This is a genomic window from Novipirellula herctigrandis (assembly GCA_007859835.1).
Lineage (GTDB): Bacteria > Planctomycetota > Planctomycetia > Pirellulales > Pirellulaceae > Novipirellula_A > Novipirellula_A herctigrandis.
This window is the reverse complement of sequence record SJPJ01000001.1, coordinates 3,398,794-3,629,479: the sequence shown is the minus strand read 5'-3', so window position 1 is coordinate 3,629,479 and position 230,686 is coordinate 3,398,794. Positions and strand designations below refer to the sequence as shown.

Sequence of the window (230,686 nt, the reverse complement as noted above, 5' to 3'; positions counted from 1 at the left end):
TTCTTTTTGATTCCTGAAGTCATGAAGTTGCCGAAGCCCCAACACCCGAAAATCAAATCAATCGATCCTGAGATTGGCAAATGGCATACGATCAAGCTGACTGTCGTCGGCCAAACGGTCAGCGCGGAAGTTGATGGCGATGTGATCATCGAACGCTTTGAGTATCCGCCGGGTATTCTCAGCATGGAGCCGAGCCACCTCCGCTTTCAGAAGCACCGCTTTGTGGAGGGTCGCCCCGGCGTGAGGAATCCCTGCTCCATTGAGTTTCGAAACATTTTCATTAAGGAACTCGAAGATGAAGATGAGGAAGCTGCCCAAACAAGCGGCCTAAACGTTCCACCGCCTAGCTTCACTGCTCTGTTCAACGGCAAGAATCTTGAAGGGTGGCATACTCCACCATTGGTCCAGGAATTTTGGTCTATCGAGGACGGCGTCCTCAAGTCATCGGGGCTGATCGAAACCTGGGGTGCATCGCTGGCGACAAAGAAACACTATCGCGACTTTGTTCTGTTGCTTGACTTTCGAATGCCGACGATCTCGGATAGCGGAATCAACTTTCGGCGATTGATTCCCGAGATTCCTGGCTTCGGGGACATGGAGCAATTCAACCTACGGTCCCGTGGCGGCATGGGCCACCTCGAAAGCTACTACTTCCTGCCGAAGGAGACGGCGATGAAGGTGGGACTGAAGGAAGAACACAAGCCGCACGTCCGACACATCGATCCCGAGGTCGGCGTTTGGCACACGGTCAAGCTGATCGTGAAAGGCCGCACGTTTTCGGCCGAATTTGACGGCGAAGTCCTCCATGACAACTTCCAGTACCACGACTGGATGTTGAATATGGAGCCGGCCCCGATTCGGCTGCAAAAACATATTGTCGTGCATGGCGACAACCTTAATCACTGGGCGACAACACCTGCGAACGGGAATTTACGGTGTGCTGCAGGATCACATGCACAACATGCATTTGCTTGAGCGGGAAGTGACGATCCCGGAACTGCTCCAGCAGTCCGGATATGGCACGGCACACTTCGGCAAGTGGCACATCGGAATGACTTCCGGCAAACGGAAAAAGCCGTCGCCTACCGAACACGGTTTTGATTACTGGTTCGGTCTGTCCAACGGCGCACATCCCAGCCACAAGAATCCCGTCAACTTCCTTCGCAACGGGAAACCCGTCGGTCCACTGAAGGGCTATTCGTGTCAGTTGATCGTGGACGATGCGATCCGCTGGCTGGACCAAAAGGAGTCTCCGGACCAACCATTCTTTTTGAACCTCTGGTTCAACGAGCCTCACGCCAAGCTAGCGGCGTCGGATGAGATCGTGTCGCTCTACGGAGACCTCAAGGACGAATCCGCCATCTATTCCGCCACCGTCGACAATACTGATCGAGCCATCGGGCGCCTTGTCGCCAAGCTCAAGGCAATGGGCAAACTCGACAGTACATTGATCATCTATTCATCGGACCATGGCAGCTATCGAACAGATCGCAATGGCGGACTGAATGGTAACAAGGGCTCCAACTTTGAGGGCGGTTTGCGTTCGCCCGGGATCTTCTTTTGGCCCCGTGGGATTCGCGGTGGTCGGATTGAAGACACGGCATGCGGCTCGGTCGATTTGTTGCCTACTATCTGTGGCCTGATCGGCATTGATGAACCGGCGAGCGTGCATCTGGATGGCGCCGACCTTTCGCCTTTATTGACGGAGAAGGGAGCGTTCCGGCGCGACCAGCCCCTGCTTTGGCTTGCGCCGTCATCAGGCCACCTGGCCACCTTGCGCGATGGGTCCTACACATTGATGGGATATCGCGGTTATCAACTGCCCTTTGATCACGTCAGGTTCAACGAAGTCCTGCGAAAGATGGCAGAACTGGCGGGCATCGATCCTTCATCGCCCAACCTTATTCAGGCGGTGAGCAATACAACGTTCTCCAGTCCCGAATTCCAACGCCTGAATGTCGAGCGGGTGCGTCTACAGACCTTCCAGGAAGCGTGGATTCCCGCGATCAAGGCGGGCGGATTCGGTCGGTTTGCGCTGTACGACTTAAGCACGGATCCGTTACAGCAAAATGACATCTCAAAACAGCGACCGAAAGTCACCGAGCGGCTCAAGAAAAAGCTGCTGGAACTCTACGAAGACGTCATGGCCTACGCACCGGTTTGGGAGCCGGTTGCCGATGCTTACGCTACCCCAACCGCCGCGTCTCCGGCTCGTAGCGGAACTCGTCAAGAATTTCGGCGGCCCCGCAATGATTCACCTCCATCGCCGAAAGTCTTGACGAGTTCCGCTACGCGCTCCTCTCGAAAACTTCCGAATGTCGTCGTGCTGCTGGCTGACGATCTCGGTTCAAAGGATCTCGGCTGTAATGGCGGGCCAGTCAAGACACCGGTGCTCGACAGCCTGGCGGCTCGCGGTGTCCGGTTCACCGACTTCCACGCTGGCGCAGCGGTCTGTTCGCCGTCACGGGCGACCCTCCTTACCGGAAGGCAGAATCTCCGCACCGGCATTTACGGCGTCCTGCAGGATCAATGGCACAACATGCATCTACTCGAGCGTGAGGTGACGATCGCGGAAGTCCTGCAGAAGGCGGGATACGGAACAGCCCACTTCGGCAAATGGCACATCGGCATGACCTCAGGCAAACGCAGGAAACCGTCGCCCACGCAGCACGGTTTTGACTACTGGTTCGGCCTCTCGAACGGGGCCAGCCCAAGTCACAAAAACCCGGTTAATTTTCGACGCAACGGCAAACCCGTTGGTCCGCTGAAAGGATATTCATGCCAACTGGTCGTGGACGATGCGATCGACTGGTTGGAAACGAAGGCAAATCCCGATCAGCCGTTTTTTATGAACATCTGGTTCAACGAGCCTCATTCCAAACTTGCGGCGCCGGATGAGATCGTGTCGCTCTACGGAGACCTCAAGGACGAATCCGCCATCTATTCCGCCACCGTCGACAATACTGATCGAGCCATCGGGCGCCTTGTTGCCAAGCTCAAGGCAATGGGCAAACTCGACAATACATTGATCATCTATTCATCGGACCATGGCAGCTATCGAACAGATCGCAATGGCGGACTGAATGGTAACAAGGGATCAAACTTTGAGGGCGGTTTGCGTTCGCCCGGGATCTTCTTCTGGCCCCGTGGCTTCCGGGGAGGACGAGTCGAGAACACGCCATCGGGATCGGTTGATTTGCTGCCGACCATCTGTGGCCTGGCCGGCATTGAAAAACCCAAAGGCGTGCATCTTGATGGCGCGGATCTGTCACCTTTGCTGATTGAGAAAGGGACGTTTAATCGCTCGCAACCCATGTTCTGGCTTTCACCGTCATCGGGTCATCTGGCCACCTTGCGGGAAGGGAATTACACACTGATGGGTTACAGTGGTTACAAATTGCCTTCGGATCAGGCCAGGAAAAACGACTTGACTCGGCAGATGGCCAGGTTGGCGGGCATCGATCCGTCGACGCCCAACTTGGGCGCCCACGTCGTCAACACCACCTTCTCCAGCCCCGAATACAACCGGCTGAAGGGCGAATTCGTTCGTTTAAGGACCTTCCAGGAAGCGTGGATTCCGACGATTAAGGCAGGCGGATTCAGCCGGTTTGCTTTGTACGACTCAAACGCTGATCCGCTGCAGCAAAATGACATCTCAAAACAGCGACCGAAAGTCACCGAGCGTCTCAAGAAGAAACTGCAGGAGCTCTATGAAGATGTCATGGCCGATGCACCGGACTGGGAGCCACTTGCCAATGTATCCACCACTCCTCCTTCGTAGCGGAAGTCGTCAAGACTTTCGGCCACGTTGCCACGACTGGCTTTGCCGAAACGCTTGACGAGTTCCGCTACGAGGTTTTTTTATACTTAGGATCTGGCCTTCGATAACATTCTGTCCGTCTTAGAAATGCAAGCGTCCTCCAGATCTCATCCCAACCTTCGTCAGTAAACAATCGCAGTCGTGCTGCACCGGGCAACAGGCAACCAGTATATGGATACGAGGCAAATGCATCAGACTGAATCAAATCGCTGCGTTCCGGGTTTCGGGCGATGTATTCCGCGACCGATTCGATTGCATCACGTTCGAGTTCCTCGTCCTTTAGTACATGATCGTAGGGCTGCCGTTGCAATTCGAAGCCGATTCGATTCAACGCATCATTCATATCACGACGAAACGACTTCATCGCCGTCGGCTGATCGGTACTGTCCGCCAATCCGGCCCAAAGCATGTGAATATGATCCGACATCAGGCAATAGATCGGGCATGCGACCTGATACCGAAACATTGCATGGGTCAGCAGTTCACGAAACTTGTATAAGAACCTGGCATCCAGCCACCCAGTGCGACGATCTTCGATCGTCAACGTCCAATGCACCCACGCATGACCGCGGTAATACTCCGGTGCCAGGCGTTTCAAACGCTGTTTGTATTCATCAGGCATCACCTCATCGTAGCGGAAGTCGTCAAGACTTTCGGTGTGCGAAGCTGCGATTGCCGAAACTCTTGACGAGTTCTGCTACGTGTTTTCGATCCGCGCGACTTGCAGGCCTTTGGGCGGTTGCGTTCCTGGCCGCTCTCGTTCCATCGAACGAGCGGGCCGCTGCCGCCCAACGTCCGAATGTCGTTGTCATGTACGTCGACGACCTGGGTTGGCAGGACATTGGCTGCTATGGCGGCCCGGTCGGGACACCGGCACTCGATGAACTCGCCGCACAGGGTGTACGCTTTACCGACTTTCATTCGGGCTGCGGAGTCTGCTCGCCGTCGCGTGCGACCGTCATGACCGGACGGCATCACATTCGCTCTGGCGTGTATCATGTGATCAGCGATCGCGATCACGCCATGCATCTACTCGAAAGCGAAGTCACGATTGCGGAAGTCCTGAAACAAAACGGGTACGACACCGTACATCTTGGCAAGTGGCACATGGGCCTGCCGTTTGGAGAAAGAAAAAAGCCGACGCCTTACGATCATGGTTTCGATTACTGGTTCGGGACCGAAAACACGGCCCATCCCAGTCATAAAGACCCGGTAAACTTCCATCGGCACGGCAAGCCGCTGGGAAGGATCGAAGGCTACGCCTGTCAGATCGTGGTTGACGAAGCCATCGCGTGGCTGGAGAAGGAACGACAAGCCGACAAGCCGTTCTTTCTCAACATCTGGTTCCACGAACCGCATGCACCCATCGCCGCACCGGATGAAATCGTGTCGCAGTACGGGGAGCTCGACGACCCGGCGGCCATCTACAGCGGCACGATCGATAATACCGACCGCGCCATCGCCCGATTGGTCGAGAAGCTGAAAGCAATCGGTGCGATCGAGAACACAATCATCGTTTACGCGTCCGACAACGGCAGTTATCGCATGGAACGCAACGGACCATTGAAACAGTCGAAGGGTTCCAACTTCGAGGGCGGCATTCGAGTCCCCGGCATCTTTTACTGGCCCCGCGGAATCAAGGCCGGGCAGGTTGAAAGAGAACCGGCCGGCATGGTCGACCTGTTGCCGACGATTTGCGGTCTAGCCGAAATTGACAAGCCCGAGGGAGTCCACCTGGACGGTTCTGACCTCTCGCCGCTGCTGACCGGTCGCCGCAGCGAATTCCAACGCCACATTCCATTGTTCTTCCTGCTGCCAACATCCAACCCGACAGCAACCGTCCGAGATGGCCGGTTCGCGCTGGTTGCCTATCGCGACTACGAATTGCTCAAAGACCTGAAAGCCATGAACGGCCTGATGAATCAGGTCGAAGTGAGTCTGAAACGTGAAAACAGCCCCGAGCTTCGTGATGGAGGAAGACTCTGGAGCAAGGTGTTCAACACGAATTTTGCGAACAAGGAAGCTGAGAAGCTGCGAATTCAGTTCCTGAAATTGAACCGCTTTCAGGAGTCATGGATCCCGGCCATCAAAGCCGGCGGCTACGAACGATTCGAACTGTATGACCTCGACGCGGATATCGGACAAGAGACCGACATTGCGAAGCAGCACCCGGAAATCGTGAACCGACTCAAACAGCAGCTACTTGACATCACCGCCAGCGTGATGGCCGACGGCGCGGACTGGAACTCAGCTGATGAAGCCCCGACGCCTTCCAAGTGGAACAGTTCGGAAAGTAGCGGAACTCGTGAAGAGTTTCGGTTGCCCCGCACTGATTCACCTCCATCGCCGAAAGTCTTGACGACTTCCGCTACGCGCGATGACATTGACTCACTCGACCTTCACTGGAATCAGTTTCGCGGACCGAATGGGGCCGGCACCGCCGCCGGTTTCAAGCCACCGCTGAGCATGGTTGCACAGCAGGCCGGATGGAAAACGCCGCTGCCGCCGGGCAAGTCGTCACCGGTTCTTTGGGGAGAACGAATCTACGTAACCGGCGTCGAAAACAACCGTTTGACGACCGTGGCACTCGACGCAAACTCAGGTCAGATCGTATGGAAACGCCTTGCGCCACAGGTGCAGTTGGAACAAGGCCACCTTGCTAACAGCCCGGCGGCCTCAACGCCTTGCGCGGATGAAGACAGCGTCTACGTTTATTTCGGATCGTACGGTTTGCTTTGTTACGATATCGACGGCAGCGAACGATGGAAGAAACCCATCCCCACCCCAAAGAGCATGTACGGCGTGGCGACGTCACCGATCTTACATGGGCAACGCCTCATTCTGACCTTGGATGACGATGCAAATTTACCGGACAGCCAATTGAGTCGATCTAAGGTTATCGCCCTGGACAAAGCGACGGGAGAACTCCTTTGGGAAACACCTCGGCCCTATCATCGGGGCGTCTGGTCCACTCCGATGATCTGGACCTATCAGGACGGAACCGATTTGGTCGTGCTCGGTAATGGACGTGTCTGTGGCTATGACCCTAAGACAGGGAAAGAGAAATGGCGAGTCCTTGGCTTTTCACGCGAACCCATCGCCGTTCCCGTGGCGGGCAACGAAAAGTTGTTTGTTTCGGTGTCGATGCGGGGCGGGCGTGGGGACGTGGAATTGGACCCAGAGCCATTCTGGGCTGCCATGCTACATTTCGATCGTAACGGCGACGAACGTATCGGACGCGATGAAATCACGAAAGAATTCACCCTGCCTTTTCGCCCCGAACTTCAGCCCAGTCATCCAGGATTCGGGCGTCCCCTTGCCAAAGATCCGCAGCGCCGCAAACAGCAACAGCACGGCCTGTTCGATTGGCGTGACTCGAACAAAGACGGATTCTGGACCAAGGAAGAGTTTACCGCCGATATGCGCGTCGGCACGGGCCAGCCCAATCTGGCGGCGATTCAGCCCGGCGGGCGAGGCGATGTCACCGAGTCACACGTTTCCTGGAATTTGCGCAGCGGTATCCCTGAGATTCCGTCTCCCGTCTTTCATGCGGGCCGACTTTATCTCATCCGCTCGGGCGGCATCCTGAGCTGCGTAAACACACAGACCGGCGAAGTGGTCTACCGAGAGCGAGTGGGAGCTGCCGGCCAATACAACGCCTCACCGATCATTGCCGACGGTCACCTGCTCCTCGTCTCAAGCCAGGGAGTGTTGACGGTTGTAAAATGCGGTAATGAGTTCTCGATCACGCACCAGATCAATCTCAATGCGTCCATTGCCGCCACGCCCGCGATGGATCGAAACAGCATCTATATCCGGACCGAAGATTCAATGATGGTCTTTCGTTGAGGCCGGAGCATGCTACCGGCCGCAGTATCCATTCAAACCCGCAAGAAACCTACGATGACACGACACCGAACCTATTCCCAGCGTGGCCGCTTAAGCGTATCGCGAGTCTTTGCTGCAGTGTTCATGACAACGTTGATTTGCCTCGGCACACCTTTGTCGGCAGTTGAATTGCCTCCTGAATCGCCGCTTTGGGAATCGCAAAGTCCGCCACATGAATTCCAACCGAATGGGGAACAGAGTCTGCGTTCAGCCAATGTGAGACCTGATTCGCTTTCGGAATTCAACCGAGTATTCAGCAACGTGTCGTCACCAACCTACAGTATCCATCGACCGAAGAAGTCCTGCGGTGTGGGACTGGTGATCTGTCCCGGCGGTGGGTTTCGCGATGTTTGGATCGATCGGGAAGGTCACGACCTTGCGATCTTGCTCAAAGAACACGGCGTCACATCTCTTGTCTTGAAGTATCGCACCCGGTCGGAAGAAGAGCTCCGCAAACCGAATGGATGGCAGAATTATCAGCTAGCCGTGCAGGCTGACGGCCGTCAGGCGATCCGCATCCTTCGGCAAAATGCAGAGGACCTTGGCTTGCAACCCGACAAAATCGGTGTCTGCGGATTCTCGGCAGGCGGCCATTTGGCGATCAGCTGCTCGCTTCATCCCGAGTCAAAGAGCCTTGAGAGTCGAGTCAGCGGGATGCCGAGTTTTGCGGGACTGTTCTACCCAGGCATTCCTGACGATGCCGCCGAGACAATTGAACAACGCATGAAACCCGAGTCACAGAACTCGCCCATATGTCCGATGTTTATCATCAACGCGCGCCATGATGAATTAACGCCGGTCGAAAAATGCATCGATTTCTATTCCCATCTCTTGGAGGCCGGTGTCGATGCGGAATTGCACGTCTATGGACGCGGCGGACACGGATTCGGTCTCGGCGTCGGACGTGGCGAGTCAACAACGATGTGGCCTGCCGGCTTTGTCGCCTGGCTTCGCGACTTCAACATCATCGAAGATTAACGCATCAATGGGCGGAACATCCATGCAGTTTCTGTTTTCTCGCGAGTTACTGCTCGTCTTTGCGCTCCTGAGTTGTGCGATGTCCGTGCACGGCCAATTGCAGCCCCTGTCCGCACACGCTAGCACTGGTGAAGCGGAGGCGACAGCGACGGGCGAGATTCTCGCACTCGTCGAGAACGAAGACGATTACGGGAAGGTCCTCACACTCGACGGCGACGGCCGTGTGGTTGGAGTCAATCTGTCGGGGATTCCAAACGTGACTGACGATACGCTCGCCCTTGTGGCAGCGCTGCCGATGCTTGAACAGCTTAATATCTCCGCGCCTGACATTGGCGATGAAGGTATGAAGCACCTCGTGGGGCTCTCTCGGCTCTGGCGACTTGACTTAGAGGGGACGGCTGTTACCGATACTGGAATCGAAATGTTGCGACAGTTGAAAGCGCTCCGCGATATCAGCGTGCGGCGATGTCGTATCACCAACGAATCGTTCGCCCACTTCGCGAAGATGGAGAAACTCACCCGCATCCGCGCGGTCAAAACGTATATCACCGACGGTGCCCTGAAACACTTGAGGAACAAGAAGAACCTTGAGTTGCTTGACCTGCGTGAATGCAATCAGCTTTCGGATGCCGGTATCGCGCATCTCAAGGGTCTCACAACGCTCAAGGATCTCAAGCTGCAGGGGCCCCGAATCACCAGTGCCGGGCTCGTGCATCTCGCGGGACTTCAGAATCTCCGCGTGCTCAGTCTGCATGATTGCAGCATCGATGACACGGGGCTCGAAAGCATCTCCGAGTTGAAGAACCTCGAAGACCTGACCCTCTTTCGCACATTCGTTACCGACGAGGGTATGCGCCATGTCGGCCACCTCACAAAGCTCAAGCGTCTCTCCCTCCGTAGCAACGTTCTGAGCAGCGAGGGCATGGTTCACCTTACGCCTCTCCGGCATCTAGAGGATTTGGATCTTAGCGAGACGATCGTCGGCAACGAGGGACTGGCTTTCATTAAGACGCTGCCCAAACTGGCAGATCTCAATCTTTGGGCCACTCGGGTCGGCGATGAAGGCATGCCACAGTTGGCCGAAATGACCACCTTGAAGTACTTGAATCTTGAGGGTGTAGGATATCCGGCCGGAAATATTCGGCTTACGGATAAAGGTTTGAAACGGCTAGTCTCGCTCGTGAATCTAGAGTCACTCCACGTCGGAAAAACGAGCGTCGCCGATGATGGCATCCTGGCGCTCACAGCGCTAAGCAACCTGGAGACACTTGACATCAATGCTTGCCGCCATATCTCAATCGCTGGGATCACCAAGCTACAGGCGGCCAAACCAAATCTCCTGATTCGGCAATAACTGTATCGGCGGGGGTGACACGGTCCTGACTTGCGGTACGTTGGGATTGCATCCTCCGTCGTTGGGTCCAGGAATCCCCGTTAGCGATAACGAGAGCACCGAGTACCTCGTGGGGGAAATAAAATTAGCCGACCATAAGACACGGAAAAAACGGAATTTCAAGTTTTGTGAGCAATGCACCTCAGCTGCACTGACGTGCTTAATCGCGTCGATAAAGTTCCCCCAACCGTTCTCACTGGAGCAGCCATAAACTCTGAACGTTCAGAAGCTTGTCAATGCTGGGTTACATTTCGTCTCACACCAATGATCGTCTCGGATTTGCGGGACCACCGAGACGTCGATGACATTCAGTCTGCAACCGAGGCAGTTGCTCGTTGTGATCCTTGCCAGTTGGCTCAGCCGCAAGTAATTACTGAAAATCGAGCACCTTGAAACACGATTGGCCGTTCTAAAGGAGCACCATGGCAAGAAGCGGTTTTTGCAGCCCAACAACCATCTGTAAAATTGACCTGTGATTTTCACCCTCTTTGTCGAAAGTCGGCGTTGGGTGTAAGAATTGCCGAGTCATCAGGCGTGAATGCCATAGCTTCGCTCTTGAGTTAATTGAACGGCGTCTTGAACGGTGCTTTGAACTGTTCGCCGTCTTCATCGACCGCATCGGCGTACATCGTTTTTTAGTCCTCAACGATCGGGAATCCGCAAAGATATGCTTCCGCGATGATGGATCATTTTCCAAGTACCCTTACATCGACCGGTTGTTCATCGCCATCGATTCCTGTGTGCGCCACTCTATCCGGCAAAGTGAACCTGATTCCGTGCTCTTCAAAGACTCGGCAGATTTCAAGATTTAACTGTTCAGTGAATTCCATGAACTTCCAGTAATCCGGCGGCACATACCAGTACATGATCCGAATATTAAACGCACCTTCATTGAATTCATTGAAGAACACTCGTGGTGGTAGTTCCGGATCCAGGTTCTCGTTATCACGAAGTAAGTCTCTGATGAGAGCGACAACCTTCTCGAGCTTCTCTCTGGGCGTATTCAAAGGTAATTGGAGGTCGGTGACGCGGCGAATGCTGGTTCGATTTCCAACGTTCTCGATATTGTGCCCCGCCAATTCGTCATTGGGAATGGTGACGGCGTGTCCTAACAACAGTCGAATTCGTGTGCTGCGCAGACCGATGTTCTCAACCACGCCGTCAAATCCCTGAACGAGGATTCGATCTCCGACACGAAATGGCTTGTCGGTCATCAACATCAGTGTTGCGAAAACACTCTTCAAGCCATGCTGAGCCGCAAGCGCAACGGTGAGGCCACCCACGCCAGCGCTAGCCAACAAAGTCGTTAACGGAATGCCAAGTCTTTGTCCTCCTTCGAGAACAACAATAACGGATGCGACGATGGCCGTGATCTTAGCAATGATTCGAATCAGTTGACGATTGAGCCGGCGACGGTTTTCTTGTTCCGATCTAACAACGATCTCGGCAACTCGGTCGGTGACTGCGAAGATGACGACAATGCCTGCCAGAAGAGTCACCACTCGGGAGGCAAAGCTGACGATCACCAAGGGGGTCCCGCGGAGCGTCAAGTGATTCTGCGTAAAGCTACTAAAAGCAAAGGGAACCAGCATTGCCAGGATCGGCAACAGAATCATCAAACAATACTTCATCGGCGCGTCATCACGCCAGCGATTGCTAAGTGTTCTTTGCACGCGATAGATACCGATCATTAACGTAATCGAGAGGAGCATTGACATCACGAGCCCAACCCATTTCCACACCGATATCCCGGCGAAATTGTCCCGCATCCAATCCGGCAATCGGTCGACGATGCGGGCAACGCTTGGGTGGCCTGGCGCCGAAAAATACCAATCGAAAAAACCCGGTGAAACATTTGGGCCTGTTGTTCGATAAGGCAATTCCTCGACTTCCTCGTAATATTGAGCCACTCGCCCGATCGTTCCAGGCGTGAAGAGGTACTCGTATTTGCGCGGCCCCTCTTCGACGCGGGCAATGGAGATGCGAGTGCCAGGAAGATGCCAGCGGGCAAGTTGCCCGCCGTTTGCCTCGATCGCATCCAAATCCGGAATTTCCTCGTAAGGCGGCAGCGGTGCCCGATCGAGTATCTCCTTAAGACGAATCGCAGCGTCGCCTGCCATTTGTTCGCGCGCGTACTCCGGCAACTCGTTTGTATTGAGGCAATCGAGGGCACGGTTCACCGGGGCCATATGTCGTCCAATGCGACGATCAAAGAATCTCTCCTCCATCGTCCGCTGGTGAAACTGGTTGACTGAATCGATGAAACTTTTCAGCGTCGCTCGAGGACTTGACGTATCCGCCGGGCCAACCTGTTTCGCCTCTTGTCCGTAGGTGACTGAAAAAATGCAAGCCACCGCAACCCAAGAGCCGAACACCCTGCGACCTATTCCATTGCGACTTAGAACTTGAAATCGGCATCGTGTCATTCCATCTGCACCCGTTGCAATATCTATTTGCGAATCAAACCGTTCTCATTCTATGTCGAACACACTTCTGCCGCGATAGACTTAGACGGACAAGCGTCGATTCTTGCTGCTTGTCATCGAAGATGGAAACCAACTTTGACTCTGCCAACATCGATTTTCGTGTTTGGCGCCGAGCGATAAACGGATGTGCTCACCGTGCTCATCGACGACATAGCCGTAAATTGGTTCGTCGCATCTGCGATCGGGAATCCGTAAAGAGAGGCCTCCGTGGCGATTAACTTTGTATCCGCAAGCGTCCGTTTTGGTGCGGACACGCAGTCGCAGAGTGTACCGTCAAGCAACATCGCGGTGACGAGGGGATGGGACAGCGCCTCGAGCCTTCGTTGCCGCATCGTGATTCGCTTTGTTACGACGAAACAAAGAAATCGTTGAGGCCCGACAATACAAACTGCACGCCTAGCAGGCTGATCAGATCATCGCTGACATCCGAGTAGAAGTATCCAATTCCGATTCGGTCGCCCTTGCGGTTCTTGTTGAGTCCTTTGCGCTTCGATCGTGTAGGTGCCTGGCCAGTTGTACGGTTTCGTTTCTTCATCTGCCCATCCCATGCTGGCTGTCAGCCAGACGCGTCGATTCTTGTCGCAGCGATCCTGCCACAGCGTCTGCTGGCCCACGTAGCCGGCCATCCAGGAACACGTTTTTGCAGGGAACGTGATCCCGACTCCTGGCTGAAACGACAAACCATTTCAATCAAACTGGGTAAGTTCACCTGTGTTGTAGGTTCCAACCAAGAGGTGTGAACTAGGTAGTCCGCCAAACTCGGTGAAGACACGTCCTGTATGATGACCTGCAAACTATTGCCGGGCGCCATGCCGTTTTCAACGCTGGCGGTAACCGCCAGTGACAGCGACGGGCTCTCGACCAGAAGGCCCATTTCAGTATTCAAATTGACCGAACGAGGATCCAGGTTGAACGAGCCCTTAAACGTGACTTTGCGATCAAAGACCATCGTCTTGGCATGCAAGCCGATGTTCGGTTTGAACTGCGCCAGTTGCTCGTCTGTAAACAGTGCTCGTTCCGATTTTGCGTCCGGCCGCATCTCGTGCGACTCAGCCCCAGTCGCCAACATCCTTTTTGGTTGTTTGCGATATCCGACAAAGGCGGTCAGATGGTTGTTGGAAGCCATCGAATTGGTGGCAAGTGGGACTTTGACGCCACACGCTCGCGCCTCTTCAATGGCCTTGAAGCCACCGTCGAGCAGAATCAGGTGGGCACGTTGGATAGGAACTTCATCAACCCTCACATCACGTTTGATCTCTGGTGGCCCGCTTGATTTCTAGTGGAAGGTGCCTACTCGATTTGTTATGCTGACGCCGAGAGGATGAGCATCACTACACCACGATGCGACGTCGAAAAGTCGGAACGCGAGTCGAGACAACGAGACAAACCGATCGGCGATATCTTACTGTGGCCGCTGGCCTGCCGCAGTCGCGACGCTTCCCATCGACGGTATCTGTCACTTGAGGACCTGGATATGAACTTGGCCGCCGTTACCCTTGCTGCCCACATTCTGATTCTGGTGGCAGTCATGATCCGTGTCATCTTGCGACCACATCGCGAACCCGCATCACGAATCGCCTGGCTCGTTGTCATCGTGTCGCTGCCAATCTTTGGCATCTTGGTCTATATCCTATTGGGGGAAACCAGTATTGGCCGCCGCCGAGTCGCGCGCATGCGTGAAGTGATCAAAGGCCTGCCGCCGATCACAACGGCTGGAGGCGATTCGCGACCGGAAGTGCCTGAAAAATATCAACACTTATTCGACGTCGGTCACTCCATCAGCGGGTTCGCCGCCGTCGGAGGGAATGCCGCCAATTTGCTGAAAGACTCCAACGCTACGATCGATTCGATGGTCGCCGACATCGACGCCGCGGAAGATCACGTTCATTTGATCTTCTACATTTGGCTGTCCGACAACAACGGTTGCAAAATAATCGAGGCACTCAAACGCGCGGCAGCCCGCGGGGTCATGTGCCGCGCCATGGCGGACGGACTCGGCTCGCGGGACCTCATCAAGTCTCCGCATTGGAAGGGAATGAGTGATGCCGGCGTGGATGTGGCGGTTGCACTGCCGATCGGCAACCCGCTGCTGCGTCCTTTCTTCGGTCGCATTGACCTTCGGAATCATCGCAAGATTCTTGTGATCGACGGACACATCACTTACTGCGGCAGCCAGAACTGCGCCGATTCTGAATTCCGTGTCAAACCGAAGTACGCGCCCTGGGTCGATGCCGTGATGCGGTTCGAAGGTCCGATCGCCAAGCAAAACCAGTACGTCTTTGCCAGCGACTGGATGGCCTCCGTCGACGAGAACTTGGACGAACGATTACGTGCGCCAATGCCTGAGGCAAAGGGAAACGTTCTCGCCAGCGTCGTCGCTACCGGACCGACGATTCGATATTCGGCAATGCCAGAAATGTTCGAGTCGCTGTTATATGCCGCGCGACGCGATTTGGTGATATCGTCTCCCTACTATGTGCCTAACGAGTCGCTGCAAGACGCGCTCTGCGCTGCCGCTTACCGAGGCGTCGACACGACGATCATTTTTCCCGCTCGCAACGATTCCTGGATCGTCGCAGCCGCCAGCCGCAGTTACTACGCCGACCTGCTTGCCGCCGGCGTCAAAATCCACGAGTACGTCGGTGGATTACTACACACCAAGTCACTGACAATGGACGGCGAAGTCTCGTTGATCGGTTCAGCGAACATGGATCGCCGCAGCTTTGAACTCAACTACGAGAATAGTATTCTCTTCGCCGACAAAGTGTTAACCGAAGAGCTTCGTGCGCGACAGCAAACTTATCTTGCCAGCTCGACAGAAGTCACGGTCGACGACGTCGCCAAGTGGCCGCTGCGTCGACGGCTCTGGAACAATACCATCGCCATGCTCGGCCCCGTGCTCTGAGGATGCGCTAGGCTCACTACCTAGCGCGACGATTCTCAGGTACCTGGATTAGACGGACCATTATCCGATGATGTTCGACAGGTTGTGCGTTACGCGGCCGAGAGTGATCCGTTTTCGACCTCTCAGCGACAAGATTTAGTACTCTTTCCACACGTCCCAATTTTAATTTCTCTTTGAATTTAGTCTTGGCTGATTCAGCGGCGATAGTCGACTGTGGAAAGATGAAATTGCTTCGGCAGACAAAGAAAATCTGTCAAACGATTCGGTTACTAAGTGGCAGTTCCACTCGAGTGTCGAATTGAAGGTTCAAAATTCGTTGAACGTAATTATCCTAGAGCGTTTGGTTCGACTTGCTTCCTGGGACACCTTCAATGATTTCTCTTCTCGATTTTGCACGCCGTGTCGGCATCAACGCATCGGTGTTCACTGTCGCTGTTTTCGTCGCTTGCAGCAACATCCATTCGCAAGACATCACGCGCCGAATGCTTGAACATAGCGACTATGACATCTGGAACACCCTTTCGGGAGCAAGTATTTCCAACGATGGAAATTGGATCTTGTACACCGTCATAAGCGGCGAGATTGACGGTGAAGACACGTTACACATTCACCATGCCAAGACGGCCCGCGAGTACGTCATTGAACGCGGGGCCGATGCAAAAATCACCGATGACAGTCGGTTTGTGATCTATCGCGTCACACCGGAAATGAAGAAGCTGAAGCAGCTGCGCAAGGAGAAGAAGGAACCTCATGAAATGCCTCATTCGGCATTGCAAATTCTTGAACTCGCGTCGGGCGATCTGCGGACGCTCTCTGGCGTGCGTTCTTTTGGATTACCCGAGGAAAACAGCGATTGGGTTGCCTGCTTGATGGAGAAGTCATCCGACCCTGACGAAATCGACAAAACTGCCCTGGAGGACCGTGAAATTTATGAGGTAACGCCGGCAGGACTTCGACGGCCCGAGAAGAAGTTGAAGCTAAAGAGCCGCGAGGAAATCGCTCATCGACGTGGCAAAATCGCGACATCCTTCAAAACCGAGATTGCAAAAAACAGAGAAAAGGGTGAATCAGCTAAAGAACAATCGGATCAAGACCAAGATGATCCAGAGCAGAAAAAAAAGTCGGTCGGCACGGCTCTAAAATTGATCAACTTCGATACCGAGGTGCTGCGGACGTTTCCCTTCGTCCATTCCTTTCGATTTTCGAAGGATGGAAAACGGCTCGCCTTTGTGACTTCGATTGAACCTCCCGAGTCGAGCGAACCGGAGGAGGAGCCGGACGAACAAGACCACAAGGATTCCAAAGACTCGAAGGATCGCGGCCCCATCGACGGTGTTCACGTGATCAAGCTCGATTCGCTTGATTTGGCCACCCTCGTCAGCGGTGTCGGCGAATACAAGAATCTGGCGTTTAACGAAGATGGTTCGCGTTTAGCGTTCATCACCAATAAAGACGACTACGAAGCAAAGATGCCGTCGTGGGGTCTTTATCAATGGAACGTGGGGGCAAAGCAGGCGAAACGCATCGTGACCGAAGGTGACCAGGGGTTACCTGAGGAATGGTGGATCGCACCAGAATCAAACCAGAGTTTCTCGGAGGATGGTCGTCGGTTGTATTTCGAAACGACTCCAATTCCTGAACCCGTGCTCAAGCAGCGTCTTGCCAAAGCGGAAGGTCGTGAAGTCGAGGATGAGGATTCCGACGATCAAGCCAAATTGGATATTTGGCATTGGCAGGATCCACAACTACAACCGCAACAACTTCTCGAGGCCGAACGTGAACGCAAACGTCGTTACCGTGCTGCCTACGTTCTAAAGTCAAATAGAGTGATTCAACTTGAGGATAGCGAAATCCCGTCGGTTCGCCTCGACGATCGATCGCCCTCCAACATCGCGGTCGCAAACACCAACGTCCCCTATCGCAAGATGCTCTCTTGGGACGTTCCTGGATTCCAAGACGTCTACCTCGTCAATCTGAACACGGGTCGCCGCGAACGGGTTTTGGAAAAGGTTCGTTGGGATGCGTCGATGTCACCTCAAGGGAAATTTATCGTTTGGTTTGATGCCAAACAAAAAAAGTGGTTCGCAAAAGCGACTCAAGGAAAGGAAGCGAAAGCAATCGAGATTAGCAAAGGAATCAAGCATCCGCTCTATAACGAACTTGACGACCGCCCCACCTTACCGTCCGCCTACGGAACGGCGGGATGGATCGATAACGACCAAGCACTTTTGGTTTACGATTCGCACGACATTTGGAAGCTCGATCCAACCGGCAAATCGAAACCGATTTGCATCACGTTTGGCGAGGGCCGCAGAAGTGATATCCGTTTTCGCTACAGTAGCCTCGATCGTAAGCAGCGTTCCATCGACCCATCCAAATCGATGATTCTAAAAGCGTTTCATCGCGATACCAAAGCAAGCGGTTTTTATGTTCTCGATTTGGCGAAACAAGATGTTGACGCTAAAGACAAGAACGCCAAAGACAATGCACTACGTCCCTTGATCATGTTGGACGAGAATCTGGCAGGGCTACGAAAAGCGAAAGACAGTGACCAAGTCGTGTTGACTCGAAGCACCTTTGAACGGTTTCCCGATCTTTGGACGAGCACGATCGGCTTCGAGAAAATTTACCGCGTCAGCGATGCCAACCCCCAGCAAGACGATTACTCGTGGGGCACCGCCGAATTGACTCACTGGAAAGCTCAGGATGGGCAAGATCTTGATGGCCTTCTGCTAAAACCAGATCAGTTTGATCCGTCCAAGCAATACCCGATGCTAGTCTATTTTTACGAACGCAATTCAGACAATCTGCATCGCTACTATCCACCTGCGGCGGGCCGTTCGATCATTTGCTTTAGTTTCTACGTCAGCCGCGGGTACCTCGTTTTCATTCCAGACATTCCTTACACGACAGGCCAGCCCGGCCAAAGTGCCGTTAATTCGATCCTTCCGGGCGTTGACCATTTGGTTGCCCAAGGCTTCGTTGACAAGGACCGAATCGGAATGCAGGGGCATAGTTGGGGTGGCTATCAGACGGCTTACCTTGTGACGCAAACCGATAGGTTTGCATGTGCCGAAGCGGGAGCCCCCGTAAGCAACATGACCAGCGCCTACGGTGGGATTCGCTGGAGCAGCGGTATGAGTCGTATGTTCCAGTACGAGCGGACTCAAAGCCGGATCGGCGAAGACCTTTGGTCGGCGCGTGAAAAATACATCGCCAATTCACCCCTCTTTTCTGCCAACAAGATTAACACACCCCTATTGATTCTGCACAATGATCAAGACGGTGCTGTTCCGTGGTACCAGGGGATCGAGCTATTTGTGGCGCTCCGGCGTCTCGAAAAGCCGGCTTGGATGCTCAATTACAACGGCGATCCGCATTGGGTCATGGGCGACTACAATCGCCGCGACTTTGCGACTCGCATGCAACAGTTCTTTGATTACTACCTAAAAGAGGCACCCGAGCCCGAATGGATGGCCGTCGGCGTTCCGGCGGTCGAAAAGGGAGACAACTTTGGTCTCGACTTGCTCGAACCGAGCGAAGAGTGACGTCTCATTAGTAGGGGTGACTTGTCAAGTCGCGGACCTACTAAGGCAGTCGCAGTAGGGCTTCCAGGATCTTCACCCGTACCGCCTCTGCTCCGGTGCGGGCTTTTGGTTCGCACCAATGGATATCCGAGACGCCTTGGGCCTCGAGTACCGTGTCGGCACCGTGGGCCAGCAGCTCTTCGGCAGCGGCGACCGCGGGCCGAGAATCCCCTGCGGCCTTAGCTCGCTCGACGGCCGTGCGAAGTATCACGAAATACTCGTAGTCCTCCACGCTCTCCCGAATCGCCTCCATGTGCTTGCCGGCGGTGACCGTCTGGCCCTCCAGGAACAGCGGCGTGTAGGGGCCGGACTTGGCGAAGTATTCGCACCAGGAGGAAGCGCCGCTGTTATCACCAAATGCCCAGAAGTACGAGCCCGTGCCACCGACCTTCCAACAGTGCCAGGCTTGCAGGCGATGGTAGCTATAGGGATCGAGCAGCTTGGCGGGTCCGGAGCACGAATAGAACTCCAGTGTTCGACCTTCATTCTTCTGGTCAAGATAGAAGTCAGCAAACGATTGACCCTCGGTGAGCCACATCGGCCGGTTTGGGCAGAGCACGTCGCAGGATTCATACAGTTCCACCGGTGCCTTTGTCGGATTGCGGTAGGTCGGGTCTTCCCAAATGATTACCTCCGGTTCGGCTGCCCGGATCGCCTTCGCCCAGGCCAGCAGCGACTGGAGGTCGGAGCCTTCGTGCGGTTCGTCATGGATCAGCAATCCGAGTTGGTCCGGCCGTATCCCCTTACTCTTGAGGTGTTGGACCCAGGCGGAAATCCACGTCCCCACGCGCTGGCTGAACTCGGGCGAGTCGATCGGGGCCCCGCCCAGCGAAGTGGCGATCCGCCCAGCGTAGTCGGCCACCGAGAGAAACACATGGTATCGCTTGGCATCGGGCCACTGCTCGATCCAGTTGTCAAACTGCTGGGTGTCCAACTCGATCTTGGTTAGATCGCTCGGGTCGAATCGAAATTTCATCATCGCAGCGGAAGTCGCCCACGGCGCGTTGACAAAGTGCGACTGCATGTGCCCGAGAAACTCCTGGAGGTTATCTGTGGTGACGCCGTAAGTGCCGCCGCCATTGGTGTAACTCCATCCGCCGACGTGCAGCGTTGTTTGGCGGGGGAATTCGAACGGCCAGATACGAAGTTGAATTCGAAACTCCAGCGGCTTCGTGCTGTCGGCGTCTACAACGATTTTTCCCGTGTGGCTGCCCGCCGGCTGATCGGCCACGTGGAATGTGAACCAGACTTGGCGAGTCAGTCCCGGCGGTACCGAGACGGTCCATGCACCTTGCTGGCGGCTTACCTCCGGCAGAGCCGCCGCGATCGGCTCCGATTGGGCCGTGTCTGTCCAGGCCACCTCGTGCAGGGTGACATAATCGGGGGTCGGCGAGCCGGGCAGCTCCTCGAAACGCACGCGGGCATAGAGAATTTGGTCGGTAGCGTTATAGAGATTTACGGACGCCGCGCGGTATTCTCCGTGCATCGTGTGTACCTGAACGCTCGAGTCGGATGGTGCCGGTGGGATGCCGATCAGTGCCACGGGTCCCCAGAGATCCGGCACGCCCCCCCAGAAGCTCGGCCGACCGGCAGCTTTCCACAAATCAGCCTGGACTTGGAACAGATTTGCGTGGGCATCACCTATCGGGAGCACCGCCCGCAAATTGGGGCCCATTTCGGCCGCCGCAGTGTCTAGTTGCTTTCGAACGTCGCTGAGTCGTTTGAGCAGTTGTGCCTTGACCGCTTGATCGACCGAAGAGTCTTTGATCGCCTTTTGTAGATTCGCTGCGTCTTTGGTGTAGCGGATTTGCAAGGCCCGGTGAATCCGGCCTCGCTCAAAAACCGCCTTGGCACTCTGCACCGGCTTGCCGCCCGGATCTCGCTGCAGTAGCTCTTGCGCGCCGCGGAACACCTCCACTTCATCAACAAACAGGTAGGGCGCACCGGCCAAGGGAATGGCTATGAACTGGACATAGCGGCCGCGGGTCGCAAGCTCATGCGTGATCACACGGCGGATCGCATACTTTTCAGGCCACGAACCGTAACGCTTGTGTTCCAAGGCGACTAGGTCACCCACATCGCGATAGTTCTTGCCATCGTCGCTGACGAGAATGCGAATCTCTGCCGGCCACGTCACTCCCGCCGTTCCTGCGGCGGTGGTGAATGCCACGCCGGCGATCGGTTCCGTCCGTCCCAGATCGACAGTGACCAAACTATATGCCGGGCGCGTCCAGCCGACCGTTCCCTGCTGAGTCCAAAAATACTCCTTGGTCGACTTGCCATCGGTCAATTGGGTCCGGTCATCCACATCGGTACAGTGGGAATAGTTGGGTTGGGGCCAAAGGGTATAAGGTTTTGCCAGAGCGATGTTTTCGCCCGGATGGTCCGCAGTCGCCATCGTGACCGACGGGCTGAAGACAAGGATAAAGACAGAGACGGCCAACCGGTGAGTGTAAGGTCGGAGAGTGTAAGCTATCGAGATCATGATGCACCTCTTTGCGGCGACGTGCGACGGACAGATGTGAATTGATTCCATGACGCCAGAATCTCAGAATACGATTCGGATCCACACGATGTCAACAAGCGTCCGGGAGGACAGCCGTGCGGGCCATGAAGTATCCCGAGACCACAAAATAGCGATCCGGTACCCACGCCAAAACTTGATCCATCGCGACATCAAGCCTGCGAACCTCTTCTCGGCGAATCGCGGTGGAATGTACGACGTTGCCAAGTTGCTCGATTTTGGACTGGTTCGACAATCAGGGCTGGCCGCCAGTCACGATCACCGCTTCGGCGGGATCTGACCTCGAACCATCGCTTCTGGGATTCAAAGCCGCAAAGCAGACTTTTTCAATGGCTGAACGTCCGCTAGTGAATGAAAAGAGCCTGCTACCAAGTTGCAGCAGACTCTGAGATGTTCTTCTCGTTCATAATAAGGCACGCACAACAAGGCACGCACAACAAGGCATGTGCGAGATGCAGAGACCTCGCCACCTTCCGCAAGCCACTCTTCGGTTCTCCGTAGATTTCGGAAACGGCACCTGGCCCGAACTTGCTTCATCGACGTCGTGCGGGCGTTGCTCTATCGCGAGCGGACGTAAATACGCAGACGCTTGGTCGAGTACGAGTCTGCGTTATCGGCAAACGTCCAGTCCTTGTGAGTTTTGCCTTCTTTGGTGATAGCGCTGTTACCGATTCCGATGTCAGCCTTGGGCCCACCACTCCATCCATTGAGCGCAAAAACCGTCTCACCACGAGGGTTGTGAATCTGCATCGAGCCATAGCCGTTGTCTCTGCCACTCGGCTCGTCTTTGGAGTCATAAACTTCGCCCTCTCCAACGACATAGTCATTAGGCCAAAATTCGATACTTCCAGTGCCCATACCGTTGATGCCTTCGACGTTTGAAAACACATTCATCGATTCCACGGCTTGTTGAAAGGATGCACCCAGGCCAAAAACGGGGATGCCGACCTTGCTAGCGTCGTTTGTGAATGCATTCATCGTGACAAACACTTTCTTCACCGTGGGTTCATCGAAAACGCTGCTTCCGAGTCCTTCGGATGAACCTGACCGCGAATCGAGTTCCAGCAGGTAGGCGATCGAGTTGAAGTCGCCCACCGTTTGGCTGTTATTCACGTCGTATGAGAAGCTTGCCCCCAGCTTTCCGAGGTCGGCATCGTAAACCAACTTGTAGCCGCCGTCGTTGGGATCCGTCATTTTCTTGATGGCTGCGTCCAAGGAATCGACAGTCATCTTCTTACTGGTTGCGAATTGTGAACCACCGCTCGGGCTGCCCGGCTGCATTGCAGGTTGACCACCGGGGTTCGTTCCGATGTTTGTGTTTGCTGGCGCACTTCCGTTTGGAGCCGCAGGATTCGTTCCCGTTTTCGGAGCGGCAGCATTCGTGGCAGCGACAGAATTACCAGCAGCCGGTGCTGTTTTTGGCTGTTCCGTCACAGGTGTCTGCGAGATCACAGCCGTGTAGTACCAGTTGCCGGATTTTGAATTCTTTGCGGCACCGTAACCCACCTGATGAATGGCTCCGCCGACATTGAACCACGGACGGAAGTGAGTTTCGCCAACCATCCATACGTGCGGAAAGTCTCCTGGGCTTCCTGCACCACACGCCTCAAAGCTTTTGCCTGGCCCTTTGAAGTAACCGACACGGGTGTTGAAATCGATCAGCCGTTTATCACCTTTATAGGACGCAGGTCCACCATGAGTCATCGTATCGATGCTGGCCTGGTATTCCGCTTGAAACTGAGCTGCTTCAGTCAGTTCTTTATTTGTGACGTGGTCATTAAAGTACGGCGGTGTTGGGCTGTCTTTGGTGATGGTTTCCCACTTTTTGTGTTCTCCAGCGTATGTCGTGTCGCCACTCAGGTCGGTCGCGGTTTTTGAGCCGTTGTGCTTGCGGAAGTCCGGGTCCTGTCGTCCGGCATTTCCGTAGTCAAGCATGGCTTGGCGGAACGGAACAATATGCAGCGGTCGTTGAACCTGCGGATAGAAAAATCCTGCGAGGGTCTGCTCTCCAAGTTTGATCATGGCGTTGCGCGCGAGAGTGGTCTTGGGAATTGGCAATCGGACGGCTGGCTGAGCGGCATCTGGTGACACAAGAATTATCAAATCTGCATTGAACCAACTCCCCTTCTTGCGTTGTGGCAGATTGCGAGCAAACTGCTCGACAAGAGGATCGCTTGTTTCCATGTGGACCCAAGATCCCTCCGCTCCACCTCCGCCACTTTTCAACGCGATTGAAACCGCCCGTTTGGGAAGTCGACTTTCGAACATCGTCCAGTCTGATGTGACCGAAGCCTCCACCAGAGAATAAGCAGTTCCTGAAGCATTCAGCGAATCGAAACCCTTTGGGTTCTTGTTGACTTTGAAAGTGTTGGCATCTGCCTTGGCAATGGAATCGCCAAAGCCTTGAGGAAGTTGTGAGTCAAACACGTAGTCTGTGTTGTCGATTCGGCCCAGCCAATAGGTCGTTTGCGCCTGAGCCGAGTTTAGGTTCAGCAAGCTGGCCGCAACAAAAACTATCATCGCCCAACAAGGCATTGTGCGACTCAAGCAGTGCGACCAAGAACAAAACGCCGGATTGGCTGGAACGATAGATTTTTCTGCATACATAATAGTCAATCTCTTCTGTGAACAATTAGTTGATAAGATATTGGAAACGCTAAATTCACTAGGGGAAGACCCGGCCGTTCATAGAATTCCCATGCCCAAAGCCATGCCCAAAGCCATGCCCAAAGCCATGCCCAAAGCCATGCCCCGTGACAGACGCTCCATGCGTATGGACGGGACGCTGGTTGTTAATGGGAATTCCGTTGACGAAGCCTTATCCCCATCTGACCGAGCTGTTGTCCCTGTTGATTAAATAGGCGAAATGGCGGAGATGCATTGTTATTCCTCGGTGAAGATTTCAGGTGCTCAAATTGGTGGTTCAACAGGAGGATGGACTTTTCCTCCCGCACCCCTCACGCCATTCGGGGGAATTTGAGAATTCTTGTGATTCTCCCAGAGCAGCTCGATGAAATGCCCTACATCTCACGCGAAACGCAAATTAGCTTCCGGAAGCGGGGCTGAAGGCGCAGCCAAGGCAGGAGCGAGCGAGATCCGGCGCACGCTGACTTCCCAGGTGGATGGTTTAGGAACGACGGCCCAAATCACTCATTCACGATCTCTTCAAGCTTTCTACGGATCGCTTTTCGATATCGCTCAATTGATGTGGGAGCACAATCCAGTTCGTCAGCCAGTTCTTTGTTTGACGGATTGCCCGTTGTGATCAGCATCAATACTTTTCGCGGGTTCTCGTCCAGCCGCTTCACTAGCTCCGAAAACAGTCCCTGCACGTCTGCTCCAAGACCTTCCAGCATTTCCGCTAAGTAGGTTTGCTCAGTAATTGGCAGATTCATGGATTTTTCATCCAGCCATATCGATTTTGCTTCAACCACTGCGTGGGTCAGGATGGGCGAATTCCCGGTCGAGCCATCCTCAGTGATGTTCAAGTTGACGTCGCGTTTCTCAGCCAAGTGGTACTTCCGCCGATCTCGAATCTTCCCGGTCACGAATTGACGAAGCAGACTCAAGAGCTGCAATTCACCGAGGAAATTTCGTTGACCCTTGCGGAATCGTAGGCAGATGGATTTGACAGCGCTGATCGCCACATCTTCATAATCGTCGACCGGGCTGAAATTCAGCATCTTCCGGTTGGCAAATTCAAGAGCCTTGGGAAGCAGATATTCGGCGAGCCGATTTAATGCAACTTCATCCCCACTGCGTGAATCAATGATCCACTGCTCAAGCGAGGAAGTCTTGTCGTCATGTTGATCGGGCATGGTCTGTCGAGAATCAAATGAGGAAGGGTGCTTGAGAGAAGTCTGTCATGAGACGAAGCTAAGTATGGCGGAAGCGGTACGATTCAAGCAAGAACGTAACAAAATCGCTTCGAATCGTCCTTATCTCAGAATTTTGGGTTCTTCGTGATCGCCAGCGTTGGTTATTTTCGTATCAAATCGGGATCAATCTGTCAAAAGACCGTCATAAATCACAAAGCAGATCACACCTAATGGACACGCACTTTGACAGATTGGTTGACGAGTTTGAAAACGAACTCAAATCCGCTGATTCGCCTCAGATCGAACGCTACGTAAGCCAGTTTCCTGAGGAATCGAAGGAGCTCGTTCTTCTTGAGCTGATCTCGCTTGAAGTCTACTACCGTGTCAAGAACGGACAGTCAGTCTCGGTGTCTGACTACGCCCGCTTTGGGCCAACGGGTGTGACTCAAGCAGAGAAAGTGCTGTTGGAAAATCAACCATCTACGAGCGGACAAACAAGCGATTTTTCGGCCACGGTGGTGGATGGTCAAGTGTCCGAGATAGCGGGGGAAGATATCGCAGCGCTAACGCCGACTAAAATGATTGGCCAATATCAACTTCTACGAAAAATTGGTGAAGGGGGGATGGGAACGATCTGGATGGCCAAGCAGGAAACACCGGTGAAACGCCGCGTCGCCATCAAGCTGATTAAACCCGAGTTAGTGTCAGCGGATGTCATTGCCCGCTTTGATGCTGAGAAACAAGCCTTGGCAATGATGGATCATCAGAACATCGCTCGGGTCCTTGATGCAGGAACATCGGATACCGGCAGCCCGTACTTCGTGATGGAATTGGTCAACGGAATTCCAATCACGGAGTACTGTGATGAAAATAAACTGAGTGTTGACGAAAGACTAAAACTGTTTGTACGTGTGTGCGAAGCCGTTCAGCACGCGCATCAGAAAGGGATCATTCACCGCGACATCAAGCCATCAAACGTGTTGGTTACCGTCAAAAACGGTGAAGCCATCCCCAAGGTGATTGATTTCGGCCTAGCCAAAGCACACGAGCACGATCTGAAGTTGACCGACAAGACGATGCTCACCGAATTCGGGAAAATTGTCGGGACGATCCAGTACATGTCACCTGAGCAGGCTCAATTGAAGCGGGTCGATGTCGACACACGGACGGATGTCTATTCGCTGGGCGTGATGCTTTACGAGCTGTTGACCGGCTCAACCCCTTTGGACAAAGAAACTATCGGACATCATGCATTGCTGCAGGTCCTGGAAATTATCCGTGAGAAGGACCCGCCTCGTCCCAGCAATCGACTTAGCTCCTCTTCCCACAAGGCGACGTCAGAAGTAGGCGACGATCGCAGGATCAGTCCTGCAAGGCTCCAACAAATCCTCAAAGGCGATCTCGACTGGGTTGTCATGAAAGCCCTGGAGAAAGACCGCACACGGAGGTACGTGACGGCGAATGATTTTGCCGAGGATATTTCCAGCTACATGACTGGCGAAGCCATCAAGGCCCGACCTCCGTCATCCTGGTATCAGATTCGAAAATTTGCAACCAGGAATCGGGGACTGGTCGCATCCATCCTGGCGGTTGGCGTTGTGTTGCTAGCTGGTATCGCTGGCACAGGTTACGGGTTGATTCGAGCGAACAAAAAAACGGCCGAGGCGGAAGCTCATCAGAAAATCGCGGAAGAACACTCTCGGGAAGCAGACCAAGAACGGAGAAAGGCCAGGGAAAGTGAGCAACTTGCGTTAAAGGAAAAAAACAAAGCTGAAAAGAACGAGCAACGAGCCGTCGGCGCGGAGAGCCTTGCCGCCGCCGAATCCAAACGTGCGCGTGACTCCGAGGCTGCTGCGAAATTTCAACTGGCCAATGCCAGATGGGAAGCCAATCGAGCTTTGGAAGCCCGGAACCTGTTGCACCAAATCCCGCCTGAATATCGTGATAACTTCGAATGGCACTTTTGCCGCCGACACTTCCAGGGAAGCGATATCACGTGCTACGGACATAAAGACTGGGTCTACAAGGTCGCCTTTAGCCCCAATGGCAAACACGTCGCATCGGCCGGCCGTGACAGCACGATCAAGATTTGGGATGCGGAAACGGGCCAGGAAATCGTCACACTGACCGGTCACACAAACCAGGTTGGGGGCGTGGCCTTCAGTCCCGATGGCTCGCGACTTGCTTCGGCCAGCTTTGACAATACGATTAAGCTTTGGGACACGCGAACGTATCGGGAAATCAACACGTTGACAGGACACACCAAACTGGTTGCCTGCGTCGCGTTCAGTCCAAATGGCAAGCTACTCGCATCCGCAAGTGACGACGCGACCATCAAGTTGTGGGACGTAAGTTCGGGGCGGGACATCAACACACTAACCGGACATCGGGGCGAGATTGGATGTGTCGCGTTCAATGCCAACGGAACGCGTCTCGCGTCGGCAAGCGTTGACAAGACGATCAAGATTTGGGACGCACAAACAGGCGAGGAAACCACCACGCTCACAGGTCATGCAGCAATCGTGATCAGCGTTGCATTCAGCCCGGACGGCGCGCACCTCGCATCGGCCAGTCAGGACACAATCAAACTGTGGGACGCACGGTCCTATCGTGAAATCAGCACACTCAGAGGACACACTCAGTTTGTTCACAACATCGCCTTTAGCCCCGATGGCACGCGTCTCGCGTCGGCCGGAAGAGACAAGACGATTAGGCTGTGGGACGTGTGGTCTGGGCAGGCGATTGCTACGCTGGGGGGGCATGCAGATTGGGTTAACGGGATCAGCTTCAGCCCCGATGGCTCACGTCTCGCATCGGCAAGCTTCGACAAAACAATCAAATTGTGGGATGCTCGGTCCGGGCAGGAAACCGCATCGCTGATATCACTAAGGGGACACGCGGGAACCATTTATGACGTCGCCATAAGCCTCGACGGTACAAGGATGGCGTCCGCGGGCGAAGACAAGACGATCAAGTTGTGGGACTCTCAGTCTGGAAAAGAAATTACCACACTCACCGGGCACGCAGCAACGGTTTCCAATGTAGCCTTCAGCCCCACAGGGACTCATCTTGCGTCGGCTTGCACTGACGGGACCGTTAAGCTCTGGGAGACACAATCAAGCCGAGAGATCTTAACACTCACCGGACACAAAGAGCGGGTTAACAGTTTGGCCTTCAACCCCGACGGAAAACTCCTCGCGACGGCAGCCAACGACAAAACGATTAAGGTGTGGGACGCGAAAACGGGCAACGAAATCACCACGCTCAAAGGGCATGCCGACACGGTCAACAGCATCTCTTTCAGTCCTGACGGCAGAACCCTCGCGTCGGCGGGATCAGATGGCGCGATAAAACTGTGGGATACGCGAACGCTTAAGGAAATCACGACGCTCAAAGGACGGACACGATGGATGACACGTGTCACTTTCAGCCCCGATGGCTCGCGACTTGCCGCAGCAGCCAAGAATGCCGTCCTGCTGTGGGATGCGGTGACATATCAGCAAATCATGGCGTTCACAGGACACACCGAAGTGGTGACCAGCATCGCATTCGCACCTGACGGTAAACGTCTCGCCACGGCAAGCCACGACAAAACGATCAAGCTGTGGGACGCGAAATCTGGTCACGAAATGACCACCCTCGACTTACAAACAGACCGAGTGTACAGCATTGCATTCAACCCAAACGGGACGCGGCTCGTGTCGGCTGGCACTGACGGCACAATCAAGCTTTGGGACGCTCGGCAGAATCAGGAAATGACCCCACTGCGAGGTCATTCAGACACCGTTGCCAGAGTCGCCTTCAGCCCCGACGGCACGCGGATCTATTCCCAGTCAGTAGACGGTGACCAGCTTGTTTGGAACGTCGAAACCACCAAGCTAGTCGAAGCAGCAGAATGGGATCCACCACAAGAAGTCAATCTGGTTTCCCCCAATCGTCGATGGCGTGTTTCGAGTGAAATGAACAACGTCATGCTTGTCGACCTCGAGTACAAGAACACACCACAGGAGAAAGCCTATCGAGCCACCAAGGCGAGATTTGATCCCGGGTGGCACCGCGAGCAGGCAAAGCAAGCCGTGGCGACAGAGAACTGGTACGCAGCCACATTTCATTTCGCCTTGCTGATCAAAAACGACCCTGACCAGGTCCAGTTTCACGAGGACCTTCATTCGTCTTACCAAAAACTTGTCGCCAGGTTTGAAGAATCCAACGGCAACGAAGAACATGACCTCAAGTCTTACCTCGCTCCCGTCGTGAGGGAAGCTCTCGAACTTCCACGGGGCGATAAATAACGCAGATCAGTCTGGCCAACGCCGACAGGAAACTGTGAGAACCTTTTTTTTGACACGGCAATAGTGCGGCTTACTCCGGTCACTGAGGCAGCAGTCGCTCCGCCCTCCGGGCTCTTCAAAATTTATGTTTCAGGTTTCGATTGCGGCTTCCACTCGCGAGGGGAGACTCTTTACTCGGTGGCAATTATCAATCGAAAATGCCACGGTGCCATCAGACGTATCGGACGCAGACAACTCCAGCCCGTCAATTCGTCCACCAAGCCGAAAAGCCAAGTCCCGCGAATTGCCCGCCTACTCGCCCTGGCGCACCGCTGCACGTAAGCGCCGTGGGATTCGGAACAAAACGGGTCCGTTATCGTCTGTTACATTAGACTGGCTGAATGCCAATCCTCAACGGAGCATGAATCGGAACTCGGTTAACGGAGTATTGGACATGCCTGGAATTTTGAGCCGGGCGCCGAAGCGTCTGGCCGTTTTGTTGATTCTCCTCGCGATATTGGGTTTCGGGCAAAGATCGATCGCTCGGGGCGAGCAATCGATAACGATTGATTGATCGCGATTTGAACACCCGGTACACACTATGAGAAAAGCTCCACTCCTTTTTCACGTCGCGGCCATGATGGTCCTGCTCGCCGTTCCCGGACAGGCCCAACAGGATTACAACGTCCTGCTTATCATGTCCGATGACCTAACTGCGGAAGCGCTCGGATGTTATGGCAACACGGTGTGCCTGACCCCGAACATTGATGCCCTGGCCGCCGGGGGGACCCGCTACACGCGTGCCTACTGCCAGTATCCCGTCTGTGGTCCGTCGCGGTCCTCGATGATGTTCAGCTACTACCCGCACACGACGGGGGTGTTCGGCTACGTCAGCGGGCGCAGTGAGAATGGCGACCGCGAGAGTTGGACGCAGTATTTCAGGAACCGGGGGTATTACGCCGCACGGGTGAGCAAGATTTTCCACATGGGTGTGCCTCGAAACATCCAGGCGGGAGGGAACGGAGAAGACGATGCCTTGTCGTGGACGGAGCGATTCAATTCGCAAGGACCCGAGGCCGAGGATGCCATTCCCCTCGACTCAGCCTTGAACGGCGGCAATCCGACCGCCGAACGGCTAGCCGGCATCAAGGAAGGTGACAGCGGCGTGAACCAGATCATCGGCGGCAACACCTACGAGTATGTCATCGTCCCCAACGACGACACCGACCAATCCGACGGCAAGTCGGCCGTGAAGGCCTGCGAACTGCTCGAACTCCACAAGAACGAACGCTTCATTCTCGCAGTGGGGTTCGTCCGCCCCCATATCCCCTTCGTGGCTCCCAAGCAATACTTCGATCTCTATCCGTGGCAGAAAATGGTGCCACCCACGGTGTCTGCTGGCGACCAGGACGACGTGATCCATAAATACGTCACCACATCCAGGCTGAAGTTCAACGAGACCGAGAAAAAGAAGTCGATCGCCGGTTACTATGCCTCGGTCACCTACATGGACGCCCAAGTGGGAAAAGTGTTGCAGAAACTCGAGGATGAAGGGTTGGCCGAGAACACTATTGTCATCTTCGCCAGCGACCACGGATTTTTCCTGGGCGAGCACGACTTCTGGTCGAAACAGTACGTGCATGAAGAGTCGGCCCGGGTGCCCTTGATCATCAAGGTGCCGGGTAAGGTTCCGGCAGTGTGTGGTTCGTTCGCCGAATTGGTTGATTTGTTCCCCACCACCGCCGAGCTCTGCGGGCTGCCGGTTCCGACCCGCCTGCAGGGCAAGAGCCTCGCCACGACCCTCGACGATCCGACCGCGACCGTCAGGGATGCTGCCTTCACGGTGATGGGAAGCAACACTCTCTACTGTCTGAGAAGTGCCGACTACGCATTCATCCAGAAGTCAGCGACTGGATCAGGCGGTTACGAGCTCTACGACATGCTCAACGATCCATTTCAATACACGAACCTTGCATCGAATCCCGCCTACGCAACCGTGTTGGATGAGTTCAAGATCAGCATGGCGGCGAACCTGGCATCAGTGGTGGGATACAATGACTCCCGAACCACCTTCACCGGCGGCACGGGCACCGACTACAACAATGCCAACAACTGGGACAAGGGGGCTCCAGCGGCCGAGGTGGTGGATCGGCCAACCTCACCGCGCAATGACGCCATCATCAACGACGGGAAGATCGTTACGACGACTGCCTCTCTATCCAGCCAATACTACGACGTTAATCTCGGCTTTGATGGAACGCCGGGAACCTTAAATCTCGCCACTTCCTGGAAGGCCCAATCGAGTGGCCCCGATATGGGAATCAGAGTCGGCGTCGGCGCTGGATCAGTCGGCACGCTAAATCTCCAATCGGGGGCGAACCTAACACTCTCTGGCGCCGGCAATCATGATTTATATGTCGGCGATGCCGCCGGCGGTCTAGGCACTGTGAACATCCTGGCCGGATCGACCATGAACACTCGGGACGCGGTCTACGTCGTCAACGGAACGATTTCATTCGATCGTGCTGCGACCTTTTTAAGCGGCAATGCCGTAGGAAAGCTTGAGGTCGGTAACAACGGTGTCCTTTCTTTCGATACAGACGGAGCCAACGTATTTACACTTCCCGTTACCAACGCGACCCTCGGTGGCACCTCTACCCTCCAAATGAACTTGGGCGGGACGTTCACCAGCGGAGATACTTGGCTCATCGCATCAGGCATTTCCCGTCTCACAGGAACCTTCGGAACGGTTGAAGACCCGAGTGACCCAACGCTCGAATTCATCGTCCACTACGGAACCGGTCTTGCCGATGCGGACGAGATTGTAGTCGAACTAACGGACGGCGGCCCAAGCGATCCCGATCACGACCCCGATGGCGACGCCGTGCAAACCGGCATCGAATAGGTGCTCGGCGGAAACCCCGACGACCCCACCAACCCGGACCCCGCCAACCCGGACCCCGCCAATCTGTACCCCACCAACCCGGACCCCACCAACCTGTACGCCGACAAGTTGGACCCCGCCAACCCGGACCCCACCAACCTGTACGCCGACAAGTTGGACCCCGCCAACCTGTACGCCGGCAACCTGTACGCCGGCAAGTTGGCCGTCGGCACTTTGTCACCGCCGATCCCGACAGCGACATGTGCGACTCCGATTACTTCCTCTTCACCTACCGCGGCACCGATACGGCGGCCAGCGTCCCGAACTCAGCATCTTGGTTAGATACGGCACCGACCTCACCGCCTGGACCCCCGCTGTTCACGGAGAGAATGGCGTCGTCATTCTCGCCACCGGCAACGATTTTGGCACTAATCCCGGTCGTTGAAGAAGAACTGCGTTTCGGCAGCCAACGGATGCCAATAAAACATCGTTTCCTGTTGCGGATTCCATGCATGCGTTCTGTCGACGCTGATGATCTTTTCACCATCCTGGGTATCGATAAGGATGACGTTTGCGGCTTCATCCGGTTTGGGCAGTCGATCGATTTCGTCGATCTCCAAACCGAAAATGTATCTTCCACTGGCGGTCCACGGGACCTTCTGGCACGGGCCGATGTATCCGAAGAACTGATGCTTCGTGCCAGAGGTGACCAGCTCGATCTTCAATTTAAATGAGTTTGGCTGCGCATGAATGGCGGGCGAAGACGACCCCAATACGAATGCGAGCGTCGGGACGCGGGCGGGGGCAAAATGAGCTCTGGTTCACGATTGGGAGTCTATTTGCAGGCATGTCGCGGCACTGATTTGTAGCAAGTGAATTCACATGATTTTACCAACCCAAGTGATCGTGATCCTTCCCGATTCAAGATCGCTTCTGATTTTCGGAACGTCGGTCAACCCACTTTCTTGAGGCGTCGTGCTAATGGCAGGTGGACCTTGACTCGATTCGCCGCAGCCAACTGTGATCAAGAGAAGATGGATCGCGACGGTTGGACCAACTTCACACACGAAGGGAGAGCGTTAGGATACATCGAGCCGACAGCTTTGCAGACGACTGCGGACGGAACGTGAACCGTTTGGCTCGGAAGCAAACGGCGTGTCAACAAGCAGCCAACATGTGAACCGAGATCGCGATAGTTCGCAGAGAAAAAAACATTACACCCGAAGCAACGCTCTTTGTGACGCCTCTCGATCAGTACCGCTAGCCAAATCGTGCAGCGTGGTGAATATTCACAGATTGGGATGGCGACTCAAAATGGTTCCTCCGCGAGCAATGGGCGGTTTACATGTGATGGATGCAGATCTTGTTTCATGAAACCGCAGCTAGATGAGTGGAATCACGAACAGCGATGATTGGGTAGCGAACAAACTCAAACACGGGGTCGCTTGAACTGCGTCGTCCACAAAGTCGGTCGTCGCAGCCAAAATGTCAGAGTCGAGCAACGAAGGGGTCCCCGGGGCGCCCAATCATGCAGGATGCGATCAAATCAGGCAGGGCCACTTAGATATGCAACTCACAAACGACGCAGAAGTGCAGGCCGCGACGGCCTGTCAGCCTGCCGCGACGACGATCCTGCGGACCAAGCTGCGTCCACCTGAACCACCGCGGGGCCTGATCGCTCGTTCGCGGTTAATCGAATCTGCTGGAACAGAATCCGCGCCGTCCTTTGACGCTGGTTTCGGCGCCGGCGGACTACGGAAAGAGCCTGCTGGTGAGCCGCTGGGTTAGATCGTGCTCGGAGCCCTGCGTTTGGCTGTCGCTGGACGACTCGGACAGCCTGCCTTCGAAGGCTCACCGCAGCACGATCCGCGACTCAGTGAACTTTCTGGATAAAACGAGTGGTTTTAGCCGTAACCAAACCAGCACGGATGGTATTCAGGCATATGCCTGAGATGACGCAGACATTTCCGGAAGTACTCGTAAGCCGTCAGCAAAGGCTACTGAGCTATATCGTCTCGTTTTTTGGCGACGTGAATGCAGCGTGGGACGTCTTGCAAGCGACCAATCGGGGCTTGCTTGAGAAACGCGAGGGATTTCAAATAGGAACCAGCTTTCTGAACTGGGCGTTGTCGACACTACGAGGTGTTAGCGTCAGAGCCACTGGCTTCGGCGACACGACCGGCGTCATTGACGAACGGTTCGAGACATAAATACAAAATCAATTGAGCCACTTCATGCATAAAACGACAATACTTCTCTTTCACGTCATGCTCTGCGCGCTGAACGTCACGGCGGGCGAAGCGGCACAAGAAGAAGCGAAACACGAACACACGCTAAAGCCGAATCTTTTGCTGATTTACTGCGATGATCTCGGGTGGGGCGATGTCAGTTTCAATGGTCACCCAATCGTGAAGACGCCCAACATTGATGCCCTGGCAGCCGAGGGGATGATCTTCGATCACAACTATGCCGGCGCACCTCACTGTTCGCCATCGCGCGTCGCACTGATGCTCGGCAAAGCGTCTTATCGTGTCGGGTTCTACGACATTGTGGGTAGAGGCGATATGAAGCTGCCCGAGAAAGAAACGACCATCGCAGAGCTGTTGCGAGATGACGGCTACTCAACGTTTCATGGCGGAAAGTGGCACATGGATCCGAGCAATACCGATCCGCAAGTCGCTACAAAACGCCATGGTTTTGATGAGTCCGTCGACTCAGGTATGGCCACAAATGTCGTTGCGGACTTCTCCAAATGGCTCAAGCCAGCCGACACAGCAGCGAAACCATTCTTTGCCTATCTGGCGTTTCACGAATCGCACATGCCGGTCGAGAAGTATGCTCCGGAATCATTTCGACAAAAATTTCGTCCGGTTGATGAAGACGCGTTTAAAACGATTCGATATGGTGGCGATCGCGTCGAGCGGAATAAAGCGAAACGGGCGACACGTGAAGTTTATTATGGTTGTGTCGCTCAACTTGATTCGGCAATGGGTGACCTCGTTAGGCTACTGAAAGAACGAGGACTGTTTGACAACACGCTCATCTATTTCAGCAGCGACAATGGGCCCGAACACCGCAACAGCTATTCGTGGGGAACTCCGGGAGACTATCGTGGCGCCAAAGGTCACATTCACGAAGGCGGGATTCGTGTGCCCGGATTCGCGGTCTGGCCGGGTAAAATCAAGCCGAGACAGCGGAGCGAAACGCCGATTCACGCCTGGGATGTGTTGCCAACGTTTGCAGAAGCGGCGACCGCGAAACTGACGGTAGAATGCGACGGGCAGAGTTTCCTGCCGGTCACACGCGGTGAAACGTTGCATCGCAGAACGCCATTGTACTGGTCTTGGTACAACGCGCGCGGCGGAGTGAACTATGCGATTCGCGTGGGCAACTGGAAACTGCTTGCCATCGCAGAACCACGTCCGAGCGGACGGAAGGTTGTCGAGCACATCAAACAGGCTGGCTTTTCGGGGTATGAACTGTACGACCTGAAAAGCGACCCCAACGAGAACAACGATCTCGCCGAGTCTCGTCCCGATGAGTTGGAGCGAATGAAAGAGCTTTTTCTTCCCTTGCACAAAGATATCGTTTCCAACGGCCCGATGCTGAACATGAATGGCGACAAGGCGTCGCGAAAGACACGGGGGTAACGAAATGAACGTGTCTCTCGATTGGCTTGCTTTTGGAATCTCGTTTGCGACCCAATTGGCCTTTCTCAACGTTGAAAACGAATGGTCGATCAGAACTCAACACGCATTGCAGATAACGCCTGGCCGAACACAAGGCAAAATCGCATCCGATTGCGGACGATGAAGTGTTCCTGGCCCAAATCACGCAAGCTGCGGGATACAAGACCGCTCCGTTTGGATAGCTCGATCGCGGCTTTCTTACCTGGCACGGCCGAGGCAAACGGTTTGCGTGGGATTTCTACGAGGGCTACTATGACCACACCCGCTGCCACGGTTTTTGTCCGCCGTATCCCAGTGGAATACTGAATTGCGAAAAGTGAAGAAGTGAAGTCGCACGGAAAAAGTGAGCCGACGGCGAGTCGCGATCGAAAAGCAACCACACGGGAAAACAACAATGAAAAGTCTTATACTGCAACGCTTTCTGTTCTCAGTCGTTGCATTCCTCGGTGCCATCACGCCACTTGCCGGTGGCCGGGCGTTACACGCCGACGATCGCCCCAATGTCCTTTGGATCATTTCCGACGACCTTGGACCTGAACTGGGTTGCTACGGCTACCCCGATGTCGCGACGCCAAACGTCGATCGTCTCGCCGCTGATGGGCGTCTCTATACCCGCGCATTCTCGACTTCGCCTGTTTGTTCGTCATCGCGTTCTGCCTTTCAAACCGGCCGTTATCAAACATCCATCGCTTGCCAACACCACCTCACACGCGACAAGAAGGAGTTGCCCGATTCGGTTCCCACCGCCATCGACTTGATGCGAAACGCTGGATACTTCATCTCCCATGGTCGGGGCGTTGCCGAGGATACAAAGGTAGCGAAATTCGGTGTCAACTATATATATAACAAGGCGACGATCTTCGATGGACATGACTGGTCGCAGCGCAAGCCGGGGCAGCCGTTTTTTGCTCAAGTGCATATCGGCCAACCGCACCGCGGATTTGTAAAAAGCGAGAAGCCGCGCAGCGACGCTCCGATTCCTGCTTGTTATCCAGAGCATCCGGTGACCCGCGTGGACTGGGGCAACTATCTGGCGACGGTCGAGGTCATGGACCACAAGGTTGGCGCAATTCTCGATCGACTTCAGGCCGAAGGAGTATTGGAAAACACGCTGATCGTATTCTTCGGTGATCACGGACGCCCCCATGCCCGCGGTAAGCAATGGCTTTACGACGGTGGACTGCACACGCCGCTGATTGTCCGTTGGCCCGCCAAGATAGAGACAGGATCCACCGAAACAGGCTTGGCATCTTTGCTTGATGTCATGCCGACCACACTGGCCGCCGCTGGCATCGAAGCTCCCAAGCTCCCCGGCCGGAACTTGCTCGCCAACGATTGGCAGGGACACAAGATGCTGTTCGCTGCTCGCGATCGTTGCGGCGACGCTCCCGATCGCATCCGCAGTGCACGAACGCAGCGTTTTAAATACATCCGGAACTTCCATCCCGAGATTCCGTACCTACAACTGAGCAGCTACAAGAAGCTGGAATATCCAGTCGAAACGCTCATGAAAGTCCTTCATGCCGAAGGCAAATGGGATTCGCCGTTCATGGCGTCCACTCGGCCCAAAGATGAACTCTACGACATTGTCGCTGACCCGCACGAATTGAAGAACCTGGCGGACGATCCGGTTCATGCTCAAACGCTAGCCGCGATGCGTCTGTCGCTCGATGCTTGGATCGAAACGACCGGCGACCAGGGAGCGATTCAAGAAGACGTTGATCTCGACGCGCTGATGGCCGAGAAACGAAAGTGGTATGTCAAGACGATGAAGGCTCGCGGGCTCGATCCCGATCTTACCGATGAAGCTTACCTGAAGTGGTGGAAGCAAGCACTGGGCGTCACCGCTGAATTGGCAAGCCCAGATGGAGACGTGTCCAGTTCCCTGTTCATCGACGATGACAAACAGCTTCGCTACCGCGTCAAGTTCAAGGGAACGGAAGTCGTGCGTTCGTCGGCCCTCGGTATCTCGGTCGATGGAGTGGATCTTGGTTCCAATGTTAGCCTCGGGATACCAAAGATGTCGGTTGTCGATGAGTCCTACAGCACGCGAGGCAACGACCACGAAGCACGTAATCACTATGTACTTTGGCAATTCCCCGTAGAACATCACCCGACGGGCAAGAAGTTGTCGGTGCAGCTGCGTGTTTACGACGACGGCGTCGCGTACCGCTATATCGTTCCAAGCGATGGCGTTCAACACGTCGATGGCGAAAGCTCCAGTTGGGCGATGATGGATGGACTGAAGGCGTGGTTCTTCGAGCGAACGAACAAGAGTTGGAAACTAAAGTCGTACGCGGGCGAATGGCTTTGCACCGACGTCAATTCGCTTGACACGATTTCTCCAAGCGGCCCGGTTCAGGGAACGCCGATCGTTTTTGAACTGCCCAACCAACGGGGTTACGCGGCCGTCACCAAGGCGGCGACTTACAACTACAGCGGCATGCGGCTCAAGGCGGTCGGGAACCGAACACTCGTCGCCGATTTTACCGAAGGCGAAGCTGGTTTTGATGTCGAAGGCACGATCGTGACACCTTGGCGCGTCACCATGTTGGCCGATGACCTGAACGAATTGGTTGGCAGCGACCTGATCAAGAATCTGAACCCCGCTCCCGACCCTAAATTATTCGCCGACACCAGCTACATCAAAGCGGGACGCACGGCCTGGAGTTGGGAAACACTTGGACTTGGCGACCCGGCAACACAACAGACATTCATTGATCTCGCTGCGGAAATGGACTTTGAGTATTCGACGGTCGATGACGGGTGGAAGGATTGGGACGCGCCTTGGGAAACGGTGAAATCACTTTGCGACCACGCCAAGCAGAAAAACGTAGGTGTCTGGTTGTGGGTGCATTCCGATGACATTCGAGACCCCACCAATGACTATGCACAGATGCGGGATTACTTCGGTCAGGTTGCCAAGGTCGGCGCAGTCGGATTGAAGATCGACTTTATGAATGGCGAATCGAAGGAGTTGGTCGATTTTGAAATCGCGGCGTTACGAATCGCTGCTCAGCGGAAACTGATGATCAATTTTCACGGGTGTCATGCATCAACCGGCGAAGAACGCACCTACCCCAACGAGATGACACGCGAGGGTATACGGGGAATTGAGGTCAATAAGATGCCAGAAGGCCCGCTTACCGCTTCGCACAATGCAGCGCTTCCTTTCACCCGCTTCATTGTGGGACATGCCGATTACACGCCTATCCTGTTCACCAATCCAGGGCCAACCACATGGGCGCATCAATTGGCAACACTGGTTACATTCACGACGGGACTACAAACCTATGCCGAGCATCCAGGGACGATGAAGGACGCTCCGATTCTGAAGAACGCATTTCCAATTCTGCAGACGATCCCCTCGGTTTGGGACGAGACCCAAGTTCTTGATGGAAGCCGAATCGGAGAGCTCGCAGCATTCGCTCGGCGCAGTGGTGACGTCTGGTTTGTCGGTATCTTGAACGGTCAACAAACACCGCAGGACTACGAACTCCGTCTCTCGTTTTTACCCCATGGAGATTACGAGATGGAGGTCGTTCGCGATGATCCCGAAGTTGAACGCGTCAACCTGGTCGGCCTCAATCCTAAAGCGAAGCTAAAAGAATTCACGACAGCGGTTCCCTTTGCAGTCACTCATGAAACCGTCAGCAGCGACAAGTCTCATCACGTCGAACTAGCCAGCGGCGGCGGTTTCGTCGCCAGGTTGACCAAGGCAGGCAGTAGAGAACGCTAGCAGGGTCGAATAAGCGATTCAATCAAAACCCCCGTGAATCGAAGGACACCAGAAACGAAATGAAGCGGTCTCTCTATTTGTTTGCGATTGGATGCTTGATCGCGATGCAAATCGCTGTTGTCAACGCGGAAGATAATTGGTCGAACAAAAATCAAGCTGAGTGGCGAAAAGCGACGGCGAACGCCGAGCAGATCGAGATCGCCAATGACCAGGCAACATCACACAGTAAGGAAAGTCGATTCTCCAGCACGGTCAAGAAATTCGAAAAACCGCTTGCTCCCAAGTCGATCACGTTCAAGCAGCCGACGGCGTGGGATAACGGGAGGGAGGTTCCCAACGTCGGCCCCAGTGACACGCGGGACGCCGTTGTTCTGATCCCGGTGAAAGACAAGGACGATTGGCTGCTTGCTCGTCGCTATGACACTCATCCCGTACGCATCGAAAAGACGCGGTTGACACATGCCGACGAAGAACTTGGCTATCACGCATGGCACAGCACTGACATGAAAACGTGGACCCATCACGGATCGGTTAGCGGATACCGTGAACGCTGGGTGACGACCGCGGAGTACGCCGATGGCAAGTTCTTTATCGACTACGACCATCCGAACGACCAGGACCCACACCTGATCGTCGATAGCGATCTGAGTGACGGAAAAATGGGCGAGAACATCGTTGCGTTGTGCGACATCGATAGTCGCAAGTTCCCCAAAGGAATGGAAGGAACGCCAACTTTTTCCGACTTCCGCGTGATGCTGGACAAGATGGAAAAGGAGATCGACGCCGTCTGTATCAGCACGCCGGACCACACTCACTTTCCGGCCACGATTGAGGCCATGCAGCGTGGCATCCACGTCTGTACCCAGAAACCTCTGACGCATAGCATCTGGGAAGCCCGCACGCTGAAAAAGGCCAAGCACAAGTACGGCGTCATCACCAACATGGCTAACCAGGGGCATACCGGCGACGGCATCCGTACGATGCGCGAATGGTATGACGCAGGGGGATTCGGCCAAGTACATGAAGTGCATCTCGGGCATCCCGGTCCCGCGTGGGGCGGAAAGTATTTTAAGAAGCCTGCGGGCTTGCCATTGCCGAAGCAGCCTGTGCCTGCCAAAGTCGATTGGGATCTTTGGCTCGGGCCTGCCAAAGCGACGTCGTACAACGAGATCTACCACCCGCTCTCATGGCGCGGCTTCTATGACTACGGAACCGGTCAACTCGGTGACTGGTTCTGCCACACCGGGGATGGTCCCGTTTGGACTCTTGATCTGTACGCTCCGACGGTTGTCGAGTGCATCGAGCGTGGTCCGTCGATGGAAGGCGTGCTTCCAGATTACTCGATCATCCGATTCGATTTTCCGGCGCGTGGCGACAAAGTTGCCCGTTCCATGTATTGGTATGACGGAGCGAGCAATGACGGTACCGATATCAAGCGGCCGGAAGAATGGGATATGGGCGATGTGACCGGCGGTTCGTTCTGGTTCGGCGACAAACAGAACGGCTATTTGAATGGCCGCTCCGGTAAGCCCTGCTTATCGACGAAGGCGAAGAACCAAGAATTCAAGAGTGCCGTGACGATCGAGAAGAGCTATCCTCGCGTGCCCGGCGGCGGCCCCTTTGCCGAATGGGTGCGCGCCATCAAGGGCGACGGGCCAATGCCAGGATCGAACTTTGACTATGCCGCACCGATGACGGAAGTCGCACTGATCGGTGTACTCGCCCAACGCTTCGGCGGACGCATCGAGTGGGACTCAGACAACATGCGAGTCATCAACCGCCCGCAGCTCAACGCCTTCGTCAAAGAGCCCGCTCGCAAGGGTTGGGTCTATGGCGTGGATCTCTGGAAAAGTTAAACGATAGAAAACCTCACCATGAAAACGAAACTAGCATTTCTCATTCTTGCGACCGCGCTGTCGCCGAGCTTTGCTTCGGCCGAGACATTGCGAGCGTTACGGAGGGCATCCCCACGAAGAAGCCTCCGACAGACCTGAACTTCAAGCCTCACTTCTCAAAGTATGGCGTGGTGATTTCGACCCAACGCTTCGCCGAAGACTTCAACGCTTGCTGGGTCCGCACCGTAGCCGACACTGACACGATTGCGACCGCACAACTTCGTTTTGAGTGAACTAGGTTGAGGAATCAAAGTAATTGGCTGTGTCTCACGCCGAAAGAAAACCATGAAACTCGCATACGTTCTGACCACGATGATGCTGGCGTTGACCGCTGTTGAGGCTGTTGCGCAAGAAGTTAGCCAGAAAAGTCCTGGTAAGCTTGAACCCCATATTCCGCAGGAAAAGAACCTGGATCCCAACTGGGTAGAATCTCTCTTTGAAAAGGGTCAGCGCAAGGTCTACGCGGGAGATGAGCTGGAACATATCGGCATGCCCTGCGGTGGAATCGGGGCCGGCCAGGTCGAGGTGACCGGTGAGGGGACGCTGCGTTTCTACTGTTCTACCTTCAACAAGTTTCAGGCTCCCAATGCTGGGCATGGGCTATCCACGGGCTACCAGTACCTGAATCCTCAGAAACCGCCATCGGAGATCAAGAACAGCTTCTCTATCACAGTACGGCAGCAGGGACAGGCTGATCGGCAATACAGCTTGTCGGGTAAGGACTTTGATGACATTCGATTCATCGGCGAATACCCGGTGGCACAGATCGAGTACGGGCAGAAAGACAAGAACCTGCCGGTTTCGATTCGCTCGGAGGTCTTTTCCCCTTTTGTCCCTCTCGATGTCCGCAGTTCGGCCAATCCCCTTACGGTTGTGCGTTTCTCCGTCACGAACAGCGATTCCAAAATGGTCGAGCTCTCTTTGACTGGCGCGTTGGAGAACATTCCTTTTCCAGAAAAGGAAAAAGTGCGCCAGCGCCAGGTGGAAAAACGCGGCAAAGGGGTAGTCGGTCTTCTGCTGGATATGCAGTCCGTGGAAGAGTCGGATGCCGTTGTCAAGCATCCGCAGTTCGGCGGAGTGGCCCTTTCCGTTCTGGATGAACGAGCATTGGTAAACATGGGTGCGTCGAACCCGGCAGCACCCGCTGTGGGAAAACTTCGTTCTACCTTCGCGTTGCAGCCTGGCGAAACCAAAACCTGTACGTTCCTGGTCTCCTGGTTCTTCCCGAATCACCATGAGAACGGCAACCGCTACACGGATGCCGTGAAGGAGGCGCCCGGCTGGGTAGGACGGATCTACAACAATTGGTATGGCGACGCCTTTGATGTGGCGGAATATGTCGCAGAAAACTATGAGCACCTGTATTCTAGTACAACGCTGTTCCGCGACACCTACCATGACACAACGCTGCCGTACTGGTTGGCCAACCGGATTACAATGCCAGTTTCAACGCTGGCCTGCGCGAATGTCGCGATCTGGGAAAACGGCCGCATGTATTGCTATGAAGGAGTCGGTTTTTGCATGGGTACGTGCGGGCATGTGTACAACTTCGCGACCGCGGTCTCCAAACTGTTTCCGTCTCTGGAGCGTTCCGTCCGTCTGATGCAGGATTTCAAGGGGGAAGGAAAGTTTTGCGGCTACAGCAAGAGCGGACGCATCAATTTCCGGGGATACGGGGTCGACAAACCGGAAGTGCCACATAGTTACGCCTCGGATGCCCAGAGCGGGTATGTGCTGAAGGCCTACCGAGAGCACCTGATGTCGCCAGACAACGCCTTCCTGGAATCGATCTGGGACAAGCTGAAGGGCACCATTGGATACCACATCTATAAGGACAGCGGCGAAGTCGGCCTCGAACCGAACGGCGTGCTCGAAGGCGAGCAGACTTTCTGGGACCCGATGTGGTACGGTCCGAATCCGTACAACAACACGCTTTATCTCGCTGCACTGCGAGCGGCCGAAGAGATGGCGAAGGTCATGGGGGAACCGGAGTTAGCAACTCGGTACCGCGGCATCTTTGACAAGGGCCGCGCGTACATGGTCGAGAAGATGTGGAACGGCGAGTTCTACGTGCATCTCTACCCGGCGGGCTTCCAAGGCAAAGTCGGTATCAAGAACGGATTCAAACTAGCTATGGAAACGGAGCAGAACGCCATCGGTTTCATCGAGGCCTTCAACAGGCTGAAACCAAACTACCTCGAAGGCGGAGCCTGCGATGCGCAACAGCTGTTCGGTCAGAACTGGGCCCACCAACTGGGATTGGGCTACATCTTGCCCCCAGACCAATGTCGCACAGCGGCCAAGAGCACCTTCGCGTATTGTTGGACTCCAAACATCGGCACCATCTACAACGTCTATCGTCCGCATGCCCGCCAGTTAGCTGCACCCGGCGAGGCCGCCATGGTTAATGCCGGTTGGCCGCACAAGACGCGCCAAAAGTTCGAGAACACCCACGACAAATGGAACGTCTGGACCGGCTTGGAATACGAAGCGGCCTGCGACATGATCACCGAAGGGCTAATCAAGGAAGGGCTCATTTCTATCCGTTCTATTCACAACCGCTATAACGGTGCCAAACGCAACCCCTGGAGCGAGGTCGAAGGATCGGACCACTACAGCCGGGCCATGCATTCCTGGAACGTCCTGCTGGCGCTGAGCGGCCAAACTTATGACGGACCGGCCGGCAAGATCGGCTTTGCTCCCCGCATCACGCCGGAAGCGTTTAAGTGCTTCTTCTCCAGCGCCGAAGGCTGGGGCTCTTTCGAGCAGAAGCGACAAGGGAACACGCAATCCAACCGACTCACTATCATGTGGGGAAGGCTAGAGAGCCAGACGCTTTCTTTGCAGCTTGCCAGTGCCAAACAAGTTCGCTGGGTGGAAGTTGAGGTTGCGGGCAAGACGCCCATCCGTTCCAGGTTTTCGCAGGAAGGCGGGCGCCTTCTCATTAGCTTTGACAAACCCATCTCATTGAATGCACCCCAGACTCTGGACATCAAACTGGATTAGGCAGATGCGACAGTAACCGGGGAGCGGCTTTGATTTTGCACAACAACTTTAGAAGGCAAGAAACGATGAAAACTCAACGCCCGCCTTCCCAAGAAGAGAATCCACAAAGATGACGCACACGATCACCCACTTCCCTTTTATCTTCTCCTGGCCGTTATGGTGATTCCTGCCTCAGGTCAGATCAGGTCAGGTCAGGTCAGGTCAGGTCAGGTCACTCAGCGTGAACGTCCAGCCGCGTGGAAGAACCTCGTCCCCGGCGGACAGTTCAAGGATTTTATTCTGCCGACGCACGTGCATTTTGCGGTGATTGACTGCCGCAAGCATAACGATCAGCCCGCCGATACGCACAATTCCAAGCTAATTATCCTGCCGATGCGGAAGGCCCGCTTGCTGGATAGGCTCAGTCCGGAACCGATCACGTCCACAACGGGTGAGATTCAAGTGAAGATCAGGGCCAAAGATGGTTTCGATCCGCATCGCGATTTGGATCTTGATTCGCTGCGCTTCGGGGCGTCTGATGAGGTCAATTATGGCCGCGGCAGTAAGCTGTTGCGCGCGGAGAAAGCGGGCAAGCATCTTGTCCTGGTCTTCGGAGGAAGCGACTGCGGATTCACCGCGGAGAACTTCGCCGGAAAGCTCTTGGGCAAACACGCATCGGGCGAACTGTTGTTCGGATCGTCGGATCTACCCGGCGCAGACGGAAAGGTACCGCTGCTCTCAGCGATGTCTCCCAAATTCGAATTCACAGGAGATGGTCTTGAAGCCTACGTCGAAGTGACGAACTTCGGTGAACTGATGTCAGACAAGTCTGTTATCAAAATGTTGATTGGAGATGAACTCCTCGCCGAAGAGACGGTGCGGTCCTTGAATCCGTTTGAGAACTCCATGGTACGGCTTGTGTGCCAACAGGAACTGTCGGCCGGTAGTGCAGTGGATGTCACGGTGCTGCTGCAGAGCGGCAATCTACCGACGGAGTCCTTTAAGAAAAAGGTAGTTGTTCCCAGAAAGTAGACACCTCTATGTCAGCTGTCTGGCGGGAATGGACGGATAACTAAGTAAGCAACGCAACAGAAGGTAACAGGCCGGCGATCGAGTGGCCAATGCGGGCAAGTTTGGCTTCGCTGTGTATGACCAAAAAAAACTCGACCAGCGAGGTATTGAAGGTACCGGAGTCAAGGATTCCTTTGACCTCTTCTTCAACCACCTCAGGATCTTTTTGAGACTATTTTACGGGGCCGTCGGTCATGAAAACTCTCCGTGCCCTCAATTCTCAAAACAACAAGCAAACTGTCTCAAGTATGTTGGCACAGAGGGCGAACCGCAGTTTGACCATGTGTACCGGAACACGGTCTGGAAAAAGCCGGGCAACTACGGTCGTGATGCCGGACTGCATCTGGCGGAACAATCACGCCAGGATCAGTAATACAAAAGATACTGGGATGAAGCGTACAGCACCGACGAAAAGCATCAGCACACTCTCGGCGTTTATCATCAACTCCTTTACGGCGTCGATGTCGCGGTCGGAAAAATCGTGAAGGAACTGGAGTTATTGGGCATCTCGGACAACACCGTCGTTATCTACGGCACGCTCTTTGAACGCAGTGTGGATTGGAAAGTAAAGGAAAGTCTAATCATCGAAAAAGACGCTAAGGCTCGTCCGAGCGAATAGGGAAGCGAGAAAGCCAAATCACGCGATGAAACCCTTCGACTCGTTTGACGGCCTAGCCACCATTTCGACAAAATCCCACCGATCGTGCAGATTTTTGTCCAATTAAAGTCTCGTTGGCGCATTTCCATTGGTACTTGATGACAGTCGATCAGGGAAGGAATCTCACCTGCATTGGCCCCAGGAGGTGCAAACGCGTCACATCGCTCGCTTCACAGGAAAGTCAATTTGGAAACGAAAATGAAAGGCAGTGGTCTCGATCCCGACCGGTCGGATCAAGCCATTAAAAATGGTGGAAGAAGGTATTGGGTATTGAGTAATGCTCGAATCACGACAGTAACCAACAAAATGATTGGGAAGAAACACTTATGGATTTGACGTCCAGGCTCATTCTACTGACGCTACTGGCGTTCGGTTTTGCAACAACGGCGAGCGCCGAATACACAGAGACTATGGCCCCTAACGGACCGATAAAAAAGGTTGGTTCCGACTATGGGCTTGTCGATGACAACGCCAAAACGAATCAAAGCGATGTCCTTCAAAAAGCAATCGATGACGTTGCCGCTTTGGGTGGCGGGCGACTGGTTATCCCCAAGGGAACCTACCGCTTTGCCGGTATCCTGCTCAAATCGAACGTGCATTTGCTCATCGAAAAGGACACGGTCATCAAGCCCTTTTGGCCGGAAGGAACGAAGGCAGTGGTCTTTAATCTGGACGCTGAGCGACCCAGCAAAAAGAAGCAGATGACTTTGGAACAAGAGCAAGCCTTTATCGAAAACGTCAGTATTCGTGGGCTGGGGGGGCGATGGATCATTGATTACTCCGACCGCGAGCGACAAAAAGGCGACGGAGTGCGGGGCATCCTGGCGAAAATGGTGCGGAATTTTCTGATCGCCGATCTCGATGTGAAGGACAACTACAGCACCTATTGCGGGATCACGCTGACTCCGATTCAGACTGACAACGAGACCAAAGATTGGCCGGTGTCTCGAGCAACCGACGGCACTGTCCGTAACTGCCGCATCTTCAACGCCAGTGCAGGCTATGGACTGACGCAACTTCACGGCGCGCAAACGGTTCATTTCGAGGACCTCTATGCCGAAGGCGGAGTCACCCTTCGCATGGAAACGGGAGCGGTAGGAGACAAGACCGCGATCTATGACATCACTGGCAAAAATATCGTCAATGAAAATGGACGTTGTGCAGTCATGTGTGGCCCGCACAGTGCGATGAACGGTGTGGTGAAGATTGAAGGGATTAAGTCCATCGGTAGTGCCTTTGCAGTTCAAATCGGGTCCGGCGGAGTCAAGGCCAAGGAACTCATCAACAATCCAGATGCAGTCGATGGAATCTTCGCCAAAGGCAGCTACGTGAAAAACATCCACGCAATCTTTGGCATGCATGGACAAGTTAAGACGCACGCCTTCCTGGGGATTCCAGAAGAATACTACGACGACCTAAACCTGAGATGGGAAAACAAGTTCTTTGACGGGCCGTCGATCGGTGCGGTGGTAGACAGTTCAGCCGATCAATACGACATGATCATCGAAAATGTGACGATGGAAGGTTTCAAGTACAACGCTGACAAACCGATCCTGACGGAGGCGGATTTCCCAAAGGGAAAATGGGGCGCAGCTGTCAGTAAGTGGAAGTCTGATCATGGCATTTCTGGAGAGACTGACAAGCAGAAAAACAAGAAGGCCAAGAAGAAAGCTAGGTAGCTCCAAACGGCAACGCACGTAGCGGCGGCGTTTTTCGATTGAACGCTGTCGGGGTTGTCGCCACACTAACCATCGATGTAGCCGTTCCCAGGTATGGCAAGATAGTCGCGGATCGCTCCGTCGATCCAACGCCATGATTCCTGGCGAAGCCAGGAGTGCAAACGCGGCACTCCAAACAAACCAACGAGTTGGAAACTACCTGTTGCTAACTCTTGCACATTCCTCAATCACTTTTCCACGTGACAGCATGACCCGATATTATAAGTTGATCGCTTTCGTTGCCGCATTCTTCTGGTGCAAAGCGATGACAAACAACGCATTTTCAGAAGAGTTTCGCTACGAAGCCGATTGGGATTCCATACGCAGTCACTATGAATGCCCGGAATGGTTTCGCGATGCCAAGTTCGGAATCTTTTTGCACTGGGGAGTCTACGCGGTGCCAGGTGTCAGCAGCGAAAAGTACCCCAAGGGTATTTATCAGGAAGGGTGGAGAAAAAATACTCCACATCATCCCTACAGTTACCACCGCGAGCATTTCGGTGATCCATCCGAGTTTGGCTACAAAGATTTTGTGCCGATGTTCAAGGCCGAGAAGTTTGACGCTCAACAGTGGGCGGCTTTGTTCAAGGCGGCGGGCGCTCGATACGTTGTTCCTGTTGGCGAGCATCATGACGGATTTGCAATGTACGCGTCGAAACACACGCGATGGAATGTAGCCAACATGGGACCCCGAAAAGACACGATGCGAATGCTGGCTGATGCCTGCCGCAGCGAGGGGATGAAGTTCGGGATTTCTTCACACTATGCACTCAACAGGAGTTATTACAGCACAAAAGATCCAAACTGGGATACCAACGACCCCAACTTCAGCGATCTGTATTGGAAACCGGTTGAGAAAGACTCAAAGCCAAGCGAAGAATTCAAGAAGCTGTGGTGGAACCGTACTACGGATATCATCGATCAGTATCAGCCGGATTTACTGTGGTTTGATTTCGGACTGGATAAACCCGGCTGGGACACCGTCCACCAACGCATCCTTTCCTATTACTACAACAAGGGATTGGATTGGAATAAGGGAGTCGTTTTTCAAGACAAAAACATGAAGAACGAAGCGTTCCCGGAGGATCTGATCGTTCTTGATATTGAACGCGGGCGAATGTCCGATATCCGTGGTCTTCCCTGGCAGACTGACACTGCAGTTGGCAAAACGTCTTGGGGTTACATTCGTGATCAAAAGTACAAGACATCGGAATATTTGATCGACGAACTGATCGACATCGTCAGTAAAAACGGCTGTCTGCTGTTGAATATTGGTCCACGAGCAGACGGTACGATTCCACAGCAGGACGAAAACATTCTGCGCGAGATCGGGTCCTGGTTGGAACTCAACGGTGAGGCCATTTACGGAACTCGCCCCTGGAAGGTCTACGGTGAAGGCCCCACGAAAGTCAGCGCCGGACATCATTCGGAACATGAAAATGCCGAGAACGTTGCCGCTGACATTCGTTTCACAACAAACAACGGCATTCTGTATGCGATCTCGCTGGGCTGGCCGGAGGACGGTGCCTTCAAGATCAAGTCGCTTGCCTCCGACAGTCAGTATGAATCGAAGAGGGTTAATGAAGTCGCATTCGTCAGTGGCGATAATTCTGTTGCCTGGACGCAAGGCGAAAATGGCCTGGTGATCAATGTTGATGGAACAAAACCGTGTGAAGCTGCCTACGTCTTCGCTATCAGTTTCAGCAGTGAGTGACTCGTGCTGCTTGAATCGCTTGGGGAAAATCGTCGTGGATCGTTCCGTCGATCCATCGTTTTCACTTCGGGCGAAGCCAGGAGTCTCCACGGGGCGCATAACAAGAAAGGAGCGGACCGGCGGAACGGTCAGCGACAAGATTTTTCGATTGAATGAGTCTTAGCATTTTGAAAAACTATCAAAGTATCTTGACACGACTGAGTTTGTGGAGTGTGTTGTCCGCGTCAGCGGTGAAAGGCGAGTGGGACCATCGGAGGTTAAATGATGACCAACCGGCAACAGCGTGGACCGACGCGTTGCCGGTCGGCAATGGTTCGGTGGGTGCGATGGTTTTTGGCGGCATCGAAAACGAGCGGATTCAGTTCAACCACGATACGCGGTGGGCGGGCAAGCTGCGTTCGTGTTCCCATCCCGGTGCCGCGCCGTACCTGCCGCAACCTCAGCAATTGCTTTTCGACGCATGCAGGAAAACACTCGAGCTGCGAGGCGACAATGGAACCGGTTGGTCCCGAGCTTGGAAGGTCAATTTTTGGGCACGCTTGCGGGACGGCGACCACATGAACCGCATCCTCCTGGGGGTCTTTACTAACACCAGCGAAAAGGGCGGCGCCGGGTTCTACAACAATCTGTTTGATGCTCATCCCCCATTTCAGATTGACGGAAAGCTCGAGCATACTGAAATCAAGTCGCTACTGGGCAACCCGCTGGTCGTCCAGGCCGAGAAAGTTATCCAGAACTTGGTCGACATGACAACGCCCGGAGAAACGTATCAATTTGCCGGAACGTTTCGTGTCGAAGCAACAACAAACGAACCGCAATGATCACGCATAGAGTGATGGCAAGAACATTCGACAGATGCATGGTCTGAGTTTGAAACAAATGGTTAACAAAGTGATGGGAAAAGTGTTGTTCGTGTTGTTGCTCGGATTTACCGCGACTGCAGACGCTTCCGAACTGCCGGAAGTCCTGAGTGTTAACAGCCGACAGACAATCCCGCTGGACGGGAACTGGGAATTGAAGCTCCAGCCGGGCATCGCGTTGGGGGATGCTCCGATCCGAGGCGAATTGGCATTCGACGATACCGTTTCGCTGCCGGGATCGCTCGCTGAGAATGGCAAAGGAATCCGCAATACCGACCGAACGGTGACAACGCACCTGTCTCGCGAATTCATGTTTGAAGGGACCGCGTGGTATCGGCGTTCGATTGATTTTCCGTCTGACTGGACGGGGCAGCGCGTCGTACTTCGCCTGGAACGCACTCGTAAAACCGCAGTTTGGCTGGAGGGTCGGTATCTCGGCAGCAATCCTTCGTTGAGCACCTCTCACGTTTATGATCTGGGTGAAGTCTCCCCTGGCAAACACGAACTTATCGTGGCCGTGGATAACGTCAAAGAGGGCTCGCCCTCCGGACGCTCGCACATGAATGTGGAGGATACGCAAACCAACTGGAATGGTTTGCTGGGCAGACTCCAGTTAGAAGCGACGCCTAAGGTCTGGCTGGAGCGGATACGGATTTTTCCCGACCCCGAAAGAAAACAGGCCGTTGTTGAACTGACGCTGAACAAGACTCTCGCAGGTGAACAAAGTGGGAAAATCGGCATTGCCTGCAAGAGCATCAATACACGAAAGAAGCATGTTCCGGCAGTCGTCAGTGTTCCGTTTGCCTTCAGCGGCGATACCGATGTGGTGAAGGCTGTCGTCAAAATGGGCGACGGGATGCTGCTGTGGAACGAGTTTGATCCAGCACTCTACCGCGCGAGCATCACGCTGACGTTCGATGGTCAGAAGCAGGAGCTGGGACGCACATTCGGTATGCGCGAGTTTAGCCAGAACGGCTCCCAGTTTGTCATTAACGGAAAAACCACGTTTCTGCGCGGCAAACATGATGCCTGCGTATTTCCGCTGACCGGTTATGCGCCGCTGGATGTCGCCCAATGGGTACGCGTCCTGAATGTCGCGAAGGAATACGGGATCAATCATTACCGTTTTCACACCTGGTGCCCGCCGGAAGCGGCATTGGCGGCAGCGGATCTGGTCGGGATCTACATGCAGCCCGAACTGCCGTGCTGGGGCGTGCTGTATGAACAGGAACGCAAGGTGAAGATCAAGGACGTCAATGCGTTGGCGTTCGATTCCGAAAAAACGAAGAAGGGCCGCAAGTTTGGTGCTTCGATGGTGACTGAGGCCGAGGCCTTCTTTCATGACGAGGGCGCGCGGATTCTAGATCAATACGGCGACTATGCCTCCTTTGTCATGCAGGGGCTCGGAAACGAACTAAAAGGCAATGTTAACGTGATGCAGAGGCTGGTGGACGGCTTTCGCCAAGCCGATGACAACCGCCGTCTCTATACACAGGGTTCCAATAACAATTTTCGCGATCCGGTGAAGGGCGCAACAGACGATTACTGGACCACCGTCCGAACCTCAACAAAGACGTGGGAGAATTATGAAAACATTACGCGCACCTCTTTTTCCCGCGCAGACCAATTTGACGGTGGACCGATCAATCATTTCCGACCGTCGACCCGCGTGAACTTTTCCAAGGCGCTGGCGGATACTGAAGTTCCGGTCATTGGGCATGAAACGGGGCAATATTGCTACTATCCAGACTACAACGAAATTAAAAAATACACGGGCGTCACGAAACCGTGGAATCTGGAAGCTGGGCGCGAGTTACTGGAGAAGCAGGGCATGTTGGAGCAGTGGCCGGACTTCTTCAAGGCAGCGGGACGTTGGGCGTCCATTCTGTATTGCGAAGATATGGAATCCGGCATTCGCACGCCGGGCTTCGGTGGATTCCAGTTGCTCGACCTACAGGACTTCCCAGGACAGGGCACGGCGCTGGTTGGTCCGCTGAACGCCTTCATGGAATCGAAGGGAACCATTACTCCCGAAAGATGGCGCGAGTTCTGTGCGCCCGTCACGCTGCTTGCCGAGTTTGATCGGTTTACACTGACTGCCGGTGAAAACTTTACAGCCGACATCAAAGTGGCGAACTACAGCGCCGCTGACCTGAACGGAAAAAAACTAAGCTGGAATATTCCAGGCGTTGGAAACGGCTCGTTCAAGGTGGATGCCACTCAGGGCCGGATTGCTGATGCCGGGCAAGTAACGGTTCAACTTCCAACACTTGGAAAAGCGTTGCGAACTGAACTGAATCTAGATTTGGATGGCATCGTTAAATCGTATCCGCTTTGGATCTATCCGGCTCCAAAGGCATTGAGCATTCCCCCAAACGTAGCGGTCGCTCGCAAGCTGGATGCTGAGGTCATTCAGACCCTGGAAAAGGGTGGGCGAGTGCTGCTGGTTCCTGAGCATGACGATATTGAAGCAAACAGTGTCGGCGGACTATTCATGAGTGAGTTTTGGTCGTACACGATGTTCTACCAGATCGCCGTGCGAAACGGCGTGGAGCCTTCGCCGGGAACCTTGGGATTGCTAATCGATGAAGACCATCCAGCACTAGCCGGATTTCCAACCGAGTTCCACAGCAATTGGCAGTGGTGGGCTCCGGTGAAGAATTCGCGACCCATCATTCTGGACGATGCGCCCGAGGGATATCGGCCACTGGTCCAGTCCATCGACAACATGTGGCGCTCGCACAAGCTGGGCACGTTGTTTGAATTCAGAGCTGAAAAAGGGAGTGTGTTGGTAAGTGCCATCGACTTGCCGGCCATTGAGAACACGGTGGAAGGGCATGCGCTTTTCCAGTCGCTGCTGGATTACGTTGGCTCGGATGGATTTCAGCCTGACACGGCGATTTCAGTAGGGAACCTTGAACAGCTAGTTGCCGGAGGAAAAGCGGAATGATCATTACCCAACTACCACAAACGAGAAAGAGTAGGATGAAGATGAAACTGGTGCGATTAGTACTGATCGTTCTTTGCGCAGCAATTGCGAGCGGGCCTTTGGATGCTCAGGAGCAAGGGCTGATCAACAACGCCAAGACGCCCCACATGAAGCTCAAGTGCGTTAACCTCACCGCTTGCCAGTGGACGGATGGTTTTTGGGCGGACAAGGTGAAGGCTTGCCACGACATCATGATCCCGCATCTGGGAAAGTTGATGGGCGATCCCGAAATCATCCATGCCTACGACAATTTTCGCGTGGCTGCCGGGTTGATCGAAGGTGAGTTTCGAGGTTGGTCGTTTACTGATGGCGACTTCTACAAATACGTCGAAGCGCTCTCTTGTGAGTATGCGGTCAGCAATGACAAGGCGATCGATCAGAAGTTAGATGCGATCATCGCAGTGATCGCAAAGGCCCAGCGAGACGATGGCTACATCCACACGATGATCCAGATCGGATACGGAAAGAGTGGGTTTCTCCACGAGCAGGAGCGAGAGTTCTCATCGACAAACGAACCGTTTACAGCAGGTGGATCACATGAATATTACAACTTTGGTCACTTAATGACCGCCGCCTGTGTGCATTATCGAGCGACAGGGAAACGAAACTTTTTGGACGTGGCGATCAAAACGAGCGACCTGCTCTATTCGATGTACAAGGAACATCCCCAAACATTGATCGCGGCTGAATGGAATCCGCCGCACTATATGGGATTGGTCGAGATGTATCGCACGACCGGCGACAAGCGATACCTGGAAGTTGTCGAATTTCTTGTTCTCAAGCGAGGGACCGTGAGGCCCGAACCCGGTTCGTTCAAGGGAGCGGACCACAGCCAGAAACGGACTCCGATCCGCAAAGAGGTCGAGGCTGTTGGACACGCTGGACATGGAAACTATCTGTTCGCTGGTGTTGTCGATGTCTATTCCGAAACAGGCGAAACAGCTTTGCTGGATGCGATGGAAAGAATTTGGCAAGACGTCGCAAAACGGAAGATGTATGTGACCGGCGCAACAGGTGCACATCACTATGGGCTGTCGGTCAACCATGACAAAGTCAGCGAGGCTTACGGTAAGAGCTACGAACTTCCCAACGCGGATACCTACAACGAGACCTGCGCGAACATTGGTAACGCGATGTGGAACTGGCGAATGTTCCTGCTTGATGGAGAGGCCCGATTTGCCGATATCGTCGAGCTCGTGTTCTACAACAGTGCGCTCTCGGGTATCGCTTTGGATGGGAAACATTACTTCTACACCAACCCTCTCCGGCATGTGCATGATCATCCGCATGCGACCAAAGATAACGGTTCGCGAAATCCGTTCATGTCCGTCTTTTGTTGTCCGCCCAATATCATTCGCACTATTGCCGAAATCAATAACTATGCCTACACAACCTCGGACGAAGGAGTGTGGGTAAATCTCTATGGCAGTAACGTCCTGGACACCAAGCTTGCCGATGGATCGGAGCTGAAGTTAACGCAAAGTTCCGACTATCCGTGGAATGGCTCGGTGAAGATCTCCGTCGAGGTGCCAGCGTCAAAAGAGTTCTCCATGATGTTGCGCATCCCGGGATGGGTGCAAGAAGCGAGCTTGAGCGTCAACGGGCAAGCCGTTGACGATGAGTTGTTACCAGGTAGCTTTTTTGGATTGAAACGCACCTGGTCCACGGGCGATGTTGTGGAGTTAGAACTGCCCATGACACCACAGTTGATTGAAGCGAATCCGTTTGTGGAACACGCCCGCAATCAAATCGCGGTGAAACGCGGCCCGCTGGTGTATTGCTTGGAATCGGTTGATCTGCCCGACGGCGTTGGAGTTCATGACGTCGTGATTCCTGCAGACATCAACTTGCGACCCCGCTTTGATGAAAGCCTGTTGTCTGGCGTGGTGGTTCTTGAAGGTGAGGCCGATCGAGTGAACAAGACAGACTGGTCGAATCAGCTCTACCGCCCACTATCGAAAAATAGGGCAAAGCCGGTTTCAATCCGCATGATCCCGTACTACGCCTGGAGCAATCGAGGACAGACTGACATGACTGTGTGGATGCCTCTCGATGCCGCAGAGTAACCAAAGAACCATCAAAATAAGATCTAAAATGAATCAGCTAAGACCTGTCACGATTGCCATTGTTTCGTTTGCCGTCTGCGCAGTTGCAGATCCTGCAAGCGGATCCTCGCCACCCAACGTGCTGATCATCATGTGTGATGATTTGGGGTATGCGGACGTGGGCTTTAACGGTGCTAAAGACATCACGACACCGTCGCTGGATGAACTGGCAAACAGCGGAACCATTTGCACGTCCGCCTACGTCGCTCATCCCGTTTGCGGTCCCAGTCGCGCCGCGATCATGACGGGACGCTATCCGCACAACTTCGGCGAGCAATTTAATCTGCCCGACCACCATGAAATGGGGACGCCTTTAAGTGAAGTATTTCTCTCGCAACTCTTGAAGGACGCAGGCTACTACACCGGAGCAATCGGCAAGTGGCATCTCGGACAACAGCCTCAGTACCAGCCCAATCAGCGTGGATTTGACGAGTTCTATGGAATCCTTGGTGGTGGACACCAATATTTTCCTGAGAAGTATCGGCCGAAGTATGAAAAGGCGGTTAGGGCTGGACAGAAAAAGATCCCCATGAATATTTCTCCGTTGCAACGCAATGGAAAAGACGCCAGGGAAACCGAGTACGTGACCGACGCCTTTTCTCGTGAGGCCGTTGCGTTCCTCGAGCAGGCGTCGACAAAAAATCAGCCCTGGTTCTTGTACCTCTCCTACACGGCTCCGCATTCCCCGATCGAAGCAAAGGCGGACGACATGAGTCACTTTACTCACATTGCGGACAAGAAACGACGCACTTATGCCGCAATGGTTTACGCTGTTGATCGCGGAGTTGGGCGAGTTGTGGACACGCTGAAGTCGACAGGGAACTTCGACGACACGCTAATCATTTTCTTGAGTGACAACGGTGGCAAGGCGGGGGGCAGTGCCAACAACGCTCCACTGAAAGGCGGCAAACGGGGAGTGGAAGAAGGAGGCTATCGTGTCCCCATGTTCTTCCACTGGCCGTCCAACGTTCCGGCGGGACAGAAATTCCATCATCCCATTCTGTCCCTGGATTTCTATCCTACCTTGGCGCGTCTTACCAGTTCCACGATCCCCGAGGGAAAGATGCTTGATGGAAAAGACGTGTGGGATGAGCTATTGGCAGGGACGAATCCGCACCCGGACGAAATGATTTACGCGATGTCGCATCGCTCAGGCTATACGGACGTTAGCGGTCGCCGGAACCAATGGAAAGTCAGTCGCACACGCCGGCGCTGGCAATTGTATGACGTCGTCGAAGACATCGGCGAAACGCATGACCTTAGCAAGCGATACCCGGAGCGATTGAAACAGATGGTTTCTGACGTCGAGAAATGGGGACGGAACCATCAAATGCCACAATGGCATTATTTCGATTCGGACTATGAGGCTTGGGCGGAAAACAAACTGCCCTATTTTGACGGGACGTTTGACATCAAATGACTACCGTTCTGCTATTGATCGAGTGCAATCAGTTCATCAGTTTCGATCGGTCGCTCCGTATTGAGCAGGCCGAAGACAACTCGGATGTTGTGAATAAAGACAATCGGCGGATTTCCGAATAGCCATGCCAGCCTTGCCTCGACAGCGTCTCAACATTGCAGTCTCGATGAAACTATTGAAAACACTCGTCTTGAGTTTTGCGATTGTGGGCTCGGCCCCCGGTGCGGATCATCCGAATGTTCTCTTCATTGCGGTCGATGATCTGAACGCGTCTCCGAATCAGTTCCGGGGAGAAACGGCGGTCAGCACGCCGAACATTGGCAGGCTGGCCGAGCGCGGGGTGTTGTTCAGCAACGCCCACTGTGCAGCTCCCGCCTGCAACCCCTCGCGGGCGAGCGTGATCAGCGGACTGGCACCTTCATCAACAGGCGTCTATGTGAATTCGCAAGACTGGCGTGAAAACAACGTGATGAAGGATTGCGTGACAATTCCACATTACTTCCAAGCCAATGGATACAAGACCATGGGCGGCGGAAAGATCTATCACGCCTCGTCGTTGAGCAAAGGAGCTTACACGGGTTTCATGGATTCGCGTCCGTGGGACGAGTACTTCCCGTCGAAGGATCGCCAGATGCCACAGGAGGTCAATCCACCCAACATGCCGGCCAACACGCTCAAGGAGTTTTACGGAGGCCGTTTCGATTGGGCGGAATTGGACATCGAGCCCGATGAAATGGCAGACGCCAAAGTCGTGGCGTGGGCAAGCAAGCAGCTTTCGCAGACCCACGACCAACCGCTTTTCCTTGGGGTTGGCATCTACCGTCCGCACATTCCCTGGTACACGCCAAAGAAGTATTTCGATCTGCACCCGGCCGATCAGATTCAGTTGCCGGAAGTCCGAGCAGGCGATCTGGATGATGTGCCAAAGGCTGGCAAAAACAAGCTGAAGACGGCTTGGCACCGGTGGCTTGTCGACAACAACAAGTGGGCAGGAGCGGTGCGAGGCTATAACGCTTCAGTCAGTTTCACCGACGACATGATCGGTCGCCTGCTCGATGCGCTCGACAATGGCCCGCTTGCCGACAACACGATCGTGGTGTTGTGGTCGGACCACGGATACCACCTGGGACAGAAGCAGCACTGGGAAAAATTCGCATTGTGGGAACAGACGACCCGCGTGCCGTTCATTATTTCCGCACCCTGCGTCGCCAAGGCCGGAAGCCGCAGCAACGAGCCCGTCAGCCTCCTCGATATTTATCCAACCCTCAACGAACTGTGCGGTTTTCAGCCCAGGGAAAAACTCGACGGAAACAGCCTCGTTCCGCTGCTCAAGAATCCGGCAAAGAAGAACGGCCGCGCGGTCGTGACCACGAATGGTTACAAAAACCACGCCGTGCGGAGCGACAACTGGCGATACATTCGTTACGCCGATGGTTCGGAAGAGCTCTACGATCAAGCGGGTGATCCAAAGAATTTCACCAACCTCGCATCGAATCCGGAGTACGACACGGTCAAGGAAGAACTGTCGGCATGGCTGCCAAAATCGGATGCGGAGACCCATCCCACCGGTAACGGCAAAAGCAAATGGAAGGACACAGAGAAAAAGAAAAACCAAGAGGCACGCAATGAGAACTAGTAAGAGCCTGTTTGAAAACACCCTCCCGCTTGCGGGAGGGTCGGACGCAGTAGCGGCCGGGGAGGGGGCTTTTGGCTCGAAACGTCGATCAATCGACAATACAGCCCTCCCCGCTCGTTCCTCGCGACCCTCCCGGAGGGCATTGGTATCTACACAAGTCAGGAAAGGATTACGTCGGCAATCGAGGTCATTGAAAAATCTAAATTGACAATTGTAAATTTGAAAGTCTAGAAACGTTTCAGTGGAGAAGATCGATGGATCAGCGCGGTGAAGATCTGGAAGACCGATTGTTGGATTTTGCAGCACCCATTGGGAAATTGGTAGATGCGTTGCGGGACACTCGGCAAGGCTGGCATATCGCGGGACAATTGGTGCGAAGTGGCTATCTGATGATCGGATCACGCCGCTTCTCGATGAATGCGTCCAATTGTGCAACATCATTGGAAAGTCAGTCGTGACAGCCAAGGCTAACCTTCAAAAAATGAATAAGCTGGCTGACGGAGGCGATTTTACAATTTACAACTTTCAATTTAACTTTTTCAGTTGGTAACGACTTAAGCCAGTTTGGTACTTGTGTAGATACCAATGCCCGGAGGGAGGGTGAAGTGAGTTTTAAAACAGTCTCTAAGACCTTGATCGTCGTCCTGTTGCTGGTCACCGGATTGCAGACCGGGTTCGCGGAAGACTTGCGACTCTGGTACCAGCAGCCTGCCAAAGAATGGACGGCGGGCCTGCCGCTGGGAAATGGCCGATTGATGGCTGTCGTTCAGGGCGGAGTGCGACACGAAACGATCCAGTTCAACGACGACACGATGTGGACCGGACAGCCGGTTCAGCGTGACCGGATCGGTGCGCATCAGCACCTGGATCAGGTCCGGCAATTGATGTTCGATGGCCGTTACTACGAGGCCGAGCAGATTGTTATCGACAGGATGCAGGGCATGGTTCTCGCGATGGGCATGAGTACCTATCAGACCTCGGGCGACCTGAAACTGGATTTCCAACATCCCGACGGGCTGGAGGCAACCAACTACCGTCGCGAATTGGACCTCAGCACGGCGATCGCCAAAGTGAGTTACACCATTGGCGATGCCACGTTCCACCGCGAAGTCTTTATCAGTCCGGTGGATCAGACGCTCGTTGTTCGGTTGACCTGCGACAAACCGGGCAGGCTTACACTTAATGCGGAGTTGTCTCGTCACCGAGGGAAAATCACGCGACTGGCAGCCGACTGCATCTCAATGACCGGTGTCGCCAAACCGAAAACCAATCCGGGCTGGGTCGGCGTCTCGTATGAAACGCAATTGCATGTCGAGGCGGAAAACGGAATGTTAGGCGAAAGCAAGAATGGCATTCGTGTCGAAGGTGCGGATGCCGTCACGCTACGAATGGTCACGTCCACCGACTATCGAGGTGATGACCCGACAACCGTCTGCAAGAAACAACTGGCAACTGCGAAAGCGAAAAGCTATGCCAGGATGCGCAAAGACCATGTGGCCGAGCATCAGCGATTGTTCAACCGGGTGCGGCTGAACTTGGGCGAACCTTCGGAGCTACCTACTGATAAGCGGCTTGCCGCGTTTAGAAATGGTGCCGAGGACCCATCCTTGGTGTCCCTCTATTTTCAGTTTGGTCGCTACCTGCTGATCAGTGCTTCACGTCCCGATTCGATGTGCATCAACCTGTGGGGCAAATGGGTCAACAGCCTGACTCCAGCCTACGATGCCGACTACCACATCAACATCAACATCCAGATGAATTACTGGCTGGCGGAAGTTTGCAATCTTGCCGAATGCCACGAGCCGTTCTTTGACCTGCTGGACAACCTACGTCCACGCGGCAGGATCACGGCAAAGGAGATGTATCACTGTCGCGGGTTCACCGCCAACTATGCAACGGACCCGTGGTACTTCACCGCCTCCATCGGAAATCCGCCCTACGGTGTTTGGCCGATGGCTCCTGCGTGGATGTGCAACCACCTCTGGGAGCACTACCAGTTTGGCGGCGACCTTGAGTATCTGGAAAAACGCAGCTATCCGATCATGAAAGAGGCCTGCGAATTTCTGGTCGATTATCTGGTGGAGCATCCGAAGACCGGCTACATGGTTTCCGGACCCTCGACTTCACCCGAAAACCGCTTCAAGGATCCGGCAACAGGTAAAGCGGTTTCGCTGTCGATGGCTCCGGCGATGGATACACAGTTGATCGGTGACCTGTTTCGCAACACGATCGCCGCCAGCAAACTGCTTGACAAGGATCTCGAGTTCCGCACACGATTAGAAGACTTGCAGTCGCGTTTAACGCCAATGCAAATTGGTGAGGACGGGCGGCTGATGGAATGGGCGGAGCCGTTTGAGGAACAGAACAAGGGGCATCGCCATCTCTCGCATCTGTGGGCGGTTTGCCCCGGTGCCCGAATCACCAGCGACACACCGAACCTGTTTGAAGCGGCGCGCAAGTCACTCGATGTTCGCGTCGAGCACGGTGCCGCCGAGTCGCCGGAATACCAGGGTGTCGCGGCGTGGGTGATGGCGACCTATGTCCGGTTGCACGATGGCGAAAAAGCCTACGGACTGTTGAAGCACATTCTTTCAAACAGTTCATGGGACAATCTGTTCGCCGTCGGGCAGCGCGGGCGCGACCGCAAGATGTTTGAAACGGATGTCAATTTTGGTGCCACGTCAGCGATCGCAGAAATGCTGTTGCAAAGTCATGCGAGTTACATCGAGCTACTTCCCGCACTTCCCAAGGCGATGGCTGACGGTTCTGTGAAAGGGCTGCGCGCACGCGGCGGTTTTGAAGTCGATCTTGTTTGGGCGAGCGGCAGATTGAAAAACGTAACTGTCACATCCCTGAACGGCGGTCATTGCACGTTGGTATACGGGGCCGTGAATTCAGAATTTGATACCGTGTCCGGTCAGGTGTATCAGTTAGATTCCGCACTTGAAGTGCAATAGTGGTGAGGTGGCGGATATATTATTTGTTATCTGTCATTAATCATTTGTTATTGATGAGAAGATATGATTACTGACAAATGCCACGGAGCAGAGGAGAGTTTTCTTATCGAAAGCAGATGAGATTGAAGATCGACTGATAGATTTTGCTGTTCGGATTATTGGCTTGGCGAACGCTCTGCCGAAAGATCCGGCGGGGAAACATATTGCAGGACAGATTCTTCGCTCAGGAACATCTCCGGCTCCCAATTACGCGGAAGCTCGCGGTGCAGAGAGCCAAGCGGACTTTATTCACAAATTGAAGATTGCGTCAAAGGAATTGAATGAAACCTGTGTTTGGCTGCGAATGATCGAACGATCTGAACTGTTCCCAACTAAACGTCTCGAAAACGTCATCGACGAAAACCAACAACTTTGCCGAATCCTAAACGCCTCAATACGCACAACCCGAGAAGGTTCAACAAAGCCCAATAACAAATGATTGATGATTAATAGCAAATACCAAATAACAAAAATCCCGCGTCGGCCCGCCGACAAATTGTTCAGTATTTCTCAGAAACGAAACAGCATGAAGATTCTACCAGTACACACTTGTTTTGCGGCTCTGGCTGCCATTTTGCTGCCACCGCAGTTGTGGGCGCACGATTCAGAGAAGCCGAATGTAATTCTGATTTTTGCCGATGACCTCGGTCCGGGCATGCTGGGTTGCTACGGACAACAGATTGTGAAGACGCCGAATATTGACCGACTCGCGGCAGAAGGGATGAAGTTCAACAACTATTACGGCGCGACCTTCTGTGCGCCGTCGCGATGGTCGCTGTCGACAGGCATGCACGATGGCCGCATCGGTGGTTGGGATTACAATCGCGGTGGACTGGCGATCCAACGCGACTCTGGCAAAATCACTGAGCAGGAATATCAGAAACGATTCGCGAAGTTGAAAGCCGACGCGCAGCCGATCGCACCTGACGAGGTTTTCCTGGGGCAGATTGGCCAGCGAGCCGGGTATCTGACCGCCCAGTTTGGCAAGTTGGACAGTGGGTTCCAAACCTGGCACGAACGAGTGAAACGATACGGGTGGGACTACTACGATGGATTCTATTGCCATCAGCGTTGCCACGGATTCTATCCGCCCTATCTATGGCGCAACGGAGAGCGTTACGAATTGCCCGGCAACAACGACCCTGAGTGTGGCAAGCACTTGGAGATTGACGAGCTTCCCGCCGGAAACGGCGGAAAGACGCATTCGCAAAACGTTTTCATCAAAGGCGTTCTTCAGTTCATCCAACAACATAAAGACGAGCCGTTCTTTTTGTATCACCCGACTCAGATTCCGCATGGCGAGCTTGGGATTCCCAAAATACACGCGGAAGTTGAGAACGATTCCCGTTTAACTTATGAGGAAAAGAAGTACGCATCGATGATCAAGATGCTGGACGATCACGTTGGCTTGATCATGGACGAATTAAAGAAACAGGGAATCGACGACAACACGCTCGTCGTTTTCAGTTCGGACAATGGACATTGTGCTTACTACGGCGATGGAATCTATGACGGCTTCAAAAACCAAGTGTTGCCGGACGGTTCGCCAACCAATCTGACGGACAACAAGTGGCGGACTTCCAACGGCGGAGACGTATTCGACGGAAATGCGGGACGGGCCGGAGCAAAGCGGAGTGGTTTTCAGGGTGGCATCCAGTGTCCCCTCATCGCACGCTGGCCAGGCAAGATCGCAGCGGGAAGCGAAACGCAATTGCTTAGCGCCCACTATGACTTTCTGGCAACGCTGGCTGATATCGGTGGGGTTCCCGTTCCTGCAGGAAAGGACAGCATCTCTTATCTGCCGACCCTCTTGGGTAAGCCACAGCATCAGACGCACGACTATGTGGTAGTGCAGAACCGCAGAACCTATATGGGCAGCAGCACCGTGATCACGCGAGACGGTTGGAAGTTGATCGAAGTGGGCAAAAGGCGTAATCAACATCAGCTCTACAACATCCTGCAAGACAACGACGAACGAAATGAGTTATCCGCTCATTATCCGGAAAAAGTAGTACTACTGAAAACGATTTTGAAACGCGAAATTGAATCCGAACGCCCCGACCTTGGTCAATGAATGATCAGGAATCATCAAACTGGAAACTAAATCGCTTGCAGACAACCTGTGCTCTCAGGGTCGAGGAAAATATGACGCGTAAAGCAGCGATGTCCATGATTTTGTGGACCGTAGTTTTGATCCTTATGAGCGAATCGGCAAATGCCGGTGTCGTTGTGCTTGCTCAGAAGGGGCCAATACCCGCGCAAGAAGAAGTCGTTTGGAATGACGACGATATTACGGATGATAATGCTTGCACGATGGCATTCGCTGCCGATGAACTCCAGAAGTTTCTTCGGTTGATCACGCAACACGAGGAGGACTGGGCCGTCGTCGATTCCGCTGATGCAGGAAATGAAAACCAGGTCGTACTGACCCTGGTAGCAGCTTCTGAAGTTCAAAAACCGCTTGGCAATGAGGGCTACATTATCAGCACCCGCAATTTCGGAACGAGTTGGCGGGTGGAGATTAAGGCGACCAGCCGTATTGGCATTCTCTACGGCGCTTACGACTTCCTCAATCGACTTGGCGTCCGCTGGTTTTCGCCCGGTGAGCCTGGGCAAGTCGTACCGTCCTCGGAATTGAAAACGATTCCTTCCATAAATACGGTCGAAAAACCAGACTTTCTCTTGCGTGGCTTTCATGCCTGGGAAGACCGTGCGGATCACGATTTTCTTCTTTGGATGGCGCGGAATCGACTGAACTACTGGTGCATCCAGCAATCCAACAAACCGATGCTGCATAAGCTTGGGATCCGACTTGCCGGTGCCGAGCATCGAATTCACAGCTGGTATCTGGGGGCGACCAATCCTTATCCCTACGATCATGAAAACTTTAAGGGGGATGACACTCGGCCGGCTGATCCCTATCCAACAAGCCCTTCCTATGCAGGCGACGAAAACGAAGATGGCAGCCTGAGCTACTATGAAGCTCATCCCGAATGGTACGGCCTAGTCAAAGGCAAGCGTATTCCCGGACCTGGATCGCCAAAGGGAAAAGGGATCAGACACGGGGTCAATTTCTGCACTTCAAATCAGGATGCGCTTTCAGAGTTTGTTAAGAATGCGGTGGAGGATCTCGAAACGGGGCGGTTGAAACAGGCAGCCATCGTGAATGTCTGGTTGCTGGACAACGCGCAATGGTGTGAATGTGAAAACTGCCAAAAGACCGGATCGCCGACGGACCGCAACTTGAGAGTGGTTCATGCCCTCGACCGGGCCATCAAGGTTGCCAGACAGGAAGGCAGAATCAAGCGAACAATCCGCCTTTTGTTTCTGACCTACAATGACGTTATTGATCCGCCCACCAGGCCATTGCCCGATGACTTCGATTACGACACCTGCATCGCCACATTCTTTCCCATCCGGCGTTGCTACGTCCACGACATGCAGGACGAGCATTGCGATCTTAATTCCAGATTCAACGGGATCTTCAACGACTGGACGGTTTCCGCTGATCGGCACTACCGGGGACAGATGTTCGTTGGGGAATACTACAACGTTTCCCGTTTTAAGTCCCTGCCGATGAGCTTCATGAACACGATGTCGCAGGACATCCCCTACTACCACAAGCTCGGCGCTCGCTATTTCCATTACATGCACGTTTCCACCAAAAACTGGGGAAACAAAGCGCTCACCAACTGGCAGATGGCTCAGCAATTGTGGGACGTGGAAGCCGATGTCGAAGCGCTATGGAAGGATTACTTTTTGACTCGCTACGGGAAGGCGGCCGACGAGATGCGTCGTTTTTATGAAGGGCTCGAACCGATGTTGAGTAATGTCACGTGGCTCAAGTACACAGCGGGCCCCAACTTGAACAGAGGTTCCAAAGACGCGTTTAAGGGAAGCCACCTGAGTTATGATCAAACTGGTGTCGGCCCAAGCCTTTTGGATATGCGGAAATCAGGGGATGCTTGCCGCTCGATTATCAATCGAGTTATCGCTATGGAACTACCGGAGCGAGTCCGGCAACGGGTGCTGGAAAATGAACGGATGCTCGCTTATGGGGAACTGACGCTTGAATACTATGATCTTGCCGAACAGGGATTTGATGCTGTGCGGAGGAACGAAACCGCCGAAGCAAATCAACTCCTTGAACAGCTCGAAACGGTTGCCTCCAAGCTCAAACAGGACACCGTTTCAGCATCAAATGCCGGAGAGCATGCCAATGCAGAAAATGCGCTGGACGCCACGTACGCAAACGGTGCGGCTAGAGCACTTAGACGGAAGATTGCGAAAATGACAGGAACAAAATAATGAAAGCGTTCATATTTGGGTTGGTCCTGGCGACGGGAATCGGTCTTTGCACGCAGGCCAGAGCAGAAGAACGTAAGCCGAATGTCATCGTCATTGTCACGGACGATCAAGGATATGGTGATCTGTCTTGCCACGGAAACCCGATTCTCAAGACGCCGGAGATGGATCGGCTATATCGCGAATCTGTCCGACTAACCGATTTTCATGTCGACCCGACCTGTGCGCCGACGAGGGCAGCCTTGATGACGGGACGCTATTCCGCACGGACTGGCGTTTGGCTGACTTACGGTAGCCGCCATCATCTGCGCCGCGATGAAGTGACCATGGCCGATGTCTTCAAACGCAGCGGATACAAGACAGCGATTTTTGGCAAGTGGCATCTCGGAGACAATTATCCCTTTCGCCCAACGGATCGCGGCTTTGATGAATCATTGATTCATGGTGGCGGAGTGGTCGGCGAGACTCCGGACTACTGGGACAACAACTACTACGATGACTTCTATTTCCGTAACGGAAGCCCTGAACAGGTGAAGGGATACTGCACGGACGTCTGGTTCAATGAAACGATACAGTTTGTTGAAGAGAACAGGGAGCGACCGTTCTTTGTCTATCTGTCGACAAACGCCCCTCACACCCCGCTCTATGTCCCACAAGCTTATGTGAAGCCCTATGCGGATCAACCTAAACAGAGAGCGTTGTTCTTTGGAATGATCGCTAGTATCGACGAAAACCTGGGGAGGCTGCGATCGGCATTGAGCAAGCTTTCGCTCGACCGTGACACGATCGTTGTGTTTTTCAATGACAATGGGACCAACGGCGGCGTCACGCTGTCAAAGATCGGACGCGACACACGCAATGGCTGGGAAGTGGAAGGTTACAACGCTGGTATGCGAGGCAGGAAGACCTCGCGATACGAAGGTGGCCATCGCGCAGCCTGTTTCGTCCACTGGCCCGGCGGCGGATTAGATGGTGGGCGTGACGTTACCGGAGTCACCGCGCATATTGACCTGCTGCCAACCTTCATCGAACTGTGCGATCTCCGATTCGACGACTATGGTAGGTTTGATGGCGTCTCGCTTGCAAAGGCGCTGACAGGTGAAGCGGTTCCCGAACGCACAGTTGTCGTTCACGATCAGGGACGTTTCGGTCAGCCCCTGGGTGATGGCCTGTTGATTAAAGACAAAGACTACTGCGTGATGCGTGGTTCGTCGCGACTGGTAGGCAAAGAACTGTATGACTTGAGCACCGATCCGAGCCAGAAGAATGATATCGCCGAGCAATACCCGGAAATGGTCGTACGCCTTCGCGGTGATTATGAAAGATGGTGGAACCGTATCGCAGAGCGTTCAGACGAATATTGTCCGTTTGTCATCAACCCGGCGAAGCAGAAGACCGTATTGATTTCATCGCAAAATCTCTTGGGCGGTGAAGTCGCCTACAGCCAGCGCAGTGTCCGTGCCGGCCTGGGCGGAGAAGGCTGGACGTTCATCAATGTGGAGGTGCCAGGCAGGTATCGGATTGGACTGCGACGGTACCCGCGCGAGTCCAATCTCGGAATCCGTGCGCAAGCATTTCCGTGGCCAAGCGCTCCCGAAACGCATTCTAAGAAAAAAGACGTGCGAACTGCCCTGAACGTTGTGGAAGCACGGCTGAAAGTTGGTAACTTTGACGAATCCCGCCCGGTTGCCGCCACAGATGAAGAGATTGTGTTTGACGTTGAGCTTTCCGGCGGTCAGCAACGCATTCAGACATGGTTCACACAAAGTACCGGCAAGACCAGTGCGGCCTGGTACACGTACATTGAACCCGTCGTTTCACAGAATAATTGAGTTACCACGTTGGTGAATATCTAACCCGACAATCAAGCCCCTTTTTCAAACGCAATACGCAGGGGCCGGAATGGACGAACCAAAAATAGTAAAGAGGAACGACAGAGCATGAGAAATACGCGACTCGTACTGGCCGGGATGATGTGCCTGGCTTCGACTGCACTCTACGGGCAGTCCGGAGAAACCAATTATCAGTTGCCTGAGGGACTCGTTCGTGGCGGTGCGTTCATTGATCGCTTTTTGCCGGTGCCAATTAAGAACAAACTCCAGGCAAACGTTTGGGGTGCGGGCAACGTGATTCCTCGGGATACCGATAATGGCATTGAGGACGCAGAGTATTCCTATTGGGGCGGAAACATCATCGTGGGGGACGATGGGAAGAACCATCTGTTCGTCTGCCGCTGGCGAGAAGATGAACCCAAGGGACATCATATCTGGTGGAAATCGGATGTGGTTCATGCCGTCAGCGACGATCCACTCGGGCCCTATCAAGTGGTCGAAGAGATTGGTCGTGGGCACAACCCAGAGATCTATCGACTCAAAGACGGCACCTACATCATCGGCGTGATGGGCTATTCCGCATACCGAGCTGACTCGCTCGACGGCCCGTGGACGAAGATCGAAACTGTACTTGAATCCCCTCAGGAGAAGTTCAACAAATCCAACCGGACGTATGTCGTTCGTGAGGATGGCAGCGTTCTGATGATGAACAAGAACGGGTACGTGTCGATAGGCGACACCGGCGTCGAACGGTTCCATCAGGTTGCAAACCAATCGGTCTACCCGAAGATCAAGAACCACTTCGAAGATCCAGTGATCTGGAAAGATGAAGTGCAGTATCACCTGGTCGTCAACGACTGGTACACACGCAAAGCGTTCTATTTGCGGTCGCCCGATGGCATCAACTGGAAATGGGATCCCGGATTTGCCTATGACACGACCATGATGAAGCACGAGGGCGGTACCTCGGAGGCTTGGTACAAGTTTGAACGTCCCAAAGTCCGGCAGGATAAGTACGGACGTGCAACCCATATGAACTTCGCGGTCATCGACGTACCCAAAGACGATGATCGAGGTAGTGATAACCATAGCTCGAAGAACATCGTGATCCCGCTGGTCGTTCCGCGGCGGATTCACATTCTGAACACACAGCCGATTACGGCAGATACCGACCACATCGATGTTAGGATCTTGGCCGAACCAGGTTTTGATCCGCAAACCGAGATCGTGGCCAGTTCGCTAAGGTTTGGTGCATCGGAGGAAGTCAATTTCGGACGTGGGAGCAGCGTGCTAACCACAAAAGTGTCGGGAAATGATCTGATCATTACGTTCGACGTGAAGGGCCATGGCCTAACGGCAAACAACTTCGTAGCCAAGCTGCTTGGTCGCAACACCGATGATGATCTGCTGTTTGGTTATGCGAGCTTACCCGGAAGTACACGGGAAAATTGAGTTACGACGCCGGCAAATGCAAGAGTGCTTTGCGGAGCAAAGAGCAAGAATCCGAGCATCGAAGAGGATGGCTCGGAAATCGTTTCAGCAAAAGTCTGCTGCCCGTCAGAATTTTGTCTAATCAAAGCCTCCATTCTGTATTTCCTGTAGACGTGAATTCGATATGAGCGTGCCGCGGGATGGCCCAGAAGGGTGTCGATTCTAGAAAAAACCGAAGGCTCGTATCGGCCGACATTTGTAAGAATAGGGTAAATGGGATGGACGTCCGACCGTGACTGATATAGCATGGGTAAGCAAGGTGGGTTTTGCCTACGGCCTGAGTCGGTCGTTAGAAAAATGAGATTCGCTCGGCAAGTTTGAATCTGGGCGGACCATTCACATACGTGGGACCGGAACACGAGGGATTCGGCTGTGACCTTCCCGATGGAAGTTCGATTACGTCACGTCACGCACCATTGGTTTGCTATTGGGATTGTCATGAAAAATCTTGTTGTTTTGGCTGTTGCTCTTTTTGTTCTCCCGGTTGCTTCAGTTTCCGCAGATTTAGTCACTAATGGAGATTTCGCTTCGGCTACTCCTGGCGGAAATGACAATCATGTCCTGTTCGATGATCTCGATAACGGCTGGATGGTTAAAGGAAATCCAGCTGGATGGGATTTGACTGGTGGCTCTGCCGAATATACGGGGACTGGCGCAAACAAGAGTGGTCTTGGCCAGGCATCCTCGATTACAATCGAGACGGGCAGCGACTATACGCTTTCATTTGATTGGACTCCGGTAGCAGGGGCCTTGGATCTGAACTACACCGTAGCGGCGTGGAAAGCTGGGACCGCGCCGGCTGCCGACAACCGATTTTTTACTGGACTCAATTTCATCTCACAACAATCCAGGGTCATTGGGACCGGGGGGAGTTGGACCGATTTGAATGATGGCAGTTCACATACTACAAATGCGAATGCAGCTCTGAATACTTACACCGGGACAGCCGGAGTTGCGACTACGGGGACTCTTGCATTGAACTTTGGTGGCGACAGCATCGAGGACTTTGATTATATCGGCGTGAAATTCTGGAGCGGGGATGCAACCGTCGCTGGTGGCGTCCTGAACAACGTCGCAATTGTTACGGCAGTTCCCGAACCCTCGTCACTCGCCGTGATTGGATTTTGCGGGCTGGGCTTGTTGATCCGTCGCCGCAAGTAGGCGGTGAAAGATGAGTTTTGAAACCATAAAGCCGGTGAGTTTACTCGCTGGCTTTTTTTGGTTTGCCCATTGAAGCCGGCAAACCAGTCGGTGTGCGCCGGAACCTATGCCCCAAGATCGGCGGCTGTCCTTGGGGCCCGATTGCTTGGCTGCGATGCGCCGCTGCTGGCTCTCGCGGACGGCATCCGGCTTCGTCCACTGGGCCGACACCTGTTTCAAAAAGAAACTGCCCACCATTCAGATCTTTGTCTATTGAAGGCCTACTCTGCGTATTTCCAATGGCACACGAATTTGGCAGGAGAACCGTTGAAAAAAATCAAACGTATGACTCTTCCTACTTTGGTGCTGGCTTTTCTGTGGCCAACCACACTCATCACTGCGGCGGAAAAGCCGAACATCGTTTACATCCTTGCTGACGATATGGGACAGGGAGATGTCGGGGCTTACAACAAAGACAGCAAGATCCCGACGCCGCATATTGACCGCCTTGCGAGCGAAGGCATCAAGTTCATGGACACGCATACCAGTTCGGGTGTCTGCACGCCGACTCGGTACGGCATTTTGACGGGGCGCTATTCCTGGCGTACGCCGACATTGAAACAGGGCGTACTCGGAGGGCACAGCCCTCATCTGATCGAGCCGACCCGCGAAACGGTTGCTTCGTTTCTGAAGAAGCAGGGCTACGCGACGGCCTGTATCGGAAAGTGGCACCTGGGGATGGATTGGAAGGTCATCGATCCCGGCAAAGTCGGGAAGCGCATCTCGTATAAGAATATCGATCCGACGGCACCGATCACCAACGGCCCCAACAGCGTGGGATTCGATTACTTCTTCGGGATTTCCGCTTCGTTGAACATGGATCCACATGCCTATATCGAGAACGATCGGATACAAGGCACACTCGAAACTCTGAAGACGCTCGATGAAGTGAACGCACGTGGCTTCACACAACCCTCCAAGCCCGGATACGCCGCCAAGGAATATGTGCAGCAGGAAGTGCTCACCAAGTTCGCCGAGAAAACCTGCGGTTGGATTCGGGACAACAAAGACGGCCCGTTCTTTGTTTCTCTGCCGTTGCCGTCACCGCATTCACCGATTGTCCCCCGTGACCGGTTTAAGAACAAAAGCGGACTGAACCTGCACGGCGACTTCTGCATGGAGAGCGACTGGGTGGTCGGCGAAGTGCTCAAGACGCTGGATGAACTGGGGATTGCGAACAACACACTGGTGGTCTTCACCGCAGATAACGGCACGTCGCCCAAGGCGGGATTTCCGGAAATGGGAAAAAAAGGGCACCACTCAAGTTGGATTTATCGCGGCATGAAAGGCACGAACTGGGAAGGCGGCCATCGCGTTCCGTTCATTGTGCGTTGGCCAAATAAAGTGAAGCCGGGAACCATATCCGATGCATTAACCTGTACCACCGACTTGATGGCGACTTGCGCGGGCATTATCGGTGTCAAACTGGCTGACAACGAAGGCGAGGACAGTGTCAGTTTCTTACCTGCGTGTCAAGGAAACGCGATCCCCCGCAAGGGTGATCGTCTTGTCATCCATCATTCGGACAAAGGGATTTTCTCTATCCGTCGCGGGAAATGGAAAGTGATGTTCGATGATTTTGGTGGGTCCAGTCGCAGTGATCCGCGAAAGGACGATCCAATCATCAATGCTACTGATCTACTGCTGTTCGACATGAAAACCGATGCCATCGAAAAGATCAACGTCGCGGCGGATCACCCCGAAGTGATCGAGATGTTGGAGAAGGAACTTGCCGACATCATCAAACGCGGGCGTAGCACTCCCGGACCGCAGCTATCAAGCGACTTTAACGATCCAAACATCAAATGGCCGCAACTCGAACCGATCCTGGAACAATTGAAATAGTTTATTCAAAAGAATGCCCGTCATGAAAAAGGAAAGCTCAGGAAGAACAATGATGATGCTGAAAACAATAAGTGTGTGTGTGCTGCTGGCGACTTCATTTTCTGTCGTCAAGGCAGCGGACAATCGTCCGAATCTGGTGTTCCTGATGGCGGACGACCAATGCACGTATTCCATGGGGTGCTATGGGAACGAGGACGTGCAAACGCCGAATTTGGATCGGTTGGCGGCAGACGGGTTGGTGTTCGACCGACATTACGCGACGACGGCCATTTGTATGGCCAGCCGCGCCACGGTCATGACCGGCATGTTCGAGTTCAAGACTGGCTGTAACTTTGAACATGGGGACATGATCAATGACACTTGGCAGAAATCCTATCCGGTGTTGCTGCGAGAGGCCGGTTACCGCACGGCATTTGCCGGCAAGTTCGGCTTCAGTGTGAAGTCGGAACCGAACGGGGAAACGATCAAGAACATCAGTCAGAACTTTGATGCGTGGGCTGGCGGCCCGGGGCAGACCAGTTACAAGACCGCGGCCAATAAAGCGTTGAAGGCATACGCCGAGGAGTATCCACACTCAACACTTGCCTACGGTGCTTTCGGAAGTGATTTTATCAAGGAATCGGTCGAGAAAGATCAGCCCTTCTGTCTTTCGATCAGTTTCAAAGCCCCTCACAAACCGGCGGAACCCGATCCAAGGTTTGATGAAATCTATCGAGGCAAGACGTTCCGCAAGCCGGAGAACTTTGGGCGTGAAAACGGGGAACACTTTTCGAAACAAAGCAGGATGGATCGACAGTTTGAACGCTTTTACAGTTGGCATTACGCGGACAACTACGACGGAGAGATGGCGACTTATCACCAGCAGGTGCATGGGATTGACCAGGCGGTCGGCATGATCTCCAAGGCATTGAAGGAAGCGGGCGCAGATAAAAATACGATTGTCATCTTCACGTCAGACAATGGTTTTCTGTGTGGATCGCATGGATATGGTTCGAAAGTGCTGCCGTATGAAGAGGCTTCACGGATTCCATTGGTTGTTTACGATCCTCGTGAATCAAACAGTGGACGCGGTCTTCGCTGCGACGCACTGACTGGTCTCTGCGATGTGGCGCCGACGCTGTTGACGTTGAGCGGTTTGTCGGTTCCTGACAATATGGATGGTCGAGATTTGATGGAACTCTACCGGGATCCTGCTGCGAAGATTCACGAGGCACTTCCGCTGATGAATGTCTGGGGTAAACCGGCCACACATAGCCTCTCCGTCGTCGACGGCGAGTACAAATACATCTACTGGTTTTACACGGATAAAGACCAGAACATGCAGCCTGTCGAAGAGTTGTACCAGTTGACCAAAGATCCGCTGGAACTGAAAAATTTGGCGGTGAATCCCGAGGCGCAGCCGGTTCTTCAGAAACTGCGCGAGGCCTATGACCAGCAGGTGAAACACTGGAAGGAGGAAACTGTTGATTACAACGGCTACCGGGAGTACGGCACATTGTTTGATCGGCAGGTGCCGTGGGAAACCAAAGCTCGCATCCTTTTAGAAAAGAACGTAAAAAACGGGTCACGTAAGAAAAACAGCAAGTAAGGAGAACGGTTCATGGAAAGCCCGATTTCGATCGTTAGGAAAATTGGGAAGTGGAGACAAATCAACCGTAGTCGGTTGCTTTTCGCGTCATCGAGTCGAAATCATTATGAATTCAAAAACAGTTTTGGGAGTTTGCTAAATTCGGAATCGATGCCCACTGGGGCCCGTACTCGGAAATCGGTTCTCGGAAATCGGTATTCGGAAATCGGTGCGTGGGAAGAGTTGCAGGAATGTCCGCAGCATGGTGGCACCTATCTTGTCGGCTACGCCAACGTCTACAAGTCGAAAGACAATGAGTTCGGGCAGGCCTTTGAAAAAAGGTACGGGCTGGTTGAGGAGGGGAACGGGTGTCTTGAACTTTGCCAGGAATTTAAGGCGGATAGAGTCGATGCGGATCAATGAGCCGATCTCATTGCCGAGTCCGGGGCCCGCTATGCCGGCAGGGTCGACACGCAATTAAGATAGACTGGGCGTAGCGCGGTCCGGTTGATTTTGCGATCATTGTTCTTGTTGAATTTGTGTTCTCCAAACAAAGATTGGATGCGTTGCTGTGGCCAAGAAGAAAGCGGTTGGATTTGATGTTGAAAGCATCCTCGAAGATTTGACCGAATTGCCTGACCCGCGTTTGCATGTCAATCAGCGACACCTGCTCGGTGAGGTCATCGTGATCAGCAACAACCGTCTTCTCGGTCCCGACAACATGGTCTCTGCCGACAACTACCACTGCCTCAGCGGTTATGCGGAGGATCCGGTTGGATGGAGAAGCCGACATCCGTTTCACTGTATCTACAATTGTGCCATGGATCGCCAAAGCGGCTATATGTGTTCACTGGATGGGATTCAATGGAAGAATGAAGAGGGCCGGCCCTACGACACCTCTTCCACGTCCTACACCGAGTAGTACAAAGAACGAGTAGTACAAAGAACGAGTAGTACAAAGAACGAGTAGTACAAAGAACGAGTAGTACAAAGAACGAGTGGTACAAAGAACGAGTGGTACAAATTTGAACGGCCCAAAGTGCTTCAGGATGCGCTGGGGCGTGCCACCTAGCGGTATACATCGCAATCACGTCTTGAACGACTGGTTCGACCATGACGGCAAAACGGCAGCGAAATACTACTTGGACGTCACCGAGGAGGACTTCGCGGCAGCGATTGCGTCTACAAACGGCGCCGTAGGCACAAAGGCAGGCGCACCAGTAGGGAATCAGGATTCGCCTACGTCAATCACAGAAACGAAAAAACCGGGGTTGGATGGAGCGGCAAGGGTGCCAGATCGACGCCGATTTGCCGCGGAAGCAACGCTCTTCGTGAACCCTCTCGCAACGAGCCGTAAACACTGCTGGAGAACTGCTGGACTAATCGAATAGATACTCAATCGTGAATCGGAGTTCGTATTCCGGGTCCTTGGACTTGCGGGCAACGTAATCAAACATCTGGGTGGTGAGAGCCAGTTTGTGATCGCCGCAATCGAATTCGCGTCGCAAGCCACCGCCCAGCGGCACAGTCCAGTCATCTCCCTTGGGCGACTTCCAGGAATGGCTCATTCCAAGCGGGATGAAGACGGCGTCCCATTTTTCATTCAATTCAAAAAGAATGAATGGCTTACCAAAGAGCTGGTTGACTCGTTTGGAGGACGAATCGCCGCCGAATCCCCACGATTGCCAAAGGAAAAAACCGGCGGTCAGCCGGCCCTTCTCGGTACTGAAGTGGGCGCCGGGCCCAGCGGTGTATTGATTGGAGCCGAGGAGGTCATCCGACGCAGTTGGAAACGTGATGACCGTCCCCAAGCCGAGGTGCGTGTTCTGCTCGTGGGAGCCGCGAGGAGAAAAGAAGAAGCCTGAGAGAACGTCGCCGAATCCCTGGGAGCGAACATTCGCGGTCGTGCTTCCCTGATCGGGATTGGTAGGACCAAGTTTGATGGTCGATGGCAGGTCGGTGACGTTCATCACCGTTCGGTTCTCCATCTCCAGCCAGCCGAGGTCGGTCATCGAGGCAAACTCGAATTCGTTGTACGACGCCGCCTTGTCATCCAAATACGAAAACGTTGGATAGATGTTGAACTCGGTCAGTTTGAACCTTGACGCACAACGCCCTACTTCAAAGCGATGATGGGATGGGTCACCGCACGACATGCCATCACATGAAACACTGTCGCAGTATAAAGAAGGATCGTCATATCCAAATCCCGCTAACTCTGAACTGAGGGGGGGCAATTCTTCAGCAACGATCTCTCCCGAAAGAGCAAAAGTAGAAAATAGCAACAGGGCGACACAACACACGTGCCACATTGATTTGATTCGCATCCATGCGTTCCTTGATTGGGGATCGTTCTTCTTGGATGGATCGGTTGACCGTGTACCTTGAGGATAGTTTGCGTTGATAAGTTCAGGATGTTCAGATTGTGAGGCGCGAGCGGAAATGGTAGATCATCGCCTCGTTGGACACGCGGGGTGCGATGTAGGCGGTTTCTCGACGACTGACCTCGAAGCCCAATTGGAAAAAGTCGGTGACATTCCACATCCAATTCGTCCAATCGACGGCATGACGTGCCTTTTGTCCGGCGATCGGCGTGCCCGTGTTGTCTAGGATTTGACCGAGATCCTGGTTATGCGGATCATCCGTGCCGTAACCGACGTGCCAGACGAGACAATCAACCGGTTTGCACCAGATTTCGGCGAAACCACCAACCGTCGCGATTCCTTCGCCATCCTCAGGATTCAGGCTTTGCCCAATCGCAGCGTTGTAGGTGCCGATTGGTTCACCAGTGAATGCCTCGAAGATGGCGGCCCTTCGTCCAACGGCAATCAGGCCGTCGATAGAAACGCACCAGCTGCTGTTAACATTTTGATCCGTCAGTCCGATCGCGCGATCAAGCATGACTTCACCCTCATTCTGGGCCACAGGATGCTCCTGTCGAAGTCGCTGTGAAAGGATATTGCCGCATAACACTTCACATCAGCGAGCGAATTTTGACTGAATCTTGTAAAAAATCATGCTTGGACACCTACGATTCCGGGGCGGCGTCACAGCCGTTTGATTCGCTCAGTCTTACCGAATGGGAATAAACTACCGTGATGACAGCAACCGGACTAAACTAATCCCAACAGAACCTTCACGGGAGAAAATTGATTGGTCAGCGTTCGGGCGAGGTCACGAGGATGAACTACCTGGAAATCGCACAATACATGGCTTTTGCCGTGTTTCAGACGATTGCCGTGATTCATTTGCTCGTCTGGATTCGAGCACATCGCGAGATCACTCACTTGCTGTTTGCGCTGACAGCCGCAGCCGCAGGCATTAATGCAATTGCCGAAACATTCATGTATCGCGCCGAGTCGATCGACGTCATGTCATCCGAACTGCGGTGGTATGTGGCGGCCTCGGGTTGCTGGGCCATTGCCTCCGTCTGTTTCATCACATCGTACGCTTCGGTTGGGAAAATTGGAAAGTGCGTTGCGACCGTCATTGTTGTTGCCTTTATGGCTGCAATGGTGGTCAACCTCTTTTCGCCGGCAAGCTTTCTATATACCGAAATCACGGGTTTGCGAACAATCACGCTGCCCTGGGGAGAACGCATCTGGCTTGCGATTGGGAAAAGCAACCCATGGCGATTGGTTTTCGAGCTGGCGATGCTGGCAATACTCGGTCTTGTCGCTTGCGGTTGTTACGGATTCTGGCTGCGCAAAGAACGCGGTCGGGCGATCATTTTCGGCTCAACCGTCGTGGTGTTCATGCTCTGTTTCGGAACGCACGCGTTTTTCGTGGACACCGGCCGGCTCGATTCTCCCTATCTATCGACCTACGGGTTTTTGGCCCTTGTTGGTTTGACCGGTTACGACCTTGCAGGTGAGGTCATGCGATCGTCGGCGCTTTCGTCCAAACTGGCGCAGAAGGAATCCGACCTTCGCAAGGCCGTGGCCGACGAGCGAAATCGGATCGCGGGAGAGCTGCACGATAGTGTGACGCAGACGCTGTTTTCCACCGCTGCCATCGCTGACGCGATTCCCGAGGTTTGGCGTCGTAGCCCCGATGACGCGATGCGTGGCTTGCAAGACTTGAGAGCTTTGACCAAGGGTGCCCTGGCGGAGATGCGTGCGTTGTTGCTGGAACTGCATCCAGCGTCCTTGCTAGAGAAAGATCTCGGCGTGTTGCTGCAGCAGTTAGCCAGTGCCGCGACCGGACGATCACGAGTGCCAATTGAGCTCGAGACCGAAGGTGCCATGGTGATGCCTGATGACGTTCAAATCGCGTTCTACCGTGCGGCACAGGAGGGGATCAACAACGCATTGAAACATGCTGATGCGAACAACATTCGGTTATGCTTGAAACGTAGCGAGGTGCAAGCGACGCTCACCGTCTGTGATGATGGTTGTGGACTAGAAGACTCAAGAGAATTTTCCGGCATGGGTTTACAGTTGATGCGAGAGCGAATCGCAACAATTGGTGGACGATTAGACGTACAATCCGAAGCAACGGCGGGCACGACAATTACTGTAATTTGGAACAAAGGTTGATACGATGACGCCTGAAGGCAAACCGATCCGTGTCGCCTCGGTCGACGATCATGACCTCATGCGCAATGGCATTCGTTTTGTCTTGATGGCGTTCGATGATTTGCTCTGGGTGGGCGAAGCACGCAAAGGCGAGGACGCGGTGAAATTGTGCAAAGACATCAAACCAGATGTTGTCTTGGTTGATATGAAGATGAAAGGACTTGACGGCGTGCAGACCGCATCTGCCATCAAACAAGCTTGTGCAGACATTCAAGTTTTGATCCTCACGAGCTTTCACGATCAGCAGCTCGTCCTGCGTGCGATGCAAGTAGGCGCCGTAGGCTACGTACTAAAAGATGCCAGCAAGGAAGAGCTTGCAAACGCCATTCGTGCCGCTAGCGTTGGTCAAACCACGATCTCTGCCGATGCAGTAAACGATCTGCTGTCCGATTCGCCTGAGGCCAGAATCGAATTAACTAATCGGGAACGCGAGGTTTTGGCGCTCGTTGTGAAGGGGATGAGCAACAAAGAGATTGCCAAGCATTTGCACCGTAGCCCTTTCACGATCCGCCATCATGTCAGCCAATTGATCAAGCGACTGGGCGCAGCCAATCGAGCGGAAGTTGCGGCGATTGCGATTCAGCGTCATTTGATTCGCTGACTTAGCCGAACCACAATGCATTAGTACATTTGTACTACCCCGGATTGGTCCTTCTGTCGGATAGCTTGAGGGGTTCTGTGCTGTTCTATTGGCACCTGTGTTAACGGGGTCTCTTCTGGTTTTTAGGGCAATCCATCAATGCGAGTTGTCGTTGCCTCTCAACATCGGCCGACGCGGTCGGCGATCGCAGTACTGATCGAAGCTCAATCTGATCTTGAGCTGACCGGTGATGTCGCTGATTTCACGGATCTGTTGGCGAACATTAAATCAAAAAGACCGGAACTTGTTGTGCTCGATTGGGACGTGCTCGGAAAACGGATCGATACGCTGCAAGCACTCCTCGAACTGTTCGATGAGCCGCCTTTGATCATCGCCCTGAGTGTTCACGAAGAAGCTCGCAGCGCCGCCTTCGACTCCGGCGTCGCGGGCTTTGCGTTCAAGGGCGATCCACCGTCGCAATTGCTAAAGGTGATTCGCGAATTCCAACGAACCGGGGAAAAGAGACCACAACCATGAACAACGCAACATGAGAAACCCAACATTCATCAACTGCCTCCTTTTGTTGTTCGCGATTCCCGGTTTGGCATCAGCCCAGGCGCCGGACAGGGAGATCGCGTCAGTTTCGGGGCGTGTTGCATCCTACTTAGAAGCTTTCAACCGTCGCGACCTGGATGCTTGTGCCGAACACTTTTCCGAAACCGCTGAGTACATTGTGCCGGGTTCCTCGCAGCGAATTCAGGGACGCACCGCCATTCGTGAAGCCCTCGAAACGCTGCTGAAAACAGATGAGAAATTCGAGTTGAGCGTTACGGAGCAACGGTTCCGAAAAGTCACGCAGGACGCCGTTCTTGAAGAGGGAACGGCGACGTTGGTTTCGGAGAGCCATGGATTGGAACGGGCGCAGTACTTGGTTGTCCACGTTCAGCAAGGCCAGAAGTGGTACCGCGACAGCGTACACGAGGTGGCGGTTGTAACTTCCGTCGCTGAATCGAAGCTGCGAGAACTGGAGTGGTTGATCGGCGACTGGACGTACGAAAACGCGGGGGGCTCGACGGAAATTCACGGCCAGTGGATCAACAACCAAAGGTTCATCTCGCGATCGTTCACCGTTCGCGGTGGCAATGGCAATGAGCTGAACGGTAGACAAATCATCGGCTGGGATCCGTCGGCCGGTGTGATTCGCTCCTGGAGCTTCGATTCGCAAGGTGCTTTTGAACAGGGCGTATGGCACCGAGTCGGCAATCGTTGGCGGGTCAAAGTCCGTGCGGTGCTTCCCGACGGCAGCGTTGGGTCCGAACAGCGCGTGCTGACTCCCGAGACCGACGGGAAGCTTACGAGTGAAGTGGTTGAGCAACAGGTCCAGGGGCGATTGCTCCCTTTGCCTGGGAAAGTGTCGCTCGTTCGCCGCATCGCGAAGTAACCACCTGGAACAACAACGAGGACAGACTTCGATGAAACCGAATTATTCGATCGCCGCTCTACTGATCACTCTTGGTTCGTGGGCCACGTTCGCGACTCCCTGCCCAGCTCAGTTGTTCGGCGGCGGTGGATTGCTCGGTGGTGGCGGACTTGGTGGAGGCGGCGGTATCGGAGGCGGTTTTGGTGGCGGTGGTTTTGGAGGCGCGCCGATCATGCGTCCTTCCGCACCGATCATCAATCGACCGATTGCGTCTAATTTACCAAGGCCCGCGGCGCCAAATCTCGGAGCTGGTTCGCGTCCGATCCTGGGAGGTGGACCATCGATCGGTTCGCTGCCAAGCGTCTCTCAGCCAGCCTTGGGTGATCGCCCGATTGCTAATCCGCCCATCGTCAATCGGCCCATCGTCAATCAGCCCATCGTCAATCAGCCCATCGTCAATCAGCCCATCGTCAATCCGCCCGGAGGCGCTACTTTTCCCGGAGGCAATCGACCGTCCTTGGGGGATCGCCCCATCGTCGGCAATCTTCCCAGCATGAATCGACCTGCCCTGCCCGGTAATGTCCGCCCCAGCCAGCCGGTGGATCGTGATCGGCTCAACGATTTTCTTAATCCCAATCGGCCTGATGCTGGCCGGTTGCCAGCTGCTCCGGCAGATCGGCCCATCATTGGCGACCGTCCCCTGCTCGGAGATCGGCCAATTTTGGGCGCCAAACCAATCCGCGGAGAACAGCCTATTCTCGGAAACCGCCCGATTCTCGGTGACCGTCCGATCATCGACAAACCGATTGTGCCCACCTTCGGCGGCCAGATTATTCGCGACGAGCTGCGGAAGGAAATCGTTGCTCGCCGAGTCGAGCGAGCGGTGGAGGTTCGCGATCGCGTCCGCGATTTGTACTACCGCGGGAATCATCCCTTCATGTATTGGCAGCACCACATGTGGACCCACCATCCGGTTTGGTCGTGGTGGCGAGTGACGGCGCCCTATCGCTGGGCCAATTGGTCATCCGTCTATTCCTGGTGCGGATACAGCGCGGCTTATACCCAACCTGTGAGATATGAGTACACCGCCCAAGGCGTTTACGCGAATGAAAAAGAAGTTGTTGTCGACGAAGACTATTCCAGGCAAGCGCGTGAGCTGGCAGCCGCTGGTGCACAGCTTCTCCAACAGAAGGTCGATGCGCAGGAGGCCGACAGTCTTGAATGGTTGCCGCTGGGCGTGTTTGCACTGTGCAAATCCGAGAGCGGGGATCCAACCATGTTCTTGCAACTGGCGATCAGCCGGGAAGGCATTGTCGGCGGCTCATTCGCCAACACGTCCAACAATGAAAACTTATCAGTGCAGGGTGGAGCCGACCGCGAATCGGCGAGATTGGCCGTTACCATCGGCGATCAGCAAGACATCGTGATCGAAACGGGACTCTACAACGTTACAGAGTCGCAGTCCGGCGCGATGGTTCATTACCAGGACGGCACGCGAGAGAACTGGCTGTTGGTCAAGATGCCCGATCCCCAAGGTAAATAACAACCGTCAGTCAAGCCAGGTGCAGGCACAATCAATCCTTGACACCGGAATACAATCACCGAAGTACTCCTATTCTTACGAGCGAACCATGGTCAGCTTCCTACCGACAATTGAGAACGAGACGTCAGCAGCCTGCACGATCGGTGCCAACTCGGTTGTAGAGATCGTTTCCTCGGGCCAGGTGCTTCACATCAAGGTGGCCGGCAATTCCAGTGTCATGTCGCACAGCGCTGTTGCCGTTGTGGTTGACAGCCAAGTCAGGGAATACGGCAGGGTTTGCGTGCTGTTCGAAATCCAGGATCATGATGGCTGCAAGGCGATGGCGCTGTGGCAAAACGAAACACTTGACTTCAAAGTTCAGCGAATGGAACACGAACACCTCGAGACAGCAAAGATGTTGTTGCTGAAACAAGTTGCCTGTCGTGGCGACTAGTCTACAGTAAGTGACCGTTGGTGATGGTACTTTGGAATTTCAAATTATTGCAGGGAAGATCGTCTAGCACACCAGGAGAGGGACCTCGATCTGATACAACTATGTTTACTTCGTTACTCCAATTGAAAAGAGCACACATGTTGACTTTAAAACATCGCGGCTGCTTAGCTGCACTGGCGACGATGATCACTTTTGGCCTAGTGGCCGCGACCTCCGAGATTGCATTGGCACAACAAAAGAAGCCGAACATTCTCGTCATCTGGGGTGATGATATCGGCCAGTTCAATGTAAGCGCGTACAACAGGGGCATGATGGGTTACAAGACGCCCAACATCGATCGCATCGCGCGGCAAGGCGCCCTATTCACGGATTGGTATGGCCAGCAAAGTTGTACCGCCGGACGCGCCGCCTTCATCACCGGCCAGTCGCCGATGCGGACCGGATTGACCAAAGTGGGACTACCCGGTGCAGCCGAGGGCATGCAGAAGGAGGACCCGACCATTGCCGGATTGCTGAAAGAGCAAGGTTATATGACAGGTCAGTTTGGTAAGAACCATTTGGGCGACCGTGACGAAATGCTGCCTACTAACCACGGATTCGACGAGTTTCTCGGTAACCTCTACCACTTAAACGCGGAAGAGGAGCCAGAGCTTCCTGATTACCCGAAGGACGCAGACTTCAAGAAGCGATTTGGTCCGCGCGGTGTGATCAAGTCGTCGGCTGACGGCAAGATCGAGGACACGGGACCACTGACAAAGAAACGTATGGAGACGGTCGACGAAGAAGTCACCAACGCGGCGTTGGATTTTATGGATCGTGCCGACAAAGCGGATAAGCCATTCTTCTGCTGGTGGAACAGCACGCGGATGCACGTCTGGACACATCTCAAACCCGAATCGGAAGGCAAAACCGGTTACGGCGTTTACGCCGACGGGATGGTGGAACACGATGGAATGGTTGGCCAGTTGCTCGACAAGCTTGACGAGCTCGGCATTGCTGACAATACCATCGTGATGTACTCGACCGACAATGGTGCGGAAGTCTTCACTTGGCCCGATGGCGGTTCGACGATGTTTGCTGGTGAGAAGGCTACGCAGTGGGAGGGTGGATTCCGCGTCCCAACTGCGATCCGTTGGCCAGGTGTTATTGAGGAAGGCAGCGTTGTGAACGACATCTGTGCCCACGAGGACATGCTGCCGACACTGCTGGCTGCGGCTGGTGACACGACGGTCAAAGAAGATCTGTTGAAGGGACGACAGGCCATCGGGCGAGACTACAACGTTCATCTAGACGGATACAATCTGATGCCGTTCCTTAAGGGAGAGGAAAAGAAAAGTCCACGGGAAGAATTCCTCTACTGGACGGACGACGGTCAAGTGGCTGCGCTTCGCTACAACGACTGGAAGATCACCTTCCTGAGGCAAAACGCGCACGGTATGCACGTATGGCAGGCTCCCTTTGAGCAGTTGCGGATGCCGATGGTTGGAAACCTGCGTACCGATCCTTTTGAGCGTGCTCACAAGGAAGCGATCGGATACGGCAAATGGCAGTTCGAGCACATGTTTGCGTTCGCACCCGCGGGTGCTTACGTAGGTCAATGGCTGGAAAGCTTCAAAGAGTATCCACCGCGTCAAAAGCCTGGCAGTTTCAACCTGAATAATGTCATGGAAGCGATCAAAAAAGGCTCCGGCGACAAGTAACGCCGCACCTTTTTTGAACGCTGCGTCGACTTTCCGGGCGGGCCGCACTCGTCTACTTCGAGTGCGTCCCGCAGCGATCCACATCATTCCAATTGCTCGAGCGTGAGACATCATGAGACGATGGAACCAGTTCCTTTTTACCATCCTGGTCCTATCGCTAACTCGTACCGCTATGGCGCAGCAGGCGTCGGCCCCGACGAAGGAAGTTGCCCAGCGTGTCGCTTCGTACGTTGGCGCTTTCAATCGACGCGATGTAGCCGCTTGTGCCAACCACTGGTCCGAGACCAGTGAATATGGCATCGCCGGCGCGGCGAATCCGATTGTGGGCCGAGAAGCAATTCGGAATGCGATCGAAAAACTCCTGAGCACGGACGAGGAGTTTCAACTTGCAATTGGTGACCAGCGATTTCGGCAGGTGTCTAACAACGTGGTCTTGGAGGAAGGTACCGCCCGGCTCGCCTCCGAGACTTACGGAGCGGAGTATGCCCGCTACCTCGTGGTGCACGTGAGGCAGAAAGGGACTTGGTATCGAGACAGCGTCCGAGAGACGGCCGTCGGCACCGAGTCCAACGACACGGAGGGACTGGAATCGTTAGTGGGCACCTGGAAATGTGAAGCAGACAACGCGACGTTGACCGTCAAGTCCACATGGAAACATGACAAGCGGTTCATCGAACGTTCCTTCACGCTGCAAGACAAGAACGGCCAAAGCGTAACGGCCACCGAAATGATCGGATGGGACCCGGCATCGTTGACCCTTCGATCATGGAGCTTCGATTCCCAAGGCGGTTTTGAACAAGCGATTTGGAATCGCGATAGCGACGGTTGGCTGATCAAGGCTGACGCCGTTCTGCCAGGCGGTATCACTGCCACGGAACAGCGCAGTCTGTCGATCGACTCCGAAGGGAATCTGCGAACTCAATCACTTGAGCAACAGTTCGGTGGGCGGCTAATGCCAGGTTCCAAACCAGTCACGTTAATTCGTCAAACGACGAATCAGGTCAGCAACCCAAATAGCCAGCAGGGAGAGACACCATGAATCGCCAATGCAGTGCCTTAACGATCGTCATCGCAATCCTCTTACCACTCGCTGGTACGACGCCGGCGACAGCCCAACTGTTTGGCGGAGGTGGCCTGCTGGGAGGTGGTGGGCTAGGTGGTGGCGGCTTACTCGGCGGTGGCGGACTGGGTGGCGGCGGAGGATTTGGTGGTGGAGGTCTAGGCGGCGGATTCGGTGGAGGTGGATTCGGTGGTGGAAGACCTGCGATTGGTGGAGGCGGATTCGGCGGTGGTGGATTTGGTGGTGGAGGTCTAGGCGGCGGACTCGGTGGAGGTGGATTCGGTGGTGGAAGACCTGCGATTGGTGGAGGCGGATTCGGCGGTGGTGGATTTGGGGGAGGTGGCCTCGGCGGAGGCCCCATGATCGGCGGTGGTGCCCCGCTCGTACGCCCTTCACTTCCAATCACGCGGCCTCAGCCTTCGTTACCCGCTGCGGCGCCCAATCCCATTTTTGGAGGCGGAGGCGGTCCGATCGGCGGCGGAAGCCCAATCAACAACTTGCCTAATTTTGACCGTCCCATCGCTGACCGTCCCATTTCAGACCGTCCCATCGCTGACCGTCCCATCGCTGACCGGCCGATCGCTGACCGGCCAATCGCTGACCGGCCGATCATGGATCGTCCTAGCCTTGACCGACCAATCGCGGATCGTCCGATTGCCGGCAATCTGCCCAACCTGGATCGTCCCATCGCCGATCGCCCGATCAGTGGGGGCGGACCGTTGGATAACAACCGTCCCATCGCTGGGAATCTCCCGAATCGACCGATCTTGGATCGGCCGGCACTCCCGGGAAATAACCTGCGTCCGAGCCAACCCATTGATCGCGATCGACTCAACGACTTTTTGGATAACAAACCGGTCGCTAGCCAGCTTCCCGATCGGCCAGTGCTGGATGATCGGCCGATCCGAGATCGGATTCCTGGTGACCGCCCTATTCTGGGCAATCCCCCCATCGGCAACCGCCCGATTATCAATCAACCCATCATGCCCAGTTTGGGGCAGGAGATTCTGCGAGACGAGGTTCATAAGGAGATCATCGGTCGACGAGTGGAGCGGGCGGTCCATGTCCGCGACCGGATTCAGCATCTGTACTACAGCCGCAATCATCCGTTTGTCTACTGGTGGCATTACATGTGGACCCGGCATCCGGTCTGGTCGTGGTGGCATGTGTCGACACCTTACCGTTGGGCCAACTGGTCATCAGTCTCGTCGTGGTGTGGATACAGCGGATCTTATGCCCAACCGGTCCAATACGAATACACGTCGCAGGGTGTTTACGTCGAAGGAAAGCAAGTCAAAGTCGATGACAAGTATTCCGAACAAGCACGCCAATTAGCTGCGGCTGGCAAACAGTTATTGCAACAGAAAGTCGACGCGCAAGAAGCTGACAAATTGGAGTGGTTGCCATTGGGTGTCTTTGCACTGTGCAAAGCCGATCAGGGTGATCCCACCATGTTTTTGCAATTGGCCATCAGCCGTGAAGGGATTATCGCCGGATCATTTGCCAACACTACCAACAATGAAAACCTTTCGGTACAAGGCGGAGCGGATCGAGAATCCACTCGACTGGCATTCACCATTGGCGACCAAGACGACGTGGTGATCGAAACGGGGCTCTACAACGTCACGGAGAAGCAATCCAGCGCGCTGGTCCATTACCAAAACGGCACGAGAGAGAACTGGATTCTCGTCAAAATGCCCGATCCACAGGGCCAACAAGCCAAATAAAAGGACTGATCGGGTTGCAAACGAAGGCTACCTCATGCTGTCGCTCCATAAACGGGGAACATCCAGGTGATGATCCTAAAGTCAAATGATGTTCGAAGAAACCAATCAACAAGAGAGAATCGAATGAGGAAGATCCTAGTCATTGCAACCGCGTTCCTATGCGGCACGGCAATCTGTGCGACTTCAAACGCACAGAAGGCTCCGACGCGTTCGGAGGGGGAATTCGAACAACAATCAGAAGCTGGATTTCATGAGCAGATGCCGGTCACCGGCACTGTGAATACCTTCTTTGGAGATTTTGAACTGGATCATAGTTTTCCGAAGGAAGGTGAGGCGGACAGAATCTACGACATCATCGATCACCAACGTGCATCACAACTCTACCTTTGGGGTTTGCCAATCGTGGCCATGACGCGATGGCACCAGGGCTACGTGGATGCCTTGGAAGACTACGATTACCAGACGATTGTCCATGCAAGTACATACAACGAGCGACGCGGAATTCTGACTCCAAACGAAAGTACGGAGTATTTTTGGGGCTTCGGAAACACGCGTGAAGGGGCCGTTATCCTGGATATTCCGAAGGGTGTGACCGTTGGGATGATCGCCGATATGTGGGAGCAGGGCCCGAGCGATATCGGCCTCTTCGGCCCCAACAGTGGCGAGGGTGGCGTTTTCGCGATCGTCGGCCCCAATACCCCGCAGGACAAAATCCCTTACCCAGCGAACAACCAGCGGATTGTCAAGGTTGATACCGACCAGGCGTTTGTCCTGGCCCGGCTGCTCGGTACTCCGGAAGAGGTCAAGTCTCTGAGTGCAAAACTCAAGTTCTACCGTTACGGCGACGAACCAAACGTGAAAATCGTTTCAGGCGAAGACAAGTACGTTCCCAACTATCAGCCGCGCGGGATGGCGTTTTGGAAGCTCTTGCACCTTGCAATCAACAAGGAAACGGTCCGCGATCAGGACCGTCACTTTATGTATTGGCTGAAGACCCTTGGTATCGAAAAGGATAAGCCATTCGAACCAACGGAGCGGCAGAAGAAGATCCTCCTGGACGGGGCCAAGACTGGTGAGCTGATGGCCAAGTCTTTTGTGTACAACGAACGCATCGAGGGCGTGCTTCGCCAAAACAACTGGCGGATGGTTTTGGGCGGCCCTTGGGGAGAAGGTATCAAATACACCCAGCGTGTCGGTCACTACGATACTTTCGATCCTCGGGCACGATACACCTATGAAGCCTGTGTTACCTCGCCGGCCATGACCGTGCCTTACAAGGACAAAGCCCAGGCCTACATCGTTAAATTCAAAGATGACGACGGCAAACGCATGAAGGGTGGCAACAACTACGTCATCCAAATCGCCAAGGATCCACCTGCAAAACTCTTTTGGTCCATTGTTGTCTACGATTCCGACACACGCACCATTCTGGATAACCGCGAGGTGACCGAAGGCGGCAAGGCGACCGTGGGTAGCCGAACGAAAGGGCTGCGAACCAACGACGACGGTACCATCACGATGCTGGTCGGCCCCGACGCGCCGCCCAAAGGCTGGGAAGCTAACTATGTTCGTACTCTGCCGGGACGCGGCTGGTTCCCCTACCTAAGAGGCTTCGGTGCCGGACCGGAGTTCTTTAATGATGAGTACAAGCTCCCGACCGTCAAAGCGGTCAAGGACTTTTCGGAGTATGCCAAGTAACACCGTTTTAGTCGTGGAGCGACGCCACGTGACAGCCTCGGGTTCTAACCCGAGGTTGTCAAAACGTTCACATGCATGAGTCGCGGTGCGACGACATTTGGCAATCGTCAGAACCAGGAAACGACGCCAGCGTGCCGTCGACCCGCCACCGAACATGTTTAGATTCGTTGGGAGATCGAATGTATGAAACAAGGTGAAAATCACATGCCGTCGCTCCGCGACTGAAGACACTGATTCAACCCTCTGACCCACTAGTTCACCCAATTTTTGAAAGAAGCATCATGAAGCGTGTTCAAGCACCACTCCTCACTCTTGTATTGGCTGGGCTTTTTGCCGCCCTATCAGCCAATGCACAAGACGAATCGTTCAAAGGCAAGATCGGCAAGACGCTGAAAGATTCCGAACAGTACTGGCCCAAGCCCGTCGCGCCGGGAGAAAACGCCCCGAACGTCCTGGTCTGGCTGATCGACGATATGGGCTTTGGACATTGCAGCCCCTTCGGTGGGCTCACACCGACCCCGACGCTTGAGCGCCTCTCGGCCAATGGTCTGCGCTTCAACAATTTCCACACCACGGCTCTGTGCTCGCCTTCACGCACCGCGATTGCCGCCGGTCGCAATCATCACAACCTTGGCATGGGTTCCCACTCGCTCACCGCGATGGGCTTCCCTGGCTACAACGCCCACCCACCGGAATCCGCCAAGGGCTACGCCGACATCCTCAAGCGGGCAGGATGGTCGACGATGTTCTTGGGCAAGTGGGACCACACCCCGCAGTGGGAATCGACCTTCGCTGGTCCGTTTGATCGCTGGCCTTCCGGGGATGGTTGGGAACACTTCTACGGCTTCATGTCCGGTGACATGAACAACTTCAACCCGATCATGTGGATGGACCACACGCCGATGCAGCCGAGCTACGACAAGCCCGGCTACCACGTGAACGAGGACCTGGCAGACACCGCGATCCGCTGGATCTCAATGCAGAAAGCCTCCGCCCAGAAAAAGCCCTTCAACATGTTCTGGGCCACCGGCGCGGTCCACGCCCCACATCAGGCGCCCGAGAACTGGATCCGAAAATTCCGCGGCAAATTCGATATGGGTTACGACAAGGCGCGTGAAATAATCCTTGCCAACCAGATCAAAATGGGCATCGCCCCGGAAGGCACAAAGTTGTCGCCGCGTGACGAAGAGATCCCGGCCTGGGACACCCTTAACGATCAAGAAAAAGCGCTCTACGCCCGCCAGATGGAGGCCTTCGCTGGCCAACTTGCTTACTCGGACTACGAGTTCGGTCGCATTCTCGATTACCTCGAAAAGATCGGCGAACTCGACAACACGATTGTCATGTTCACGTCCGACAACGGCGGCAGCGGCGAGGGTGGTCTGCATGGCACCTTCAACGAAAACGGCTTCTTTAACGGTCGCCCGAACATCCCCTATGAGATCAACAGCCAATACATGAACCAGTGGGGTAACCGCGTCGGCGTCTGGCACGTCACCGCTGGCTGGACTCAGGCGGGCAACACCCCGTTCCAATTCTTCAAGCAAAGCGCCCACCGTGGCGGAAATGCTGATCCTCTGATCGTGTCATGGCCGAAAGGGATCGACAAGAAGAACAACGGCCAGGTCCGCAACCAGTACCATCATATCATCGACATCGCACCGACCATCCTCGAAGCCTGCGGCGTCGAGGCGCCGAAGGTGCTCGATGGCGTCGAGCAGATGCCTTTCGATGGCGTTCCGATGAATTACGCGTTCGCGAACCCCAAGGCTGAGGACACCCGCACCGTTCAGTATTATGAAATGTTCGGCAACCGTGGCATCTACGCAGACGGCTGGACCGCCGTCACCCTGCACCGCAACAAGCGGCCCTGGGTGCTCAATGCCGAGGGAACCCTCGATGGAGACGTCTGGGAGCTCTACAACTTGAAGGAAGACTTCTCGCAGAGCAACAATCTCGCCGACAAACATCCGGAGAAACTGAAGGAACTCCAGACGTTGTTTGAAGTGGAGGCGAAGAAGAACAATGTCTTCCCGCTCGACGGAGACATCGGCCCCCGGTTCGCCGCGATGCAGGCGATCGCCGCCCCGCAGGAAAAAGAACTTGTCTACTACCCGCCGGCCGCGATCCGCGTCCACGAGTCGGTTTCACCTCCGATCAAGAACCGCTCGCACGAATTGATCGCGGAGGTCGACATGCCAAAAGGCGGCGGTGGTGACGGTATGCTGGTGACCGCTGGCGGGCGGACCGCCGGTTACGCGTTGTTCGTCAAGAACAACCACCTCTACTACGTCTACAACTTCATCGGCATCGACCGCACGGTGATCGAGTCGTCGGTGCCAGTTCCAGAGGGCAAATCGACCCTCTCGATGAAGTTCACTAAGACAGGGAAGTTCGAGGGCGACGCGGAGATCTTTATCGATGGCAAGAGCGTTGGCAAAGAGCACCTTCCGAATACCGTTCCCATCACCTTCTCGATCGAAGAGACTTTCGATGTCGGTGAGGATACCGGTTCGCCAGTGATCGAGGACGTCTACGCGATCCCGTTCCGCTGCGAGTCGCTCCAGAAGCTGACCGTGAAACGGAGTGATGATTGACGAATGTCAGTTCCGAGACGAGAACGTCATGGGGCGGTCTTACGATCGCCTCGACGTTCCGCAGAGACAACCCGCAACAGCCCAGCGGATTATCGCTGGGTATGAACTGGATACCGTGATGGCAGTTGAATCAGCAGATCGAAATTTACTGTTCGCCCTAATTGCGATGCAAAGCGATTTGATCGATATGCGTCAATTCGTTGATGCCTGCACCCTTTGGGGGTCCCGGAAGGAATCCTCACTGGCTGAGGTGCTGATTGAACAGGGCTGGCTGGACGAAGAAGATCGTCAGCATGTTGATTATCTGTTGAAGAAGCGGATGAAAAAAGCCGGTGGCGACGTAAAGAAATCACTGGCTGGAATGCCCGACGATCTGAAAACTGCATTGGAAGGCATCGACAGCGGCGAGATTCGGCAGTCGCTCGCGGGGATCGAGTCCAGCGAGCGGATCGCGACCGGTCCCAAGCTCTCCACAACTCATCTATCGGATGACCGCATTACCCGTTGTGGTCTGCATTCAACCGGCGGAATCGGTCAGGTATGGCTGGCGCACGACAAGGTCCTCGCCCGCGAAGTAGCGCTCAAGGAGCTCAAAGCGAATCAATCGGAGTCGCCAGTCACCCGAGAACGTTTCTTTCGGGAAGCACAGATCACCGCTCAGTTGACTCATCCTGGAACCGTTCCCGTCTACGATTATGTCGACGATGGAACGCAAAGCTATTACACCATGAAGTTCGTCCAAGGCGCAACTTTTACGAAGCAGATTCAGGAGTACCACCGTTGGCGCAACGACAACGCAAGTACGGGCGTAACGAGCAGACTGATCGATCTGCTCCATCAATTCGTCAGTGTCTGCAACACCATTGCCTACGCACACTCTCGACAGATTCTCCATCGAGACCTGAAACCTGAGAACATCGTGGTGGGTGATTTTGGAGAAGTGATCGTCCTGGACTGGGGGTTGGCCAAACGTATGGGCGATCAAGATGCAGAGGTGCCTGCGGATGACACGCCTTTCGCAGCCACGATCGACATCCAAGAGAAACCTGATTCGCCCGGAATCGCACACACACTGCAAGGTGAGAAGCTCGGGACGCCCGCCTACATGTCGCCGGAGCAGGCGCGAGGAGAGGTTCAACTCTTTGACGAACGGACGGATGTTTACGGATTGGCGTCGATCCTTTACGAACTTCTGGTGGGCGAACCGCCATTCTCTGGCAAAAGTATCGTTGCCATGCTGGAGAATGTCATTCACGACAAACCGACCGCCCCCCGCGACCGCATCGACGGAATCCCAAGAGAGCTTGAGGGAATTTGCCTGCAAGGATTATCGAAAAAGCGTGATGATCGTCAACGTTCTGCTGCCGTCATCGGCAATTCAGTGAAGACGTGGATTGCTGAACGCGCCGAACGAAGGAGGACAGAGCAGGAACGTGAGCGTTTCTTTAATCTCTCGCTCGACCTCTTGGCGATCGTCAGTACCACGGGCAATTTGACCCTTACGAATCCGGCATGGGGATCTGTGCTCGGCTGGCAGTCCGACGACTTACAGGGCATGCCGGTCTGGGAGTTGATCGCTGCAGATGATCATGCACGTGCTCTGAAAAATCACGAGAGAATTCTGGCGGGCGAAGCCTTGACCTCGATGGAATATCGGTGCGCCCGCAAAGACGGCGCGCACTGCTGGATCTTATGGAATGCCAAACTGATTCCAGGTGAATCTTCGATTTACCTAGTGGGACGTGACATCACGGAGCGAAAGCAGGCGGAGCAGACGTTCCAAGGGCTGCTCGAATCGGCCCCGGATGCGATGGTGGTCATCAATCAAACGGGAACGATCGTGTTGGTCAACGACCAGCTCGAACGTCTGTTTGGTTACACCCGTGCCGAACTGCTGGGAGGTCCGATTGAATTGCTCGTGCCCGAGCAGTTACGCACTACTCACCCACACAAAGTATCTAAATACATGAAAGACGCTCATGCCAGACCGATGGGTGCAGGTATGGAGTTGAGTGGGCAACGAAAAGACGGAACGATCTTTCCCGTAGAAATCAGTCTCGGGCCCGTCGAAACAGAACAGGGCATGCTAGTCTCAGCAGCCGTTCGCGACGTTACCGCTAGCCGGAAAGAGGAGAAGAAACTGCAAGGCATACTCGACGCCGCGCCTGACGCAATGGTTGTCGCTGATCGCGATCGGCGAATCATTTTGGTCAACGCTCAGGTCACGCGGATTTTCGGATACGCCCAGGACGAACTAATCGGACAACGAATCGAAACACTGATCCCCGAAAGATTTCGCGAGGGACATCCGGAAAAATTTGATTCGTACGCCGGGGCACCTAAATTCCGCCCCATGGGCGCGGGCCGTGAGTTGTCGGGGCGACGCCAGGATGGCAGCGAATTTCCCGTCGAGATCAGTCTCAGCCCATTGGAAACGGAGGAAGGGCTGTTGCTGATCAGCACGATCCGAGACATTTCAGAACGCAAACGGGCCGCCGAGGAGACTTGACCATTCGCGAAAACGCACCAACACGCAATAAGTTTCAAGACCAACAGGAGACACACGAACGCACACACATCAAGAATAACCTTCTGATACGCGAAGCGACGACATATCACTTCATACAAACAAACAACAAAAACCCTCATCAAACTAGAATGGAAAAATGAAAAAGCCATCACTAACAATTCCGCTATTATGCAGCGTGTTTGTGTCTGGCACAGTTCACGCACAGAAAGCTCCCACTCAGTCGGAAGCAGAGTTCCAAAAACTGATGCCGGTCACCGGCGACGTGGATACCTACTTCGGGAAGTTCAAGCTGGATCACAGTTTTCCGGCGGTGGGCGAAGCGGAAAAAATCTATGATTTGATGGACCATCAGCGAGCTTCGCAGCTTTACTTGTGGGGCCTGCCGCTGGTCGGAATGACTCGTTGGCACCAGGGATACTACGACGCCTACGAGGATTACGACTACAACGTGCTGCTGGATATCAAGAGGTTCGATGAACGTCGTGGTGTTCTGACTGCCAACGAGACCACGCATTACTACTGGGGCTTCGGAAACACTCGCGACGCCGCCGTTATGCTGAACGTTCCTGAATGTCTGGCCGTCGGGATGATCGTCGACATGTGGCAGCAAAGCCCCACCGACATCGGCATCTTCGGGCCGAACGCCGGCAAGGGTGACAACCTGGTGATCGTCGGGCCAAACACTCCCGCTGAAGCCATTCCTGAACCCGCCGACGGCGTGGCCATCCACAAGGTCAGCACCGATCGCGTTTATTACTTGTTGCGACTGCTGGGAACTCCGGAGGACGTCGAAGCAGCGATCCGCAAGGTTCGCATCTACAGCTACGGCGAAGAGTCCAAGCCGATCAAGATCATTGATGCCGAAGACAAATTTGTCCCCATGTATCAGCCCCGCGGATTGGCCTATTGGGAAATGCTGCACTTCGCCATCAACCAGGAAGTTGTCCAGGAGCGCGACCGGTTGTTCATGTATTGGCTGAAGGGTTTGGGCATTGAAAAAGGCAAGCCGTTCAATCCCACCGAGCGGCAGAAGAAGATTCTCATCGACAGTACGAAAACGGGTGAGTTGATGGCCAAGACATTGGTCTACAACGAGCGGTTGGACGGTGTCCTTCGTCAAAACAACTGGCGGATGATTTTGGGAGGCAAGCGGGGTGACGGAATCAAAAACACCCAACGCACCAAGTACTACGACATCTTCGACCCACGTGCGCGTTACACCTACGAAGCCATCACCACTTCGCCGGCGATGACGATCCCCAAACCGGGAACAGCCCAGGCTTACATTGGCAAGTTCGAAGACGAGGACGGTGGGCGCCTGCAGGGCGGAAACAACTACGTGATTCACATTCAAAAGGATGTGCCGGCCGAGTTGTTTTGGTCCGTTGTCATTTATGACACCGACACAAGATGCCTGCTTGACAATCGTGCTGGCCCCGCGGGCGGTAAGGCATCCATGGGCGAACTCGTCGCACCGTACTTGCGCAAAATCATGAAGAAAAAAGATCCGCGCAAAAACGCCGACGGTTCGTACTACATGTTGCTCGGTCCCGACCCGGCCCCCAAGGGCTGGGAGATTAACCACGTGCAGACGATTGAAGGACGCGGCTGGTTCCCGTACATACGAGCTTACGCTGCCAAGGCCGAGTTCTTTAACGACGAGTACAAGTTCCCAACCATCAAAAAGGTCAAGGACTTTTCGGAGTACACGAAGTAATCGCCTGGTAAGCGTTGGTCAACCCGCCTGTCGTCGTCGAGCGACGACAGGCGACGGTTGCGGACCAACGACAAGACAAACAAACACTGCTCTGATGTAACTGACGAGACAGACATGAAACGAATGACTTGCACGATTACACTTGTTTGCGTGCTGGCTTGTGCGCTACACCTGAATGCCCAAGATGCGGAATCGCCGTACGCGCTCAAGCTGGGTTTTCCTGCCGACAATGAGACGATTCAGCGAGCACAAGACTCCACCGACCTGCGGCGAGCGATCGAGGCCTTCAAGTTCTTCTACCCGACGATCGCAACCGAGGCGGTCATCCAGCAGTTTGAACCACACGGCGCGGTGCCCAACAAAGTCGGCATCATTATGCCGCAAGATCCGGAACAGCAGTTTTCCGTCGCCAACCAGGATACGCCCTACGTAATCTCCGTCTTTGATTTGAAAGACGGTCCGATCGTGATCGAAGTTCCCGAAGGCCCCTTCATGGGACTGATGGACGATCACAACATGCAGTGGTTTGGTGACATGGGCGTCATTGGTCCCGGCAAAGGCAAAGGTGAAAAAGACCTGCTGGTCCCGCCGGGATACGAAGGTGAGATTCCGGCAGGTTACCATCCCTTCTATTGCAAGACGTGGCGGTGCGTGTTTCTCATGCGAGTCGCCGTTAAGTCTGGATCGTACGACGAAGCGGTCGAGTACGCCAACAAGTTGAAGGCCTACCCACTGGCCGAGGCAGGCAAACCATCCTCGTACAAAATCGTCAATGTAAAAGGCAAGCCGGCTCCACTGCCGATTCTGCGTTGGGAAAAAACGATGGACTACTGGCGGCAATTGCACGCCGTGGTTGACGCCGAAACAGCCCAACCCAATCACCGCGTGATGCTGGGTATGCTGGCAGCGGTTGGCATCAAAAAGGGCGAGCCGTTTCAGCCAAGCGAGCGACAGGCAAAGATTCTTGCCAAGGCAGCTGTGACCGGATTTGCTGAGATGAACGTGGCGTTCTTCGGCAACGCACGCCCCGAACGATTGATCTGGAAAGACCGACGGTGGGAGTACATCCCTTTGGCCGGACCGCTAGATCCAGCTACCAAGGACTTCGGCACAGAGAACTATCGGGATCTACTAGCCAATGACCACTTCTTCTTTATGGCGTTTGGTACCTCTGGCGGGATCGGACGTCGGCAAGTCGGTAATGGCTCGATGTACTTTTACACGCCGCGGGATAAGACAGGCGCCTACTTGGACGGCAGCAAGAACTACAAGCTGACGATTCCCGGTCCGGTTCCGGCAAAGCTGTTCTGGTCGGTCACCGTTTACGATTCCGAAACTCGAACCATTATCCACACCGATCAAGGTCGCGGCGCGGTTCGCACGATGTTCGAAAATCCCGAAGCAAACGCAGACGGATCGTTCGATATCTATTTCGGTCCAACGGCTCCAAACGCAAAGGAGAATCACTGGGTCAAAACGATCCCCGGCAAGGGATGGTTTACCTTTGTCCGCATGTACGGCCCCGAAAAACCTCTCTTCGATGGCACTTACAAACTTCCCGACATCCAGAGGGCGCATTGAATGTGGTTTCAATACAAGGTCCGCTTGACTGATCAGAACATGCAAATCCAGAAGCGAAGTCAATCTCTGAAAACGAAAAAAGCTAACACGATGAAACGAGCCCAACTTTATGTCATTGCCTTGGGACTCATGATTGCCTTTGCTAATCAGACGATGGCTCAAGGCGTTGATCCGTTGCCGTCTTGGCAGGATGGTAGAACGAAGCACTCGATCATCGAATTTGTTACCAAGGTGACGAAGGAAGGATCCCCGGACTTTGTAACGCCGGCTGAGCGGATCGCTACTTTCGACAATGATGGAACGCTGTGGTCGGAGCAGCCGCTGTACTTTCAGTTCGTCTACGCCTTCGACCGAGTCAAGCAACTGGCTCCGCAGCACCCGGAGTGGAAGACAAAGGAGCCCTTTGCTTCGATACTGAAGGGCGATATCGAGAAGGCACTTACCGGGGGCAAAGAAGCAATCCTTGAGGTCCTTGCTGCCACACATACGGGCATGACGACGGAGGAATTCGCATCCAGTGTCCGCGAGTGGTTTGCCACTGCCCGCCATCCCAAGACGAAGCGTGCCTACACCGAAATGGTCTTTCAGCCCATGCTTGAATTGCTCGATTACCTGCGAGCAAATGGTTTTAAGACGTACATCGTTTCCGGCGGCGGTTGCGACTTTCTTCGCGTGTTCGCCGAGGAAGTTTATGGGGTCCCGCCCGAGCAGGTTGTGGGCAGTAGTGTTAATGCGAGGTACGAACTGCGTGACGGCGTCCCCGTGATTGTGAAGATTTCCGAGCTGACCTTCTTTAACGACAAAGAAGCGAAGCCAGTCGGCATCCACCAGTACATTGGTCGTCGCCCGATTTTTGCCGCCGGCAATTCCGACGGCGATTTCCAGATGCTCGAGTGGACTTCCGCCGGCAAAGGAGCCCGCTTTGGATTGTATGTCCATCACACGGATGCCGACCGGGAATGGGCGTATGACCGCGAATCCCATATAGGTCGCCTGGACCGGGGCCTTAATGAAGCAGGCAAGCGCGGCTGGACCCTGGTTGACATGAAACAAGACTGGAAAGTGATTTACCCCACAGGCCCCAAGTAACAGTAACCGCCGCCGATTGCCCCGTTAGTCGCGGAGCGACGACAGGCGGCGCCACGGGTTTTAATGATGATGATTTCGGAGATTCAAGACACATGCCGTCGTTCCGCGACTCCCATGTTTTTGGAACATGCATACCTTGGGTTGAAACCCAAGGCTACCGAATGCCGTCGCTCCGCGACTAAACGAATAACGAATGCGAAACACAATTCCCTCAACGACGAAAACAATCAAATGATCAAGAAAAACCAAACAATCCCAAAATCTCCTATTGGAACACCAATGAAGATTTCACTTTCTCTGCTTATGGCACTCGTCGCATTGGCAACAACGGCCAACGCCCAGGACCGCGCGGCACTACCACCTGCGAATCCGTTCCTCATTCAGAACAGCATCTATCCATCGGTTCATTTTGATCCCGCACAAACGGATACGACATCACTGCCGGTTTGGAAGGGCGAAACCAGAATCGAGCCTTCGCAGGTTCAGTGGCTTCCCGGTCTGACGACGATTGGCACGGTGCACCGACCTTACGAAGGCGGCGAGCACGCGATCTTCTTCTCCGGTGGTAACCGGATCGCAAAGATTCGGATCACGGGCGATCACTTTGAATTAATTGACGAAGTTGCGATTCCCGGAAAAGAAGACGACAGCATGTCGACCACGGAGATTCGCCGCATCGTGAAACAGATGGAATCGAATCTGGATAACGAAGAGAAATATCTGGAGGGCTTTCGCAAGTTCCTAAAAGAATCAAACCAGGGCTCGGCAACCCTTGGCAACGGCACCTACACATTGATGGACAAAGACGGGTACTACTACGCCGGCTGGGGCACCAACGTTTACAAAGTTGGCGATGTTCGACCTGGTGATGTTCATTCGCCGATCGAAATCGTCAAATCCTATGACGTGCGGGACGGTGTTCCGGCTGACCAGCGAGATAAACTGAGCCGTATCTTCGGTTTTGGCATGACCTACGATGGGAACCTGGCGGTTGCCATGCCGGGCATCATTGCTGTGATGGATCGCGACTTTGGCGGCATGCAGTACATCCTGCTGGGCGAAGAAGCCGTCGACAACGGCATTTCTGTCGATGACAAAGGCGGCATCTACTGTGTGACGTCAAGGTACATGCGCAAAGTCGTCTGGGATGGCAAGAAGCTTTCGGACAAGGAAGCCGACGGTGCTTGGAAAAGCGAATACGACTACGTGCCCAACCCCAAAGCGCTTTCCCGCGGTGCGGGTAACACTCCGTCACTGATGGGCTTTGGTCCGGGCGACGACAAGCTGGTCGTGCTGGCCGATGCCGGTTCCGAGATCAGCGTGATTGCGTTTTGGCGCGATGAGATTCCGAAAGACTTCAAACAGAAGGAAGGCACCAAGTCGCGTCGCATCGCCGACCAGCTTCCGCTGAAGATGAAAGTGCCAGCCACTATTGAATGGTCACCGCACATTTACGGCAATGGCGTCATGATGTTTGCTTCCGCCTGGCCGGATCCGGTCAAGCAGGAAGATGGCAAAGTTTCGGTTTTCGAAACCGTCCTCACCGCTGGTGTCACTCGCGAAGCGCCCGTTGGAGCTGAGAAGTGGAGTTGGAATTCAAAAACCAAATCGTTCAAAAGCGATTGGGTGGCAAATGTTCCCGTGCAGTGGACACTGCACCCCGTTTCGGCAGCCAGCAATACCGTCACGCTGGCTTTGGTTGAAAAAGGCGTCTACAGCCTGTTGCACGTCGATTGGGACACCGGCAAAGAAGTCGGAAAAGTCGTGCTTGGCACGAGCCCAATCTTCAACACCGCCGGCGGGTTTTTCATTCCGCTCAGCAAAAACGACGTTTACGTCACCGGAGTATTTGGTCCCGTGCGGATTTCCAGGGACTAACGGAATCTACTACTACAAGAAACAGAATTCACACTCCTCAAGAATCAAGAACCTGAACTATGAAAATTGTATCCATCGTCTTGGGCGTCGTTGTCACGTTGGCAACAACAACGGTCAACGCCCAGCAGCCGGCGGAACTTCCGCCGACGCATCCGTTTCTGATTCAGAACAGCGTGTACCCGTCGATTCACTTTGACGCGGCCCAAACTGACACGACAGCGCTTCCGGTTTGGAAGGGCGAAACCAGAATCGAACCGTCTCAGGTCCAATGGCTACCGGGCGTCACGACAATTGGCACCGTACATCGACCCTACCAAGACGGTGAGCAGGCGATCTTCTTTTCCGGCGGAAATCGAATCGGAAAAATTCGCGTCACCGATCAGCATTTTGAAATCATTGACGAAGTGGCGCTCCCCGGTCACGAGGACGACAACATGTCGACGACCGAAATCCGACGAATCGCCAAAGCGATGGAGTCTAACCTGAACGACGAGAAGAAATACCTGGCGGAGTACAACAAGTTCCTGAGCCAAACCAAACAGGGCTCGGCAACCGTTGGTAACGGCACCTACACGCTGATGGACAAGGATGGTTATTACTACGCCGGTTGGGGCACGACGGTCTACAAAGTTGGCGACGTGCGCCCCGGTGATGTTCATTCACCAATCGAAATCGTTAAGACGTATGATGTGCGAGACGGAGTTCCGGCTGACCAACGTGACAAACTCAGCCGCATCTTCGGATTTGCCATGACCTACGACGGCCACCTCGCAGTTGCCATGCCCGGCATCATTGCGGTGATGGATCGCGACTTCAAAGGCATGCAGTATATCTTGCTAGGTGACGAAGCCGTCGATAATGGTATTTCGGTCGATGACAAAGGTGGCATCTACTGCGTGACATCGAAGTACATGCGGAAAGTCGTTTGGGACGGCAAAACACTGTCGGACAAGGAAGCCGACGGTGCCTGGAAAAGCGAATACGACTACGTGCCCAATCCAAAAGCACTGTCTCGGGGCGCGGGTAACACGCCTGCACTGATGGGTTTTGGTCCGGGCGACGACAAACTGGTCGTGTTGGCGGATGCTGGATCCAAGATCAGCGTGATTGCTTTTTGGCGAGATGAGATTCCAGCCGATTTCAAACAGAAGGAAGGCACCAAGTCACGACGCATCGCCGATCAACTACCGCTGAAAATTAAAGTGCCGGCCACGATCGAATGGTCACCACACATTTACGGCAATGGCGTCATGATGTTTGCTTCGGCCTGGCCCGATCCAGTCAAGCAGGAGGACGGCAAAGTCTCCGTCTTCGAAACGGTTCTTACTGCGGGTGTGACTCGCGAAGCTCCCGTCGGCGCCGAAAAGTGGAGCTGGAATTCAGACACGAAGACCTTCAAGAGCGATTGGGTTGCGAACGTACCGGTGCAATGGACCCTGCATCCAGTCTCCGCGGCGAGCAATACGGTGTCTCTGGCCTTGATTGAAGACGGAGTGTACAGCCTTTCGCATCTGGATTGGGATACGGGCAAAGAAGTCGGGAAGGTGATCCTCGGCAAAAATCCAATCTTCAACGGGGCCGGCGGCTTTTTCATCCCACTCAATGAAAGCGACATCTATGTCACGGGTGTGTTCGGACCGGTACGGCTCTCGAAGCCGTAGCCAAGCGTTGTACGTAAAAACCGATTCCATAGCATCTGAACGCTAGAAAAGAGATACCCATGCTTCACATTTTTGCTTTTCTCGTCTTACTTTTCGCGCTCGCAGCGCTAGTGTATGTCGTGATCGTGCTGGGAGGTTTGCCCGGCAAGATCGCGCACCAGCGCGAGCATCCTCAAGCCGAAGCCATCAACGTGTGTGGATGGGTCGGATTGTTGACCGGTGTGTTCTGGATGGTCGCCCTGGTGTGGGCTTTTACGAAAACTATGACAGTGACCGATTCAAGGTCGTAATGCTATTTTTCTATTAAGGAATCCTCATGTTGATCTGTATTCTTGGCGTCTATCTGCTGGCCGTCTGGATCCTTTTCTATAAGCTCAAAATTGCGACGCTTGATCTGAAGGCGAAGATCGTGGTGTTCGCGATCGGCCTCGGTATCGTCGCTTCCTTCTTTTTCATGGCTCAGCGGTTTGCTCCATACACCAAGGACGTGTATGTGCAGTCTTTTGTTGTGCCGATGGCCTCGCAAGTCAGTGGGCGTGTGACGACGGTGCATGTCAAAGAGAATCAGTCGGTCTCGGCTGGCGATCCGCTATTTCAAATTGACACCGAACCGTACGAGCTAGCCGTGGAGACACTGAGAGCTCAATTGGTGGAGGCAAAGCAAACCGCTTTTGCGAATTACACCGCATTGGCTGCTGCGTCCGAGACCGTGCGTCAGGCCGATTCGCAGATCCAACAGGCGGAAGACAACATCACTGCGCTCCTGGCGGCTCTCAAAACCTCCATGGCGAGCCAGACGCAGGCGGAGGCTCAGGTGGAACTGGATGAGGCGAATGTCGAGCGAACCGAGAAGTTGATCGAGGGCAATGCCGCCTCGAAACAAGAACTCGACACGCGTCGGGGTGAAGTCAAAGTCAGCAAGGCAGCATTGCTGAAGGCAAATCTGGATGTTCGCCAAGCGGAGACCGCACTGCGGGTCGGGCAGTCACAACTCAATTCCGCCATTGCTGGACGGGAAGTCGCCGTTGCACAAGTTCGTCAAATTCAGGTTCGCGTCCAACCGCAAAAGACGTTCGAAGAGATGATCGATCGTCGGATTGAGAGAAAGGCTGACCTCGAAAAACTGATCCAATCTTCGGGTGACGAATCGAATGATGAGCGATCTGCTGAAAAGCTGACGGAAATGAAGGAAGAGGTCGTGGAACTGGAACTACACCTGGGGTGGCTGCGGGAACACGAGGCCTCGGTTGTTGGCTTGAAGGAGTACCTGCAGGGACAGCTACCAAGAGTCAAGAGTCTCGAGGCGCAACTGAAGCGAGCGCAATTTGACCTCAAAGAAACGACCGTTCTCGCTCCTTCCAAGGGGTATGCATCGAATCTGCAACTCACCCCCGGGGCCTTTGCCAATGCCGGTTCGCCGTTGCTTAGCTTCGTCGACTCGGAGCAAACATGGGTGGTCGCGATCGTGACCGAAAATGGCCTTGGTCTCGTTAAACCAGGTGACGCGGTGGAAATCACGATGGCGCTCTATCCGGGAAAGGTGCTCAGCGGCGAGGTCGAGAGCGTGGTTTGGGGAGTCGGGCAAGCCCAAGGTGTCCCCAGCGGCACGCTGCCGAAAGTCGCCAAGACGGAGCGGACACAAAAATACATGGTTCGATTGCGTCTCGACGATGAAGCGTCCGACTTGATGTTGCGACAGGGATCGACCGCGGTCGCAGCGATCTACACCGAGCATGGTCGTATGCTTCACATCATACGCAAGGTGCAGATTCGAATTCAATCTATTCTCAATTATCTCTACGTTTGAAGTGATCACCCAATGCAAAATTATCATGAGTGACGAAACATCTCAGGCTGGCTGGCGAGTCAGGGTAGGCATTGCGTTCTTCGTTGTCAGCATTGCTTGGCCGATCTTGATCCCCATTTTTCCGCTGATGGGAGCCACCACGGCTGTCACCGCCGCCTTCAGTGGCAGCATGGTGATCGTGGCTGACTTATTGATGATTGCGGGTGCGGCGATTGCGGGCAAGGAAGGATTTGCGTTGATCAAGGCCAAACTATTTCGTTGTTTGAAACAATTCGGCCCGGCTCGTGAAGTGGGTTTGCGGCGTTACCGCATCGGATTGATCCTGTTCGTGGTTCCCCTCGCGTTTGGTTGGGCATCACCTTATTTCGGTCAACACCTGCCAGGTTTTGTGTCAAACCCGTGGACTTACGCGGTGGCGTGCGACATCATGTTACTATCAAGCTTGATGGTCCTGGGCGGAGCCTTTTGGGACAAGTTGCGATCCTTGTTTCGGCATGACGCTCACGCAGTCATCCCTGATAAACGAGCTGAGCCTGTGCATTGATCTTCATCCTGGACTCTTCGTTGACCAACGAACGGCAATCAACACTCTATCTTTTTGAAGGAAATTATGTCACGCGATGCGATCTTAAAAGCCTCTGCCCAGATGAATGCTCAAATCATCGGCCAAGAGACAGTCGTTGAGCGTCTGTTGATTGCCCTGTTGGCAAATGGCAACGTGTTAATGGAAGGCTTGCCGGGTACGGCGAAGACCCGTTCCATCAAGACGCTTTCGAAATTGGTTGAAAGCCAGTTTCGGCGCGTGCAATTCACGCCCGACCTGCTGCCGAGCGATGTTACCGGCTCGGAGATCTACCGAGAGCAAACCGGGGACTTTGAGTTTCAGCCGGGACCACTGTTTGGAAATCTCGTTCTGGCCGATGAGATCAATCGGGCACCCGCCAAGGTTCAAGCGGCGCTGTTGGAAGCCATGGAAGAACGGCAGGTCACCGTGGCGGGCAAGACACACAAACTACCCGACTTGTTCCTCGTCCTTGCGACACAGAATCCGATTGAACAGGAGGGAACCTATCCACTGCCCGAGGCTCAGATGGATCGCTTCTTGGTGTACGTCCAAGTACCGTACCCGCCTGCTGAGAACGAACTCTCGATCTTGCGTCTGGTGCGATCGGAAAACACCGGCGGTGGCAGCACTGCCCCCGAACCGATTTCCCAGGAAGCAATCTTTGCAGCTCGGAAAGAGGTTGATGCGGTCCACGTGGCGGAATCTGCCGAGCAGTACATCGTTGATTTGGTGATCGCCTCGCGCGAACCGAACCGTTTTGGAGACGAGTTGGCGAAGTGGATTCGGATTGGCGCGAGTCCTCGCGGTACGATTGCTTTGGACGCGGCGGCACGGGCGCGAGCATGGCTGAAGGGAAATGACTTTGTCTCGCCAGAAGACATCCAAGCCGTCGCTCCGGCTTGTTTGGCGCATCGGATTCATCTTTCCTACGAGGCTGAGGCTGCGGGGAAAACACGTGAGAACGTGGTGGACGCTATCCTCGAGAAAGTCGCAGTCGCGTGAACCGCTCGCAACCACAACCGATCCGAGTCCACACATCGCTCAAGGAATTGGTGCGTCTTCAATTTGAAGCCAATGATTTTTCGTTGCTCCCTCGACAACCCGTCGATAGTCTGCTGAGCGGACGACACGCGTCACGTGTGCGCGGTCGCGGGTTAACGTTCGAAGAGTTGCGACGCTATCGGCCTGGAGACGACATTCGATCAATCGATTGGCGGGCCACGGCAAGGTTGCGTGCGGCGCATGTTCGTGTGTACTCCGAAGAACGTGACAGGCCTGTTCTTCTGGTCGTGGACCAACGTACCAACATGTTTTTCGGTAGTGCGCGAACCACGAAAGCAACGTTGGCGGCCGAAGCTGCAGCGTTGACGGCTTGGCGGACGATCGATCGCGGCGACCGAGTAGGCGCCATCCTGTTTTCCGATGACGAAACCGTTCAAATCAAACCGCAACGCAGTCGCAGCAACGTACTGCGGATTTGTCATGAATTGGTACGGCTCAATGGTCAGCTCACAGCTCGCGGCAAGACGAATCCTGGTGCCATGAACGATGCGCTCCGCGACGCTGCAAACGTAGCCGTACACGATCACTTGGTCATTTTGATCACGGACTATCACGGCAGTGACTTAACGACAAGGGAGTTGGCAACACGTTTAGCTGCCCACAACGACGTGCTTGCGGCGCTGGTCTACGATCCCCTTGGTATCACCTTTCCGGTGTCTGGGGCGATGAATGCAAGCGACGGAATCGAAAGCATCTCCGTTCCCGAAGGCCGCTCGTTTTCGGAGCAATTTACAACCGCGTTTCAGTTAAAGTGCCAGCAGATACGGGACCAACTTCAGTCCGTGCGGATTCCTCTGTTGCCGCTCTGTACGCACGAGGCAGTCGCGGGGCAAGTCTCAAGAGCATTGGGGCATCGTTGATGATTGCAGAGCAGGGAAATCTGAAGGACTTGCGAGACATCGTGGTCCCTGAACCGGTCGCTTGGTGGCCTCTGGCGGTTGGTTGGTGGGTGCTACTGGGAATCACGCTGGTAACCGGTCTCTATTTGGCAACGCGGGCTTGGCAGAAATGGCAGGCTAACGCTTACCGTCGGGCGGCATTGGTCGAACTTGAACAAGCAAACAGTGCGTCCACGATGACGCAAATCTTGAAACGCACAGCGCTCTGCGTTTTCCCACGAGAGGAAGTTGCTTCGCTCTCGGGTCAGCCATGGTGTGATTGGTTACGCGAAAGGGGGGACCAGCCGATGACGTCCTCCACCGAGAGGTACCTGAGTAGTGATGCATTTCGTGATGCGGATATCGTTGATCAGCAAGAGCTTCGCGATTATGTGGCAGGTTGGATTCGCCTGCATCGAACAATCAGCTCAGATGCGGTTCGGGGGCGACAGACATGCTAACCTTTGCTTACCCTTGGCTGTTGTGCCTTGCGCCCTTACCGCTGCTCGTCCGATGGTTGCTACCGGCAAGTGTGCAGCGGCATCCTGCAGTGCGAGTTCCGTTCCTCGATCGGATTAAAGTCGCTGGCGGAAGCACGTCCCCAAAGAAGTCAAGTGAGCTTGGCTCAATCATCAAGAACGTTCTTGTGTGGTTGTTGTTGCTTGCCGCAGTTGCTCGTCCTCAATGGCTAGAACCACCAATCGAGCGTACTGTCCCCACGCGTGACTTGCTGCTACTGGTGGATCTGTCAGGTTCGATGGATCAAGAGGACTTCACCGATGCCAATGGAAACAAGGTGAACCGACTGGCGGCGGTGAAGGAAGTGCTGAGTGACTTCCTTTCGCGACGTGAGGGCGATCGAGTGGGTTTGGTTGTTTTCGGAAACGCGCCTTTTCTGCAGGTGCCCTTCACAACGGATCTTTCACTCTGCAGTCAGTTATTGGAGGAAACCGCCGTTGGCATGGCAGGACCGAAAACAGCATTGGGCGATGCCATCGGTTTAGGGATTCAATTATTCGAAAACAGCGATGTACCGACCAAGACGATGATTGCGCTGACGGATGGGAACGATACGGGCAGTCAAGTTCCACCGACCGAGGCTGCACGTGTTGCAAAAGATCGACAGATCACGATTCACACGGTGGCGATTGGTGATCCAACGACGGCTGGCGAAGAGAAACTGGATTTGGAATCGCTCAGAGGTGTTTCGGAGGCAACCGGCGGCAGTACTTTTCTGGCTCTTGATCGATCGGAGTTGCAAGGTATCTACGGTCGCTTGGACAAAATTGAGACACGAGAGGTCAATACGGTTAGTCATCGTCCACGTCGAGACTTGTACTTTTGGCTAGTGGCGGTTGCCCTAATTTTGTCGCTTGGCGAGGCGTTGTGGACGATTTTCTCAGCAGCTCGTTCAACACCTAAAAGCGACCACGCGACGCGCTTGCGCGTCGATGCCCGGACATTCGAACTGCAGACGGTCGAAGCGGATGATTTTGCGATGAATCAACGTGATCATTCAGATTCGGAGGTGACGGCGTGATGACTTGGTTGGATAATTTTCATTTCATCCGTCCGCTCTGTTTAGTATTGCTGCCGGCCGTATTTTGGATAGTTTGGCAGCTCCAGCGGTCGCAAGATCCACTCCGGGGCTGGCGTCGCATCATCGACCCCACACTACTGGAAATGTTGACGATCGGACACCAGCGAGCGGGCAAACTGCACCACAAGGTCCATCTTTGCGGGTTATTGATCGCGGTGATTGCGATTGCCGGACCGACGTTTCGCCCCGAGCCGTCACCCTTTGCCGACGATCCCACGCCTGTCATGTTGTTGTTGCGAGCCAGTGAATCGATGGACCAATCCGATTTGACGCCAAGTCGCATCGTCCAGGCTCAGTTGAAGATCGCGAACTTTGCGGCGGGTCGCAAGGGGCAACCACTGGGGCTGATCGCCTACGCAGGCTCGTCGCATTTGGTCTTACCTCCGACAAGAGATACGGAGGTGGTTGCATCGATGGCAGCCGAGATCGCTCCGAACGTGATGCCTAAACCAGGCGACGACTTGGCGGCGGCGCTCACGCTTGCAGAGCAGACGCTGTCTGACCAGCGAGGCTCCATCGTGATCGTCGCCGACACATCCGATGCGAGTTTGTCGGTGCTTCAAGAGTTTCGATCGCAGTGCGCGTTGCCCATTTACTGTCTTGCCATTGCCCGGCTCGATACGCCTGAACTTGATGCTTTGCAGCAAGCCGCAGACGCGCTTGGGGCGACACTGACCCCAATGACACCGGACAATCAAGACGTGGAGAGGCTAGTGCGAAGCACGGCACAGATGGCTGTTTCGCCCGGGGCCGATGGTGAGGGAACTCGTTGGGCTGAAGCAGGCTGGTGGCTCGTCCCCATTTTGGCTTTGTTTTCACTACTTTCCTTTCGTCGCGTTGAACATCGCAAGTCTGCGGAGGAACTTTTATGAGGTTTGTTGGGTTGTTCGCCGTGCTTGCGTCGATCAGTTGGTGGCAGTTCTGGTTTACACCGGATCAACAAGGTCAACGTTTGATGAAACAGAAAAACTACCAAGCGGCAGCCGAGACATTCCGTGATCCGATGCGGACGGGCGTTGCTTGGTTTCGCGCAGGTGAATTTGAATTGGCCGAACAATCTTTCGCTCGCTCTGCGACGCCGGAAGCAGAATTTAACCGTGGTAATTGTCTCGTGATGCGAGGCAAATACGATGAAGCCATCCAGCGTTACGACCGCGCTCTTGAATTGCGACCAGCTTGGAAAGACGCGGAAGTCAATCGTTCGATTGCGGTGGTCAGGAGAGATAAGACCAAGCAGGAAGGCGGCGACATGGGCGACCAAAAACTTGGTGCTGACGAGATCCGATTTGACAAAAAGAAAGGCAAGGACGGTCAAGAGACGGAAACCGAAGCCGCACAGCCACTGTCTAACTCTGCCATGCAGGCATTGTGGCTAACTCGCGTTCAAACCAAACCTGCAGATTTTCTAAAAGCAAAGTTTTCCTACCAGCTTGCGACGCAAGATCAGGGAGGTGCCCAGTGATTGCCCGTCGAACGTTCTGCTTTGCATTGTTGCTGCTGGTCGTACTGTTCTGTCGCAGCGTGGCAGCTATTGCCCCTGTTCGCATCAAGCTAGGCCAAGAGACGGCATGGATGGGAGAAGCGGTGACAATCACGGTGACTCTTTATTCGCCCGGTCCGTTCAGCGGCTCTCCAGCTTTCGACTTGCCTGAAATACCGCTCACCGCGATTGTCAAAACCGGCAATCCGGTCGTCTCCAGTGAACAAGTCGAAGGCGAAACGTATCTCATTCAGCAGCATGAATTCACGCTCTTCACGCAGCAATCGGGCGAGATCGCGATCCCTCCTTTTCGCGTCCGATTTGAAGGTAAATCATCGTTTCTCGCCAAGGCTGAGCCGGTCGAGGGCATGACCGCAGAGGTGAAGTTCCAGTCGAAACGTCCTCCCGACACTGAATCAATGGCGATGGTCGTTACGGCAACGAAGATGCAAATCGAACAGTCGTGGGAGCCCTCTCCTGAAGTTTCATTGAAAGCAGGGGATGCAATTGTCCGTTCGGTGAATCGCGAAGCCGAGGGGACAACCGCCATGATGCTGGCCCCAATTGCGGATCAATCCATGCAAGGAGTGAAGGTCTATCTGGCGACACCCCAATTGGAAGATCGCGTGGATCGGGGGGATGCACGGGCGTATCGAACGGATCGCGTAACCTATCAGTTTAAAGAGAGTGGTGAGTACACCATCCCTGAATTGTCCTTCACTTGGTGGAATCCGACAGAGCAGAGGCTGGAGCAAAAGACGCTGCCGAGTGTGACCCTTTCCGTCACGGAGTTACCCAGCGTCGCGACGGTGTCGGATGACTCCCGTTCCAGCGAATCAGTCCGGTGGACGTGGGTGCTCGGTGCCGTCATGTTCGCCGTCGTGGCGGTGTGGCTACTGCGTAAGCCGGTTTCGCGACTAGTGAATCACCTTCGCCAACGTGCCAACCGTGACGTGGCGATTGCCGAACGAAAGTTGCGATCTGCCTGTAACGATGGCGACGCCCAAGCCGCGTATGGAGCGATGCTCCGTTGGTTACGGGCGAAGTCGAACGAACTCTCCTCTGACGCAAAGCAGCCCCGAGACTTCGAGTTGGAGCTATCACTCGACGCCGAATGGCGTTTGCTCTCACAGCGAGTTTACGGGGTGGCCGCCGAAAGGGGCAGCGTGGAAGACTGGGACGGACGAAAATTCTGGACCGTGTTCTCGAAGCGACGCCCACAAACCCGTCGGGGCGATACGTCACATGGACCGCCAGAGTTTCCACCGCTCAACCCGAGCAGCCAAAAATTTCAAACGGGCTGAATGCCCACGTGGCCGCGCCGTCTAAAAGTCGATCTTCGCTCGTGTTCCTAGAACGACTGCCGTATCTCTCGCTTCGATAGCAGGGTCGATCACCTGCACATCGAATGTCAGATGGAACCAGGGTGTGATTGCGGCGTTGTAGTAGACTTCACCACCATGAATGTCATCCAAAGGCGATACGAGACTAAACACGTTCTGAAAGTCGTCGTTGAGACCGTTGCAGAAGTAGGCGATTCCGGTGCGGTCAGCGGGTCGACACGCAATCGGTCCGAAGGACTCGACTGACAAGCTTCCGGTCCAGCGAAACGGACTGGTCTCGTCGTCAGAGAATCCTACATAGCCGAACATCGATGTATACCGGTTTGGGTTGTTGGAATCACTCCACAGTTGTTGTTCGCCAAGATACATTGCCGCCCATGTTCCAGATTTTTCTGCAGGTTCAACTCCGCCCTCGGGAAGTACTGCCCAACCTTGGAGATCAAACGATGTGTAATCCCCAGTCGCGTAACTTCCAAGCAGTGTATGCGACCCGGGTTTGCCACGAAAATCAGTGTACTGTCGCCCCACTGCCAACAGGGTGACACCGTTTGGGAAGTCCATTCCCACCGTTGTCGGGCTGTGTTGGCTTTCCAATACGAAGAAGCCAGCTTCCACTCCCCGATCACCAGCTTTGAGAATTCCGGCAGCATTGTTGATAAGAGGAATGCTGGGAATCGTGCTCAGTGGCAACAAAACAGACGTATTCATAAAGCCATCAATGCCGCGACCGTATTGGGGGTAAAACCCGACCCATAAATCAAGCAAATTCATGCGTCCCAGCGTCGCTGCCCAACCATCGCCAAGTTGATGAGTGTATTGCAGACTAGTGACTGCATAAGACGGCTCACCGACCTTTGGCGTCAGCAACGCAGTGTTCACAGGTGCAAGTCCCACAGCGTCGGCAATCGAGCTTTGACCGAACTGCCAATCCGTTACGTGACTGGTAATCAAGCCGCCTTCCCACAGGCCAATTTTGCCTGTGTCGATATTGACAAAGGCATCCATCTTGCTGCCGTAGCGAAAACGTTGTTCGCCGCCCCCTTGGGTGACACCTTGATGAAACTGCGTGAGCATTGCATCGACAGTTATACCGCTCTCTGCGAGATGCGGCTTCACTCCGAGCCAGTCGCCAAACAGGTTCTCGCCGTCGCAAAATCCGCAGGAAAACGGACTGCATGCTAGTCCATCGCAGGAATCGTAACAGTCGTCGTAACCAGCGATACTGTCACAACTCAACGTGTCGCATGTTGTCGAACAGCATTCCGATTGAGCATGTAATGATCCGGCCTGCCCGGACAGGAGGAAAGCAGAAAAAGCTGCAAAGATTGATTTTGCTAGCAGCTCGTGGATAGGCAGATTGAATTTCATTGTACGATTCCATTCGTAAGCGTCGATGTGTTTCGCCAGCCCGGACGATGCTCGTTATCGATGAAGGTTACTCGCTGAATTGAGCGTGCGTTGACAATATTCACTCCGTGATAAATCAGCGAGTGGTAAGCCATTGTCCGGTTTCGCCCCGAAAGAAGAGGCGTGATTAGCAAATGGCGAAAAAGCACAGTGTTTTTGCTTGCCTAGGTTCGACCTATAGCGGTTTCACTGGCAGCAACATGGAACGACCGCCGCTTAAGCGGCTATTGGCTGACATCGAGGCCGGCAAAGTCGACTGCGTGATCGTTTGCAAGGTCGACCGGCTCAGCCGTTCGCTGCTCGATTTCGCACGCATCATCGAGACGTTCGATTCGCATCAAGTTTCGTTCGTCAGCATCACCCAACAGCTCAACACATCGACTTCAATGGGCCGACTTGTCTTGAACGTGCTACTTTCATTCGCCCAATTCGAGCGGGAGATGATCAGCGAGCGGATTCGCGACACAGTCGCCGCATCGCGCCGACGCGGCAAGTGGTCCGGAGGAATGCCGTTGCTCGGATACACCGTCGAGCACAAAAGGATAATCGTTGACGAAATCGAAGCGACACGTGTTCGTCAGATCTTTGAGCTGTATCTGGAATATCAATCGTTGCTGCCAACGATTCGCGAAATCAATCGACGAGGCTGGGCAACAAAACGTTGGGTCACCAAGAAGGGAGACCATCGTGGGGGACGCGAGTTTACGTGAAATGCTTTGTATAAGCTGCTGGCAAACATTACCTACATCGGCAGGATTAAATACAAGGACGAAGTGCACGAAGGCGAGCACGTTGGCATTGTGCCGGTTGGTTTGTTTAACCGCGTCCAAAACCGGTGAACCATCGCCCGTTGCTTGAGGTCCTTTACCAAGGCTGCGCTTGGCTCACCAGACTCAACCACAGGCTGGAGCGGGCAACGACGCAGCGATGTGAACTACGGAAACAGCTGCGGATCCATCTCGTGCAAAACACTTTTCAGCTGCGGAAGGACTTCTTCTGCCGCGGTGCGCCCCAGTTTGGCCGTTTCTCCGGCAATCTTGAAATCGGTCAATTGAACCGTTGAAATGTCTGGTTCAATCGTAATGTCGGCATGGCTGCCGCCGATTGCGCGGATGCTTCTGTCTTGAACGGTTCGCATGCGGATCAATGATGCCGTGCCGCTCGGCCGTTTCATTTTCTCTGTTGGGGTATCGGAATTCATTCCACCGAATTCGAAGCAGATTTTCGCGGATACATCGCTGGCGATCACGAAATTTGCACCAAGATTAATGGCGATGTCCGCTGGCAGATTGTCCAAAACACCACCGTCGACTAATGCTTTTCCATCGGCGCAAATCGGGCGGGCAATGCCGGGAAGATTAATGCTTTCCAAGACTGCCGTGGTGGCATCACCGGTCGTGCGGACAACTGGGGCGGCCGAAATCAAATCAACCGTCACACTGGCAAACTGCAACGGCAGTTGTTCCAGTTTCCAGTCATTCAAATAGACTCGCAACATCGGGTCCCAGCCACCGAAACGATATTTGGCCAATACATAAATCGAATCACCGTACGGCAACCAAGTGTACGGCCAACCCGGTTGCAGGTCGGTTGCAAAAGCATTGACCAAAAAGTCGGCGGTATAGCCAGCCGCGAATGGAATGCCAGTCAATGCACCAGCACTCGTCCCCGTTAGACAATCGATCGAGATTCCAGCCTCGTCCATGACTTGCAGCACGCCCAGGTGCGCCATTCCACGTGCAGCGCCACCGCCAAGCGCCAGGCCGACCGAGACGCCGCGCAGGTGATGAAGAATCCGCCGTTGTCCCGCATATTGAGTGCATACGATGGACTCTTGATTGCATCCGTCCCAGTGGTACTTGAAATCCTTCGTGCACACATCGCTTAATCCGGGAGCCAGCGGAGCAACTTGCTCGTCACGATTAAGCACGCGAATCACACAGATCTTTTCAACTAGCGTCGGTGATTGTTTGAGGAATTCGCGTAATACAGAAATGACGTTTTCCGTCGATTTGGAATCGCAGACAAAGTACACCGTTCCGCAGGCGACAATCAGATCAAACAGGCGGTCAGCCGCACTCTGATATTGGCAATCAAACACAATTCGCTCGACGTCGGACCAGCCTCCTACAATTTTTTGAAACTCATGCGTTGGCATGAACTTGCCGTCACTGCCGACCGAGTTCAGTGAGCGAGTTGTCTCCAATGCGAGCGTTTCCTGCCGATCGCTGATCAAGCCTACTTGTTCGCCAAACGAAGTCAGTTGTTCGACCAACGGAATGGTCATTGCACACGTTTTTGGGCTCATGTGAATGAACGAGACCAGCCGTTTTCGCTGTCGATTTCGTGCGCCAATCAACGTATTTCGCATCTGCGGCCCAAGAATCCGCATCAGGTTGCGCGTCCAAAGCGGGTGCTCTTCCAATAACCTGACTGCTGCTTCGCGTGGAACCCGAAGCAGGATACTGGGCTGATCCGCCGTGACTTTGGCTTGAAGGCCATCCGATTCCTGGAGAATCGCTAGAATTCCTATTTGATCGTCGCGGGTCGCAAAGGAAACCGACTTCTCTACGCCACCGGGCATGGCAATCGTGCCGACAAGTTGGCCGGTGCAAACGAGATACAACGCGTCAATCGGTTGATTTGGTTGAAGCAGAACCTCCGACTCCGCACAGCGAACGACTTCACACTCTTTCGCGATGGAAGCGATTGCATCCTCGCTCAGCCCGCGCGTGGATAAATGTAGTTGCAGCAGAGCAAGCGGACTGGAGTTTTCGTTCACAGCGTTTGGCAAAGGTGAGGATGCGTGGTCCGGAGGCGACAACAGGTGACATTACGTTATCGCTCAGAAACGATATACTGTGTTTACGGTACGGTTCGGTCTAGTTTAGCTAGTGTACGAAAAGCTGATCGTGAGAATCAACCGAATCAATTGTGCTAAAGTTGGCACAACGTGAATTTTCGCCAAAGCTTGCAGTAATGTCGTATTTCGCTCCGCGAAATCACGTGCGGTACAATTCGGTATATCGTGAATCCGTTATTTCGCGGAGCGAAATACGACGATTGTTTCACCAATACAGCTGTTGTCGTCATGTCGAAAACTCGAACGATTTTTGCAGCAGTTTTGTGTTTTCTCGCAGTTGCGGGTTGTACGAAGGTTAATTGGTCCAAAACTGAATTGAAGCGCGCTCGCGCGAAACCGATCGTCATCGCTGTCAATTATCCGCTCGCGTATTTCGCCGAACGCCTTGTGGGTACTATGGCTGATGTTCGTTGCATTGTGCCTGTCGGCGAAGTTGCATCCCAGTGGAATCCCAACGAAGAAGACGTCAGTGAACTGCAATCCGCCGACTTGATCTTGCTGAACGGGGCTGGTTTTGCATCGTGGATCGAAAGTGTTACCTTGCCGCCGTCGAAGTTGTCGGTAACCACGCGCGGTTTCAGCAATGACGACTTCATTGCGCAGACTGGCGCTGTGGTGCACACACATGGACCTAAAGGCGAGGCAGACGACGCGAATTTGGTTTCAGAAACTTGGCTGGATATAAGACTGGCGACGAAACAGATCGACGTGATCAGGGAAGAGATGCTGAAACTATTCCCTCAATCACGTGATCAAATTCAAACGAACTATGATGATCTGCTGGCGGACCTTGAGAAGTTGGACGGTGAAACGGACCGCGTCGTCAAGTCGTTGGCGGCGAATTGGATCGCATCGCGCGGCTGCTATGAATACTTTGCCAAACGATATTCATTGGACCTGAAAAGCTATGACCTTCGTGCAGATGAAGCCGTTAACAGCCAGCGATGGAAATTAGTCGATCAGGATGTAAAAGAACGCAATGTCAAAGCGATGCTTTGGCATGAGCAACCCAACAAAGAGATTCAGGATCGATTTGATCAGTTGCAGGTGAAAGTGATTGTCTTTTGTCCGCTACTGAAGGTGCCCGAGGATGGCGACTTCCTATTGATCATGAACGAGAGCATTCATAATATTGCGGCGACAAGTGAGTGAATCTGCAAAAGATCGAATCGCGACGTTCGTTTTTATCGGATTGGTCGTGTCGCTGAGCATCGCGGTGAATCCGCGACGCTCGTTGGCGGATGCGTTGGTCGTCACGCGTGCCATGAACGCTTCGACGATCGCCGAGATTTTTGTCGAAGAGGAGGTTGTTCGGGTCGAATTGGAGATCGGCAGCGACGATGTGGCAGCCTTCAAGAATCTATTGCCAGATGAACTGTATGAGAAGCTGACCGGCAACGACCGCCTACGTGAGGAGCGATTGGCAGAATTCTTCGAACGCGATTTCGTCATCCAGGCGGGTGATCTGGTACTAAGTGGAAAAGCTGCAGAAATCACCGCCGGAAGACGGATTGTGCGAGATGAAATCACGGGCGATCCACTACTGTTGCAGCCAAAAGATGCTGATTGGGTGCTGCGAACCATGTTGGTGTACGACCTGGAACAAACTCCTGAAAATCTTTCGATTCAACCTCCATCTGCGACCTCCAATACGATCGCCAGCATCGGTTTTGTCGTCTATCACAAAGGCGTCGCCGTTAACGACTTTCGCTATCTGTCACGAAAGGAGTTGCTCGATCTGGATTGGAGTGATCCATGGTACAGCAAATTCCAGAAATCCAATTTGCAACGAAGATACGACGCTCCTGCTGCGGCGTTCTTGTATGTCGAGAACTTCGAAGTCCGCAAAGAGATCGTGATTCGGCCCAAGGATTTGCAATCGTGGGTTGATTTAGGCTTAGAAGGGAAAACGAAGATCTCGGCCTCACAGCGCGACGACGTTCGAACGAAAGCAGCGGAGTACTTGGCCACGCAAACGCCACTGCAAGTTGACGGGCAAACAATCGCTGGCACTTTGGATCGTGTTCATTTCATCAACCGTACTTTGAAAACGACAGGCGTCGTGCAACCTGGTACCGACATCGACCTGAACATAGCGATGTTGGGCGCAATCTACGTTTATCCGATCGAGTCGCTCCCGCAAAACGTAACGATGCAGTGGCAACTGTTTGATGATCGGATTAGCAGAGTGCCTTGTGTGGCGACCGATGAAGCTGGCGGAATGCCTTGGACGCTCGATCCCACCGACACAATGCTTGTCTGGAAAAATTTCCTGAAGAAACCAACCGTGCCCGCATTTATGAATGTGGCTCCGCCAGAGCGAAAGACAATTGGCATTCCAGTTTTTACATTAATCGGCGTTCTTGGATTTGGGCTCGTCTGGGCATTCTCCGCTTCACCGAAAAGTCGCCCTGTGTTGAGCACGCTTGGCGTTATCACGCTGGCAGGTGCCACCGGTGTTTTTTCACCTGGACCGCGAGTTAGCTTGTCGGTCGGTCGCGGTATCAAGATGCCAAACGACGATGGAAAGGAAATCGCCTTCAGTTTGCTGCACAACATCTATCGTGCGTTCGACTATCGTGAAAAAGGAATTGTTTACGACGTGCTTGAACGGAGTGCTAGTGGCGACCTGTTGACCGATATCTATTTAGACACTCGAAAGTCGTTGACGTTGGCCAGTCAGGGTGGTGCTCGCGTAAAAGTGAAAGCCATCGAACTGAGTGATTGTCGTGCTACGCCCAATGGAACCGATTCGTTTGTGGCCAACTGTACCTGGATGGTGACGGGTAGCGTCGGACATTGGGGGCACTTGCATCAACGCACCAACCAATACCAGGGCGAATTGGTGATCAAGGCGATCAACGGCGAGTGGAAAATCATCGAAATGGAATTGACGGATGAGCAAAGGATCTAGAGTGTCGTATTTTGCTCCGCAAAATCACGAGCGTGAGACCGTTATTTCGCGGAGCGAAATACGACTTTGGTAAGTGGGAATCTATCGGTGTCAGACATAATCGAAATCAACGATTTACACTTTGCTTTTGCGGGAACCACGTTCCGCTTGCAGGTGGATGAGTTGCGTGTATCGCTTGGTGAAACGGTTGCCTTCATTGGGTCAAGTGGTTCTGGCAAGACCACATTGCTGCATCTGTTGGCTGGAATCAGAACGCCCGAATCGGGGTCTGTAACGGTCGTTGGCCGCGACGTGAGCGGGCTCGCTACGGCATCCAGTCGCGATCATCGAGTCTGCAATATCGGTTTGGTTTTCCAAGAGTTTGAGTTGTTAGAACATCTATCCGTTCTGGATAACATTCTGTTGCCCTACCGAATCAGCGCAGCCTTGAAGTTAACCCGCGAGATTGTTGATCGCGCACAACAGTTGGCTGAAAGCGTTGACATCAACGACAAGCTTGGTCGTTACCCAGGTCGTCTTAGTCAAGGCGAGCGACAGCGCGTTGCCGTTTGCCGTGCGTTGCTAACAGAGCCTCCCTTGGTGCTGGCCGATGAGCCAACTGGCAACTTGGATCCTGGTAACAAATGGAAAGTCGTTGATGCACTGATCGATGATGCTAAACGGCGTCAATCAACGCTCGTGACAGTCACGCACGACCACGAACTGCTTGACCGATTCGATCGCGTGATTGATTTTTCATCCTTTCACGCTTCTAGCCAAACGGCAGAGGTGGCGACGTGAATGATACTCTGTATTTGGCGTGGCGATATCTTGTTTATCATCGCATTAAATCAGCGATCTTGGTTCTTGCCATTGCCCTGATCGTTTTAATACCAGCCGTCTTGCAAGTGCTTGTCCGACAAGGTCAGCAGCAACTGACTTCGCGAGCGGTCACGACACCACTGCTGCTGGGGGCCAAAGGAAGCCCACTGGAGCTAACACTCAATTCGCTCTACTACGGCAGCGGTGTGCCCGAGATGATCAAGTACGGCGATTGTAGTGACGTGGCGTATACCGAAAACGTCGATGCGATTCCGCTGCATGTCCGATTTCGTTCGCAGTCGGCACCGATCGTCGGCACATCACTTGAGTATTTCGATTTTCGCGGGCTAAGTGTTCAAGAGGGGGCGTTGCTGAAGCGATTGGGCGATTGCGTTGTCGGGGCCAACGTCGCACGACAACGCGGATTGTCTGCTGGCGATAGTGTTATTTCGTCACCGGAGTCGGCGCTAGGAATTGCCGACGAGTACCCTTTGAAAATGCGAATCACAGGAGTCTTGGCGTCATCGGCTACACCCGATGACGATGCGATTTTCGTTGACCTCAAGACAGCGTGGGTTATCGAAGGATTGGGGCACGGACATTTTGACTTGAGTGATGAGAGGGCTGCGGAAAATGTCCTTAGCCGCGACGGAAATAAGATCACCGCAAACGCCTCCGTTCGGCAATACCAAGAAGTCACGGACGAAAACATCCGGTCTTTTCACTTTCATGGCCGACGATCGACTTTTCCGATCACAGCTGTGTTGGCGCTACCCGAAGATCGCAGATCAATGTCGATGTTGTTGGGCGACTACCAGGACAACGACACCGTGCAGTTAGTCCGACCAGTCGAGGTTGTTGAAGAATTACTGCAAACCGTTTTTGCGATTCAAAATCTGGTCCTGACAGCCTTGGTGTTGACTGGCGCCGTTACCCTGTTGTTGGTTGTTGTCGTTTTTGTGCTCTCGCTGAAACAACGGGCACGCGAGATTGAAACGATGGCCAAAATCGGTGGTTCACGCGGACGGATATTGGGCGTGTTGGCAACGGAGGTTGGATTTGTAATTGTGCTAGGTGTAGGCATCGCCTCGGGCTTGACTTGGCTAACGACAATCTTTGCACCCCAAATCGTGCAACAATACTTGATGGGATAGTCGTATTTCGCACCGCGAAATCACGCAGAGTCTTTTCCTTGCGTCATTTCGCGGAGCGAAATACGACTTTAGCGTATCTTGCGTTCGATCCGATCACGGCAAGAACCAGCGTACACTCATTTGTATTCGATTCGCTTTTCCCGACGCCCCATCCAGTTTTTCCAGACGGCCAAACAGATACTCACCACCAACCTCAAGTCTTTGCGATGGCCGCCACACGAGGTTGGCTGCAACGTACGTCGTGTTCTTGATCGTGTCACCTGCCACGAGCGGCGCGTTATTAGTCTGACCGAAGCTGTATACCAGATTCGACGAAAGATGCTCGGTCCATTTGTACTCGTACCCGACGGTTGCACCAAACAAATCCAGCAAGTCAATTCCACCGAAAGGATTGGGAACGGCTTCGGGGAGCCCCTTAAGGTTGCCGATACCTGTTCCAAACTCGATCTCGTAAGACAACCGCTGCCGCTCGAACAACTTAGAGTACCCTGACCAGGCCAAGCCCCAGCCCGTTTCGGTTTGAATCGGCGCCACTCCCGATTGAAATCCGACGAAATGAATAATCCCTGCGAACTGATGTTCGCCATTGGGTCCCTCATATCGGATTCGCGAGACAACATCAGGCCATGGTTCGCGCTGACCGTCAAAACTGAGATCTCCCTCGAACCCTTCTGGCCGAGGAAGAATGACACGAGGGTCTTCCACGGCGAACGTGGTCGACCAGCGATCCTCCAGTTGGTGCGTCCAGCGTACCGTTGCGCGACGGGCGAGCACAAAGGCAGCCGGGCTCTCGAAGTCCACAGTGTATGGCAATGCATTGATATCCGTGAATGCCGTCCACGTTCTACCTACGACCCATGGACCCCATTCGGCATAGGCGTGCCGCAATCGGAAAGCATCGTTCTCCGAAAAGAAGTCGCCTTCGACAAACGCACGAAGCTGACTACCGTAGACAGGCCAACGCACGTCCAGGTTCAATCGCGTCGAGCGGGCGTGGAACCGAGTGCTTTCGCCGTCTCGGCCGTCCGTGAAGATCGTGCTAGTGTCGAAATTGTCACGACTGCCGATGGCATCAAAATCATGAATCGAATCAACTCGGACAAAGCCGCCGATTTTTGCCGAAACGGGTGACCCCGGTATTCGAATCGAACCAGGGAAACTTCCGCGCCAGTCGTTCGCGACTAGCGGTTTGCAGTCAGTGAAACATTCGTAAGAAGAGTTGGCTACGGTCGCTGCGTCATCGAAGGGAATGCGTTGAGCGGGCTTCGTAACGCTAACGGGCGACAACGTGGATTTTAGTTCCGAGAGCCTTGACTCAAGGTCAGCGATCTCCTGACGAACCTCGCTTTGGAATGTCGCCTGTTCATCCCGCGAAGAGTCCAGCAGATAGTCGACCTGCGCATGAACGTTGCCAAAACATTGGGCAACAAAAACAGCGATCGAAAATGCCAGGATGCGCACGATCATGTATCACATAGGGACGACGGAACGGACTACGGAGCAGTACCCATAGAATCGTCAATACCGAGCAAAATTGCCCATGCCCGACGACGCGAGCCAACCGGTTTGCGCAATCGTCAAATCTTAGCTATCTACTTGTTGCTTGGCGTAGATAACGGAAGCCTTGATGGGATAGTCGTATTTCGCTCCGCGAAATCACGTCATATTTGCTCAAGTCAACAACGTGATTTCGCGGAGCGAAATACGACTTTGATTTACTTTCTTACCAGCATTTTGATTCGGAGTTCTCTGGTTGCCCGTCGTTTTGCCTTAGTCGCCGGTGCGAACATGCAGCGGTCCCAAGTATGAAAAGTGACAAACGTTGCAACTCGCATCTCCAAATCCTGCCCGCGAAATCCCAACTCCGCAAAGAGTTGTGTTACGAAATCGTGTCGGCGTCGATAAACCCGCCGGACGGCTCTTCGCGCCTTTGTGTCGTGTTCAGCCCATGCCCGCATCGCAATGTCGTACTTTGCAAGATCTTGCTCCTCAATCATCTCTGCGATGGATAACAAACGAACACTAGGGCTGGACTCTTCTATGCTTGGGTCTTCTGCAACTACCTCCGTGAATTCCTCACTCCAGTACTTGAGCATCTCGGTCAGTAAGCCATCGCGGTCTTTGAAATGCCAATAAAAACCGCTTTTTGCCACGCCAAGTTCGCGCGCAAGCCTTTCGATCCGGACGCCGTCAATGCCTTCGGCTTCCAAAGCATCCAATGCCATTTTCAGCCAGTCTGTCTTGCTGACTCGTTCAGGTTTCTTATTCAATTCTTTTCTGCTGGGAAGGACAAATTACTGTACGGATCCGTACAGTATGAGTTACAATCACGGTGATTTACAGTCGTGGTTAAGTAGAACAGACAAGGGATTCTAGAGATGCAACGTATTAAAGCGATTTTCTCTGTGGTTGTGTTAATCGCAATTGGGATTGTGATTGGTGCACTACTGATGGCAAGACCTGATGGCGACTTGCCGTCCTTATCAAAGTCTGCGTTTGCTGCTGGTGGAAAAGTTGAGTCGCCAACCGCCGAGGCGCCTGATCGATACGTCTACTATCCCGGCACGGAAGAGTTGAAGCCGGACGAGATTCGGGTGATCGCTTGCGGGACGGGGATGCCAAGCGCACGGCGTAGTCAGGCGGCAACTTGCTTCCTAGTTGAACTCGGCGATGGTCAAAAGTTTCTGTTCGACATCGGCTCAGGTTCTCACGCCAACATCGAATCACTGATGATTCCGTCGGATTACCTGACCAAAGTATTCATCACACACTTGCACACGGATCATTGGGGAGATCTCGCCTCGCTGTGGGCTGGCGGTTGGACGGCGGGCCGGACCACGCCTCTGGAGGTATGGGGACCGGCTGGCGCTCGCGAGGACATGGGCACGAAGTATGCCGTGGAGCACTTGCTGAAGGCATACAACTGGGACTACATGACACGTGCCGTGACGATCAATCCGATTCCAGGAGGAATCAATGTCCATGAATTTGATTACAAAGGATTGAACGAAGTCATCTACAAGGAACAAGGTGTCACGATTCGTTCGTTCCCGGCGATTCATAGCGGTGACGGGCCGGTAAGCTTCTCGCTGGCGTGGAACGACTTCAAGATCGTCATCGGAGGCGACTCAGCCCCTAACAAATGGTATCCCGAATACTCGCAAGGTGCCGATTTGGCAATCCATGAAGCGTTCATGACTTCACCGCAGATGATGGAGAAATACGGGCAGCCCGCACAACTTGCAGCGCGAATTAACCTCAGCTTTCATACGTCGGCTCAATCATTCGGCAAGATCATGTCCATGGTCAAACCGCGACACGCGGTGGCTTACCACTTTTTTAACGACACCGACACGCGCTACGATATCTATGGGGGAATCCGAGAGACCTATGATGGTCCGTTATCGATGGCCACCGACATGATGGTTTGGAACGTGACCCGCGACGAGGTCGTCGAGCGGATGGCTGTCTCGCCAGATGAGGCCTGGGACGTACCGGGCCCCAACAGGCCACCGGGACCGGATCGTAGCCGCAAATCCGAGTACACCGACTTCACGTTGAAGGGGCGACTGGACACCAGCGATGTCAACCAGAGCTGGCTCGACGATTTCATGAAGCAGAACAATCTGAAGCCTGAAGATCTAAATGCAGGACAGTAGATCGCAGGATCGACATTTTGGTGCCGTCAATTTGCACGATATGGCATCCCTTTGGTACGCGAACTGAGAGAACTCGAAAGATGAGAGTCGCTGTCACCATCGTGAGCACGTTTATGTTCGTCGCTTGCGGTTTCGCTCAAGACAATTCGCCACCACCAAAACTTTCAGCCGACCAACAGGCCATTCGCAAGAACGCCGAGGCCTTTGTGGCGGCATTCGACAAAGGCGACGCGAAGGCGGTCGCATCATTCTGGGCCAAAAAAGGGGAAATGTCCCTCGATGGCGAACCGGTCGCTGTCGGTCGTGAACAAGTAGCCGCGTCCTATGCTGACTACTTCAAAGACAACGAAGGGGCAAAGATTGAAGTAAACATCGAGTCGATTCGTGTCCTCGGTCCTAACCTGGCTATCGAACGTGGCAGCAGCGAAGTGCTGAACGACGCTGACGATTCAGTGATCGATGCCTATCGCTTGATCTATGCCAAAGAAGACGGCAAGTGGTTGATCGCTTCGGCGGACATCCAACAAGAAGTGATTCAGCCACCTTTCGATTGGAAAGAAGAGCTTGGATTCCTTGTCGGTAAATGGACCACCAAGGACGGTGATTGGAGCGCGAATACAGAGTTCGAGTGGGCACTTGGCGGCAATTTTCTAAAGCGTACGTTTACCATCAAGGATGGCGACGAAGAAGACCGTACCGGAATTCAGTTAATCGGTTGGGATGCCAGCGAGCAATTGATCACTTCATGGACCTTCGGCGTTGATGGTGGACACGGTCGCGCGAGGTGGTTCCGCGATGGCGATCAATGGATTGTCGAGAGCGATGGTGTCTCGCCGAACGGTGAAATTGTGCTCGCCCACAACATTATCACGCCCCTGGACGACGATGCTTTTCGCTGGCAATCAACAGGCCGCAGCATCGCAGGTGTTGCTTTGGAAGATACTGAGACCGTCCGTGTAAGTCGCGTAAAGTGAGAAACAGATCGATGAGTCGAACATTAAGAATGACTCTTGCGATTGCTTTGTCCGTTTGTTTGCTTCCCAGTGCCGAATTGTTGGCCCGCGGAATGGGGGGTGGCCGCGGAGGTGGTGCACGTGGTGGCGCAAGTATGTCGCGTGGCGGCGCAAGCACGTCGCGAAGTAGTTACTCCGGCGGTGCCTCACGCAGTGCTTACTCCGGAAGTGCCTCGCGCAGTGCCTACTCGGGCGGAGCGTCCAGCAGTGCCTATTCCGGAAGTGCGTCGCGGAGCGGATACTCTGGCGGTGCTTCCCGAACCGCGACGGCATCTCGCAGTGGCTACAGCAGTTCGACTGGTCGATCAGCACAAGGTCAGAAGGGCAGCAAGTCGTATACAACTCAAAGCGGTCACACGGTTACCGTTGGCGGTGCGCGAGGTGGAGTTAACGGTCCATCAGGAAACGCAGCAGGTCGCGCTGGTGGCGTCAAAGTCGAAAGCGCCGGCGGAGGAACAGTGACTAGGGGTGGAGCGAGCGGAGCTGCAAGAGGCCCTGGCGGTACGGTCGGCGGTCAAGTTCGCGGCGGCAAGGCAACCGGGCCCGGCGGTGGGACCATCGGCGGAGGACAAGCCCGCGTGGGAGGAAAAAGCCTTGCTTCCGATGCTGGATTCGCAAGATACAAAGGTGGTGTTTCCGTTCGCGGCGCTGGAGGTGCGACAGCGCACCGAACACGCAGCGTCACAGCGGTTGGGCGACAAGGTCAAGGCGTTGCGGTCCGCCGTAGCGTTGGCGTTCGCTATGGCCATCGAGGCGGCTGGTACACGACTGGCTGGTACAACCGTTATCCAAGCGCATGGCGCGCGGCGCGATGGACAGCAGCAACTGTCTGGGCCGCTGCATCATGGAACGCCGTGACTTCGTGGTGGGGCCCGACCTACGTCGCGCAGCCGATTTACTATGACTATGGCAACACGATTGTCTACGAGGGCGACACGGTTTACAACGGCAGCGAGCCTATCGGGACCGCTGAAGAATACTACCAAGAAGCATCGGTGATCGCTTCCGCCGGTGAAGAAGAAGTCGCCGAAGACGAGGAGTGGAAATCACTTGGTGTCTGGGCAATGGTCAAAGACGATGACACGGAGTCCGACAATATTCTGCAGTTGGCCGTCAACCAAAACGGCGTCGTCCGAGGCAACCATTACAACGCCTTGGTGGACACGACGACTCCGGTTCAAGGATTAGTCGACAAGAAGACCCAGCGAGTTGCCTGGACGATTGGCGACAATGACAAGGTTGTGAGCGAAACCGGGTTGGCCAACCTGACCGACAGTGAAGAGACACAAATGTTGATTCATTACGGCAAGGATCGCACCGAGCAATGGACATTGGTGAAGTTGGAACAGGAATAGTCGTATTTCGCTCCGCGAAATCACGTGCGGTACAATTCGGTATATCGTGAATCCGTTATTTCGCGGAGCGAAATACGACTATGACGACGGGGCATTCTGATGATCGGAGAATTGTTCGATCCCGATGCGGAGCTGTTTGTTGAGGATCGCTTGCGTCCTCATTGGTCACAGACCGGCGCGATCGCGTTTATCACGATGCGAATGCGTGACTCGATTCCAAGCGAAGTGTTAGACCGCTGGGATCGAGAAAAGACCGATTGGCTGGCGCGTCGCGGGCATTCGACGCGCGGGCATTCGACGCGCGAGCATTGGTCCATCGTCGTGCCGACGATTGAGAGCGACGAACAGCGTGCGTTCAAGAAAGAGTTCAATCGTATTCGCGAAGACTTTCTTGACACATGTCATGGCGAGTGTGTCCTTCGCGACCCAGAATTATCGAAGATAGTAGCGGACTCTTTACTATTCTTCGACGGTGATCGGTATCGCATCGGCGATTTTGTCGTCATGCCTAATCATGTTCACATGCTGGCTGCATTTGCGACTCCCGAAGCACTGAAATCACAATGTGATTCATGGACGCACTTTACGGCAAGAAAGATAAATCAGAAGCTCGGACGTGCCGGTAAATTCTGGCAACAAGAGGCATTCGATCACTTGGTGCGCAGTCCAGAACAGTATGGATACCTGCGTCAGTACATCGCGGACAACCCACAGAAGGCGAAACTGAAGGACGGCCAGTATCACTACCGGAGATATCTATAGTCGTATTTCGCTCCGCGAAATCACGTTAGGATGTGCATGCATCCGTTTTTTCGCGGAGCGAAATACGACATTAAAACCGATAGCCGCCGCCTACTCCGGTGAACAAGTCATCTGAATCGTCGGTCAGGCCTTTGCCCACGCGAACGTCGAATACAAAGTTGTCGCTGATGTAGTAGTCGATACCGATGTTGTACACGACGATTGAAAAGTCGTCGGCTAACGCGTGCGAAAACAGGCCAAAGAACTCGTTGTACAGAGTTGTCTTCTCGGTTAGCTCCGTTCCAACGGCAACGGACTGCGACCACACGATGAACCAGTCGTCAGCGGGTTCCTCGGGCACTAAACCGAAGTCGTCCAGCCCACCTGTGCCGTAACCGGTCGATCCGTACAGCTTCCAACGCTCGCTGAGTTCCCAACCATAGATGTAGTCCAAGCCATGATCGACGCGGCGTGTTGAAAAATCACTTCCGCCGGTGGGTGCTGAAGACCGCAACTCCAACGCGCTCTCGGGCAAGTAGCCGACTTGCTCAGTCATCCCAAGTTTAAAACTCCAGATCAAGTCTTGTGATCCTGATCGTTCGTCAAGGTCGCTATTGAGCCAGCCATAGTTGAACCGTAAGCGAAATTCGATGTCATCGCTTAGCCCATAACGCAACAGCATTTCCGGCGTTGTATGCAGGTGCTCGAGTTCGTTGTCTTCGTCTTTGTAGAAGTAGCTGTAGCCGGCTTCGATTTGTGCAACACCACGACCGACTGTTTCGGTTGACTGCGTGAAATCGTGACGTTCGGTCTCGATTCGTTTGCGTTCTCTGGGCACAAGCGAAGACTCGGAGCGATGAAAGTCATCCAAGAACTTTAGCTCAAGCCAAGGCTTGCTATCGCAGGCATCTTCTGCGGAAACACTTGTCGCGCACAGCATCGTCACGACGAGCGTCAGTACTGATATCTGAATTTTTGACACGAGAGCTCCGTACGTGGTTAGTGGCACATTCCGCGGCAGAATCGCCAAGTCAATCCGAATCCGACCCAGTAGCCCTCCAGCGAAGCCGTCGTGGTAGTCGTGCTGCCAAGATCAACGGAGTCCTCGAACATGCCACCAGCGTACAAATCGAGGTCGACGCCTGGGCAAATATCACTGATCCCAAAACCGCCAGTAATGCGATGCTCCGGAATATTGGCGAACAGCGACTGGATGTAAGTGATGTGATCGACACCCCCTGGAGGCAATACACCACCAGCCCCAGCAGGCACGATCGATCGCAACGGGTTTTCAGCAAACGCGTAGCCGATTCGCCAGCGACATCTTGTGGTTGGCGAGTATTGGGCACCCACGTGCAGTGACCATTGGTCGTCGTACAGTGCTGTAAAGAGATCAGCGTCAGAATATTTCTGAAAAACGCCATCAACGGCCAGCAACAACTTGCCGTCCATCAATGATTGATTGGAGATACCGATGCCAAATGTCTCGGGGCGATCTGCAGCAACGTCCACAAACGATCCAGCGGTGAACCCGGCAAGATTGTCGAAAGTGAAACTTGTCTGTGATTTCCAGTACGCGCCGATGTTCGTTTGCGGAAGGATTGCATAGTTCACTCCCACACCGCCGCGGATCCCATACCCGGTTGATGATCCTGTTATTCCGACAAACGGACCTGACATCGTTGCTGTCGAGAGAGCAAATGTTCCCCCCACGTGAAGATTGTCGGTTAACTCAAGTCCGGCACTACCGACGATGTCAATAATCGTCAATGACGCATGAGTTCCATTGGATTCTGGTACCTGTCGAAAATCAGCTCCCGCTCCGGCTGCGGAGATCAAGCCCATCCCCATCGTCAAAGGTAAGCCGCTGGCCGACAATTCTTGTGTCAAACCAATGTTGCCGGCCGCGACACCAGGAGCGTCCGACTTTGTCTGCGAAAACGAACTGACGCCAAACAGCGGAAGCGCTCCATCCTGTGTCAGGTTGTAGGTTGGTTCCATCCAGGCGCCACTGAACGAGAACTGGGTGCCGCGATATTGCCTGACCGTGGCTGGGTTGCCGTTGATGGCAGACTGAATGTCCTGTGGCGAAGCAATGCTTGCACCGCCAAGTGCACCAGAAGCAGGCATCAGATTGTTAAGTAGCTCGACACCGACACCTTGTCCGCATGCTGCCGTCGTCCAGCAGGTTAGCCAAGCGAAAAGACAGCATAGTATTCCTGACCGTTGCATCACGCAATACTCGCTTTTGTGTTTTTAAATGGACGGCTCACACGACAGACGCAATCAATGTATCGATCAAGATCGGTGAATCAGGAGCCATCCATACAGTTGGAATCACTATGCACGGTTAACCCGGATGGAACATACCAACGAGACAATGCGAAAACATTGCCTTACCCTCAAGGGTTAACAGTCGAATTTCGCTCCGCGAAATCACGCGCACACCTACCGTTGTTTCGCGGAGCGAAATACGACTCTGCTGGAAGCTGAACTGGACTTGTGTGCGAAACAGCCAACCGATGTCACCAGGGCTGATGTCCAAAGAGGATGAGTTGATCGTTGCACCCTCGCGCGATTGCTTGCAACTTTTTCGGAACGACCAAGTACCGAGTTGTAACCAAAAGCCGTGATCAAAAAGCTCAGCAACATCGGTGCCGTCAAAATTGTCGACAGTTCTGAAGTAGTATTCGAACGTTGAGGACCAACCGCGATACTTGACGGAAGCGTCAACCGCGTAGAGGGCAACGGAATATTTGGCGTATTTCACGGTTCTGCTCTTGGGGCATAGCAATGGACATAGAGAGCGTCCGGCCAGCAGTAAATCTATTTTTTGCCGATTGCGTACAAACGCCCATCGGTCAGCACATACAGCGTGTCATTTGCGATCGCAGGTGTTGCTGAAACGGACGTGCGTGTACGACATGGCCCGGAAAGAAGAAAGAAGTCCTTCCGCCGGTTGCTTTTGCCTGGCTACCACAGTGGCCGCGAAGACAGGGCCGCGAAGACAGGGCCGCGAAGACAGGGCCGCGAAGACAGGGCCGCGAAGACAGGGCCGCGAAGACAGGGCCGCGAAGACAGGGCCGCATCGACAGGAATCGAACGGGGCCTCCCGACGGATGGTTTCGTTAGGCCACCCGGATCAACCACGTTAGTAGTCAGAGTTTCTTTTCTGGAACAGGTTGTCCGACTTTTGGAAAAGCAGATGCAACCAAGACACTTTCAACTGGCTTCACGGCTGCTTGCTGAGATTGAGGTCTTTGCTGAAATCGACCTTAGCGCGGTCGGGATTCGTAATGGCTGGATGGCATGCGGAATCGTGGGATCCCATTCACGCCGGTGTATTGGTCGGCCGGACATGGACCAAACCGAAAGATGCAGCTTGTTCGCGCTGCCCGTGACCTGGAACGTCAGGGATTGCTGCAAAGGCTGATCGAGCCAAATCGCGACAGAACCACCTACGTCATTCCCAACATCGCATTGCTTCGCCAAACGTTCGAGAATCTCAGCGGTCAAGCTGATGTCAACGCGATTTGTCTGGGGCTACGAAAGACGCACTGGGCAAGGAGCACGCAGTTCAATTAGAGCAGTGGGCTGCAACCTTGCCTCAACCTGCTATCCGTCCCACGGAAGCTGTTCCACAGAGCCGCTCGTTAACGCGCCGAAGCTGAACTTGCCCTTGCATTCCAACGGAGGAACAACGTCGCGACACAACGCAGCGTGGGGGCCGAAACCGCCAACCAACCACCGAGCCAACGACCTACCGATCCAACGATCCCTGTCTCTTTCCAACACGAGCTACCAGGACATTGGATGCTTACCAAAACAAAACCAGACGACGTGCGTGAATCTGACCGCACACGTCAGATCGCCGCCTGCTTGGCCGACGCGATCAGTGCCTTGCAGAAACAGGGCCGATTCTCGGCGAAGTCCGAGATCTTTTTCGAAGTTGCCGACGATCGGCTTGACTCGTTTACGAACACAGGGATCTGTGTGGACTCGGGTTTGATCTCCGAGTCTCACAAACAAAACCAAGGAGAAAATCGATGACATTGAATGTCACCAAAGAAGTCGCCACGCTAAGAAAGATGACCGTCGGCGAACTCCGCGAACGTTTCGCGGAAGTCACCGGCGAAAACACGAATGCCGAGTGAATCCCTCACCATCAATCGAAAGTTCCACGTCGCCAAAAAACGCGACGGCCGCAAACACTTGCAAAACGGTGTCGCTCCCAGCACGCCAACGGGCCGAGTCCCACGCATCACGCGACTGCTGGCCTTGGCCCATCGCTGCCACCGACTGATCCAAGACGGCACGATCATCAACCAATCTGAACTCGCTCACTACGGTCAGATCTCCACCACCCGCATGACGCAGATCATGTGGATGGACAATCTCGCCCCCGACATCCAAGAAGAAATTCTATTCCTTCCCAACACCGTCAAAGGCCGCGACCCCATCAAGGAAGCTGACGTGCGCCCCATCGCCAAAACGCTTGATTGGAAACGGCAACGTGCGATGTGGCGTAGAGTAAATCAAGCAAACGTATCGCGGGTCAATATGCACTGAAGTTCCGAAAAGACTGCAAAACGGTTTTGATTGGCAGATGCTCCTGCTCGATTCGGGTATTTGTTTCGCACAGGATATGATAACACCGCCGCTCTTCCTCGGTGAGGTACTCAAGTTGCTTGGCTTGAGCACCGTTGCCAACCGTTGCGAGATTCATGAACTTGTGGACTGTCTGTTCTTTCATCAACAGGCTTTGAGTCCTCGGGAGCACACGCCTGAGCCGGTCGAGAATCACAAATCCGTCGGCATCGAGATCGCCCCAATAGAGGACTTCATTGTCGCTGAGCCAGTTGATCGTCGACAATTGAGTGACACCGTTTCCTAGTCCGCCCAAAGCCAATGTGCGGGCCAAGATGGGCAACGATAACAGACTGACTTTGTTTTCAATGATCAAGACTTGGACCTCTTTCACAGGCAGTCTCGAAAGGGATTCGGCTGGTAGCGATAGTTCGTCAAATGACAACGCGAGTTCATGTTGAAGGTCCTTATCGAGAACCCGAAGTAAATAGTGAGGTCGTGCGTAGCGGAGACCGTATCGCGGCTCGAATGCGTCATAGCCGTATCGAGCGTCAATCGCGTTGGGCGGCAGCACGATATCAAGCCATGTTGAAAGTCTCCTCTGGTGTGTTTCGATCAGCTTCGTCGACACGGGAATCGGCAACTCGCGCGCAAAGCAATCGGGCCGCGGGTGGGTGATGAAAAAGTCCACGATACTTAGTAAACCATCAAGATGGTCAGCGACTTCGAGCAGCGTTTTCCAGTTCGTGCTTTGCGTTAGCCAACGGCCAAGCAGTGGTTGCCGGTGCCGCAGCGTCGAGGCCGCAGCTTGCAGAGTGTGCCATTGATCGACGCGACTCGTTAATTGCATCAGGTCGTCCGTTGTTTCGATCACGATAGAATCGGGAAAACGATTCAATCCATGCGTTCGGCTGCGGCGTGACTTCCAAACAATGCTGTATCCGTAGCCGATGGATTCCTTGCTAAGAGCGCGAAGTGAATCCACCTCGGCGATTGCAGTAGCGTGATCCATTGACGGAGTTAAATTCGCGGGTATGCGATACGGGAAGAAGGCATCAAGCTCTCCATCAAGCCATGACTTCACGGCTTTTGCAAACAGCCGATCAGCTTTTTCGCGAATCTGTTCAGGCTTGATCATGCATCTTCGTCCTGCACCGCTTGGTATTGTTCGGCAGTCAAACTGATCAGCTCGCTACGGTGGGTTTCGGGGTCTTTGACGATGTGTCCATAGATGCCGACATAGCTTTCCGTGATGCGGGCCTTGGCATCCAACGGTGCGACGATGGCCAGTTGCAAACCGAATTGGGCAAATAGATTCAAGGCGTACTTGGCTCGCGTGTCGTCGCTGCGTGAAAACATTTCATCGACCATAACGAAATGAAAGCGGTCCGCGCCGGGATCGTCTGGGCGCAAGTCGTATTGATAGGCGATCGCTGCGACCAACACCAAGAACGCCAGTTTGCCTTTCTCGCCGCCCGATTGCCCAGTGCCGCCATCGTAGTAACTGCCCGCATCACCCGTCGCCGCGTCGTACTCGCGAGCAGCAAACTTAAACCAGTTACGAACATCGATTACTTTTTCCCGCCATCGTAAATTCGCATCGTCGCGTAATCGCTCGACAAGCTTTTCGATCTTCTTGAACGTGGCCTCGTTGGCATCATCGGTCCCGTCAAGTGTGCCTTCCAAGCAACCAGCCAGCTCTCGGCGGAAATCGCGAATTTCGGCGTCGGCTGTATCACTTGGTTCCAGACGCATGAACGTACCGGGGTTCCAATCCAATCGCCGCAGAGCTTCGTTAAGTGTTTCGATCTTGCTGCGAATCTCCTCGCGTTCGTCTTCCAGCGAACCGTGCAGCAGACCGATCTCTTGCAGTACCTTTTCCTTCAGACGCTGTTTGAAACGTCGTTCATGTTTCGGTAGGTCATCTTTGTTGATTTGTTCGGCAAGCTGCTCAAAGCTAGGCAGAGCCTGCGGCGTCGGATCAAGTTCGGACTCAAAAAGGGGGAACTTCGTCAAAAGCCGCCCCATCGCCTTGGTCAGGTTATCCCGAATGGGGTCGATGCGTTGTTCGACTTGTGCGACTTTGGCTGACAGTTCGTCCGAAACGTCACGAGGCAACAAGCCAAGATTTTCAAGTGTAAGCGTGCGGCTACCGAGTTGTTCCGCGATGCCATCGAATTGCGACCGAGCCTGTTCAAGACGCCCTTCCTCGGCGGCGGACGCGAGTTTGGCATCGACTCGCATTGAAATGGTCCCACTCTTCGCGACCTCCGTCTCCAAGTGCGACCGTTCTCCGACAAAGCGATCGCGATCCGCATCCAATCCCATCACTTCGGCACTGAGTTGGCTCAATTTCGACTTCAGCTCACGCACATGGTCGTTGGATGCTTCCAGCTTTTGTTTCTCGAGACGCAACTGAGAGGCTTCAAAGTCGTGACGGTGATCGTCGATCGTATCGAACTCGGTTAGTTCCGCCAACTCTTCCAACACGCTCAGCAACCGGGTCGCGTGCTCGCTCGATCGCCGCAGCGATGCGATGGAATCTTCGACTCTCGCGATCTCTATCCTTTGTTTATCGATCGACTGTGCCAAGGCTTCGCGTTTGGGCTTGTTGTCCCAGCCGAGCACAAAATGCCGGCGGTCATCCGGCCCACCACGATCATCCTTAGCATGTTGCCGTTGGTTTTGCTTCACATGCCGGTGAATGGTCATCGCACGTCGGGACGCCATCTGGAATTCGGAAATATTCTCACAGGCTAGGTGATCGAACCGCGATTGGATTTCACCGCGGACGGAAGGCGTCAGCGGATGATCGTCGCGGTAGTGAAGCATGTCTGGCAAACGAAGCTCCGACCATTTCGGTGCCGTGCTCGCAGTTCCCGCGCCAACGCGGTCATACGTCAATCGCAACCCACGGCCGCACGCGTCAGTCAAACGTTGAGAATCGACGTAGCCGGAAACCTTGGCGTACAAATCATCAGGAACCAGCAGAGTCCGAGCAAAGGAGTACAGAACTTGTTCAATTGACGCTTCCCAGCGACGGTGATCCGGATCGACGGTGATCAGTTCGGCAGCAAAAGGTAAATCGGTTGGTGAGAGCTTGAAGGCTTGGCACAGATCGGATCGTATTTCGATGAATGCGTCCGGCAGGTTTCCTCTGCGACGCTTGAGAGATTCAAGCTCGCTTTCGTCGTCGGTTAGTTGTTGTTTGAGCACGCCGACTTGGTAGTTTTGTTTCTCGAGTTCAGAAACGGTGGTCTCGCGATCCTTGGTCAGCTTTTCGCCGGTTTTCGCAACTCGTGAGTGAACTTTTGCAAGTTGTTCGGTGCTAGTGATCGTCGAGGAGATGCCGAGCTGTTTCAGTTTCGATTCAAAGATCAGACGCTTGTCATATTTGGACTTGGCAAACTGATCCTGCCTTTGGATCAAAAGCGGCAGCTGTTGCAGTCGAAATCCACCGCTGTGCTGAATCTCGTGCTCCACTCCAGCTGCTTCCCCACGTTTATTCTTGAGCGATGCATCCAGCAAGCTGATTTGTTCACTCAAATGAGCGATGCGAAGCTGCCATTTTTCGCAGAGCGGCCGCAACAGTTCGCCGGTCACAAAATCAAAGTACAGTCCCGTCGCGGCGAGCTGGTCGCGTGCAGCATACAGTTTCTCATTCGTTTTACGATACCGATCCCCTGCTTTCATGATGGGAACGAGTAGCTCGGATTGCTGACGGACTTGAACTAACGCACGGTGGGCTTCACTGAGTTCGGCAAAGTGTTTTAAAAGATTGGAAACTTTGTCGTTCCAAGGTTTCTTTTCCAACATGTGGTCGCGGATGAATTGGTCAAGTCGTTGGACATCCTTTACCGCGACAGTTTGATTGAAAATGTCCATCGCCTTGGCGCGAAATTTGACCTGCCTCTGTATCCACGAGTGATACTGTTTGTAGCTTTCAGTGACTTGAAAACCGCGGTCAACCATCATCGACTTGATGTCGCTGCCGGATTTCAAACCGCCTAGGTCACCGGCGATCGTACGTGGCTTCGTGTCAAATCCGTAAACCAGTTTTCGATCGCCAGCCGATGTCAAATACATCACTTGGCAGACGGTAAATGACTTGCCCGAAGTACTGCTGTTGAACGTTGCCAACAGCGCCGTGTAGTAGCTGCTTCCCTCGCGAAGGTATTGAATCTGAGGCTTCTCGTCACGGCCCGCGGTACGATCGTAAGCTCCACGAATGTACGTGCGCTCGTCGCGTTCTTTCTTGGTGGCTCCCGCGGCAACATTGTAGTTACGCACACCGGGCCGCACCAATAACGTCAGCATCGCATCGACCAACGTCGACTTGCCAGCACCATTTTCACCGACCAGCAAGCACGTCGTTCCATTGGGCGCGATCGAATGAACTTGCCCATCGAACGTGCCCCAATTGAACACCTCGAACGAGGCAAGCCGAAAACCTGGCATCCGATTTTGGATAACCGGATCATCTGCAAATGGAAGTGGACGGCTGCGTGCGGTGGGTTTAGTCATTGGACGGTTCCACGTCACTGGCTTCCACGTCACTGGCTTCCACGTCACTGGCTTCCACGTCACTGGCTTCCACGTCACTGGCTTCCACGTCACTGGCTTCTTCGTCATCGGTCACTTCGTCACCCTCCCCGCGTCTCTGCAACTCAGCTTCCAAATCGAGTCGCAATCGCTCAAGTTCTTGAAGCGGCAATCTGGCTTTCAAAATTCGGCGGACCTCCCAGCTTGCCGGTTCCTTCTCAAACTGTCGAACAAATTTGAGTTCTTCAAGCTTGCGAAGCTGGCCACCCAGACTACGGCTAGCTCGCACGTCATCCTCTTCCCCGGGCACCAGCGTTTGCCAGATTTTCAAGAGCGACGACTGCAACACAACGCATCGACTGTCACGATGAATCTCTTCCTCGAAACGACGCAGTTCCTCACGAAGTAATACGCACAACAACGACGCCTCAAAGGTCAATCGAACGCTTCGAAACAGCTTAGGGATCGATGGGTAATCCGGCGGTAACGTTTCCGGTTCGATCTGTCGCAAATAGGCAAACCCGTCTTCTTCATTGACGATCAATAACAAGCCGATCCGTGCAAAGTAATCGCTCAGCGGCGTGGCACCGGACAAAATGCAATCCCATGCGTTGCCAGCATCATCGTGATAAACGATTCCCTGCAGCAATCGCACCGCTGCCGAGGCCCACGGCACCGGCGGCGGCAGCATGTCAGGGGGGAGTGTCACGTCGGACGGCGAATCATTCATCGGGGTTTACCTTTTCGTACGGTTTCATTCTTCGCCTGATGGGTCTGGAAAAACGAGACCAACGGCACGCGTACACGAACGGTGCTAGTGCGTCCGGTCAACGGATCAGCGGTTGTGACGACAACCAGTTCGCTCGCGTCACGATCAATGCGGTGTCCATCTTCATGAGCGATTTGCATCCATCCGACCAATTCGATCACTCCAACTTTTGGCGGACGATGCTCCAGCAATTGTGACAGTGAAACCGTGGGCTGTGAATCCGTCACTCTGTGAATCAGGTCTCGCATTCGATCCCATTGCAATCGTTGCATTCCTGCTAATTTGAGTGCCTGTTGCTTAGCTGTTTCCCAGTCAATTTCATGCGTTTCCGGAGCAACGTCGAACACCTGTGGCGGAGTCCAGAATGGACGCGTAAACGGTGAACTGACACCGATGGATGTATTCACTCGCAAACCGATTTTCAGCGGCACCGGCTCGCCGGACTGATCCACCGACTGCTTCATCTTGATTGCCAAAGTGCGGATATCTCGTAAAACCTCTGCGGTCCGTTGGCGGTGTCCCGTCGATTGATTGTCCAGTAACCGGCGCAAGGTTTGCGAGAGCCGTCCCGTTTGGCGAAGCACATTCTCGGCTTCGGCCAGCAGCGATGGCACCATCGCTCGGACATGCTCGATCGCGCCGCTGTCGTTAGCGATGGCTTCGAGTCGGATCACTTCCGCAATCGTTTCTCGAAGCCGTGCTTGAGCTTGTGGTGAAAAGAGGAATGACACGAAGGCATTGAAGCTGACTCCTTCGTCCTGCTGCTTGACCAAATCCTCGGCGTCGAGCGCGCCAGCCAAAATCTCTCCTCGGCCTCGATCGAGATCCAATGCACTGTGTGTCACCTCGCGAGCAATTTCGTCGAACTGATCTTCGACCGCGCGAAAGTCGCCTTGCAGTGTCTTGAGCATATCGACGGCAGTGTAAAACCGCTCACGAATCTGAGCCGGGTGATAGGTCTCCACGGGCGTTCCTGCACGGATCGCTTCGATCTCTCGATCCAGTCGATCACGCTCAGCAAGCAGAGACTCCAAACGTCTGTTCGGATCCGCCGATGAACCGCGCACCAGATCCGTCAGTGTGTCAATCACCAGCCTCAATCGGCTTTCGGTGCCGACCATCCGATTTTCGCGAGACAGAGCCGCATCGACAAACTGGATAGCATTTTCGGTATAGCGAGTCAATTGATAACTGGCGCCGGACGAATCCGCGGGCAAAAACCGTCGCAGCCAGCCCGCGTCCGACCATTCCCGCAAGTAACGATCCGCCGATCCCGATAGCACGTTGTATCCATCGCTATTTAGGCTCTCCTGGAAGATGCCGAGCTGATGCCGCAGTTCATCATGTGACAGCGAGGTTGCAGAGTCTTCCCCTGTCAGTTTAAGCGACTGGCGTAGGAAAAAAAGGACGAACGCCCCCTGATCGGCTCGAAGCAGTCGAACCGTGGGTGACGAATCTAAGAATGCAAGGACATCTTCAATTTCCATCGAAACATTATAGCCCACCAACCGGACGCAGTTGGTCATTGCCATCGGGCGCGATGTGAGTCCGCAACTGAAAACCCGTTAACCCGAGCCAGACATGAACCGTCCGGTTCGGTGGGGCCAAAGCAAACGGCGTGGTAACAAGCAGCCACCTTGTGAACAGAGAACGCTCACGACGCGGGGCAAGCTCGGGTGATGGCGGCTTGTAGGTCGGGGATGCTTACTGGCTTTTGTAGGTAGTCAACGATGAAGGTGTTCGTGTCGCCGTTTGGTTTTTCGTGCGACGAGAGAATGATGATCGGTACCGACAGTGTTTTGATGATTTCGTCAGCCGCTTCAATTCCAGACATCTTCGGCATCATGACGTCCGTGATGACGAGGTCTGGTTTTACTGATTGACAAAGTTCGACCAGCTCGCGCCCGTTCTCTGCTTCGCCGACTAGTTCGTAGCCGAGTCTTGGGAGGAGTCGTCGGAAATACTGACGAATGTCCTCTTCGTCATCGGCGATGGCAATTTTTATGGAGCGTATCACTGAAGTGTCCGTGGCAATGTGATGAGGAACTCGGCCCCGCCGTCCTTGGCGTCTCCGACCGCGATGGTTCCCTGATGTGCTTCGACTATACGTTTAGCAATTGCCATGCCTAAGCCTGTGCCTTTCGACTTTGTCGTGAAGAATGCGTCGAAAATTCGTGATCTCTGCTCTTCAGTTAATCCTGGTCCGTTATCGCGGACCGATACGCACACCGCTGGTGCGCCATTAATTTCGGATTCGGTGCATGACACCGTGATCTGAACTCGGACACTGCATGCCGCCAGAGCGTTCTCCATCAGATTACGAAACACCTGTTCGATTCGGAACGCGTCGATGTTGCACGTTAGTTCGAGACCGCCGGTTTCTTCCGTTAGTTCTGCGTCCCGCTCCTTTCGTGAAACATCCAGAAGGCCCCAGGCTTGACGCCAAACTTCAGCGAGATTTTTCTCGCCCAGGTCAAGTTGGATGGGAGCCGAGTAACTTCGCAGGTCTTCATTCAGATGCAACAGGTCTTCTTTGGCACGATTGATTCGGTGGAGGTCGTTGTGCGCATCAGAGTTTGCATCAAGTTCGAGTCCGAGCATGTCCGTGCCGACTTGGATTCGCTGGAGCGCGTTGCGGCTTTCGTGCGCGATGGCGGAAATCATTTGTCCGACTGCCGCGAGGCGTTCGGCTTGCACGAGTTGCTCGCGAGATTCGTGAAGTTCGGTGATGTCAGAGATATATCCCTCCAACGCAACGACTCTCCCGTCATCGCCCAAGACACTCTCGCCCTGCTCCCACAACCAGCGAACCTCACCGTTGCGGTGAAGGATTCGATAGACCAATTGAAACGGCCGCTTGTCCGAAACCGCTTGCCGAACTTCGGTTGCGACGTTCTCTCGATCTTCAGCAAGGATGACGGATGCCCAACTGGGGAACGCGGGATCATCAACTAACGTAGGGGACATGAATTCTTCGGGAGTGTATCCCGTCAGTTCCTGACAGCGACCGCTGATGTATTCCATCGTCCAGTCGTTGTCACACTTACATCGAAACGCCGCTCCGGGAAGATTGTTGAACAACGTCGACAGCTGACGCTGGCTTTCTTTGATGATTGCTTCACTTCGCTTGCGATCAGAGACATCACGGATGATCGCCAAATAGCCGATCGGGTTTCCATGGGAATTACGAATGATTGTCCCGACGACTTCTCCAGCAAACACCTCGCCGTTCTTACGTCGCCAATTGATCTCAAAGATGTTGTTTTGAGGACTTGTCTTTGGATTGAATCGCCGCTCACCTTGCCTTAGGAAATCATTATTATCGGCGTACAAGATCGCTGCTGATTGACCTTCCATTTCAGAACGTTCGTACCCAAAAGTGCGGCACGCACCCTCATTGCAAAACGTTAGTTTGCGATCAAGACCGGCTAGCAACATGGCATCGGGAACGCCGTGAACGATGGCTTCCAACACTGATCGTTCACGATCCAATTCCGCACTCGCTTGCACTCGTGATGTAGTGTCGTTTTGAACTTCAACAAAGTGCGACAAGTTTCCTTCAGAGTCCAGCACTGGCGAGATCGTCGACGACACGTGAATCTGCCGCCCATCCTTGGTCAGGCGAGTCGTCTCAAAGTGTTCCACACGTTCGCCCTGCCGCAAACGCCGAGTATTTTCATCGAGTTCATCGATTCGATCTTCGGGAACGAGCATCTTGATTGACTGACCCACGGCTTCTGTCACTGAATATCCATAGACACGCTCCGCCCCCCGATTCCATTTTTCAATCACACCATCCATGTTCTTCAAAATGATGACGTCATCCGTTGAATCGACGATCGCCGCCATTTGACGCAGCTTGTTGTCCGCTCTGACGTGTTCAATCGCAATTGCCGCGAGCTTTGCAAAGCTCGCGATGAACTGTAAGTCGCCGTCGTCGGGCGTCCGAGGTTCAGCGTAGTACATTGCGAACGTGCCGATAACTCGTCCGCACGGAGAAAGGATGGGTTCGGACCAGCATGCTCGCAATTTCGCCCGCGCCGCCAGATCACGATAGTCTTCCCACAAAGAACTGCTTTGAATGTCCTCCACGATCACACGTTTTCCAGTGAATGCAGCCGTACCGCATGATCCGACGCTGGGACCAGCAGTAACACCGTCGATCGCGTCCAGGTAGAAGGCGGGCAGTTGCCGTGATGCTCCATGCCGCAAGCATCCCTCCTGCTGATCTAACACAAGAATCGAGCCAATCATTTCCGGACGCGCCTCCTCGGCCACTTCGATGATGTTGCCAAGTATTTCAGCCAGTGGCTTCCCTTTTGCCAAATTCAGTAACACCCGGTTACGGCCACGCAACTCTTTCTCGAACGACTCATGCTGAGCATCAATGTCGGTGCAGACGCCCTGCCAGTGCTTCACTGTTCCGTCTGCATTGTGCGTCGGAATGGCTTTGGTGAGCTGCCATCGGTACGAGCCGTCCGCCATCCGATACCGCAATTCGATCTCGTGGCTGTGAGGGGCTTGAGTTGCGTGTTGCCAAGTTGCCAAAGTGCGTTCTCGATCGTCCGGATGGATGGCTCGCGCCCATCCGTCTCCCAGCGAGTCTTCCATTGACAGCCCAGTCATCTCACACCACTTCTGGTTGAAGAAGATTGCCGATCCGTCCGCAGCGCAGGCCCAAACCATCGACGGCATCGCATCAGCAAACTGTTGAAACGCTTCGTCGAGAGTTGCTTTTGCAGTCATTTCGTCAGCATCATCGCTGGAGTTGAAAGATGGATCGGAGATTTCGACGGGCATGTGCTTGGTGTTATATGAAGTGGCATTCGCTTTGCTTCTTCTAATCGTGCAACCGCCGTGCCCGTGAGAATTTTGTCGTACTTACTGGCCAAAAGCAACCATTTGCCGCGCGTCAGTGTACGATGAGTGCCCAGATTCGCATAATAAGTGCGCACATATGGGCAAGTCGTGAGCACCAAACCTTGGAAGCGATGTAGACATGACCGAGCCAATCGAAATTCTTATCGTCGATGACGACGTCGACTTTAGCGAAGGCTGTGTTCGCTGGTTTGAGAAGAAAGGGCACCGGGTTTCGCAGACGACCAGCGGCCAAGACGGAATCGGCCAATGTTCAATGCATGACTTCGACGTCGTCATCCTCGACTGGAACATGCCGGGGCTATGCGGAATCGAGCTGGTCCAGCGGATGCGTGAATCGAATCCCGACACCGAAGTCATCGTGCTGACCGGTGAAGGCACGATCAACAACGCGGTGGAGTCAATGCGTTTGGGCGTGTTCGATTTTCAAACCAAGCCCTTTCCGATGGGTGACTTGGAACGCCGTTGCATTGCGGCGGTCGAACGTCGGCGACTGAAGAAGGAAAACACACAACTGCGCGAAGTCATCAGTCGGACGAAGAAACGCACGATACAAATGATCGGTACGTCGGAGCCAATGAATCGGCTCGGGAGATTGATCGACCGAGTCGCCCTAACAGACAAAGCCGTCTTGATCCAAGGTGAGAGCGGAACAGGAAAAGAACTCGTCGCACAAGCGATCCACGCCGGCAGCCTGCGAGCGGATCGGCCTCTGGTCACGATCAACTGCGCCGCTCTACCGGAAAACCTTGTCGAGAGTGAGCTTTTCGGTCACGAAAAAGGCTCGTTCACGGGCGCGACGGCAATGAAGCCCGGACTGTTTGAAGTGGCGGATCACAGCACGCTTTTCATCGATGAAATCGGAGAGTTGCCGCTCATGCTGCAACCGAAGCTACTGCGAGTGTTAGAAGACGGGTCAATGCGCCGCATCGGATCGCACAAAGAACGGCGCGTCGACGTTCGTATCGTTGCCGCCACCAACCGCGACATGCAAACGGAAGTCACAGAAGGTCGTTTTCGCGAAGACCTGTACTATCGCATCAACGTGATGGCATTGGACCTGCCACCGTTGCGAGAACGAGCGGACGACATCGAATTGCTGGTCGACCACTTCCTGGACAAAGACTGCGAACTTGACGATGACTCTCGACGCGCCCTCATCAACTACTCTTGGCCGGGCAACGTTCGTCAGCTCATCAACACGCTCCAGCGCGCGAGTGTATTGGCGGATGACGGCCACATCACGCTTGAAGATCTTCCCGCTGACCTGCGGTGCCAATCATCGGGCAGCGAGAATCAGGTGGGCGAGAACGAGGGAACGCTACAGGGTTCTGCGATTCCGGCAGTCGGCTCACTCATCGCCCTCGAACGAGAACACATCGCGGAAGTGCTGCACCGAGAAAACGGTAACAAGTCCAAAGCCGCTCGGGCACTTGGGGTCGAGCGTCGGAAGCTCTACCGCTTGATGGAAAAACACGGGATTGCGTAGTGCATTGTCCCGTTTGGAATTTGAGTTTGGACGGCAACAATCTGAAGGGACGCGCACCTGATTTGGAATCCCGATCGTCACCGACTTAGTGGCATTTTCCGTGTCGACAAACCGCAGATGAGGCGGCGCGTGTTCTGGCGACTGCCAAGGCTGCGTCTGAACGAGGAACACGGTCGGCGAATGACCGCGTGTTCAATGCCCACCCGGGACCGCGACAGGCTCATCGTTCCGAGAGAAGACCCCGAGAAATACACCGAGCTTGATGTCGAGATCGAGAAGGACGCAATCTATTGCAAACACGACTTGGCGTTCTTGTTCTGAGTCACTCCGCTATCGCCGCGATCGTAGCAAACACCGCAACCCCAGCACCTACAATGCACAGCAGAACGAACGCTGCGATCGCTCCACGCGACATCGGCATTGGGCTCTCATCCGCCGCTGTCGGTTTGGCTGGTCAGGCACTGCGCACCGCCAAGCCGATGAGCAGAACCGACACAAACGCCCGAGTATTTCGATCGTCAACAATAGCGGCGGCATTGCATCGGGAGACTTCGGAAAAAGGGAAAATAAGTCCAGTACGTAGACGCCGAAATCGTATCCGCCGATTGCAGCGCACGCCCACAACACGCATGAGGTGTTGCGTCAAAGTAAGAATGCCGCCACAACACTGGCAATTCCGAGCGACGTCAAGAAGACGTTGAACGATGCCAGAACGGCCGGCTTGAAATGGGAAAAATCACCGAACTGGATCGGTCCTCCCGGCACGAGACTGGCCAGCAAGGCGAACGAGAGCAAAAGTGAAGTCGTCAAAAAGATTCCGTGTTTTTGTTTAGCGTCATTCATATTCGGTTCCCTTGGCGAGTCCGTCTGTCGCGAAACTCGCAGAGGGTTTCGGGAATCATGGAGCGTCTGTGACAATATTCGGTACAGGGAGGGCAATCGGGTTTCCGGGGACTTGTTCCCCTATTTCGCTTGTCGGCGAAGTTGAAGACGGAGTGTTCCAAAGTGTTCGGGCTCCGTCGAAAATGAACTGAACGGCGACGGCGGCGAGGATCAGTCCCATAAGCCTTGTTCCTATGTTGATCCCGGTCCGACCGAGTCGTTGCCCAATTCTTTCAGCCAAACGAAGTGCTGACCAGACGCACAGTGCTAGTACTAGGCAGACGCCGATCATAGAAAGATGATCGAACCAGCCATCGTTTCGATGTGCGAAAATGATTGCCGTGCTGATAGCACCGGGACCGGCAAGCAAAGGAATTCCCATCGGTACGACTCCGATGGAGTCCTTGTCAGCTGCTTCCTCTGCTTCCTCAGGAGTATGCTGCATGGAACTTTGGCGAGCCTGAAGCATCGAGATAGCAAGCAGCAGGATGAGGATTCCTCCACCTACCTGAAACGCGGGGATGCTGATCCCAAAGAATCTTAGGATGAGTTCGCCGAACACGATGTTCGCAGACAAGACGACAGCGACCGTGATCGAAGCAAGCCGTGCTGCTCGTCGCCGCTCTCGTGTCGAATGGTCTTTCGTTAGAGACAGGAACAGCGGAATCGCACCAAGCGGGTTTGTAATCACAAAGATCGCGGCGACAAACTTGATTAGCTCATTTTCCATATTGACCGATCTTCGTTGAGACACGTCTCCTCCCTAGGGGAAGCTCGCGCCATGACGCTATCCAAGTTGACGGCGAAAGTAGCCCATACTGAGGCCGTAGATCGCCACTGCGAACAATGCAATTGCGAGAATCGAATCCCACAGAATGTCGATTCCCGCGCCCTTGAGCATGATGCCGAGACTGGCGTCGATGTAATGGTGCAACGGCGCGATCGCACTGACAGCTCGAAGAACCGATGGCATGTTTTCCGGTGGCGTCCAAACCCCTGACAGAAAAACCATCGGAATAAATATCAATGCAGTGAGCATTCCGACCTGTGCCAGGTTTCTGGCAATCGTCGCCAATAACATCCCGATACCAGCAGTCGTGAATACGTATAGCGCTGTCACCGCCATGAACAAGGTCAAGCTGCCGCGAAACGGCACCCCGAAAAACGGCTGCAGAATCAAATGAATCGTTATCAGCGTGCCAACCAAGATCACGGTTGTCATCGCAAGCACTTTTGGGAACATCATCTGGAATGTCGTTAGCGGCGAAACCATTAACTGCTCGACCGTGCCGCGTTCTTTTTCGCGGGCCATTGCTGATGCCGGTAGTAGAATGGCAAACATCGTGATGACATTCAGCATTTCGACGACCGACATGAACCAAGCGTCGTTCTGATTGGCGTTGTACCAGACCCGGTGTTCTTCGTTGATGATTGGAGTCGCGAGTTCATTCAAGCTCATCCCTTCGCGTTTCATCGCCGCTTCGAGTCCATATTGGCCAACGATTTGACTGCCGTAACTGGTCGCCAGGAAGCCAAGCACGGGATTCGATGTGTCGATCTGCATCTGCACGCTTGTCGTATCGCCGTTAAGCAGGGATTCCTGAAACTGGGGGGGAATATCGAGTACGACCATTGCTTCGCCACGATCCAGCAGGTCAATGCTCTCTCCGTGATTGAGAACTTCACCATCAATCCTGAAATGTGGCGGGCGAAAGCGGTGAATGAGCTCTCGTGATGCGAAACTGTGGTCGGAATCATGAACCCTCAATGCCGCGTTGTGCAACTGCATGCTCACGCCCGAGCCCGCCAGAAACACTTCCAAGGTAAATGCATAAACCATGAACACGATCAAAATGCGATCGCGATAGAGTTGCAAGTATTCCTTGATCGTCATCACTCGCATTCGGTTCCACCAAACGACCATTGCACGAATACAGCTGTTGGACGGCATATCGCTCATGTGCTGGGCCTCTTGTGGAACATTCGATACCCAAGCGTTAAGAGAACGGTCGCATAGATCGCGAGAACAAGCACATCAGGCCAAAGTTCTCGCAATCCGACACCTTTCATGAACGCTCCAACGATGATGTTCGTGTAATACATCGCTGGAAGCGCGTGGGCCGTGACCTGTGCCGTTTCACTAAGCGATGAAATCGGCACGATCACGCCCGAATACAGCATCGAAGGAATGACGGTGACAATGAACGTCACGACCATTGCGGCCACTTGTGTTCTGACCATGACAGAGACAACCAGCCCTAGACCAGTCGTGCAAATGATGTACAGCAGCGTCGCAGGTATGAAAAACAGCAGGCTGCCTTTGAACGGTGCCCCAAACAACTGTGTCGCGATTAGCCAAAGTATGACAGCGTTCGCCGACGAAATCCCGACGTAGGGGATCAACTTCCCGACCAGGAACTCGAACCGGCTGACGGTCGACGAATAGATGTTGTAGATCGAGCCTCGCTCTTTCTCGCGAACAATCCCAAGTGCCGTGTAGAACGGCGGCGTCATCATCAGGATGACCATGATTAACCGCGGCGCGAGCGCCCAGTCGCTTCTCATGCTTTGGTTGTAGAGGTACCTTGCCTCGAACTTGACCGGACGGAGTGATCTCGCAGCTTGTCCAAGCGGGATGCCTCGCTTTTTTGAAATGAACATCGCCAGCATCTCGCTGGTAAAAGCGGTGTTCATCGCCAGGACGTAGCCCTTCGTCGTCTGCGCACGGGACGGAAGCGTACCGTCGATCAGCGTCTGCACGACGATCGGGCGGCCAGCCATGAGTTCCTTTTGGAAGTTTTCCGGAATGATGATCGCAGCGCGGACTTTGTTGTCAGCCAACAGCAGTGGCAGTGCATGGCGGTCCAGTGCGTAGCCTTTGAAATCGAAGTAGCGAGAGTCAATAAACCGGTGCGCGTACTCGCGACTGAGATTGGTGCCGTCGCGATCGACAATCGCTAGTGGGATGTCTTCCACGTCCAGTGACAACCCGTATCCAACGACCAGCATCAACGAGGTTGGCACCAGAAACGTCAACGCTAGGAACAAGCGGTCACGCACGATTTCTCGCCACTCTTTTGATGCCGTGGCTGCTACACGGTGGACGTTCATTGTTTGCCCTCGTCTGCTTTTTCAAGAGCCAATACGCGGTTGACGAACACGTCTTCCATCGTCAAAGGCTGTTCGCTCACGGAGAGAACTCCAACGTCTTTCTTGCCGAGAGCCGCTCGGACTTGTTGTTCCGCTTTGCTCGGATCGGGGGCGAGCAAGTGGATGCGTTTGCCAAAGAGGGAAACGCCGTCGAATCCACCCGATTGCAAGACGTCCAATGCGGCAAGCGGTTTATCGGTTGTCACTTCAAGCAGTTGTCCAGATTCTTCACGAAGGCTTGTTTTGAGCTCGCTCGGCGATGCGTCGGCAAAAACACGGCCGGCGTACATCATCGCGATGTGATCGCAGTGTTCGGATTCGCTCATGTAGTGAGTGGTGACCATAACCGCGACGCCTGAGTTGCGAGATAGATCGAAAATGATGTCCCACAATCGTCGTCGTCCGATCGGGTCGACCCCTGATGTTGGTTCATCCAAAAACAGCACCTGCGGGCTGTGAACAAGAGCACATCCGATCGCCAACCGTTGTCGCAGCCCCATCGGCAAACTTCCCGACAGATCACTTCCTCTACCGGCAAGACCAGCCATGTCAATGATCCAGTCGGTCCGGTCACGCGTCATCCGCCGCGATAGCCCATAGATGCCTGCGTACAGACGAATGTTTTCAACCACCGTAAGGTCTTGATACAATGAAAACGCTTGAGACATGTAACCAATTCGTTCTTTGATCGCTTGGCCAGCGCGACGCATATCGGCACCCGCGACGCGGCCAGTTCCAGCAGTAGGTGGCAACAGTCCTGTCAGCATTTTGATGACCGTGGTTTTGCCCGCCCCGTTTGCACCAAGAAGTCCGAATATCTCGCCCGGCTTCACCTCAAAGCTGACACCGTCGACAGCCTTGAAGCTTCCGAATGCACGCACCAAGTTGTTAGCCTCGATAGCGAGACCATCGCCATCGCTGACTGAGTCCGCATTGCCGACTAAAGAGGCAGAATGATCGTCGTCGGTCAGGCCACGCCGTCGCAGCAGCGCGATGAAGACATCTTCCAAATCAGGTTCCGCAACGTGAATTTCCTGCGGTCGAAACTCCTCCATACTTGATGTGACGGCCGTTGTTGCTTGTTCATCGTCGGCGTCATCGACGAAGACCCGTAGCCAGGGTCCAACGGCCTCGGATTGCGGAAACGTTTCTTTTACCAATGCGAACGCTTTCGCCTGCGGTTCTGCTTTCGCTTGCACGATTCGGCCTGGCACGAGCGCTGCGATTTCGTCGGGTTCACCGCGAGCAAGCACCTTTCCGTCAAACAGCAACGCCGCGTGATGAAATCGCGTCGCTTCGTCCATGTAAGCGGTTGAGACTAGCGCTGTGATTTGTTCTTCTCGCAGCAGTTGCGCAAGAATGCTCCAAAAGTCTCGTCGCGAAACCGGGTCTACACCAGTTGTCGGCTCATCGAGAATGACGAGTTGTGGATGGTGGACGAGACAGCAGACCAAGCCTAGTTTTTGCTTCATGCCTCCTGACAGATTCTTCATCGGCCGGTCACGAAACTTGTCCAGTCGAGTCATTCCGAGCAAACGGTCTTTTCGCTCCTGAAGTACTCCCTTGGGGATGAGTCGAATTTGGCCGAAGAAATCGACGTTTTCTTCAATCGATAAATCGGCGTATAGATTTAGGCCGAGTCCCTGCGGCATCAGTCCGATACGATCTTTGATCGCCTCGGACGATTGCTCGGAATCGACACGAACGCCAAACACATCCAGCGTGCCACTGTCATACGTCAGTACGCCCGCGACCGCTTTCATCAGGCTGCTTTTACCGGCACCGTCAGGTCCTATTAGTCCATAAATTTCGCCACGCTGGATTTCCAGGTCGATGCCATCCACCGCGACAGTGCGACCGTATGTCTTCCGAAACTTGGATACTTGGGCGACCGGTTTTGAATCTGCTGATTCCAGTGTCGCATTCGTAAACTCTTGAGATTCAACTGTGGTAACCCCCAAACCCTGGCTGGCATTTACCATTGCGGCTTCATCCACGGTGTTTCCTCCTTCCAACGCATCACTGCATCAGCCGGTAAACCGGGCGTCAGTTGATGGTCTGGATTCTCATCCAGGTACAACTTGACTGCGTAGACGAGCTTCACCCGTTCATCCGTCGTTTGCACTTCCTTTGGCGTGAACTCCGCACGCGAGGAAACATAGCGAACTGTTGCCGGAAACGGCTTTTCTGGATACGCATCCGTGTGAACGCGGGCGGGCAGGTCAAGCCGAACGTGGCCGATTTCGATTTCTGGCACGTAGACCTTCAAGTACAACCGATCAAGATTCACCAAGTCGAACAGCGGCGACCCCGCAGCAACGATTTCCCCTGCGTCAACGACTCGCGTCGTGATCACGCCATCCGCGGGAGCCTTGATGGTCAAGTCGTCAAGGACGCTTTGGGCTTCATCACGCACCGCTTCGGCACCAGCGACTTGCGCGGCCAACGCTTCCAACGCCTGTGTTTTCGCAAAAATGCGGCGACTACCTAGATTGGCTTCCGCGAGTTGTTTTTCCGCTCGCGTGAGCGCTGTCTCGGCTACGCGAACATCGTTCTTTGCGACCGTCCAAGCGAGCTGAGCTTCCTCGCCCTTGCGTTTGTCGATCGTTCCGTGCGATGCGAGGTTTGCAAAACGGGACGCGTCACGGGCAGACTGTTGCTCGGCCGCTCGCGCTTTCGCGACCACCGCCTTCGCGTGCTCCAAAGACGCCTGTGCTGTGTCGATCATCAGTGGCACTTCCTGCTCGAGCAACTCAAGGCCCGATTGGCCAGCACGGTGCTGAGCGCGAGCCGCTTCGATTGCCTGCTCAGCCTGTCGCAGCTTTGCCTTGACTTGCTCACTTTCCAATCGCGCCAGGACTTGTCCCGCTTTGACGCTTTCGCCTTCACGAACCAGCATCTCATTGATCTTGCCGGCAAACTTGCTGGCGACCGTGACGTGATCGCCTTCGATCCGCCCATTGGCTTGTACCAGCCCTTCAGGCAGCGGTTCGACTCGCCCCCAACGATCCCAGGCGTAGTAACCGCCAGCCGTGCAGCCCGCCAGGAGCAGGAGTATGACAACACGTTTGAAGAAATTCGCCATTTCGACGTTTCCTGATTTCGGAATCCGTCGCCGGCCTTTTTACGAAGTCACACGTTTGACTTCCCGCAATCTTTTCGAGGTACGACGAACATTTGACGTCGTGACGCACAAGGTGTGCCGCTGGAAGAACGCGCTGAAGAAAGGCGAGTTCACGGTTGTTATCGCTCTTTACCGGCCGGTCGGCTTGGTGAGACTGCCCACATGCGAGCACTGCGCGTATTCGCGCAACCGAAACAGGGTGCGATCAACGGGAAACCTCAAGGACTCCGATAGGGTCAAAGACTCCCGGTCGCTCGATCGAGCATCACCCGTGCCAGAGCTGCGTCATAGTTGGCCGCGTAATAGTTGTTGCGACTTTGAACTAGCAGCGTCTGAGCGTCGAGGACTTCGGTGTTCGTGCCCACTTCTTTTCGATATCGGTCCAAAGCAACTTTCAGGTTCTCCTCCGCCTGCTCGACCGATTTCTCGGTGACGTTGATTCGATCCGTCGCGTTCTGCAAGTTGAGCCATGCTTGACGAACCTGTAGAGCAATCCGGCTTTCCAGGTCGCGTTTCAATCGAGCAAGTGCGGACGCCTGCTGTCTGAGCGAGGCTGCTTTGTTACGAGCAACGCCACCGTCGAAAATGGTCCATTCAGCCAACAAAGACGCTGACCAAAATCCTTGATGAGTTAGGTTTTCGTTCTCAAGAAAACTAAATCCGCCAGCAGCACCAACTTGGGGACCGAGGGCCGCGAGTTCCCGTTTCGCTTGATGACGAAGCGCATTGGATTTGTGGGCCACTGCCTGCAGTTCCGATCGCTGTGCAGAAGCAATCGCGACCAGTTCATCGGGACCGGCCTCGATCGGGAGCCCTGGGCTCACGAATTCCGAACTCGCCGGTTGCGAATTCATCAGCTCAGTAAGCGATACCGGTGCATCCAACGGTCGTCCGACGAACCGATTATAGGCGGCACTCGCGAGATCAAGCCCGTTGGTCGCTCGCAGATACTTATCGCGAGCATCTGACAGGAGTGTCTTGACGGCAAGCACGTCGCTGTTGGCGACCACACCCTCGTCGAACAAGTCCTGGACATCAACAAGATGCTCTTCAAGCGTATTGACGCTGATCCGAACAACCTCAACCAGTTTTTCTGCCTTCAACACATTCACGTACGCCTGAGCAACTTCCATTTTGAGGTCATGCATTTCGGAGCGTTGATCGAATCGCGACGCATGCACATTGGCACAAGTCGAATTGATCGTGCTGCTGATGCGACCACTCGTGTACAGGGGAATCGACGCGAGCGTCGCGGACGAGAAGAAATCCTTTTCGCCAATTGGCAGTGAACTGAATCCAAGTGATGAGAGTCCGGGTATGTTGACACCAATCCCAGGCGTTCTATCAAGGGCCGTGTAAGAGTTGAATGTCCGGAGCGACGGGTTTCTCGCCGACTTCGCCGCTTCATGAGCGTAGACAGCCGCGCCGGTCACGTTCGCTTTGGACTGCAGCTTTTGATCGACGGTGACCGCCATCGCCCAAGCTTCTTGAAGCGACTCGCCGCCCGATGAAGCAAATTCGATTGTATCGATCAATACCGGCATCAGTTCTTGTTCACCGGCTGAGTCAGCGTCATTCAACTCCAGATCGTAGTCCAATTCAGAGTCTGACTCCTTCTCCTTTTCGTCATCAACGGTTTTCACATCCGAAGATACCTCTTCTAATTCATTTTCCGCGAAATCGTCGTCCTCGTCAGCAAAGGCCACTAGGCTCACTGGCAAAGGAAGCTCAGAGTAGTAACCATCATCGCTTTGTTGCTGTATCGTTGCGGACGGACTGTTAACCGTAGACGTGTTCGCCATACGATGCGCATCGCTACCTGCGCATCCGATAGAACTCACGAGCAGTACTGCGAGGGCAATTTGATTGCGTGGATGCATGCTTGAGGCCTTTGACGACGCCGGTTTGATGGTTCAAAGTCGCTCGTCCCAAAAAACGGCAGGACCGGATTTCGACAACAGTTCGCGATAATCATTGTCATCGGCACGCCCGCTAGGAAGGTTTCAGCCAGGCGATGCATCACGGAGCAACCCGCATCACCGCTACGACGCGAATCGTCATCACCGCGAGAACCCGCAAGGTCGACGTTTCCGGTTCACCAGGATCGTGATGCGACCTATCGAGTCGATCGCATCGCAAATGATGCCGGCACTTCGCTTCAGTGCCACCGATTCATCATCCGCAAGATCACGCCGTCACCGCCCAGCAAGTGCGACATGGAAATCGTGACGTCCGCCACCCCGTCCATGTTTTGGATTCGAGAGCAAATCGTCAGAATGGCACGTTGGTCATGGGGGAATACAACGACAATACGGGCCATTGCACTGCCAATTTCATAGTACGTCGCCCCTGTTGAGTCAAAAAACTCAACCGATCATTTGACACGGCGAAAATCGAACAATCAAGCATTTGTGAGCCATGTTTCTCAGCCAACCTAGCTTTCAGCTTGGCGTCGGCAATCTTTGTGCAACTGTTCTCATCGGCCCACACGGCTCTATGCTAACACACCAATGGTCGTCTCGGATTTTCCAGACTACCGAGACGCAGACGAAGTTCATGCTGCAACCGTGGCAGCTGATGCGGATCATTCTTGCTTGATGGGCGAACGAGCAACAGCGGAAGATCATTGAGTACCTATGCGCGGGGAACGCAGTCCTCAAAGAGAAACTCGAAAAGAATCGAATCGTTCTGACCGATGACCAGCATCGTCGCTTGGCGGTCAAGGGCTAAGTTCTCGGCAGAAAGGCACTGAGCGAGATTGGCACCCTCTTCACGCTGGATACAATCCTCCGTTGGCATCGACAACTCGTTGCCAATAAATGGGACTACTCCGATCGCAGAGAGAAGAAGGCTGGTCGACCACGCATCCGTCAGGTGATCGTTGATCTCGTTGTTCGGTTTGCCGAAGAGAATCCGATGTGGGGTTAATGTGGGATTCAGGGTGAACTCTCCAAGCTCAGGTACAAAATTGCGGACACCACTGTAGGCAGCATCTTGAAGGCTCATGTCATCGCGCCCGCTCCTACACGAAAAACTACCGGATCGTAGAAGACATTCCTGAAAGCCCATTGAAACGTGACAGCGACGATTGATTTCACAACCGTGGAAGCCTGGACCAAGCACAGATTGACAACTTACTCTCTTCTGTTTGTCATGGAGTTGAGAACCCGTCGTGTTCATTTCGCAGGCTGCACGACGAATCCAAACGAAGCTTGGATGCCACAGATGGCCCGTGGATTGACGAACTGTGAAGATGGATTTCTCAGTGGCAAGAAATACTTGATCCTGGACCGAGACACGAAATTCTCCAACTGCTTTCGATTATTCCTGAAGAACGAAGACATCTGTTGCGCGGTGCGGCCGTTTTGAACCGGTTTTTAAAGGCACCGATGAATGTGGGCTCGATCTCGATCAAGAATTCGACCTTCTATGGCAAACCAACCTCCGATTTCACAGACCGAAATGCTCGTTCGACTTTTTGACCACACGAGAACCCGCGTGACCGATGGCAAAGTCCGCGAGCAAGAAAGATGTCGCAAGTAGAAGACTTTTTGCGTGATTCATAGGTAGTTTTAATGCGAGTGTTTTGGCAATGCTCCATTTTTAAAGTCGGTGGCTCGCGGCTTTCGATTCAAAATAACGGTTCAACCATTTCGCCGTTCATCTGTTCCCATAGCTTTACCAACTCTACGAGACGCTCAGGGTGTGATTTGGCGAGGTTGATCTCTTCGGATATATCCTTCGAGAGGTCATAGAGTTCCCACTTCGCTTTGCCTGGTTCGAACCTCTTTCCCATGCGAACGAGCTTCCAATCGCCGTGGCGTATTGCTGTCTTGCCGCCCTGGCGCCAAAAGAGGGTTTTGTGCGGAGTGCTGGAGTTCTTTCCGGTGACGAACGGAATCAAATCGACACCCTCGATCTGCTTCGGTGCGGTGACACCTTCACTGCTGGCCGCCGCGGTGGCGTAAATGTCGAATGAGCTGACAGGTTTTTCATAGATCTGGCCGGAAGGAATCGTTCCTTTCCATTGCATCATGAAAGGCACGCGCAGGCCGCCTTCATACATTTGGCCCTTGGATCCTCGCAGCGGCAGATTGCTTGAGGTGAGTTCGCGAGTCGGACCGCCGTTATCGCTGAGGAAGAATACGATCGTGTTCTCTTCCAGACCTGACTTTCGTAACTGCGTCATTACCGCGCCGACACTGTCGTCCATATTCGCCAGCATGGCTGCAAAGATGCGCCGATGGATGTCTTCGATGTGCGAGAACTTTTCCATGTAGGCATCGGCACCCTGCAGTGGACTGTGGACCGCGTTATAGGCGAGGTAAAGAAAGAACGGCTTGTCGTCGTGACGATCGATGAAGTCGACGGCTTCACGCGTGAGCGCATCGGTCAGGTATTCGGTTTCGACAACGGGCTGTCCGCCGCGAGTGATTGGATTGTCGGCATCGTAGTCCGGTTCGTTACCGCCCATATGATCGGTATAGATCAATTCCTTGTTCCCGAGCCAGCGGCCCGAGAGTCCGCCTGGCAGAGTCTTGCGGCGCAGCATTGTCGTGACACCGTCATAGGGAGGCGGCACGAAGTAATGGCCTTCGTGCATGAACCCAAAGAACTCGTCGAATCCGTGGCGAAAGGGATGGAAGTCCGCGGTTCCACCCTGATGCCATTTACCGATCAGCCCGGTCGTGTATCCGGCGTTTTGTAGGGTTTCGGCAATCGTGACTTCGGCGGCTGGCAGTCCGATTCCCGGATGCTCATTGACCGCTCCGATTGGGTTGAATTCGTACCCGAAACGAGTCGGCGTTCGTCCGGTCAGCAGTCCCGCCCGTGAGGGACTGCAGTTTGGGCCAGCAACATAGCCGTCGGTGAAGCGGACGCCATTCGCCGCGATCGAATCGATATGCGGCGTAGGAATCTCCGGATTCCCCTGGCAACTGAGCTCCCCATAACCGAGGTCATCCGCAAACAGGATGATGACGTTGGGTTGCTGGCCAGCAGAGGCAAGAACAGCCGTGACCGCGGTCAGCAGTAACGCAATCATTGGTCTCGTTTCAACAAGTTTCATTGTGGTCTCCTAACTTCAGATCGCGAGCCATCGGCGATTCTGCCGATCTTCTTTCGATTTATATTAGATCCCAAAGCTCATTGACTGCGCGTTTTGTCAATGAGGAAATCGACCATTTCCTGACAATGGAAGTAGCCGGGCCAAAAGCTGTGACCCTGACTATCGACCTCGATCACTTCGATCGGACAAACCAAGCGATGGATCTTCTGATTTGTAGAACCCATCGTAGGTTGCGTAGCGGCGAACCAAAAAAGAAATCAGGACGGGGTCGTTTCTCAACTGACCCCCGCCCCCTTTTGCCCTTCCGCGAGGTTTATGCGGATTGCCAAGTCAATCACGAAATGATAGACTTGGCTATCCACAGCAGGGTTTGGGAGGGCCATGGAATGCGATATCAACGAACGACAGAGATTTCCGATCGTCTCGCTTCCATTTTAGATTTGATCCGTAAGGAAGACCTCTCAACACGCGTCCTCGCCGAGCGACTGGGCGTTTCTGAGCCGACGATCAATCGCGATATCGAGTTTCTGCGTTCTAACGGCTACGAAATCAAAGCCGTTCGAGTCGATCAACGCTGGGCATATCGCGTCATCGAATCGATGCTTGTTCGCGAGACGGACGCGGGAGAGGGACCCAACTCATGAGTTCGTCTAACACGTCAACGTGGATCGATCAATTCGGTCTCCAACATCGCGACGCACCTGAGTTCTTCGTGGATGAATCGTCACTCGCTGGTGACGTTCCGCAGGCTCATCTGTTGCACCGTGGATTTGATGATCTAGATCTGGATGGGATTCTCTGCACAGGTAATTCTCCATTGGTCTATTTCCGCTGTTTGAACATCAGCGATGCGGAAACGGAGGCCAAGCTGTACCGCGACTTTTGGCATCACGGCGGTGCGCCTGTGTTGGTCGTTATCACCAATGACTCCGTGCATGTTTATTCTGGGCTAACACGACCGGACACCAGCGAGAATCGTGCGGGTTTGGTGGAGACGCTTGACCGGGTCTCCGATGATTTGCCTGCACTGCTACTGTCGATCGAATCGGGGCACTACTTTCACCAAAATCGAAAGTCATTCAATCCCGATCAACGCGTTGACCGCGCCCTTCTATCGAACCTCAACGATACCCGTCAGCAGCTCAACGACTTGAGCCAGCGCGACATTCCCGATCAAGTGCTCGACAGCCTGCTCTGTCGGCTCGTCTTCACGGCCTATCTCTTCGATAGAGGCGTGATCGGCGGCGACTACTTAGCGTCGATTGACGTGCCAGATTGCGAGCATCTGCGCGATGTTCTTGGCATTCATCCAACCGGGCAAGCCAAGGCGGCTCTGTACAAGTTATTCGAGCGACTGGCGGTTGACTTCAACGGCGACTTGTTCGCCGACAACCTGACCGTTGAGTCACGGTACATCGTCAATAAGCACATCGAAGTCCTATCTGCTTTTTTTCATGGAACGTCCGTCAAAACGGGACAGCAATCGTTTTGGCCTTACGACTTCGGTCGCATCCCAATTGAAACCGTCAGTGCAATCTACGAACGTTTCCTAACAGAAAGCGACAAGCAGAAAGGAGCGTTCTACACGCCGCGATTCCTTGCCGAAGTCGTGTTGGATGTCGCTCTAGAAAAAATGCCAAACTTGATCGGCAAAACATTCTTCGACCCTGCCTGCGGTTCGGGAATTTTTTTGGTGGGCCTGTTCAATCGGTTGGCCCAGCAATGGCGTGAGGTGAACCCTCGAGCGCGGAACAACACGATCGCTCGCGAGCTGATGTCGCTGATCCAGGAAAGCCTTTTCGGCGTCGATGTCAATCCAACGGCCTGCCGAATCGCGGCATTCAGTTTGTATCTCGCCTATTTGGATCAACTCTCCCCACGTGACATTCAGCAGTTGCAGGAAAAGGGCAGAGCGTTACCCAAACTGGTCACCGATTCCGACACGCAGCGAAACATCACCTGCATCGACTTTTTCAAGGAATCGTCGTCGATCCCAACCAATGCGTCATTGGTAATCGGCAATCCGCCTTGGGGAGATATCGCCGGCCCTGAAACATTGGCCGGACAGTGGTGCAGCAGAAATGATGTTCGCCTTCCCAACAACCAAATCGCTTCGGCGTTTATCCGTAAAGCGGCAAGGCATACGGAAAACGGCGGCGTCGTTTGCGTCGTTCTTCCGGCAGGTGTGTTGTTTAACAACAGCGGGAAAGCGATCCAGTTCCAACGCGATTGGATCGAAAGTCATTCGCTTCAGTGCGTTCTGAATTTAGCTGATTACCAACGTTTCCTTTTTGAGGCTGCTGGCTTTCCGGCGATCGTGGTCCGATACAACCCTGCAGAGCCGAATTTGAAGGCCCATCGGATTAACTATTGGTCTCCGAAGTCGGATTGGTCCGTCACAAAAGCGGAAGTGATTCGCATTGCTGAACAAGATTGCATAACCCTGCATCAAAGCCAAGTCGTGGAGGATCTTGCAAGTCTTGATGCACCACAAGTTTGGAAGCGGCACTTCTGGGCGACTCCACGGGATCGCCGACTGCTGGATCGACTTTCTGACCTGCCAAGGCTACGTGACAACGTACGACAAGTGCGCGAAAAATCGGACAAACGATGGATTATCGGCGAAGGGTTTCAGCCATTGGGCCCTGGCGACGATCCGGCGGAATCGAAGCAAGTTGAATTGGACTCAACGGTCTTTGTTGAGGCAACCAACGATCAATTTAACTTATTTATGACAGTTGCGGACTGTGACAATCTCGGCAGTAAATCTGTAACGGTACGCCAGCGATCGGGCGTTAGCACACAGGTATTTAATGCTCCTCACACGCTATTTACTGCTGGATTTTCAAAAGTAGTTTTTCTTGATTTCTCGGCATCTTTTCGACACTCTGTTAAGGGAATCCAAGGACCTAAACAGGACGCCGATTTGCTCAAGTTCTTGACGGTGTATTTGAAGTCCAAGCTTGCACGATATTTCCTTTTCCACGGATCGGCGAGTTGGGGTGTCAGTCGCGCAAGAATTTATGACGAAGAACTCCTCAAACTTCCGTTTCCATTTCCTGAGACGCACTTCGGCCCGCAAAGTGCGAACTCTATCATCGAATCAGTATGCGACGTTTTCGCACAATTCCAGGCTAAATTGCTATCGTTTCCTGGATCGAAAAAACAGTTGGTGAAAGAGGCGATGGTTCGATTCGACGAACTTGTCTTCGATTACTTCGATATCGCTGATACGGAACGCGATCTCATCAATGAAACGATCAGCATCTCTATCCCCAGCACTCGACCGACACGCTCGCGTCTAAACGTTCCGACCGTCAAGACTTCATCACCGCAACAGCGTGAAGCTTACCTCGCTCGCGTCTGCGACTTATTGAATGACTGGTCGGCCCGTGGCGATAGCGGTGTGCGTGGGCAGGTTCTTATTTCAGCGGATTCCGGCATAGGGCTGGCAGTTCTGGAGAAAGTTGATCGTTCACAGATTACGACACCTATGCCGAGTGAAAGCACCAGCATCGTCGAAACGCTTGATCGTCTCCGTCAAATCGCAACGAAGCAACACGGCGCAATCGAACTAGTCCGTGGTATCAAAGTATTCGATGGGAACAAGCTCTATATAGTAAAACCGCTTGAACAGCGGAACTGGACACTGACCTCGGCAATGAACGACGCGGACGAAATTGCGGGCTCTTTGTTGATGCAATCGGCGGAACAGCCTGCATGACAATCCTGGGCAACACACAGCAGTGGAATGATCTACTCGACTCACTCGTCCCCGACATCGTCGAACTGATACTGTCCGCTTGGGAAGCGATGCCCAGTATCGCGCCGGACACTCGTGAAGACCCGGTATCCGATGAATTGTGTCGACGACTGCGGGCTGCAAAAGAACTTGCAAGTCTTCCGCTCCAGGTTAGGCCCCAGATCGTCGAACTCGATTCCGCCGACGACAATTCTGACCAAGGACGGATCGACATCGTTTTCATTCCTCTGGTTCCAGATGAATCCATCTATTTCGCGTTGGAGTGCAAACGCATCAATGCTCGGCAAGCTGATGGCTCCACACGTCGCTACTTTTCGGAGTATGTCAAAGAAGGAATGATGCGATTTGTGACTGGTCAGTATTCCCACTCCGTAGAACACGGCGGGATGTTGGCATTCGTCCTGGACGGTGATGTCGAAGGAGCAATCAAGGGAATCCTCAAAAACATCGAGGCTAAACGAACGATGCTTCGACTCATCGAGAAGGAAATCCAACCGTCTCGTTTTGAGCCGAAGCATGCCAATATGCGAGAGACTCGGCACACGAGAGAAGTTGCCGCCGGAGAAGTCTTGATCCAACACTTCTTCATGCCAACGAAGCAGAACCTGCTACCAGCGATCGCCTGAGCCGAGACGGGTGATTCTGAATTGACCTCCGGTCACGTGAGAGACTTCGCCGGGCTAGGAGAGACTTCGCCGGGGTCAGGTTAGGTCTTCGGTTTTCAATTCCAAATTGCATTCGATATCGTCGATCGCTTTGCGGCACTGTTTGGAACTCTCTAGTGGTCTCGTGTTATCCCAATATTTCTTTGACGATGCGTGCCTCTTCAACGCCCGTGCCGGATTTGATCCAAAACAGCGACGGTTTGAATCAAATGTCAAAAAATAGAGAGACCTGAGCATGTACGCGTCACAGATCATTGTTTTGGACGTGGTCGCGGTTTACGGCCGGGCACTTTCTCTGCATCCGCTGGGATCGGCGCGTCGTCCAGCGACAACATTCCGCCCGCAGGCAGGTGCTTTACTTCGACATCCTTCATCTGAACCCGCATCGCGGGTCCACGGTGTACCTGAATGGCGACGACGCCCTTCATCAAGCGGCCGTGTCCGTGATGATCGATGATCTCCGCGCAAACCTTTCCGTTCAGTTTGTGAACCAGTTTGTTGCCCTTCGCAATGATCTCAAACGTATTCCAGTCATCTAGCTTGATCTGTTGCACTCCGCCGGTCGTTCCCGTGATCCACTTATCGCCCGCGCCATCGACGATGACTTTCTGGCCGTGCTTTGCCACAATCCCGCGTCCACGCTCGTGGTATAGCATTCCGTTGTTTTCTGGCTTGGGATGAATGTCGCACTGATATCCGCCGACGACGAACTCGCCCTCGTCCTTCAGGTGCGTCGAACGATACTGAATCCCCGAGTTACTGTTGCCGATCAATCGAACCTTCGCGCGAAGATGAAAATTCTCGACCTCGCCATCCCAGATCAGGAATTTGTTGTACTTCAGCGGTTCTTCGTCGGTCGTCACTCCCGTGATCGCATCATCTTGCACCGACCAAAGTTTCGGATCACCCGACCAACCCTGCAAAGACTTGCCGTCAAAGATAGTCTCAAAGCCTGGCTCGGCGGCAATTAAGTCGCTGCACAACGATCCGCTCAACGAACCGATGAATAAACTAGTAATCAGAATCAAATGGGTATGATGGACCATTGGTTATCTCTGGTTAAAAAGCAGTTTGAGCAGGTGCAACGTGGTCTCGCTATCCTCAAATCGTATCGGGGCGGCGATTCTGCCGTTGTTTTTTTAGTTTTTTTTGTCGGAACCCAGGCAGAATCCGGCGCCGACGTGGATATATCAGTAATGGATCTCAACTCACACGAAAAAGGCAGCCAGTTGCTGCAGCTCTTCGCCCGGCACAACCGGGCGTTGCGGGCTTACTCGCGGATGATTCTGCCGTCGGTGGATCCGATCGATGATGTCATGCAGGAAGCCAGCATCGTGATCTGGGAAAAGCAGGACCAATTGCGGTACGCAGAAGAATTCCTTCCCTGGGCCAAGACCATCGTACGAAACATCAGCTTCCGATACCGACGAAAGCTGGTCGTTGATCGACACGTTTTTAGCGAGGATCTGGTGAATTCACTGCTTGATGAAGGCGAGGCGGAGCAAGCCGAATGTGATTCGTCGGCGCGAGAATACCGTGCACTCATGTCTTGCCTGAACAAGCTGCCCGAGGAACGCAAACAACTGATTCTGGCTCCTTATCGAAAGCCCGGCGCCGTCAAAGAACTGGCTGCCAAAGCGAATCGTTCCCCCAATAGCCTTTACAAAGTTGTGCAACGGCTTCGCGTCAAATTAATGGACTGCGTCGAAAACGAACTCAACACGGAGCCCGTCTCATGATGAATTCCGGCCGGCTCGATGAGCTAATTCAGAAATACGTCCAAGGAAACTTGGCGGAATCGGAACTAGAGGAATTGTCACTTCACCTGCAGAAAGAGGAAGCTGTCGAAGAACGCCGTAAGCTGAGGCTTGCCCTCAAGGCCGACGCTTACCTTGAGGAAGCGGCGGCAGAGATGGGGCAGGAGGCGGATTGGAATGAGCCCGTCACCAAGGGCAACGTCTTATCGCTGAAACCTCGCATTTGGGCGATGGTTGGCGTTGCCGCAAGCATTGCTGCTGTCATCACCGTGAGTTTCTTGGGGTGGTATTACCAGCCCGAAGTACTCCCGATTGAGAATGGACTTGGCGTGGCCACCGTGCTTCGGATTGACGGCAAAGGACATACGCGTCCGCAGCATCCTTTATCCCGCGGTGATGCTTTGCAAGCTGGTGACGAATTGACGATGTCCGAAGGTGTCATCGAACTAGTGTTTCGTGATAGCGGAGTGCATGCCATCGCTACGGCGCCGCTTACCCTGACGGCTGAAAGTTCAGAACGCATTTTCCTTCACCGTGGGGATATCAAACTGCACGTTCCGCCCCAGGGCATCGGTTTTGTCGTCGAAACAGCAGAGCGAGAAATCACGGACCTCGGGACGGTTTTTGTTGTCACCGCTCGCAAGAAGGCATCCCAAGTGTTTGTGCTCGATGGGCAAGTCGCGATTGAGAAACGCGGCGGGAATCGGGGGCGATTGATGACGGAAGGTGAGGTGGCGAGTTTTGGTCAAAACGGAAAATTGAGCCTGCTCACGCAGAAGACGGACGGGATGCCGGAACTGTCACAACCATCCTTTGACCAAAGCGTGCAATCGCTATCGGGCAAGATTTACAGTTTTGGAAGCGATGATCTCCCTCAAGCACCAGCCATGGATGACCTGATGGGACTGCGGTTCTCCTCGGTAATTCGATCCGGTTTTCGAGACCGAAGCAGTCTCGAAGGACTCGATTCAGGCAGTCCGCTTCGCTTTGCCGGTATCGCCGGTGCATACAAGCAGTTTGCAGAGCGCAGTGGCCTCCATCCCGATGTAGTCAGTCGCGCTGGCTGGCTCACCTGGTACAGCGGCCAACTCACTCCACCCGGTCCCGGACGCTATCGTTTCTGGGGATACGCGGACAACAACCTGCTGGTCGCGATTGATGGGAAACCTGTGTTTGACGGGTCACGATACGATTCAGCCTTTCGCGAAATCGTTCACGTGCCAAGGCAAGACCATCCCGCCTGGCCCTGCCTGAATGCTTTGGCTGGCTTCGCATCGGGACCGTGGATCGAAGTGGGCGACGATCCGGTCCAATTCGACCTGCTGTTTGGAGAGAAACACGGCAACCTTACGTTTGGCCTGCTATTAGTGGAACGAGAAGGCGCAGACTATGAGAAAACATTCTGGGGTCAACCGAAATGGCCGCTCCTGCTGACCGAGGAACCCAGTGAAACCCAACGAGACGAACTCAGTCAACTGCGTACACACATGGAAGAAAAATTGATGGGATCGTTCTCCGTTTCCAACGATGCCATTTGGGATGCGAGAATAACCTCACTTGCGCGTTGATCGTGCAGCGACAAATCCGGGGACCAGCGTATACACGCTACATTTTGTACTTCGACAAACAAACGCAATACGAGATAAGAATGACAAAGCGATTGACGATATCGGCACTATTCCTGGTTGCATTCGCCTTCACGGCGCAGGCCGACAGTCCACCGCCCAACGTCGTCTTGATTCTCTCGGACGATCAGTCGTGGACCGACTACGGTTTTATGGGGCATCCTGAAATCCAGACACCGAATCTTGACAAACTGGCAAAGCAGAGCGTCACCTTTCGAAGGGGCTATGTGCCAACGGCATTGTGCCGTCCCTCGCTATCGACTTTGATCACGGGACTCTATTCGCACCAAAATCTGATAACAGGAAACGATCCCGCTAAGACTCCTGAGAACCAGCGGCATGCGATGGAAACGGGCAAGGATCCCCGCGAACTCTTGATTTCCAACATCGATAGAAACATGACGGTGCCCCGTTTACTCGCTCCGAAAGGATACCTCAGCTTTCAATGCGGCAAGTGGTGGGAGGGAAGTTACGGACGCGGCGGATTCACGCATGGAATGACGCGTGGCTATCCCGAGAAAGGTGGCCGACACGGAGACGACGGATTGAAGATTGGTCGGGAAGGAATGCAGCCTGTCAATGATTTCATCGACACCGCGATCAATGACGAAAAGCCATTCTTTATCTGGTATGCACCGTTCCTACCTCACACCCCGCACAATCCTCCAGAACGTATTCTGAAGAAATACCAACAGTCGGGGCTCACGAAATCGATCGCAACTTATTATGCGATGTGCGACTGGTTTGATGAAACGTGCGGTCAACTGCTTGATCGACTTGATGAAAAGGGCGTCGCCGATAACACACTGGTGATTTATGTCACTGATAACGGTTGGGTTCAGGACCCAGATCACGGTGGCTACGCACCACGATCGAAACGAAGTCCCTACGAGGGTGGGACACGTACTCCAATCATGTTTCGCTGGACCGGTAAGATCGAGCCCGCGGACCGGCCTGAGCTTTGCAGCAGCATCGATGTTGTGCCGACGATTCTCGCGGCGACGGGTGCGGAAATCCCCAAGCAACTGCCTGGCCTGAATTTGCTGCCGCATCTGCAGGACGCTTCACCCATCAAACGCAACGCGATTTTTGGCGAGTCGTTCGCTCACGACATCGCCGACATTCAAAACCCGCAAGCGTCGCTGTTGTATCGTTGGGTGATTCGCGACCACAGTAAACTACTTCTCACGTACGACGGTCAACCTGGCAAAATGAAGTATCCGCCGACGGGCGGTCAGCCGCAATTGTTTGACTTGGCGTCTGATCCGCACGAGAAGGTGAACCTGGCATCGAAGCAGCCAGCGCTCGTTGAGGAACTCAGTGAACGGCTTAACGAGTGGTATCCAGTGACGGAGCGAAAGGTGGGCGTCGTGGCTTCACCAACAAAGCAGAAATAGACACAAAGAAACCAAACCACAACTTATCCGGATCCCATCTTGAATTCTCGACGCTCCAAGCTGTTCTGTCTCGTAAGATTTATCTGCCTCGTGGTGGGGTGTGCCGTTTCGTTGGCGAGTTCGGCGGCTGATGAACAACCGCCTAACATTCTGCTGATCATTACTGATCAGCAGCATGCGGACATGATGAGTTGCACCGGGAACAAGTTCCTCAACACGCCAGCGATGGACAGCTTGGCTCGAGACGGTATCCGGTTTGCCAACGCCTATGTGGCCAACCCCGTCTGCGTGCCCAGTCGTATCAGCATGGCGACAGGCGTAATGGCCGGTCGACTCGGCGTGCTGAACAACGGCGATAAAGCCAGCGTTCCATTGGAGGTCGACAACAGCTCACTCGGAAAAATGGTCAAGCGCGCCGGATACGATACGTTCTACGGTGGCAAGGTACACATGTGCTCTGAGCTAGAACCCCTGAACGCCGGCTATGACGAATATTTCAAGGATCAACGCGAGGCATTGCCGGGGGCGTGCATTGATTTTATCGAGCGGAAGCGGGACCGACCGTTCTTTGCCGTCGCTTCGTTCATCAATCCGCACGACATCTGTTTCGCATACCGCGCGTACAAAGGTAAGTCGCAGAAGGGAAAGCAGAGTGTCGAACATCTTTATCAACAAGCGTCCGCAATGTCACCTGAGCAACTTCCACCGTTGCCAGACAACTTTCGAATTCCTGATCTTGAACCGGATGCGATCGATCTCTACTCCAAGGCAAATGCCGTGACTCCCGCTGGCACGATGCGAAAGGTCTACGATCAGCGGCAGTGGCAGATCTATCGCTGGATCTACTGCCGACTCACCGAGCAAGTGGATCGACACATCGGACGCATTCTCGATGCGATCAAGCGCAACGGGTTAGATCAAAATACATTAATCATATTTACCAGTGACCACGGAGACATGGACGCCTGCCATCGCTTGGCCTCGAAGGGGCGGTTCTACGAGCAATCCGTTCGTGTTCCACTTTTGATGCGATACAAAGGCAGGATCACTCACCGCGTCGACACAAATTTGGTGTCCAGCGGGCTGGATCTTCTTCCGACGGTATGCGACTACGCAGGCCTGGAAGCACCGAAGGGTCTGTTGGGGAAAAGCCTGCGCCCGCTTGCTGAATCGGATCATGTCGATCATTGGCGTGACTATATTGTGACGGAAAACCACACGGGACGAATGATTCGCACCGTCGACTTCAAGTACTGCGTATACCGTGACGGCGGACTCCGAGAATCCCTCGTCGACATGCGCAATGATCCCGGTGAAATGGATAATCTTGCGACCGCACCCAGGCACGCCAGCACACTTCGTCAGCACCGCCGTTTCCTGGAGCAATGGATCCAGGCATCTGACGACAAAGACGCCGAAACGTTCGCGATTACTGCCCAACGGGATAGCAAGTAGAAGGTTGCTCACACATCAGATCACCAACTGAAAACCTAAGAAACTGATCGACTTGCGAAGTCATTTCCGAACAGTTGACCAACTTATTCAATCCATCGAAACGCCTGCATTCAAAGTAAGTTTTTTCAACCTATCAAGCAAAAGTGCATAGGAGCAAATCATGAAAGTCAGAAATCGACGTCAATTCTTGAAGACTTCGGCGGCCGCAGGCGCTGCAATCGCGGCGCCCACCATTGTGCCCTCATCTGCTCTGGGACTTGGCGGCGCCGTCGCTCCCAGCGATCGGATTGTTGTCGGTGGCTTGGGCATCGGACCACGCGGGACCACCGACCTAAAGTGTTTTCTCGGCAATTCGGATGTGCAGTTTGTCGGTGTTGCTGACCTGCAAAAGTCGCGGCGTGACGCCGTCAAGACGCTTGTCGACGGCACGTACGGAAACAAAGACTGCGTTTTGTATCAAGACATGTACGAGATTCTTGGCAGGGATGATGTTGACGCGCTGCTGATCGCGACCGGTGATCGCTGGCACACGATGGCCTCCATTCTGGCTGCGAAAGCTGGCAAGGACGTCTACTGCGAAAAACCGTGTTCACTGACCATCGCCGAAAGCCGCGCATTGGCCGACGCGTATCGCAAGTACAACCGTGTCTATCAGGCGGGGACACAACGGCGCACCATCGGTAACTTTGAATTTGCGAAGAACCTGGTACAAGATGGCAAACTCGGAAAGCTTCACACCATTCACGCCAATACGCGACCACCGGCTACCAGTCACCATTGGCTGCCCGCCGAACCAGAACCTGCGAAAGACGTTTGCGATTGGGATCGCTGGCTCGGTGCATGTCCGTGGCGACCGTATAACTCACAGTACGTTGCCGGTCGCTGGCGTGGGCATTTTGATTTTCATGGTGGCGGAATTCTCGAATGGGGTTCACACACGGTTGACCTCTGCCAATGGGCAGCCGGCAGAGACAACACCGCACCGGTTCAGTACATCCCGAATGCCGATGGAGTGGAATGCATTTATGCCGATGGCTTGAAGCTGGTCATGCGTAGCGAAGGCTGGATGGGCATGGGCACGTGCAGTGTCCGCTATGAAGGCGACGACGGTTGGATTGAAACCGGTGATTCGGGGAACTTTATCCTCGAACCGGAATCGCTGCGTACTCAGCAATCGGTCTTCCATCGTGCGGGAACGGATCCGACAACCCACATCCGCAACTTTCTGGATTGTGTGAAGACGCGAGCGTTGACCAATGCGAACGCTGCGGTCGTGGCGCAGTCACACGTCGTGTGTCACGCTGCCTACATCGCCTGGCAACTCGGTCGAACATTGAAGTTCGATCCCATGACGGAGGAATTCGCAGGCGACGAAGAAGCCAACCGCATGCGTTCTCGCGCCATGCGTGAACCATGGCGAGTTTAAACGTCGGATTGCGTTGAGCGGTTGTTTGTGGGGAAGTGGAGATTGAAAAAGTTAAAATGAGAACTGCAAATTTCAAAATGAATGAATCTCAATGAGCATCGGAGATGATTGCTATGGATCGAAGAGGTGAAAATCTTGAAAATCGGCTATTGGACATTGCGGCCCGTATTGGAAAAGCCGTGGACGCACTTCCTGACACTCGGTTGGGACGACACATCGCAGAGCAATTGGTCCGCAGTGGTACGTCACCAGCTCCCAACTATTCAGAAGCCTGTGCAGCAGAGAGCAAGCGTGACTTCATTCACAAGCTGGGGATTGCTCTAAAAGAACTACGTGAGTCACGGACGTGGATCAAGTTGAACATCAAAGCCGAGCTCTTGCCGTTAACTCGAGTCTCACCATTGCTAGATGAAGTCAGTCAGCTTTGCAACATTGTCGGTAAGTCAATCGTCACCGCGAAATCAAATCAAGAAAGCTCAAAACGCGCGTCGTCACCGCCCTGACGACCCACACAATTCACTTTGCATCTTTCAATTGTCAATTTCACTTTTTCAATTCTTCTCCACCAACATTCCATCCCAACAGTCTTCCATGACCACACTTCGCCCAAGATATTTCGGTTCCGTCCTCGTTTTACTTCTCTCGTTTCCTCTATCCGCATCGGCACAGCAGCCTCTTCCGGCCGAGGGTGATGAATCGCAATTGTTGGCGGTTTTAGATTCCGATGCCGAGTTGTTCGACAAAGCCAAAGCTTGCCAGCGACTGGCGATTATCGGCACGTCAAAGTCGGTGCCTGTGGTGGCGAAGCTGCTGGCCGTTCCGGAATTGTCACATTACGCACGAACCGCTTTGGAATCGAATCCTAGTTCAGAAGTTGATCAGGCGTTTCGCGATTCGCTCGCAGAATTAGAAGGACGGCAGCTTGTCGGTGTGATCAATTCCATCGCTGCTCGTCGAGATACGCAGGCCGCCGGCGCGTTGGTTCGTCTTGCGGCCAGCGGTGACAACGAGGTTGCGGTGGCGGCTGTTTCTGCATTGGGTGCGCTCGCCACCCCAGAGTCTATCGCGGCAGTTCAGCAGGCGCTACGTGGCAAGGAATCGCTACATGTCACCGCAGCAGACGCCTTGCTGACCGCAGCAGACAGATTGCTGATGCAAGAAAAGAACGCGGATGCGCTGAAGGTTTTGGCGGACTTGCGCTCAGCCGAATTACCGAAGCATATCAACGTGGCGTCGCGCTTCGGCGAAATCCGAGCAGGTTCACAGAACGTGAACGAGTTGATGGCTTCCTATTTGAGCGATGACGATCAAGCTCTGTTTCGCATCGGTTTGGAACTCGCACACAATTTGGCAGATGCGAAGACCACGGAGCAATTGTTGACTCAACTCGATTCACTCTCATCCGACCGCCAAATCCTGTTGATGCATGTGCTGGGTGATCGCGGTGACACGTCAGCGCTAAAGGCGGTAGTCGATGCGGCAGAGTCTGGTGATGCGAGTATGAAAATCGCGGCCACTCGAGTCATCGGCAAATTGGGTGATGGCACCGTGCTTCCTATCCTGCTAAAGGCGACGCTCTCCGACGACGAAACTCTTGCAACCGAAGCACGCGACAGCTTGGCGATACTTGGTGGAGACGATATCGACTCGCAGCTAGCAACACGCTTGGAAAACAGCGACGGACAAGAACGTTTGGTACTCGTTGATGTTGCCGGTCGACGCGGGATCAAGCGTGTGATCCCGTTGCTGTTGAAATTCGTTTCGGCCGATGATCCGGAGTTACGTAATTCTGCCATCGATGGCCTGGGGATGACCGTCGGACTCAAAGATTTTCCACCGCTAGTCGATCAAATGTTGGCGATGGGATCTTCGGAGTCCGCCAAACCGATGAAGGAAGCTCTGCGGAAAGCGTGTCAACGCATGGGCAACCGCGATGCCGCGTCCAAGGTACTGCTGGATCGAATGAATGGCGTGTCGGCTGCGGACCAAACCGAGTTGATGGACCTGCTTATCTATGTCGGTGGCGAAGAGGCTTTGGCTGGCGTGAAGGCCGCAGCCGAAGGCGGCGAGAATTCTGCTGCTGATGCTGCGACGCAGGCGCTCGGAAGATGGTTGACACCAGACGCCGCCCCGGTGCTGCTGGAGTTGGCTCAATCAGGAAATTCTGAATACCGTGTCCGTTGCCTTCGCGGCTACATCCGTATCATTCGGCAATTCGGCCTGAAATCTGGTCAGCGTTTGAAGATGAGCAAGCAAGCATTCGCCGCAGCGACACGAGATGAAGAACGCAAACTTGTGCTCGACACGCTCACGAGGTTCCCGTCCGCGCAAGGCCTCAAGTTCATCACACCGCACCTGAACAACTCGTCACTCAGTGAAGACGCGAGCAAGGCGGCCGTTACGATTGGTGAAAAGATCGTCGACAACGATCCAGCATCGGTTGCGGCCGTGATGCCGAAAGTCATCGCCGTGACAAAAGACTCGATAATCGCCGACCGAGCAAAAGTACTCATCTCGCGTTCGATGTCGAAATAGAATGACCTTGAGGAGAGAACGATAGGATCGTTTTCCCTTCACGGAACATGCCGTTTGGAAAGCGGCAAAGTGATTCGTGGCGAAACCAAAAAGGAAAACCCGATGCGGGTTACCAATAATTTTTAAACCGTCTCTATGAAGAACAACATGAAAATCATCCTCTGCCTACTGTCATTTTTTTTGATCGTGACAACCGCGACCGCTGCTGAATCGAGACCTCCGAACATCGTTTTGATTCTTTCCGACGACCAAGGCTACACCGACTACGGTTTCATGGGGCATCCGGAAATCGCAACGCCCAATCTCGACAAGCTTGCGAAGGAAAGCGCGGTGTTTCGGCGTGGCTATGTTCCGACCGCGTTGTGCCGACCGTCGCTGATGACGCTGATCACCGGTTTGTATTCGCATCAGAATAAGACCACCGGAAACGACCCCGTAGGTACGCCAGCTAACAAGGCTCACGCCGAAAAAGCGGGGAAAGACGCCAGGGAAGTACTCATCTCCCACATTGATCAGGCCGGTGCTCTTCCCAGGTGGCTGGCAAAGAAAGGCTATGTCAGCCACCAGAGCGGTAAGTGGTGGGAAGGTTCCTATCAACGAGGGGGATTTACCGAGGGCATGACCAAGGGGTTTCCCAACAGGGGCGGACGACACGGCGATGCGGGTCTCAGGATCGGACGCGATGGAATGGAGCCGGTCTTTGATTTCATCGATCGCTCCGTGGCAGCAGAAAAGCCATTCTTTGTTTGGTACGCACCCTTCATGCCACATACACCGCATACTCCTCCAGATCGACTATTTGAAAAGTATATCAACAAGGGAGTACAGGAACGAATCGCCAAGTACTATGCGATGTGCGAGTGGTTCGATGAAACCTGCGGCGCGTTAGTGAATCACATCGATGACTCGGGTATCAAAGAAAACACACTCGTGCTATACGTCTGCGACAACGGCTGGATTCAGACCGAACAAGGCAGCTACGCACCGCGATCCAAAATCAGCCCCAACGAATTTGGCACACGCACGCCAATCATGTTCCGCTGGCCGGGAACCATTCCCGCGGCCGATCGGCCTGAGCTTTGTTCGTCAATTGATTTTGTCCCGACGATTCTCGCCGCCACTGGAGCGAAAGGACCACACGACTTCCCCGGGCTCAATCTTTTTCCGCAGTTGAAAACCGGTAAGGCCATTGAACGCGACACGTTGTTCGGCGAATCGTTTGCACACGACATCGCCGACATCGAGAATCCGCAGGCGTCGCTTCTCTATCGCTGGGTGATTCGCGGTCACGACAAGCTGCTGCTGACCTACGACGGAGCGCCGGGGAAGATGCAATATCCGCCCGAAGGTGGCGAACCCCAGCTTTATGACCTGAAGGGGGATCCTGACGAGATGGTTAACCTCGCTTCAAAGAAGCCCGATCTCGTGAAGGACCTCAGCGGCCTTCTCACAGATTGGTATGACCCGACCGAACGCCAGTCCGGCAAAGTCTTTGCTGCAGCCGCAAAGCCACAGCGGGAGTCGAGAAGAGAGCCTCGATAGGGGCGACATTGCCGCTCACCAACACTCCAAACACTTTCATCGATGACTCACACCAAATTCATTTATCAGTGTTTCCTCGTTCTAGTGGCCGTCGTGTCCACAACAGCCGCGACCGCCGCCGAACGACCCAGGAACGTCGTCCTTATTTTGGCGGATGATCTTGGATGGGCGGACACCACGTTGTACGGAACGACGTCTCTCTATGAGACGCCGAACATTCAACGGCTCGCCGCGCGTGGCATGACGTTTACCAGCGCGTACGCCAGTCCAATCTGTTCGCCGACGCGAGCCAGCATCATGTCTGGCCAGAATCCCGCCCGGCATGGGATGACCGCGCCCGCCGCGCACTTACCGGAGGTTCGCTCTGAGGCGTTTGCGAATACGAACGGACCGCCACATCAGAAATGCACCAACGTCAAGTCGTCGACGCGGCTTGATCCGTCTGTGCCGACTCTGGGGAAGGTTCTGAAGGATGCCGGTTACTCGACCGCGCATTTCGGCAAGTGGCATCTGGGACCTGAACCACATTCTCCGCTGGAACTCGGTTTCGATGTGGACATCCCTCACTGGCACGGCCCCGGACCGAAAACCAGTTACCTTGCGCCTTGGGGCTATGAGAATCCGGATTTCAATGAGGGCGAGCCGGGGGAACATATCGAAGATCGCATGGCGGAGGAGGCCGTGGCGTGGTTGAAAAAACGCGATCGCACCAAGCCGTTCTTCCTGAACTACTGGCAATTTTCCGTGCATGCTCCGTTCGGAGCGAAGCCTGAGTTGATCGAACGCTATCGCAGGAAGATCCGGCGCGGTCCCAAAAAAGACTACACAGCTCAGCAGTCGCCGACCTATGCCGCGATGGTGCATTCTTTGGATGATGCGGTCGGAAGTCTGCTCGATGCACTCGACGCCGAAGGAATTGCGGACGAAACCGTCATCGTCTTCTATTCGGATAACGGCGGAAACATTCACTGCGGCCTCGAGGAGACCGATGCTGCGGGCGAAAAATACATCACGGCCATCACCAGCAACCACCCGTTGCGCGGCGGCAAGGGAGGCATCCATGAAGGTGGCGTTCGCGTTCCAGCCGTGGTCGTCTGGCCCGGTGTCACCAAACCCGACTCGCGCAGTAACGCTCGCATTCAATCGAACGATCTGTACCCGACGATTCTTCGCATGTTGAACGTGGACCGACCGAAGGACCATCCAATCGATGGCGTTGACTTTGCAAAGGCTCTTCGCGGTGAAGAGATGGATCGCGGGCCGATGTTCACACTTGTACCAAGTCATGGAAACACGCCGCAGTGGCTTCCGCCGTCGATGTCCGTGCATCACGGTGACTGGAAACTGATCCGCACCTTCCACTACGGCGAAGACGGGAATCATGATTATCGGCTGTACAATCTTCGGGAAGACATCGGCGAAAACAACAACCTCGCGGCGGTTCACCCGGAGAAGGTCAAAGCACTCGACCAGTTGATTGAGGATTACATTGCCGAGGCGAAAGTCGTCGTCCCTGTACCCAATCCGAACTTCGACCCCGCCAAGTTCGATCCGTCCTTGATCGGCGTGCAGGCGGGCGGTTTGAAGATGCCTCCATCGAACAAGCTGCAAGCGAAACCCGGCGCTGGCAAACCTGCGGCGACTGTCAAAAAAGAATCCATGCTGGGATGGATCGCCAAAGGCGCCGACGTAACGGTCGAGGGCGATTCATTGCGACTGACACCGAGCGGGCGGCAGGCCTTTATTGCCAACGCTAGCGTGCGAGCCAGCGGCCCGGTGGAATTCAAGCTTCGAGTCCGAACACGCGTGGACGCAGCGGCCCGGCTGCAGTGGCGCACCGAAGGCCAGCAGCTCTTTCCAAAGGACAGCCAGAGCAAATCATTCCAAGTCGCTGGCGGAGACTGGCAGGAGTTGACCGTGCCACTCGATGTCAAAGGCCGCCTCGTACATGTACGATTTTTTCTGTCGGACTCCAAGCGGCCAACGGAGATCGACTGGATTGAAATCGGACCGAAAGATGGAAACGACGAAGACCGAAAGCGATGGGATTTCGATGCTGCGGAGAAAGTTCAGTTCCAAAGTGGGATAGGCTTCCAGCCTGTCGAGAACAAGAAAGAAAAGACAGTCTGGAAGCCTATCCCACATTCCCCCAACATCATTCTCGCCAATGACCTTGGTTACGGTGACGTCGGATGCTATGTCTGTCCAGACATCAAGACGCTCGACGATCAGAAGATCGCAGAGCATACGCTCGTCTTCGTGACCAGCGACAACGGCGGCGCGCAGGGCACATCGCGCAACCTGCCACTCAGCGGCGCCGAGCCACGTCCGGACACACCGTTTGACGGGGTAGACCTGCTGCCCGCTCTCAACGGCAAAACAGAACTCGAAGCGGACCGGCCACTGTTCTTTCGTCGCCGCACGGTCAGCGTGCGTCAGAACCAGAACGTCATCCGGCAATCAGCGGTTCGTCGCGGAGATTGGAAATACCTGCGGACATACAGCACACGCGACAATATGAAATTCATGGCTGAACTTTGCAATCTCTCGGGCGACATCGCCGAAGAGAGGGATCTCTCCGCATCCGTCCCTGAGAAGTTGAAAGCACTTGGCGATCTGCTCGACCAATGGGAAGTGGAAATGAGCAAGACAGCGGCTCCCTTTACTCCTGCTGCCCCGAAGAAGAAAATGAACAAGACGAACCCATAAGAGAATTCAAACACATGAAGAACTGTAGAACCACCCTCCTGTGCGCGGCGTTTGCTTTGCTCAGCGGATTTACCGCCAATGCAGCCGATCATCCCGGCAAGCCGAATATTCTGTTCATCCTGATCGACGACATGGGCTGGCCAGACCTGGCCTGCTACGGGCACCCGTTTCACGAAACACCGGTGATCGATTCACTGGCGGCTGAGGGCGTACGTTTTACCGACTTCTATGCCACGCCCGTTTGCTCGTCGTCACGCAGTACCATTGAGAGCGGTCAGAATTCGGCGCGTACCGGCATTACCGACTTTCTGCCCGGCCATTGGCGGCCGTTTGAGAAACAGATCGTACCGCCGATGCCGCAACAGCTCCGCCATGATCTGACGACACCGGGCGAGGCGCTCAGGGCGGCAGGCTACGTCACTGGCTATTTCGGCAAATGGCATTTGGGTCGTGGGGCGGAGTTTGCACCGGATACACACGGCTATCAGCATACCGAGCAGACTTTGAAAGAGATCGGTTTTATCAAGCGGCGCGGAAAACGCCCAGCTGGACCGAAGAGTATCGATCTGTTTACTGATCAGGCTGTCTACTTTCTCGAAAACTACGCGGGCAAAGACAAGCCGTTCTTCTTGCACCTGTCGCATCGTGCGGTGCATATCCCGATTCAGGCGCGGGAGGAGACGATCGCCAAGTACGTCAAAAAGGAGAAGCCCGAATCCGGCGTTAACCATCCCGTCTACGCCGCCATGATCGAAGACCTGGATACCGCGATCGGCAAGCTGCTCAACAAACTTGACGAGCTCAAACTCAGCGACAACACCGCCGTGGTGCTGGCCTCCGATAACGGCGGACTGGTAGAGGTCTATACGGGCGGCGGCCAGATCGTTTCAACCAACGCGCCGCTGCGCAGCGAAAAAGGCACCATTTACGAAGGCGGCATCCGGGTGCCTTTGATTGTCAAATGGCCCGGCGTCGTACCAAAGGGCAAGACGAGCACAGTCCCAACCGCAACGTGGGACCTGCTGCCAACCTTCTGTGCCATGGGGCAGGCCAAGCAACCGACGCAGACGATAGACGGCGTCAACTTGATGCCGCTGCTTGAGAACCCGACCGCCAACCTGGCACGCGACGCCATCTACTTTCACTATCCGCACTATCATCATTCGCGGCCGGCCAGCGCGATGCGCCAAGGGAATTTTAAGCTCATCGAATGGTTGGAGGACGGACGCTTGGAGCTTTATGATCTGAACGCGGATATCGGCGAGTCAACGAATCTGGCGGCATCGCACCCGGAACGCACCGCAAGCATGGCGGCAGAGCTCAAACAATGGCGGACACAGGTCGGAGCGAAGATGCCAATACCGAATCCGAAGGCGAATGCGGCAAAGGCGCATCTGTGGTACTCACGGAGTACTCAGGAAGAACTGGACATCAAGGCCTTCGGCGATCGCTTCGAAAAAGCGGCCTCAAAGCCATACTTTCGGCGACCTCAGCCGTGAATGTCATCAATGCTTGAATTCCGGGTTGATCCTCAACTCGTGACAGACAAGGATAGACAAACAGTGCCAGTTCCCAACGGCCAGAGGACATGATGCGGCCGGGAGGACTTGGCACTACTAAATTCCACGCCCTGGCGAACGTCGCTAGGATATCAACAATCCAACCAAATCCGAACATTACAGCGATGAAACTCAATTACCTCCTGCCTGCTGTTCTCATTTCAACGTTCGCGGTTGGCGCGTTTGCTCAGGAAAAACGCAACAACAAGAACGCGCCGAAGCAAACGTGGCGCGTGCAATTGCTTCACAAGGACAACAACGAAGGCATCGCCGTTGGTGACATTGATGGCGATGGCAAACCTGATATCACCGCCGGCGAATTCTGGTATCAGGCTCCCGACTTCAAACAACGGCCGGTCCGTGCACTCACAGCTTTCGGCGACGACTACTTGTCAAACAACTCCGAGCACCTTTACGACATGGACGGTGACGGTGATCTTGACGTGCTTGCCGGAACCTTCAAAGAAACCCTTGTGAATTGGTACGAGAACCCCGGCGTAGGGAACTACGACGTGGAAGCATGGCCCGTCCACCGAATCGTCGATACGGGGACCGCGCACAACGAAGCCACGTTTCTGCATGACATCGACGGAGATGGCACACCTGAATTCATCGAGAACTCATGGAACGTGAAAAATCCCACGCAGATCTTTCGACTGATCAAAGGCGACGACGGCAGTGTCACCGTCGAGCGACATGTTGTTTGCGAAAGCGGCAATGGACATGGCATGGGGTTCGGCGACATCAGCGGCGACGGAAAACAGGACATCGTTTTCCAAGCTGGTTGGTATGAGCAACCCGCAGCGGGCGCTTTCTCAGGCCCTTGGACCTATCATCACGATTTCGATTTGCCACATGCAAGCTGCCCACTGCTTATTCAGGACCTGAATGGCGACGGCAGAAACGATCTCATTTGGGCGGACGGTCACAGCTACGGTCTCTACTGGCACGAGCAACTGGAGTCGCGCCCCGACGGTTTAACCGCTTGGCGTCAGCACCTGATTGATAAGAAGTTTTCACAGGGCCACGCCCTTGCCTGGGACGACGTTGATAACGACGGCGAACCTGAACTGATCACAGGCAAACGCTTCCACGGCCACTCAGGCCGCGATTCAGGCGCACATGACGACATCACCGTGCAGTATTATGACTGGGCTCCGAAAACAGGAACCTGGGCAAAGCACTTGATCTCAACAGCCCCCGCAGGTGAAGGACCTGGAATCGGATTGCAGATTCGCGTCCACGACCTCGACGGCAATGGTTGGAAGGACATCGTTGTCCCAGGAAAAAGCGGCACGCACATCATTTGGAATGACGGCAGGTGAATACTCGACTCGGAGAATTCGCAAGAACTTGAGACCGCTCCGTCGAATAGGATGTGCGGTTGCAACACAATTGACGCAGAAACTTTTAGGATCATATACATGAGAAGCCACATTACTTGCTGTCTGGCCGCTGTCTTGGCTATCGCTTCGCCCGCGTTTGCCGCTTCGCCCGCGTTCTGTCAGGACAAACCAAACGTAGCGACGCCAGTGAAACCGTCCGCGAAACAAACCTCGACTAAATCAACCAAGAAGCCCGACGTCTATGACGCGTCGGTCCCCAAGCCGACGCAGTCGCTGGTCCGATACGGTGATCACCAGCGTCACGTGCTTGATTTCTGGAAGGCTGATTCGGACAAGCCCACACCTCTAGTGTTCATCATTCATGGTGGCGGGTGGCAGGGCGGTACCAAGGAGCGTGCCAACCGTTTCGCCGATGTCGCGCAGTTGTTGAATGCCGGCATCTCCGTCACGTCGCTGAACTATCGCTACGTGCGGCAAGCGGCGGAGCAAGGAATCGAACCGCCCGTCAAGGCGCCGCTGCATGACGCGGCCCGCGCGCTCCAGTTTGTTCGCAGCAAAGCCACGGCGTGGAACATCGATAAGAATCGCATCGGCGCGGCGGGTGGCTCCGCCGGAGCCTGTTCCAGCTTGTGGATCGCTTTCCACGACGACCTTGCCGATCCCAAGAGCACGGACCCGGTCGCGCGGGAGTCAACTCGTCTGTGGTGCGCGGCCGTCATTGGCGCGCAGACCACGCTCGATCCCAAGCAGATGAAGCAGTGGACGCCCAACAGCAAATACGGTGGCCACGCGTTTGGCCTGCCGAATTTCACGGCGTTCCTCGACGGACGCGAAAAGATCCTGCCTTGGATCGCCGAATATTCACCTTACGCATTGGTCAGCGCCGACGATCCACCGGTGTACCTGCTCTACAAAACGCCGCCCGCGATCGGCGAGCCACAAAAAGACCCGACTCACACCTCCAACTTCGGCGTCAAACTGCAGGAACATTGCAAGGCGATCGGCGTCACCTGCGAACTGGTCTATCCCGGCGCTCCGGATGTGAAGCATACGACGACCACGGATTACTTGATCGCAATGCTCAAGGACAAGAACTAGCTGGACAACGCGACGTTGCGGGGCATCTACAATGAGCGCAAAGCTTCAACACAATCCTCTCCAACGATCCAGAATGAATCGAACAACCCGACTCGCCAGTGTTCTATTTGTCCTGCTCCTTGCATTGACGCCGTCGCTGGCACATGCAGACGTGACACTTCCAAAGATCTTCTCCAGCAACATGGTGCTGCAACGTGAATTGCCCGTGCCGATTTGGGGAATGGCTGATCCGACAGAAAAAGTCGCTGTGAAGTTTGCAGGCCAGTCCAAACACACGAAGGCAGACTCGGATGGTAAGTGGATGGTCTTGCTAGATCCGCTCGCCACATCCAGCCAGGAACGGCCGTTGCTTGTGGAAGGAAAGAATAGGCTGGAACTTTCTGGTGTACTGGTTGGCGAAGTTTGGCTGTGCAGCGGGCAGTCGAACATGGCTGATTCGTTTAACTCCAGTAAGAACCGACACATCGAACCGGAGTATTTCGAGAAAGGCTTGACCCGAATGCGAGTCTCGACTCGGCACGGTTGGACAGGAATCGACGAAAGGACACAACGGACAGTCTCGCGCGTTGGATTCTACTTTGGCGAAAGGCTGTACCGTGAACTGGATGTCCCGGTCGGTTTGATCCTGCGTTACAACTCCGGGACACCGATCCAGGCTTGGATTCCGAAAGACGACTCGGAAGTCATCCGAAAACGGCTTGGCATCCCCGAAGGCTGGAATGACGTCCAGGACAACCGTAACCCAGGCGTTCAGTACGCCGACAAGATTGATCCGATCGTACCGGTCTGCTTTCGAGGCGCGATCTGGTACCAAGGCGAGCGAAATGCCAAAGCACAAACGGGCTTTGAGTACCGACAACTCCTGCCCTTCATGATCGAAAATTGGCGACAACTATTTGCGCGTCGCGCGGGATTGCCAGAACGAAAGTTTCCCTTCTATTACGTTCAGGTTCCAACTCAAGACGCAACGGGCGAGTGGCCTTGGCTGCGAGACGCCATGCGACGCGCGCTTGCGACCACTCAAAACACCGGGATGGCGGTCTTCTACGACCACGGCCCCAGCCTGCATCCGCATGACAAACAGTATGCGGGACAGCGGCTGGCTCTCTGGGCACTGGCGAAAGACTACGGCAGATCGGAGCTGCCCTATTCGGGGCCATTGCTGCAGAACGTTGAATTTCGCGGTAACACGGCGCAACTTTCCTTCGACCATGTCGCAGACGGGCTCAGCAACCCCATCGGCGACGACTCAAACCTCGACTTCTTTGAAATCGCCGGCAAAGACGGCAAGTACGTTCCGGCTAACGCAATGATTGTTGGTGACCAGGTTCATGTGACCAGTCCGCAGATCAATACGCCGAAATACGTGCGATATCTTTTTCGTAAGCCAGAGCCTGATCCCGCCATCAGCCTTGTCAACTCAGCGGGCCTGCCTGCATCGAGCTTCATAACGGATGACTTCAAGCCGCCGCGAGAACCAATCACGCAGCACGCGCCAAAGAGAGAACTCACCGAAGCCGAATGGACCACGCGGAAAGCAAGCCGACTCGCAAAACGTGCCGAACAACAGACGCCTTCGGGCAAACCATCGCCAGCCAAAGCAATGAAAGCAGAGGACGCTGATGGTGGTGTACTGACGGAAGATAATGGACTTGCGCCAGAAGTCACGGACTTATCGTCCGATGACATTTCATTCGCCCAAGAGCAGCATCTTCCGGATCTCAAGCGACCGTTTCTTGACACGTCGCCTGAGGACATGGCGGACGGGATCGAAGTGGGTGAACTTGGATTGGACAGTGGAAATAAGGAGATGATCTTGGCTTTGGCGCGAGAGATTGCGGTAGGGCAACATGGTGAAGTCGATAGCCTGTTGATCCACCATGATGGTCGACTGATTTTTGAGTCGTACTACCGGCGCGGGCGAGCCAACTATCCTCACTACCAGATGTCGATCACCAAGTCCTACACGGCATTGGCTCTGGGCCGCGCCATTCAACTTGACTATCTGAAAATGTCCGACTTGAATCGACCTGTGCTCGATTTCCTAACGAACATCGATCAAAGCAGACTCGCCACGGGCTGTGACACGATCACGTTGAATGACGCGCTGAACATGCACTCGGGGATTCGAGTTGCCAAAGAGACAGTCGAGAAACTGCGAAAGTCACGGAGCACGTTGAAGGGCCAAGGTCAGATTCAGGCGTACCTTGAAAACACAGCGCCGATCACGACTGAGTCCAAGCAATACAAGTACCAGTCATCGGACCCGTCGATCGTGATGCAGGTGATCGAAACGGTGGTGCCCGGGACCGCGACGGAATTCATCAACAAGGAATTGCTGGGGTCGCTGGGAATTTCCAAATTTGGATGGCAGGATGACGTGAGTGGACTGCCGAAATCAGCCGCCGGCAGCAGCATGCGGTCGCGCGACATGATCAAGTGGGGGATGCTGGTTCAAAGCGGTGGTCAGTGGGATGGCGAGCAATTGATACCGGCCGACTTTGTCCAAAAAGCGACATCCAAAATCCACACCAATCCACAAGACACGTCATACGGATTTTTCTGGTGGCGCAACAACGTCGACGTCGATGGGAAGACATACGACATGAAATCAGGTCGCGGGGCCGGTGGTCAGTTCATCATGATGATTGACGAACTGAATTTGATCATCGCCATCACTTCGCACAATAAGGGCATGGGCAAAATGCTCAAGACGGCACCAGAACGAATTGTTCCCGCAATTGGATCGAAAGGTAGTTAATAAACGTGGGCTGGAAGCCTATCCCACTTTTTAAACCAAACCTGAATCCAAAACTCCATCATTTCACCCCAAGGTCCAATCTTGTCAAAAACATTTCTCATCTGCTTTGTGATCGTGACAATGTCAGCGTTTTCATCCGTGAACGCAAACGATGCGATCAAGACGAAGATCCTGGAACTCTATCCCCAAGCTGACACCAACGGCGATGGCGTCATCTCTGATGCGGAAGAGGCAATGGTGAGCCGGCAGGCTTTGAAGAGACATCCCAAGGCCGACAAAGATGGAGACGGTGTTCTTTCCGATGCGGAAAAGCAGTCTCTGCTTCGGATGGCTGCGAACAGAGCAAAGCCGAAGCCATCCACAACATCAACGGACAAAGCAAAGAAGACGCCGAGCTTTGCCAATGTGAAGTATGGTGAACACGAGCGACAGGTTTTCGACATTTGGCTGGCTGACGCAGACGAGCCGACTCCATTAGCCATCTACATTCATGGGGGAGGATTCAAGAACGGCAGCAAAGACAAGCTGAAGCCGAACGAGCTTTCTGAACTGCTAGACGCGGGGATATCGGTTGCCGCCATCAATTACCGCTACCTCACGATTGCCCCTTTGCCTGCAGCCCATCACGACGCTCGGCGGGCTTTGCAATTCATGCGTTCCAAAGCAGTCCAGTGGAACATCAATAAAAACAAGGTTGCTGCATTCGGTGGGTCGGCTGGAGCGCAAATCTGCATGTGGCTGGCCTTCAGCGACGAGATGGCGAAGCCTGATAGTCTGGATCCCATTGAGCGAGAATCGACTCGGCTGACATGCGTTGCAACCGCCGGAGGACAGACATCCAATGGGGTCGAATTTTGGAGCAAGACCATTGGGCCTCTGCTGGGAGAGAACAAAAAGATCGAATCGCTCTCCCTCCCTTTGAACGGAGAAAGCGATCCGAAGAAGGTCCGAATGGCGATGTGGGGCGCAAAGACACTGGGCGAAGCCAACGAAATCGCTTTCCGCCATTCTGCTCTGGACATCGTCTCTGCTGACGATCCGCCGATTTTTATGAGCTACGGAATGTCGCCCACTGACAAAATGCCAACTGATCCCAAGCGGGTACGCGGATGGCTCATTCATCACGTAAACCTTGGAATCGCACTAAAGGAGAAAGCCGACGCGATCAAAGTGGAAGCCCACTTGAAACACCCCGGTGCGAAAACCAAGTACCAATCACTTGTCGATTTCTTCGCGGCCAAGTTGCTGGAAGAGCAATCCACGCCGTAGCCGGTTTGTCACGTAGTATCTATTAGGAGTTATCTAACCATGTCCAATATCACTCGTCGATCGTTCCTGACCGCGGCTGCGGCTGCAACCGCTGCGGGCTCTTCAGCACCCGGTTTTGCCCAAGAGGACAAAGTCATTCCCGGTTTCGACCAGACGGACACTGACGTCGACACATCACAAGTCTGGACACCCTTCAGCGACCGCAAGATTCGGTTGGGTATTGTCGGCCACGGCGTGTGCAAATTCGGTCTGAAGTTTGAACTCCAAAATCATCCCAACGTCGAGCTGGTTGCAGTCAGTGATTTATTTCCAGACCGCTGCGCCGAAATGGCTCAGATAGCCAATTGCGCCAAGACGTACCCGTCGCTCGAGGAGATGGTCAAGGACGAGTCCATCGAGGCAATCTTTTGCGCCACCGATGCGCCTTCCCATGCCAAACACGCGGTTCTTTGTATGGAGCACGGCAAACACGTTGCGACGGCGGTTCCGGCGTTTTTTGGCGATATTGAGGACGCCGAAAGACTCTTGGAATGCTGTCAGAAGAACAAGAGTCTGGTTTATGCCATGTTCGAAACCTCATGTTTTCATGACGATCTCTACGCTATGGAAAAGCTCTTTGCCGCCGATGTTTTTGGTCGAATCATCTATTCCGAGGGCGAATACTGTCACCCTCATTCGATCGGGGCACCTAGGCTGGGCTCTTACAAAGACTGGCGAATGAATGGAGCTCGGATGTGGTATCCGACGCACGCGACGGCTTACTATGTTGGCGTAACCCACAAGTCTTTGCTTGACGTCTCCTGCCAGGGCACGCTGCCGTTTGACGAGGACAAGCGTATCCCCAACGCAATTGGGAACATGTTCACCTCTGAAGTCGGCCTGTTCCGCACCGCCGAAGCAGGACTTTCCCGAATGATCATTTGCGGTTCACAAGGCGAGTACCTCGAAGCAGGCCGCCTTCGGGGCGAATATGCCGGGTTTCACAAGACGTTCAGGGGCGACAAGGTCGGAAAGCGGCGCTACGCCGAAGCGATCAAGGGCGGCCTAAAGCTGAAGAAATACGCGTTGCCGCCGGGCGTGAAACCCGGAGGACACGGCGGCTCACATGGCTACCTGGGACACGACTTTATCGACTCGATATTGCAAGGTCGCAAGCCGAGAGTTGACGTCATCGACGCACTGAATATGACCACGCCCGGCTACTATGCGCACCTGTCTGCAATGAAGGACGGCGAAACGATGAAGATTCCGCAGTATTCGCTATAGACGCGACGCGGACCTTTTTGAAGCGGCTTTCGAAATGCCGACCGGCGTTTTCGTCCTGGCCGACGATCTGACACACGGCTTGGTTCCGACAAAGGGTAAATTAAAGTAGAACTGAAAACAGTTTCATTGGACAAATAGTATGAAACGAACACTTGGCATCTTCAGCCTATTCTCACTGATACTTTTGGTGTCGGCATCCTTCGCTGACGCTCAGGAGAAACCGAACATCGTTTTCATCCTCGCCGATGATCTTGGCTACGGTGATCTCGGTTGCTATGGCCATCCTTATGCAAAAACGCCGAACATCGATGGCCTTGCCAAAAGTGGAACGCGGTTCAGCCGGTTTTACGCCACGGGAGTGACTTGCCAGCCCAGTCGAACGGGCTTCATGACCAGTCGTCATCCTCGCAGTTTCGAGCGTCGGATCGGTGACTTTGGGTTTGCGGATCGCGCGACAATCACGCAGCTGCTCAAGAACAACGGATATGCCACCGGGCATTTTGGGAAGTGGCACATCGGCCCCGGAGCCGAAGGGAAGAAGGCATCGGAAAAGATCCCGCCAGTACCCAATTATGGCATTGATGAGGTCAAGATTATCGGTTCCCTGAAGGACCGCACGAAGGGGCGTGACGACGACACCTTTGAGGCTACCATTGACTTCATCCAGCGCCACAAGGACGAGCCGTTCTATGTCAATGTGTGGGCCCACATTACGCATTTCAGCATCCCATCGGATACCGTGTTTGCCGAAAAGTTCAGAGACCTGCAGGTCGATGAATCACTCTTCGGTCCGTACATGAAAGCCAACAAGTTCGATATATGCAGAGATGAATGGGGACGGAGTGTCGATGACTGCATGAAGAACTACCTCGCCGACGTCTGGAGCCTGGACGCAGCGATCGGCCGGTTGCTGAAAAAGCTCGATCAGCTGGGGCTTTCGCAGAACACGATCGTCGTCTTTGCCAGTGATCAGGGACCCGCCAGAAACACGCTCAATACAAGTAAAGCCAACCAGGTCGGCGACACGACCCGCGCGAACATGATGGGGTGGCCAAAAGAACTTCGCGGCGGAAAGCACGAGATGTACGAAGGCGGGGTGCGCATCCCATTCATCGTCCGTTGGCCGGGCAAGGTGCCTGTCGATACGGTCAACGAGACCAGCATTCTCTCCGGCTTGGATTTTCTGCCAACACTGTGCCATCTGACCGACACGCCTTATGACAAGGATCAGTTCGAGGGACTGAATGTTGCCGATGTCTGGCTCGGAAAGGAACGGAATCCGGAGCGTTACCTTTATTGGAAGAAGCAGTATCCGACCGCACTGCACGGCGATTGGAAATACCATGTGAACAGGCGTGATGGCGACGAGCTTTATGATTTGGTGAATGACCCGAATGAAACCGTGAACGTCATCGCCAAGCACCCAGAAAAGGCGTCGAGCATGCTCAAGTCCATTACGGCTTGGGACGAATCCCTGCCGGCACTGCCGCGACCTGCGACTCCTTTAAAACCAAAGACAAAGAAAAAAACGGATCGCCCCAAGTCGCAAACGGCTCCTACCACGAAACAAGAAAAAAAAGAATCGAAAGCAGAACCTGCTTCGTACCCGTGGCAAAACTACAACGGACCGTTGCAACAGAACTGGTTCGAATTGCACGACGGGTTGAAGAATTCGCAGTATATCTTTGCGACGACCAAGAAAGGGACGGTCGCTTTTGTCGGTGGCTCCATTACCGGAATGCCCTGGCGAAAGAAGGTGATGGAAAACCTCAAACGGCGTTTCCCGTCGACAGAGTTCAAGTTCATCCTTGCCGGAGTCGGTTCAACCGGAACCATGTATGGTTCATTTCGACTGGATCGGGACGTCATTCAAAAGGGAAAAGTCGATCTGCTGTTCGAAGAAGCGGCGGTGAACGATGTATCGATTGGACGAACGGCCGACCAGGCGGTTCGTGGCATGGAAGGCATTGTTCGGCGCGCGCGGCGGGCCAATCCTGACATGGACATCGTCATGATGCATTTTGCCTGCCCGGACAAGCTCGAAGATTACGAAAACGGGAAGACGCCCGAGGTGCTTCAAAGTTTCGACAAAGTAGCAGCGCATTATGGCGTGCCGACGCTTGATATAACCGAGGAGATTTACGAGCGCATCAAGCGCGGAGAGTTCACTTGGAAGGGTGGCATCAAAGGCGTGCACCCATCGCCCTTCGGACAGCAACTTTACGCAGACAGCATCGAGCGACTGCTCGATGAAGCGTGGTCGGGAAAGCCCCGTCCGGTCGTTGCTCATGCGATGCCTGAGAAACTCGATCCCTCCTCCTACGACCAAGGCAAACTGTTTCCGCCGCAAACGGCTGCAAACCTGAACGGGTTTGCCGTCCAGACCGACTACGATGCCGCTGCAGAAGGCGGCAAAGTGCGAACAGGTTGGAACGAGCGGCCCCAGTTGATCGGACACAATCCGGGCGACAGCTTTGACATCACATTCAAAGGTTCCGCTGTAGCCATCCAGATTATCGCCGGACCGAAAGCTGGCATCATCGAACACAGCGTCGATGGCTCCGATTGGGTGAAACAGGATTTATTTGTTGCCAAGAACAGCTTCAAACTGCACCTGAACCGGATCTACATCCTGCGCGAAGGACTCGACCCGGAAGCGGAACACACCTTAACCGTTCGAATCAGTGACAAACGAAACGAGCTGAGCAAAGGCAATAACTGCCGCATCGTCTATTTCGGACTCAGCGGCGACCCGCGCTCCCCCGAAGGTGTCAACGTGGACGGAATCTACTTTGACGGATCCGACGGACATGGTCCGGAGAAATAAAAAAGAGGTCGTCTACAAAACCATCGGAGCAAGACAACTGAAAATGCATGTCGACTTCCCGCCGGCTGGAAGAAGACCGACACGCGGCCCGCCAAATACGGTTTTCACGGTGTCCTCTGAATCAGCGTAAAAAGTTTTCAGAAAGTATGTCCACACTTTTCATCTCGCGCATGATGTAGTTTATGGACCGCAGTGAAATCCTCAGAGTTTTGATGCCCGAACGGACGAAGCAGATCGCCCTGGCGTGGTCGATCCTGCGTCAGTCCCACCTGTCAGAAGATGCCTATCAGGACATGTTGGCAAGAGTGTTCGAGAATGATGGCATTTTTGAGGGGCCTCAACATCTGCGTGATTGGTCGTGGAAAGTGCTTCGAAACCGATGTTTCGAGTTGATTCGTCAACAAAAGTACCAGGTCACTTTGCTTGACGAATCTATTCTGAATCTAGTGGATGCAGAGCTTGAGCGCCGCGACACCAGTGATATGCCGCTGCGGGCCGACGCACTTCGCAACTGCATTGACGGATTGAGCGAAAAGTCACGTGAAACGATCAGGATGCGCTACTTTGAGGGTTTGCGTGGGAAGCAGGTGGCAGAGAAGCTCGGTAGTAAACCGGCGGCTGTCTACAAGGCTCTGCAACGCATTTACGTCACGCTTGCCCAGTGCATTCAAAGGAAGTTGACTGCACTCGACACGGGAGATTCCATCTCATGAATGATGAACAATTCCTGCGTCTGACCACCTTGTATCTGGAAGAAGCGATCGATGCCTGCGATCTGGACTTGCTCAATCGCGACCTTGCAAACTCACCTGATCGCGTTCGGCAATTCAACGACCTCCGTCTGCTGGCAGGTTTGATCAATGAACATGGTTATGCAGTCGAATCGGAGGGCGCTACTGATCTCGAAACGAACAGTCCCGCGGAATCTGCAAACTTCAATTCTCCCGCTGGCAGCTCTGGAGCGAACGCAGAGTCACACTTCCCGTCACGGCGGGCAACAGCTATCGCATTGGCGGTACTGGCTACAGCTGCAACGCTTTTGCTTGTATTGAACTGGCCTGACACGACCCGCCAACGCGATGAGACTGCTACCGCGATTGCCACACTGGCGTATACATCCCATGCGAGATGGGGAAGCGAAGAACGAGCGCTGGGAGACGGGTTCGGCAAGGGCAAACTGCATTTGGAGGTTGGCCTGGCACGATTGGATTTTTGTAATGGTGCCACTGTCACGCTTCAGGGGCCTGCCGAGTTTGAGATTTTGTCGACTGACAGAACAATCCTGAGCAGTGGAATCCTCACGGCGTCCATACCGGAGTCTGCGGTGGGGTTCGAAGTCGTCACGCCGGCAATGGATGTCGTCGATCTGGGAACTGCGTTTGGTGTTTCGGTGGGAGCAGACGGCGAAACCGACGTCTGCGTATTTGAAGGTGAAGTCGAGGTCAGTCATTCCGTAAGTGAGGACGTGCCACAGCTTGTTCGAGAAGGCAACGCGGTCCGGTCCAAACCTGAAGCCGACTCGATCGACTCAGTGGACTACTCGACAGAGCGTTACGAAGACGCCTGGCCGGTCACGTCCGGTGTGTTGCAGGCGACCGGACTGACGAAATTTGTTTCCCCTGGTCCCGACTTCGTCCCGGGAAGATACGAGGACAGCGAGCGCATTCTGGTATTCCTTGAGCGTTCGCAAGTTCTGCTGAAATCGGATCTCAAAGTCAACGTGACCGAACTAGGCCAGTACATCCGAGTTCGACGCCAGGACAAACAGCCGATCGCTGCCGGGCAGGTGGTTCGGAGTTATCTGCTGCAATTCAATCCGATCGGTGAGTTCGGCCGGAAAGAAGCCGACGGCGCACGAGTCATCGGACAGATCACATTTGATCGGCCGATTCTCGGACTGATTGGTGGGACGAAGCTGCTCAACGCGTCAGACGAACAGCTCGGGCATCCTCTGGGCGACTATGGAGACACCCTGCGCGGCATTGAGCCAACCCGTCCGGATGACCTGCCTGACTCAGGCCGAGACAATGTGACACTCAGCCGGGACCGCCGGACTTTGTCGCTTGATCTTTCAGCGAGTTCGGCTGTCGATCAGATCCGAGTGATTGTTTCGGAGCAGTAATAGTGAGCCGCCGCTACAAGCCCAATAGCACCAGAGTCGAGAAATCGTCGTTTCAGCCCGGAGGGCGACACATTGACACCGATTCACCGCACCTCAGACTTGTGTCGGCTTCCGGCCTTGCTGCTTGACAACTCCTCACCGGTGGCTGACGCCACCGGCAGAGATTTCGCCGGGCTCCGCCCTCAATAACCTTTTTCAACTCACCCCGAATAATCTTAAACCTGAATAGTAACCATGAAACTTCAACACGCACTGAAAGCACTGGTCCTTTGTTTGATCGGAATGCCCACCATCGTCTTGGCGGAAGAGAAACCGAACATCGTCATCATTCTCACAGATGACCAGGGCTATGCCGATGTCAGCTACAATCCGCACTCCCCGCCAGAAGTCAGTACACCGAATATCGATGCCCTCGCACTTTCGTCCATCACCTGTACTCAGGGCTATACCAGTGGACACGTGTGTTCGCCGACTCGTGCAGGACTGATGACAGGTCGTTATCAGCAACGATTTGGAATCTATACAGCAGGTGAGGGAGGCTCAGGCGTTCCGCTTGATGAAGTGTTTATTCCTCAGCGACTGGGGCCAGCCGGTTACGTCTCTGGTGCATTGGGTAAGTGGCATCTCGGACTCACTGAAGAGTACCACGCCATGAATCGAGGGTTCGATGAGTTCTATGGCTTTATGGGACGCGGGGCGCATCCTTACTTTGACCACACAGACATGGACCACCCCATTTATCGTGGCCTCAAACCGATCAAAGAAGAAGGCTACCTCACCACTCGAATCACTGAGGAAGCAGTCGATTTTATCAACCGCCACAAGAAGGAGCCTTTCTTCCTCTATGTCGCTTACAACGCAGTGCATGCTCCACCGGAGGCCCCCGAAGAAGACATCAAGAAAGTTACTGGCGACGAAACTCGCGACATCCTGATGGCCATGATCAAGCACCTCGATATGGGAGTTGGGGAGATTGTGAATTCGTTGAAGAAGAACGACATTTTTGACAATACACTGCTAATCTTTCTCACGGACAATGGCGGTTCCGGTGCCATGAACGCCAACAATGCACCGCTTCGCGGCTTCAAGCAGATGGACTACGAAGGGGGAATTCATGTCCCGTTCATTGTGTCGTGGCCGGCTCAACTGGATGGCGCGAAGAAATGCGACGTTCCCATGTGGTCGACTGATCTGTTTGCCACGGCTCTCGACGCTGCTGGGCTTCCCATGCCAAAGGACAAACCTCTGGATGGTAAGAGCATCCTGCCCGCCCTCAAAGGTGAAACCGACAAACTCCACAACGAATTGTACTGGAGTTCTGCGGGGGCCAATGGAAAATGGGCCATCCGCAGCGGGAATTGGAAGTTGGTCGCACAGAAAGATCGTATTGAACTCTTCGATCTCGAAAAAGATCTCAGCGAAACCACCGACCTTGCTGCAAAACACCCGAAAGTGGTTTCCGAACTCACAGCCAAATACAACGCATGGCTCGACGAAATGGCTGACCCGGTAGGCAAGCAGGAAAAACGCTGGAATCCTGATGCCGGTGCACCAGCCAAGAAAATGACGAAAGAAGAAAAGAAAGCGGAACGCGAAAAACAGAAAGCCGCACGCAGCAAAGCACGCGAATCAAACAAGAGCGGCCAAACTCCAGAATCATCCAAATGATCCGCTTGTAGGAAGCCCGCTTTTGTAGCGGAAGTCGTCAAGACTTTTGGGCATTTTCAGTGTCTGGCCGAAACTCTTGACGAGTTCCGCTACGACAGCAATTTCCACGACGATCCTTAGCCAAAAATAACACCATGAAAACCTTTACTACATTTTCGATCTTCTGTTTGTCGGCAATGTTTGCTTCAGTCGCTCGCGGAGAGCGTCCTAACATCATCATGTTTCTGATCGACGATCAGAACCCTTCGAGCATCGCCGCATTTGGGGGCGATACCTACACTCCCAATCTCGACCGCATGGCAAAGGAAGGGATGAAGTTCACTCGCGCCTACGTCAGCAGCTCGGTTTGTACTCCTTCTCGATACACCTTCCTGACCGGTCGGTTTGCGGGTAACTCGCATAGCAATCGTTACGCCGAAGCGGTCGGCGGCAAAGAGAATCAGGGGCTTCCCAATTTCAATGTCGCACTGGAACGCGACAATATGAACGTTGGAAATGTTCTCCGTGAAGCCGGCTACACCACCGGATTCGTTGGGAAATTTCACCTCACTTCAGATTTGGATTTTCCAGAGTTTTACAAAGGGAAAGACAAATGGATCAACATTCCCAAAGACGCGAGTCCTGGGCCCGAAACCTCGGCTCAGTTCAAACACAACGAACTCTGGATGCGTCGTTACCTCCAAACGCTGGGCTTTTCCTGGGCAAAGAACGTCTACCCGGAAAACATCCACTCGCCCTATTCCTCGCACAACCCTGAATGGACGACGGTGGCCGCTCTGGAATTCATTGAAGAAAACAAGGACGGCCCTTTCTATCTTCATCTTTGCAGCACCCTGCTGCACGGGCCGGACAAGTCCTGGCGAAAATCCATGGATCACCCGCTCATCACCGGAGAGGGAGAAGCCCGAAGCCTTCCAGAGGTCATGACACCTCGCGCAGAGCTTCTCGAAACAATCACTGAAAAAGGTTTCGATCCCGACAGCCATGTGGCTGGTGAAGCGTGGATCGACGATTCGCTCGGAGCGATTTTCCGAAAGCTCAAGGAACTCGGAATCGATGACAACACGCTGGTGATTTTTGCGCCGGATCATGGTCGCGATGGCAAAGGATCCGTCTTTTCACACGGTGGTTGCCAGGTGCCCATGATCATGCGTTGGCCAAACGGAATCGCCGCAGGGCAAGTGTGTGAAGAACTCGTGCAGAATATCGACCTCGTACCGACTTTCTTCGACTTGGGTGAAGCAGAGAAACCGAACTCTTACCGGATCGATGGACAGAGTCTCACCCCTCTTTTCAAGGACGGACAAGCCGAAGATTGGCGGGATCATCTTTATCTCGAAATGGGAGCCGCGAGGGCAACAGTCACGAAAGATTGGTCCTACATTGCCGTTCGCCACACCAAAGAACAGATCGCTGCCATTAAGAAAGCCACGCCGAACAACTTACCCAAAGCCATGTCCTACATTGGACGTCTAGGCATCGGAGTCAGAGGGGCAGATCGCCCCGGCTTCTTTGACGAAGATCAACTCTACCACCTGCAGCGGGATCCGAAAGAAATGAAGAACGTGGCTTATAAAAACGCTCAGGCCACTCGCATGAAAGAGATGCGCAATCTCATGCAGCAGGACCTCGAAGTCATTGGTCGTCCTTTTGGAGAGTTCATCCCCGGAGGGAACGCGGCTGAACCCGGCCAGATCGACAAACAAATCGAAATCGTCAAACAACTCGAAATCAAAGGCAAAACGGTAACGGTGCCACAAGCGTTGAAGCAAGAGCTGGGAGTGACGGATGAACCAGCTCCCGACGACAAAGCAAAAAAGAAAGCGGAACGCGCAGCGCGTAAAAAGGCTCGCAAAAAAGCCAAATCAAACAATCAGAAAGACTCCGATAAATAGTCCCAGGGCCTGCAAGAAGATTTGTGTAACTGGTTGCATTGGATTCTACTTGAATCGGAAGGAGCAACCCCATGGTACGCAAGAAACAAGAAGCTATGGGGATGTGGGATGCTTAACTTCATACAGAGAACAACTTCATGCGAATTCACTTACTTGTCGCTGCTCTGGTCCTCTCGACCACGACTTTCTCCGTCACCTTCGCGCAAAACCAGCGCGGCCCCAAGCCTGCGGTCTCTCCCGAGACCCTTGCCCTTTACAAGCCCGGTGAGTTCAAAGGCGTCAAGTACCGCCTGCTGAAACCCATCGACTTCGACCCGGACAGGACCTACCCACTGATCCTGAGCCTGCACGGCGCAGGTGGGAAAGGTTTGCAGAACATCAAAAGTCTGCGCAACTGGAACGAGTGGCTGGCTGATGAAGAACTCCGACGCAAGCATCCCTGCTTTGTGCTTGCTCCGCAGTCGCCCACATCCTGGTTTGATCCCGCTGCCGAGCACAGCATCCTGCCCGAGCACGGCACGGTCACTCTGGAAGAGATTCCCGAGGGCATGCGCAAGTTCGGCCAGCGTGCGCTTGAACTTGCCGCCGACGTCGCCAAAAACCCCGATGACCCGCGCATCAAAGACGGCGTGCTCGGCAAGGTTTTCGAGTACATCGACACCGAACTCAGCGTGAAATACAAGATTGACGCCGACCGCGTCTATTGCCTCGGCCATTCCATGGGCGGCTTTGGAACCTTCGCCGCCGTCTATCAGCACCCGGACCGCTTCGCCGCTGCCATCCCCTCGGCCGGCGGTTTTTTTCCCTGGCTCGACGCCAAACGTATCAAAGACGTGCCGCTCTGGATCTTCCATGGCAACGACGACAAAGTCGTCGACTACGGTGGCTCACGCCATCCGTTCGAGCGGCTCAAGAAATTGGGCGCCAACGCCAAGTTCACCACCGTCACGGGTGTCGGGCACGGATCCAACAGTCTCGCCTTCAACTACACCGGCGACGATCCCGACAAAGGCTATTTGACTGAGTACGCTTCGAATCGACCGGACAAGACCGATCATGTCTGGGATTGGTTATTCAAGCAAAAGCGGTCGGGCAAGTTGGTGAGTACTGACATCAATAAGACGCTGCAGGAGATCAACGATCGATTCAAGCAAGTTGATGTTGAGTTGGTTGAGTGGCCTGAACCATTGCATCAACCGTTCGGCAAGCTCAAGAAGATCGCCTTTATGGCGTACCCGGCGAACAGGCCCAAGGGAAAATTGCCGTTGCTTATTTCGTTGCATGGCGCGGGCGGAAGGAACATGAGTTTGCAAGAGCAGCTTGCGAGATCAGCGGAGGTGAAGGCACTCGCTTTGGCGGAACTTGCTGGGAGAGATTTGATTTTGCTGGAGCCGAACACAGCAGATACCTGGCGTGTGGAATCGTTGAATACGATGCTCGATTACATTTTGGAGAACCACCCAGAGGTTGACACGAATCGTATCTATGTGATGGGGCACAGCATGGGTGGCTATGGAACTTGGGCCTGGATAAATGAGTCGGCCGATCGTTTTGCGGCAGCGTCGCCCAGCGGTATTCCGATTGGCGATAGCGGCGATGTCGCGAGTCTTGTTGATTTGCCGATTTGGGGCATGGTTGGTGGAGACGACAAGAAAGACAGGGTAGCCGGAATCAAACGGATGGTGGAACGCCTGCGAGCTGCGGGGAACAAACATGTGAAGTACACGGAATTTCCTGGAGCGGATCATGCTGCAGGAAATGCGGCGGTCTTCAGTTCAGTGGAACTGGTCGACTGGATGCTTGGATTTTCAAGGGGAGAATAGAGAGACTCTTTCCGTACGTTTCCTGAGGACTAAGCAATTGCAGTATCAACGATTCATCAAAGTTATATTCCTGAGTCTCGGCATTGCATCCAGTTTTGCCTACGGGCAAACAGCATCCATCTACAACATGGACGAGATGAAGGATGTCTCTTTGCTAGAACTGGAAGTCTTGCGAGATTGGCATCCGGTGGCGACCACCCCGCCAACTCAGCAAAAAATAGTAGAGATTACTCTCTGCGATTTTGAAAACGGAAGAAAGGTACGGATACCGATTACTTATGTGGTTCCAAATGCGAAACAAGCCTGCCGTTTTATCGTTTCTTACGGTAACCTCGGGCCGACGGTTTACAAAGAGTTTGATGGCTTGAAGACGACGATGTTGGAGAATGGCATCGGCTTTGTCCTTCCTGCTATTGGGCCCATCAAAAGATGAAGCCTGACGCGTGGGGGAAATAAACTCAGCCGACCATTCGACACAAGAAAAACAAGAATTTATGTTCTGTGAGCAATGTAACTCAGCTGAATTGACATGCTTAATCGCGTCCACAATCTTCCCGCAACCGTTCTCGCTGGACCAGCTACAAACTCTGATCGCTCCGAAGCTTGTCAATGCTGGTTTACATTTCTTCTCACACCAATGATCGTCTCGGATTTGCCAGACTACCGAGACGCGGATGAAGTTCATTCCACAACCGCGACAGTTGATGCTGATCATTCTTGCTAGTTGGATCAATCGACAACAACAAGAAGTCATCGCGTACCTTCGCATCGAGAATGCCGTTCTCAAAGAGCAGTTCGGCAAGAAGCGAATCTTGCCGACCGATGATCAGCGGCGTCGTTTGGCAGTCAAAGGCAAGGTTCTCGGAAGCAAAATACTCGAGCAGTTTGGGACTCTGTTCACACCGGGTACAATCCTCCGTTGGCATCGTCAATTGGTTGCCAAAAAATGGAACTGCTCCGATCGCAAAGAGAAGAGAGATGGCCGGCCAAGAGTGCGAACTTGAACGCAAACTTAGAGCGGTTTTTTGAATCTTTGAAATCCGAGTGCCTTTACAAACTGATTCTCTTTGGTGAGAACGCAACCCGTAGAGCTGTTCGGGGTTTCCTCGTTCACTATCACACTGAAAGAAACTACCAAGGATTGGGCAACGTGCTGATCGTGCCGATAGATCGTCCGCCTGACATGGGTGCCAAGATCGAACCAATCGAGCGTCTTGGTGGCTTGCTTCGATCGTATCGACGCGCTGCATAATTCGATCGGCATTCACTCACTCGCAGCACTCCGGTTTCAAGACAATCGGTTTGAAATCTGTTGCGCGGTGCGGCCGTTTTGAACCGGTTTTTAAAGGCACCGATGAATATGGGCTCGATCTCGATCAAGAATTCGACCTTCTATGGCAAACCAACCTCCGATTTCACCGACCTAAATACTCGTTCGACTTTTTTGACCACACGCCCTTGTCTTTCGTATCGGCTATCCATTCATCCAATCGAACTCGCAGCTCAGCAAGCGTTTTCTGATGCTTCGGGGATTGAGCCAGGTTGCTGAGCTCGTGCGGATCGTCCTGCACGTCGTAGAGTTCTTCTTCGGGTTTCGTTTCAGCGAGAATCAACTGCTGTGCCTCCGTGAGTTCGTCTCGTGCGTGGAGGTCTCTGATGACAGCCAGCATAGGTCGGTAGTTCTGAACGTAACTACACTCGCGATAGCCGTTTTCTGGCGTGTAATTTCGTATGTATTTGAACCGCTTGGTTCGTACACAACGGATGTGATCCATGACTTCGTCTACAAGGTCCCGCGCGGCAAAGATGTGATCTCTTTTCTTCGCTCTCTCCCCGAGAATTGAGTGACCGTCGAGATAGGTTGGCAACTCTGCTCCTGCAATATCCAGGATCGTTGCCGAAATGTCGATCATGCTGACCATGTCATCGTTGACCATTCCAGACTTAATGGCGCCAGGCCAGCGTATGATCAGAGGCACATGGATGCCTCCGTCGTAGAGCCAGCATTTCCCGCGCAAATGGCAGCGACCGTTGTCGCCGATGAAGATCACAATCGTGTTATCCTCAATGCCCTCGGTCCTCAGACGCTCAAGGATGGCAGCCACTTGGCTGTCGACCTTCTCGATGGAATCGAGGTACTCCGCCCAGTCTTGCCTGCAGACCGGGTGATCGGGGAAATAGGGTGGGAGCTCGACTTCATCCAGCTTGACCGGATGCTCGGACGCCCCTCGTACGGGAGCCCAGCCTTCCTTCGGCTGTCGGTGCGATATGTTCAGGGTAATCTGAGCGAAGAAGGGCTGGCCCTTCTTTCGTTGTGACCAGTCTCTACCATCGAAAAGGGGCTCGGCCTCGAAATTGAGGTCTGTCTTTGTGGAGTACCCACACCCCAAGGCGGTGAAATAGCCTGCCTCGCGCAGCAGGTGTGTAATCGGCTTCATCCCTTCCGGCAGTATGACGCCACGTCGTCTCTGATCTTGCGTGTCGGTCCGTGTCTGGTAAACGCCGGTCATCATCGCATTGCGAGATGGCGTACAGGATGGAGCCGTGCAGAAGGCTTGCGTATACCGCGCCCCTTGTCGGGCCAGGGCGTCAAGATTGGGTGTCTTCACCGCCGGGTGACCATAGCACGAGAGTTCCGTGCTTATGTCTTCGGCCATGATCCACACGATGTTGGGTTTGTCGTTGAAGCCCGGGACAATCCCCAGGTCGCGTACATCGCCGGAATCAGCAGGGATCGGTTCGACTTCGGCGAGGCTGGCGAACACAGGGCCGGCATGACTGGATGTGGCGCTGATGCGCACGTATCGGGCCTCGACCGGCTCCTCAAACTTGACGCTCTCAACATCCGGACCATTGGGGAGCGACGAATCGCCGCACGAACGCCAGCGCTGGTTGTCGAGAGACACGTCGATTCGGAAGTCGCGGATACGCCCGTTTTGGTTGCCGGCGCGGTTGCGCAGGCGCAGGCCGGCAAGCTCGGTGGGCTGCTGCAGGTCAAGGGTGAAGGTGATCGGAAATGCCCTGTTCGCGTCGCGCCATTCGGAGTGCCAGATGGTTGCCGGGTCGCCGTCGATCGCAAGGTCGGCAGGGAAGTCCGGATGACTGCTCGAGGAATCCGCGGTGATGCCGCCGCTATCGCGGAAGAGCGTGCGTAGCCTTTCAGGTGTGAGTGACGCAGCGGGCTCGAATTCGGTACTGCCTGCATAGTGGGTCAGTGCGCGATGCAGTTGGCGGGCGACGATGCGGGTCCCAGAATCCGAGGTGACATCGAGGGTACAAACGAGAAGTTTGCCGGTTCCGACTCTTGCTTCGAAAATGGCAGTCGGCACTGCGTTGCGATTGTACTTGTCAATGAAGCGAAACGGCTTTTCGATTTTGGGATCGAAGCCGGTCAGATCAATGGCGGTCGATTCGGCGGTCAGTTCCCACCACTGCCAGTTGGTATACGTGTCGGTCGGAAAATTCTTCCACAGTGGGTGCTTTGCATCGATGGTTGCACCAAGTGTTCCAGGTTGGTTGGGGAAGTGGAGCGGCGACCAGAAGACGGGAATGAAGCGGGCGGGGACGGGATTGCGGATGGTGTTTGCCTGGGGCAAAAGGAGCACGGTCTTGCCCTGTGCCAGATCGGCAAGGCAGGCATCGGTCACGGTTTGGTAGGTGCTGACCTCCGGCAGGGAGGCCTTTTTCGGATAGACCCAAACCGGCCAGGTGTTTCGCGCAGTGCCGTCTAAGGCCTCAATAATGAGGTCAAGGCGGGTGGGTTCGGTGAGGTTGGCGAGGGACGCTTCTAGGTGACCGATCGGGTGGCCGTTACCGACTCCGTACTTGCGCGGGTCAAACTGTACTGTGGCAAAGGCCTTGCCGCTGGGAGTAGCCAAGCAGGCATTGAATCCCACTTCCCGTGCGGCTTCGGAGAAGTTGGCAAGCTCGAACCTGGCCACGAAGGTCTCGGAGTTCTCCCAAACGAATTTGTTCATCCGCACGAGGGGGACGACAGGGGAGCAGAATTCGCGGAACGCTTTTGGCGTGATCAGGCCCTTGCTGTCCCAGAATGCATCCAGCAGGCCCACGGTGGCCGTGCTTTGTCCGGGAAAATCCTGGAGCTGGAGGAGTTGGATGCCGGCGAGCCCCTTGGTTCGCAGCGCGCGCTCGATGTCTTCCTTGTAGAGCAAGGCGGCGAGCTTGCCGGAGTCACGGGTAAAACGGCTGGCGTCGGCGAGTAGTCCCTTCTCACGAAGGTCGTGCTGGATCACTTCGAGCGACGGGGAACGCAGCGGGGTCGATTCGTATTTCGGCAACTCGGCAAGATTCGGGTAGACCACATACTGGCCGACCTCATGGGTGACGAGGGGGATGTCAAGACAAGCAAGGCCCTCGGCGTAGTCGCTGTCGGTTGAGGGGAAGGTCGCGTTGAGGAAACCCTGGCCCCGGACCCAGCCAGACTGCGTGCGCTGGGAGATGAAGAAATCGTCGGCGGGGCCCGGTAGGCTGCCGCGTGGGGAGAAGGCGAACGTAGTGGAGGTGAAAAGGATGCCCGGTGCCATCGTGCGGAAACGTTCGACTAGACGATCCATTGCCTCAAGATCGCCTTTCAGCTCGTTGCCGAGGGAGAACATGACGAAGGAGGGATGATGCCCGTATTCGCGGAAGATACGTTCGCCTTCGGCCAGGAAGAAGGCGTCGACTGCTGGTTTGCCGCCCATCGAGAACGTCCAATTCGGCAGTTCGACCTGGAGGTAGATTCCGTGACGATCTGCGGACTCGAAGGCGGCCTCGGGTGGGCACCACGAGTGAAAGCGAAGGTGGTTGAGACCATAGTCGCGGCTCGTCCGCATGATCTTCTCCCACTGCGGGCCCTCAACATCGGGATGACCGGTCTGTGGGAAAATGGCGCATTCGAGATTCCCGCGTAGGAAGGTGCGGGTGCCGTTGATCCGCAAATCGCGTCCCTCGGCGGTGAACTCCCGGAAACCGAAGCGACGGGTGAGAGTGTGGAGGATCGTACCGTCGGGGGCGATGAGGGAAACGGTGAGTTCGTGAAGAGCAGGCGAGAGTTCGGACCACGGTTTGGCGTCGTGAGATTGCCCGGAAAGAGACACGTCACCTCCGGATGCGGGGGCCGTTGCGATCGCCACGCCATCGACGGACGCAATCAGCTTCTGAGCGGAACGGAAGCGGCCGTGGGCGTTGACTGTGAGTCGACCATCGGCCTTTGTCGAAAGCTCCACGTGTTCGATCCGAGACTTCGGCAGCGCCTCGAGCTTCAGCTCACCAAGGACGCCATTCCAAATCGTCTGGGTTCCGGCCGTGTATGCGTGACCGATATTGCCGATATCGACAATCTGGCGGTTGTCGATGCGCATCGTCAGTGTGTGTGTTTCGCCTGGCTTGACGTGCGAAGTGAGGTCGTAACGATGGGGAACCGAAAGTGAACGTTGTGGATTACCGACCGGCTTCTTGTCGATCCAAACACGTGACTCCCAGAGGACGCGTTCGAGAGTGAGGAGGATGTCCTGACCTGACCAATCGGCAGGAATGGTGATCTCGCGTTGATACCAGGCCGGGCCGATGTAGGGGTGACGTTCACGGAGACGGTTCATCGTCTCCTTGTCCATGCGCAGTTCCATCTTGAGAGCACGTCCCTTGCCTTGTGCTGCGGTGGTTCCCGGGAGATGAATCGTGTCGGGGAAGTGCAAGGTGTGGGAACCACTGCGGAGCCCGAGGTCTTCAGGATCGAGAACGAACCGCCACTGACCCGACAGGTCGACCGGGCCACCGGGCTGTGTGCCCGGTGGTCGTATCGCGGGCGGAACGTAAGAGGTCAGTCGAGGCGGCAGTTCCTTCCCCGTGGCGACGTCAATTGGATAGTTCGCGCCGTTCTGATCCAGGTGGTCGATTAACTTGCGAGCCAGCCGGCTCACGACTTCAGGATGTCGGTTTGCCTGATTGGTCCGTTCGCCGATGTCCTGGGTGAGGTCATACAGTTCCCACGCCGACTTGTCGTAAAGGTAGATCAGTTTCCAACTCCCCTCGCGAATCGATGACTCCGGACCGCTATGAGCCCAGAAGTTAGGCTCATGCCAGAAAAAGAGCTCGGGGCGAGCGACCTCTTCTCGGCCACTGAGAAGATCCGTGATGTCGTAGCCGTCCAGGAGTTCCGGCTTGGGGTGCGCGGCACCGGTTAGCCGCAGCAGGGTTGGCATCCAGTCGGTGTGGATGTACGGGCGGTGATCGACGCGACCCGGTGTGAGGGGCAAATGTCGTTGCCATTGCGACGCCACATCCTGTGCCCCCCAGGCGACGATGTTTGGAACGCGGTGACCGCCTTCGTACGCATCGTTCTTCAAGCCCCTAAGCGGTACGTTGTTGACAAGACCACCGTTGTCGGCTGTCCAGATGATCAACGTGTTCTTGGCAATGCCGAGTGTTTCGACATGATCCACTATATCGCCCAGGCTCTTGTCTACCCCTTCGATTAGGGTCGCGTAGGCGCGTTGAGTTCCCTCCAAATTCGGGTAGTTTTTTTTGAAACGTGGATCCTCAAGTATCGGGGTGTGAATTGCATAGTGGGACAGGTAGAGAAAGAAGGGCTTCCCGTCGTTGACCGCTGCGCTGATCTCGTTTTTGGCCTCCAACGTTAACGCTTCCGTAAGATGTACCTGTTGGCCGGTACGCTCGACGTGATAAGCGTCACGACCTCCACAGGACTTGCCGATCGGCGAGCCGTGGTGATTGGCGTAATGCTTTCGGTCGAAGCCTAGGTTGAGCGGGTCGGCACCGAAGCTGTCTTCCCTGCCAAAGTGCGACTTGCCGATGCAGACCGTACGGTAGCTCGCCTTCCTGAGCAACTCCGGCAGCAGCACGTCCCCTTTCTGAATACCGTCAAGATCCTGCATGGCCGAGCGCATGGTCTTCGTGTTTTTGCCGGGAGTACCGGTGATAAAGGTCGTTCCGTGCCGGACGGGATTCTGTCCCGTAAGGATCGAGATCCGTGAAGCGGAGCACACACTACAGGACGTGTAGGCGTTAGTGAGCTTCACGCCCCGGCGGGCCAGCCTTTCCATATTTGGAGTACGGAAAGTCTTGTTGAGGTCGGTCTGTTCCTCCCACATCGGCTCAGACGTATCCTGCCACCCATAATCATCTGTGATGAAGAAGATGATGTTGGGCTGGTTCTGTGCTGAGGAATCGCTCTTGTCCGAAGCACCTCGCCCCGTGCCGGGAAGATCGGCACGCTCCACAGCGATGCTCGAAAGCGACATCGCCATCACCAAACCGATCGCAACGATGCCTACATCTCTTGCCATTGTGTCACCTAGTCGAATCTTCAAAGGAGTTGGGGTGTTTGGCGTTAACGGAACAATCGCAGAATCTGATCTGCAACAAGCTCATGTCCCTTTCGATTGGGATGATTCGGTTGCGAAAGGAACTTGCTCACGTTTGTTCCTTCGGACACCAATTCACGAAAGAGAGCATAAGAGTCTACCACCGGCAGACCAAACTCCCGGCCCAATTGCCGAATGGATTCCGAGTGTTTCGCTAGCTTTGTCTCAGGGTCAAGAATATCTTCGTGCGAATCAGGTGTGGGGGTGAGCAGCACGACATGAATGTCTTTGTCCAGCGATTGCTCAATCATCTTTCGCCAACTTTCTTCGGCAACGTCAACGCCAAGCGATCGATCATTCAGGCAATAGTCAATGAAGACGACGTCCGGTTTCAATGACAAGACATCGTCAGCGAAACGTTGGGAGCCACTCTTGGCATTTTCGCCCCCTATCGCTGTGGTGCAAACGTCGATGACCGCAGTGGGATATCGCTCGCAAAGCTCTTGATGGAACAAGATCGGATAAGAATCAAATCGACGGACACGGCCCGCCCGAAAGTAACCGGCGGGGACGGAGTGGCCATGGAACACGAAACGTACTAAACGGTTGTTTGGCCATTTCAGTTGCAGTTCGCGTTTCAGTTCGTCAAAGCTCTGCCGGTTAACCGTTTGGACCGACCTCACTTGGCCCGAACCAAATTTCGGGCCAACTTGGGCGGCAGCATTGAAGCCAATGGTCAACCAACACGTCGCAAACAACCCTGCGTGCATGACGGAATTGTTCTTTGTGATCATTCGTATCAACCTGCTGCGTAGACGAGTGCCGCCGAGCTCGTGAAAACCAAATTGTCAAAGAACAATCGTTCGCTGCTGAGCGGTACGAGAGAAATTCGCATCAGCGTCTCCTGGATCGGTCTTTACTCACTATATCACTGGCCTAGTCACGACGTGAAAATTCGCTTTTCTTCAATCCGCCGATCGCTCAACGACTCCACGAACCGGAAGGAAAACGAGTCGCAAAGTTTTTTACCCCGCGGTTGCTCTCCGGCGGATGGCGTTTTCATGCTATGACGTGCTGAGAGCCTCTACTTAACATACAGTTTTGTGAACTTTAGATTCGGTATGGCCGCGCCCGTTGAGATATCAAAGACGGAATGGTCATAAGGAAAAACGAAGCCAGTGTAACAGGCTCCTTTTACAGAGCAATCGCACGTTGATTTAGTTTTCGGTACAAGGGTTGCGGTGTGCAATTGATTGGTTCAGCCGTTACCTCAAATCGGAGCAAGGCATCCCCAGCCACGATACGCTAAGACGTGTCTTTTCGAAACTCGATACTGCAGAGTTCTTTACCGCAATGCACGCTTGGGTTGATCGGTTCGCCGGTTCGCTTCGCGAGAAAGGAATCGCAATCGATGAAAAAGTCTTACGTCGTTCCTTTGATCGAGCCGCCGGACAAGATCTGCTCCACATCATCACTGCTTTCGCGACCGATACACGGATGGTGCTTCGGCAGAGATCGGTTGAGAAGAAAAACAACGAAATTCCTGCCGCCGCGGAACTGCTCAAGTCGATCGGCATGGTTTACCGTCATCGTGAAGGTGGTGTAAGCGAACATGACGAGAACACGTTTTTCTTCAGCAGTCTGCCTCCCAAAGTAAAGCGTTTGAGTCGCTTGCTACGTGACCATTGGAAGATTGAGAACAGTCAGCATTATATGCTCGATGTAACATTTTCAGAGGACGCAAGCCGAACTCGCGTCGGTAACTCGCTCGAAATTTCAGCCGCATTTCGACGCATGGCTCTGAATGTTTTGCAACGCGACACTACTGTCAAACACTCGATTCGAGGCAAACGACTCCGAGCAGGAAGGGATGGCAGCGTCCTCGACAACATTTACGCCAGTTTTAGGGGAGTTTGAACGTGCGATTGCCCTGCCCACTGAGGCGGTTTCAAGTTGGCGAAGACCGGTGAATACTGACTGCAAATGACGCCCCTTGCGAACTATACGCTCCAACTATCTCCAGGCGTTTTTTTTTCGAGGCGAAGCGTGCCTTGGCTTCCAGTACAAGACGTTCTCGGTAAATTGTCTCTCTTTTCTGGAGCGACGTGAGTGTTTGGTGATGAGCTACTTACAGATTTGTGCCCGGTTCAGTTGCTCTTGAATCTAACCCAACGCTCACGAACAACGTTGATTCGAAGTTAACACCGTCCAGTCAAAAAACTCCGCCCACCACTTAGACACGGCAAAAATCAAACAATCAAGCATTTGTGAGCCATGTTTCTCAGCCGATCCAACTTTCAGATAGGCGTCGGTAATCTTTGTGCAACTGTTCTCATCGGATCGACTACAAGATCTGATCGCATTGAAGCCTGCTCCCGCGGGTTTACACTAACGCATACTCATGATCGTCTCGGATTTTCCAACTCCGAGACGTCGATGAAATTCATTCTGCAACCGTGGCAGTTGATGCTGGTCATTCTTGCTAGTTGGATCAATCGACAACAACAAGAAGTCATTGAGTACCTTCGCACCGAGAATGCCGTTCTCAAAGAGCAGTTCGGCAAGAAGCGAATCTTGCCGACCGATGATCAGCGGCGTCGTTTGGCAGTCAAAGGCAAGGTTCTCGGAAGCAAAATACTCGAGCAGTTTGGGACTCTGTTCACACCGGGTACAATCCTCCGTTGGCATCGTCAATTGGTTGCCAAAAAATGGGACTACTCCGATCGCAAAGAGAAGAGATATGGCCGGCCAAGAGTGCGAACTTGAACGCAAACTTAGAGCGATTTTTAGAATCCTTGAAATCCGAGTGCCTTTACAAACTGATTCTCTTTGGTGAGAACGCAACCCGTAGAGCTGTTCGGGGTTTCCTCGTTCACTATCACACTGAAAGAAACTACCAAGGATTGGGCAACGTGCTGATCGTACTGATCGTGCCGATGGATCGACCGCCAAACATGGATGCTGAAATCGAAACGACCGACCGCCTTGGTGGCTTGCTTCGATCGTATCGACGCGCTGCATAATTCGATCGACATTCACTCACTCGCAGCACTCCGGTTTCAAAACAATCGGTTTGATATCTGTTGCGCGGCGCGGCCGTTTTGAACCGGTTTTAAAGGCACCGATGAATATGGGCTCGATCTCGATCAAGAATTCGACCTTCTATGGCAAACCAACCTCCGATTTCACAGACCCAAATACTCGTTCGACTTTTTTGACCACACGGGTAACAAGCAGCCACTCTGTGAACCGAGAGCGCGATAGTTCGCAAAGAAAAAAACGTTGAGACGGATGCTGGCTCGGGACGGCCTAGTCCGAGAGAGAGGTTTCGGACAAAACACCGAAACTTGAAAAACGCCCCAAACACGGCGTTTATTGACCAGCCAGAAATGGCCGATGGAGACTCTCAACCTGCGAACTGGCCGGTCGGGCCAATTCCGCAGATCGTGAAGAGTACAGCGGAAGCAACAGTTTTCGTGATGACTCTCGTGTGTACCACTGAAGTCCAATACTCGTAGGGCAGCCTGTGATCAGCAACGCAGGCACTCTAGCGCAATTAACGTCCGCACGATTGGTTGATCTATCTCTAAATGTTGCGTTGAGGATAGGGTCCCTGCAGTTTAATTCTCGCGTCATCGGTGGTGAATCGCCATCGAGCACCACAGCGTCTTGTGTTGCGGTCGGCCACCCACTCTCGGTTCGACAGGGCTGCAGTACATGTTTTTTCAGGCACTTTTACATCGTTTCGGGACATGCCGATTCGACGACTTCCAGCCGCGAAAGTTCGTCGCAAAGCAATTGCAACGTCCAATGGTTGCGACCATCAGGCGGATCGCTGCAAGCGAAAACGACGAGTTAGCCTCTGCATCACGCCATCGTCGCTCGGGCACGTGGACGTGGCTTGCGACCACAGGCATCCTCGATGGAATGGGTATCACGCTCACTCGCGAATCGCTGTCCAATACGAACAACTTGTCTGGACGAGAGCCCTTCCAGTTCTGCAATGTTGGCATCAGTTCAGCGACCGTCTGGGTGATTCGCGTCGGCGAGTAACAAAATGCGCGCACGCCGTTGTTTTGCAGTACCAAAGGATTGTTGGCGAACAATTCTGGCCAACTCTTCCCGTTCTGCGCTCGACAATTCAACGCTCAACTTCCGTGTCGTATCTGACATCACTAGTTCTCCTTTCTAGCGGATCTGATCCCAGCGCTACGGGGTCACCGTGAATCGGAGTCCGACCGTTAGTGCGTCATCGTAGATTCCGGATGGGCTGGCAATGTACTGAATGTCTGGCTGCACACTGACGGTGTCGGTGACCTGCGCTTTGTAGAATGTTTCCACGACGGTTTCCCGGTTCGTGCCGCCGAGGTTCAATTGAGTCCAGGCGATGCCCGCGCCGATCACGTCTTCGTCGCGACCAGGCAATAAGCCTCGGTACACAAAGCCTGCAGCCGCGCTCTCTTCGATGACTTCCAGCGGAGATGCGGTGACCGGCCCGCCTCCGAATCGTGGTAGATACAACGCGAAGATACCAAGGCCCTGCGAGTCTGCTGGGTCACACGGTCTTTCGCGGAAGACGAGTTGCTGCCACTGCAGGTAGTAACCCCATTCCGATGGAAACTGCTCGCCGTCGACAATTCCATCGCTGTTGTATGCGAGTCCGAGTTCAAAGATTCCCGGAAGGCGTCCACCATCGAGCGAATACTTGTGTTCCAACTCGCCGATCAGCAGGATGACATCGTTGTCGGAAAACCCCCAGCTGCCTCCGCTTGCCAACCCGTCCCAAATGCCGAGTTTGAGTCGCGTTTGATCGGTGAGTTGGCTGAGCAAGACGGCTGCCATGCTGGGGTCGGGATAGGTCGGCAGGCCCGCTGACGAAGGCGAAAGCCCGAAGGACGACTGGATGAAGTCTTCCGCCATCTCCACGAGTAGGAATTCCGAATTGACGTCCTGCTTGCCCAAGCGGAGCGTTACGTCATCGCCGAGCAGCCCGAACTCCCACCAGTACTCGCTGACTTGCATGATGTTGTCACCCGAGTCGATGTTGCTGAGCACTTGCGTGTCACCGATGAAATCCTCGGTCAACCCACGGCCATGAGTATTCTGGGCCAGCAGGAAGAATCTTCCCGGGAGCGGAAGCTGCGTCTTGTCCAACTCGACGGTCATTGCCAGATCGAGCAATCCTTCGTACTGCGTTGCACCGTTTGTCGTAATTCCGCCTCGCGCGTTTGTGAAGACTTCACCGTAGTACACGGGCTCGACCGTGACGGGTCCATCTCCCCCAAGGCATTCACTGGATACTCGACCCAGAAAAGGGAGCAGCCCGTGTTCATCGCGTGCGGAGTCGTCGCACTGTGCCATAGCGCTCCGCGATAGGATGCAGAGCGTCAACACTGTTACTGTCAGAAAGGACCGCATCGTGAACCACAGGAGCGAACGAAGTGAACGCGATGATTCGTCGGCTGCATCGCGCAGGGAGCGTCGCCTTAAACACGACGATCCACTTCGTTTTTCGACTGGACGTGCGGCTGCAAGTGATTGTTTTCCGCACATCCGCCGCAACCCTCATACTCCGTATATCTTCGCACGGTCAATCAGGTCCGCGTAAAAGGGTAAGGAACTTAGTCCCCACATCTTTATCCCGAAGGGATCACAGCCATTAGCCGGTGGTCGAGCGCAGCGAACACCACGTGCGTTGGGCACGATTGAGAGATTGAAGGTGAAAGTCCTTTATGGAGCCAATTGGAGGCAACCATGAGTGAAAAGCAATTGCACGAACTGACTGCCAGATCGAGGTCTGAGCCGGAGGTACGCCGTGAGGTCGTGTGAGATGGAAGCTTGTAGCGAATCGCAGCACCGAATGAGAGTGAACCTTCGTGCAGGCTGTTTGACCTGGGTTAGCAAGCGTGGACGAGCGACGCCCGATATCCGATCGTGGTCATTCAGTAGTGAAGGCGGGAGCGGCGAGACATTTCTCAATCTTACCCCAAGAGATCTCTGTGGGTCCACAGATCGGAGACGATTGATTTGAAGAGCCGGATGTGTGTCCCACAAGTCCGGTTCTGTGAGAGGCCCAGGGAGAGTAATCCCCTGGGCCTACTCGACCGGAACCGAATCAGCGCGCGCAATTCGCCCCCGAGTATCGTGCTCCTCCGTGGGTGCGCTGCGCGACCCACGGCTAATTGCTGCAACCGCTCCGCGGTAAGGAACCAATAGTGCGAAGCACCCAAAGGGGCGCTGGCGGCCATTGGTTCCAGCCCCCTTTTACGCTCTTCCAATTCGAGTATCCCATACTTCTTGCATGAGCTCATATATGATCGCGAACAAGAACGCGGTGATCAAGCCAAACATCATCACACCGTTGGCCGCTTCCAAGGCTCCAAGCAAACGTCTTTCTTCCCCCATGACCACGTCTCCGTAACCGAGGGACGTGAAGTTGACGACGGAGTGGTAAAAGGCCGCGTCAAATGTTTGGAACTCACCGAAGGCGACAAACAACGCAGCCCAAAGAGCCATTTGCAGGAGATTGCCAGCAAACATTGTGATCATGGTAAACAAAAGCAGAGCTGACAGCCCGGCAAAGGTCCTCTTGAGGAACCGTTTCTTTTCCAAATGAAGGAGTATTGCGACTAGCACGCCCACAAAAACGCACTGGATGATCATACAGGCAACAATTGTCGCGCAGCCGATAGCCAGATTTTCAATCATATATTTCCTCTAATCGAACCAGCCATTTCGGCGGAAAAATTGGTACATGCCGGTGCCAATAATAACCATGAGGACGAGTGCGGCCGGGTAGGCAAATGGAAAACTCAACTCGGGCATGGTTTCGAAGTTCATTCCCCAGATTCCCGCCAACAACGTGATTGGTGTAAAGATCGCAGTAAGAATCGTGAGCAGATTCAGCCGGCGGTTCGTCTTGTCTTGGGCGTTCATCTGAAAGCCAGACCGCAAGTCACCAATACGTCGGTCCAGCCATTCCAATGTTCGCTCCGCTGCATGCAGGTTAGCCAATGCGCAATTCATGAAGTCGCGCGAATCGGTGAGTTTAAAAAAGCCCTTATCCGTCGTGCTCAACGATTGAACGGGAGGCAGTTGGTCGCTAACGACGCTGGCCACAGCGAGTAATTTCGATCGTACGTCAAGAATCTCCTCTGCCTGAACGTCGTTCGCGTCCCGATCCATTCGTTCTTCTAGAGCAAGGATCGTCTTCTTCAGTTCCGTCGTGCTGTCCACGGATTCCAATGACAGGTCGTTCATTAGAGCGGAGACCAGCGCGGAGATGCTGCGTTCCGCGAGCCACTCGTGTGAGTCTTGTATCTCTGCGCGCCTTTGCGGCGTCATGATTGATGTACGGTGTGCCGTAACCAGCAGATGCTCGCGACAAAGCAACGCAAGGTAGTCCACTTCATGCTTATCGCCGGTATGGGCACTCAGGAAGGGAATGACGACAAGAATCTCGTTCTTCAGCGGATAGAACCCAGAGCGATCACGCGCCTCAAGACAGAGCTGCTTCGACAGTCGTTTGCATTCCAGTCTGTCCAGCCAGTCTTCGAGTTCGTCAGGTTCGAAATCCTGCAAATCGATCCAAGTTCTTGCGCCCGACGATCCGGTGGCTTTGACGGCTTCCTCTGAATCGAGAGGTTGCAGTTGCAGATCTTCAGTGATTTGAAAGCTGTTGATGATCACAGTTTGCGGCCCTATTCCTTCCCAGTTCCCAAACCGCGAGCCACTGCACCCATGATTGGCCCGATCGCCGCCGGCAGCAGTGTGTCGACTGGATTGCTGATAAATTTGTGGACGTCGTCTTTCAGTTCCACCAACTCTGCCTCGGCCCGAGCCACTTCCTGTTCGATATCATCCAGCGCCATGTCACGCATCTCTTTGACCATTTCGGATTCTGCGGCCGGCTTTATCGAACCTGCGTACACGACCAATGCCACAGCTAGCACCAGATCCGCGCCGCCGACCGCGAGCGCGGCAAGCGATTGTCCCCAGTAAGGCACCAGGGCGAAGAACACCGCCAGGCTGACCATCACCAGACCAAACACGGCAACCAGAGCGGCGAGTGCAACGAATTGAATCTTCTGGGAGGCCAGTCGAAAATCGTTCTGGCGTAACAGCCGTTCCGACCGCCAAAGCAATTTCAGACTGTGTGTGAATCGTTCCATAGCTACGACCTATCTGCGAGCGAAAATCTGACCAACGACGATACCGACGGCAAACGCGGACAGCAACGCTATCGCCGGGCGTTCCCTCGCGGCTTGCTCCATCTCTTTCACAACGAATTCGATCTGCTCCGCGAGCTCGTAAAGTGTTTCCTCTGTTTCAGTTGCCTGCTCGACGTCCTCTGGAGCTTTCGGCACGGGATCGATCGCCGCGTCTGTCGCGGTTTCTGTTTGCGACGGGGAAACCGGCGTCCTTGCCGACGATCGGGATCGCTTTTGCGGCGGCCTCCGCTTGGCAGCTTCCCGCTCCAATGCCTTCAGTTCATCGATCTCGTTTTTCGATTTGGTCATGCGATGGCTCCGCCTTGTTCGGCCGGGTTTTCTGAAGGTGAGACTTCATCGGCAGGCCGATTCCCCGCCGTCTGGTCCAGATTCAGCCAGTCTGCAAAGACTTGGCTGTAGACCGCTAACACTGTCATGAACAACGCGGCGAGGATCGGACCAAGCACGAGGCCCGATGCACCGAACAGCCCCAGCCCACCCAGCGTGCTTAGCAGGACAAGCAAATCCGGCATTTTGGTGTCGCGGCCGACCAGGATGGGTCTGAGAACATTGTCGATCGTCCCCACAACGCCTGCCGACCAAATCAGCAGTCCAAATGCAGCAATCGAATGACCGTTTACCAGCAGATAGACCACGGCTGGCGCCCAAACCAGTGTGGCGCCGATGCCGGGCAGGACGGACAAAACGGCCATCACCGCACCCCAGAACACGGCAGCATTGATGCCGGCAACGGCGAAACCAAGACCGCCCAGCGCACCCTGGATGATGCCGATAATCAAGGTTCCCTTGACCGTCGCGCGGCTAACCGACAGCCCGACTTCGAGCATCTTGTCTTTGTCGGCTTGCGATAATGGCACGTAGCTCAAGATTTGATTCATCAGCGTCGGGCCGCTGACAAGGAAATAGAACATCGCGTACAGCATGATGAATAGCTGGAAAAAGAACTCGAACGTTCCCTGAGACAAACGGGCTAGTCCACCGGCAAGAATTCCGCCGACTTGACCCGTGAGCTCGCCGAGTTTGGCCATGATGTTGTCGCGATGAGGTTCGAGCTGTTCTTTCAGCGGTAACCAACTTGGCAGCTCGTATTCTTCCTGACCCGACTGGCTGAGCTGCTGTTCGACCCAAGGCTTCACGTCTCGCGACACGTTAACGGCCTGGTCTGCAATCAGCCCCAGTAAGGTGACCAGCGGCACCACCAGTGCAAACAGAACGATCACCAACGTCAGTACTGAGGCAAGCGTGTCTCGGCCACCCAGCTTCTGATGCAGCCAAACATAGAGTGGATAGATGATGCTGCTGAATACGGCGGCCAGCAGGATCGCCTCGAAAAAACCACTCATCATCGCCAGGAAGGCGACCGTGTAGCCGATCGTGATCAACAGCACGAAGCTGCGGTGATAGCGCTCTTTGGGACTGATATTCTGAGTCATCGTGTTGCGTGCGTGTATGCGATGAGCAATTGGTTGGAACTAGGTCTACAACGGCCGAAAGGATTCGTTCGCAAATAAAAGTCGTGTTTCGCTCCGCGAAACAACGTGATTTTGCGGAGCAAAATACGACAATCCGGTAACTTATTTGCGAACGAGTACTAAGCAACATCAGCAGCTAACTGAACAGGTTGGTGAAGGCTTTCTTCACTTGTGAGAACCCTTCGGAGAGTTCGCCTCCGAACTTTTCGAGTTTGTCGCTTGCCAGTTGGCTCTTCGACTCCAGATCGCTCTTGAACTGGCGAAGCTGGTCTTCGACAGCCTGTTTCTGTTGCGCCCACTCGGCTTTGGCTTTTTCCTTCTCCTCGACGTAATGGAGTTCTGCCGCAGTGAGTTCGGCATCCAGCGCATCAACCTCGGCGATGAAGGCGCGTTTTGATTTATTCAAGCTTTCAGCCGCTTGCTGATCCGCTGTCGCCGCGGCGAGGTCCACTTCACTCTCGAAATTGGCGAGGCTCGACGCGATTTTCTCCTTTTGTTTTTCGTACGCGTCACGTCCCTCCATCCAGCCGAGAGCAAGTTGAATTTGCACCTGTTGGAAAGCGGCCTTCAGCGGATCGAGCGCCTGCTTGGACTGCGAACCGGCCTGTTCCATCGCCTGGCAGAGGTTCTGACCCGCCTTCTCGACCTTTTCCTTGCGCTCCTCCAGACGCTGGCGTGCCTCGTCGGTTTTCGCATGCAGCTGCGCATCAAACGCGGTCGTTTGCGCCTCCATTCTGCTGACCTTATGGCTGATGCTCTGACGGATCTCCTGGGTCGTATTCGAAACAGTCTCGGTATCTTGTTGAGATTTCATTTTCCGTGCTCCAGCTTAGGATTGAGTGGTCCGATTTACAGCAGCGCTGCCGATCTTGCAGGAATTGATTCTTGCGTGTCCCAAAGGTCGGCACATCGCTAACGATTAGGGATAAATGAGGGAGCCGCATCCGAAAGGCTTTCGTGTGTGCATGCATTCAATGAGTCCTCTAAGTTGGACGCTCAGCATCGGGACAACGTGCCGGTCCCGCAAAGGCATAAGGGGCATTCATCATGCCCCTTATGCAATCGTGACACTGGTTTACTTCCTCTTGGGGATGCTGATCGTGACCTCGTCCACATATCCCGTGAACTCGGAATCCTCGATGTCCTTGAAGACCTTGTCGGCGACCTGCGTGGCCTCGTCTAGGCCCACGTCTGCCGTCTCGTCCGCGGAGTAGAGCGCGGGTTGGGTCTTGTCGATGCGGCCCTCGGCAACCTGCTTGCCGTTCACGTAGAGGGTTGCCTTGCCGCCCTTGCCGGTGCCTTCGCCGGCTTCGTCGTAGTCGAACTGCAACTTGATCTCCGCATCGTTGCCAGTGATGGCCTCGGTGGCGGCCACCGTGTAACTATGCAGGCCGAACCAGTTGTAGGTGTAGGCCGGCTTGCCCTGATCCATGTACAGAGCCCAGCCGCCGAACTTGCCGCCCTGACAGAGGATGATGCCCCGGTCGTTGCCCTCGAGTTGGACCTTGGCGGTGATCGTCTTGGAGGTGTTCTTCTCGTTGATGAAGGTGTTCTCCAGGATGCCGGTCATGCCCTGGGCGAGGGTTAGGCTGGTCCGATCGCCCATCAGGTCGGGCCGTCCGGCGATGGCGGCGTTGAAGCGTTCGTAGGCCCGGTCATCCAGCGGGTAGACACTGTTGGCAATGGCTTCCCGTTCGAACAGGTCCTTCATCGCGGCGAGCCGTTGCGGATACTCGCTCGCCAAGTCATTCGTGAGGCTGAAGTCCTCCTTCGCATCGTAGAGTTCCCAAACGTCATCCTGGAGCGTGTTGATCGGCAGGTTCTCCCACGGGACGCGGTGCACGACACGAGCGTACCAGCCATCGTGATAGATCGCGCGGTTCGAGAAGATCTCGAAGTACTGGGTGTGGCGACGGTTGAACGCGTCGGCGTCATGCGCTGCGTACAGCATGCTCACCCCGGACAACGGCATCTGTGGGATGCCGTTCACCATCCTGGGCTGCGGGAGCTTGGCCGCCTCGAGCACGGTGGCGGCCACATCATTGACGTGATGCCACTGCTGGCGGATCTCACCCTTGGCCTTGATGCCCGCCGGCCAGTGCATGACCATCGGGTTGCGAGTGCCGCCATAGTCCCCGGCCATCTGCTTGGTCCAGGTGAACGGTGCGTCGGTGGCGACTGCCCAGGCCGAAGAGAAGTGCGGGAAGGAGTTGGGGCCACCCCAATCATCCGCGCGTTCCAGCATGCTCTCGGTGGTCTCGGCGTCGAAGATGCCGTTGAGGTGCACCAACTCGTTGTAAGTGCCGGTCAGGCCGCCTTCGCCGCTCGAGCCGTTGTCACCCATGATGTAGATGAACAGGGTGTTGTCCAGAACGCCTATATCGTCGATCGCGTCCACCATCCGGCCAATCTCGACGTCCGTGTGTTCCATGAATCCGGCGAAGGCTTCCATCTGCAAGGCGTAGAGCGCCTGCTCTTTGTCGCTCAGCTTCTCCCAGTCCTCGATGTCGTCGGGCATGGGCGCCAGCTTGGTGTTCGGAGGAATGATGCCCATCTCCTTCTGGCGAGCGAAGGTCTCCTCGCGGTACTTCATCCAGCCGCCGTCGAACTTGCCCTTGTACTTCTCGATGAACTCCTTGGGGGCGTGGTGCGGGGCGTGCACCGCACCCGGCGCGAAGTAGACGAAGAACGGCTTGTCCGGCGTCATCGCCTGCTGGAACTTCATCCACGCGATGGCTTCGTCGGTCATGTCCTTGGTGAAGTGATAGTCGGGGTCTTCCTTCTTCTGGACCTTGGTCACCCCGTCGAAGATCACCGGGTCCCACTGGTTGGTCTCGCCACCGATGAAGCCGTAGAACTTGTCGAAGCCCGAGTTCGTTGGCCAGCGATCGTAGGGGCCGGACACGGAGACTTCCCAGGTCGGCGTCTCGTGCCACTTGCCGAACGCCGCCGTGCTGTAACCGTTGTGGCGTAGGGTCTCGGCGAAGTACTCGCCTCGGTTGGTGCGTTCGCCCTGCATACCGGGGAAACCGGTGGCGATTTCCATCACGCAGCCGACGTTGACCTGGTGGTGGTTTCGCCCTGACAGCAGAGCACAGCGCGTCGGCGAGCAGAGTGCCGTGGTGTGGAAGTGGTTGAAACGCAGGCCATCGTTGGCCAAGCGATCGAAGGTCGGCGTTTGGACGCCGCCGCCGAAGCTGGAGACTGCGCCGAAGCCGATGTCATCGATCAGCACGATGACGACGTTCGGGGCTCCTTCCGGAGGCGTGACCTTGAACCTCGGGGGCTTCTCGGCATCGCGGGCGTCAAACACCGTGATGGGGTTGCGATACGGCGGGTCGATCGGCAGGACGGTGCGGTCCAGTTCGTAGGCCGTAGTTGATTGAGTTTGCGCCGCGGCAAATGAGTTGCAAAAAACCAGCAATACAGTGGCGGAAAGCAACGGAATGAAGTTCTTGTTTAGCATCATTTAGTCTCCTGAATATCTGGTGTAAGTTAGAGTGTCTGTTTTCCAATCATCTCATCGTACGACCGGTCGAACATCGCCAACGATTGGGGATAAATTAGGTACGGTGTTTTGGGTGTGTAATTTCGTGAATTGCTTGACCGACTCAAAATCGTGACCTTCAACAAAGAAGACCGCAGGCAGTTTGTCGTCGTCACGTTGTTTCTTCTGTTTGTTCGCAACTGGTGCAATTGACTGACAGGATTTTCATATGCAACTGGTAGAGCCCGTTGAGTACGCCCATCAGCACGGCTTGGTCACGAACCGTGCCTGTCAGGGTTGTGACCGGCCTCTGGTCGACTCGTGATGCAGTGTCGATTTGCATCCCGCCCAATCGCCCTGACCACTTTTCATCCAATGAGCCATCGACCTCGATGCGATAGCTAGCCGGTTGCCCTGGGGTAAGCTGTGGCCAGTTACTTTCTGACATAGAAGGAGTCTCCGTTTGCCGAATTGCGATTCCGCCAATCAATTCACTCATTGTCCAAAGGATAGAATGAGAGGAATCACTAACGATTAGGGATTAGTTAGTGATAAGGTCGCCCGTGGAACGTTCCGTGAGTTGAATCTCCAATGGCCCTTGCCGCGCGTCTTGCTTCCAGTAGGAATGCCGCAGCGGCAGGGAAAACTGGATGCCTTCGGCTTCATAGGCGGCGAAAATCTCAAGGTTGAGCTTTTCACCGAAAGCCTTGAAGTCCCAGAAATGTGCCGGCGAATACCAGTAGATGAAACGAATGCGAAACGCGTCATCGCCAAACTCATCAAAGAACACCCTCGGCGGGAACTCGTTATCCATCCCCTCGTGTTGATCGAGCTTTTCACGAATGATCGCGATCGCCCGCTCGACCTGCTCGCGCGGTGTGTCCAGTGGTATGCGAATCTCGGCACTTCTGCGAATGTGCTCGCGCTGCGAGATATTCTCCACATGCTGGCCGGCGATTTGTTCGTTCGGGATCGTGACTACGTGCCCGTCCAGCAAACGCAACTTTGTTGAACGCAAACCAATGTCTTCAACGAATCCGTCGTAACCCTCGAACCGGATTCTGTCACCCACGCGACAAGGTTTATCAGCCATCAGGGCGATCGTGGCGAAAAGATTCTTGAGCGTATCCTGAGCCCCCAGCGCGAGCGCAATGCCACCAATGCCTGCACTCGCCAGCAGCGTGGCGATCGGGATTCCCAAGTACTGTCCACCTGTAACCAGCAGCACGACGGACAACAGAATTGCCACCAGTTTTGACGAAATTCGGATCAGTTGCGCGTTGAGCCCATAGGTGTTGATTTTGGGTGATGCAATGATCGACTCCGCGACTCGTGTCGAGGCCGCGAATAACGCAACGATGGCTGCGACGATCGTCACCACATAGGAGGCGAAACTGATTACATAGAGCGGCGTGCTGCGGATCGTGAGATAACGTTCGCAGATGGCCAGGAAAACGGGAGGCACCGCGACGGCGGCCAATGGAAAAATGAGGGTCGGAAAATATTGCAGGCGTTTTTGCGGCGATACCCGGTTGGTGACTGAGATTTGCAGCGAGTAGAGCACCCACATCACCGAAACCGCGATGATCAGCAGAAGAATCACGCCGGGCCATTTCCAGTTGGTCAGCCCTAGCGTCCTGCCAAACCGCATCCACTCGGGAAGTCGCTGGACCAGCGATCCGAGCAACGGGCTTCCGGGAGCGGAGAGATACCATTTGTAGAAGTCGGGAGAAGTCGGCGGTCCGTCGGTGCGATACGGTCGGTGGTCGATTTCCTGGAAGTATCCAATCGCTCGCTGGACTGTCCCGCTTGAGAAAAGATACTCGTGCTTTTGCGGCCCTTCCTCGACACGTTCGATGGTGATCCGCGTATCCGGGATCCGCCAACGCGAGAATTCTTCGTAACCTCCTGCAGCTTGAATCTCTGCCGCGTCGGGAATCTGTTCCCATGGAGGAAGTTCAACGCGATCGAGGATTTCCTTGAGTGCCGCGGCAACCTCGCCTGTCCGCTGATCGCGTGCGAAAGCGGGAATTTCGCTGGAGTCGATGCAGTCCAGAACCCGCCAAGCGACTTCACGATGCGGACGCGAGTTCCTGTCGACGCACTGCCTTTCCTGAATCAAGTCATGCAGTTCGTTGCAGGCTTCCAAGAAACTCCGGAGTGTATCATGCGGACTGGATGTATCCGCAGCCTTGAATTGCCCAATCTGCTGAGCACCGGCAACATTCGCGTGAACGCAGAAGGCGAACGAACAAAATAAAAGACAAGCATTTCGGTGTAGAGTTCTCATCCCGTCAAATCATCATTTTTCGGTTTACAAAATACCGCCGAATCATGATTGAGTTTGAAACCATCTGAGCTAGTGCACATCGCTAACACTTAGCGATCGCGGGCAAAAAAAGCCCCCCACCGACGCGGTCCCTGCAGCAACAATCCAAACGTGGCAACCTGTATCGATTGCTCCGGTCGTGACGGCAAACAGCCTGGGGAGCGGGCGAAGAGACGCGATTTGCTGCCCTTGCAGCGACTGGTTGAACCGATCCAAACGAATGTACGCGTTGTGCGCCCACTTCGGAGAGCACATCCATCCATTCCGTTTTGATTCAATACGCCATGCGGACCAACGGCAATCACCCCTTATACAGCCGGACTTTGATGGCCCTGGTTGCCTTGATCACTCTCTGTTTTTGGCCCCCGAGGGCGGGTGCGGAGGAATTCGATGGCGACGCTGCTCCCACTGTGCAGCAGTTGCTTCACGAAATCGATGCGATGAAGGAACAATTGCGTCGTCTCGAACACTGCAACGCTGCGACGCAAACTTCACAGCAGCCCCTCACCGACCAGCAATCGGCTCCAAGCTCTTGCTCGGTTGGCCCCGGCGAAGTGGGCACCTTGGAGTGTGATGCACAGCCAGGACCCCACTCAGGATATTGCTGTTGCGGCTGTTATCCGTGCCAGTGCCCGCAGCCCGAAGCACCCTGCATTGATTGCCCGCGCATCACCACGCTCAATCCGTACTTTAATGTGAATCTGTTCGGGGCATTGAAGGCGGACGTGCTTTTCAACACTGCACGTCCACTCTCGCCGGGAACCCCCTACTTGCTACTGCCCAAATCACCCCGAGGTTTGGATGAGACGACGTTTGACACACACGCCCGCCAAAGCACGCTCGGTGCGTTGTTGACGGGCCCGTCGGCCGGAGATTGGCAGGCGGGCGGAACGCTGTTGGCAATGTTCTTCAACGACAACGTGTTGGCCGATCAATACGGTTTTCTGCCGTTGCTGGCGTTCGGCGAGTTGAAGAATACGGATTGGCGGTTTGCCGCCGGCTTGCAGTTCGACGTATTCAACCCACGATTGCCAACCGTTCTTCCTTTCGCGGGTCTGTCAGGATCAGGAAACTCAGGCAATGCGTTTCGTGGACAAGTGCGGCTGGAACGTTATTTCAATCCTTCCGAAGACGTACAGTGGACGATCCAAATGGCGTTGAGCGAACCGATCGCAACCAGCATCGATCCGTTGTTTCGTCTGCTCAGCGAGGACAACGGTTGGCCCAATATCGAACTGCGTCTGGCCCTCGGTGTTGGTGCGCCGGAGTCGGACGAGTCGCGACCGTTTGAGTTTGGCGTTTCCGGTGTGGTCGGACAACTGCGCAGCACACCACCCGCGCCGGGTAATCGCGTCATCTCGGATGTGTGGGGCTTGGGCACTGATTTCCGTTGGAAATTCAGTGAATCCTGTGGCGTTGCCGGCGAGGGATTTGTTGGTCAAACGCTCGGCACCTATAGCGGCGGCATTCTTCAAACGGTCAATACTGATACCTTGGAAGGCATTCGCTCGGTCGGCGGTTGGTTGGAATGGTTCTGTCACTGGACACCGCGTTTGCATAGCCATATCGGGTACGGGATTGACGATCCAATCGATCGCGATGTGAGTCTCAGCGGTCCGGTTCGGAACGAAACGATCTTTTCGACGCTGCTCTGGGATTGGACACAGTCCGTCCGCGTGGGACTGGAGTTCACTTGGCGCGAGACGGCCTATCAATCAATTCTGAGGGACAACGAGGGCGCGGGCTTCCACACTCAGTTTCAGTGGACTTTCTAGCTGGACAGCGCCTGGTTCATCACGATACCAGGCGAGTGACAAAGTCGTCTCTCGCTCCGCGAGATAACGCAGGTGCATTTTTGGTCCCGTGATTTCGACGGAGCGAAATACGACTATCACCTGCCGCTGCCCCGCTAGCTCTCCTTCAACAACCCAAGCTCTTCGGCCTTGACGAACGCTTCGCGACGTTTTGTGACATGCAGCTTCTCGAAGATGTGTTTCACATGCGTCCGCACCGTCCAGACTGAGATTGACAAAGTCTTGGCGATTTCCTTGTCGTAAAGCCGCTCGGCCAACAGCTGCAAGGTTTCAAGTTCCCGATTGGTCAACGGCTCAACATACGGCTCTGTACCCGACTTCACATCCGCGCCGGTGGGAACTGATTGCACGACCGGCGCCTGAATCGACGACTTCGACGCCTCGGCCTTCGGGTTTTTCGGAAAGGCCCGCAGCAGGCGATCGACATATTCAATCGAGACGTTGTCCAAGCGTGCTCGCTGTAGCAGGCTGGTCATCGGCTGGCCCAACTCGACAAATGGCCGGACCCATCTTCCCGGCTCCGCCAGCCCAAATGCCTCGTCAAGTGAGTCAAATGTGTCTTCGGTAGAACCTTGCATGTCCAGTGCGACAGCTTGCAGGGCGGCAGCCTCAATCGTCTGGTATGTGAATCGACCAGACTCATTCACCGCGCGAATCGCACTGAGAGATTCGGTCGCACTTGCCAGGTCTTGCTTCGAACCAGCTGTGATCAAACCTCTCGCTTGAGTCATTGGCGGAGCCTCTAACCAGAAGAACAACGTCGAGGGCATCGCCACTTCGTTGGCGGCGCGAGCCCACTGCAAGGCTTGCGCCCCGTCACCTCGCAGCAACGCAAGTCGGACGTGACAAGCCTGGGCCACGGACAGATATTGACGTTCGTTCAAGTCACGGGTGAATTCCTGCAACAGCTCCGCTGTCTCGTCGGCTTCAGCCTCGAACTGGCCGAGCTGCTGCGATAACGCAAGGCCCGCAAGCGCATCAACTGCCGCCCTGGGCTCCAGCACGTACCTCAGCTTGGCGACCTCAGCAAAATGACTCGATGCAGCATCGAACTCGCCGGCGTGCAGGCAAGTGGTCGCCTGCATGTAGGATGCCCAGGCCTCGGTGTTTCGGATACTGATCCTGCTGGCCACAAGGTGCAGGCGTTGTGCTTCGAGGCGAGCTCGCTGCAGGTCACCGGAAATCAGATGCGCAAAAGCCGACCCTGCGACCAGTCGCGAGAGAAGCTGGCCCTCGGCCGGGTCAGTCCGATCGATCCGATCTTCCAACCTTTGGACAGCCGAGTCTTGTTGGCCGTCCATGCAGAGCGCCAATCCGTACAACAGTTCGGCCTCGCCCTCATAGGGCCCCCCATCGCCAGATAATCTTGATAACGCTTCTTCGAAGTGCTGCTGACTTAGTCCGGCATGCCCCTCCCAATACTCGAGAAATCCACGGAAGAAGGAGAGTTCTCCTTGAACCGTTGGCTCCACCGTTTGATCGCGTAACAAGGCGTCGACCTCTTCGACGATCACCGTGATTCGCGCGACTTGAAATCGGCAATTTGCAATCCAAGCTTCGGTCAAGAGTAGCTTCGGCCGCTGCCGTTTGATGTTGGCCGGGAGCATTTCGAGCCAGCGCTTGACCGCATACCACCGATCCGCGTTGAACTCATCGCGTCGACACCGCTCGATGATCTCGACGGCCCCGACGACATCGCCGGCCGCCAACGCGTGCTCGATGGAGTCCGTGATCAAACTCTGACTTTCAAACCACGTGCTGGCTCGCGAATGCAAGGCTGCGATATCACTCTCTGAATGGTGTCGCTTCAATTGCCGCTTCAAGAGGTCTTGAAACAGGTGGTGGTAGCGGAACCATTCGCCACCTGAATCCAGCGGTACAACGAACAGGTTGGCAAGTTGGGCCTTTGCAATGAACTCGTCGCCGCTGATGCTTTTCGCATTGGAGTCGTTGCCCGACACGCAAACCGCCTCGACGAGCGACGAGCAAAATCGATTCAACACAGAGGTTTGTAGCAGGCAATCACGCACTTCCGCAGGTTGTCCAGCCAGAACTTGCTCAGAGAGGTAATCGTATACCTGCTGAAAACCGCCTTTCAATCCAGACAAGAACGCTTCCGGGTCGGATTGACTACGAAGGATAAGACCAGCTAGATGTAGGCCAACAATCCACCCTTCGATCTGCTTTTCGAGATGATCGAGTGTCGCTTCACTGACGGATGTTGAAACCATCTCGCCCAGCACTGCTTTGACTTCCGCTTTCGTAAAACGTAGGTCGCCTTGGCGAATCTCCGTCAACCAACCCTTGGCGCGCAGTGCGGACAGCGAGATGGGCGGATCATTGCGTGTTACCAACACCAAGTGCAACGGACGGGGCGGATAGAGCAACAACTTATCGAGCAACTCGTGGATTTCAGGATTTGAAATCAAATGGTAATCGTCCAACACAACAACCAGAGGCTCGGCGGCGACCGCATCCAGGTCATTGCACAAGGTCTCTGCGAGTAAAGATGGCGGTGGCAACTGCGCCGCGTCGAGCAGAACGCTCGTGTCAGAGCATGCGTCCGAGAAGCGAACTTGAACGGCGGCGACGAAGCCGCTTAAGAAGTCCCTCAGTTCACTGTCCGCTTCACTTAACTGAAGCCAAGCCGGCTCCACTTCGGCATCCTGTAGCCACTGCGACACCAACGTCGTCTTGCCATAGCCAGCCCGCGCCGACACGACCGTCAACGGACGGCGAGCATTCCGCTGAAGCAGTTCGAGTAGTCTCGGACGAGTAACGAGGCCTTGCACAGCAGCAGGCGGTCGCAACTTCGTCCGCGGAATCCTCTTCCCGGGCTGGTCTATGCGGGTCGATTCGCTCCTATTTGTATCATCAATTTCGGACTCAGTACTTCGTCTGACCGAAAAGTGCACTCGTCGTCAGACCCAACGATCATAGTTGAGCTGTTGCCCATCAGCCGTAGCACCAAGGTAAATCACGGACACATACTGTCACGAAAATCGACGCACGCAGTTTCGGCACCACCGTCAACGCCATGAGTACGGAGAGACGGACTCCGTTACCCGGCTTAGTCGCCTCCCTTCCCGAGACTCTAAATAGCCAGCGTTTACTGGGCGTCATTGCACAAGTTCTTTCCATACTGAGCTGACACAGATAGCAACTCGCGAGTGAAACGCAATGGAGCATGAGTCGCCCCTAATCAACCACCTACGGTCACTCCTCACTAACAGAGGTTGGACCACCTGCCAGCTCGAAGCAATTGCAGTTCAGCGCGGAGGTGGTGCAGACCGAAGAGAGTTTTGGCATTGAGCTGGCGCCACCCGGTGGCCGACGCCGGATAGACTTCCGATTCAGAGAAGAATGCCAACGCGATTTCGGCTGATCCGCAAGGAGAAAGTGAGTCAACCCCAACTGTGAGTTTCAATTGAGCAGGCTGCTTTGGGTCTTTGGTGGCCCGCTAATTCGAGTCGGCCAAATATTCCAATGAGTCTTGGCCGGCTTGGACGAAGCCTAGGATGCGCTCCCGCCAAGAGAACAAACCCGCGTCGTTTCCAGACTGTTCGACACAGTCACCTTCGAAGGCCCCGGCGGCAACATTGCAATCACGTTCCATATAAGCCTCCACAGGGATCTGGCCCACTACGGCCAAATCTCAACCACGCGCATGACCCAAATCATGTGGATGGACAATCTCGCCCCTGATATCCAGGAAGAGATTCTGTTCCTACCCAACACGGTCAGAGGCCGCGACCCAATCAAGGAAGCTGAAATCCGCCCCATCGCGAAGACTCTCGATTGGAATCGGCAACGCGAGATGTGGCGAGCGATCAAAGACTCTCAACCTGTTAACCCAAACCAAACATGAACCGTCTGGCTCGGTGGGTCGGAAGCAAACGGCGTGGTAACAAGCAGCCACCTTGTGAACCGAGAGCGCGCTAGTGCGCAGAGCAAAAACCATTGAGACGGACGCTGGCTCATGCGAAACTGGGACGGCCTAGTCCGAGAGAGAGGTTTCCGGCAAAACACCGAAACTTGAAAAACGCCCCAGACACGGCGTTTATTGACCTGCCAAGAATGGCTGGTGGAGACTCTCAATCTGCGAACTAGCCGAGAAGGTCAATTCCGCAGATTGAAAAGAGTACAGCGGAGGCAACAGTATTCGTAACAACTCTCATCTGAAATGATCATTCACAGCTACGCTCGCTCTTCGTGATTCAAGGATCACAACACCACATACTGATGCGGTTACACTATTTGATCTTACGATTGATTCGGATTGAGTGAAGGCTATTGACTCCGGCTTTGACGAGATGAATGGAACTCTGCTTACGAACCAACGCTTTTCTCCAGGTCAATGCAAATGGTCAACACTGTCCCCAAATCATCCCCACTTGTTGGTTCATCCCTGCTTATGCAATCGCGTTAAGAGGTCTGGTTCCTTCGTCGCTTCGGTCCGTTTCACTGATGCGAGTTAGCTTGAAGCGCAATCCACCTCCGCCGATGCGATAGACGGCACTAGGTCCGCCACGAGCCCACGGCTTGAAAGTCAGGCTGGACACCCTAGGCAAGTTTGCTCTCCCGAACGAGTGGATGATGCCAGCAACGGAAACCGCCACCTTGCCAATAAATGCCGTCGATTCTCGCGGTCAGGACTTCGGTGCCCTCGGCGCTTAGGGACTCTGCCAACTCCGGCATGTCGTCGCCCACGATCATGGTATTCTCGTCCAAGACCAGGCCATTACAGCCGAGCTTCTGCTCGGCATCTTCGGCTGATACATCAATGAGTTTCCAATCTTTAAGGAAATCAGGGATCCCCTTGATGAAGGCCTCTTTACAGATCACGGCGAGTCCGGGGCGTACCAAAGCGAGCACGCAATCGAGATGCAGGAAGTGACTACTCAGCGGAACCTCGTGGACGCGATATTTGTTGCCCAAGCAATTCTGCAGCCAACGCATTCCGGCCTTGTTCGACGCGTTGCCTGTATTTCCCACGTAGATGTCGCGGCCGACTAGCATGACGTCGCCACCTTCGAGAAAGGGGCCCGGACCATACTTTCCGTTCTCGTCGGCGGGGAAAGGCTCGGGCTCAGGCATCGACACGATTCGAGCGTTACTGTTGGCCAATCGGTCGCCAATGGTCCGGCGAATGGCAAATCGCTCCTTGCGTCGATTTGGCTCGTACATCGCGGTTTCGATGAACTTGTTTCCGATCACTAGCATCGGATCTCGCGGGTAAGTCTGCATGACCGTGTCATTCAGTTCTGCCAAGAAGGCTTCCTCAGAGGGAAGGTGTTTCTTGACCTGGTGAACGATGATGCCTCGATCTTCAAGAATCTGAATGATACCGTTGACCTGCTCCACGAATTGCGAAAACAAATCAGGGGCACAATCCTTGACCAGTTTCCCCGCGTGCTTTTCGATGAACTCGATTGACGTGTCGGGAAGAAATTGTTTGGGAGCTTCCGCCAACTTTGAAGGGAGGCGTAAGTTGGGTACTCCGACGACCACTTCTTTCAGGGCGCCCCATTCGTGGTTCACTTGGATCATCTTGCTCTTCGTTCCTTTCTTTTGATCCGCACCGTGTGCGGTCGAAGTCACTCCGGTTAGTGCTACGGCAGAGGCAGCTGCCGCAGCGGTTTTCATAAAGTCGCGTCGAACGGGTTGAATGGGATCTTTCATGTAAGTATCCGATTGAGGAAGTACGTCTTGAGGCCAGAAAACAATCGTTTGAACAACGCAGCATATTCTAAGCATTCGAGCAGATAAGATGCCGCGTATTGACTTAGTGTGTCTCGTCGTCAACGCAATATACCAAGCCCGACAGGTGGAGTGCGTCCAGCTTGGTATCCGCACGATTGTGTCAAACACGCTCTTGCCAGCAACCAGCAACACTCGGGGTTGTCCTCGCAGGATCGTGAAATAGCAGCAGAACACCACTTTCCCAAGCTCTGAACGAACCGCGTTCCCTTGCGTAATCGTTACGACCCCAACCGTGGGGATCGAAAAAAACGCACCGAGATACCAAACCTAGAGAATCGGAATAACGAAGACGATAGAGATGAAGCCTGTGATCAGCATTATTGTCAGAGTCGGAAGGTTCAAGTGATTTTCAATATTAAAAGTGTCTTTCTGTCCGCAACGCTTCTGTTGGGCGTGATGACTCCGATGGTGGACGCTCAAACTGCCGCAGACAATTCGCAACGAATTTCGGAGCTTGCTCGTCAGCTTGAGGCGACACGAACCGAACTCAACACCACTCGCTCGCAGTTGCAGCATTTACGTGAGCAATCCGCTGCGGACAGTTCGCAAGTGACGTGGCACGACTCGCCGGAGTTCACTGGGTTGGATCAAGCGAGCCAATTGAGTAGTTTCAGCGAATCTGGATCGGTGGTTCAAGCAGCCAACGCCTTCGCATGCGATTCCTGTCCGAACTGTCGAACGTCCGTTTGCTCGGGAGTGCCTGAACTATGTGATTGTTGCGCGGAGAAACTGTCGTGGAAGAAAGGGAAGTTTCGCATTCTTCCCTTTGGAGCCGTGTTCGCAGAAGCGATCGGCACTAACAGAAGCACACAATTGCGCGGCTCACCACTTTTCCTACTCCCCGGGCCAGCGCCGGGAATTGACGACTCTCGATTTACAGCGAGCGCCCAACAGTCCATCTTTGGTCTTAATATCACGGGGCCAGACGTTGGTGGGTTTCGAACGTCGGCGAATGTTGCAGTGAACTTCTTCGGTGAACAACCAATCCAAAACAATCCGGGCCTCTTTGCCTTGTTGGCCTACGCAGAGCTACGAAATGATGATTGGCGTTTTTGGGTCGGGCAAGACGCTGACGCGATCGGTCGCCAAAACACGAACTCGCCCGCTTGGAGTTCACACAAAATGCAGGGGAACGTTGGCCAGATTCGGCCAGGCTTTCGAGCAGAACGATTCTTTCAATGTTCTGATATGATCGGATCGTCACTCTATTTCGGCTTGACGCAACAAGCCGTGAACGACTTCATCGCGGATCCAGTTGTGGCTGGAATCGATAACGGCTTGCCCAATGCCGAAGCGCGTTGGGAAGTGACGCTCGGACCGGCGGAAAAAGGTCAAAGGCCGTTGCTGTTCGCGATCGGAGGACTGATCGGCGAAACGCGAGCGGTCGATAACCTTGCCCTGTCGGCAAGCAATGTGTCCACCTCGTGGGCGGTCATTCCCGAGCTGCGGATGGAGTGGGAGAGGTGGGGATTCCAGGGTGAGTGTTTCGCCGGACAGGCGATTGGCACTTACAACGGAGCAATCGGGCAAAGCCTGAATCCGAATGACGGCGAGGCCATTTACAGCACGGGCGGATTCGGAGAGTTTTTCTTCCATCAGTCTCCCTCTTTCACCACATCCATCGGATACGGAATCGACAACCCGAGGGACAGCGACCTCGGTACGATCCCGCCAGCGGGCACGGTGGGACAGCGCGCCCGGAACGAAGCCTACTGGCTGAATTTCATCTGGAGACTGAGCGAGGAATGGGAGACTCGCTTTGAGGTGAGCCACCTCGAAACGACGTACATTGCGCCAAGCAACAACAGCTCGACGATGTTGTATCACGGTTTGGTAAAGTACAGTTTTTAACGTCTACGTTCTGCACTTGAGTCGACCCGCCCGCGATTCAAACCCCGGCATCGATTGGGGCAGCTTTCGAACGTGACTTCTCTGGGTGAACAGAAAACTGCGATTTCTTCGCAACGCTCTAGTGCTTCATCCAACTTTGATTTTGGGGTAGCGGAACTCGTCAAGAGTTTCGGCCCACACCGTAAATCACCGAAAGTCTTGACGACTTCCGCTACGGCTGAACCCCAATCTTTAATCTGGTCAAAGCACTAGTGCTTTGTTACAGCTTGATTTTAGGGTAGTGGGATTCGCCAGAATTCCTTCCTGGTCTGTGAATCGCAAGGAATTCTGGCGAATTCCACTACGGTTCAACCCGAAGTCTTAGCTGTGACAGAGCTCTAGTACAACGTTCGTATTCGCAATCCGAAGACTGTCACGGAACTTTTTGTCGGAGCATTCGAGGGGTCGATGACGACCTGGATGTCGGGTGTCAAATGGGTATGCGGCGTGATGAAGAAGCGGTAGAACGTCTCAAAAACACTCTGATTGCCCAAGCCCCGATCGGATGGTTCTTGCCATGAGAAGGCAGTGCCGATCAAGTCGTAGTTCTGGTAGAAGGGGCCTTCCAAGCCGATTCCGACGGAAAGGTTTTCGCGAATCCCGTTGAGACCGCGATCGGCGTAGGCGTACCGCAAGAAGGGTACGAACTGTCCATCGGATCCGACCTGCTGCTCCATCGTCAATGCGACACCTTGGTCGCTTCGCCGCCCCACTCGTTTTCTCGCATCAATGTGCCACAGCGTGATGTGGTAGCTGCCCTCGTCTATCTCATTTTCGTTTGGGAACCAGCCCAGTTCGACTGCGGAAAAGTACTCCGCGTCATCAAAGAACGTGCTGAGACCAGACGTGGTGCGTTGGCCGTTGGCATCGTGAAGTCCGGCGACAAGGTAGGTGGAATCGGTCGGGTAGATTGCTCCGGCCATCCCGATCCCGGCACCGGGCAATGGCATCGGCGTTGTATCGGCGAAAGCCGGACTAAGAAATGCGTAGTTTGAGCTGACGTAGCGACCGCCGTCATAAATTAAAGCGGGATCTATCTTACCCGCCCGCATCATGAGTCCATCCTCGAAGGAACCTTGTTCCCAATATAGCTGCACCAACGAGAAATCCTGCACTCCAAAGCCGACAATCGTGCCGCCAACCGTTCCCGTATCGAGCTTGTTTGGGGAAGTACTCGACATGCGATGGCGTGTTTCCGAACTGAAGACAAGCGAACCAGGCCAATCATCTTCACGTCCAGTCAGGTGCCAGCGACCGAAGAAGTCAAAGTCGCCGCCACTCACTTCACGCGGGCCACGCGCCGACGTGTCAGCCGTTTGATAGACCGCCGTGTAGTTTAGCCCGAGGTCCAGTCGAAGCGATTCGTTGACGCGTTTTGTTGAGCGACCCCAAAGATCATTCAGTGGCGTTAAAGGTCCGTAGGGGAAAATCGAATCGATGCTCTCGTCGGACTCATGCAATTGGTAACCGACATCGTCCGGCACATTGCTCAACTCTCGTTCACCAATCAACCCATGTAAACGTCCGGTTGTGGTTTGGCCTGAACTTGATGACTGCGTGTTTGGGCCGGTGGAAGACTGGGCGCAAACCGGGACCGAACTGACCAGGGCGACGATCAACGCCAGCAGAATGTAGAACAATGATCGGTGCATCATTTCACTGTGGATACCAATCCATCATCGCGTCCTGAAGTCCAGAGGTCATCATGACCTCCATGTTGAAGGCACGTGTGTAGGATGGATGATCGACTTGCCCATCCGGTAAAACGGAAATCCCGCTATCGGGAACGAGAAACGACCGCGGCGCGTCGTAGTGCACGTAACGAGAAAACGTGTAGATTGAGGAGTTCTCGGCCATTTGATGTGCGAATACCGTGTTCGGCACCAGGATCCCTAATCCGCCCCCCAAGCCCTTGTTCTCGCCACCAGCCCTTGTGCTCGCCACCAGTTCGTTCAATCACGACGAAGCATCGACTGCATCCGCGTGTACAGGTAACTGGTTTCAATTGTTATACGTGTCTTCTGCCATCGACGTTTCATTTGGTTGGTGCCAATCAAACTAGTTGGCCAAGTCTGCAATAGCCGCATCAAGGTCCGGTAATTCATTTTATGCTGGCAGCGACGTCTCCGTTGATATCAAACCCTTCCAGCCATGACGTCGTGCAGTTTTTAAGTATGGAATTTGTATGGAGTTACAGCCAGTCACCTCTCCCTTCGGGAGAGGGTCGATTGAAGAGCTAGGTACCCCAAGCGGGAGTTGAAGTTGGATCGGCCATTTGCGATTCGACCTCCCCTCGCTGCGCTCGACCCTCCTGCTAGGAGGGTGGATTCGTAAACTGCACGATCTCGCATGTGGGGTACCGAATCGACGAGTAGCGTTGGGGCCATGACTTTCGTAGGATGTAGCCGACTTTCATTCGTGATAACTAGCAACCTTTCGCTAGACGCGAGCCAGATATCTAACCTCAATCATCATGACACGGGTTACCGAAAATCAACTTGAACAACGCGGCCTATGGATGTCTATCTATGGGGCTCTGTTCATGGCGGTGCTGGGAATTGGATTCGCTGTCGTCACATCATCCGATGCCGTGCTGCTGGACGGATTGTTCTCTCTGGTGGGCTGCGCCGTTGGATTTGTTGCGCTGCGAGTGGCAACGCTCGTGCTTCAGCCAGGCGATGATGTGTTCCACTTTGGTTATGCGGCCTTCGAGCCGATGCTGAATCTGACCAAGGGTTTGTTGATGGCGTTCATTACCTTGTTTGCCCTCGTGTCGGCAATTATCGTCATCATCGATGGCGGACGGGATGTCTCAGCGGGCTGGGCGATGGTCTATGCTCTCGTCGCGGCCAGCGGTTGTTTTGCGATAGCCATCGCGCAATCGAATCTGTCAAAGCGGACGCGCTCTCCCTTGCTGCAGGTTGATACGCAGAATTGGTTGGTTGACGGAATCCTTTCGGTGGCCGTAGCGGTTGCGTTTCTGATCGCGATGCTGCTTGCCAATTCGAGCTTCGCCTATCTGATGCCGTACATTGACCCAGCGGTCGTGATTGTTCTCGTTCTGCTCAGCTTGCCAATACCGGCAAAGATCATTCGCGACAACTGGAATCAAATCGTCGGCAAAGCACCCGATCTCGCATTTCAGGATCGCGCCATTGCAGCCATTCAATCGGCGTTTCCTGGTGACGAGACCGTCCAAACGAAGATGCGGGTGCAACAGCTAGGGCGTCTCAGCTACATCCAGTTGTATGTTCTCTGTGGGGAAAGGGCTGACTACGGCCTGAAAGATCTCGACGAATGTCGACGCGAAGTCGCCAACGCGTTGGCTGGCGCGCTGGATCACCTAGCGTTGGATGTGATATTCACGCGAGATCCTCAATGGATCGCCGCTTCGGTAGGTTACAAAACCGATTCGAAACGGGATCATGAGGCTTCCGGGGAACCACCCCAGGCAACCTCCGCCAACGACGCACCAGTGGGATAGGCTTCCGGTCTGTTGTTGGTCATCGAATCGTGCAGGTTTTCGGCATCTCAAACAACTGCTTCGGCTTGAGAGCCGAGCCAGTGAATCTGCATTTTATTTGGTTTCGCATATTTTGGAGGGTTTGTATTCACCTATCGACGATCGATTCAAGTTATAGTTGGCAGCACCCCTCTTTGGCGTAAGTGCCCGGTATCTTTGGAACACAACAATGCAATTCACATTTTCAAATCAGGTGCGACTGGTTGCCGCCGCATGTCTTCTCGCGGGATCGTTCTTTAACTCCTCAACCAAGGGGGCTGCGAACGGGGCTGACAAAGTCGTGTTAGCAAACCTGGATAGGTACGACGCATACCTGAAGATCAGAACAACCCGTCGAGAGATCAAGCCTGGTAAGGCTTCGGTCCTTGTGCCTCGGTCCTTCCCCGTAACGATCGAGCTTTGGGCAGGCAACACCAGGCGCGCCTGGAAGACGCAGACAATCACAAAACCTGGAACCTACGGATTAAACTTCAAACGTGGCAACTGGGAACTGACCGAACTGAAGAAGCGAACGACCAGTGCGAAGCCCGTTGTAAGATCGGCGGCGAGGCCAAGTTCGCGGATCGTTCGCAGGCACATTATCGATCGGCCGGTGCGACGTTTGCCGCTCAACGCTGATCGCAACCGTTGGTCTCCGTTGGCCCGGGCTGCGTATGCGGCCGGAACCATCTATCAATTTGTTCGTGACGAACAGGATCGCGAACTTCTGCGTCATCTCTTGATCCGCGCTCGCGAGGACGAGGATTGGGAGCAGTTGGAGGATTGGATTCGTGACTGCAAGATTCCTGAGTTGTATAAGGATGATTTGCGAGATGCCTTTGATGACTTGAGTCGTTTGAGCGATGCCCAGTGGGACGACGTGGTTACGGCAGACGAAGAGGACTGGGACGCGGCCCGAGCGGATCTGGGGGACTTGATGTCCGAGGCCGAATGGGACAATGTCACCGCGGACTTCGAAGAGATTGATTCCGTTGACTTCTGGCAAGACGATGTCGACCTTGACCTGAACGATTTGAACTTTCGATTCGGTGATGACGCAATTGGATCGGGTGACCATGCGATTGATTTTGGCGGACGACTTGATTTCCAAGAAGATCTCGATGTTGGCGACTTTGGCATCGGCTACGACAACTATGATCTCGGTGGATACGAT

161 protein-coding genes and 3 pseudogenes (1 of these 164 cut by a window edge) are annotated in these 230,686 nt (G+C 54.3%); 114 read left to right on the top strand and 50 right to left on the bottom strand.

Annotation, left to right across the window (positions count from 1 at the left end; genetic code table 11):
- On the top strand, nucleotides 1–975 hold the 3' portion of the coding sequence (locus tag CA13_RS13375; protein ID WP_419195109.1) for a 3-keto-alpha-glucoside-1,2-lyase-like domain-containing protein. The gene continues 669 nt to the left of window position 1, outside the view; the window shows 975 of its 1,644 coding nt (coding positions 670–1,644); its start codon lies off the left edge, out of view; its stop codon occupies nucleotides 973–975.
- Nucleotides 938–3,781, top strand: a complete 2,844-nt coding sequence (locus CA13_RS13370) for a sulfatase-like hydrolase/transferase (protein ID WP_419194297.1) — start codon at nucleotides 938–940, stop codon at nucleotides 3,779–3,781. The genes CA13_RS13375 and CA13_RS13370 overlap by 38 nt, the downstream gene beginning before the upstream one ends.
- A 67-nt stretch (nucleotides 3,782–3,848) precedes the next feature.
- On the opposite strand, the gene CA13_RS13365 is transcribed toward CA13_RS13370, so the two are convergent.
- Nucleotides 3,849–4,442 carry a hypothetical protein gene (locus tag CA13_RS13365; protein WP_146397402.1) on the bottom strand — a complete coding sequence of 198 codons (594 nt, stop codon included), beginning with the start codon at nucleotides 4,440–4,442 and terminating at the stop codon, nucleotides 3,849–3,851.
- A 62-nt stretch (nucleotides 4,443–4,504) separates the two neighbouring features.
- On the opposite strand from CA13_RS13365, the gene CA13_RS13360 reads away from it, so the two are divergent.
- From CA13_RS13360 to CA13_RS13350, 3 genes are read left to right on the top strand one after another with little or no spacing between them, the layout of a single operon-like run.
- Nucleotides 4,505–7,669 (top strand): sulfatase-like hydrolase/transferase, encoded by a 3,165-nt coding sequence (locus CA13_RS13360; protein ID WP_146397400.1) that lies wholly within the window; start codon nucleotides 4,505–4,507, stop codon nucleotides 7,667–7,669.
- A 54-nt stretch (nucleotides 7,670–7,723) separates the two neighbouring features.
- Nucleotides 7,724–8,686, top strand: coding sequence for an alpha/beta hydrolase (locus CA13_RS13355; protein WP_419194296.1), 963 nt, complete (start codon nucleotides 7,724–7,726; stop codon nucleotides 8,684–8,686).
- Between the two features lie 7 nt (nucleotides 8,687–8,693).
- A complete protein-coding gene (locus CA13_RS13350) occupies nucleotides 8,694–10,040 on the top strand; it encodes a leucine-rich repeat domain-containing protein (protein WP_419194295.1) in 1,347 nt (448 codons plus the stop codon).
- Nucleotides 10,041–10,765: 725 nt separating this feature from the next.
- Here the strand turns inward: CA13_RS13350 and CA13_RS13345 are convergent.
- From CA13_RS13345 to CA13_RS13335, 3 genes are all read right to left on the bottom strand, one after another.
- A complete protein-coding gene (locus tag CA13_RS13345; RefSeq protein WP_419194294.1) occupies nucleotides 10,766–12,454 on the bottom strand; it encodes a mechanosensitive ion channel family protein in 1,689 nt (562 codons plus the stop codon).
- Nucleotides 12,455–12,911: 457 nt separating this feature from the next.
- Complete coding sequence (locus tag CA13_RS13340) at nucleotides 12,912–13,100, bottom strand: hypothetical protein (RefSeq protein WP_146397392.1); 189 nt, start codon at nucleotides 13,098–13,100, stop codon at nucleotides 12,912–12,914.
- A 21-nt stretch (nucleotides 13,101–13,121) separates the two neighbouring features.
- Complete coding sequence (locus CA13_RS13335; protein ID WP_419194293.1) at nucleotides 13,122–13,808, bottom strand: phospholipase D-like domain-containing protein; 687 nt, start codon at nucleotides 13,806–13,808, stop codon at nucleotides 13,122–13,124.
- Between the two features lie 78 nt (nucleotides 13,809–13,886).
- On the opposite strand from CA13_RS13335, the gene cls reads away from it, so the two are divergent.
- Nucleotides 13,887–15,470 (top strand): cardiolipin synthase, encoded by a 1,584-nt coding sequence (gene cls, locus CA13_RS13330; protein ID WP_473087457.1) that lies wholly within the window; start codon nucleotides 13,887–13,889, stop codon nucleotides 15,468–15,470.
- Nucleotides 15,471–15,841: 371 nt separating this feature from the next.
- Nucleotides 15,842–19,018 (top strand): S9 family peptidase, encoded by a 3,177-nt coding sequence (locus CA13_RS13325; protein WP_146397388.1) that lies wholly within the window; start codon nucleotides 15,842–15,844, stop codon nucleotides 19,016–19,018.
- A 40-nt stretch (nucleotides 19,019–19,058) separates the two neighbouring features.
- Here CA13_RS13325 and CA13_RS13320 read toward each other — a convergent pair whose 3' ends face one another.
- On the bottom strand, nucleotides 19,059–21,542 hold the full coding sequence (locus CA13_RS13320) for a discoidin domain-containing protein (RefSeq protein WP_419194292.1): 2,484 nt from the start codon (nucleotides 21,540–21,542) through the stop codon (nucleotides 19,059–19,061).
- Between the two features lie 88 nt (nucleotides 21,543–21,630).
- On the opposite strand from CA13_RS13320, the gene CA13_RS13315 reads away from it, so the two are divergent.
- Entirely contained in the window at nucleotides 21,631–21,861 is a 231-nt protein-coding gene (locus CA13_RS13315) for a hypothetical protein (protein WP_419194291.1), read from the top strand.
- Between the two features lie 278 nt (nucleotides 21,862–22,139).
- Here the strand turns inward: CA13_RS13315 and CA13_RS13310 are convergent, their stop codons facing one another.
- Together CA13_RS13310 and CA13_RS13305 are read right to left on the bottom strand one after the other, a co-directional pair.
- Nucleotides 22,140–24,101: a CAP domain-containing protein gene (locus tag CA13_RS13310; RefSeq protein ID WP_146397382.1), complete on the bottom strand. Its 1,962-nt coding sequence runs from the start codon at nucleotides 24,099–24,101 to the stop codon at nucleotides 22,140–22,142.
- Between the two features lie 626 nt (nucleotides 24,102–24,727).
- The gene (locus tag CA13_RS13305; RefSeq protein ID WP_146397380.1) at nucleotides 24,728–25,399 is read right to left on the bottom strand and encodes a LuxR C-terminal-related transcriptional regulator; all 672 of its coding nucleotides are present in this window, start codon (nucleotides 25,397–25,399) and stop codon (nucleotides 24,728–24,730) included.
- Nucleotides 25,400–25,629: 230 nt separating this feature from the next.
- Here CA13_RS13305 and CA13_RS13300 point away from each other — a divergent pair, with 230 nt between their 5' ends.
- Together CA13_RS13300 and CA13_RS13295 are read left to right on the top strand one after the other, a co-directional pair.
- On the top strand, nucleotides 25,630–29,691 hold the full coding sequence (locus CA13_RS13300) for a WD40 domain-containing protein (protein WP_146397378.1): 4,062 nt from the start codon (nucleotides 25,630–25,632) through the stop codon (nucleotides 29,689–29,691).
- Nucleotides 29,692–30,271: 580 nt separating this feature from the next.
- A complete protein-coding gene (locus CA13_RS13295) occupies nucleotides 30,272–32,575 on the top strand; it encodes a sulfatase (RefSeq protein WP_146397376.1) in 2,304 nt (767 codons plus the stop codon).
- Nucleotides 32,576–32,982: 407 nt separating this feature from the next.
- Here the strand turns inward: CA13_RS13295 and CA13_RS13285 are convergent, their stop codons facing one another.
- Nucleotides 32,983–33,279 carry a hypothetical protein gene (locus CA13_RS13285; protein ID WP_146397372.1) on the bottom strand — a complete coding sequence of 99 codons (297 nt, stop codon included), beginning with the start codon at nucleotides 33,277–33,279 and terminating at the stop codon, nucleotides 32,983–32,985.
- Between the two features lie 841 nt (nucleotides 33,280–34,120).
- On the opposite strand from CA13_RS13285, the gene CA13_RS13280 reads away from it, so the two are divergent.
- The 30 genes and pseudogenes from CA13_RS13280 (at nucleotide 34,121) to CA13_RS35070 (ending at nucleotide 75,191) form a co-directional block, all read left to right on the top strand.
- Entirely contained in the window at nucleotides 34,121–34,342 is a 222-nt protein-coding gene (locus CA13_RS13280) for a hypothetical protein (protein ID WP_146397370.1), read from the top strand.
- A gap of 164 nt (nucleotides 34,343–34,506) precedes the next feature.
- The gene (locus CA13_RS13275; RefSeq protein WP_419194290.1) at nucleotides 34,507–34,764 is read left to right on the top strand and encodes a sigma factor; all 258 of its coding nucleotides are present in this window, start codon (nucleotides 34,507–34,509) and stop codon (nucleotides 34,762–34,764) included.
- Between the two features lie 24 nt (nucleotides 34,765–34,788).
- On the top strand, nucleotides 34,789–36,204 hold the full coding sequence (locus tag CA13_RS13270) for a sulfatase family protein (protein ID WP_146397366.1): 1,416 nt from the start codon (nucleotides 34,789–34,791) through the stop codon (nucleotides 36,202–36,204).
- A 116-nt stretch (nucleotides 36,205–36,320) separates the two neighbouring features.
- Nucleotides 36,321–36,533, top strand: a pseudogene (locus CA13_RS13265) (arylsulfatase); the annotation flags it as partial.
- 104 nt (nucleotides 36,534–36,637) lie between these two features.
- On the top strand, nucleotides 36,638–39,982 hold the full coding sequence (locus CA13_RS13260) for a glycoside hydrolase family 97 N-terminal domain-containing protein (protein WP_146397364.1): 3,345 nt from the start codon (nucleotides 36,638–36,640) through the stop codon (nucleotides 39,980–39,982).
- A 59-nt stretch (nucleotides 39,983–40,041) separates the two neighbouring features.
- Complete coding sequence (locus CA13_RS13255) at nucleotides 40,042–41,838, top strand: Gfo/Idh/MocA family protein (RefSeq protein ID WP_419194289.1); 1,797 nt, start codon at nucleotides 40,042–40,044, stop codon at nucleotides 41,836–41,838.
- 324 nt (nucleotides 41,839–42,162) lie between these two features.
- Nucleotides 42,163–44,883: a GH116 family glycosyl hydrolase gene (locus tag CA13_RS13250; protein ID WP_146397362.1), complete on the top strand. Its 2,721-nt coding sequence runs from the start codon at nucleotides 42,163–42,165 to the stop codon at nucleotides 44,881–44,883.
- A gap of 156 nt (nucleotides 44,884–45,039) precedes the next feature.
- Nucleotides 45,040–45,894 (top strand): hypothetical protein, encoded by an 855-nt coding sequence (locus CA13_RS13245; protein WP_146397361.1) that lies wholly within the window; start codon nucleotides 45,040–45,042, stop codon nucleotides 45,892–45,894.
- A gap of 82 nt (nucleotides 45,895–45,976) precedes the next feature.
- Nucleotides 45,977–46,306 (top strand): hypothetical protein, encoded by a 330-nt coding sequence (locus CA13_RS13240; protein WP_146397359.1) that lies wholly within the window; start codon nucleotides 45,977–45,979, stop codon nucleotides 46,304–46,306.
- Between the two features lie 108 nt (nucleotides 46,307–46,414).
- On the top strand, nucleotides 46,415–46,552 hold the full coding sequence (locus CA13_RS35080) for a hypothetical protein (protein ID WP_419194288.1): 138 nt from the start codon (nucleotides 46,415–46,417) through the stop codon (nucleotides 46,550–46,552).
- 365 nt (nucleotides 46,553–46,917) lie between these two features.
- On the top strand, nucleotides 46,918–48,270 hold the full coding sequence (locus CA13_RS13235; protein ID WP_146397357.1) for a glycoside hydrolase family protein: 1,353 nt from the start codon (nucleotides 46,918–46,920) through the stop codon (nucleotides 48,268–48,270).
- A 247-nt stretch (nucleotides 48,271–48,517) separates the two neighbouring features.
- Nucleotides 48,518–50,023, top strand: a complete 1,506-nt coding sequence (locus CA13_RS13230) for an alpha-L-fucosidase (protein WP_419194287.1) — start codon at nucleotides 48,518–48,520, stop codon at nucleotides 50,021–50,023.
- Between the two features lie 152 nt (nucleotides 50,024–50,175).
- Nucleotides 50,176–50,844 carry a glycosyl hydrolase family 95 catalytic domain-containing protein gene (locus CA13_RS13225; protein WP_146397356.1) on the top strand — a complete coding sequence of 223 codons (669 nt, stop codon included), beginning with the start codon at nucleotides 50,176–50,178 and terminating at the stop codon, nucleotides 50,842–50,844.
- A gap of 58 nt (nucleotides 50,845–50,902) precedes the next feature.
- Complete coding sequence (locus CA13_RS13220) at nucleotides 50,903–53,833, top strand: glycoside hydrolase family 2 protein (protein ID WP_419194286.1); 2,931 nt, start codon at nucleotides 50,903–50,905, stop codon at nucleotides 53,831–53,833.
- A gap of 35 nt (nucleotides 53,834–53,868) precedes the next feature.
- Nucleotides 53,869–55,938, top strand: coding sequence for a glycoside hydrolase family 127 protein (locus CA13_RS13215; protein ID WP_419194285.1), 2,070 nt, complete (start codon nucleotides 53,869–53,871; stop codon nucleotides 55,936–55,938).
- A 28-nt stretch (nucleotides 55,939–55,966) separates the two neighbouring features.
- Nucleotides 55,967–57,397, top strand: coding sequence for a sulfatase-like hydrolase/transferase (locus tag CA13_RS13210; RefSeq protein ID WP_146397352.1), 1,431 nt, complete (start codon nucleotides 55,967–55,969; stop codon nucleotides 57,395–57,397).
- Entirely contained in the window at nucleotides 57,394–57,519 is a 126-nt protein-coding gene (locus CA13_RS35075; protein WP_419194284.1) for a hypothetical protein, read from the top strand. The genes CA13_RS13210 and CA13_RS35075 overlap by 4 nt, the downstream gene beginning before the upstream one ends.
- A gap of 44 nt (nucleotides 57,520–57,563) precedes the next feature.
- On the top strand, nucleotides 57,564–59,033 hold the full coding sequence (locus tag CA13_RS13205; protein ID WP_419194283.1) for a sulfatase: 1,470 nt from the start codon (nucleotides 57,564–57,566) through the stop codon (nucleotides 59,031–59,033).
- Between the two features lie 254 nt (nucleotides 59,034–59,287).
- A complete protein-coding gene (locus tag CA13_RS13200) occupies nucleotides 59,288–59,491 on the top strand; it encodes a hypothetical protein (protein ID WP_419194090.1) in 204 nt (67 codons plus the stop codon).
- Nucleotides 59,492–59,638: 147 nt separating this feature from the next.
- Nucleotides 59,639–61,990, top strand: coding sequence for a glycoside hydrolase family 95 protein (locus CA13_RS13195; RefSeq protein WP_419194282.1), 2,352 nt, complete (start codon nucleotides 59,639–59,641; stop codon nucleotides 61,988–61,990).
- A gap of 70 nt (nucleotides 61,991–62,060) precedes the next feature.
- Nucleotides 62,061–62,468 (top strand): four helix bundle protein, encoded by a 408-nt coding sequence (locus tag CA13_RS13190; RefSeq protein WP_146403633.1) that lies wholly within the window; start codon nucleotides 62,061–62,063, stop codon nucleotides 62,466–62,468.
- Between the two features lie 87 nt (nucleotides 62,469–62,555).
- Nucleotides 62,556–64,103, top strand: a complete 1,548-nt coding sequence (locus CA13_RS13185; RefSeq protein ID WP_146397346.1) for an arylsulfatase — start codon at nucleotides 62,556–62,558, stop codon at nucleotides 64,101–64,103.
- Entirely contained in the window at nucleotides 64,100–66,337 is a 2,238-nt protein-coding gene (locus tag CA13_RS13180; RefSeq protein WP_146397344.1) for a DUF4838 domain-containing protein, read from the top strand. The genes CA13_RS13185 and CA13_RS13180 overlap by 4 nt, the downstream gene beginning before the upstream one ends.
- Nucleotides 66,337–68,166, top strand: a complete 1,830-nt coding sequence (locus tag CA13_RS13175; RefSeq protein WP_146397342.1) for an arylsulfatase — start codon at nucleotides 66,337–66,339, stop codon at nucleotides 68,164–68,166. The genes CA13_RS13180 and CA13_RS13175 overlap by 1 nt, the downstream gene beginning before the upstream one ends.
- Nucleotides 68,167–68,274: 108 nt before the next feature.
- Nucleotides 68,275–69,618 (top strand): glycoside hydrolase family protein, encoded by a 1,344-nt coding sequence (locus CA13_RS13170; RefSeq protein WP_419194281.1) that lies wholly within the window; start codon nucleotides 68,275–68,277, stop codon nucleotides 69,616–69,618.
- A gap of 477 nt (nucleotides 69,619–70,095) precedes the next feature.
- Nucleotides 70,096–70,818 (top strand): PEP-CTERM sorting domain-containing protein, encoded by a 723-nt coding sequence (locus CA13_RS13165; protein ID WP_419194280.1) that lies wholly within the window; start codon nucleotides 70,096–70,098, stop codon nucleotides 70,816–70,818.
- Between the two features lie 324 nt (nucleotides 70,819–71,142).
- Nucleotides 71,143–72,702 carry a sulfatase family protein gene (locus tag CA13_RS13160; protein ID WP_146397338.1) on the top strand — a complete coding sequence of 520 codons (1,560 nt, stop codon included), beginning with the start codon at nucleotides 71,143–71,145 and terminating at the stop codon, nucleotides 72,700–72,702.
- 49 nt (nucleotides 72,703–72,751) lie between these two features.
- Entirely contained in the window at nucleotides 72,752–74,290 is a 1,539-nt protein-coding gene (locus CA13_RS13155; protein WP_146397336.1) for a sulfatase family protein, read from the top strand.
- 150 nt (nucleotides 74,291–74,440) lie between these two features.
- Nucleotides 74,441–74,692 (top strand): hypothetical protein, encoded by a 252-nt coding sequence (locus tag CA13_RS13150; protein ID WP_146397335.1) that lies wholly within the window; start codon nucleotides 74,441–74,443, stop codon nucleotides 74,690–74,692.
- 148 nt (nucleotides 74,693–74,840) lie between these two features.
- Nucleotides 74,841–75,191, top strand: coding sequence for a glycoside hydrolase family protein (locus CA13_RS35070; protein ID WP_419194279.1), 351 nt, complete (start codon nucleotides 74,841–74,843; stop codon nucleotides 75,189–75,191).
- Nucleotides 75,192–75,648: 457 nt separating this feature from the next.
- Here CA13_RS35070 and CA13_RS13140 read toward each other — a convergent pair whose 3' ends face one another.
- Together CA13_RS13140 and CA13_RS13135 are read right to left on the bottom strand one after the other, a co-directional pair.
- Entirely contained in the window at nucleotides 75,649–76,596 is a 948-nt protein-coding gene (locus CA13_RS13140; RefSeq protein WP_146397332.1) for a hypothetical protein, read from the bottom strand.
- A 91-nt stretch (nucleotides 76,597–76,687) separates the two neighbouring features.
- Nucleotides 76,688–77,194, bottom strand: coding sequence for a hypothetical protein (locus tag CA13_RS13135; protein ID WP_146397330.1), 507 nt, complete (start codon nucleotides 77,192–77,194; stop codon nucleotides 76,688–76,690).
- Between the two features lie 257 nt (nucleotides 77,195–77,451).
- On the opposite strand from CA13_RS13135, the gene CA13_RS13130 reads away from it, so the two are divergent.
- From CA13_RS13130 to CA13_RS12995, 27 genes and pseudogenes are all read left to right on the top strand, one after another.
- Nucleotides 77,452–78,807: a sensor histidine kinase gene (locus CA13_RS13130; RefSeq protein ID WP_146397328.1), complete on the top strand. Its 1,356-nt coding sequence runs from the start codon at nucleotides 77,452–77,454 to the stop codon at nucleotides 78,805–78,807.
- A gap of 4 nt (nucleotides 78,808–78,811) precedes the next feature.
- Nucleotides 78,812–79,447: a response regulator gene (locus CA13_RS13125; RefSeq protein ID WP_146397326.1), complete on the top strand. Its 636-nt coding sequence runs from the start codon at nucleotides 78,812–78,814 to the stop codon at nucleotides 79,445–79,447.
- Nucleotides 79,448–79,585: 138 nt separating this feature from the next.
- A complete protein-coding gene (locus CA13_RS13120) occupies nucleotides 79,586–79,963 on the top strand; it encodes a response regulator (RefSeq protein ID WP_146397324.1) in 378 nt (125 codons plus the stop codon).
- A gap of 10 nt (nucleotides 79,964–79,973) precedes the next feature.
- A complete protein-coding gene (locus CA13_RS13115; protein ID WP_146397322.1) occupies nucleotides 79,974–80,867 on the top strand; it encodes a YybH family protein in 894 nt (297 codons plus the stop codon).
- A 31-nt stretch (nucleotides 80,868–80,898) separates the two neighbouring features.
- Nucleotides 80,899–82,389: a hypothetical protein gene (locus tag CA13_RS13105; protein ID WP_419194278.1), complete on the top strand. Its 1,491-nt coding sequence runs from the start codon at nucleotides 80,899–80,901 to the stop codon at nucleotides 82,387–82,389.
- A gap of 88 nt (nucleotides 82,390–82,477) precedes the next feature.
- Nucleotides 82,478–82,822, top strand: a complete 345-nt coding sequence (locus tag CA13_RS13100; protein ID WP_146397319.1) for a hypothetical protein — start codon at nucleotides 82,478–82,480, stop codon at nucleotides 82,820–82,822.
- Between the two features lie 182 nt (nucleotides 82,823–83,004).
- Nucleotides 83,005–84,522 carry an arylsulfatase gene (locus CA13_RS13095; RefSeq protein WP_473087509.1) on the top strand — a complete coding sequence of 506 codons (1,518 nt, stop codon included), beginning with the start codon at nucleotides 83,005–83,007 and terminating at the stop codon, nucleotides 84,520–84,522.
- A gap of 112 nt (nucleotides 84,523–84,634) precedes the next feature.
- The gene (locus CA13_RS13090) at nucleotides 84,635–85,561 is read left to right on the top strand and encodes a YybH family protein (RefSeq protein ID WP_146397315.1); all 927 of its coding nucleotides are present in this window, start codon (nucleotides 84,635–84,637) and stop codon (nucleotides 85,559–85,561) included.
- Nucleotides 85,558–87,309 (top strand): hypothetical protein, encoded by a 1,752-nt coding sequence (locus CA13_RS35065; RefSeq protein WP_419194276.1) that lies wholly within the window; start codon nucleotides 85,558–85,560, stop codon nucleotides 87,307–87,309. The genes CA13_RS13090 and CA13_RS35065 overlap by 4 nt, the downstream gene beginning before the upstream one ends.
- A gap of 123 nt (nucleotides 87,310–87,432) precedes the next feature.
- Complete coding sequence (locus CA13_RS13080) at nucleotides 87,433–89,007, top strand: DUF1214 domain-containing protein (RefSeq protein WP_419194275.1); 1,575 nt, start codon at nucleotides 87,433–87,435, stop codon at nucleotides 89,005–89,007.
- Nucleotides 89,008–89,288: 281 nt separating this feature from the next.
- Nucleotides 89,289–91,604: an arylsulfatase gene (locus CA13_RS13075; RefSeq protein ID WP_146397312.1), complete on the top strand. Its 2,316-nt coding sequence runs from the start codon at nucleotides 89,289–89,291 to the stop codon at nucleotides 91,602–91,604.
- A complete protein-coding gene (locus CA13_RS13070; RefSeq protein WP_146397310.1) occupies nucleotides 91,597–94,113 on the top strand; it encodes a PAS domain S-box protein in 2,517 nt (838 codons plus the stop codon). Before CA13_RS13075 ends, CA13_RS13070 begins: the two co-directional genes overlap by 8 nt.
- A gap of 157 nt (nucleotides 94,114–94,270) precedes the next feature.
- Nucleotides 94,271–95,851 (top strand): DUF1214 domain-containing protein, encoded by a 1,581-nt coding sequence (locus CA13_RS13065; protein ID WP_146397308.1) that lies wholly within the window; start codon nucleotides 94,271–94,273, stop codon nucleotides 95,849–95,851.
- 114 nt (nucleotides 95,852–95,965) lie between these two features.
- Nucleotides 95,966–97,432, top strand: coding sequence for a DUF1254 domain-containing protein (locus CA13_RS13060; RefSeq protein ID WP_146397306.1), 1,467 nt, complete (start codon nucleotides 95,966–95,968; stop codon nucleotides 97,430–97,432).
- Nucleotides 97,433–97,522: 90 nt separating this feature from the next.
- Nucleotides 97,523–98,521: an HAD family hydrolase gene (locus tag CA13_RS13055; protein ID WP_146397305.1), complete on the top strand. Its 999-nt coding sequence runs from the start codon at nucleotides 97,523–97,525 to the stop codon at nucleotides 98,519–98,521.
- Nucleotides 98,522–98,800: 279 nt separating this feature from the next.
- Nucleotides 98,801–100,399 carry a hypothetical protein gene (locus tag CA13_RS13050; RefSeq protein WP_146397303.1) on the top strand — a complete coding sequence of 533 codons (1,599 nt, stop codon included), beginning with the start codon at nucleotides 98,801–98,803 and terminating at the stop codon, nucleotides 100,397–100,399.
- Nucleotides 100,400–100,458: 59 nt separating this feature from the next.
- Nucleotides 100,459–102,060, top strand: a complete 1,602-nt coding sequence (locus tag CA13_RS13045; RefSeq protein ID WP_146397301.1) for a hypothetical protein — start codon at nucleotides 100,459–100,461, stop codon at nucleotides 102,058–102,060.
- Nucleotides 102,061–102,119: 59 nt separating this feature from the next.
- Nucleotides 102,120–102,350, top strand: coding sequence for a DUF3302 domain-containing protein (locus CA13_RS13040; RefSeq protein WP_146397299.1), 231 nt, complete (start codon nucleotides 102,120–102,122; stop codon nucleotides 102,348–102,350).
- Nucleotides 102,351–102,376: 26 nt separating this feature from the next.
- Nucleotides 102,377–103,867, top strand: coding sequence for an HlyD family secretion protein (locus tag CA13_RS13035; protein WP_146397297.1), 1,491 nt, complete (start codon nucleotides 102,377–102,379; stop codon nucleotides 103,865–103,867).
- 25 nt (nucleotides 103,868–103,892) lie between these two features.
- Nucleotides 103,893–104,411 (top strand): transporter suffix domain-containing protein, encoded by a 519-nt coding sequence (locus tag CA13_RS13030; RefSeq protein WP_419194274.1) that lies wholly within the window; start codon nucleotides 103,893–103,895, stop codon nucleotides 104,409–104,411.
- A 42-nt stretch (nucleotides 104,412–104,453) separates the two neighbouring features.
- Nucleotides 104,454–105,434: pseudogene (locus CA13_RS13025) on the top strand (AAA family ATPase); the annotation flags it as partial.
- Complete coding sequence (locus CA13_RS13020; protein WP_419194273.1) at nucleotides 105,431–106,354, top strand: DUF58 domain-containing protein; 924 nt, start codon at nucleotides 105,431–105,433, stop codon at nucleotides 106,352–106,354. The pseudogene CA13_RS13025 and the gene CA13_RS13020, both read left to right, overlap by 4 nt.
- Entirely contained in the window at nucleotides 106,354–106,833 is a 480-nt protein-coding gene (locus tag CA13_RS13015; protein ID WP_146397291.1) for a DUF4381 domain-containing protein, read from the top strand. Before CA13_RS13020 ends, CA13_RS13015 begins: the two co-directional genes overlap by 1 nt.
- Entirely contained in the window at nucleotides 106,827–107,912 is a 1,086-nt protein-coding gene (locus tag CA13_RS13010) for a VWA domain-containing protein (RefSeq protein WP_146397289.1), read from the top strand. The genes CA13_RS13015 and CA13_RS13010 overlap by 7 nt, the downstream gene beginning before the upstream one ends.
- Nucleotides 107,912–108,844, top strand: coding sequence for a vWA domain-containing protein (locus tag CA13_RS13005; protein WP_146403630.1), 933 nt, complete (start codon nucleotides 107,912–107,914; stop codon nucleotides 108,842–108,844). Before CA13_RS13010 ends, CA13_RS13005 begins: the two co-directional genes overlap by 1 nt.
- Nucleotides 108,841–109,434: a tetratricopeptide repeat protein gene (locus CA13_RS13000; protein ID WP_146397287.1), complete on the top strand. Its 594-nt coding sequence runs from the start codon at nucleotides 108,841–108,843 to the stop codon at nucleotides 109,432–109,434. Before CA13_RS13005 ends, CA13_RS13000 begins: the two co-directional genes overlap by 4 nt.
- Entirely contained in the window at nucleotides 109,431–110,756 is a 1,326-nt protein-coding gene (locus CA13_RS12995; RefSeq protein WP_146397285.1) for a BatD family protein, read from the top strand. Before CA13_RS13000 ends, CA13_RS12995 begins: the two co-directional genes overlap by 4 nt.
- 21 nt (nucleotides 110,757–110,777) lie before the next feature.
- On the opposite strand, the gene CA13_RS12990 is transcribed toward CA13_RS12995, so the two are convergent.
- Nucleotides 110,778–112,163: a carbohydrate porin gene (locus tag CA13_RS12990; protein ID WP_146397283.1), complete on the bottom strand. Its 1,386-nt coding sequence runs from the start codon at nucleotides 112,161–112,163 to the stop codon at nucleotides 110,778–110,780.
- A 173-nt stretch (nucleotides 112,164–112,336) separates the two neighbouring features.
- Here CA13_RS12990 and CA13_RS12985 point away from each other — a divergent pair, with 173 nt between their 5' ends.
- Entirely contained in the window at nucleotides 112,337–112,912 is a 576-nt protein-coding gene (locus CA13_RS12985) for a recombinase family protein (RefSeq protein ID WP_419194272.1), read from the top strand.
- 224 nt (nucleotides 112,913–113,136) lie between these two features.
- On the opposite strand, the gene CA13_RS12980 is transcribed toward CA13_RS12985, so the two are convergent.
- Nucleotides 113,137–114,984, bottom strand: a complete 1,848-nt coding sequence (locus CA13_RS12980; protein WP_146397281.1) for a cyclic nucleotide-binding and patatin-like phospholipase domain-containing protein — start codon at nucleotides 114,982–114,984, stop codon at nucleotides 113,137–113,139.
- Nucleotides 114,985–115,380: 396 nt separating this feature from the next.
- Here CA13_RS12980 and CA13_RS12975 point away from each other — a divergent pair, with 396 nt between their 5' ends.
- From CA13_RS12975 to CA13_RS12960, 4 genes are all read left to right on the top strand, one after another.
- Nucleotides 115,381–116,217, top strand: a complete 837-nt coding sequence (locus tag CA13_RS12975; protein ID WP_419194271.1) for a metal ABC transporter substrate-binding protein — start codon at nucleotides 115,381–115,383, stop codon at nucleotides 116,215–116,217.
- Nucleotides 116,210–117,979 (top strand): hypothetical protein, encoded by a 1,770-nt coding sequence (locus CA13_RS12970; protein WP_146397277.1) that lies wholly within the window; start codon nucleotides 116,210–116,212, stop codon nucleotides 117,977–117,979. Before CA13_RS12975 ends, CA13_RS12970 begins: the two co-directional genes overlap by 8 nt.
- A gap of 87 nt (nucleotides 117,980–118,066) precedes the next feature.
- Nucleotides 118,067–118,759 (top strand): ABC transporter ATP-binding protein, encoded by a 693-nt coding sequence (locus CA13_RS12965; protein WP_419194270.1) that lies wholly within the window; start codon nucleotides 118,067–118,069, stop codon nucleotides 118,757–118,759.
- Nucleotides 118,756–119,934 (top strand): ABC transporter permease, encoded by a 1,179-nt coding sequence (locus tag CA13_RS12960; protein ID WP_146397275.1) that lies wholly within the window; start codon nucleotides 118,756–118,758, stop codon nucleotides 119,932–119,934. Before CA13_RS12965 ends, CA13_RS12960 begins: the two co-directional genes overlap by 4 nt.
- 93 nt (nucleotides 119,935–120,027) lie before the next feature.
- Here the strand turns inward: CA13_RS12960 and CA13_RS12955 are convergent, their stop codons facing one another.
- Complete coding sequence (locus CA13_RS12955; RefSeq protein ID WP_146397273.1) at nucleotides 120,028–121,395, bottom strand: DcaP family trimeric outer membrane transporter; 1,368 nt, start codon at nucleotides 121,393–121,395, stop codon at nucleotides 120,028–120,030.
- 254 nt (nucleotides 121,396–121,649) lie between these two features.
- Entirely contained in the window at nucleotides 121,650–122,204 is a 555-nt protein-coding gene (locus CA13_RS12950; protein WP_146397271.1) for a TetR/AcrR family transcriptional regulator, read from the bottom strand.
- Nucleotides 122,205–122,312: 108 nt separating this feature from the next.
- Between CA13_RS12950 and gntH the strand changes: the two genes are divergently transcribed.
- The 4 genes from gntH (at nucleotide 122,313) to CA13_RS12930 (ending at nucleotide 126,723) form a co-directional block, all read left to right on the top strand.
- Nucleotides 122,313–123,593: a guanitoxin biosynthesis MBL fold metallo-hydrolase GntH gene (gntH, locus tag CA13_RS12945; protein WP_146397269.1), complete on the top strand. Its 1,281-nt coding sequence runs from the start codon at nucleotides 122,313–122,315 to the stop codon at nucleotides 123,591–123,593.
- Between the two features lie 80 nt (nucleotides 123,594–123,673).
- Complete coding sequence (locus CA13_RS12940; RefSeq protein WP_146397267.1) at nucleotides 123,674–124,567, top strand: YybH family protein; 894 nt, start codon at nucleotides 123,674–123,676, stop codon at nucleotides 124,565–124,567.
- Nucleotides 124,568–124,578: 11 nt separating this feature from the next.
- On the top strand, nucleotides 124,579–125,961 hold the full coding sequence (locus tag CA13_RS12935) for a hypothetical protein (protein ID WP_146397265.1): 1,383 nt from the start codon (nucleotides 124,579–124,581) through the stop codon (nucleotides 125,959–125,961).
- A gap of 99 nt (nucleotides 125,962–126,060) precedes the next feature.
- Nucleotides 126,061–126,723 carry a transposase gene (locus CA13_RS12930; RefSeq protein ID WP_146397263.1) on the top strand — a complete coding sequence of 221 codons (663 nt, stop codon included), beginning with the start codon at nucleotides 126,061–126,063 and terminating at the stop codon, nucleotides 126,721–126,723.
- 70 nt (nucleotides 126,724–126,793) lie between these two features.
- Here CA13_RS12930 and CA13_RS12925 read toward each other — a convergent pair whose 3' ends face one another.
- From CA13_RS12925 to CA13_RS12915, 3 genes are all read right to left on the bottom strand, one after another.
- Nucleotides 126,794–127,684: a transporter gene (locus CA13_RS12925; protein WP_146397261.1), complete on the bottom strand. Its 891-nt coding sequence runs from the start codon at nucleotides 127,682–127,684 to the stop codon at nucleotides 126,794–126,796.
- 17 nt (nucleotides 127,685–127,701) lie between these two features.
- The gene (locus tag CA13_RS12920; protein WP_146397259.1) at nucleotides 127,702–128,832 is read right to left on the bottom strand and encodes an OmpP1/FadL family transporter; all 1,131 of its coding nucleotides are present in this window, start codon (nucleotides 128,830–128,832) and stop codon (nucleotides 127,702–127,704) included.
- A gap of 220 nt (nucleotides 128,833–129,052) precedes the next feature.
- Nucleotides 129,053–129,472: a hypothetical protein gene (locus CA13_RS12915; protein WP_146397257.1), complete on the bottom strand. Its 420-nt coding sequence runs from the start codon at nucleotides 129,470–129,472 to the stop codon at nucleotides 129,053–129,055.
- Between the two features lie 605 nt (nucleotides 129,473–130,077).
- Here CA13_RS12915 and CA13_RS12910 point away from each other — a divergent pair.
- From CA13_RS12910 to CA13_RS12900, 3 genes are all read left to right on the top strand, one after another.
- A complete protein-coding gene (locus CA13_RS12910; protein WP_146397255.1) occupies nucleotides 130,078–130,287 on the top strand; it encodes a hypothetical protein in 210 nt (69 codons plus the stop codon).
- 228 nt (nucleotides 130,288–130,515) lie between these two features.
- Nucleotides 130,516–130,752 carry a hypothetical protein gene (locus CA13_RS12905; RefSeq protein ID WP_146397253.1) on the top strand — a complete coding sequence of 79 codons (237 nt, stop codon included), beginning with the start codon at nucleotides 130,516–130,518 and terminating at the stop codon, nucleotides 130,750–130,752.
- A gap of 93 nt (nucleotides 130,753–130,845) precedes the next feature.
- Complete coding sequence (locus tag CA13_RS12900; protein ID WP_146397251.1) at nucleotides 130,846–131,271, top strand: hypothetical protein; 426 nt, start codon at nucleotides 130,846–130,848, stop codon at nucleotides 131,269–131,271.
- On the opposite strand, the gene CA13_RS12895 is transcribed toward CA13_RS12900, so the two are convergent.
- From CA13_RS12895 to CA13_RS12870, 6 genes are all read right to left on the bottom strand, one after another.
- A complete protein-coding gene (locus tag CA13_RS12895) occupies nucleotides 131,258–132,427 on the bottom strand; it encodes a Wadjet anti-phage system protein JetD domain-containing protein (RefSeq protein ID WP_146397249.1) in 1,170 nt (389 codons plus the stop codon). The two genes, CA13_RS12900 and CA13_RS12895, sit on opposite strands and share 14 nt — an antisense overlap.
- Nucleotides 132,424–135,813 (bottom strand): ATP-binding protein, encoded by a 3,390-nt coding sequence (locus CA13_RS12890; protein ID WP_419194269.1) that lies wholly within the window; start codon nucleotides 135,811–135,813, stop codon nucleotides 132,424–132,426. The genes CA13_RS12895 and CA13_RS12890 overlap by 4 nt, the downstream gene beginning before the upstream one ends.
- Complete coding sequence (locus tag CA13_RS12885) at nucleotides 135,806–136,561, bottom strand: DUF4194 domain-containing protein (RefSeq protein ID WP_146397245.1); 756 nt, start codon at nucleotides 136,559–136,561, stop codon at nucleotides 135,806–135,808. Before CA13_RS12885 ends, CA13_RS12890 begins: the two co-directional genes overlap by 8 nt.
- Nucleotides 136,558–138,126 (bottom strand): DUF3375 domain-containing protein, encoded by a 1,569-nt coding sequence (locus CA13_RS12880; RefSeq protein ID WP_419194268.1) that lies wholly within the window; start codon nucleotides 138,124–138,126, stop codon nucleotides 136,558–136,560. Before CA13_RS12880 ends, CA13_RS12885 begins: the two co-directional genes overlap by 4 nt.
- A gap of 128 nt (nucleotides 138,127–138,254) precedes the next feature.
- The gene (locus tag CA13_RS12875) at nucleotides 138,255–138,617 is read right to left on the bottom strand and encodes a response regulator (protein WP_146397241.1); all 363 of its coding nucleotides are present in this window, start codon (nucleotides 138,615–138,617) and stop codon (nucleotides 138,255–138,257) included.
- Complete coding sequence (locus CA13_RS12870; RefSeq protein ID WP_146397239.1) at nucleotides 138,614–141,400, bottom strand: PAS domain S-box protein; 2,787 nt, start codon at nucleotides 141,398–141,400, stop codon at nucleotides 138,614–138,616. Before CA13_RS12870 ends, CA13_RS12875 begins: the two co-directional genes overlap by 4 nt.
- A 199-nt stretch (nucleotides 141,401–141,599) precedes the next feature.
- On the opposite strand from CA13_RS12870, the gene CA13_RS12865 reads away from it, so the two are divergent.
- Nucleotides 141,600–142,967, top strand: a complete 1,368-nt coding sequence (locus CA13_RS12865) for a sigma-54-dependent transcriptional regulator (RefSeq protein WP_146397237.1) — start codon at nucleotides 141,600–141,602, stop codon at nucleotides 142,965–142,967.
- 369 nt (nucleotides 142,968–143,336) lie between these two features.
- On the opposite strand, the pseudogene CA13_RS36120 reads toward CA13_RS12865, so the two are convergent.
- The 10 genes and pseudogenes from CA13_RS36120 to CA13_RS12810 form a co-directional block, all read right to left on the bottom strand.
- Nucleotides 143,337–143,810: pseudogene (locus CA13_RS36120) on the bottom strand (DUF8051 family protein).
- A gap of 55 nt (nucleotides 143,811–143,865) precedes the next feature.
- Nucleotides 143,866–144,603: a MarC family protein gene (locus tag CA13_RS12850; protein ID WP_419194267.1), complete on the bottom strand. Its 738-nt coding sequence runs from the start codon at nucleotides 144,601–144,603 to the stop codon at nucleotides 143,866–143,868.
- Between the two features lie 33 nt (nucleotides 144,604–144,636).
- Nucleotides 144,637–145,809 carry an ABC transporter permease gene (locus CA13_RS12845; protein ID WP_146397231.1) on the bottom strand — a complete coding sequence of 391 codons (1,173 nt, stop codon included), beginning with the start codon at nucleotides 145,807–145,809 and terminating at the stop codon, nucleotides 144,637–144,639.
- Nucleotides 145,806–146,960 carry an ABC transporter permease gene (locus tag CA13_RS12840; protein ID WP_146397230.1) on the bottom strand — a complete coding sequence of 385 codons (1,155 nt, stop codon included), beginning with the start codon at nucleotides 146,958–146,960 and terminating at the stop codon, nucleotides 145,806–145,808. The genes CA13_RS12845 and CA13_RS12840 overlap by 4 nt, the downstream gene beginning before the upstream one ends.
- Nucleotides 146,957–148,996 (bottom strand): ATP-binding cassette domain-containing protein, encoded by a 2,040-nt coding sequence (locus tag CA13_RS12835; protein ID WP_419194266.1) that lies wholly within the window; start codon nucleotides 148,994–148,996, stop codon nucleotides 146,957–146,959. The genes CA13_RS12840 and CA13_RS12835 overlap by 4 nt, the downstream gene beginning before the upstream one ends.
- Nucleotides 148,975–150,084: an HlyD family secretion protein gene (locus CA13_RS12830; RefSeq protein ID WP_146397228.1), complete on the bottom strand. Its 1,110-nt coding sequence runs from the start codon at nucleotides 150,082–150,084 to the stop codon at nucleotides 148,975–148,977. Before CA13_RS12830 ends, CA13_RS12835 begins: the two co-directional genes overlap by 22 nt.
- A gap of 275 nt (nucleotides 150,085–150,359) precedes the next feature.
- Nucleotides 150,360–152,003, bottom strand: coding sequence for a TolC family protein (locus CA13_RS12825; RefSeq protein ID WP_146397226.1), 1,644 nt, complete (start codon nucleotides 152,001–152,003; stop codon nucleotides 150,360–150,362).
- Between the two features lie 278 nt (nucleotides 152,004–152,281).
- Nucleotides 152,282–152,443, bottom strand: a complete 162-nt coding sequence (locus tag CA13_RS35055) for a hypothetical protein (RefSeq protein ID WP_419194265.1) — start codon at nucleotides 152,441–152,443, stop codon at nucleotides 152,282–152,284.
- 314 nt (nucleotides 152,444–152,757) lie between these two features.
- Nucleotides 152,758–153,129, bottom strand: a complete 372-nt coding sequence (locus CA13_RS12815) for a hypothetical protein (protein ID WP_146397224.1) — start codon at nucleotides 153,127–153,129, stop codon at nucleotides 152,758–152,760.
- Nucleotides 153,130–153,754: 625 nt separating this feature from the next.
- Entirely contained in the window at nucleotides 153,755–155,191 is a 1,437-nt protein-coding gene (locus CA13_RS12810) for a sulfatase (RefSeq protein WP_146397222.1), read from the bottom strand.
- A 386-nt stretch (nucleotides 155,192–155,577) separates the two neighbouring features.
- On the opposite strand from CA13_RS12810, the gene CA13_RS12805 reads away from it, so the two are divergent.
- Genes CA13_RS12805 through CA13_RS12795 form a run of 3 tightly spaced genes read left to right on the top strand, consistent with a single transcriptional unit; the run spans nucleotide 155,578 to nucleotide 159,580 of the window.
- The gene (locus CA13_RS12805; protein WP_146397220.1) at nucleotides 155,578–155,835 is read left to right on the top strand and encodes an HTH domain-containing protein; all 258 of its coding nucleotides are present in this window, start codon (nucleotides 155,578–155,580) and stop codon (nucleotides 155,833–155,835) included.
- Nucleotides 155,832–158,915 carry an HsdM family class I SAM-dependent methyltransferase gene (locus CA13_RS12800; protein ID WP_146397217.1) on the top strand — a complete coding sequence of 1,028 codons (3,084 nt, stop codon included), beginning with the start codon at nucleotides 155,832–155,834 and terminating at the stop codon, nucleotides 158,913–158,915. The genes CA13_RS12805 and CA13_RS12800 overlap by 4 nt, the downstream gene beginning before the upstream one ends.
- Nucleotides 158,912–159,580, top strand: coding sequence for a hypothetical protein (locus CA13_RS12795; RefSeq protein ID WP_146397215.1), 669 nt, complete (start codon nucleotides 158,912–158,914; stop codon nucleotides 159,578–159,580). The genes CA13_RS12800 and CA13_RS12795 overlap by 4 nt, the downstream gene beginning before the upstream one ends.
- A gap of 290 nt (nucleotides 159,581–159,870) precedes the next feature.
- Here CA13_RS12795 and CA13_RS12790 read toward each other — a convergent pair whose 3' ends face one another.
- Complete coding sequence (locus CA13_RS12790; protein WP_146397213.1) at nucleotides 159,871–160,665, bottom strand: 3-keto-disaccharide hydrolase; 795 nt, start codon at nucleotides 160,663–160,665, stop codon at nucleotides 159,871–159,873.
- 150 nt (nucleotides 160,666–160,815) lie between these two features.
- Here CA13_RS12790 and CA13_RS12785 point away from each other — a divergent pair, with 150 nt between their 5' ends.
- From CA13_RS12785 to CA13_RS12675, 23 genes are all read left to right on the top strand, one after another.
- The gene (locus CA13_RS12785) at nucleotides 160,816–161,358 is read left to right on the top strand and encodes a sigma-70 family RNA polymerase sigma factor (RefSeq protein WP_419194264.1); all 543 of its coding nucleotides are present in this window, start codon (nucleotides 160,816–160,818) and stop codon (nucleotides 161,356–161,358) included.
- Complete coding sequence (locus tag CA13_RS12780; protein WP_146397210.1) at nucleotides 161,355–162,944, top strand: FecR domain-containing protein; 1,590 nt, start codon at nucleotides 161,355–161,357, stop codon at nucleotides 162,942–162,944. The genes CA13_RS12785 and CA13_RS12780 overlap by 4 nt, the downstream gene beginning before the upstream one ends.
- 80 nt (nucleotides 162,945–163,024) lie before the next feature.
- The gene (locus tag CA13_RS12775; RefSeq protein WP_146397208.1) at nucleotides 163,025–164,398 is read left to right on the top strand and encodes a sulfatase family protein; all 1,374 of its coding nucleotides are present in this window, start codon (nucleotides 163,025–163,027) and stop codon (nucleotides 164,396–164,398) included.
- A gap of 39 nt (nucleotides 164,399–164,437) precedes the next feature.
- Nucleotides 164,438–165,853 carry a sulfatase family protein gene (locus CA13_RS12770; protein WP_146397206.1) on the top strand — a complete coding sequence of 472 codons (1,416 nt, stop codon included), beginning with the start codon at nucleotides 164,438–164,440 and terminating at the stop codon, nucleotides 165,851–165,853.
- Between the two features lie 160 nt (nucleotides 165,854–166,013).
- The gene (locus tag CA13_RS12765) at nucleotides 166,014–167,279 is read left to right on the top strand and encodes a Gfo/Idh/MocA family protein (RefSeq protein WP_146397204.1); all 1,266 of its coding nucleotides are present in this window, start codon (nucleotides 166,014–166,016) and stop codon (nucleotides 167,277–167,279) included.
- Nucleotides 167,280–167,392: 113 nt separating this feature from the next.
- A complete protein-coding gene (locus tag CA13_RS12760) occupies nucleotides 167,393–167,782 on the top strand; it encodes a four helix bundle protein (RefSeq protein WP_146397202.1) in 390 nt (129 codons plus the stop codon).
- An 88-nt stretch (nucleotides 167,783–167,870) separates the two neighbouring features.
- On the top strand, nucleotides 167,871–169,814 hold the full coding sequence (locus tag CA13_RS12755) for a HEAT repeat domain-containing protein (protein WP_419194263.1): 1,944 nt from the start codon (nucleotides 167,871–167,873) through the stop codon (nucleotides 169,812–169,814).
- 147 nt (nucleotides 169,815–169,961) lie between these two features.
- A complete protein-coding gene (locus tag CA13_RS12750) occupies nucleotides 169,962–171,356 on the top strand; it encodes a sulfatase family protein (protein ID WP_419194262.1) in 1,395 nt (464 codons plus the stop codon).
- 42 nt (nucleotides 171,357–171,398) lie between these two features.
- The gene (locus CA13_RS12745; protein WP_146397196.1) at nucleotides 171,399–174,065 is read left to right on the top strand and encodes a sulfatase-like hydrolase/transferase; all 2,667 of its coding nucleotides are present in this window, start codon (nucleotides 171,399–171,401) and stop codon (nucleotides 174,063–174,065) included.
- A gap of 14 nt (nucleotides 174,066–174,079) precedes the next feature.
- The gene (locus CA13_RS12740; RefSeq protein ID WP_419194261.1) at nucleotides 174,080–175,564 is read left to right on the top strand and encodes a sulfatase; all 1,485 of its coding nucleotides are present in this window, start codon (nucleotides 174,080–174,082) and stop codon (nucleotides 175,562–175,564) included.
- A 185-nt stretch (nucleotides 175,565–175,749) separates the two neighbouring features.
- The gene (locus CA13_RS12735; RefSeq protein WP_419194260.1) at nucleotides 175,750–176,949 is read left to right on the top strand and encodes an FG-GAP repeat domain-containing protein; all 1,200 of its coding nucleotides are present in this window, start codon (nucleotides 175,750–175,752) and stop codon (nucleotides 176,947–176,949) included.
- Nucleotides 176,950–177,048: 99 nt separating this feature from the next.
- Nucleotides 177,049–178,068: an alpha/beta hydrolase gene (locus CA13_RS12730; protein WP_146397190.1), complete on the top strand. Its 1,020-nt coding sequence runs from the start codon at nucleotides 177,049–177,051 to the stop codon at nucleotides 178,066–178,068.
- A 73-nt stretch (nucleotides 178,069–178,141) separates the two neighbouring features.
- The gene (locus CA13_RS12725; protein ID WP_419194259.1) at nucleotides 178,142–180,829 is read left to right on the top strand and encodes a serine hydrolase domain-containing protein; all 2,688 of its coding nucleotides are present in this window, start codon (nucleotides 178,142–178,144) and stop codon (nucleotides 180,827–180,829) included.
- Nucleotides 180,830–180,910: 81 nt separating this feature from the next.
- Nucleotides 180,911–182,098, top strand: a complete 1,188-nt coding sequence (locus tag CA13_RS12720) for an alpha/beta hydrolase fold domain-containing protein (RefSeq protein ID WP_419194258.1) — start codon at nucleotides 180,911–180,913, stop codon at nucleotides 182,096–182,098.
- 39 nt (nucleotides 182,099–182,137) lie between these two features.
- Entirely contained in the window at nucleotides 182,138–183,364 is a 1,227-nt protein-coding gene (locus CA13_RS12715) for a Gfo/Idh/MocA family protein (protein WP_146397184.1), read from the top strand.
- A gap of 139 nt (nucleotides 183,365–183,503) precedes the next feature.
- A complete protein-coding gene (locus tag CA13_RS12710) occupies nucleotides 183,504–186,191 on the top strand; it encodes a sulfatase-like hydrolase/transferase (protein ID WP_146397182.1) in 2,688 nt (895 codons plus the stop codon).
- A 212-nt stretch (nucleotides 186,192–186,403) separates the two neighbouring features.
- Nucleotides 186,404–186,904, top strand: coding sequence for an RNA polymerase sigma factor (locus CA13_RS12705; RefSeq protein ID WP_419194257.1), 501 nt, complete (start codon nucleotides 186,404–186,406; stop codon nucleotides 186,902–186,904).
- Nucleotides 186,901–188,313, top strand: coding sequence for a FecR family protein (locus CA13_RS12700; protein ID WP_146397177.1), 1,413 nt, complete (start codon nucleotides 186,901–186,903; stop codon nucleotides 188,311–188,313). Before CA13_RS12705 ends, CA13_RS12700 begins: the two co-directional genes overlap by 4 nt.
- Nucleotides 188,314–188,547: 234 nt before the next feature.
- Nucleotides 188,548–189,981, top strand: coding sequence for a sulfatase-like hydrolase/transferase (locus CA13_RS12695; RefSeq protein ID WP_146397175.1), 1,434 nt, complete (start codon nucleotides 188,548–188,550; stop codon nucleotides 189,979–189,981).
- Nucleotides 189,982–190,115: 134 nt separating this feature from the next.
- Entirely contained in the window at nucleotides 190,116–191,876 is a 1,761-nt protein-coding gene (locus CA13_RS12690) for a sulfatase family protein (protein WP_146397173.1), read from the top strand.
- Between the two features lie 137 nt (nucleotides 191,877–192,013).
- Nucleotides 192,014–193,699, top strand: coding sequence for a carboxylesterase family protein (locus CA13_RS12685; RefSeq protein WP_146397171.1), 1,686 nt, complete (start codon nucleotides 192,014–192,016; stop codon nucleotides 193,697–193,699).
- Between the two features lie 37 nt (nucleotides 193,700–193,736).
- Nucleotides 193,737–194,132 (top strand): hypothetical protein, encoded by a 396-nt coding sequence (locus CA13_RS12680; protein ID WP_146397169.1) that lies wholly within the window; start codon nucleotides 193,737–193,739, stop codon nucleotides 194,130–194,132.
- 241 nt (nucleotides 194,133–194,373) lie between these two features.
- The gene (locus CA13_RS12675) at nucleotides 194,374–194,703 is read left to right on the top strand and encodes a hypothetical protein (protein WP_146397167.1); all 330 of its coding nucleotides are present in this window, start codon (nucleotides 194,374–194,376) and stop codon (nucleotides 194,701–194,703) included.
- Between the two features lie 411 nt (nucleotides 194,704–195,114).
- Here CA13_RS12675 and CA13_RS12670 read toward each other — a convergent pair whose 3' ends face one another.
- Both CA13_RS12670 and CA13_RS12665 read right to left on the bottom strand, forming a co-directional pair.
- On the bottom strand, nucleotides 195,115–201,006 hold the full coding sequence (locus CA13_RS12670; RefSeq protein ID WP_146397165.1) for a sulfatase-like hydrolase/transferase: 5,892 nt from the start codon (nucleotides 201,004–201,006) through the stop codon (nucleotides 195,115–195,117).
- Nucleotides 201,007–201,050: 44 nt separating this feature from the next.
- Nucleotides 201,051–201,818 (bottom strand): SGNH/GDSL hydrolase family protein, encoded by a 768-nt coding sequence (locus CA13_RS12665; protein WP_419194256.1) that lies wholly within the window; start codon nucleotides 201,816–201,818, stop codon nucleotides 201,051–201,053.
- A gap of 442 nt (nucleotides 201,819–202,260) precedes the next feature.
- Here CA13_RS12665 and CA13_RS12660 point away from each other — a divergent pair, with 442 nt between their 5' ends.
- The 3 genes from CA13_RS12660 (at nucleotide 202,261) to CA13_RS12650 (ending at nucleotide 205,077) form a co-directional block, all read left to right on the top strand.
- Complete coding sequence (locus tag CA13_RS12660) at nucleotides 202,261–202,941, top strand: ISAs1 family transposase (RefSeq protein ID WP_146397163.1); 681 nt, start codon at nucleotides 202,261–202,263, stop codon at nucleotides 202,939–202,941.
- Between the two features lie 519 nt (nucleotides 202,942–203,460).
- Nucleotides 203,461–203,790, top strand: coding sequence for a hypothetical protein (locus CA13_RS12655; RefSeq protein WP_146397161.1), 330 nt, complete (start codon nucleotides 203,461–203,463; stop codon nucleotides 203,788–203,790).
- Between the two features lie 1,044 nt (nucleotides 203,791–204,834).
- Nucleotides 204,835–205,077: a hypothetical protein gene (locus CA13_RS12650; protein ID WP_146397159.1), complete on the top strand. Its 243-nt coding sequence runs from the start codon at nucleotides 204,835–204,837 to the stop codon at nucleotides 205,075–205,077.
- Nucleotides 205,078–205,233: 156 nt separating this feature from the next.
- Here CA13_RS12650 and CA13_RS12645 read toward each other — a convergent pair whose 3' ends face one another.
- From CA13_RS12645 to CA13_RS12600, 10 genes are all read right to left on the bottom strand, one after another.
- On the bottom strand, nucleotides 205,234–206,385 hold the full coding sequence (locus CA13_RS12645; protein ID WP_419194255.1) for a carbohydrate porin: 1,152 nt from the start codon (nucleotides 206,383–206,385) through the stop codon (nucleotides 205,234–205,236).
- Between the two features lie 903 nt (nucleotides 206,386–207,288).
- Nucleotides 207,289–207,732, bottom strand: coding sequence for an ion channel (locus CA13_RS12640; RefSeq protein WP_146397155.1), 444 nt, complete (start codon nucleotides 207,730–207,732; stop codon nucleotides 207,289–207,291).
- Nucleotides 207,733–207,741: 9 nt separating this feature from the next.
- On the bottom strand, nucleotides 207,742–208,713 hold the full coding sequence (locus CA13_RS12635; protein WP_419194254.1) for a magnesium transporter CorA family protein: 972 nt from the start codon (nucleotides 208,711–208,713) through the stop codon (nucleotides 207,742–207,744).
- 11 nt (nucleotides 208,714–208,724) lie between these two features.
- Complete coding sequence (locus CA13_RS12630) at nucleotides 208,725–209,195, bottom strand: phage holin family protein (RefSeq protein ID WP_146397151.1); 471 nt, start codon at nucleotides 209,193–209,195, stop codon at nucleotides 208,725–208,727.
- A 9-nt stretch (nucleotides 209,196–209,204) separates the two neighbouring features.
- On the bottom strand, nucleotides 209,205–209,543 hold the full coding sequence (locus tag CA13_RS12625; RefSeq protein WP_146397150.1) for a hypothetical protein: 339 nt from the start codon (nucleotides 209,541–209,543) through the stop codon (nucleotides 209,205–209,207).
- Entirely contained in the window at nucleotides 209,540–210,688 is a 1,149-nt protein-coding gene (locus CA13_RS12620) for an AI-2E family transporter (RefSeq protein WP_146397148.1), read from the bottom strand. The genes CA13_RS12625 and CA13_RS12620 overlap by 4 nt, the downstream gene beginning before the upstream one ends.
- A 175-nt stretch (nucleotides 210,689–210,863) precedes the next feature.
- Nucleotides 210,864–211,541, bottom strand: coding sequence for a hypothetical protein (locus CA13_RS12615; RefSeq protein WP_146397146.1), 678 nt, complete (start codon nucleotides 211,539–211,541; stop codon nucleotides 210,864–210,866).
- Nucleotides 211,542–211,802: 261 nt separating this feature from the next.
- Complete coding sequence (locus CA13_RS12610) at nucleotides 211,803–214,193, bottom strand: arylsulfatase (RefSeq protein WP_146397144.1); 2,391 nt, start codon at nucleotides 214,191–214,193, stop codon at nucleotides 211,803–211,805.
- 193 nt (nucleotides 214,194–214,386) lie between these two features.
- Entirely contained in the window at nucleotides 214,387–214,662 is a 276-nt protein-coding gene (locus tag CA13_RS12605; protein WP_146397142.1) for a hypothetical protein, read from the bottom strand.
- Nucleotides 214,663–214,755: 93 nt separating this feature from the next.
- Nucleotides 214,756–216,363: a mechanosensitive ion channel family protein gene (locus tag CA13_RS12600; protein WP_419194253.1), complete on the bottom strand. Its 1,608-nt coding sequence runs from the start codon at nucleotides 216,361–216,363 to the stop codon at nucleotides 214,756–214,758.
- A 506-nt stretch (nucleotides 216,364–216,869) separates the two neighbouring features.
- On the opposite strand from CA13_RS12600, the gene CA13_RS12595 reads away from it, so the two are divergent.
- Nucleotides 216,870–218,318, top strand: a complete 1,449-nt coding sequence (locus CA13_RS12595) for a hypothetical protein (protein ID WP_146397138.1) — start codon at nucleotides 216,870–216,872, stop codon at nucleotides 218,316–218,318.
- A gap of 134 nt (nucleotides 218,319–218,452) precedes the next feature.
- On the opposite strand, the gene CA13_RS12590 is transcribed toward CA13_RS12595, so the two are convergent.
- A complete protein-coding gene (locus tag CA13_RS12590; protein WP_419194252.1) occupies nucleotides 218,453–221,149 on the bottom strand; it encodes a winged helix-turn-helix domain-containing protein in 2,697 nt (898 codons plus the stop codon).
- Between the two features lie 875 nt (nucleotides 221,150–222,024).
- Between CA13_RS12590 and CA13_RS12585 the strand changes: the two genes are divergently transcribed.
- Nucleotides 222,025–222,225 carry a hypothetical protein gene (locus tag CA13_RS12585; RefSeq protein WP_419194251.1) on the top strand — a complete coding sequence of 67 codons (201 nt, stop codon included), beginning with the start codon at nucleotides 222,025–222,027 and terminating at the stop codon, nucleotides 222,223–222,225.
- 695 nt (nucleotides 222,226–222,920) lie between these two features.
- On the opposite strand, the gene CA13_RS12580 is transcribed toward CA13_RS12585, so the two are convergent.
- Nucleotides 222,921–224,039: an arginine deiminase-related protein gene (locus tag CA13_RS12580; RefSeq protein ID WP_419194250.1), complete on the bottom strand. Its 1,119-nt coding sequence runs from the start codon at nucleotides 224,037–224,039 to the stop codon at nucleotides 222,921–222,923.
- 423 nt (nucleotides 224,040–224,462) lie between these two features.
- On the opposite strand from CA13_RS12580, the gene CA13_RS12575 reads away from it, so the two are divergent.
- Complete coding sequence (locus CA13_RS12575) at nucleotides 224,463–225,971, top strand: hypothetical protein (protein ID WP_146397131.1); 1,509 nt, start codon at nucleotides 224,463–224,465, stop codon at nucleotides 225,969–225,971.
- Between the two features lie 377 nt (nucleotides 225,972–226,348).
- Here the strand turns inward: CA13_RS12575 and CA13_RS12570 are convergent, their stop codons facing one another.
- Both CA13_RS12570 and CA13_RS12565 read right to left on the bottom strand, forming a co-directional pair.
- Nucleotides 226,349–227,665: a carbohydrate porin gene (locus CA13_RS12570; protein WP_146397129.1), complete on the bottom strand. Its 1,317-nt coding sequence runs from the start codon at nucleotides 227,663–227,665 to the stop codon at nucleotides 226,349–226,351.
- Between the two features lies 1 nt (nucleotide 227,666).
- Nucleotides 227,667–227,954 (bottom strand): hypothetical protein, encoded by a 288-nt coding sequence (locus CA13_RS12565; protein ID WP_146397127.1) that lies wholly within the window; start codon nucleotides 227,952–227,954, stop codon nucleotides 227,667–227,669.
- A gap of 529 nt (nucleotides 227,955–228,483) precedes the next feature.
- On the opposite strand from CA13_RS12565, the gene CA13_RS12560 reads away from it, so the two are divergent.
- Entirely contained in the window at nucleotides 228,484–229,494 is a 1,011-nt protein-coding gene (locus tag CA13_RS12560) for a cation diffusion facilitator family transporter (RefSeq protein ID WP_146397125.1), read from the top strand.
- Nucleotides 229,495–229,702: 208 nt separating this feature from the next.
- Nucleotides 229,703–230,686, top strand: a 984-nt coding sequence (locus CA13_RS12555) for a hypothetical protein (RefSeq protein ID WP_419194249.1), incomplete at its 3' end; no start/stop codon positions are given.

Bases quoted from the DNA above. Each gene is read 5' to 3' on its own strand.
- CA13_RS13365 (WP_146397402.1), bottom strand. From the start codon at position 4,442: ATGCCTGATGAATACAAACAGCGTTTGAAACGCCTGGCACCGGAGTAT.
- CA13_RS13355 (WP_419194296.1), top strand. From the start codon at position 7,724: ATGACACGACACCGAACCTATTCCCAGCGTGGCCGCTTAAGCGTATCG.
- CA13_RS13350 (WP_419194295.1), top strand. From the start codon at position 8,694: ATGGGCGGAACATCCATGCAGTTTCTGTTTTCTCGCGAGTTACTGCTC.
- CA13_RS13340 (WP_146397392.1), bottom strand. From the start codon at position 13,100: ATGAAGAAACGAAACCGTACAACTGGCCAGGCACCTACACGATCGAAG.
- cls (WP_473087457.1), top strand. From the start codon at position 13,887: ATGAGCATCACTACACCACGATGCGACGTCGAAAAGTCGGAACGCGAG.
- CA13_RS13325 (WP_146397388.1), top strand. From the start codon at position 15,842: ATGATTTCTCTTCTCGATTTTGCACGCCGTGTCGGCATCAACGCATCG.
- CA13_RS13320 (WP_419194292.1), bottom strand. From the start codon at position 21,542: ATGATCTCGATAGCTTACACTCTCCGACCTTACACTCACCGGTTGGCC.
- CA13_RS13315 (WP_419194291.1), top strand. From the start codon at position 21,631: ATGTCAACAAGCGTCCGGGAGGACAGCCGTGCGGGCCATGAAGTATCC.
- CA13_RS13310 (WP_146397382.1), bottom strand. From the start codon at position 24,101: ATGATAGTTTTTGTTGCGGCCAGCTTGCTGAACCTAAACTCGGCTCAG.
- CA13_RS13305 (WP_146397380.1), bottom strand. From the start codon at position 25,399: ATGCCCGATCAACATGACGACAAGACTTCCTCGCTTGAGCAGTGGATC.
- CA13_RS13300 (WP_146397378.1), top strand. From the start codon at position 25,630: ATGGACACGCACTTTGACAGATTGGTTGACGAGTTTGAAAACGAACTC.
- CA13_RS13295 (WP_146397376.1), top strand. From the start codon at position 30,272: ATGAGAAAAGCTCCACTCCTTTTTCACGTCGCGGCCATGATGGTCCTG.
- CA13_RS13280 (WP_146397370.1), top strand. From the start codon at position 34,121: ATGCAACTCACAAACGACGCAGAAGTGCAGGCCGCGACGGCCTGTCAG.
- CA13_RS13275 (WP_419194290.1), top strand. From the start codon at position 34,507: ATGACGCAGACATTTCCGGAAGTACTCGTAAGCCGTCAGCAAAGGCTA.
- CA13_RS13270 (WP_146397366.1), top strand. From the start codon at position 34,789: ATGCATAAAACGACAATACTTCTCTTTCACGTCATGCTCTGCGCGCTG.
- CA13_RS13260 (WP_146397364.1), top strand. From the start codon at position 36,638: ATGAAAAGTCTTATACTGCAACGCTTTCTGTTCTCAGTCGTTGCATTC.
- CA13_RS13255 (WP_419194289.1), top strand. From the start codon at position 40,042: ATGAAGCGGTCTCTCTATTTGTTTGCGATTGGATGCTTGATCGCGATG.
- CA13_RS13250 (WP_146397362.1), top strand. From the start codon at position 42,163: ATGAAACTCGCATACGTTCTGACCACGATGATGCTGGCGTTGACCGCT.
- CA13_RS13245 (WP_146397361.1), top strand. From the start codon at position 45,040: ATGGTGATTCCTGCCTCAGGTCAGATCAGGTCAGGTCAGGTCAGGTCA.
- CA13_RS13235 (WP_146397357.1), top strand. From the start codon at position 46,918: ATGGATTTGACGTCCAGGCTCATTCTACTGACGCTACTGGCGTTCGGT.
- CA13_RS13230 (WP_419194287.1), top strand. From the start codon at position 48,518: ATGACCCGATATTATAAGTTGATCGCTTTCGTTGCCGCATTCTTCTGG.
- CA13_RS13225 (WP_146397356.1), top strand. From the start codon at position 50,176: ATGAGTCTTAGCATTTTGAAAAACTATCAAAGTATCTTGACACGACTG.
- CA13_RS13220 (WP_419194286.1), top strand. From the start codon at position 50,903: ATGGTTAACAAAGTGATGGGAAAAGTGTTGTTCGTGTTGTTGCTCGGA.
- CA13_RS13215 (WP_419194285.1), top strand. From the start codon at position 53,869: ATGAAGATGAAACTGGTGCGATTAGTACTGATCGTTCTTTGCGCAGCA.
- CA13_RS13210 (WP_146397352.1), top strand. From the start codon at position 55,967: ATGAATCAGCTAAGACCTGTCACGATTGCCATTGTTTCGTTTGCCGTC.
- CA13_RS35075 (WP_419194284.1), top strand. From the start codon at position 57,394: ATGACTACCGTTCTGCTATTGATCGAGTGCAATCAGTTCATCAGTTTC.
- CA13_RS13205 (WP_419194283.1), top strand. From the start codon at position 57,564: ATGAAACTATTGAAAACACTCGTCTTGAGTTTTGCGATTGTGGGCTCG.
- CA13_RS13200 (WP_419194090.1), top strand. From the start codon at position 59,288: ATGGATCAGCGCGGTGAAGATCTGGAAGACCGATTGTTGGATTTTGCA.
- CA13_RS13185 (WP_146397346.1), top strand. From the start codon at position 62,556: ATGAAGATTCTACCAGTACACACTTGTTTTGCGGCTCTGGCTGCCATT.
- CA13_RS13180 (WP_146397344.1), top strand. From the start codon at position 64,100: ATGAATGATCAGGAATCATCAAACTGGAAACTAAATCGCTTGCAGACA.
- CA13_RS13175 (WP_146397342.1), top strand. From the start codon at position 66,337: ATGAAAGCGTTCATATTTGGGTTGGTCCTGGCGACGGGAATCGGTCTT.
- CA13_RS13170 (WP_419194281.1), top strand. From the start codon at position 68,275: ATGAGAAATACGCGACTCGTACTGGCCGGGATGATGTGCCTGGCTTCG.
- CA13_RS13165 (WP_419194280.1), top strand. From the start codon at position 70,096: ATGAAAAATCTTGTTGTTTTGGCTGTTGCTCTTTTTGTTCTCCCGGTT.
- CA13_RS13160 (WP_146397338.1), top strand. From the start codon at position 71,143: ATGACTCTTCCTACTTTGGTGCTGGCTTTTCTGTGGCCAACCACACTC.
- CA13_RS13155 (WP_146397336.1), top strand. From the start codon at position 72,752: ATGATGATGCTGAAAACAATAAGTGTGTGTGTGCTGCTGGCGACTTCA.
- CA13_RS13150 (WP_146397335.1), top strand. From the start codon at position 74,441: ATGCCCACTGGGGCCCGTACTCGGAAATCGGTTCTCGGAAATCGGTAT.
- CA13_RS13140 (WP_146397332.1), bottom strand. From the start codon at position 76,596: ATGCGAATCAAATCAATGTGGCACGTGTGTTGTGTCGCCCTGTTGCTA.
- CA13_RS13130 (WP_146397328.1), top strand. From the start codon at position 77,452: ATGAACTACCTGGAAATCGCACAATACATGGCTTTTGCCGTGTTTCAG.
- CA13_RS13125 (WP_146397326.1), top strand. From the start codon at position 78,812: ATGACGCCTGAAGGCAAACCGATCCGTGTCGCCTCGGTCGACGATCAT.
- CA13_RS13120 (WP_146397324.1), top strand. From the start codon at position 79,586: ATGCGAGTTGTCGTTGCCTCTCAACATCGGCCGACGCGGTCGGCGATC.
- CA13_RS13115 (WP_146397322.1), top strand. From the start codon at position 79,974: ATGAGAAACCCAACATTCATCAACTGCCTCCTTTTGTTGTTCGCGATT.
- CA13_RS13105 (WP_419194278.1), top strand. From the start codon at position 80,899: ATGAAACCGAATTATTCGATCGCCGCTCTACTGATCACTCTTGGTTCG.
- CA13_RS13100 (WP_146397319.1), top strand. From the start codon at position 82,478: ATGGTCAGCTTCCTACCGACAATTGAGAACGAGACGTCAGCAGCCTGC.
- CA13_RS13095 (WP_473087509.1), top strand. From the start codon at position 83,005: ATGATCACTTTTGGCCTAGTGGCCGCGACCTCCGAGATTGCATTGGCA.
- CA13_RS13090 (WP_146397315.1), top strand. From the start codon at position 84,635: ATGAGACGATGGAACCAGTTCCTTTTTACCATCCTGGTCCTATCGCTA.
- CA13_RS35065 (WP_419194276.1), top strand. From the start codon at position 85,558: ATGAATCGCCAATGCAGTGCCTTAACGATCGTCATCGCAATCCTCTTA.
- CA13_RS13080 (WP_419194275.1), top strand. From the start codon at position 87,433: ATGAGGAAGATCCTAGTCATTGCAACCGCGTTCCTATGCGGCACGGCA.
- CA13_RS13075 (WP_146397312.1), top strand. From the start codon at position 89,289: ATGAAGCGTGTTCAAGCACCACTCCTCACTCTTGTATTGGCTGGGCTT.
- CA13_RS13070 (WP_146397310.1), top strand. From the start codon at position 91,597: ATGATTGACGAATGTCAGTTCCGAGACGAGAACGTCATGGGGCGGTCT.
- CA13_RS13065 (WP_146397308.1), top strand. From the start codon at position 94,271: ATGAAAAAGCCATCACTAACAATTCCGCTATTATGCAGCGTGTTTGTG.
- CA13_RS13060 (WP_146397306.1), top strand. From the start codon at position 95,966: ATGAAACGAATGACTTGCACGATTACACTTGTTTGCGTGCTGGCTTGT.
- CA13_RS13055 (WP_146397305.1), top strand. From the start codon at position 97,523: ATGAAACGAGCCCAACTTTATGTCATTGCCTTGGGACTCATGATTGCC.
- CA13_RS13050 (WP_146397303.1), top strand. From the start codon at position 98,801: ATGAAGATTTCACTTTCTCTGCTTATGGCACTCGTCGCATTGGCAACA.
- CA13_RS13045 (WP_146397301.1), top strand. From the start codon at position 100,459: ATGAAAATTGTATCCATCGTCTTGGGCGTCGTTGTCACGTTGGCAACA.
- CA13_RS13040 (WP_146397299.1), top strand. From the start codon at position 102,120: ATGCTTCACATTTTTGCTTTTCTCGTCTTACTTTTCGCGCTCGCAGCG.
- CA13_RS13035 (WP_146397297.1), top strand. From the start codon at position 102,377: ATGTTGATCTGTATTCTTGGCGTCTATCTGCTGGCCGTCTGGATCCTT.
- CA13_RS13030 (WP_419194274.1), top strand. From the start codon at position 103,893: ATGAGTGACGAAACATCTCAGGCTGGCTGGCGAGTCAGGGTAGGCATT.
- CA13_RS13015 (WP_146397291.1), top strand. From the start codon at position 106,354: ATGATTGCAGAGCAGGGAAATCTGAAGGACTTGCGAGACATCGTGGTC.
- CA13_RS13010 (WP_146397289.1), top strand. From the start codon at position 106,827: ATGCTAACCTTTGCTTACCCTTGGCTGTTGTGCCTTGCGCCCTTACCG.
- CA13_RS13005 (WP_146403630.1), top strand. From the start codon at position 107,912: ATGACTTGGTTGGATAATTTTCATTTCATCCGTCCGCTCTGTTTAGTA.
- CA13_RS13000 (WP_146397287.1), top strand. From the start codon at position 108,841: ATGAGGTTTGTTGGGTTGTTCGCCGTGCTTGCGTCGATCAGTTGGTGG.
- CA13_RS12990 (WP_146397283.1), bottom strand. From the start codon at position 112,163: ATGAAATTCAATCTGCCTATCCACGAGCTGCTAGCAAAATCAATCTTT.
- CA13_RS12985 (WP_419194272.1), top strand. From the start codon at position 112,337: ATGGCGAAAAAGCACAGTGTTTTTGCTTGCCTAGGTTCGACCTATAGC.
- gntH (WP_146397269.1), top strand. From the start codon at position 122,313: ATGCAACGTATTAAAGCGATTTTCTCTGTGGTTGTGTTAATCGCAATT.
- CA13_RS12940 (WP_146397267.1), top strand. From the start codon at position 123,674: ATGAGAGTCGCTGTCACCATCGTGAGCACGTTTATGTTCGTCGCTTGC.
- CA13_RS12935 (WP_146397265.1), top strand. From the start codon at position 124,579: ATGAGTCGAACATTAAGAATGACTCTTGCGATTGCTTTGTCCGTTTGT.
- CA13_RS12930 (WP_146397263.1), top strand. From the start codon at position 126,061: ATGATCGGAGAATTGTTCGATCCCGATGCGGAGCTGTTTGTTGAGGAT.
- CA13_RS12920 (WP_146397259.1), bottom strand. From the start codon at position 128,832: ATGCCTGCTTCTGGTGCACTTGGCGGTGCAAGCATTGCTTCGCCACAG.
- CA13_RS12910 (WP_146397255.1), top strand. From the start codon at position 130,078: ATGCAGCTTGTTCGCGCTGCCCGTGACCTGGAACGTCAGGGATTGCTG.
- CA13_RS12905 (WP_146397253.1), top strand. From the start codon at position 130,516: ATGCTTACCAAAACAAAACCAGACGACGTGCGTGAATCTGACCGCACA.
- CA13_RS12900 (WP_146397251.1), top strand. From the start codon at position 130,846: ATGCCGAGTGAATCCCTCACCATCAATCGAAAGTTCCACGTCGCCAAA.
- CA13_RS12895 (WP_146397249.1), bottom strand. From the start codon at position 132,427: ATGATCAAGCCTGAACAGATTCGCGAAAAAGCTGATCGGCTGTTTGCA.
- CA13_RS12890 (WP_419194269.1), bottom strand. From the start codon at position 135,813: ATGACTAAACCCACCGCACGCAGCCGTCCACTTCCATTTGCAGATGAT.
- CA13_RS12885 (WP_146397245.1), bottom strand. From the start codon at position 136,561: ATGAATGATTCGCCGTCCGACGTGACACTCCCCCCTGACATGCTGCCG.
- CA13_RS12880 (WP_419194268.1), bottom strand. From the start codon at position 138,126: ATGACCAACTGCGTCCGGTTGGTGGGCTATAATGTTTCGATGGAAATT.
- CA13_RS12870 (WP_146397239.1), bottom strand. From the start codon at position 141,400: ATGCCCGTCGAAATCTCCGATCCATCTTTCAACTCCAGCGATGATGCT.
- CA13_RS12865 (WP_146397237.1), top strand. From the start codon at position 141,600: ATGACCGAGCCAATCGAAATTCTTATCGTCGATGACGACGTCGACTTT.
- CA13_RS12845 (WP_146397231.1), bottom strand. From the start codon at position 145,809: ATGAGCGATATGCCGTCCAACAGCTGTATTCGTGCAATGGTCGTTTGG.
- CA13_RS12840 (WP_146397230.1), bottom strand. From the start codon at position 146,960: ATGAACGTCCACCGTGTAGCAGCCACGGCATCAAAAGAGTGGCGAGAA.
- CA13_RS12830 (WP_146397228.1), bottom strand. From the start codon at position 150,084: ATGGCGAATTTCTTCAAACGTGTTGTCATACTCCTGCTCCTGGCGGGC.
- CA13_RS12825 (WP_146397226.1), bottom strand. From the start codon at position 152,003: ATGCATCCACGCAATCAAATTGCCCTCGCAGTACTGCTCGTGAGTTCT.
- CA13_RS35055 (WP_419194265.1), bottom strand. From the start codon at position 152,443: ATGGCCCGTATTGTCGTTGTATTCCCCCATGACCAACGTGCCATTCTG.
- CA13_RS12815 (WP_146397224.1), bottom strand. From the start codon at position 153,129: ATGAGCCTTCAAGATGCTGCCTACAGTGGTGTCCGCAATTTTGTACCT.
- CA13_RS12810 (WP_146397222.1), bottom strand. From the start codon at position 155,191: ATGAAACTTGTTGAAACGAGACCAATGATTGCGTTACTGCTGACCGCG.
- CA13_RS12805 (WP_146397220.1), top strand. From the start codon at position 155,578: ATGCGATATCAACGAACGACAGAGATTTCCGATCGTCTCGCTTCCATT.
- CA13_RS12800 (WP_146397217.1), top strand. From the start codon at position 155,832: ATGAGTTCGTCTAACACGTCAACGTGGATCGATCAATTCGGTCTCCAA.
- CA13_RS12795 (WP_146397215.1), top strand. From the start codon at position 158,912: ATGACAATCCTGGGCAACACACAGCAGTGGAATGATCTACTCGACTCA.
- CA13_RS12790 (WP_146397213.1), bottom strand. From the start codon at position 160,665: ATGGTCCATCATACCCATTTGATTCTGATTACTAGTTTATTCATCGGT.
- CA13_RS12785 (WP_419194264.1), top strand. From the start codon at position 160,816: ATGGATCTCAACTCACACGAAAAAGGCAGCCAGTTGCTGCAGCTCTTC.
- CA13_RS12780 (WP_146397210.1), top strand. From the start codon at position 161,355: ATGATGAATTCCGGCCGGCTCGATGAGCTAATTCAGAAATACGTCCAA.
- CA13_RS12775 (WP_146397208.1), top strand. From the start codon at position 163,025: ATGACAAAGCGATTGACGATATCGGCACTATTCCTGGTTGCATTCGCC.
- CA13_RS12765 (WP_146397204.1), top strand. From the start codon at position 166,014: ATGAAAGTCAGAAATCGACGTCAATTCTTGAAGACTTCGGCGGCCGCA.
- CA13_RS12760 (WP_146397202.1), top strand. From the start codon at position 167,393: ATGGATCGAAGAGGTGAAAATCTTGAAAATCGGCTATTGGACATTGCG.
- CA13_RS12755 (WP_419194263.1), top strand. From the start codon at position 167,871: ATGACCACACTTCGCCCAAGATATTTCGGTTCCGTCCTCGTTTTACTT.
- CA13_RS12750 (WP_419194262.1), top strand. From the start codon at position 169,962: ATGAAAATCATCCTCTGCCTACTGTCATTTTTTTTGATCGTGACAACC.
- CA13_RS12745 (WP_146397196.1), top strand. From the start codon at position 171,399: ATGACTCACACCAAATTCATTTATCAGTGTTTCCTCGTTCTAGTGGCC.
- CA13_RS12740 (WP_419194261.1), top strand. From the start codon at position 174,080: ATGAAGAACTGTAGAACCACCCTCCTGTGCGCGGCGTTTGCTTTGCTC.
- CA13_RS12735 (WP_419194260.1), top strand. From the start codon at position 175,750: ATGAAACTCAATTACCTCCTGCCTGCTGTTCTCATTTCAACGTTCGCG.
- CA13_RS12730 (WP_146397190.1), top strand. From the start codon at position 177,049: ATGAGAAGCCACATTACTTGCTGTCTGGCCGCTGTCTTGGCTATCGCT.
- CA13_RS12725 (WP_419194259.1), top strand. From the start codon at position 178,142: ATGAATCGAACAACCCGACTCGCCAGTGTTCTATTTGTCCTGCTCCTT.
- CA13_RS12715 (WP_146397184.1), top strand. From the start codon at position 182,138: ATGTCCAATATCACTCGTCGATCGTTCCTGACCGCGGCTGCGGCTGCA.
- CA13_RS12710 (WP_146397182.1), top strand. From the start codon at position 183,504: ATGAAACGAACACTTGGCATCTTCAGCCTATTCTCACTGATACTTTTG.
- CA13_RS12705 (WP_419194257.1), top strand. From the start codon at position 186,404: ATGCCCGAACGGACGAAGCAGATCGCCCTGGCGTGGTCGATCCTGCGT.
- CA13_RS12700 (WP_146397177.1), top strand. From the start codon at position 186,901: ATGAATGATGAACAATTCCTGCGTCTGACCACCTTGTATCTGGAAGAA.
- CA13_RS12695 (WP_146397175.1), top strand. From the start codon at position 188,548: ATGAAACTTCAACACGCACTGAAAGCACTGGTCCTTTGTTTGATCGGA.
- CA13_RS12690 (WP_146397173.1), top strand. From the start codon at position 190,116: ATGAAAACCTTTACTACATTTTCGATCTTCTGTTTGTCGGCAATGTTT.
- CA13_RS12685 (WP_146397171.1), top strand. From the start codon at position 192,014: ATGCGAATTCACTTACTTGTCGCTGCTCTGGTCCTCTCGACCACGACT.
- CA13_RS12675 (WP_146397167.1), top strand. From the start codon at position 194,374: ATGAAGTTCATTCCACAACCGCGACAGTTGATGCTGATCATTCTTGCT.
- CA13_RS12670 (WP_146397165.1), bottom strand. From the start codon at position 201,006: ATGGCAAGAGATGTAGGCATCGTTGCGATCGGTTTGGTGATGGCGATG.
- CA13_RS12665 (WP_419194256.1), bottom strand. From the start codon at position 201,818: ATGATCACAAAGAACAATTCCGTCATGCACGCAGGGTTGTTTGCGACG.
- CA13_RS12655 (WP_146397161.1), top strand. From the start codon at position 203,461: ATGAAATTCATTCTGCAACCGTGGCAGTTGATGCTGGTCATTCTTGCT.
- CA13_RS12650 (WP_146397159.1), top strand. From the start codon at position 204,835: ATGGTTGCGACCATCAGGCGGATCGCTGCAAGCGAAAACGACGAGTTA.
- CA13_RS12645 (WP_419194255.1), bottom strand. From the start codon at position 206,385: ATGGCACAGTGCGACGACTCCGCACGCGATGAACACGGGCTGCTCCCT.
- CA13_RS12640 (WP_146397155.1), bottom strand. From the start codon at position 207,732: ATGATTGAAAATCTGGCTATCGGCTGCGCGACAATTGTTGCCTGTATG.
- CA13_RS12630 (WP_146397151.1), bottom strand. From the start codon at position 209,195: ATGGAACGATTCACACACAGTCTGAAATTGCTTTGGCGGTCGGAACGG.
- CA13_RS12625 (WP_146397150.1), bottom strand. From the start codon at position 209,543: ATGACCAAATCGAAAAACGAGATCGATGAACTGAAGGCATTGGAGCGG.
- CA13_RS12620 (WP_146397148.1), bottom strand. From the start codon at position 210,688: ATGACTCAGAATATCAGTCCCAAAGAGCGCTATCACCGCAGCTTCGTG.
- CA13_RS12615 (WP_146397146.1), bottom strand. From the start codon at position 211,541: ATGAAATCTCAACAAGATACCGAGACTGTTTCGAATACGACCCAGGAG.
- CA13_RS12610 (WP_146397144.1), bottom strand. From the start codon at position 214,193: ATGCTAAACAAGAACTTCATTCCGTTGCTTTCCGCCACTGTATTGCTG.
- CA13_RS12605 (WP_146397142.1), bottom strand. From the start codon at position 214,662: ATGTCAGAAAGTAACTGGCCACAGCTTACCCCAGGGCAACCGGCTAGC.
- CA13_RS12595 (WP_146397138.1), top strand. From the start codon at position 216,870: ATGGCCCTGGTTGCCTTGATCACTCTCTGTTTTTGGCCCCCGAGGGCG.
- CA13_RS12585 (WP_419194251.1), top strand. From the start codon at position 222,025: ATGACCCAAATCATGTGGATGGACAATCTCGCCCCTGATATCCAGGAA.
- CA13_RS12580 (WP_419194250.1), bottom strand. From the start codon at position 224,039: ATGAAAGATCCCATTCAACCCGTTCGACGCGACTTTATGAAAACCGCT.
- CA13_RS12570 (WP_146397129.1), bottom strand. From the start codon at position 227,665: ATGATGCACCGATCATTGTTCTACATTCTGCTGGCGTTGATCGTCGCC.
- CA13_RS12560 (WP_146397125.1), top strand. From the start codon at position 228,484: ATGACACGGGTTACCGAAAATCAACTTGAACAACGCGGCCTATGGATG.